The sequence below is a fragment of the Nocardia sp. NPDC059229 genome, from assembly GCF_042754165.1.
Taxonomy (GTDB): domain Bacteria; phylum Actinomycetota; class Actinomycetes; order Mycobacteriales; family Mycobacteriaceae; genus Nocardia.
This window is the reverse complement of record NZ_JBHZAK010000009.1, coordinates 56,373-284,795: the sequence shown is the minus strand read 5'-3', so window position 1 is coordinate 284,795 and position 228,423 is coordinate 56,373. Positions and strand designations below refer to the sequence as shown.

The following is a 228,423-nucleotide window of genomic DNA, read 5'->3' as shown; positions in this document are numbered from 1 at the left end:
AACATGGGCTGGAAGTTGATGCCCGCGTAGTACGTGTACGTGCGTCCGACGACCGCGGACCCCACCCCCGCGCCGGTTGCGGCATCGACGAGCACGGGGAATCCGAGGGAGGCGGAGGCGGCGGGCGTGAATAGGGCGGTGATGGTCGCGGCCAATGTCAAAGTGGTTGCGCCCCAGCCGATGCGGCGCAGGGAGCGGATCGAGCTGTGCATTCGCGTTCTTTCGTGCTCGAGGTGGTCCGTCGGGTCAGTGCGCGCTGCCGGAGCCGAGGAGGTTCGAGCTGCCGGATCCGATGCTGCCGCCGCCGCCACAGCCGGCCTGCTGCGGCGGTTGCTGTGCGGTGGACCCCGGTGGCGCGGCGACGACGTTCACGGTGAGGGTGGCGGTCTTGGATGCCTGGGTGACGGTGATCTTGTGCGTTCCGGGGGCGTTCGGAACCCAGGAGACCGATGAGTTGGCGTAGTCGATGCCGGTAACACCCATGCCCGACGGTGACGGTGCGCCCGCGATGCACTGGCCGTTGTCATAGAAATTCACCGTGGGTGCCGACAGGGGTGGCAATGGCACGTAGATGTCGGCCGGCGACACGACTTGGTACACGTGTCCTACGACAATCGACGACGCCGGCGCGCATGCGTCGGAGCTGTTCCTTGTCGTGCAGTCGTTGACCGTGATGGGGCCGACATCGGCGGAGGCGGTAGGTGCCGACAGCGTGGTGGTGGTCGCGGCCAGTGCCAAAGTGGTTGCGGCCCAGCCGATGTAGTGCAGGGGGCGGCGGGTGACGTGCATTGGTGGACTCCTCTTTCGTGCCCCTTGGTTCGGGGTCGACAGAATCTAACTTTCACCAACTGTGAAATGAGTCCACTTCAGAAAACCCTTGTGCCCCAACTTTCCTGGGCGATATTTCCGGGGTCAGCTTTTCGGGTAGAGGGCTTCGCTCAGGCGCGGGACGGTCAAAGCACGCTGCCACGGGCGGGCGCCGCCCGCGGCGAGGTAGCCCTCGATGAGGGTCGGGGCTTCACCGTTGGCGACCGATTTGGGCAGCCCGTCCCAGCACATGCGGCGCAGCAGGTCCGGGGTGAGCAGGTTCTCGACCGGGACCGACACCTCGGTGGAGAGGTCGGTCATGGCCGCGCGGGCGCACTGCAGGCGGGCGGCGGCGGCCGGGTCGCGGCGCTCCCAGCGGTTGACCGGGGGCGGGCCGTCGAAGTGCTGGGTGAGCGGCGGGAGCTCGCTGTCGGGGAGGGTGCGGGCGCGCTCCACCGCGCCGAGCCATTCGCGCGAGTAGCGGCGCTGGCGGGGGCCGCCGAAGATCGGCAGGGTGCGCAGCTGGGCGATGGACTTGGGCTCGTTGGTGGCGGCGGCCACGATGGCCGAGTCCGGGAGGATGCGGGCGGGGGCCACGTCGCGCAGGCGGGCCAGACGGTCGCGGGTCGTCCATAGTTCGCGGACGATGGCGAGCTGGCGGGTGCGGCGCAGGGTGTGGATGCCGGAGGTGCGCCGCCAGCGGTCGGCCTTGGGGCCGGCCGGCTCCGCGGTGCGGACGTGCTCGAATTCCTCTGTGGCCCACTCGGATTTGCCCTGCTCGGCCAGGTCGGCGGCGACCGCGTCGCGCAGCTCGATGAGTAGCTCCACATCGAGGGCCGCGTAGTTCAGCCAGTCGTCGGGCAGCGGCCGGGTGGACCAGTCGGCCGCGCCGTGGCCCTTGCGCAGCTCGCGGCCGAGCAGCTTCTCCACCATGGCGGCCAGGCCCACGCGCTCGTAACCCGCGAGGCGGCCGCCGAGTTCGGTGTCGAAGAGCCGGGCCGGGTGCAGCCCGAGTTCGGCCAGCCCGGGCAGATCCTGATCCGCGGAGTGCAGCACCCACTCCAGATCGTTGATCGCCTCGGCCAGCGGCGTGAGCTCCCCGTCCACCGGGATCGGGTCGATGAGGAAGGTGCCCGCACCCTCGCGCCGCAGCTGGATCAGGTACGCGCGATTGGAGTAGCGGAAGCCGGAGGCGCGCTCGGCGTCGACCGCGAGCGGTCCACTTCCGGCGGCGAGCTGGCGGGCGGCGGCGGCCACCGCGGCGGCGGAGTCCAGTACCGGCGGTACACCGTCCACTGGCGCGAGCAACGGTACCGCGGCAGTGGCTTCGGGTTCATCTGGTACGGACATGGTCTTGAACTCTACGGGTTGGGCATTGGCGGGCCGCGTCACGTCGGTGAAACGACCGGCCGTGACACTGCGTCGGGCCATGGGGAATCGTACGTGGCGGTCGTCGATTTCGTTGCAGTACAGATGTTCTCGCAGGCGAGAGGGGGTTTTCGGGCGACCGGCGCGGGAATTCGAGGTTCGGCCGCCCCGATCTCGCGCCCAATTATTCGGTGTTCTCGCCCCGGCGCACGTCCAGCCGGGTTACCCCCGCGGGCGGCAGTCCGGCCGCGTAGGCGAGCACCTCGCAGAAGGCTTCCACGTGCGGCCGCATGACGGTGTCGGACACGGTCCAGGAGGCGCGCAGTTCGAGCTGGTGTGCGCGCGGCGGCCCGGCGATGTCGCCGTAGCGCACCGAGCTGGTGGCGGTGACCGTGCCGCCGAGGGCGGTGAAGGAGGTGCGCGAGTCGAGCGCGTCGACCAGCCAGCTCCACGCCACCTCCGGCAGCAGCGGGTCGGCGGCGAGGGCGGAGTCGATGTCGGCCTGGATGTAGGCGACCAGACGGAACACCCCGTGCCAGGCTTCCTGCCCGGCCGGGTCGTGCAGCAGGATCAGCCGGCCGAACGCGTCGCCCTCGGAGTCGACGGGCACCACGTTTGTATCGGGTCGCGTGACTTCCGCGCCTAGGGCGTACGAGTACGGGGCGAGGCGCTGCGGCGGGCGGATCGGTGCCAGCTCGATTCGAGGATGCACAGATGCGGTTCCCATGGCCTCGACCGCGGCGCGGAACCGGGCTGGTTCTTCGGGCTCCGGGGTGGGGGCAGCGCCGTCGCGGAAGTCGAGCGGTGTCACGAAAGGCACCGTAGACCCCTCCGGTGCCGAGTAGTGCGAGGCGCGCCGCCGGGGCCCCTTTACGATGGGCGGTGATGAGTACTCACACCCGACGCCTGCTGACCGATGCCCCGTTCCTTGCTGCCGCCACCGGTGGCGTTCCGCATCGGCGTCCGGTGTGGTTCATGAGACAGGCTGGTCGGTCCCTTCCGGAGTATCGCGAGGTGCGTGCCGGAATCGGCATGCTGGAATCGTGTTTCGATCCGGAGCTGGTGTGCGAGATCACCATGCAGCCGGTTCGCCGCCACCAAGTGGACGCGGCAATCCTCTTCTCCGACATCGTGGTTCCGCTCAAGGCCGCCGGCATCGATCTCGACATCGTGGCCGGCGTCGGCCCGGTGGTCGCGAATCCGGTGCGCACCGTTGCCGATGTGCGCGCGCTGCCGCGGCTGCGCGCCGAGGAGGTGGGCGCGGTCACCGCCGGTGTGAAGCTGCTGCTGGACGCGCTCGGTGACACCCCGCTCATCGGATTCACCGGTGCCCCGTTCACTTTGGCGTCGTACCTGGTCGAGGGCGGGCCCAGCAAGAACCACGAGCGCACCAAGGCGATGATGCTCGCCGACCCCGAGACCTGGCACCAGTTGCTGGGCGTGCTCACCGACATCACCATCGAATTCCTGCGCGCCCAGATCGATGCGGGCGTGGACGCCGTGCAGCTGTTCGACTCCTGGGCGGGCGCGCTGAGCCTGGCCCAGTACCGGGAATACGTTCTGCCGCACTCGGAACGGGTCTTCACCGAGATCGCGTCCGCGGGTGTGCCGCGCATCCACTTCGGCGTCGGCACCGGAGAACTGCTGGGCGCCATGGGCGAAGCGGGCGCGGACGTGGTCGGCGTCGACTGGCGGATTCCGCTGAACGAGGCCGCGCGCCGGGTCGGCCCCGGAAAAGCGTTGCAGGGCAACCTCGATCCGGCCGTGCTCTTCGCGGGCCCGGCGGCGATCGACGCCGAGGTGCGCCGCATCGCCCGTGAAGCCGACGAGGCAATCACCTTGGGCGCCAAAGGTCACATCTTCAACCTCGGCCACGGCGTCCTCCCGAACACCGACCCCGGCGTCATCACCGAGACCGTCGCCCTGATCCACAGCCTCCCGCTCCCGCTCTGACCAGCGCTTCCCACCAGCGGTGCGCGTGGTTGGGATCGAAGCCCCTGTGACGTGACCGGAGGGCGCTTCGGCTTCGCCCCATCGAAGGCGCTGACCGCCGGGCCCGGCCGAGGTAGGTGGGCCAGATCGCCGAAGCCGTCGAATGTCCAGCGGGTGCGCCGACCGTGTGAGGGGGCGGGACTTCGGCCGGTGGGGTGTTCGCGGCGCGGTGTCAATCACGTTCCGATGCGTGCCATTTCTGGGCGGGCGGTTCGAAAGCGCTGGTGAACGTGGTTCGGGGCGGCCGGGCCGGCGTGGAACGGGGCCGCGATGGGCGGGCACCGGAGGCAGGGGTAGCGGGCAGCGGGAGTAGGTTGGCTCGGGGCGGCTCGAGGTCGAGGTGCGGGTCGCGGGCCGCGGGTTCGTGTGGTCGCGGCGTTCGGCGAGTGGCGAGGAGTTGTCGATGCGGGTCGCGGTTGTCGGTGGCGGCATCAGTGGGCTGGTGGCCGCGTATCGGCTGCGGAAGGCGCTCGGGGAGTCGGCGGAACTGATCCTCGTGGAGCGGCGGGATCGGGTCGGGGGGATCCTGCGGACCGTGGAGATCGAGGGGGATCCGGTCGATCTGGGGGCCGAGGCATTCGTGGGCCGGCGGCCCGAGATTCCGGAACTGATGGGGGAGTTGGGGATTGCGGAGCAGCTCGTTCATCCGGCGGGCAAGCGGCCGCTGGTGTGGTCGGAAGGGGTGGGGCATCGGCTGCCCGAGCGGACGCTGATGGGCATCCCCGCCGCGCCGGAATCGGTTGCGGGGCTGGTGGATGCGCAGACCCTGGCCGCCGTTGCGGCGGAGCCGTCCCGGCCGCTGCGGTGGGAGCGGGGCGGGGACGTATCGGTGGGGGAGCTGGTGCGGGATCGCTTCGGGGCGCAGGTGGTCCGGCGCAGCGTGGACCCGCTGCTCGGGGGAGTGTATGCGGGACTTGCGGATTCGATCGGCGTGCGGGCCGCGCTGCCGACGCTGGCCGCCGCCCTGGATCGCGGCGCGGCCAGCCTGACCCGGGCCGTGTCCGAGGCCCTGCCCCCGCCCAGCACCACGCCTGTGTTCGGCGGCATCCGTGACGGCTACCGCGCCCTGCTGGACGCGCTGCGTGCCGCCGCCGATGTGAAGGCCGAAACCGGTACGGCGGTCACCACTCTCGCCCGCACCGCACAGGGCTGGCGGCTCGACCCGGTCGGCGACGTCGACGCTGTGATCCTCGCGACCCCGGCCCCGGTGACCGCGGAACTCCTGCGCGCGGTGGCCCCGGAGGCCGCCGAGCTGGCCGCCGGAATCGACCTGGCCTCCTCGGCGGTGGTAGCCCTCGCCCTGCCGCGCGAGACCGCCCTGCCCGACAACTCCGGCATCCTGGTCGCCACCGGTGAACCGTTGCGCGCCAAGGCCTTCACCCTCTCCAGCCGCAAGTGGCCGCACCTGGCCGCCCGTGACGTGGCCCTGGTCCGCGCCTCCTTCGGCCGCTTCGGCGACCCGGCCCCGCTGTCCTGGTCCGACGACGACCTCGTCACCGCCGCCGTCGAGGACCTCACCACCGTCACCGCCGCCGACATCCGCCCCCTGCGCGCCGTGGTCCAGCGCTGGCCCGGCGGCCTCCCGCAGTACGCCCCCGGCCACACCGCCCGCATCGCCGACCTGCGTTCCGCCACGGCCGACCTCCCCGGCCTGGCCCTGGCCGGCGCCTACCTCGACGGTGTCGGCGTCCCCGCCTGCGCCGCCACTGGCACCAAGGCTGCCGCCCGCATCATCGCGCAGCTCTCCTGACCCACTCCCCGGGACCTCGCCTGTCGAGGCCCTCTCGGTCGCCGTGATCGAGGTCGGCATGTCTTCGACCCAACAAGTGTTGACACTGCCTACATGCCTCCCCTATGTTAGCGCTGCGCACATTATGTAAGCGCAGTCAACATTTGGAGGTGGATTGCCCGATGACGAGTGACTTGTTCTCGCCGCTGGTACTGCGATCGGGCGCGGTCCTGGCCAACCGGATCGTGAAAGCGGCCATGGAGGAGGGGATGGCCGGCTACGGGCAACTACCCGACGACCGTCTCGTGTCCCTCTACCGCCGGTGGGGAGCGGGCGGCTCGGGCGCCCTGATCACCGGCAATGTCATGGTGCACGCCGAGGCGCTCACCGGACCCGGCGGCATCGTGCTCGACGACGCCGCGCCGCTGGAACCGTTCGCGGGGTGGGCGCGGGCGGGCAAGGCGGCGGGTGCGGCCATGTGGATGCAGATCAGTCACCCGGGCCGCCAGGTTGCGGCCAACCAGCCCGGCGTGGTGTGGGGGCCGTCGGATATCCCGGTCGATCTGGGCAGGCTCAGCAGCAGGTTCGGCCGTCCGGTCGCGATGACGAAGGCTCAGATCGAGGACACCATCGCCCGATTCGCCACCACCGCGCACCGCGCCGAGCAGGCCGGGTTCGACGGGGTGGAAATCCATGCCGCACACGGCTATCTGCTGTCGCAGTTCCTGTCTCCACTGGTCAACAACCGCACCGACGAGTGGGGTGGCTCGCTGGAGAACCGGGCGCGGCTCCTGCTCGAGGTGGTGCGCGCGGTCCGCGCGGTCGTGTCGCCCCGGTTCGTGGTCGCGGTGAAACTGAACTCCGCCGACTTCCAGCGCGGCGGCTTCGACGCCGCCGACGCCCGCCGGGCGATCGCCCTGCTCTCGCCCCTCGGCGTCGACCTGGTCGAAGTGTCCGGCGGCAGTTACGAAAGCCCCGCCATGACCGGCCGCCCCGCCGACAGCCGGACGCAGGCTCGCGAAGCCTATTTCCTGGACCTGGCGACGGAACTGGTTGCCACCAGCCCGATTCCGCTCATGCTGACCGGCGGCATCACCCGGCTTCAGACCGCCCAGGACGTCCTGGCGAGCGGCGTCGCGGTGATCGGCATGGGCACCGCCCTGTCCATCACCCCGGACCTCCCCGCCCGCTGGCGCGACGATCTCGGGGCCGACGCCACCCCGAAGCCCATCACCTGGTCGAACAAGGCCCTCGCGTCCGCCGCGGGTATGGCGGTGGTTCGGCATCACATGCGCCGCATGGCTCGCGGCCGGAACCCCCGTCCCGCAACCGGTCCCGTTCAGGCCCTGCTGTCCGACCAGATCGTGCAGGGGCGTGCCCTCCGCCGCTACCGTTCCTGGCTCCAGTCCCGTCCGTCCCATCCCGCCCCCGTCGACACCGGGCGCTGACCCTCCGTCACCGCGACATCAGCGGGGTACCAGGTCGATCGGATCGGTGTTCGCACCGCAGACGATGACCGCCACCCGTTCACCGGGGGCGGGGACGTAGGCGCCCGACAGCAGAGCGGCCAGGGCAGTGGAACCGCCGTGCTCGACGGCGACACGGCGGCAGTCCCACAGGGTTTGGCGGGCGGCGATGATCTGCTTGTCGCTGACCAGGACCGAGCGGACATCACCCGCGTTCGCGGCGGACAGGGCCATGGGCGTGACGCGACGTGCGCCGAGGGAATCGGCTGCGACGGAGTCGATTTCGACGTCCACCGGTTCCCCGGCCTCGACCGCCGCGTTGAAGGCACGGCAGTGTTCGGGTTCCACCGCCACCACCCGCACGCCGTGATGATTGGCCGACACCGTGATTCCGGTCAGCAGTCCACCGCCGCCGACCGCGACCACCACGGTGTCGAGTTCCGGTACCTGCGCGACGATTTCGTCGAGCAGTGTCCCCGCGCCCGCCGCGATATAGGGGTCGTCGTAAGCGTGTGAGCGCAGCGCCCCGCTGGCCGCGGCGAAGCGCTCGCATTCGGCTGCCGCATCGGCATAGGCGTCACCGCCGCACAGCACCTGCGCTCCCAGTGCCCGCAGCCGCGCCACTTTCACCGCGGGTGCGGAGTCGGGCAGGAACACGGTGGCGGTGGAGTCGACCAGCCGGGCGGCCCACGCGCACGCCACCCCGGCGTTCCCGCCGGACGCGATGGTGATCCCCACCTTGGGCAGCCGCCCCTGTTCCTGCTGTGCCAGTACGAAATTCGCCGCCCCGCGCGCCTTGAAGCTGCCGGTGTGCTGCATGTGCTCGAGCGCGAACCAGACCTCGCCGGCCACCGGCACGGTGTCGGCGTCCGCGCGGGCGAGGACCACCGGGCGGGTGTGGCCGGCGATTCGGTCGGCAGCCGCTGTCACGTCCCCATATGTCGGATGCACTGGCGCTTCTTTCGTTTCCGTCGCTGGATTCTCTTCCCGCCGAGCGGCCGCACGGCACGGCTCACGGAAACCCCGGAGCCGATGGACCCCCTTGTTCCACTGTAACTGTGCGGGCCTGGTCGGCCACCGGGACCGGCAAACCGGGCCGGCTGCGCGCCCGGTCCAGCCTGGCCGCCCTCGACCCGGACGAATACCCGTTGCTGGCAACCCATCTGGATGTCATCGGCGAACTGTTCACCAGCGACGCCGTTTCCACGACGGGCTGTGCCGCCTCATCGCTTCCTGTGCCGCCGGCGCGAGCTGAATCACCCAGCGCGAGCCGAATCACGCAGTCCGCCGTGCCCCATTTCGGGCGGGTTCGGGTGCAGTGGCACGATGGAGGCCATGGCGCGACTCGACTACAAGGCCCTCAACGACACCATCCGCTACCTCATGTTCTCGGTGTTCCAGGTGGAGCCCGGCGTGCTCGGCGAGGATCGCCAGGCGGCGATCAAGGAGGCGCGGGCCTTCTTCGACTCGCTCGAGGAGCGCGGCGTGGTGGTGCGCGGTATCTACGATGTCGCCGGCCTGCGCGCCGACGCCGACTTCATGATCTGGTGGCACGCGGAGAAGATCGAGGATCTGCAGGCCGCCTACGCCGACTTCCGCCGCGTCACCGAGCTGGGCCAGATCTCCAACCCGGTCTGGAGCAATGCGGCCCTGCACCGCCCGGCCGAGTTCAACAAGTCCCACATCCCCGCCTTCCTCGCGGGCGAGGCGCCGGGCAACTACATCTGCGTCTACCCGTTCGTGCGCTCCTACGACTGGTACCTGCTGCCCGACGAGGAGCGCCGCAAGATGCTGGCCGACCACGGCAAGGAGGCCCGCGACTACCCGGACGTGCGCGCCAACACCGTGGCCTCGTTCGCCCTGGGCGACTACGAGTGGATTCTCGCCTTCGAGGCCCCCGAGCTGCACCGCATCGTGGATCTGATGCGCGATCTGCGTGCCACCGAGGCCCGTCGCCATGTGCGCGAGGAGGTTCCGTTCTTCACCGGTCCGCGCGTCGAGGTCGAGCAGCTCATCGCCGCACTCCCGTAGCGACCCGCACTGAGATCGGGCCCGGCCGCATACCGCGGCCGGGCCCGATGTTGTTAGCGGGTAGGTTGCCGGTGTGTTGCCCGCATAATTCGGGGCATGCGCGAAATCGCGCATGCCCCATAGTGTTTCTGCGACTCACTCAGCTGCGCTGTCCGAGGGGTGCAATCGGAGCGAGATCGAGTTGATGCAGTAGCGCTTGTCCGTGGGCGTGGGATATCCCTCGCCCTCGAACACGTGCCCCAGATGACTGTGGCAGTTCGCGCACAGCACCTCGACGCGCCGCATGCCCAGCGAGTTGTCCTCCACCAGCAGCACGGCCTCCGACTTCGCCGGATCGAAGAACGACGGCCACCCGCAGTGCGAGTGGAACTTCTCGGCGCTGCGGAACAATTCGGCCCCGCACGCCCGGCAGGAGTAGACGCCCTCGGTCTCGGTGTCGGTGTATTCGCCTGTGAACGCCCGCTCGGTGCCCGCTTCGCGCAGTACCCGGTATTCGTCGGGGGTCAGCTTGGTCCGCCATTCCTGCGGGGTCAGCTGGATGCGCGGGACGGGCTGCCCCTCGGTCCCTGTGGAGCTGTCAGCATCGGAACTCATGGCTCCACGCTAATACGAGGCGGTCGCCTTCGTCCGGGGCGCGACGATGACCTCGGGTTCGTCGGCGATCCATTCGGGGTGCATCCACGCGGGATCCAGGGACTTGCCGACCTCGAGGCGGCCTTCGCGGCGGGCGGCGAGATAGCGGTCGCCCAGCACGCAGAACACCACGATCAGCAGCAGCCCCCACCCGAAGGTCGTGCGCAGGTACTCCAGATCGCGGCCGATGCTCTGCCAGCGGTCCGAGAGCCACTTGTCGTAGGACATGAATCCGAAGATCGCCACCCACGCGGGCCAGTTGCGCAGCAGCGAGTTACGCAACACCACGGTCATCAGCATGGGGAACAGGAACATCGAGTAGTACATCTGGCCCAGCGGGCCCAGCAGCATGGCCGCGGTGATCAGGATGCCGGAGGTGTTGCAGATGTAGAACACCTCGTCCTCGCGGTAGTACCGGTACAGCAGCCACAGCGTGATCAACACCAGGACGCCGACGGTGATACGCATGGTCCAGGTCAGCCACTCGGCGACACCGTAGTACCCGGCATTGCCGACGATGGCGCTGTTGAAGTAGTCCCGCGCCTCCGACAGGTACGGCAGCGTATGGGTCCAGAACTGCTTGTAGTCCACGATCAGCGGCCAGGCCAGCAGGTTCAGTGCCACCGGAATGCCCAGGGCGGTGATGAACACCTTCCACTGTCCGCGGACCAGCGGAATCAGCAGCAGCGGCGCCAGCAATGGACCCTTCACCGCGATGGTCAGCCCCAGTGCCACACCGGCCCACAGGTCTCGGCGCTTCAAAAGCAGGTGGATGAACACCAGCATGGCCATGAACAGGCAGCCGTTGATATTGGTGAAGGCCAGTGTGTTCGTCACCGTCTCGGAGACGAACATGGCCAGCAGCAGCGCGGGCGCGGCGACGGAGTTCAGCGTGTAGTTGAACAGCTTCAGCAGCAGGTACCAGGCCAGCAGCAGAGCCATCGCATTGACCAGGATGAAGGCCCACCGCGACTTTTCCGGATCGATGATGGCCAGCGGTGAGATGAGCAGCGTGCCGCTGGGCGGATACAGATAGGCCGGATCGGTCGAGCTGAAGTTCGCGTTGTACACGGGCCGGTGGTCGAGAAACGCGAGGGACGCGTTGTACACCGGTGTGAAGTCATTGGTGATGTGGTAGTTGACAGCGTTGATGAACACCCGGTGCAACACGGTGAGGATCGCGAGCGGCCACAGTGCGAAGTTCAGTACCTCGGCGGTGGTGCGAGCGGTGCGGGGCTCGAGCTGTCGAAGGAACACTCGGGCACGGTACACCGAATCCCCGCGTCACACATGCGCCGACCCGCTTAATGCGTTGTGCGGGACACACCACACCCGCCGGTCGGATGAAACCCCGGCCCGCCCCGAATGCTCCAGCCGGTCAAGCACACTCCGCGCTTCGTCGAGTAGTGACCGGCGTCACTTCACAGGTGTGTACTCAGGCCGGGCAGGCGGTGCCGTCGGCGGGCAGCGTGGCGTCCTTCAGGTAGTCGGCGAGGGACTGCTGGGCGCAGCCGGAGTGGGCGAAGGTCGGGTGCCCCCAGCCCTGCCAGACGACGGTGGCGGTGCGCGCACCCGCCGCGTTGAGCGCGCCGGTGACGGTGGGCCGGCCGTCCTGGCCGGTGACGGGGTCGGCGCTGCCGCCGAGGACCAGGACCGGCAGGTTCAGCTTGTCGGGCAGGGTCATGGGGGTGGCGGCGGGCCAGGCCGAGCAGGCCATCAGGTCGATCGCCGCGACCTTGCCGAACACCGGATACTGTGTGCCCCAGGTGGTTTCGAGCTCCTTGGCCTTGTCGGGGGTGGAGGGCTCGTGATTGTCGCTGCAGCGGTTGACGAATTGACCGTCGGTGGCGATCCCCGCGGCGGCGCGCAGCAGGAACGGCGTGATCGGGACGTGGTCGCCCTTGCCGAGGGCACTGAGGGCGTCGGCGAATTCGGTGATCTGCGCGTTGCCGGTCGCCCGGGAGTCGCCGAGGAAGCCGCTCAGGGTGGTCACCAGCACCGAGGCCGACAGGTCGCCGAGTTGTCCGGCGCCGGCCCGGTTCACCAGATCGACGACCGCGGCCCGCGGGTCGCTCCCGAGCGAGCAGTTCAGCGACGCGCACCGCTGCCCGAACGCGGTGAGCGCGGCCTCCTGTCCCTTGACCCGCTGCTCGGCGCGCCCGTTGGCGTCCGTGCCGACTCCCTGCGGCGAGTCCAGCACCAGCCGGCCCAGGTGCTGTCCGTATTTCCGCGCGTAGTTCAACGCGACGTTCGTGCCGGTGCCGGTGCCGAGCAGCGCGAGATGGTCCACCTGCAACTGCTTGCGCAGCTGCTCGAGGTCGTCGGCGGCGTGTGGTGCGTCGAAGGTGGCCTGGGCCGGGGCCAGGAAGTCCAGGCAGGCGACGGTGGCGTCGCGCCCGGCGGTGCTCATGGTGTCCACGGCATCGGTTGCGCCCCGGGTGAATTGGGTCTGATCGGCGATGGCCTTGCGTTGCGGGTCGGTCATGCAGGTCACCGGCTGGGAGCTGCCGATGCCGCGCCGGTCGACCGCGATGATCGGCCGTGCGGCCAGCAGCGCGCTGGCGGGCCCGGCCGCGAGCCCGGCCAGGGTGGCCGTCGAGGACCGGTCGGAACCGGAGGTCAGGATGAGCGGCGCGGCGTCCTTGGGCGTCCGGTCGTAGCGGGCCCGCATGGCCGCATTGCGGAAGTTGCCCGCCACATTTCCGGCCACATCCACCTGTGAGGTGTATTCGGCGCATTCGAGCACCAGCCCCTGCGGCGGCGCGCCCAGCGACAGCAGGTTCAATGTCGGTGCGGTGCAATCCTTCCAGGCCAGGTCGGCCTTGGGCACCTCGGGTGCGGGCGGGATCGCGTCGGCGGGCGCGGTGGAGGTGGCGACTCCGGCCTGGTGCGGCTGTTCCACGGCGACGGCGGGCCGGTTGGACGGCCCGGCCCCACACGCGGTGGTCACCAATATCGACAGTGTCGACGCCAGCAGAGCGGCCCGAGTCCAGCGCATGCGCTACAGCCTGCCAGGTCCGGCACGCGGTTTCAGCCTCGGGTGTGCGCGCGTTCCCATCGGGTCAGGATCGTGCCGTCGGTGTCGAGCAGCAGGTGGCAGGGGCTCATCGGGGTGGGCAGGGCCTTGGGAGACACCGCGATTCGGCCCGCGGTCCCGCCCACCAGCTGCGGGGATACGGTCAGGCACAGCTCGTCCACGGCCCCGGCGGTGAGGAATTGGCCGAACAGTGAGGGCCCGCCCTCGCACAGCACCCGCCGCAGTCCGAGACGCTCCAGTGCGGTGCGGACGGCGGTCACGGTGGACTCGTTCGGGTCGGATTCGATCACCTCGGCCCCCGCGTCGCGGAGCCGCTTCGTGCGGTCGCCGGGCGCGGCGGTGGTGGTGAGGATGATCGGTCGCGCCCCGGTGTCGGTGAACAGCTTGCTCGCCGGCTCCAGCGCCGCGGACCCGGTGACGACCGCGATGCGCGGCGGCGTCCCGTCCGGATCGCCGCCGCGCCCTTCCCGGTGCAGTCGCTTGCGCAGTTCCGGATCGGTGTGTGCCGCACCGTAGTTCTCCGCGCGCACGGTGCCGGCTCCGACCAGCACCACGTCGGCCAGATCTCGCAGCAGCCCGAAGACCCGCTTGTCGGCGGGCGTGCCCAGCGCGCCGGAGCGCCCGTCCACGCTGACCGCGCCGTCGATGCTGGTGACGAAGTTGACACGAACGTACGGAGCGGATGGCTCGACCGGATACGCGTACAACTCGACCAGGTCGTCGCGGGTGAGATCTGTGAGCTGAGTCGCATTCGGCATACGCTGCATAAGGACCCATCCCACCACGCATCTACGCTGACGCCGTGCAACAACGCCTCGTCGATCGCCACCCGGAGGTTCCGGCAGACCAGCTCGTGGCCCAGATGGTTCCCCCGCCCACCTTCGACGAGGTGAGCTTCGGTTCCTACATCCCGGATCCGAAGGAACCGTCCCAGGCCGCGGCCGTGCTGAAGGCCGAGCTGTTCGCGGATCAGGTGACCAAGCTCCGCAAGGCCGCGGACAAGAAGGGCCTGTTCGGCAAGAAGAAGCCGGTGCACGGCATCGGCCTGTACCTGGACGGCGGCTTCGGTGTGGGCAAGACCCACCTGCTGGCCTCGATCTTCCACAGCGTGCCGGAGCCCAAGTCCTTCGGCACCTTCGGTGAGGTCACCAATCTGGTTGGCGCGCTGGGCTTCAACAATGCCGTGGAGCGGCTCGCGGCCAACAGCGTGCTGTGCATCGACGAGTTCGAGCTCGACGATCCGGGCGACACCATGCTGGTCTCGCGCCTGCTCACCGAGCTGACCGACCGCGGCGTCTCCGTGGTCGCCACCTCCAATACCTTGCCGGGCCAGCTGGGTGAGGGCCGCTTCGCCGCCCAGGACTTCCTGCGCGAGATCAAGAAGCTGGGCGCGCTGTTCGAGGCCGTCCGCGTCGACGGCCCCGACTACCGGCACCGCGATCTGCCGCCCGCCCCGGAGCCCACCGCTCCCGAGCTGCTGGCCGAGAAGGCCGCCGCCACACCGGGTTCCACGCTCGACGACTTCGATGCGCTGGTGAAGCACCTGAGCACGCTGCACCCGTCCCGCTACGGCGCCCTGATCCACGATGTCTCGGCCGTGTACATCTCGGATGTACACCCGGTGACCGATCAGGCGGTCGCGCTGCGCATCGTGGTGCTCGCCGACCGTCTGTACGACGCGGGCATCCCGGTCACCATCTCGGGCGCGAAGCTGGATCAGATCTTCACCCAGGAGATGCTCGACGGCGGCTACCGCAAGAAGTACCTGCGCGCGATCTCGCGTCTGTTGGCGCTGTCGCGGTTCGAAGCCCCGGCTCACGTGTAACGCGGCATCGGCTCACGCGTAACCACCAACCTTGGCTCACGTGTAACCGGCAGGTAGGACCCGGTTTCTCTCATAGTTTCCTTAGGTAATAAATTCCGAGGGTCAGTGAAAGCCGGGCCGGATTCGGTTTTCGGCCCCGGAAGGAGATCTGCCTTGCGTCGTAACCGTGCTGTCCAAGCTGCCGCGGTGGTCACCATCGCACTGTCCGCGAGCCTCGGGTCGGTGGCGACCGCCTTCGCCGCCGACGCGCCCGCCGCCACCAGCAGCGTGCTCGTCAACACCGACAACCGTGCCCTGGGCCTGGCCGGCGTGCTCAACGCCCGGGACGCCGGCGGCTACCGGACCGTCGACGGCCACACCGTGCGCACCGGTCTGGTCTTCCGCACCGGCGATCTGAGCAAGGCCGCCGACGCCGACCTGGCCGAGCTGGCGTCGTTGAACGTGGCGTCCATCCACGATCTGCGCACCAGCTACGAGCGGCTGTTCATGGGCGTGGACAAGGTCCCCGCCGGCGCCGCCGAGCATCACGACGACATCATCGGCCAGGCTCCGCCGCAGGTGATGGTCTCGACCCTGTCCGCGGGCACCGACCTGTATCGCGCCTTCATCACCGCTCCGGGCGCGAACGAGGGCTTCGCGAACGTGTTGCGCGACATCGCCTACAACCCGGGTGGCGTGCTGTTCCACTGCACCGCGGGCAAGGACCGCACCGGCTGGACCTCGGCGTTGCTACTGACCATCCTGGGCGTGGACAAGGACACGGTCTACTACGACTACCTGCTGTCCAATTACTACCGTGGTGCCAAGGACGGCGACATGATGAACGGCGTGACCGCCTCGGCGCTGGATTCGGCCTTCGATCAGGTGAACAAGAGCTACGGCAGCTTCGACACCTACGTGCGCGACGGCCTGAAGCTCTCCGCCGCGGACGTGGCCGCGCTGAAGGCGAAACTGCTGGCCTGACAAGGTCTTTCGCGATATGACGGCGAACGCCGGGTGGTTCTTACCGCCCGGCGTTCTCCTTTGTGATCCACGACAAAGTGGTTGACGGCCCAGTGCCGCACCGATAACGTTCCAGGCCTCATGGGTATCGGTTTCCTGTTCTTGTGATCGCTTCGCCGCGTTGAGCTTTGCTCCGCGTCGAATCCCCTCCCTCGCCTATCCGCCTGTCGGCGTTCGATTTTCGCGTGGGCTCCACCCATCCGGCTCGTGCCGAGCCGAGAACAGGAGATCCCTGTGCTCACCCTCCGAACACCTGCCGTCTCCCAGCTGACCCTGTCCGGCGTCACCAAACGTTATGCCGACCGCATCGTGCTGGACGCGGTGAACCTGTCCATCCGGCCCGGTGAGAAGGCCGGCTTGGTCGGCGACAACGGTGCCGGCAAGTCGACCCTGCTGCGGCTCATCGCGGGTCGTGAAATCCCCGACAACGGCGAGGTCGTCGTGCAGGCCCCGGGCGGCATCGGCTACCTGGCCCAGAGTCTGGAGCTGCCGCCCACCGCCACCGTCGGCGCGGCAATCGACCTGGCTCTCAGCGATATTCGCGACCTGGAGGCCCGGATGCGCACCGCCGAGGCCGAATTGGCCGCGCCCGGGCCGCTCGGCCGCCGCCTCGGGGCGTACACCGCCCTGGCGGCCCGGTTCGAGGCGCGCGGCGGGTACCAGGCCGATGCCCGGGTGGACGCGGCCCTGTGCGGGCTCGGGCTGCCCGGCCTGGACCGGAATCGCCTGCTGGGCACGCTGTCCGGCGGTCAGCGCCGCCGCCTGGCGCTGGCGGCCACCCTGGCCTCCGCGCCGGAGTTGCTGCTGCTCGACGAGCCCACCAACGACCTCGACGACAATGCCGTCGAATGGCTCGAGGGGCAGCTGCGTGACCACCCCGGCACCGTGGTGGCCGTGACCCACGATCGCGTCTTCCTCGAACGGATCACCAGCACCGTGCTCGAGGTGGACGCGGGCGCGGTCGCCCGCCACGGCAACGGCTACCGCGGCTACCTCACCGCCAAGGCCGCCCAGCGGCACCGGCAGCAGCTCGAGCACCAGCGCTGGCGCACCGAACTGGCCCGCAACCAGCGACTGGCCGAGTCGAATGTCGTCCGCCTGGAGGCGATTCCGCGCAAGCTCCCGCTCGCGGTCTTCGCCGCCGGTCCCTTCCGAACCCGCAGCCGCGGCCACGGCGCCGAGTCCCGCATCCGCAACGCCAAGGAGCGGGTCTCCCGCTTGACCGCGGATCCGATTGCGCCCCCACCGGATCCGCTCCGCTTCAGCGCTGAGATATCCACCACCGACCCCTTCCCAGCCGCCGCCGAACCGACCGCCGCTGGGCCGACCGCCGCTGGGCTGACCGCCGCCGGACCGACCGGCACCGGACCGACCGGCACCGCGCTGACGGACGCCGGCGACAGCGTCGGGGTGGTCGCAGTCGTGGTTGTACCGCCCCTCGCCGAGGTGAGTTCGGTTGTGGTGGAAGGCCGTTTGCGCATGGACGGCCTGCGGATCGAGGCCGGTGAACGGTTGCTGGTGACCGGTCCCAATGGCGCGGGCAAGACCACGCTGCTGCGGCTGCTGGCCGGGGAGCTGCTTGCCGAGGCAGGCGAGGTCACGGTGCGCGGCCGGGTCGGGCACCTGCGGCAGGAGGAGTCACCGTGGCCGGCGGAGCTGACGGTGCTGGATGCGTTCGCTTCCGGGCGGACGGGCTATCCGGACGAGCATGCCGAGGCGCTGCTGGCGCTGGGCCTGTTCCGGCCGGACGACCTGCGCCTGCGCATGGGTGAGCTGTCCTATGGCCAGCGCCGCCGCGTCGAGTTGGCGCGGCTGGTCACCGATCCGGTGGATCTGCTGTTGCTCGACGAGCCGACCAATCACCTGTCCCCGGCCCTGGTGGAGGATCTGGAGCAGGCCCTGGACGGCTACCCCGGCGCGGTGGTACTGGTGACCCACGATCGCCGGATGCGGCAGCGTTTCGCGGGTCGCCGCCTGGAGCTTCAGAATTCGTGCAGCATGACGTAGTCGTGGTGCAGCTGGTTGCCGACAGTGAAGGTCTTGGTGCCGGCGACGGTGAAGCCGTGTTTGCCGTAGAAACGCTGGGCGCGCGCGTTCTGCTGGTTGACGCCCAGCCACACGGCTTTGCTGCTGTCGGCCCGGCAGTGCTCGAGCGCGCGCCGCATCAGCGCCGCCGAGACCCCGCTGCCGTGCTGGCCGGGTAGCACGTACATCTTGCTGAGCTCGGTCACCGGGCGCAGGGTGATGACCTCCGCCACGGCGGGATCGGCCGGTTCCATGGCATTGAGCAGTGCGTAGCCGACGATCTCGCCGCCGAGCACCGCCTTCAGAACCACACGGCCGGGATCGGCGAGGTACTCGCGGAACCGGTCCGCGGACAGCACCTCCGCGATGAAGGCGGCCATGTCCTCTGGTGTGGATCCGGGCGGGCAGGCCAGCGGAAAGGTCGCGGCGGCGACGACGGCGAGTTCGCCGGCGTCGTCCGCGGTCGCCGGTGTGATGGCTACGGAATCGCTCACCGTTCCAGTCAAGCAGGCTCCGCGGCGGGCTCGGCGGCCGCGGGGGTGGTGTCGGTGCGGCGGTGGAAGACCCGGGCGCAGCCGATCAGCGCCACCGCGAAGGCGAGCGGAATCGCGAATCCGGCACGCAGATTGGCGGCGTCGGCGACCGCGCCCACCACCGCGCCGCCGACCAGGGTGCCCGCGTAGTTGAACAGGTTGAGCCGCGCGATGAGCGCATCCAGCTCGCGTCCGCTGGTGAGCTGCCCGGCCTCGCTGAAGCACAGGGGCGCGATCACCGGCAATCCGATTCCGGCGATCAGGAATCCGAGGATCGCGGCCACCGGTCCGGGGGCGGTGACCACGATCACCAGGCCGACCGACCCGACCGCCGCGGCCACCCGCACCACCATGCGCGGCCCGAACCGGCGTACCCACAGGTCGCCGGTGAGGCGGCCGAGCAGCGACGCGCCCTGGTAGGCGGCCAGTGCCAGTGCGGCGGTCGCGGAGGAGGACAGCAGTTCGTCCTTCAGGTACAGCGCCGACCAGTTGCCGACCGCGAGGTCGATGGCGAAGGCGAGGGCGATCACCGCGCCGAAGATCCAGAAGATGCGCATCGGCACCGAGCCGGCCGGTTCGTGTTCGGCCGGACCGGCTTCGGCCTCGTCGGTGCCCAGCAGTCGCGGTCCCGCCGCCAGGCAGCCGATGGCCACCACCGCCGCGGCCACCAGGATCGACGCCTGCAACGGCACTTTCAGCGCCTCGAACGCCGAGACGAACAGCGCGCCGGTGATCGATCCCGCACTCCAGGCCGCGTAGAACGAGACCAGAATGAATCGGCCATAGCCATGTTGTATGAATACCGCCTGCATGTTGGTTCCGGCGTCCACGATGCCGACGGCCACGCCGTACACCCCCAGGGCCACGAAGGCCGCAATGATGTTCGGCGACAGCGCGATCGCCACACCGGAGACCGCGATCAGCGCCAGCCCGATCCGCAGCGCGGTGCGGCTCGACCAGTGCAGCGCGATCCGCTCGGCGGTGATGCTGCCCGCACCCGCGAGCAGGGAGATGAGCGCGACGATCGCCACGATCAATCCGTCGGAGAGGGTGAATTTGTCCTTCAGCTGCGGGAGCTCGGTGAGAACCACGGCCAGGAAGAACCCCTGCAGCGCGAATGCCACCGAGTTCGCCGAGCGCGCCGCGCGCAGGGTCGGATGGAGAGCGCTGAGCTGCGGCTTCGGGGACTGACTCGGGGGCATTTCGAAAGAGTAGCGGCGGCGGGCCGGTCCGGCATCCCGGGCACGGGTTACGATCCGCGGCGCGCTTGATCACACGCGGCTCGCGGTTGGGTAACGAATCTGGTCGCTTTCGTGTCTTTGGACGCATGCCCTGCGGCACTCTGGAAGTGACGGCTCGGGCTGGTGGTTTCCGATAGGACGGAAGCGGTCCTTCCGGTGAGTGTGGTGGCTGGGGTGATCTTGTGAGCACGAGGCGAGTGGAAGTTCCGCGGGAGCGGTCGGTGGCCCTTGCCGACCCGGATCCGCGCGCGAATCCGGCGACGGCCGTGGGGGATTCGGCCGTGGACAAGTCTGTGCGTGGAACGGTGGAGAAGTCTGTGCGGGGCGACGCGGACACGGCTGTCCGCGGTGCCGACGGGCGTGGCCATGCGGCGGGGGAGCGGTGCCGGGAAACCGACTGCGCGGACTGCCGCTGGGATGTGCAGCGGCTCAAATTCTGGCTGCGCGGCCGGCTGCTGGCGGCCGGCGCCGAGGATGTCCAGCTGGATGTCGCTGTCGGTGCGCGGCTCTCGGATGTGGTGTGGCGCAAGGGTGATCGCAGCGGCGTCATCGAGGTGTCCAGTGCGCCACCCGAGTTGGCGCGCGCCCGTGCGGTCACCGCCGAGCTCCGGGCCGGCGGTGGTGGTGAAGTGCTGTGGATCTGCCCGTCGGGTTTCTGGACCGCGCAGCTGCCCGCGCTCGGCCTCGACGACTTCGCCGCCGAGGGCTGCGAGTACCGGGTGGTCGGCGGCCTGCTGTCCTCCGGCCCTGGCGGTGTGGTGTCGGCTCGCCAATCTGCCTGTGAACTCCGTGAATTCGTAACGGGCTGGGTGGCCGGAGAGATAGCTTTCGGCTGCCGCGACGAGCACACGGGAGGATGGGCGACGGTGACCGACTGGGAACGCCACACTCGGACACAGGCGGCCGTCATCGCACGGCAGCGCCAGGAACTCATGAATCAGCGCACGGCTCTGGCGTTGGCCCGCAAGGCCACCCGCGACAAGACCAAGCAGCTGCTGCGCATGACCCACCGCCTGGAGCGCGCGGAGATCGCCGCCCAGCAGCAGGCCGACGATCTGGCCCAGACCCGCCGCAAGATCGCCGACCACAATCGGGTCGACGCCACGCTGCGGCTCACGGTGGCGAATCAGAAGTCCGCAATCCTGCACTGGCAGCTGATCACCTGGTTCGCGGTGATGGTGATCATCACCTTCATCGCCGCGGGCCTGGTCCTGAAGTAGCCCACCGGAACCGCACCTCAGCGGCCGAGCCCGGCGCATCCCCGGTTCAGGCGGAACACCGCTATTTCCTGGGGGTTTGGGGGCGGAGCCCCCGAGCGTTTCCGGGGGTTCGGGGGCGAAGCCCCGGAGAGCGCCGAGAGTTGGGCTTCCCCTTTCAACGTATATCGCAGTGGGGGGCTTGCGGCAAGGCCCGGGGGGTGCCGCAGAATCGTCGGCCGACAGGCGATTACCTGCGGAAATCAGGAGGATGGCGATTCATGGCCGATGTGATCATTGCGGGTGCCGGGCCGACGGGACTGATGCTGGCCGCGGAGTTGCGGTTGCACGGGATGGAGGTGCTCGTGCTGGATCGGGACCCGGAGCCGACCAAGGTGGTGCGGGCGATGGGGATGCACGCACGCAGTGTCGAGGTGCTGGATCAGCGCGGTGTGGCGGATCGATTCCTGGCGTTGGGCAAGCAGCACGATCCGAGTGCCTTCTTCGCCGGGATCGTGCCCGCGCGGCCGGTGCGCTTGGACACCACGTTTCCGTTCGTGCTGGGTCTACTGCAGCCGATCACGGATCGCCTGCTGGCCGAGCGCGCGGTCGAGCAGGGTGCGGAGATCCGGCGCGGGTGTGCGGTGGCCGGGCTGAGCCAGGACGCGGACGGGGTGACGGTCGAGCTGGCCGACGGTTCCCGGCTGCGCTCGCGCTACCTGGTCGGCTGTGACGGCGGCCGGTCCACGGTGCGGAAATTGCTCGGCATCGGGTTCCCGGGCGAGCCCGCCCGGCTCGAGACGCTGATGGGCGAGGTGGAGCTGACCACACCGCAGGAGGAGGTGATGGCGCTGGTCACCGAACTGCACAAGACGCATCGGCGCTTCGGTGCGATGCCGCTGGGCAATGGCGTGTACCGGCTGGGCGCCCCCGCCGACGGCGTGGCCGAGGACAGTGATGTCCCGCCCACTCTCGACGAGCTCAAGCGTCAGGTCCGGGCCGTGGCGGGCACCGATTTCGGCGCTCACTCACCTCGATGGCTCTCCCGCTTCGGCGACGCCACCCGTCTTGCCGACGCCTACCGGTCGGGCCGCGTCTTCCTGGCGGGCGACGCGGCGCACATTCACCCGCCCAATGGCGGTCAGGGTCTCAACCTCGGCGTCCAGGACGCGTTCAACCTGGGCTGGAAGCTCGCCGCGGCCGTGAACGGCTGGGCCCCGGCCGATCTCCTCGACACCTACGAATCCGAACGCCGCCCGGTGGCCGCCGACGTCCTCGACACCGCCCGCGCCATGAGCGAACTCACCTCCCTCGAACCCGGCCCCCAGGCCCTGCGCCGCCTGCTCACCCAACTGATGGAATTCGAAGAGGTCCACCGTTTCCTGATCGAGCGCGTCACCGCCCTCGGCGTCCGCTACGACTTCGGCCCGGGCGACGACCTCCGCGGTCGCCGCCAGCGCGACGTGGCCCTGAAGCGCGGCCGCCTCTACGAGCTCATGCACCAGGGCCGCGGCCTGCTCCTCGACCAGACCGGCCGGCTGTCGGTCCAGGGCTGGTCCGACCGCGTCGACCACGTGGTCGACGTCAGCGAGGAACTCACCACCCCGGCCCTCCTGCTCCGCCCGGACGGATACATCGCGTGGTCCGGCTCCGACCAAGAGGACCTTCTCGAAGTCCTGCCCCGCTGGTTCGGCACCGCCACAAGCTGATTCGGCGCCATCATGAGTTGATTCTGCACCGCCGAGTGCTGGTTCAGCACCGTGCCGAGCCGATTCGGCAGCGTCGCATGCCGATTCGGCACCGCCGCGAGTTGATTCGGCGCGCGGTGTGTCGATATGGCAACCATGACAGTCTGATTCGGCAGCGCCCGACAGTCCGATCGGGCACTGCGAGAGGCTGATCGGGCACGCCCACCGCGGATTGGTCACCAGCACAGGTTGATTTGGCATGTATAACGCGTTTGCCGTTTCGCAACGTCGGCATCCCAGGCCATGCCTCTCCCAAGGGGGGTTTCAAGATCAGGGAGCTCACCGCGCGGGGAATTGGGCGAAATTCCTCCGCAACAGCTCCCTGATCTTGGGAGGGGTCAGGCGGCGAGGCGGAAGGGGGCGCGGTGCCAGTGCCAGTCGTGACGCAGGACGAGGGCGGCGAGGTCGAGGAGGTCGATACCGGTATCGGTGCGGTAGGCATCGAGGGCGGGCCAGCTCATCGGGCCCGTGGAGAGGCGGCTCGTCAGGGTGGACTCGTGGTGGGGATTCACGCTGCGCGACAGCAGTTCCGGGATGCCGTCGCGGCTGCCGGTCCAGGTGAGCCAGCCCCAGCCGCGGGAGAAGGCGTGGGCACGGGCGGCTGCCGCGCGGGCGCGCTGGGGGTGCAGGGCGGTGTGGGCGAGGGGGAGGACGTCGATCAGGACGGTGCGGCCATCGGTGAATCGTGCTGCGGCGGTGGGGTAGTGGACGCGGTCGGCGCCGTCGAGTTCGTAGGTGACGGCGGCGGGGAGCTCGCGGAAGGATTCCACGCGCGGGCTGGCGTCCAGCAGGCGGAGCAGGCGTGCCTGCAGGGCGGTGTCGAAAGTGACTTCACGGCCGAGCTTTTCGGAGTACATGCGCCCGCGGCCGTCATCGTCGTAGTCCAGACGTCCGGCCGGGAGGACCGGGAGTTCCTCGGGGCTGCCGTCGCCCCATTCGACGCGCCGCAGCCACGTATTCCACATGTCGTCGGGTGTGTCATCGGATTGCGCCGCGGGCAGCAGATGCCAGCGCCCCTTCTGCTGCCACCCTGCAATGCGCTGAAAGACGAAGCCCGCCAGTCGTTTCGAGTCCTGCAGATCGTGCCCGGCGAGCCGCAGCTTCAGATACGCCCAGTCCTGGGCCGCGATATCGCCGTCGGTGGCATAGGTTTCCGCGAGCAGTGTCCGCACCAGTCGCTCATCACCCCACCCCACGGGATACCGTTCCGCGAACACCCCCAGATCGTGCTGCCCGACGGCCAGTGTCTGCCGCAGCATGGTGCCCACGGCCCGCGTGTACAGCTGCCGCGCCCGATCGCGCGACACCCCGAATCGTGCACCCAGCAGCATGAGGGTCTCCGGACCCTCCCCGTCCAGTCCGAGCCGGCAGGTGATCAGCTCGGCATCGCGTGGCCGATCGGCCACCACGTCGCCGGCCATGGCGGCCAGCACCTCATTGACGTGCTCCAGCCCGAAGTCGACTCCCTCGGCCGGGTCGTCGCGCGGTGTGGTGCGCGCGGTGCGTGCATCGCTCGTCGTCAAGGCCCCTACCCGTCTTCGCCAGTCGGTTCGACGAGCCTAACGGTGCCCACCGACACACGGCGCACCACGCGCTGAACGGCCGGGATTGCCGTGGAACGGTCAGGATCCGATGACGGCATTCATGATGGTGCCCGCGCTGGTGGCGATGATTCCGCCGATCATCGCTCCGGCCACCATCTTCGGGGAGGCGAGCCCGCCGCCCGACCACTTCTCCCAGGCGAAGCGGCCACCGGCGTAGGTGATGCCCAGGACACCGGACAGCAACACGAACCAGGTGAAGTACCGGACGAGCTTCATGAGCTTGTCCGCCACCGGCGGTGTCTCCGGTGTCGGATTGCCGAGCTGGGCGAGCACGGCGTGTTGGGAAAGCACAGTGTCGTGGAAGGCGCTGAGCAACATGGTCACTCTGACAAGGTTACCGCGAAATCGGGCCGATATGGCTGCGAATGTGCTCGGGATCTACTGCGTAAGAACAACTTTCGCGGCTCAGGTGCTGCGTCTCGTTGTCTGTGTTGAGCGGATGACGGGATTCGAACCCGCGACCCTCACCTTGGCAAGGTGATGCGCTACCAGCTGCGCTACATCCGCATCGCTTCCATCCGGCCTGTTTCGGGCCGTCCGGCTGCGAGAGAGAACACTAGCCCACCCGCCCCGCATTTCCAAAACGCCTGGCAAACCCTGAGTTGCCCCGGCGTGCCGCCGGGGCGGGGTGGTGGTGTTCCGATTGTGGCGCGGCGGCTATTTGGGGGTGTCCTCGTTCATGGGCACGATGGCGGAGATCAGGGTCGCGTCTCCGATCTTGGTGGTGATGACCAGCTGCGGGGACCAGGTGCGTTTGGTGGCGTCGGGGTGCTGTTCGGTGACGACCATGATGTGCTGGCCGTCGAAGGGGCCGGGCATGATCTGCACACAGTAGGTGGTTCCCACCGGGATGCTGTCGATGCCGGCCTGGATCTGGTCGACGGTCGGCGTGGGTGCGTCCGGCGCGAACATCTCACGGACCGCCTTGCCCGAGCGGTCGACGTAGTAGCGGTTCTGCAGCGCGAGAATGGCGTCCGGGCCGGACTTGGTACTGCCGGGCCCGTTGCCGCGGACATTGCCGCCCTTCACCTCATTGGGGCAGAGGTTGGCGGGCAGGCCCGACGCCGGTTGGCCGGTGGGTGAGGCTGCGGCGGGGGTGGATGCGGCGGGTGCGGCCCGAGGCGTGGCGACATGGGGTTTCGCGGGTGCGTCGCCACCGGTGACCTTGGCGATCTGGACCGCGATCGCGGCCGTCACCGCGAGGACGGCGAGCAGGCCGAGCAGGGGGACGGCCCACTGGCCGCCGTTCAGCGTGGGGAGTGCGAATCTCGGTCGCTGCCTGGTCGGCCGCGTGGCCCGCTTCAGGGGTCGGCGGGCGGTCGGGTAGCCCGGCGGGGGACCGTCGGTGGCCGCGGCGTGCCGGGCGGGGTCGTAGGCGGTGAGCGCCCGTGGCGGATCGCCTGCCCGGGCGCGGCCCAGCCGGGCATGGACCGCGCTCGCCTGCCGGGTGTCCGGCGGGTCGTCGATCGACCGAGCGTGGGACGAGCCGGAGGCCGCCCGGGTGCCCGGCCCGCTGTACTCCGACGCGTCGGCGGCCCAGCCGGTCGCCTGCTGAGGATTCGATTCCGCCGTCCGCGGTTCGTAGTACTCGTCTTCGTCGTCGAAATCGTCGTACTCGTCGTCGAATTCGTCGGCTTCGTACTCGTCACGACCGGCCGTGTAGCTCTCGTGGCGGGCCGCGCTGACCCTGCCGGACTGCGCGGGGTACTCGCCGTATCCGGCGCGTCCCGGCCCGGCCGCGCCGGTGATCCAGTCCGACCAGCTGCCCGTGTACGCCTGCGCGCCCTCGTGCAGCGGGGTGGGCGGCTCCGATTCCGTTGTCCGCGACTCCGATTCGGTGGTGCTCATGGCGTCGCCCGAGGGCTGAGGTCGGGGATCAGTGGCGCCCCGCTGGTGGTGGGTGTGGTCGGGGCGGGGGAGAAACTCAGTACCGGGACGCCGCTGCTGGGCGTGCCGGTGTCGGTGCCGCCGCCGAGCGGGAACTGCCCATTGGGTGCGACGCTGGTGGGCGTCGTCGAGGTGCCCGCGAAATCCATTCCCAGCGTGGGTTTGTCGCTGCCACCGCTCGGGATGGCGCCCGGGGTGGTGGCCCCGGACAGGTCGTGGGCGACGGCCGCGAACCATTGGCCGACCCAGTCGGTCGGGCTCTCGCCGAATCCCGCGCCCTGGGCGTGGGTGTAGTCGTGCTTCTGAGCGGTGTCCCAGTACCGCACCCAGGTGGTGATGTCGAGCAGATCCTTGTTGTCGGTGACGTTCTGGGTGACGGCCGCGAATGCCTGGGTGGTGAGCCGGCTGATGGTGGTGGGCGGCACCAGGTTGGTGACCGCGCCGACCAGCTTGGCCCCGAACACCGCCAGCCCGGCGAGGGGGTTGGCCAGTCCGGCGGTGGCGATCTCGGTGATGTTGGCGGGGGTCAGGATGTCCTTCACCACGGCCACAATGGAATTGATGGCGATGGTGCCGACCTTGAGCAGCGCCTGGAACGCGCCCGGGACGTCGACCTGGGTGTTCGGGTTGGAGGCGTCGGCGATGCGCTGCGAGATCGACTTCTGCGGCTGGTACGACAGATCGGTCAGCGAGTTGCCGGACACGTCGTTGTTCACCACCGAGGTGGCGGTCTTGATCGAGGTGTAGGCCAGTGCCTCCGCGATGGATTTCAGCGACCCGATGGGGTCACCGGCCGAAATCTCGACCTGCCCGGCGATATTGGCGACGGTCCGCACCAGCGGCGCGCCCACCGGGGTATCGCAGGCCAGATCGCCCTCGGTGCAGAATTCGGCGACTCGCCCGACCAGCGTCCCGAAGTTCTCCAGGGTGGCGCTGTCGGGGGCGATGCCCGCCCCGGACGCGGTCTTGGTGGCGGGCGGATCCCCCAGTGCCGCCACCGATTTGCCGTTCGTACCGGGTGCGGCGGTGGGCAGCTTCTGATCCGGCTTGCCCGGGAACAGCGGCGCGTTGGCATTGCGGTTGGGGTCGCCGAAGAGCGCGACGGCCGCGATCCGGTCGGCCGGGACCGTGCCCTGGCCCGCGCCGACCTCCTGCGCGAACTGTGAGGCCACATGCGCGCCCTGGGAGTACCCGGCGATGGCGAGTTTCGTGCTGGGGCAGCGGTCGGTGACCTGTTTGGCCATGGACCGCAGCCGGTCCAGGCCGCCGGTGACGGACTGGCTGTAGGTGGTGGTGGACACCGACACCGCGCCGCCGAAGGACGCCTCGTAGGGCACGTAGGCCCGGTCCACCAGTCCGGCGTCGCTGGCGGCGGCCATCATGGGCCGGAAGACTTCCGACAGCATGCCGGTGTCGGTGGTGACGGCGGCGTCGGGGGAGGATTCGCCGGTGCCCTGTACGCCGAGCGCGAACAGCGCCGGGCATTTGTCGATGGGGACCGTGGTGTCCGGCGGCCCGCCCCGGGCTTCCGCCGTATTCAGCACAGCAGGCCCGACGGCGGCCGTCGCCACGATGCAGACGGCCGCGGTCAAGAGTGCCGAACTCCGAAACCCCACGCTGGGCAGCAGTTTTCGATGCACGTCGCACCTCGTTCAGGTTATGGACTGGCTGATTCCGCGCCGTGCTGCGCGCGTTCGGTGATCCGCGCCCCGGCAATGCGCGCCGCGGTGAGGATCTGCTCGGCCAGAAGCCGAACCGGTTGCGGGGGAGTGCGAGTGGGATCCCCGTCGTCCACCGGTGAGCTACCGGCGGCGGGATCCCATTCCGCCATTTCGTAGGGTTCGAGGGCGCGCCACTGTTCGAGCCAGCCCAGCCGCCAGGTGCGGGCGCCGAGCGCGACGGCCAGGCCCTCCATCTCCTCGCGGCGTTGCGCGACCGGAATCGGCAGCGGCCGAGCCGAATCCGACACGGTCACCACGCCGACCACCTGGCTGCCGGCGGGCGTGGCCCGGGCCTGATGCGCCAGCAGCGCCCGATGCAGGGCATTCACCCCGCGCAGATGACTGCGCCCGACGAGCACCACCAGCGGCGAATCCAGATCCCCCGCCAGCCCGATCCGCGCGGGCCACCGCTGCCCCGCGTCCCCCGCCCAGCTGAGACTGGCCGCGAGACTGCTGACCCCCGCGCCGCCGTGCACACCCACGAGCCACACCAGTGGCGGCCGCGGCGGCCGATTCGGCACCGCTCGATGCCACATCGGCACGGGAGGAGCCGTGGGCGCGGGCTGACTCGGTGGAGGTACGTCGGAAAATGCTGTGCCGCTGCGCCATTCGCCGCCGCCCAATGGTTGCCATACGGTGCTCGGCATAGGGGGCCGACCAGAGGCCGTCTCGTCGGCATCGAAGGGACTGTGGGCGGTGTGCGGTGCTGGACCCGAGTTGCCGGTGGCGCGCGGTGCCGGGGTGTGGGCGGCGTGCGATGCCGGGTCTGGGGACGGCGAGGCGCGGCGTGGGTCGTGGAGCGTGGTCATCGCAGCGCTCCGAGGAGGGTGAAGTAGGCGTCGCGGGTGGGTGCGGTGAGATGGTGCCAGGTGATGGGGCCGCCGGTGGCGAGGTGGAGGTCGAAGGGGATCGGGACCACGGCGCGGACCCAGGAGCCGAGGTGGGTGCGCACATGGTCGAGAACCGCTGCGGCCGAGCCGGGTACCTGTTCGGTGAGGACGATGACCGCGTCGCCGACGACGAATTCGCTGAAGTTCTCGTCCAGCCAGGTGAGGGCGGGCTGGAGGCGGTTGATGGCGTCGGGTCGTGCGGCCACGGTGATCACCAGCCCGACCCGGGGGTCCGCCAGCAGCGGGGCCGCCAACCGGCTGGTGACCGGTGCGCCCGCATCGAAAAACCCAAGCAATCCGGCATTTTCGAGATGACGCGCGACGGACACCAGGGATTCCCTGCGCGGCAACGGATCCGGCGTCCGGCCCAGCACCCGCACCCCGGTCGACGTCTGCCCCGAGCACGCCCCCACACTCGATGCCAGCCCCGGATACGGTGTGCCGAGCCACTTCTGCAAGCTCCCCACCGGAGCCGCCGCATCACACCCGCGCAGCGCCACGTCCCCGCCCCCGAGCGTGGCGTCCACCACCACCGGCCACACCTCGCCGTCACTGTCCACGGCCGCCGCCGCGGCCAGCCCCAGCGCCGTCGTACTGGCCCCCGACGCCCCTGACCCGCCCAGCACCAGCACCGGCGGCACGGCGGCCCGCACCAGCCGCCCCTGCCCACCCCGCAACGGCACGCCATCGGTGGGCGAACCCGCGGGTCCGGGCTGCATCAGCTCACTGAGCCCCGAATCCCCCTCGCCCCCAGCCGCACTCGCCCGCACGGCCTCCACCAGCCGCGCCTCCACCGCCGCACTCGTGTTCGGCTGTTCGAGACCGGGCCGGGGTGTGGGGGTTGCGGGGGGACCGGGGGGTGTGGAGCGGAGCCGGTCGTCGATGTCGACCATGGCTCACCGGCTTCCCGCGACGATGGAGGTGATGCGGACCTGGCCGTCACGGGCGGCGGTGGTGATGACCTGCTGCCAGGAGGTCTGGCTGCCGTCCGGGTGTTTCTCGTCGACGGTGACGTTCCAGCGGTCGGCGTCCGCGCCGGTAATGGTGACGCAGTGCTTGGTTCCGGCCGGGGTGGCCGAAATCGCGTCGCGGGTGGCCTGTTCCGGGGCGACGCGGGCATCCGGGGTGAGCAGGGCGCGCACCGCGCCCACGTCGCGCAGCACGTACCAGGCGTATTCGAGGTGCATGATGACGCCGGGCCCACTGAGGAGGTCGCCGGCGGTGTCGCCGCTCACCCGCTGCGGCGTACTGACTTCCTGGCACCAGGCGACCAGCCCCGGCTGATTCCCGCCGGACGTGCTCGTGCCCGCCGCACTGGTCGCCGGAACCGCCTGTGGCGCCGGTGAATCGCCCGGCGTGAGCGCCAGCCACCCGACCACCGCCACCAGCACCAGCGCCAGCGAAACTCCGGCAATCGCGAGCGCCCGATTGCGCATCCGCAACCGCCGCTGCGTCTGCTCCGCCCGCCGCCGCGCCTCGGACACCAGCGCCGCCATCGGATCCTCGGCCCGCAACTCGTCCGCCCGAACCGACTGCCGCCCCGCCTCACCCGCCGCCGGCACCGCCCCCTCCGTCAGCCACGAGGCCCACCCCGGCGCCTCCGCCTCCACCGTCCCCACCGACTCCCCACCGCCCGGAGCCAGCACCGGCATCACCGGCCGCCCCGCGCCCACATTCCCGCCGCCCCCATCCCGCTCCGCCGAGAACCCCTCCCACTCCTCCGCAGCCCGATGCCGCCCCGCCCCACCTCGACCGTCCATACCTTCACTCCCAACCCGACCCACGCCACCCCCACCCGAGCCCCCGTCGACCCCACCGCCAGTACCTCGAGCGCCCCCGCCGCCAGCCGAAACAACTCCCGAATGCCCCGCGCCGATTACCCGCGCGGCCGCACCCCGCCCCGGCCGACCCCTGTCGGGTTCCCACCGAGCTGTATCGGGTTCGCGTTCACCAGTGCCGGTTCGGCGCTGAGAAGTAGCGGATTCGCCTCGAGCTGTGCCGGATTCAGGCTGGGTCGTGTCGGGTCCGTTTCGAGCCGAGCCGGGTTCGTGCTGAGCCGTGTCGGGTCCGTTTCGAGCCGAACCGGGTTCGTGCTGAGCCGTGCCGGGTCCGTTTCGAGCCGAACCGGGTTCGTGCTGCGGAATGCCGAGCTCGAATTGAGCCATGTGGGGCTCCCGTCGAGCTGTGCCGGATTCGCCCTGACCTGTATCGGGTTCGCGTTGAGCGGTACCGGTTCGGTGCTGAGCTGTAGCGGATTCTTCTTGCGCTGTGCCGGGTTCGCGCGCTGTGGCGGGCTCGCGCTGAGCTGTGCCGGGTATGCGGTGTGCTGGGTCGGTTGCGCGTGGAGCGGTACTGGTTTCGGCCCTGGTTGCGCCGCTTTCGACTTGGGGCACGCTGTGTTCGGTCCTGCGGGTGCCGATTTGGGGCTGGGCTGGGGTGCCGTTGGACTGGAGCGTGGCGGTGTTGGCCGGGGCCGTGCTGCCTTCGGTTCGACGTGTGGCGCTATCGGGTCGAATAGTGCCATTTGCGACTCGGGGTGTGCCCCTGTCGGGCTGGGGTGTGCCGCCTTGGAGCTGGGCTGCGGAGTTCTTGGCTTGGGGCGCGGCGCTTTCGGGCTGGGCCGCGTGACCTTCGGTCCGGGCCGTGGCAGATGCCGGGACGGCGGGATCAGGGTCGAGGGCGAGGAAGTCGTGGGCGCGGCCGGTTTGGGTCAGGTCGCGATGCGGGGGTGTGGAGGTGGGCTCGGGGGTGGCGGGAGGTAAGTGGCCTGGGGTGGAGTCGGAGGCGTTGGTGTCTGGAGTCACGGCGTTGCCCGTGCCGTTCCGGTCACGCACCCGGCGGGGCGGGTTGCAGGGCGGCCATGAAGGCTTCGGGGGTGAGCGGGGGCATCTGAGCCACGGCGGCGCGGAACGAGTCGACCTGCGCGTTCACGCCGTCCACCACCTGCTCGACCACGGGCGCGGCCTGCGGCGCCACCGCAGCCACCTGCTGCCCGACCCCGGTAGCCGCCTGCTCCACCACCGGCGCAACCTGTTGCTCGACTGTCGTGGCGACCTGCTGCGCGACGGGCGCGACCTGCTGTTCAACCGTGGTGGCAACTTGCTGCGCGACCGGCACAACCTGCTGTTCGACCGTGGTGGCGACCTGCTGCGCGATCGGCACGACCTGCTGCTCGACGGTTGCGGCGACCTGCTGCACCACGGGCGCGGCCACCTGCGCGATCGGCGCGGGCAATCCGGCGATCGCCGAAACCGGCTGCACCCCGGGCAAACCCGTAACGGGATCCGAAACCGGCACCTGCGCAGCGGTATCGATCAGCGGCGGCGGCGCAGCTGGCTCGGGCTGCTTCGCGTTCCCTCCACCGAGCGCACCAGCGACGATCGCACCCAACGTCCCGACAACTCCAACTGCTGGAATTCCAACTACGGCAGCGCCAGTGAGGCAGCCAGTCACACCGCCGACCAACGCGCCAGCAGGCGCGCCAACGCCCGCTGTTGGGACGCCGCCGATAACACCGCCTGCGACCGCGCCGACTACTGCGCCGACAGCACAACCTGCCGGAACCAGGGCGACGGTTGCCGCGCCACCGGCGGCCAAACCGAGTCCGGCACCCACGACACTGGACGCGGCCAGTCGATCGGATTCATCCTCCGAGTAACCGAGATGGTCGAATGCGGCGGCAATCTGCCACTCGGCCATGTCGGCATAGGCCTGGGCTTTGTTGCGAGTCTTGGTGTCGACCCAGTCCGGCAGTTGAATCGTGTTGTTTCCCAGCCGGAGCTGATGCGGGTCCGCAGGCATCACTTCGGGCGCATTCGCGGCGGGCTGACCAGGCTGGGTGTCCTGCGGTTCAGTCGGCTGGACCTGTGGCTGGGTCTGCGGCTGAATGATGGTGTCCTGCTGCGGCGTTGTCTGCTGCTTCGGCCGGGGACGGTTCGGGGGAGCGATGGGCGGATCCGGGATGTAATCCGCTGGGCTGGGTGAGGAATTCGCGGGCGGCTGTTGCGGCTGGGTGCTCAGGCCCGGTTGCCCGTCGCCGGGTACGGCGAGGCCCGGCTGGCCCGGGGCCGCGGCGGCCACGCCCTGGCCGGCTACCAGCGCGATGGGCAGCATCGACAACAGGATCGAAGTTCGTGTGGTCTTCATGTCCCCAATTCCCCTTCCCCGAATGGACAGCACCGGGCGCACGGCCCGAATCCCCCGGATGCCATGGCATTCCGCACCCCTGGCCGACTACACAGGTGGTCCACCGGAACCAGGTCCCGATGATCCCTCATGAACCCCACCACCTGCGATGATCATGTTGCGGCCCTGATCTTACCCGGATCGTGAGCCCCCACAACCGGTTCCGTGACGGGAGTGACGAATTGTTAAACCGAGCCGAGCAACACTCGTAGATCGGCGCCCGGCACTCGTAGGATCACGACACGTCGCCCGCCCGCGCGTCATCCGAACCGGCTTCACCGCAACACTTCTCGACCACCCCAGGTCCACCCGGAGGAATCCTCATGCGCGCCAAGTCAGCACACCACGCGCAAACGTTCGCCGCCGCGGCCGCGACCCTGCTCGCCTCCGCGGCCGTCCTCAGCGTCGCTGCCTGCGGAGTCAGTGATCAGAGCACCGCGAAAACGACTACCACACCGGTTGATCCGGCCCGCGCGCCTGCCGACGTGCACTGGGAGAACTACCAGGGAGTCCAGCTCCCGATCGGTAGTCACGACGGTCCCAGCAAACTCGGCACCACCGCCGCGGGCTTCTCGCACACCCCGCAGGGCGCGGCTTTGGCCGCCATCAATCACAGCACCCGGCTATCACTGGCCCCGGACGGCGCATGGCCGCAGGTGGCGGCCATTTCGCTGATTCCCGGTCCGGCCAAGGACTCCTGGGTACTGGCCCGCGCGCAGGTCTCGATCACCGCCCCCGCCAATCCGGTGGTGGCCCCGCGCATCACGGCCTACGAGCTCACCGCCTACACCCCCGACCGCGCCGATCTCACCGTCTATGCCACTTACTCCGACGCCAGCATCACCGCGACCGCCGAGACCGTGCTCTGGGCGTCCGAGGATTGGCGGCTGCTCCTCGCGGACCCCGCCGCCAAAACCCAGACCGTGCAATCGGTTCCCAGCGTCCCCGCGGACGCGGTCGGACTGGAACCCCCGAAATAGCGGCTACCCGACCAGCTTCAACCCGATCACGCACGCCACGATCCCGCCCAGGAACAGCAGCTTGACCGCGCTGACCGCGTCCCCGCCGGTAGCCATGGAATAGACGACGGTCAGCACCGCTCCGATCCCCACCCACACCGCGTACGCCGTCCCCACGGGCAGCCCCCGCATGGCGTAGGCCAGCCCCGCCATACTCACCACGAGCGCCACCCCGAACACCGCGGTCGGCCCGAGCCGGGTGAACCCCTCCGACTTCCCGAGCGCGGTGGCCCACACGGCCTCGAACACCCCGGACACGACCAATACCAGCCACGACATGACAACCTCCGAAGGCCGTCTTGTCGCACACCGGGTACGGCTCCCTCGTCCGGGCCCCCAACCGGGGACTACCTACACGATGGCAAACTTTCAGCGACCAGGGCAAATTCTCCGCTGGTGATCTCCGCCTCCATCCGCCGAGATCACCAGCTGCATCTCATCCCCAGATCCCACTACCGAGGAATCGATCCCACTGCTCACCGGAGAAGACGAGCACCGGCCCGCCCGGATCCTTCGAGTCGCGCACCCCGACGACGCGCGCGCCCTCACCGATGAACGCGATCTCGACACACTCGTTGGCGTCGGCTGATCTCGACGACTTGAACCACCTGGCATTCGACTGATCGGTTATCACGCCGTGTACTCCTTCGCGATGTCCGACATCAGATCTCTGGTGTCATTCTCGCTCAACGCTACTCGCCGAATACTCGAGATCGCCTTCTTGAACCGATCGATCACTCGGTCGCTCTCGAGGTAGAGCGCCCCTTCCGCTCCATCGATGTAGACGCAGGGTGGTTCCATCAAATGGCATGAAAGGGGCGGAAATTCGAGCATTGTGAACGACAGGATGACGAGACCCTCGTGCGTGTTCTCGTTGAACGGCACGACTCGGATCGAAACGTTGTCCCGCGTCCCGGCCTCACAGAGGTAGCGCAGTTGGGCGGCCATCACCGCTGGTCCCCCGGGTCTGTGGCGCAGGACGGCCTCCGACAGCAGAGCATCCATGTGGTAGTCCGGTTCTGCGATGCGTTCCTGCCGCCGTGCGGCGAGTTCCAACCGGCGTTCAACATCGATTTCCGAGAGGTCCGGGTGAGTGGCGCGAATAATCGCTCGGCGATACTCGGACGTCTGCAACAGGCCCGGTACAAGAACGAGTTGGTGACTGACCCAGTGGTTACTCGTCGCTTCGAGTCGCAGGTAATGGTCGAAATGTGGCGCGTACTGGTCGGCGTAGGCCTGCCACCACCCCTTGTACGAACCTTGGAGCTTGGCGGCCTTGTCTTGCTGCCGGACCTCATTCCACATCTCTATTGCCTCTTGCCGGACGTCTGGGCTGACCTCGTACAGATCGAGCAGCGACTTCAGCTGTGGCGTAGTGACTTTTGTGGGTAACCCGTCCTCCAAGCGGACCAATGTTTGCTTGGAGGTGTCTATTTGCAAGCTGGCCGTTAGTAGCGACGCTCCGACATGCTCGCGGAGCCCGCGAAGAAATCGACCGAATGCCCGTTTGGGAATGGTGGATCCGACCATTTCGTTAGCCTCGCTATCTGGGGAGTGCCTTTCGTGGGGTGGTCCATCGTGGAACGCCAACGTAATTCGTTGAAGCTCTTCCGCAAGGGTGGCTGTGCAATCACAGTGGAGTCAACCGAGAATTCGCTACGAGGAGGTCGAAATACCCTGGGACGCATGGGCGCTGCTGTCCATCATCGTGGTCTGCACCGCCATCACCGCTCGCACCGCGTGGGACTCGTACCGCCTCGGCCGCGAGTCCCGCCACACCACCCTCCGCCTGACGTTGTCCACCGGCGGCCACCTCGACATCCCTTGCCCGCCAGGCCATCCCACCGGACGCCATCGCCCCCACACCCTGAGGTGACCCGATGACTCCCGCCGAAGTAGCGGTGCTTACCGCCCTCCACCCGGATCGCATTCTGACCGCCCCGCAAATCCAGCAGTCCGCAGCACTGACCAGCTGGCGCACCCGAAATGCTCTCTCCTGCCTGGAATCCCGGGGCCTCATCACTCCTAGTCGCCCGCGTGGCCGCTACCGCATCACCCCGCGCGGCCGGGCTGCCCTCGTCGCCAAGGCCCGCCGCTTCGCCTGACCCGGCTCGTCTGGGGCGAGGCAGGAAAGGGGTGAGTTGATTTCCCCGGGCCGGGTGGCAGCGTCGGCCCGGCGGGGCGGCCAGGGTCTGTTGGTCACCGATCGTAGTGCTGTGAACGAACAGCGGCGGTGCCGAGGTCGAAGACCTGCGAAGCACATGTGGCTGTGCCGTATCGGCGATGTCGAATATTGGGCCGGTCGAAAGGTGCCTTGTGCCATCGTGCATTCGGCCGGCAGCCCGGCGTCGATAGCTATCTTGGCAGGTAGGTTGCTCGATCCGGCCACGGAGACGAAGCCTGTAATAATGCCGTCATGCGCGTACTGATGCCGCTCCCCGACAGCGATTTCGATGTCACCGAGGTGGCGGTGCCCTGGCGGATTCTTACCGACGCCGGACACCAGGTGGTATTCGCGACCGAGCGTGCCGGCACCGTTCCCCACGCCGATCCACGGCTGCTGACCGGAGTGCTGTTCGGGCAGTTGGGGGCCGAGGACGAGCCGAAGCAGTACTACCGGCAACTCACCGAATCTCCCGAATTTCGGGCGACCGTGTCCTGGTCCGACCTCGAGGTCGAGGAATACGACGGGCTCATTCTGCCCGGTGGCCACGCACCCTGCATGCGGCAGTACCTCGGTTCCGGCCTGCTGCAACAACAGGTCGCCCGGTTCTGGGCGCTGGAGCGTCCGGTCGGCGCGATCTGCCACGGAGTACTGGTGCTGGCGCGCGCCAATGACCCGTCTACCGGCCGTAGTGTGCTGGCCGACCGCAGCACCACCTGCCTACCGAAATATATGGAACGTACCGCCTACTTTCTCACCGCTTGGCGCTTGGGACGCTATTACCGCACCTACCCCGCCTACGTCGAGGACGAGGTTCGCGATGCCCTCGTCCATCCCGACAGCCAATTCCGGAGGGGGCCAATCGAACTCGTTCGACGGGGCACTGCCACCGACGACAACCCCGCGTTCGTCGTCCTGGATGGCAACTACGTGTCCGCCCGATGGCCGGGCGACGCCTACCTTTTCGCTCGCCGCTACCTCGACCTGCTCGCCGCGACTGCACCTTAAAACCAACCTGCGCGTCGTAGGGTGCGGTGATGGCCTATGCGCGCACCGTGAAGACCGCTTCGGGGGTGATCGCGGTGCAGATCGTGTGGTCGTCACGGCGCGGCTCTCGGGATATCGAGCATGTCGGGTCGGCGCACGACGAGTGTGGTGGCACCAGGTCATTTCATGGTGGCGAGGTTGTGCCAGAGGTGCCTGAGGCTGTCGGTGCCGCCGAAGAGCGTGGTGAAGTTGGTGGAGTCGATGAGCAGGATGTCGCCGGCGCGCGGGCCGGCGGGCGGCATCCAGATCAAGGTGTTGAATTCGGTGTTTCCGGCGCTGGTGAAGGGATGCGGTCGGTGGGGGTCGACGCGCTGGCTGGCCAGCACGCGGAGCGAGTCGCTTTCGGGCGCGGTGAGTTCGTAGTGCGGCAGATGGGGGTGGAAGTTGAATGTGGTGACCTGGTCGAGCAGCCGGGGTGTGTCCAGGTCGCGGAACGCTGTGACGGGGGCGATCTGATCGGTGCCTTCGACGACTGCCGGGCGTAGGCCCCAGATGTTGTGCACCGGCACGTCGAGCGCTTTCATCAGCGAGCGCGTGTACTGGCCGAATCGCTGCTGGCGGGGCACGAGCGGATCGCCGTGATGTTCGTATTCGACCTGTCGCTGCGCGTTGTCGTCGGTGAAGCCGACGTCGTGGTGTGGCGCCAGGAGCAGGCAGGTGCCCTCCCGTTGCAGCCACTCACGGATGGCGTCGATCTCCTCGGGTGCGGCCTGCTGTTCGGCGAGGACATGGTCGAGCCCGAACACCATCAGGGTGTCGGTGTCGGCCAGGATGCGTTCGTCGATGGGCAGGAAGTAGCCGGCCTGATCGATGCGCTGGAAGACCGCGACGGGATGGCCGGTGGCCTGCCCCGCCAGCTGTTGGAAATCCAGTGTCGAGCGGTGGAACAGCTCGAGGGTGCCGGCGATACCCTGCAGGAAATGGTCCTTGTCGTAGTCGGGGGTCTCGTAGGCCGGCCAGGCGACATTGCGGACCTCGGTCATCGTGGAGAAGCGGTTGTAGATTTCGGCGGGGTCGCGCTGGGCTTCCCAGGGGTAGCTCCACGTCCAGTAGATGCTGACCCGCCGCCGCCCGTCGGCCGTGCGCGGAAGGTGGCTCTGGTTGTAGGTGCGTGCCGTCGGCAGGCTGCTCATGAGGTCACCTCTCGGTTCTCGAGCGTGGCCAGGTAGCGCAGGGCGCTGATACCGGGCAGGAAGAAGTACGCTCCGCCTTTGAGAGTGGTGAAGGCGGGCAGGCCCGTGAACACCTTTCGGATCGGGCGCTTGGGGATGGTGAATTCCAGGGTGCCGTCCTGGGCGCCGCAAATGGGGTCGTGCTCATTGCCGAGTTCGTGGAATGCCTTGTCGTTGATCCACACGTTCTGGGCGAACTCGAACTGGCGAACCAGGCTGGCGCAGATGATGAAGGCGGCGATGCCCCGGTCCGCGCCGTCGTCGGGCGCATCCTCGGGCAGCGCCGGCCCGTAGGTGGCGCCGCGGCGAATCATCCTGCGCCGGTTCATGTTCACCGCGGTGTCGCGCGGGTTGAGTCGGCGCGCATGCGAGCCCAGCGGCACCGCATAACCGTGCGGGTCCATCTGTTTGTAGTCGAAGTCGTTGTTGCGCAATGGATCTGCGCCGAGCTGGGGATCGTCGTGGTCCGGTGACAGCACGAGCGGCGCGCCGCTGCGCCACCGGCCCATGAGTTTGGCGGCGAGGAGTTCCTGCCCGTCGGGGGTGTCGGCGTGCTCACGCAGGAAGTCCCGAAATGCACCCACGTGTTCTTGCAGCCGCCGGTAGGCCATGTAGCTGCCGTTGCGGGACAAGGCCCCCGGCTGCGGCAGCCCGTGGGGTGGCCCGTCCTCGTCGGGGTAGCCCAGGATGAATTCGCCGGGTTGCAGCGGCGCGCCCGAGCCCGGGGTCGGTTCTTCCCCGGATCCTTCGATCACCGGCTGGGACAAGCGATCTCGAAACCCGAAGTGGTCGTGGGCGTAGTTGAACGGCGGTGTCGCGTTCAAATCCAGGAACGACAAAACCCGCACACCCGGGCAGCCGGCCACCAGTTTCTCGTGTTCGGTCGTGCAGCGCTGGCGTTCTTCCTCGGTGCGGGCGAACAGGATTGCGATGGCGTGCAGGTCGGCACCGGCCAGTCCGCCCACCCAGTTGTCGGGATGATTGGCGCCGGTGTCACCCAGGATGTCGGCCCGGGCGGCCATGCCCTCGCGGAATTCGTCGGGAAAGGTGGCAAGCGCTTCGTCTGGAACCCCGAGCGCCCGCAACCCATTCCAGGTGAAGGCCAGTGTGACCCACCGTTGCGAACTGTCCATTGTGGCGCGCACGTCCGCGGCCGACTGCACCCGGTCCACCAGCGGCGTCAACCAGGCTCGGCCCCCGGCGGGGTCGTCGAAGGACAGGAACTCATAGCGGCCGGTCACCGCAGGGGTGCGGGTCAGCAGGATGTGCTGAATATCCTCGAGTTCGAGCATGGCGGCGGGCTACTGCATCTGATCGAGCATGTCGGAGAACGCCGCCTTCGCCCGCAGCGCCTTCTTGATCTCGTCAGCGGTGGCGTAGGGGTACTCTCCGTACTCGAGGAAGCTCGGAAACTGGTGTTTGCGAACGAATTCCACGAATGACTCCGGATTTTCCTTCCAGTCCTCCGGGAATCCCTCGAGGTTCGTGAAGACGGTGTCGATACCGGTCTGCGAGAACAGCGTCACGGCGTCTTCGGTGTACTTGTCGAAATCGGTATCGAAGATGCCCTGATACTGGAAATACAGTCCGAAGCCGACGTCGAACAGCAGCCACCGCAGATAGTGCAGCCGAAGCGGTGCCAATACGTCCGGGCTTGCTGCCACCGCGTCCTGGATCCGCTGGCCGTGGGCGCGGATGGCCTCTTCCCGGCCGGGTTTCACCTTGGCGATGATCGAGAACCCGTAACAGGCCGGGGTTCGTGGATAGGTGGGACCGTATCTGCCGCGTTGCAGTTCGAAGTAGCCCTCCTTGGGAATGGCCAGCGCTGCTGGTTTACTCCAGTCCTGATCGGCGGATGGCATGTTGTCCACACCTTTCGCAGTAAGCCACCTATTGAGACCGTGTCGTAACCTGCATTCGGCACCGAATACCGATGCCGTGAATCGGCTGAGGTCAGGGCTGGAAATTGTTGTCGATTTGTTAGGCTGCCCGACCGCGATAGGCGGTGGCGATACCGCCGAATTCCCGGGGCAGGCAATCCATTCTGGCAGGATGACCCTTATGCCGACTCCGTCGCAACAGAGCAAGCCTGCGCCACCTCTGGGTCAGCTGTCAACGCCGCGAGCCGCCGCACTGGCCGGGGTGCTCTTCGCGATATTGCTCGGTACAACGCTGGTCCTTATTCGCATCCAAATGCCCGACCACGTCGAGGATTCGGCCCAATGGCTGCAGAGCCGGCGCGGCGCGCTCACCACGGCGACCGTGCTGATGCCATTCGCCGGAATCAGCTTCCTGTGGTTCGTCGGCGTCGTCCGCGACGGGTTCGGACGCCACGAAGACCGGTTCTTCCTGACGGTATTCCTGTGCAGCGGACTGCTCTTCGTCGCGATGATGTTCGTCGCGACCGCCGGTATCGCTGGTCTTGTGGCGAGTAGCAACAGCGTCACCGATCCGGCCGCCCGCACCGAGGTGATCAACTTCGCCAGGATGATGGTGATCTCGGCGAGCCAAACCTACGCACTCCGGATGGCCGCCGTGTTCATGATCTCGCTCGCGACGATTTGGTTGAAGACCAGGCTGATGCCCCGCTGGCTCGTCGTGCTGAGCTACCTGGCCGCCCTGGTGCTGCTGATCGGCAGCGAGATGAGCCGGTGGCTGACCCTGGTGTTTCCGGTCTGGGTGCTCGTGGTCAGCTGCTTGCTCCTGGCCCGCGCCGGACTGATCGGCGAGCGGCGCGACGAGGGCGATCAGTCTCGGAGGCTTTCGTGAACGAGCCACCTTCGCCGCGTTCGCCTGATTTGGAGCTGCTCTACTTGGCGGTGGCGGACCGGCACCTGCAATACGAGAATCTGCTCTGGCAGGTGCCTGCGCTCAGTCTGATCGCTCAGGCCTTCCTGTTCAGTATCGCGATGGGAGCAGGCAACGACCCCGTCGCGCGGATCGCCTCCTCGCTCCTCGCATTGATCGTCTCGATCATCTCGATCATGTTGATGGCAAGCCATCGCCTCGCCGTCCGCAAGGATGAGCTCTGGCTGGAGCGTTTCGAACAGAATGAACTCGACGTGGGAACCTGGGGCGCACACGGCACGGCATCCGCGAGGCAACAGGACATCGCCGACCTGGACGCGGGGCTTGTCGGCAAGCTGCTACCGATGCGGCAGATGTTCAAGGTATGGGTCGTCGGACTCGGTTGCTTCGGCATAACCGCCGTCTTCATGATCCTGCGGACACTGATCTGATCGGTCTCGGCCGTTGAGCAGTCTCAGCTGGTCGGCATGCTGGACCCACGAATGAAGACTTCTGGCCCCTAGCGGATGCTGGCCGATCGCAGTTAGCCTGAATGACGTCCTTTCTTCAAAACTGTGAAGAGGACGTTGCTTCGGTCGACACAGCTACCGGAGCCGCCAGGTCGACGCGGACGTGACAGTGCCTGGCACCGGACCATTCCGTACAGGATCTGGTTCGGCAACTTCACCGTGTGGCTATCGCTCGTCATGTAGGACCATGACAACCGGTCGGGGTCGAGAACGGACGAAGTGCGTCATGAGCCGCTTCCGAGAGCGGCGAAGCGAGCGACAGCAGTCGTACCACTGTCTGCTTCGGCAGACTTCGCCGCTCAATCACCAGCGCAGCGGCTCGGCGGCAATCACTGAGTTGCCCGGCTGCACTGGACAAGTCACTCGACATCGAGGAACAGATATGTCCAGCAAAATGATCAAGTTCGTGGCCGCAATCGCTATTGCCCTGCCTCTGGGCGCTATCGCAGCTCCGGCAGCTTCGGCCGCAACGCCTAGTTCGACATCGACCGCGGTTACTCCCGCTGATGGATCAATTGCTATCTGCTTCCCCCTGGGCAGTGTGGTCTGGTGCATCTGAGACCACGGGGCTGACGCCTCCGCATAATTGGAAGGAGCTGCGAGGATACTGTGGCATCCCCGGATTCCGGCTTCCCGGGGCCGGGGATGTCCCCATACTCACCAGACAGACACATTGAACGCGTCCACGCTACATCGCGGGTAACCGGTCTCCCTGGACGAGCTCTATGTCCAGTTCGAGACGTACCGTGGTGCCCACCGCGGCGATGCCCGCCTGCACCATGACGTTGTAGTCGAGCGCGAAATCCTCCCGGTGCAAGAGGGTTTCGGCGTGGAATGCCGCGCGAACGCCGCCCCACGGGTCGGGGCCGTAGCCCCCGTAAGTGACCGTGAGTTCGGTGGGGCGGGTGCGGCCGTGCAGGGTCAGGGCGCCGGGCATCGACCAGCCGGTAGGGCCGGTGCGGTGTAATCCGGTGCCACGGAAGGTGATCAGCGGATAGCGCTCGACATCGAGGAAGTCCGCCGACCGCAGGTGGTCGTCGCGCATGGCGATGCCGGTGTCGACGGTGGCGGCCTTGATTTCCGCGTATCCGGTAGTGCGCTCGAAGATCTCGGCAATGTCGAGTCGGCCGCCGACCTCGGCGAAGCGGGCCTTGATGCCGGCGATGCCGAGGTGGCGGGCGGTGACCAGGACGGTGGAGTGCGCCGGGTCGATGGTCCAGGGGCCCGGGGGCGGGGTGGTGACCGCGTCGGCGGAGCGTTCCAGGCGGATTTCGCCGAGAGTGCCCGCGCCGGTGGCCGAGATGCGGGCGATCAGCGCGACCGGCTGGTGGCCGGGTGCGGTGACGACCGCGGTGTGCGTGCCCGGGGGCAGCGGCGCGGTGGCCGCCGCCCCGGTCGTATCGGCGGCGGCCCGGGCGAGCTGGTGGCCGTCGAGGTCGGTGACGGTGAGTACCGCCTCGGCGACCGGCCAGCCCTCCGGATTGCGGATCTCGGCGGTCAGGCCGGTCACGACAACTCCGCGGCCGGATCGGAACTCGTTGCGTCGAACTCGGTTTCGCTCTGTTCCGCCGGAACCCGTTCGGGCTCGGTGCTTTCCAGGTCGTAGCCGAGTTCGACGGAGTACTCGACCTCGCCGCCGAGCACGGTCACCCGGCTGGTCACGGGCGGATAGCCGCGGGCGACGACGGTGTACGCGCCCGCGTCCAGATCGGTGAGCGTGTAGTGGCCGTCCGCGTCGGTGCGGGTGGTTCCGACCGGCGTGCCCGCCGCGTCCAGCAGGGTGACCTCAGCGTTCGCCACCGCCTGTCCGTCGCCCCGGACCGTGCCGGTGAGTGCCGCCGTCGGGGTCAGTTCGATGTCGTAGCGCAGCAGGCCACCGGCGGGCACCACCAGCGCCGTAGCTGTCGGGCGCAGGCGTTCGGCCGCCGCTACCAGGGTGTACGTACCGGCTCCGACGCCGTGGCAGACATAACCACCGTCGTCACCGGAGATGGCCGCGCCGACCACCTCACCGTGGAGATCGGTCACCGTAATGGTCACGCCCACAAGCAGTTCGCCGCCCGCGGTGCGCACGGTGCCGGACAGTTCGCCCGAACCCTCCAGCGTGAGGTCCAGTTCCGGCGACCGCCCGTTGATCGACACGTTCACCGCGGTCGGCATGTGCCCGTTCGCCGAAGCGATGAGCACATAGCTGCCGGTAGCGGGCGAGTCGATGCGATAGCGGCCGTCGTCACCGCCGGTGGCGCGCGAAACCTGATGCCCGCGTTGATCGATCAGGGTGAGCGCCGCGGCGGGGACGGGGCTGCCGTCCGTCCGCTGGATCCGGCCGCCGATCGACGACCCGTCCGCCCCGCCGAGTGTGGCGGTCGCGATCCGCTGCGCCATCGGGTCGTCGGCCATCGCAGCCTGCTCACCGGCGAGCAGAGCGTGACCGTTCGCGATGACGCCGTGCCCGTTGGCAATCGAGCTGTGCGCTGCCGCGGCGGCGGCCAGCACCGGCTCGGGCTGGGAGATCGCCTGGGCCGCACCCTCCCATACCTGGTCCTCGGCCCACTCGGCCTCGGCCTGCTGCGACGCAACCGCCGGATCGGACTGCGCGGCCAGGGGATCGGTGGCCGGGGCCGGAGCGGCCGGGGCCTCCTGGAGCGGGATCTCCTTCATGAACAGCAGCACTATGCACGCCACCAGGGCCACTCCCGCCGCGGCCCAGAACACGCCGTGCATCGAGTTGGTGAACCCGATCAGAATGGGGTCGCGTACCTGCGCCGGCAGCGCCGCGATGCCCGCGGTATTGGACTGCACGCTGGAGAGCTTGTCGGCCGAGAATCCGGGCGGCAGCTGTCCGCCGAACGCGTCGGTGATCTTGTGCGGCAACAGGTTGAACAGGATCGTCAGGAAGACCGCGACGCCCAGCGTGCCGCCGACCTGCCGGAAGAAGGTCGCCGCGGCGGTCGACACACCCATATCCGAACGCGGCCCGGCATTCTGCACCGCGATGATCAACGTCTGCATGCAGCCACCCAGCCCGAGACCGATGATGCCGCCGTAGACCAGCGGCTGCCACAGCGCGCTGTCGTACTGCACCGTCGCGTACAGCGCACCGCCGCAGGCGATGATGAACGTGCCCAGCACCGGCAGGATCTTGTACCGCCCGGTGCGCTTGGTGACCTGACCGGAGACCAGCGATCCGATCATGATGCCCGCCACCAGCGGCAGCATGAGCAGACCCGCCTTGGTGGGCGAGAAGCCGCGCACCACCTGCATGTACAGCGGGACCATGGAGATCGCGCCGAACATGGCGATACCGACGATGAAACCGCCCACGATGCACACCGTGAAGGTGGAATTCTTGAACAGCCGCAAGGGAATCAGCGCGGCGTCCGCCATCAGGTGCTCGACGACGAGGAACAACACGAGGCCGACGAGCCCGATGGCGTAGCAGACCAGCGCCCTGCCCGAACCCCAGCCCCAGCCGCGGCCCTGTTCGGCGACGATCAGCAACGGCACCACGCAGATGGCCAGCGCCACCGCGCCGCCCCAGTCCACGCGCAGGTCACGCCGCTGGTGCGGCACGTTCAGCACCCGCGCCACCACACCGAGCGCGAGTACGCCGATCGGCACGTTCACCAGGAACACCCAGCGCCAGCCCTCGATCCCCCACAGGTGGTCGAAGCCGGAGAACCAGCCGCCCAGCACCGGCCCGAGCACGGTGGCGATACCGAAGGTCATCATGAAATAGCCCTGGTAGCGGGCTCTTTCACGGGGCGGCACGATATCGCCGATGATCGTCATGGCCAGCGACATGAGCCCGCCCGCGCCCAGGCCCTGGAAGGCTCGGTACCCCGCCAGCTCGTACATGGAGGTGGCGAAGGTGCAGGCCGCGGAGCCGATGACGAACAGCCCGATCGCGGTGAGGTAGAAGGACTTTCGCCCGTAGATGTCGGCCAGCTTGCCGTAGAGCGGGGTGCTGATGGTGGCCGTGATCAGGTAGGCGGTGGTGGCCCAGGCCTGCTGGTCGAACCCGTGCAGGCTGTTGGCGATCTTGACGATCGCCACGCTGACGATGTTCTGGTCCAGCGCGGCCAGGAACATGCCCAGCAGCAGCCCGGACAGGATGGTGAGGATCTGCCGATGCGACAGTTGGGGTGGAGCGCCTGCCGGTGCGCCTGCGTGCGCGTCGGTCGTCGCTGTTGTCATGTGTCGATGCCCTGTTTCGAATCGATTGTTGCGGTGGTTTTTTCGATGCCGTCCACGAGCCGCGCCAGCAGACCGGTCAACGTTGCCCGGTCGGCGGTGGACCAGTCGGCCACCATTTCGGCGATCCAGAGATTGCGGAGCCGCCGGTTCTCGGCGAAGACGCGCTCCCCGTCGGCGGTGGCCTTGAGCACGCACGCGCGTCCGTCGATCGGATCGGCGCCGCGCTCGACCAGCCCGTGGCGCACCAGGTTCCGGCTCTGCCGGCTGATGGTGGAGATCTCGGCGTGCAGCAGCTCGGCGAGTTTCCCGGTGCGTTGCGGCCCGTCGTGGACCAGGGTGAACAGCATGGCGTAGGCCAGCTGTTCGAGTCCTTCGGGACCGTGTTTGATCACCCGATGCTTGGCCCGGCCGACGGCTCGGAGGAGCCGAACCAGTTGCGCCCCCAGCGCGTCGGCATCCCCCAGAGCCCCGGCGTCCGACAGGTCGGTGCTGGTATCGGGATCGTGGGTGGTGTGAGCCATAATCGGTTCCTTCTCACACTTACTTAGCACGTGCAACTACTTGCGTGTGCCAACTATACCCACGTTCGCCCGCCGGATTCCAGTCCCGGGTTCGGCGGCCATGGCTCCGGACCAGAAGCGCAGCCGGGAAGTTCGTGCGGTCGCAAACCCACGCCGTCAGGTGGAAACCGGCGTGTAGTGACAGACTTCCGACCATGAGTGCGCAGGACGATTTCGAGCGGGTTGCGGCGGAGCTCGCCGACCGGGGCGTGACAGTCGCAAAGGTCTTCGGAAAGCCCGCCTACAAGGACGTCAGCGGCAAGGCGTTCGCATGCCTTTTCCAGGATGCTCTGGCCTGCCGCCTGCTCGAAGGGACCGCCGAGCACAAGGAGGCGTTGGAGTTGCCCGGTGCCGAGCTGTTCGATCCGTCGTCGCGGCATCGGCCGATGAAGGACTGGGTGTGCGTGCCGCACGCGAACGCTGGCCGCTGGCTGGAATTCGCCGAGGCCGCCTACGGTCGCCCGCGCTGAGTAAGGCCCTCAACCGGTCGCTCGGCGGTGCTGGATCGCCCACCAGACCTGTAGTGCGGTGCCCGCGCCGCGCAGATCGGTCGCGGCGAGTTCCTCGAAACGGGACAGGCGATAGCGAACGGTGTTGGGGTGCACGATGAGTCGCTCGGCGGTGGCGTCGACCCGCATACCGGTGTCGAGGAAGCACTCGGCGGTGTCGATCAGGGTGCGGGCGGCCTCGCCGGGGCCGAGCGGGTCGAGGTAGCGGCGCACGAGTTCGGCGCCCAGCTCGGTGTCGGCGGCGATGGCGGGCAGCAACCCGACGCGATCGAGGTCCAGCGGGCCGGTGAGGTCGAACAGCTGGGCGGTGGCGAGGACCCGGGTGGCCAGGCGGAAGGAGCGGTCGAGGTCCGCGATGCGGGTGGCGGGGCCGTAGGCGATCAGGCGGGACCCCTCGAGCCTGCTGGAGTTTTCCACAAAGCCCGCGAGATCGCCGTCCACCGTGGTGGCGAACCCGCGCACGATCGAAATACCTTGCAGGGCAGGCACTGTCGGTCCCTCATCCGGGCGGGACCGGTACGCGCGGTACTCGCCGTCGACGTCGAGACCGAGCTGCTGGGCGCGAATCTGCAGCTCCGCGGGGCCGATCGTGCCTAGCAGCAGGGCGCGGGTGACCTCGGCGCGGAACTGCTCGTCATGGCGGGCCAGCGCGATCTCGACCTCGCGATGGGCGGAACTGAAGGCGATGGAGGCCTGGTCGACGAGGTCGAGGAGGTCGGTGATGGACTCCAGCAGCACGCGGTCGGGAACCTTGCCGGCATGGGCGGCCGCGGTCAGCTCGGCCAGGATCTCGCGCACCGCGATGCGCCAGCCGCTCTGCACGTCGGCCAGTGAAATGCCCTGGCGGGCACGGGTTTCGCCGAAATCCCGCAGGGCGTCGAGATCGTCGGCCAGCAGCGGGCGGGAGTCGAGCAGGGCCCGGGCCAGCCGCTCCAGGATGGCCTCGGTGCTGCGCACGACGGTCGTCGCGGACAGGCGGGCGTAGACCGGCATCTCGGCGCGGGCGCGGTCGACCACGCGCGCGGACGCCTCGGGGACCCGGTCCAGGACCCCGGTGATCATCCGGTGTTTCGCGCTCGCGCGACTCGAACTCATGGTGTCCCGACCCTACGACCGGTGTCTTGGAGAAATCAACAATCCGGCGACCTGGAATTGAACCTCATCTCCATGGCGCACGTCACAGTGCCCGCGAATACTCGTGACACCGACCACAGTTGTTCGACGAAGGGTTACCCGATGTACCTGACCCAGGGGCTGCACCGCGCCGCCCAGCAGCGGCCCGACGGCGTCATGACCGTCTGCGGCGAGCGGACCCGCACCAATCGGGAGGTGCTCGATCGCGTGTCCCGGCTGGCCGGGGCGCTGCGCGGGCTGGGGGTCGCGCCGGGGGACCGGGTGGCCATGCTGTCGCTGAACTCGGACCGGTACCACGAGTACCTGCTCGCGGTGCCCTGGGCGGACGCGGTGCTCAACCCGGTCAATATCCGCTGGAGCGCCGCCGAGATCGCCTACAGCCTCGCCGATTCCGACAGCCGCGTCCTCCTGGTGGACGACGCCTTCGCGGCCCTGGTGCCCGCGCTGCGGGAGCGGTACGACGGACTGGCCACGGTGATCCACTGCGGTGACGGCGCGACGCCCGAGGGCATGGAGTCCTACGAGACGCTGATCGCCGCGGCCGAGCCCATCGCCGACGCCCGCCGCGGCGGTGACGCGCTGGCCGGAATCTTCTACACCGGCGGCACCACCGGATTCCCCAAGGGCGTCATGCTCAGCCACGCGAATCTGATGACCTCCGCGCTCGGCGGCGTCGCCACCGGCTACCTGATGTCCCAGGACACAGTGTTCCTGCACGCCGCGCCCATGTTCCACCTGGCGGATCTGGCCGGTTGGCTGGGTGTGCTCATCGTCGGCGGCACCCATGTGACGGTTCCGGCCTTCGACCCCGTGGCGGTGCTGAGTTCCATTCGGCAGCACCGGGTCACCTCGAGCGTGCTGGTGCCGGTGATGATCCAGCTGCTGGCCGATCACCCACAGGCGGCCGAATTCGATCTGTCCAGCGTCGAGCACCTCATGTACGGCGCGTCCCCGATCTCGGAGGCGGTGCTGGAGCGGGCCATGCGGCTGTTCCCACGCGCCGGATTCACCCAGGCCTACGGCCAGACCGAGGCCTCGCCCATCATCACCCTGCTCGGCCCCGGCGAGCACCGGGCCGGCCGATTGCGTTCGGCGGGAAAGGCGGTGCCGCACAGCGAAATCCGCATTGTCGACGGCGACGGGCAGGATGTGCCGGCAGGTGCGGTCGGGGAGGTGGTGACCCGCGGCGGCCACGTGATGCTCGGCTACTGGAACAAGCCCGACGAGACCGCCGCCGCGCTGCGCGCGGGCTGGCTGCACACCGGCGACGGCGGCTACCTCGACGCCGAGGGCTTCCTCCACATCGTCGACCGGTTGAAGGACATGATCGTGTCCGGCGGTGAGAACGTCTACTCCGCCGAGGTGGAGAACGCCGTCGCCGCGCACCCCGCCGTGGCCGCGGTCGCCGTCATCGGCGTCCCCGACGATGAATGGGGTGAACGAGTCCACGCGGTCATCGTGTGCAAGCCCGGCCATTCGGTGACCCCGGCCGAGATCCGCGATCACACCCGGCAGCTCATCGCCGGCTACAAGGCCCCGCGCAGCGTCGAGATCGTCGACGCCATGCCGGTATCGGGAGCCGGAAAGATCCTGAAACGCGACCTGCGCGAACGGTATTGGGGAGACCACGCGCGCCTGGTCAACTGACCCTAGTGGGTCGGCGATGCGTCGCAGGCCGCGGGACGTTCGGCGGCGGTGAAGAACTGGCAGACCCAGCTCGGAACAATCTGCCAGGCACCGTCTTCGGGAACGAGCGGAATCTCGAATGGCAACGCGTGCGAACCGAAACTCGTGACGCCGGTCGCCACCAGCAGGCCGTGACGCAGGCGGTGGACATCGTGGATCTGGTACCGGGCCGGTTGAGTCGCGTTGTCGGTCGTCCACGCTTTCCTGATGTCGCCGTTCTTGTCTCCGGCGATGCGCAGTGTGGGCGTTCCCGCGGCAGGATCGGTCCGCAGGGTGTCGCTCAGTTCCTGATCGAGCTCCGCGGCCGCCGGGACCGGTGGCTCAACGGCTTTGGGATCCGCGGCCGACACCAGTCCCGTGCCCGGGTTAGCGCGTCGACGAGGTCGAACCACAGCAGGGCGGCATCGACCGGCAACAGCTGCGCAGTCCCGGGACCGTATTGGTTGACCGCGACCGCCACGGTGGCGTGCTTGTCCGGTAGGTAGCCCAGCTGGTCGGTGAATCCGAGGACTGCCCCGTTGTGCCCCAGCCACTGGCCCATTCGGGTGATGCCGAGGCCGTAGCCGATGTCCCCGCCGTCCAGTTGCGTGAATCGTGTTCGGGCCTGGAAGGTTTCGGGTTTCAGCAGCGTGCCGGTCGCGAGCTGGGGGCCGTAGGCGAATTCGAGCATCCAACGGGCAGTGCGTCGTTGCCGGCCGACCCGCACACTTCGGGCCGGGACACCCAGCGTGTCCCGGCCCGAAGTGTGCTGCGGAGCAGAAAGAACTACTGGCCGGTCTGGCAGACGCCGTTCAGGATCGCCGCGTTGTTACCGACCAGCGCGACATCGCCCTTGGCCAGCGCGTCGGCGTAGTTGTCGATCGCCCACCGCTCCTGGCCGCTGGCGTCGATGGCGTGCAGGCGGTCGGCGACCTCCTGCTTCTGCTGCGGGCTCGGGCCGAGCGAACCGTAGCTGGCGAGGATGTCGTTGGCGGCCTGGCAGGCCGGGGTGAGGGCGTTGGCGGTGCCGGCGGGCAGCACCAGCAGGGCGCCCACGGCGCTGGCGGCCAGCAGAGCGGAAGGCAGGATCTTGCGCATTCATTCACTCCCAAGAGATCGTGTGCGGTTGGCGCCTCCGAGTTTGCCCGATGCCCGCCGAAAATCGATCATCGACATCTGCTCAACGACCCACCACCGGGGCTGATTAGGGAGAAATCCCCCAATGGTGTGCAGTTCTCCGGCATCGCATGGGCGGCTCGCCGCCGTGAATCCACGATGCGCACGGTCGGCCGCTCCTCGCCTGGCGCGGGCTCGGCGTGTCGCCGAAGCGCACCGGGGCGGATCGTCTCGAGGCGGCGAGTGCGGCACGGTCCCCCAGCGTTCCCCGGCGGACCGTCCGCCCCGTCCGTTCCCGTCTGCTGCTGCCGATCCCGTTCGGCGATCCGTGCGAACAGCCGCACCACGACCTCCTCGAGCCGCAGGCCGAGCGATTCGGCCCGCAGCGCGGCCATCTCCAACGCGAACTCACGGTCGGCGGGTGACGGGTCGCTCAGGATCTCGTCCAGCGCCATCCCGTCGATGGCCTGCTCCCGGGTCAGATCCCACCCCGGCAGCCAGCTCAACACCCACGTACCACCGCCGGAACCGAACACCAGATGCGCGGTCTCGGGCGTCACATCGCTGGTAATCGCGCGACCGGATATGCGGAGCGCCATAGCCTTTCACCCTCTCGATCCCCTCGAAATCTACGGGTGCAGCCTTGAAGATCTCTATCGAATTGCTTGCCCCGCATTACAACCGAAGGTGTCCTCCGGCCCTGCGGCAGCGTGCGTTCCCCAAGATCAAGACTACTTGCAGTGGGCCGATGCGTAAAAGACGCAACGATGTGAGGCGGGTACGGGGCACAGCGTCGGTATATGTTGCCGAGTCCACCAGGTCACGACGGCCGGCACAACCCGCCGTGACGGTGTGGAGCAGGGACTATGCCGGTCAGCGGAGGCCGGCGAAGAGGTCGGTTTCCTGGGCGGGTGCGGCGACGCGGTTGACGTGGCGGACGAAGGATTCGGTGGCGAAGATCGTGTGCTGTAGTTCGGCGGGCAGCTGCAGGAACGGCACGCTGTCGCTCTGACTGGCGTGGGCCTCGAGCGCCTTGATCTTGCGCCGGGCATAGGGGGCCACGTCCACGACGGTGGTGATCTGATCCATGGGCGTGCCGAAGTTGTTCGGCGGCTCGAAGTCGATCAGGCCTCTCACCCGCAGATCCGCGAACATTTCACGGGAGGATTCGCGCGGAAGCGCCGTGTAGTAGAGCTTGTCCGGGATATCGGTTGCCGCTGCCGCCGCCACTGCGACACGGTTGGCCTGGATGTGGTCAGGGTGGCCATAGTTGCCGTTTTCGTCATAGGTGACGACCACTTGGGGACGGTAGTGCCGCATGAGGTCCGCGAGTCGTGCGGCCGCCTGCTCGACCGGAATATTCCAGAAGGCCTCGGGGTCGTGGTTGGCGTCCCAGCCGTCCATCCCCGAATCGCGGTAGCCGAGCAGCTCGACGTGCTGGATGTCCAGCAGTGCAGCCGACTCCTGCAGTTCGGAAAGTCGTTGCGCCCGTACCGCATTCGGATCGTGTCCCGGCTGCCCCGGCTTGATCCCGCCGGGCGCATCGCCCTGCTCGCCATTGGTGCAGGTCACCAGGACCGTCCGGATTCCTTCGGCGGCATACTGCGCGAAAACCCCACCGGTGCTGAGGACTTCGTCGTCCGGATGGGCATGTACGGCCATGATCGTCAGTTGGTCGGTCATGAGTCCCCATCCGTATGTGCTCGGCGATTCGGTGCATTCACTTCACGAAGCAACACCGCGACTCGGAGCGGTGATTCCCGTGCCTCGAAATCGGGCGGCGACCAGGGCTGTGATCGGCACGTGTACCCCGCGGTATCACCCGATGTTCGACGTCATGAGTTGGTGGCGAGGGGCCGGGTGCTTGTTGTCGATGTGTGCGCCGCGTCATTCGCGTCTGTCCGCCGCCGTGTCGAATCGGCCGATCTTGCATGAGGTACGTTCGAAAGGGGCACGCGACAGGAGGATTCAACGATGACTGCTGTGGACGGGATGTCGGTCGACATTCGTACACCGGACGGAGTCGCGGACGCGTACGTCGTCCATCCCGACGATGGCGCGCCCCATCCGGGAGTGCTGGTGATCCAGGACGGGTTCGGGCTGCGGCCGAGCCTGCGAGCGCTGGCCGACCGTATTGCCGCCCACGGCTACACCGTCCTGCTGCCCAACGCCTTCTACCGGCACGGGCGTGCACCGGTGATCGAGCTGCCGGACTTCATCGATCCGTCGGAGCGGCCGGAGATCTTCCAGCAGCTCTTCCCGATGATCCGTGAGCTGACACCGGAGCGAATGCGTTCCGACGCGGGCGCCTACCTCGACTGGCTGGCAGCGTCACCGCAGGTCGCCCCGGGCAAGGTCGGTCTCACCGGCTATTGCATGGGTGCCCGGCTGGCGGTGATCATCGCCGCCATGTTCCCCGATCGGGTCGCGGCGGTGGCCGGATTCCACGGCGGACCACTCGTCACCGACAATCCGGAAAGCCCGCACCTGACCGTCGGAAACATTACGGGGGAGCTGTATTTCGCCCACGCCGGCGAGGATCACCACATGACTCCGGAGCACATTGCCCAGTTCGACAAGGCACTCGATGCCGCCGGTATCCGCCACCGAACCGAAGTCTACGAAGGCGCGCAACACGGCTACACCCAGGCCGACACCGCCGCCTACGACGCCGAGGCCGACGAACGCCACTACCGCGAACTACTGAACCTGTTCGACCGCAACTTGCGCTGAGCACGTCCGTCCCCAGCGATTCTCACAGGCGCACAAGCGCTTCCGGGCCGTTCCGGCTCCAGCAGTCGTGCTCGGCGCGGGTTGCGGCCAGGTCGCCCGCCTCACTGAATAGGCCAGCTCCGGCGTGGTGAGCAGCACCGAGACCCCCGCTGCCGCGGCAACGTCCCAAACCAGCGTCCCGCTTCCGATGCCGACAGCCGAGGCGAATGCGTAGCGACGGCCTTCGCTCACCGCGGCCCGAAGCACGAGTGCGGTATCCATGCCGGGAACGAGGGTGAGGAGACCAGCGACCACGGCAAAAGACAACAACGCGTGCATCATTCGCTCAGCGTAGGTGCGGCCAAGGTGGGTACACGCCAGTCTGGGCGCGCACTCTGACTGAGGAATTGGCTGCGGCACGCTGTTCGATGGCCGATAGTGCGTGATTGGACCGGGTGTCTCGAGCTCGGCACGAGCGATGCGCTTGCGCTGCTGTGGGTCTCGACCGCCGGCCGCCTCATGACTGGTTCGGGTGGGCGGGAGATCAGCCGGCGGGCACGGTGAAAGTGGTTGGACTGCGGCGGCGATCGAGGACGTTGGCAGGATGCCGGGTCTCCGACTCGGACGGGCGGCGCCGGAGTGCCGGCGCCGCCCGGTGCGGGTTAACCCACCAACTCGGGGACGCGCAGGTGTGCGAGCGCGAGTTCGAACTCACCGACGTCGGTCACCTCGACGCCGGCCTGCTGCGTCGTGGATGCCCGGAGATCCGCTGCCTCCATGCTGTTGCGAGCCATGGCCTCGGCGCTGTCGAACGAGGCGGACGAGACAGTGGTCCCGGTTGCCCGATTGACCATGAGACTGGCACTGCAGAAGCCTTCCAGCCCTTCCATGCCCGGCAGGGCAGCAGATCGGTAGACGTTGATGGCCGAGTCGAGCCGATCCGGGGTGGTCCGGGTCCAGATCGCCCGCACGCAGGCACCCTCCTGTGCGAGGTGGTCCCGATGCAGAACGGCGATATCCCATTCCTCGACCAGCGGTCCGCCACCCCCGAACATTTCGGCCGCGCGATCGCGAATCGGGCGAACTCGACCCTGACTGTCACGCATCGCGTCTTCCGTTTCCCACGCCGTCGTGGCGATGCACCGGCCGGAGCGTCGGTCGACCATGAGCGACAGGCCCACCCAACCGGGCATGTCCGCCAATTCGGACATCACTTCATCGCGCATGTAGGCAATCCCGGCATCAATAGAGGACAGCTGCGCCTGAATCGTGCTAGAGCGTGCGAACACGTTCGATCCACCTCCTCTGAGCGGGGGCAGCGCCTCGGTGACGCCACCGACGCCCCTCAGCCTGCCCCGGCAAGATCGCTGTGGCAATAGCCTGCCGGCAAACGCCCGGCAGCCATCGGTGAACAGCGGAAACGGATCATCCGGCGCGGCCCCGGTGCCTGAGCAGATATCTCGACTTCCGGCGCGTGTGGGCCGGCGGCGGCGTGGTCGCAGTACCACCGATGTGGGCGAATGCAGCTTGGAGACCTGGAAAACGGCAGAGAGCGAACGGTTCTCGTGCAAACCGGCATGGTGCACTCCGGGCCGCACCGCGGCTGGCTGGTGACGCACTTCTTGCTGCCGGTGCACCCCTGAGGATCCGCGGCCGTTATCTGGTGGCTTCCTGTTCTCGGCGGACTGCGGCCTCGTAGGCGGCCGTCAATTCCGACAGGACGCCGTCGGTTGGGGGCGGTGCGCCGTGTAGGTGGATGGCACGGAGTTCGGCCATGAATCGCTCCCACAGGGCGGGGCCGCCGGCGGCGAGGAGTTCGGCTCGCACGGTCAGCTCCGGGGTCGTATCGAGCCAGCGTGCGCCCCATGCGCCGAGTTGAGCCATGACCGGCAGGAGCTGGATCGCCGCTTCGGTGAGGTGGTATTCCACCTTCTGCCGGTGGCTCGGATCGTTGTCGCGGGTGAGCAGGCCCGCGTCGACGAGTTTCGACAGGCGAGCCGCGAGGATGTTCGAGGCGATGCCCTCGATGGATCCGGAGAGTAGTTCGCGGAAGTGGGTGGCGCCGCTGAACATGATGTCGCGCAGGACGATCAGACTCCACCGGTCCCCGAGCAGCTCGACCGTCATATTGATCGGGCAGCCGGACTTGCCCGGGGGAGTCGTCAGCTTGTCATGAGCAACTGGTTGCACCATGAGATCAGTCTAGGTACAGTCCAAAACTGATTGCAGATTGCAACCAGAAGGGATTGTCGATGGCGCAGATGGTTCGGGTTCACAATTTCAATCTCTCCAGCGATGGGTACGGCGCCGGTGAGGGGCAAAGTCTCGCGCACCCGTTCGGCGATGCCGACGCGACCGCGCTGTTCTCCTGGTCCGGCGCCACCGCCCACGCGCCCACCCGGACCGAGCCCGGCGGCAGCTACGGCCTCGACGACTACTGCACCCGGGAGTGGCACCGCAATATCGGCGCAGAAATCATGGGCCGCAACAAATTCGGCCCCCAACGCGGCCCGTGGGAGAACTACGAGTGGGAAGGCTGGTGGGGAGAGGAGCCGCCCTTCCGCACACCGGTATTCGTCCTCACCCACCATGTACGGCCGTCGATCACCCGGGGCGCCACCACATTCCACTTCCTGAACACATCTCCGAAGGACGCCCTGGAACAGGCTCTCGAGGCCGCCGAAGGTAAGGACGTCCGCATCGGCGGTGGCGTGGCCACGGTCCGCCAATTCCTCGACGCCGACCTCATCGACACCCTCCATTTCGCCGTCGCGCCAGTCGAATTCGGCCACGGTGAAAGACTGTGGACAAGCCCCGACGAACTCACCGACCGCTTCCACCTGGAGCAGATCCCGAGCCCGAGCGGCGTGACGCACCACTTCTTCTGGCGCCGATAGCTCGGATCAGCTGACGGTGCCGCCCGGACGCGCGGGGTGGCACCGCGTCCGATGCGGTCTCACCGGCAGTGGTGATGTTGCAGAACACTGAAGTGATGGCCAATCGCTGGGTTGGGGTGACCATCGACTGCGTGGACGTGCAACGGGTGGCGGGCTTTTGGAGCGCGTTGCTGGACCGGCCTTGGGGGCCTTCCGAACCCGGCTGGGTCTATCTCGGGGATCCCGGAGATCCACAGCCTCGCCTTGTCTTCCAGCCGGTGGCCGAGCCCAAGCGTGGCAAGGTGCGTGTGCATCTTGATGTCGCAGTGGACGATATCGATCAGGGGATCGCCCAGGTTGTCGCGCTCGGTGGAAAGTGGACGGGAGAGCGGCACGACTATGACGAGGGCGTGGTCGTCGTGATGGCTGACCCCGAGGAGCACGAATTCTGTCTGGTTCAGTACCGCTCGTAGTTCGGGGTTGTCCCGCCGACCGCGGTTGAACGGATCATCCCACCGATGACGGATTCGATGACCAATTCAATGCCCTACTGCGAGATGCCAAGTCCCTGTTAGAGTTCGCCGCCGTCTTTGTTTCGGGGTGGCGGGGATTCGACAAGAGGAATGGGTTGGGGATGAAGCGTGTGTTCGGGGTGGGCTCGGCCGGCGCGGCGGCGTTCGCGATGGCCGTGGGTGTAGCTGCTGCGGCCCCCGGCGATGTGAGCAACGGCGACCCGAATGTGCTTGCACAGCAGCAGATCCGGCACGTGTCGGTAGGAGTGGATATCCCATCCGACATGTGGGTCTTCTCGCCCCCGGCCGCCGGACTCGCCTGCTACTGGGGTTACGTGCCGTACCCCGGCTATGACGCCCAGGGCAAGCCGTATTCGCCCTGGACGGACACACTTCACGTGGTCGGCCCCGGCGGCTGGACCGAACACCTCGACCCCGGTTCAGTGATCGAAACCAACTGCTACATGCACCGATCCGGAGTGTAAACCGGCACCGGTGGATCAGGTGGCCTGTGCGGCGAGTGCTCGCGTCCAGAACTCGTTCACGAACTCGACGGAGGATTCGATCGTGTGGCCGTCGAGTGGCTCGAGCACGACACCGTGGATCTGCGCTTCGACCGCTTGAATCAGTAGCAGCGCGGTCAATGTGGGATCGGCTCCGGCCACACCGAGACGGCTGAGGTGAAAGGCGACCTCGCCGGCCAGGAGTTGCTCGAACTGTCGTAGCTTCGCCGTGCTGGCGGGTGTGCGAGGCGCCTGCTTGTAGAGCAGCCGATGCATGTGCGGCGCGGCAGTGTGCAAGCGGGCGACCGCGGTGATCAGCCGTCGTACGGTGTCGATCAAAGGTGGCTGCTCGCTGCGTAATTGGGCTGCTTCGGCCAGCAGGTCCTGGGCGCCGTCGCGGAGATGGCGTTCGGCCAGGGCATAGAGCAGCGCGTCTTTGTTGGGCACGTAGTGGTAGAGCGTCCCGATGGACACGCCGGCCAGCTCTGCCACCTTGTTGGTGGTGGTCGCGGCGTAGCCGTGCTGCTGGAAAAGTCGAGCAGCCGCATCGAGGATCGCGTCGAAGGTGAACTCCGATCGCTGCTGGCGCGGTGTTTTACGGGGTGTCGACATGGGCTCCCGAAACCGAGTTGTCAGAACCGAGGATTACTCGAATTATTGTGACATGCACGGCATCTACCTCGCCTTTCTTCCCGCTGACCTCGGGCACGGCCTGCAACTCCGACCCGAGTCGACATGGTGGCGATGGCGTGGCGCGCGCATCCACATCGAGCGCGTCCCCCGACCCCAGGCGCGCGTGCGGATGCTGCTGGTGCACGGTGGCGGCGGACATTCGGCGCTGATGTGGCCGTTCGCCGCCTTGGCGATCGCTCAGGGCTTCGAGGTATCGGCGCCCGACCTGCCGGGGTATGGCCGCACCGAGGTGGGATCGCCTCGGGCAGTGCGTTATTCGGACTGGGTGGACTGCGTTGCCGACCTGGTCCGGGCCGAGAAGGCGGCCGATCCGCGCCCGTTGGTCGTGTTCGGGGCCAGTATGGGCGGGATGCTCGCCTACGAGGCGGCGGCCCGCACCGGGATGGTCGACGCGATCGCTGCGACCTGTCTCCTCGATCCTCGATCGCCGCGAGTCCGTAGCTCTATCGGGAGATATCGCTGGCTCGGCCGCTACGGCACACGGCTGCTCGTCCCCGCGATCGACAGTGTCCGGGTGCCGATGCGATGGGTCGCCAACATCACGGCAATGTCCAGCCTTCCCGACCTCACCGCTACTGTCATCGCGGATCCCCGGGGTGGGGGAGTCCGGATACCGCTGGGCTTCCTGCGCACCTACGTGCGATCAGCCCCACTGGTCGAGCCGGAGAACTTCGCCGCCTGCCCGGTGTGGCTGCTCCACCCGGGCGCAGATCGCTGGACACCATCGGCGCTCAGCGAAACGTTCTTCGACCGACTCGCTGCCCCGAAACACCTTGTCGTCCTGGACGATGCAGGCCATTACCCGGTGGAAGAGCCCGGAATCCGCCGGCTGACCACAGCATTGGCGGACATCCACCACCAGATTGCCGCCGCCACCTGACCGAGATGGCATCGGAACACCGGCCAGCTGACCGCCACCGAGGACACAGACTCGATTCTGTGGCTCGCGACTCCCCGCCGACGGACCTACCGAGATCTTCCTCGACCGTCTCTTCCCCTGTCGCCTGTGACTCGGGCAAGCCCGCAGATCTGGTCCGAATCAACCGAATTCGGGCCGGGGCTGGCGCATTCGGCATCATGACCCGCGCGGCTGTGCCCGGTCGGTGCAGGCAGCGCCGACGCTCTACTACATGTGATAGTAGACGATATGGCAGGTTGAGACGCTGCAAGCACAAGACGCGTTCATCGGAGCAAGAGCTGATACTGGCGAGGGCCGATCGATTCCGGTGAGCCACTGGTATCAATCCGGTCCCCACCGATTACGACCGGCTCGCTGCACTCACATCGATCGGAGCTGCGGAGTGCTCTGTAGTGAAATGGCATCGGGCACTATATGACCCGGATCGGACACTCGTCCGGGTCTGAGCTTGTTCTTCAACCTCGCGTTGATAGCGGGCGGTCAGTCGCTTGGCGCTGTGAGCACTGGGAGGAGGTCAGCGAAGCCACACGCGCCGGACCTTGGCGTTCAGGGGCAGTTGGTGGCCAATGGCGCACCACGCAGCGCGGAATCGATCAACTGCTGCAATGCACCGTCGATCGGCTCTTGGCCGTGGGAGACCGTACGGCCGGGGCAGAACGATTGAATACTGACATTGGTCGCACCCGGCAGCGGGCTCTTCTCCGCCCCAGCGTTGTCGGAGAAGAAGTGGTAGGCGATCAGGCCCGGCGGCACCGCGGGATCCGCATTGAGCCGAGTCAGGAATGCCGAACCCGGTACCAGATCTTGGCATCCCGGGGACACCTCGGAGCATAGGGTTCCGAGGTCGTCACCTTGTTCGGGTGTGCCGTAGTCGATGTAGGTTCCGACCGAATCGATTCCGCCGAGGAATTTCACATAGGCCCGCTGTGCGAGACCGCCCATGGAGTGACCGACCAGATCCACCCGTCGCGCCCCGGTCTGTCGACGGATATCGGCGACCTTGTCGGCGACGGCCTGCGCCGACTCCGAGATCGGTGCTGTCCCCGTGGGATTCCCGGCCAGCACCATCGAAAAGGTGGAATATCCGCGTGCATCGAGCCAACCCTGGAGGCTCTCCAACCGCGCCTGATCCGCATAGATGCCGCCGATCACCAGGACCGGGTCCCGGTCACCACCTTCCGCTGCCGCGGTCCCCACGTGCCCGGTGACCAATCCTGTTGCCGCGCACAACAAGACGATGCCTGTGCGTGCGATCTGCCTGAGGGAGTACATCGGCCCGCTTTCGTTGAAGATCTGACTGCCGTTCTACCACCGCAGTTATCGGTGTGCCGAGTCGGTGCAGCCGATCCGAATTTCTCGAGTGCCTTGCGGTGGTTCGTGACGGCTTGGTTTCAGATCCTGGCCAGGCCACCACCGCGGGTGCGGTGAGCGCCCGGAGGCCCGCAACTACGCCGATAAGCAGGGCTAACAGCAATACCAGCGCGTGTGTCATGTAGCCCTCTTCTCGTGCAAGTGGGTGAAGGAGTATCCGCTGTTGACCGCGATCGTCTGGTCGGTGACCCAGCTGGCCGCGTGCGAACGGGATGCGAGCGGGTCGGCTACCACGTGAGCAGCCCTGCTGAGATGACCACGAGCGACCGAGCGCGGTGCGTCGTATGCCGCTCAGACCTGCGAATCTTCCACCCCCGACGTCGTCGGGGCCGCAGGTGCGGCGGCGTTGCCTCGGCAGTGGACGTAGCCATCGAGTTCGATGATCATGACGCGCTCGTCGTGCTGGTTGGAGAGTTCCCCCTGGACACGGACTTTCGCTCGCCCGCCCCGCGCCGGCGCGACCTCAGCGATCGTGACCCGGCCCGTAAGGGTGTCTCCGGGGTGGACCGGTTTCGGCAGCGTCATGCCCCTGACGTCGCGTCCGGCGACGACGGCCCATCGCGAGTAGACGCCGGCCACGGCGAGTCGTTGGAACACGCACAGAGTGTGTAGGCCGCTGGCGATTACCCCGCCGAAGTGTTCGCCATCGCCGACATGGATCGCCAGCGGATCCCATTGCTGCGCGAACGCGCGGATGGCTTCCTCGGTCAGGTTGTATCGGCCGAGTTCCTGCGTGACACCGATTATCTCGGTGAGGTCCTCGGCGTAGAGGCGCGCGCCTGTGGACTGGTTTCCGTTCATGGGATATCTCCTTGGCGTGGCTCAGGTGAGGAGACACGGTGGACGGCGGTGACGTCGACGGCGAGGATCACTTGGTTGGCGGACCACTGATGACGCCAGCCAGATGATCCTCGCCGGCCTATGCGTCAGGCGTCGTCGTCACCGGTTGTACAGATCGCGGGCGATGATCATCTTCTGGATCTGCGGTGTGCCGTCACCGATCTGGTAGCCCGACACGTCGCGCAACATGGCCTGCAACGGCATTTCCTCGGACCAGCCGATGTGGCCGTGCAGGACGACGCAGTCGTTGACGGCGGCCATCGCGACCTGCGGAGCCCACCACTTGAGCATCGCCGCCTGGGCGGTGTGCGGCTCGCCCGCCATGCGCAAGCCGAGGGTCTGATAGGCCAGCGCCCGGACCGCGGTGATGTAGGTGCTGTGCTCGGCCAGCGGGAACTGCACACCCTGGTTCACCGCCAACGGCTGCCCGAAGGTGGTGCGCTGCTTGGTGTATTCCACTGTCATGTCGACGGCGCGCTGCGCGGTGCCGATCACCATGAGCCCGATCAGAGTTCTGGTGAGGTCGAATTCGCGCATGATCCCGTGGAAGCCGGTGCCCGGTTCCATCATCACGGCGGAGTCGGGCACGAAGGTGCCGTCGAAGGTGAGCGCGCCGCGGCCGATGGGCTTGCAGCCCGGGTCCTGGAACGCCTGACGCGCGATGGTCGGATCGTCGAGCGGCACCACGAAGGCGCCGATTCCCTTGGCGCGCTTGCCCGGATCGGTCTGCGCGATGACGGCGGCGACATCGGCGTGCGGAGCCTGGGTGATGGAGGACTTCTCGCCGTACAGTTTCCAGCCGCCCTCGACCCGCTCGGCGCGGCAGGTCAACGCGGAGGCGTCGGAGCCGGTGCCGGGTTCGGTGAGTGCGGTGCAGCCGATGGCTTCGCCGGAGATCAGTTTGGGCAGCCACTCCTCGCGCACCGCCGCCGGGGCGTGTGCGGCGAAGAAGCTGGTCTGCACATTGACGAAGAAGTACGCCAGCGCCATGGTCGAGCAGGCGTAGCCGATTTCTTCGGCGCCGATCCCGAGGGCGAGCAGGTCCGCGCCCTGTCCGCCGTATTCCTCCGGCACGGCCAATGCGGTGAGACCCGCAGCGGCCAACTCCCGCAGCTCCGCGCGCGGGTATTGCGTGCTCGCGGCCCGTTGCAGCTGGCCGGGAGTGAACTTCTCGCGGGCGAACTTGCGGACGTTGTCGCGGAAGACGAGGTGATCCTCGTCGAGGATGAATGCGTTCATGATGGTCCGATCTGGTTGCAGGAGTTGGTGATTCAGTGGCCGACGAGGCTGCCGTTCGCGGCGGCGGCCACCACCGAGGCGGGCGGGGAGAATCGAGGGCCGTAGGCGGCGGCGAGTTCGCGGGCCCGGGCGACGAATCCGGCGGGGCCGCCCTGGTAGGTGTTGATGAACGACAGCGCACCGCCGGTTCCGGCCGGGAATCCGCCCATGACCGAACCGACATTGGCCGTGCCCGCGGATTCGACGATGCCCTCCTCGAGGCAGGCGACCACCTCCAACGCCACCCGGAACAGGTAGCGATCGCGCAGATCCTGGAACGGGATGTCCCGGGCAGGTCCGAACGCCTCGCGCAAGCCCGGCCACAGCCCGAGGCGCTTGCCGTCCGCGTAGTCGTAGAAGCCCGCGCCGGCGGCACGGCCCAGGCGCCGGAATTCGTCGACCATGCGGACCACGACGCCCTCGCCCGCGGTGCGGTTGTCCGCGCTACCCGCCGCGGCTTCCCGGTCGGCGATGATCTGCCGGGACAGCGACAGGCTCACCTGGTCGAGCACCAGCAGGGGCTGGGTCAGCATGCCGTTCTGGAGCGCCGCCTGTTCGATGGAGGTGGCGGGCACGCCATCGGCCACCATCTCGCACGCCTCGAATGTGGCCGCCATGAACAGGCGCGTCAGGTAGAAGCCGCGACCGTCGTTGACCACGATCGGTGTTTTGTTGATCATGCGGACGGCGTCCACCGCGCGCGACACCGTTTCCCGGTCGGTCAGAGCACCCTTGACCACCTCGACCATCGGCATCCTGTCCACCGGCGAGGAGAAGTGCATGCCGATGAACGCCTCCGGCCGGGTGACTCCCTCGGCGAGTCCGGTGATCGGAATCTGCGAGGTGTTCGACGCCAGCAGCGCACCGCGGTCGAGGACCGGCTCGACCTGGCCGTAGGTCTTCTTCTTCAGTTCGGGGTCCTCGAACACGGCCTCGATCATCAGATCCGCACCGGCGAGGTCGGCGTCGTCGGCCGTCGGGGTGATGCGGGCGAGCAGATCGTCGGCGCGCTGCTGGGTCCAGCGGCCCTTGGCGACCGCGGCCTCGACCAGGGTGCGAGAGTACGTCTTGCCGTGTTCGGCTGCCTCCAGCGAGATGTCCTTGAGGGCTACGGCCACACCGGCTTTGGCGTATTCGTAGGCGATACCCGCGCCCATCATGCCCGCGCCGATCACCGCCACCTTGGTCGGGCGGAAAGGCGCCGTCCCGGCGGGGCGATCAGTGTTCCGGTTCACCTGCTGCAGGTCGAAGAATGCCTGAATCCCGTTGGCGGTCAGCGGATTCATCGCCAGGTTGACCAGATACCGGGTCTCGATCGTGGACGCTGCGGTGAAGTCGACGAGGCTGCCCTCGACCGCGGCGGCGATCAGGTTGCGTGGGGCCGGCAGATCGGCTCCCTTGAGCTGCTTGCGCACGGTGGCCGCCAGCGCCAACACCTGCTGCGACAGCTCGGCCTCGGTGGCGCGCCCGCCCGGAAGGGTGTGGCCCTTGCGGTCCCACGGTTGTACGGGAGCTGGGTTGGCTGCGATCCACGCCCGCGCGGCGGGCAGCAATTCGGCATCGGTACCGACCACCTCGTCGACCAGCCCGGCCGCGAGCGCCTGGCGCGGGCTGAACTTGGTGCCCTTCAGCAGCACGTTCATCAACGCGCCCGCCAAGCCGAACATGCGCACGGTGCGCACCACGCCGCCCGCGCCGGGAATCACACCGAGGGTCACCTCGGGCAAGCCGATCTGAATTCCCGAACGGTCCACGGCAATTCGGTGGTGTGTGGCCAACGCGAGTTCGAGGCCACCGCCGAGCGCGGTGCCGTTGATTGCGGTCACGACCGGCTTGCCCAGGCGCTCCAGCCGACGCAGCAGAGCCTTCGCCCCGTCGAAGAAGGCGGCGATCTGTACCGCGTCCGCGCTCTGGAACAGTGGCCCGACCTCCTTGAGATCCGCTCCGGCGCTGAAGATTTCCTTGCCGGAGGTGATCACGACACCCGCGTAGGTCTCCCGTTCGGCCTCCAGCCGGTCCACGGTGGCGGCCAGCGACTGCCGGAAGGCGGCATTCCAGGTGTTCGCGGTCTGGGAGGGATCGTCCACAGTCAGCACCACGATGCCGTCCGCACCGAGTTCCCAGCCGATGATGTTCTCGCTCATTGTCTTTCAAGTCCTCTCTGGTGCGGGCGGATCAGCTCAGGCGCTCGACGATGGTGGCGATGCCGATGCCGCCGACCGCGCAGAGCGTGACCATGCCGTAGCGTTTGCCGGTGCGCTCGAGTTCGTCGATGACGGTGCCGAGCAGCATGCCGCCGGTCGCGCCCAGCGGGTGCCCCATGGCGATGGCGCCACCGTTGACGTTGATCTTTTCCACGTCGATGTCGAACTGCCGGGCGAAGGTCAGCACCACGGCCGCGAACGCCTCGTTGACCTCGATCAGGTCGATGTCGTCGATGCTCAGTCCGGCTTTGTCCAACGCCTTGCGGCAGGCCGGGTAGGGACCGGTGAAGCCGATCGACGTATCGGATCCGTGGACCGCGGTGACCACGATCCGGGCGCGCGGGGAGAGCCCGAATTCCGCACCGACGCGCGTGTTTCCGATGGCGAGCAGCGACGCGCCGTCCACGATGCCCGAGGAATTGCCCGCCGTGTGTACGTGTTCGATGCGCTCGAGCTCGTGGTAGCGCTGCAGCGCGACGGCGTCGAAGCCGCCGTGCTCACCGATGGCCGCGAACGCGGGCTTCAGCGCGCCCAGCGACTCCACGGTGGCGTCCGGGCGAACCAGTTCGTCGTGGTCGAGCACGACGACACCGTTGAGGTCCGCGACGGGCACCACGGAATCCTTGAACCGGCCTTCGGCCCACGCTCGGGCGGCGTTCTGGTGCGAGCGCGCGGCGAAGGCGTCGAGATCGGTCCGGCTGAACCCGTACTTGGCGGCCAGCAGATCCGAGGCCGGTCCCTGCGGAATGATCGGAGTGCGCTGGTAGGCATTGGGATCCGAGGCGACGACCATGCCGCCGTCGGAGCCCATTGGCACCCGGGACATGGATTCGACGCCACCGGCGAAGATGAGGTCTTCCCAGCCCGAGGCGATCTTCTGGGCGGCGGTGTTCACCGCTTCGAGTCCCGAAGCGCAGTACCGGTTGAGCTGCACGCCGACCGCGGTCTCGCCCAATCCCGCACGCAGTACCGCCATTTCGGCGATGCCGAAGCCCTGCTCACCGACTGCGCTGACACAGCCCAGGATCACGTCGTCGATCCGGTCCGCGTCGATGCCCTCATTGCGCCGCAGCAGTTCCCGGATCAGGCCGGTGGCGAGCTCAACCGGCGCGATCGTGTACAGCCCACCGGTCGGCTTGCCCAGACCTCGCGGGGTGCGAATCGCGTCGTACACGAATGCTTCTGTCGTCATTGCTCTCTTTCTTCCGTTCTGTCGCTTCGACGCGACGGTTCCTACGATTGGAAATGCCTGAGCGGCAGCGTGTTCAGGTCCGGTCGCGCGTGTAGAGCCCATCGATCTCGCTCGCGTATTTCTCGGCGATAACGGCGCGGCGCAGCTTCATCGTGGGAGTGACCTCGTCGCTGCCGGGTGCCCAGAAGACCGGCAGCACGGTGTAGGCCTTCACCTGCTCGACCCGTGACAGTCGCGCGTTGGCGACGGCTACGGCCTCGTCGAGCCGGCGGCGAACGGCCGGATCGGCCGCCAGCACCGGCGGCGACCCCTCGACGCCGTGCTCGGCGGCGAATACAGCCGCCGCCTCGGGCTCGAGGGTGATCAGCGCGGTCACATATTTGCGCTGATCGCCGATGGCGACCACGGAACCGACCAGCGGGCTCGCCGCACGGATCGCGTTCTCGATATTGGTGGGCGACATGTTCTTGCCCGCGGAATTGATGATCAATTCCTTCTTGCGATCGACGATGCTGACATAACCGTCGGCATCGATGACTCCGATATCGCCGGTGTACACCCAGCCGTCGGCGTCGACGGCCTCGGCGGTGCGGACCGGGTCGTTGCGGTAACCCTTCATCGATCCGGGGGTGCGGACCACCAGTTCACCGTCCTCGAGGCAGCGCACCTCGACCCGGTTCAGCACCATGCCGACGGTGCCGACTCGCTGCGCACCCGGACGATTGGACGTCGCCAGACCGATCTCGGACATACCCCACGCCTCGGCCACCGGAATCCCCAGTGCCAGCAGGAATTCCAGGGTCTTTGGGGTGATCGGCGCGGCACCGGTATAGGCAATACTCATCTGGTCCAGACCGATTCGTTCCCGCAACCGCGCCAACACCAGACGCTCGGCCAGCAGATACCGCAGCCGCAGCGCCACGGAGATCGATCGGCCCGCGAGATCCGCGGCGACCTTGCGCTGGCCGACTTCGAGCGCCCACGCGGCCACCGCACCGCGCCGGCCGGTCTGTTCGGCGAGTGCGGCATGCACCGCCGCCTCGATCTTGTACCAGAGCATCGGCACGGTGATGAACACCGTCGGCCGCACCGTCGGCAGAGCGGCCGCGAGGTTCTTGCTGTCGGCCACCGTGTACACCGCCGCACCGGTGACGGCGGGCATGTAGTGGGCTACCCACCGGTTGATGGCATGCGCATCGGGAAGATAGGACACGACCCGCCCACCGCAACCCGCCGCGAACTCCGGGATCCCCAGCATCGCTTCGGTGCCGAAGACGGCGTTGCGATGCGACATCTCCACGCCCTTCGGCGCCCCGGTGGTGCCGGATGTGTAGATGATGGTGATCGTGTCGTCCGCTCGAACCGCGCGCCACCGGGATTCGAAATCGAACTCGGGATCGCCCAGAGCTTCGAGCTCGGCCAGCGTCATGGTGCCCGCCGGGGCGTCATCGAGGCAGATCACGTGCTCGACCAGGCTGTCTGCCTTGGCCTCGAGCACCCGCGCCAGGAACTGTTTTTCGCACACGACGACACGGTTCGCCGCATTTTCGAACAGGTAGGCGATCTGCGCCGGAGCGTTGGTGTTGTAGACCGAGAAGGGGATCGCGCCGAGGTGGTACGCGGCGGCGTCGATCAGGTGGAACTCGGGCCGGTTGGTGAGCATGAGCGCGACCGTGTCACCGTGCTCGACACCTAGTGCCGCCAGCCCCGCCGCGAGCCGGCGCACGCGAGCACCGTATTCACCCCACGTCAACGCGGTCTTGCCGTCGAGTGTGCGCAGCGCGAGATCTCCGGCTCGAGTCGCGCAGGTGCGCTGGAACAGCTCGCACAGCGACTTCGCCTGCGACAGCTGTGAAGGGGTGTCCGTAGTGCTCATGACGGTCAGTGTGCTGTGGTAGCGGAACTGCACGCTTGTACCGTGAGTCACAAGGCGACCGGCTGCGGTTGTGCCGCCGCGGCAGTCTGTAGTGTGCCACCGCTGCCATCTGTACATCGACGTACGCTCGGGAGAATCGATATGCGTCAACCCCGTGACCTGGTTGCGGAGGCCAGAGCCTGGTTCGAATCGTTCGCCAACCGTGAAGTGGCCGAGCCGGCGTTGACCACCCTGTCCGGACGGATGATCGACGCCATCGCCGCCGACGTGCCCGAGATCGGGTCCGACGTCGCGCTTCGGCAGGAATTGCGGGTCGCGGTGCACGACGGCGTCGGCGCGTACTTCAGCCAGGGCCCGCACGAACGCCCCGGCGATATCCATCTACCCAACGCCGCCAAAGCCCTGGGGCGCGGACTGGCCCGGCGTGGCTATGACATCGCACTGCTGCAACGCTGCTACCGAACCCTGCAACGTATCAGCTGGGCCGAGATCATGACCTCCGCCTGCCGTGAGATCACCGATCCGGAGTTGTTGCCGGTGGTGCTGGATCTACAGTGGGATCACTTGAGCCGCACCATATCCGGTGCTACCGAGCGCGCTGAGATGGCCTTCCTGGACGAGACGCGGCGGCAAGCGAGCAGCGCGCTGACCCGCAGGCGCGAGCTCGTCGAGGCAATCCTGCACGAGGACAGGGTCGATATCGAGCGCAGCACACGGCAACTCGGGCACAACCTCTACATCCAGCAGACCGGACTGATCATCTGGACTCTGGACCGCACCGAGGACGACGTCACGGCGATGCTGGAGACACTGGCAGTCGACATCGCGACCGCCCTCGGCGCTCCACGTCCGCTGATGCTGCCCGCCGGCGGCCGGATGCTCTGGGCCTGGCTGGCCACACCGGAAGTGCCCGACCTCCGGAAGATCGCTCACCTGAAGGCATTTCAGCAGCGTCAACCGATCGTTCAGTTGGCGGCCGGGGTCCCCGCGACCGGAGTGGAAGGATTCCGCGTCAGCCACCAGGAGGCCCTGCGGGCCTACCGGATCGCCGCGGAGACCGAGCCCGCGCCGGTCACCCTGTACCGCGATGTCGAACTCGTCAGCTGTCTGGCCGCCGACATCGCCGCGCTGTCGCGGTTGGTGCGCCGCGAACTGGGCGGCCTCGCAGAGCGGGGCGCGGCCACCGCACGGCTGCGCGATACCGCCCTGGTCTACCTCGAACAAGGCAGCATGGCCAAGGCCGCCGAATCACTGAACGTGCACAAGAACACAGTGCTCTACCGGATGCAGCAGGTCGAGGAATTACTGCCGCAGCCGCTCGACGAACACAGGATGGCCTTGGAGGTCGCTCTCCGGGTAGTGGCCACCCTCGGTGAACGGGTGCTCCCGGAGTGAAAACCGACGGGGTCGAGAAGAAGTTGAATTCGATTCCGGCATCGCGATGATAACCGAGTTGCCGGCCATCGTGACAGATTGCCCGAATCAGCCTATTGGTCAGCATGATTCGGGATGCCAGACCCACGTTGTTCACGACAGCAGAAAGGCCCGGCGGGAACCGGGCCTGATCTGGTCGAACTATGGTGCGCGATACTGGGATTGAACCAGTGACCTCTTCCGTGTCAGGGAAGCGCTCTCCCGCTGAGCTAATCGCGCCGACAAAATCCCCCGTGGAGCGGATGACGGGATTCGAACCCGCGACCCTCACCTTGGCAAGGTGATGCGCTACCAGCTGCGCTACATCCGCGTGCTCACCCGGCCTTGTGGGCCGATCGGCTTGCGGGACAGAACATTAGCCTATGGGTGGGTGGTTAATGCAAATCGCCAGGAAAACGGGGGATTTCGGGCGTGGCGGCGATGGTCAGTCGGTGGCGGGCCGGGGTTCGGGGGCGGGTGCGGCCTGGGCGCGGGAAAGGCGCACCGCCGCAACGCACATGACGACGACCGCCGCGGCGACGAAGGCGGTGCCGACGGGGCCCGAGCGCAGCCGCTCGTCGAGGACGGTCATGCCGAGGAAGGCCGCGCCCAGCGGTTCGGCCACGGTGAAGGCCGGCAGCGAGGCCGACAGTGGGCCGACCTGATAGCCGCGCTGTTGCACGTACAGGCCGAGCATGCCGCACGCGGCCAGGACGTAGAGCTCCCAACTGGTCAGTGCGGTGCCGATGCCGACCCGGAACAGCTCGGTGACATTATCGGTGAGAGCGGCGGAGATGCCGAACAGCAGACCCGCGGCCGTGCCCAGCAGCATGGCTTGCAGGGTCGGCACCCGCACCGTGGTTGCCACCGCGATGCCCGCGACGATCACACCCAGCGTCAACCCCAGCGGCAGCATCCATCGATGCCAGGGCGCGTCGATCACTCCTTCGGTCGGGTCCCCGACCACCAGGAAGCAGGCCAGCGCGATCGACAGCGCCGCCGCCTGCATCCACATGACCGCCGTCACCCGGCGACCGCTGTAGTGTGCGGCCAGCGGCAGCGCGAACACCAGCGCCGTCACCAGGATCGGCTGGACCACCAGCACCGAGCCCAGCGCCAGCGCCGCCACCTGGAACGCGAAACCGCCCGCGTCCCCGATCAAACCCGCCAGCCACCGCGGATTCCGAATCAACTTGGCGACCAGCGCATCCCCTTCGGGCACATCCGCTGCGGCCCGCTGCTGCGCCACCGCCGACACCGCGAACAAGATCGCACCGATGAACGCGCAGACCATCGATGCCACAGGTAGGTTTCCCACCCGGTCAGTCTGCCCGACCAGCCCATGCTGGTCGGTCGCCAGGGGCCCGCTACCAGTGGAATGGGAGGCGGTCGACGGTAGGGCAGCGCCGTCAGCGGTCGATTTCCTCGGCCCAGGCCTGCAGGCCGGCCAGGAAGCCCCGGCGTTCCTCGGCGCCGAGCCGGGACATGGCGCGCAGCAGGGCGTCGGAGCGGCGGTTGATGAAGGTGGCCACGTCGTCGCGGCGGTCGTCGGGGAGCGACAGCAGGGTCCGGCGATTGTCGCCCGGGTCGTTGTGGCGTCGCAGCCAACCGGCCCGATTCAGTTCTCCCGCAAGCTGACTCGCGTTGGTGAGGCTGATGCCGAGGCGACGGGCCAGATCGCTCACGCTGAGGCTGCCCGCGGCCAGCACCTGGGCCAGGACCGCGCCGTGGCGATTGCCCAGCCCGTCCGCCTCGAAGGACGCGCGCAGGGACGAGGGCATATCGCCGTGGGCGCGGCGGAAATGCGTGGCGATGAGCGGCGCCACCGCCTCGAGCTGCCGCTGTTCCTCGGCGCTCACCGGTGCGCCCGCGGTGTCCGCCGCTCGCGGTGAACGAGGCACGAACCCTCCGATCGATGTCGAATTGCTGTCTTGACAGAGTCAGGATACAGGTTCAAAAATCAGAACTGTTCAGAAATATGAACTATCTGCGCACCACTGACCTCTCGAAAGGCTCGCCCATGCGCACCCGCCTGCTCACCGCAGCCGCACTGCTCACCACCGGATACCTGTGCGGCGCATTCGGTTACGGCTTGATCAATGTCGCCCAGGCATTCAAGACCGTCCCCCTGGACGTCCGCTTCGCCTTCCACACCGCCCTCATGAAGGTCAACGGTCCCGTCATGCAATCGGCCATGGCGCTGGCCGCGCTGACCTCACTGCTGCTGGCCGTCTACAGCGGCGGTCTCGTGCGCCGTCTGGCTGCCACCTCGTTCGGCCTCGAGGTGACGAGCTTCGTCATCACGCGATTCGGCAACGTCCCCATCAACGGCAAGATCAAGCAGTGGGCGGTCGGCCCGGTCCCCGCCGACTATGCCCAGCTGCTGCACCGCTGGGAGCTGTTCCACATCGCCCGCACCACGACGGCACTGCTGGCCTTCGTGCTCATCGTCACCGTGGCGGTCTTCGCCCAGCCCGCACCGTCGCGTCAGGCGGTTCTGATGGCCCCCAACTGAATTCGGGCGGCCGGGGCGGCGCCGTGATAGAAGTAGCGCCCCAGCCCGACGGAGAACACCAGCATCCCGTACAGCGCGTGCTCGACCGAGGCGGTGAACAGCGACTGCGTCCGCATGTACCGCGCGGCGAACAACCACCCGCCGACGCTGCTCGCCGCCACCGAGAACCAGCTTCCGAACACGATGTGCACATAGCCGAATGCCGCGGCACTGGCCGCCACCATCGCCCGCCCGTCACCGAACACCGGCTGGTAGCGGTGGAACAGGAACGACCGGAAGATCAACTCTTGCGGATACACGCTCAGAGCGGGATACAGCACCATCACCGCCAGCCAGATCAGCGGATTCCGCCGCGGCAGATCGAACAGATCCTCCCGGCGCAGTACCGCGGTCACGGCGGTCAGCGCCACCGCGTTCGCCCCGGCGGTCACCGCCATCGACCGCGCCTGCTCGGGGAACGCCTCCGCCCGCCACAGCGACCCTCGATCGAATCCCTTCGACCGCCGCAGATACACCGTCACCCCGGTCCCCAGCACCAGCAGCGCCGGAATCGGCGGCTTCCCCCGCAGTACCGCGTTGTAGAGGGTCGTCCCGCCGAAGAACAACGCCACGTACTCGGCAGCCAGATAAACCCGCCGCCACCGCCGAATTCTCATGGGCTCCACCATAATTTCCGGCGCGTGAACGCGCTGATCAGAACCGATTCTCCCGATTCCCACTTCGCTGACGTCATGTCTAGTTAGTCTGTGCAGTGTTAGCGAATCTGGATTGCTAGGACCTCTCGTGAGCTACTCACTCATCATCGGCAACGGCACGATCGTCGACGGGACCGGAGCGGAACCGTATCCGGCCGACATCGCGGTGGAGAACGGACGGATCGCGGCGATCGCCGCGCCCGGGGCGCTCGCGAACGCGGTGGCGCAGAACCGGATCGACGCGACGGGGCTGCTGGTCACCCCGGGCTTCGTGGACATCCACACGCATTACGACGGGCAGATCACCTGGGACCCGCAGCTCACGCCCAGCTGCTGGCACGGCGTGACCACCGTGGTGATGGGGAACTGCGGAGTCGGGTTCGCCCCGGTCACGCCCGAGAAGCGGGAGTGGCTGATCGGGCTGATGGAGGGCGTCGAGGACATTCCGGGCGCGGCGCTGTCGACCGGAATCCGGTGGGATTGGCAGTCTTTTCCGCAATTCCTCGACGCGCTGGACCGGCTGCCGCTGGCCATCGACGTCGGCACGCAGGTGCCGCACGGCGCGGTGCGTGCGTACGTGATGGGGGAGCGGGGCGCGAAGAACGACCCGGCCTCGCCCGAGGACATCGCCATGATGGCCAAACTGGTGCGCGAGGGCATCGAGGCCGGGGCACTGGGCTTTTCGACCTCACGCACGATCGTGCACCGCGCCATCGACGGCGAACCCGTGCCCGGCACCTTCGCCGCCGAGGAGGAACTGTTCGGTATCGGCCAGGCGCTGGCCGACGCGGGCGCGGGCGTGTTCGAACTCGCCCCCGCCGGCATCATGGGCGAAGACCTCGCCGCCCCCGATCGCGAACTGGCCTGGATGCTGCGCCTCGCCGAACAGACCGGCCGCACAGTGAGTTTCGGCCTCCTGCAGCACGACGGCGCACCCGACGACTGGAAACGCCTGCTGGACGCGGCCGCCGCCGCCTTCGACTCCGGAATCCCGGTGCGCCCACAGGTTTCCGCACGGCCACTGGGCCTGCTGATCGGCCTGCAGACCTTCAATCCGTTCTCGTTCCGGCCCTCCTACCAGGCCGCGGTCGAACGCGCGGGCCAGAACCTGGACGCCCTCGTCGCCGAACTCCGCGATCCCGCGCTGCGCGAGACGATCCTGACCGAGGCCGATCTCCCCGACAATCCGATGGCCTTCATCAGCATGGGACTCGACCGCACATTCACCCTCGGCGACCCGCCCGACTACGAACCGGACCCGGAAACCAGCCTGGCCGGCGACGCCGCCCGCGCCGGAGTCGAACCGTTCCACTACATCTACGACCAGCTGCTCTCCCGCGACGGCCGGGCACTGTTCTACCGCCCGCTGCTCAACTACTCCCGCTTCACGCAGGATCCGATCCGCGAGATGCTCCTGCATCCCGCCACCGCGGTGGGTCTCGGCGACGGCGGCGCGCACGTCGGCGCGATCTGCGATGCCTCCAACACCACCTACCTGCTGACCCATTGGGCGCGCGATCGTGCGCGGGGCGAACGCATTCCGCTGCCCCTGGCGATCCGGAAGATGACCTACGACACCGCCCAGATGTACGGCCTGGACGACCGCGGCGTCATCGCCGTCGGTAAGAAGGCCGACCTCAATCTGATCGACTTCGAGGCGCTACGCCTGCTGCCGCCCGCCATGGCCTACGACCTGCCCGGTGGTGCTCGCCGATTGCTACAGCGCGCCGAAGGCTACCGCGCGACCATCGTCTCCGGCGAGGTCGTGCTCCGCGACGGCGAGGACACCGGCGCCCGGCCCGGAGCCCTCATCCGCTCCCAGCGTTCACACTGATTGCCGGACGTGACCGCCGCATTCACCGTTCGACGCCGGGTGAACGCCCTACATCGAGCCCCGGGACTGCCGTTTCGGGTGAAGTGACGCCGGCCGGGCCGGATCAGCTCAGCTGGACCACGGCGGTGGCGCGGCCGAATACCTTGCGGCCCTCGTGCATTGCGGTGATCGCGACCGCGGCGGTGCCGGCCACCGGATCGATCGACTTGACCTTGCCGGTGAATTCGATCGCGGCCGGCCCCTCGCTGCCCACGTAGACCGGATTGCTCATGCGCACACTCAGCCGCTTCAGCGCGCCCGGATCACCCAGCCAGGACGTGACGAAGGCGCCGGCATAGGCCATGGTGAGCATGCCGTGGGCGACCACGCCACGCTCCAGACCCACCATGCGGGCGGCGTCGGGGTGCCAATGGATCGGATTCGCGTCGCCCGCCACCCCCGCGTAGCGGACCAGATCGCCGAGGGTGAGAAGGACTGTGCGACTGGGCAACTGATCGCATTCGCGGAGCGAGCCGACCGCCCGCGAGTGGGTGCTCCGGTACGTGGCCGGCGTGGGGATCCAGTCGACGAGCTCGACCCGTTCGGGCGAATGCCGCACGAACGGGTCCAGGCCGCGGTGCACCAGCGCCCCGATCCGCCGCGCCACCTCCGCGGTCTGTGCCGACCGTTCCGACCGCGAGATCATGCTGGTCGTCCCCGTGACCACCGCCTCGCCCCACTGATCGGTGACGATATTCTCGAACACCAGCATGTCCCCGCCGAACGCCTGCCGGAACGACTGCAGCACCACATTGCTGGTCAATCGATCCCCGACCAGAACCGGCCGATGGAACTCCAGCACCTGATCCGTGTGCACCGAAGCCCGCAGGTCATAACCCTTCAGCAGCTCGCTCACCCCGTGCAGCACCGGGCCGCCCAGCAGCGCCACGAATGTCGGCGAAGCCGGCAATGCCGAATACCCCAGCGCGGCCGCGACCTCGTCATCCCAATGCGCCGCATGCTCGTCCTGAACCGCTGCCGCGAACTCCAGCACCTTCTCGCGCCCGACCTCGTAATACCCGTCCAGCCGGAAGCGCCGCCCCGCCATCTCCCGCGCGTGTTCGATCGCATCGAACCCGTCTCGGGTATCCACGCCGACCCCGGCCTTCATTACCCCACCTCCTCCACGAACCGAAGCGAACGATCTCGAGTCATCGATGTAGGGCAACAGCCGTGTGGTCCAGCGAACCCCGGGTCGATCGAACGTGAGTCGAGCGAAATCCGTAACGGCGTGACAAGGCAGAGTAACCAACTCACGCCCATTTCTGTCGCAGCGACCCCGAAGCGGACAAAGACCCCCGAGTGAGTAGACAGCTCGGCGACGGCGGGGATCCCGGGTCGATGCCCAGCGAGGGAAGCGGGCCTCCGACCGATCACCGCGGCCGGTATCCGCACGGCGGCGGCCCATGAAGCGAATCGCAGGCACCACAGGATCGGCGTGATCGAATAGGGCCATGTTGTTCCGCCAGCTCGAGTATTTCGTCGCGCTCGCGCGGGAGCGTCATTTCGCGCGGGCGGCGGCCGCCTGCTACGTCTCGCAACCGGCGTTGTCGGAGGCGATACGCAAACTGGAGAACGAATTGAAGGTGCCGCTCGTGAAGTGCGGGCGCACCTTCGAGGGGCTGACACCCGAGGGGGAGCGGCTGGTGCTGTGGGCGCGCCGCATCCTGGCCGACCACGATGCGCTCAAACAGGAGGTCACCGCGCTGCGGACCGGTTTGTCCGGCGAGCTGCGGCTGGGTGTCATCCCCGCCTCCGCCGCGACCATCGCGCTGCTCACCGACCCGTTCTGCGCCGCGCATCCGCTGGTGCGGGTCCACGTCGAGACCAGCCTCGCCTCTGCGGATATCGTCGATCGGTTGCGCCGGTTCGAACTCGACGCCGGCGTCATCTACCCCGACGGGCAGGACACCTCCGGACTGACCGTCACGCCCCTGTACCGCGAAGAGCAGGTGCTGCTCGTCGGCGCCGACCTGGTCGCCGAGCGGACGAGCCCCCTCGACTGGATCGACATCGTGGAATTGCCGCTGTGCCTGCTGAATCCCGGAATGCGAGGCCGTCGCTGGTCGATGCCGCCCTTGCCACCCGGAATCTGGTCGCGCACCCGCGTCTCGAAACCGACTCGGTCGCAACCCTTTTCGCGCATGTCACCACCGGTCGCTGGGCCACGGTCATCCCCTCGACGTGGCTGCGCACCGCCGGAGCCCGGGTCGTGCCCCTGCGAGACCCTGCAGAGATACGGCACGCCCACCGACGGTGTGAGCCGGAGTTCGCGCGGGGTGGCGAGGGACGAGCGGACCGACGCTGGCCGCCACCGCGGTCCTGCTGTTGCCGCATCTGCCCGCGGCTCTGCTCGGCGTGCTGGTCTTGCTGCTGCTGTTTCCCACCGAACTGTTCATGGCCCGCAATTACGCTCTCGCACTGGGCTTCTTCACCCCGCTGATCATGGTGATGACCGACCTCGCCGCGCCCGCCGACCCGGTTCAGCTACTGCTCGACCGCGGCACGGACACCATCCTCGGGGTGGGCGCCGGTATCTGCGTGGCCATCGCCACCCGGCCGCGGACGACTCCCGGGCCGTCGCAGCCCGAGCCCCTGGCCGAGGATCGGGGTGGCGTCGCGCCGACGCCCGAACCTCGTCCGTGAGCCGAGTGCCGAAAGCTCTGTTTCCGCGACGCCCGGTCAGCGACCCGAGGCCTCGACCCGTACATTGACGTTCTTCATGATCGGCTGGTCGCTCTGGGTGCTGTAGTCGCCGATCGCGCACAGCACATTCATCTCCGGCATGTACCCGGCCGCGCAACCCCGCGGAATGTCATAGGGAATGACCTTGTAGCCGCTCAGCTTCCGCGTGCTGCCGTCCCGGGCGATGCTGGTGATGTCGACCTCGTCGAACTCGCCGAGCCCACGCTCGCGCATATCGTCGGTGTTCATGAAGATCAGGGTGCGCAGATTCTTGATGCCCCGGTAGCGATCGTTGTCCGAATAGATGGTGGTGTTCCACTGATCGTGTGAGCGCATGGTCGCCAGCGTCAGCACATCCGCGTTCTGTGCCAGTTGCGGCAGCGGGGCCGCGGAGAACTCCGCCCGCCCCGACGGCGTGCGGAAGACGAGTTCGCGTGCGGGCTGGCGGATCCGGAACCCGAGCGGCAACCGCACCCGGCGGTTGAAGTCCTCGAATCCGTCCAGGACGGCGGCCATGGTGTCGCGGATGCGGTCATAGTCGCCGACGTAGTCCTGCCAGGGGGTGCGGCTGTCGGGCAGCGCGGCCCGCGCGATCCCGGCGATGATCGCCGGTTCGGAGAGCAGATGCGGGGACGCGGGCTTCTTCATGCCGGTCGACAGATGCACCATGCTCATCGAGTCCTCCACCGAGCTGGACTGGATCCCGTTGCGCTGCATGTCCTTCTCGGTGCGGCCCAGGCAGGGGAGGATGAGCGCACGGCGTCCGTGCACCAGATGGCTGCGATTGAGTTTGGTGCTGACGTGAACCGTCAACTCGCAGTTGCGCAATGCCTCGAAGGTGTAGGCGGTGTCCGGCGCGGCGAGCGCGAAGTTCCCGCCCATCCCGATGAACACCGTCACCCGCCCGGCCGTCATCGCCTCGATGGTGGCGACCGTGTCCAGGCCGTGCGCGCGCGGCGGCTCGATGCCGCACACCTGGCCGAGCCGATCCAGGAACGCCTCGGTGGGCCGATGGTCGATGCCGCAGGTGCGATTGCCCTGCACATTGCTGTGCCCGCGCACTGGTGACGGACCCGCGCCCTCGCGGCCCAGATTGCCGCGGAGCAGCAGCAGGTTCACGATCTCGCGCACCGTATCGACGCCGTGCTCGTGCTGGGTGACTCCCAGACACCAGCTGACGATGGTGCGGTCGGCGGCACGGTAGATGTCCACCGCCGCACGGATTCGCGCTTCGCTGACTCCGGACAGCTGTTCGATCTCGGCCCACGAGGTGGCCTCGCAGACCGCGCGATAGGCGTCGAACCCGCTGGTGTAGCGGTCGATGAATTCGTGGTCCAGCGCCTTCGGATCCGACTTCGATTGCTCCAGAACGGCTTTGGCCATACCCCGGAGCAGGGCCATATCGCCGCCGATGCGGGGCTGCAGGTTCAGGTTGCTGGTCGGCGTCGCCCGGAAGGTGGCCATCGCGAGGAATTCGTGCGGGATGATCGCCTTGCGCGCCGCGGCTTCGACCAGCGGGTTGATGTGCACGATCCGCGCGCCCCGCTTGTGGGCTTCGACCAGCGCCGTCAGCATGCGCGGCGCGTTCGAGGCCGCGTTGACCCCCAGGATGAACAGCGCGTCCGCCGCTTCCCAATCCTTCAGATCGACTGTGCCCTTGCCGGTTCCGAGCGAGGCCTGCAATGCGCGGCCACTGGCTTCGTGGCACATGTTCGAGCAGTCCGGCAGATTGTTGGTGCCGAGCTCCCGCGCGAGCAGTTGATACAGGAACGTGGCCTCGTTGCCGAGCCGGCCGGAGGTGTAGAACGCCGCCCGATTCGGATCGTCCAGCTCCCGCAGCGCGCGCCCGGCCATCTCGAACGCGTCCGGCCAGGAGATGGGGACGTAGCGGTCGGTATCGGGGTCGTAGCTCATCGGTTCCGTCAGCCGACCCTGGTTCTCCAGGTCGAAATCGCTCCACCCCGACAGCTCCGTGACGGTATGGGCCGCAAAGAATTCGCGCCCGACACGCTTGTGGGTCATCTCCCAGGTGACGTGCTTGATGCCGTTCTCGCAGATGTCGAGATGCAGGCCCTTCATATCGTCGGGCCATGCGCACCCGGGGCAGTCGAAGCCGTCGTTCTCGTGGTTCATCTTCAGGATCGCACGCGGCCCGATGATGGGCTCGCCCTCGCGGGCCAGGAAACCGGTCACGCTCTTGGCCGCACCCCAGCCGGCCGCGGGGTGATGGTAGGGGTGGAAAACGGGTTCGTGCTCGTTGCTCTCGCCGACGCTCTCGGGTGAAACCGTGGCCATCACGTATCCCTTCGACGATCCGATGATCCGACCGGGCCGGGCCCGAAACTGTCCTCATCCTCGCCACTGCTCGCTGATGACGTCCAAGACGCATCAACAAACAAACGATAGATCTCGCCGATCACCGCGCGCGGGCGCCCCGCCGATTTCGCCCGAGACAGCAGAAAGGCCCGGCGTGAGCCGGGCCTGATCTGTATGAAACATGGTGCGCGATACTGGGATTGAACCAGTGACCTCTTCCGTGTCAGGGAAGCGCTCTCCCGCTGAGCTAATCGCGCGGGTCTTCTGCTCTTCAAAAAAGAAGAGGCGGCGACGGGAATCGAACCCGTGTGCACGGCTTTGCAGGCCGTTGCCTCACCACTCGGCCACACCGCCAAGCAGGCCGTGTTGGCCTCTCGAGCGGATGACGGGATTCGAACCCGCGACCCTCACCTTGGCAAGGTGATGCGCTACCAGCTGCGCTACATCCGCATTTCGTCCCGGGCGCCTTTCGGCTGTCCCGCTGACGAGAGAGAACATTAGCCGACGATCTGCGCAGGTAACAAATCGCCTGGTAGGAGGGGGTAAATCTGAACTACAGGCATGTAGTTCCGCCGGTCGTCCGGGGCGGGGAGAACCGGGTGGGCACGAATCGCGATCCATCCCACCGCGCCCGGGCGACGGGCCCGTGTCGCCTCGGCAACGCGCCGGTGAAGCCTCACCCATCACACCGCCCTCAGAAACCTCAGTTTTACGCTGTTGTGCACGCGATTTGGTGTGACAGCGACCGGGTGTGTAATCTTCATTCTCGTTCGAGCGGCACCGCAAACGCCGGTCCGAACAGTCGCCTCGGCGACAGCCCGCGGTTCTATAGCTCAGCGGGAGAGCACTCGCCTCACACGCGAGGGGTCGCTGGTTCGATCCCAGCTAGAACCACCATAAGGGGCCTATTCAAACCGGCGTTCGCCCGCTGGTTCGGGTAGGCCCCTTTCAGCATGTCGAGGACTGCAGCCGCTCAGAATGCCGCGTGCTTGGGCCGCTGGTGCGTCGCGGCGAGGCGGCAGGATCGAGAGCCGTCATGCCGCGGCCCCGGACGCCGGCGTCTACTGAAAGTTCCTTGTGAACCAGTCGACCAATTCCTGTTCGGACTTGGGACGGTTGTAGGGGGAATCGGGCCGGTCGGATAGGAAGCCGATGACGGTATCAGCGCTCTGATCCACAGCGAGGAGCGACGGAGAGGGCTGCCCGGTTGATCGATCGGTGGCGCAGGCGAACCGGCCGACCGTCGTGCCCTTTCGAATCCACGATTGGTCGGGAACCGACGCATCGTCGCAGCCGTGACCGTCGAGCAGGGTCCTGAAGAAATCGAAAACCCGGCTCGCGGCCGCATGGTCGGGAGACTGCGAGAAAGCTGCAAACGGTACACGGGACTCGTTGCCGAAGCAGAAAGCGGCGGCGGTCACATTGCTGGAGGGGGGTTCGACGTGTCGGCAGTACCGTGGGTTGTAGGCGGCGGGGAGTTTGGCGAGCAGCACGCGGTCGGCCGGAGTGTAGAAGTCAGGGTCCGCCGGAGTGGTCTTGAAAAGCGAATTCCCGTCTCCCTTGTCGCGCACCTGATAGGCCAATGCGGCGCTGCCGCCGGCCGACTCGTCGAAGAAGAAAACCGCTATGACGAAGGCCGCCTCGTCTGTTTGGATCAGCGCCGGTGTCGGTGGTGTCGTCGTCCCACGCGTGAAGCAGGCCATCCGCCCGACCTCCCTGCCGGCCTTCGTCACGGGGCCGTCGGGGCCGGGTGGATCGCCCGGACAGCTGCCGGCGTGGAGATCGCGGCTGACGCGGCGGTAGGTCAGGTGTAGTGCATCGGCATTGGGAAACAGATGGAAATCGCCGCTGGCCGAACGGATTTCGGCAATCCCGTCGCATGCGAGATGGGCTTTGTCCCCGTAGGTCCCCGGGTTCTGGTGATGACAAGTGCTGCGGCTGTACGTCGGGGGCAGGATTTTCAGCAGGGTGACATCGTCGTCGGTGAATTCGGCTTTCGCCGGCCCTGTCCTTGGTGGTCCGGACTTGTGGAGCAGCGGCCAGGCGCCGACGGCCGCGGCGGCCACGACCGCGACCGCGGCAGCGGCAGCGGCGATCCAGAGCCGGCGTGGTCGGCGCCTGCCCGCCGGCCCGGCTCGGGCCTCGGGTGTGGAGGTCGCCACAGGTGTGGGACGCGCCGTAACGGTGGGCTCGCCGTCGACTGTGACGGTGGGACTGCCGTCTTCGGCGTCGCTGGGCGAGGATGCCAGTGCGGCGCGGGCGGCGGCGGCAAGTTCGCCGGCGCCGGCGTAGCGCTGATCGGCTGACTTCGCCATGCCGCGAGCAACGACAGCGTCGATCGCGACCGGTACTCCCGGTGCGCGGGTGCTCGGTCGGGGTGGAGGTTCGAATATGTGTGCGTGCATGACAGCGGCATCGCTGCCGTCGTTCGGGTAGGGGTGGGTGCCGGTCAGGCATTCGTGCAATACGCACGCCAGGGCATACACGTCGACGGCCGCCGTGGTCGGGCCGGATTGGAAACGCTCGGGTGCCATGTAGTTGAACGACCCGATCGCCGAACCGGTCTTGGTCAGGCGTTCGTCGGTGTTCGTGTTGGCCAGGCCGAAGTCGACCAGGTAGGCGAACCCGTCGTGGGTGAGCAGGATGTTGTCGGGCTTGACGTCGCGGTGGACCAGGCCTTCGTGGTGTGCGGCGTCGAGCGCGGCGGCGATCTGGCCGATCACCGCGATGACTTGCTCGGGTGGCAGGGGGCCGGCGGTTCTCAGCACGGTGCCCAGGCTTTCGCCGCGCACGAGCCGCATGTCGATGTAGAGCAGCCCGTCGATCTCGCCGTAGTCATGGATAGGGATGACGTGAGGCTCCTGCAGCACTGCGGCGATGTGGGATTCGCGCCGGAACCGGGCCCGATAGACCGGGTCGTCGGCCAGTTGTTCGGGCAGCACTTTCAAGGCAACTACCCGGCCCTTGGTGGTATCGAGCGCCTCGAACACTCTGCCCATTCCGCCGGAACCGATCAACCGCCGCAGCCGATACTTCCCGAACGTCGACCCTGGCGTCAGCGGTAGCCGTGGGCTATTCACGCCCGCCCCGCATGTACTGCAGGTGACCTGCGCAGGTCGGTTGATGCGGCACCGTGCCGGGCGCGATCGGGCATGTGCCCGGCTCCCGGGATCGTCCGATCGGATATCGCATCACCGCACCGACTTCCGGAATTCCCGCCGACGAGGGTCACCGACACGAAGCCTCGTAAGCAAGCATGTCACGGTTCACTGCACCCGGCGACGCTTCGGACAACCTGTCCAGCAAACCCAAACGCGACCTCGCCGTCAACGCCGAGATGCGGTTACCCGCTGCCTTGCCCTGGCCGAGCGTGTCGGGCGGTTTTCACCGGACAAGCCGTGCAGGCACCTCGCCGCCGTCGAAATGCACTGCGCTGGGCACGAATACGGCCTCGGCGCCGGCGGCTCGGACCATATCGAGGAGTTTCGGAAGCAGGCCGGCACGACGACACAGGTCAGCGACCTGCGGCTTCTTTCGTTCTAACGGCAATTCGGAACCGGTGCTGTTGACCTGAAAAGAGCCGACCGGCCGGTGTTTGAACCCAACAGGTGCGCGGTCGAGTACGGCGTCGAGCCGCCGCTGATGGTGTTCGAAGAGTTCATGCACACGTGCTTCGACGCTGTCCGTGCCGGCGCCGTGCGACCCGGGGCTGGGGCACCGCGGGCCCGATCGTGACGTGTGCGAGCAACCCTGGCAGGTCGATGCCCAGATGCCGGGTGACCTCACACAGCGCGTTGTCGAGTGCCGCCCGCATGGATCCCGGCTGGGGGTGCAGCCGGACAATGGTGTCCGCATGGCGGATTTCGACGCGGCAGACCTTGTCACCGTGGGCGGACCCGGCGACCGGCCGCGGTGCACCGATGACGACGTGGGCCTCACCGCCGCGGCGGCTGACCCGGCCGGTGATGAACATCTGCACTCCAGCACTTCCCCTCGAGCGACCATTTCCACGGTGACGGTTCGATTGCTGCTCGGGCCGGGTGGATAGGAAGAGTCTGCGGGCCGATCCACCCGGCCGTCGAGCACGGTGCACCGCTCGGAGTCGGCGAAGCGGCGCACCAATTCCGGAGCCGTCCACTGTGACCCCGGCCGGATGATCCGAAGTGGGAATGCGGCGCGATAACCCGCCCGGATTCCCGCCATGCTCCACGGTCGGCTCACCCGTACCGCACCGTATCGAGATCCTGTGCTGGAGCGGCCCGAATACCGCGCTGGTGGCACGAATCGAGAGTGCCCAGGCACGGGAGGTCAGCGATATCTCGGAATTAGCTACGTGATTGAGATCATCGACGCCTTCATCGCCCGTCTGCACGTTCTGCTGGACACACCCGCAGTCGCACGCCCTGTCGCAGTGGCGCCCTCGGCCGGTGGCCGGCACCGGCTCGCAGAGCCCAACGGGCAGAGTGCCGATGTACCGCAGCCCACCTCGCCTACGTGGCGGCTATTGAGAGGCATGCGCAGGCAGGGGCAATCCGTATGCGTCGATTGCGGATTGGAGATTTTGCACGCAGGTCGTATGAGGTGATCAGGAATTTCACGGCGGTGACGACTTCGCCCCGAAGCCGAGGTGAGCCGTAGGCGGCCGCGCCGTGGGCGGCGCGAGTGAGGACGCTGGCGGCCTCGAGCGTCCGGGTCGTGAACTTGCTGCGCACGCGGGCGGACCGACACGTCACCCGCGAACGCGACTCGCCCGAGGTCAGGGCTCCAGTTTTGGGAGGCCAGGACGGTGTGAATGCATCCGCGGGTGCGGTTTCGACGGTGGCCTATCCCTGTCGGACCGTGCTCGAGGCGGTTCGATCCTCGTATGACAGCGGTCCCACGGTCCGTCTACCGGGTGTCATTCGCCGACCGTCCGTGGCGGTGCGCTGAGTGCATGCACCGCACCGAGGGATGCGCCTATGCCGGCACCGATGGCCGCAATGGGAACCTCCATGAGGGCCGCACCGTAAGCAGCGCCTACGGGAACCGCCGCAAGGCCGATCGGCGCAAATGGCAGGCCGATCACCGTGCCCATCATGCCGCCGACGACCCCACCGAACAGCCCGAAGGGGCTCGCTGCCGCTGCCCCTGCCGTTACGCCGACCGCAGCGCCGCCAATAATTTCTCCTGCGACGCGGTCGGACCGGCTGCGCTCCATTCCGATCGAGTCGAGGAAGGTTGCCGTGGCCGCCTCGGCTTGGGCGGCGCCATCGTTCAGCTGGATTGCCTGCTCACGATTCAGCCACTCCGGTGAATCGACTTGCACGTCACCGAAGCGCAATTTGCCGGGCGGGGGCGCAATCGGCGGCACCGGGGCTACCGGCACGGGCGCATGCAACTCTCCCAAGGGAGCGAGGTACTTGTTCTCCGGCATCGGCCGCGCCCACTGCAGCGAACTCAGCGTGTTATCTGGAATCCGAAGGCCTTGGTACGGATGCACATTGGGTGCTTCAGCCGCGGGCCACTGCACCGGCTGGTCGGGTCGAGGCTGGTCGCCCCGGAGCCGCTCAGGCTGCGATCCTTCAGGCTGAGTCCGGCCGGGTCGGGACGGGTCGGCCAGACTCTGGTCCTGTTGAGACTGGTCGGACTGCGACACTTCGGTGCTCTCAGTGGGCGCGGCGTTCGCGGGCTCGGTTCCCGCCAGCCCCAATGTCACTGGAACTACTCCCACGACGGCCAACGACACCAATTTGCATCGGGGCTGGTGGGGGGCTCTATGTTTGCCTGTGCTCATTGATCGCCTTTCATGTGGAAAGAGAATTTCAGCTACTACGCCACAAATGCCGGTGGCGAGTGTAATTCTCGCGCGTATATTTCTAAATCGACATCGAGTCAAGCCTCGGTAACCTGCGAGCGTTCGGCGAGGACAGCCGAATCGCCTGCATGGGATACTTGCATCCGCTCTGTGCTCTAGAATTTCAGACAAATCAACTGGACCTGCCGAAGAATAATTGCAGCATTGATCGCGTCGTGTGGCAGATGGCCTGGAGCATGGCTGGACCAACACCACGATCATCTTCTCCGTCTGTGTGAGTCGACACCCCCGCAGATCAGGCCGCGAACCACGCGATATTCGGTAACCGCTGAAATCGCGGCCGTGAGCGACGCGCGGATGGGAACCGAGCGGAAATCTATCCATCGCGGACTAGGACGTCAAGCATTGCCACATGCTGGCGTGTCACATGGCTTATTCGTGCAAAACGGGCAAAATGTGAATATTGGTCAGGTGCATGCCAGGAGGGCGATTCGGCTAGGGGTGTCACCACCCGGTTGTGGAGTTCAAGGACAACCTCTGACCGCGAAGACCTCATGCAATTCGGTTCCAGTCAGAATCTGATCTTGACATGTTTGTGCGAGAAGTCCCTTCGAACCCAGAAGGTCACAAGCTCGAGCCAGGTTGTTCCAATCGTTCATCGTCAATCGTTCATCGGCATCGGGCGACGGAAGGGTAATACTGTGGCGAGTTCACCAGACCACCGCGAATCGTCGAGTGTGTTCAGCTCTTTCACGGATCCGGACCGCACGTGCCCCGGCGCCTCGGATCTCACCGAGCAATAGCGACACCCGTCGCAGATCACCGTGATGGCTGTCGGGTAGCTCTGGCGCTTCCGCAGGCGCGCCGACATCAGATCGGCGACCGTCTGCGTTCTCGCTGTCACCCACGTGCTGCCGTTCCCCCGGTCCGTCCGCGCACGTCGTCGTGCCCGCATGTTCGCACCCTCAGGATTCATAGCAGATGACTCTAGCCGTTCGGTTGTGGCTGGCCATGGATTTGCAGGATTAAGCCGCATCAAATCCTTGAAATTCTTGGCGGGTCCTGGGGGCAGGCCGACTGGGTGAGTCCAGCCGCCGACCCGGCGCTCTGCGGCAGAACCTCGAGGCGGCGGCCGGTGTGATCTCGATGCGAATCCGACCCAGCCGGGTCGTTTCGATCGAATTGTCCGATTGGGGACCGTCCGCAAAGCGGTCAGCGTTTACCACCCATCATGACCCAGCCGAAAAACAGGCCTAGAAGCGTCCAGATGGAAATCACCTCGGCGATCATCACAATGCTCATGCGATCACAGCTTTCATCGCGCGGCCTCCGAACGCGAGCCGAAACTGTCCAGGGGAGACGTCGACGACTCCGGCGGTGAGTCATTCGGTAGTGGCATCGGAATCTTTTTCCACATGAAGTGCCCTTTGGTGTATTTCTATGGATCCGAGCGCACCACCCTGCGGAACTCACGAAAGGTCGCTGCACACCAGGACATTGCGCGCCAGGTCCTCCAGGCTCCGCCTAGCGCGCACCGCTGACCAGGGGTCTTTGGCGAACAGTCCCGGATAGCGTTCACAGTAGGCAATGAAGGTAGATCTTTCGGTAACCCAGACAACCCGGAAATCGTTGAATGTTACGTGCTCGGCGTACACTGCGCTCCGTCCATGCAATCGGCACCTAGACTTGCCCAAACACTTACCCTCGAGTTGACGTGCGAATCGGTGGAACAGGCGGTAATGGGGTGCTCCAAGCGGTTCGGATGAATTGGTTGCCGACTCGCGATTCGAGCCTCGGCCACCACTCTCCCATCGCGACAGTCCAACGCCGCCCAAGTCCAACGCCTCCCGATCGGTGAACATGTTCCCCCCCGAGCGGTGGTGTCGGGGATAGACGACACCACCGCGACGTTGCGGAGCGTAGAAGGGCGTTCGTTCCACAACATCAGGATCCGCCTGAGGGGGATAGCGGATCATTCGCCACATTACAGCTATTGGGCGATAGTTGATGGATAAAGAGGAAAGGTTTCCTGTTTGCCGGATTGGTGACCGTCTCTATTCGGACGAAACGCCCGCAGCCTCGGTCCTGGGATTCCGGCAAACGTGCCAGCTGCCCAACGCTAGGGATGGATCGACAAGTGCCAGACGCATCCCATTGTGTTAGCTGAATGATGGCCATATTGCTGCGCGCCTGCTGCGCGGCCTCGGTGAACCGGCTTCATCGGCCCCGGTGATCGCGGGGAGTGCGTTGAACGCAGCGGGCGGCCGGCTTCGCGGTTGGTGGCGATTCTCGTCGCGCCAATCCCCCTGGCGCGCACGCTATGTCCAATGTTCGGATTTTGTCCGTTTTGCCACGAACAAGCCATGTGACACGCCAGTCATGTGGCAGTGCTTGACGTCCTGGTCCGCGGTGGTTAGGTTTCCGGTCGATTCCCATCCGTGCATCGCACGGTACGGAACACCGTGCAGTTCGCAGGCATGATCTGCGGGAAGTATCGACTCGCGCGGACAGAGATGACGATGGTGTTGATCTAGTCATCCCTGGTGCGTACATGCCATGTACGCACCAGGGATGATTGTCTTGCTCCCGGCCACCTGTTACACGACGCAATCAATGCTGCAATTGTGAGGCGAGAATGAGCACTAACCCATTCGATGACGAAGACGGCAGGTTCTCCGTTCTGATCAACGACGAAGAACAGTATTGCCTGTGGCCAAGCTTTGCCGATATCCCGAGCGGGTGGCATCGAGCGTTCGGTGAGGACAGCCGAAACGCCTGCATAGAATACATCGATAAGAATTGGACTGATATGCGTCCGAAATCCCTGAGACAGTCGATATCCGCCAATGCCGCAGCAGCTCAGGTCGCCGAGGCTTGACCGGAGGTCGAATTAGCGCGAACGTGCGATAAGCGGCGCAAGCAGTTCTTGGGCATCCGTATCCGCCCGGCGTGCCGTTCGAATATCTTGCACAACTCATCAGAAGTCGACAGAGAGGTCATTCATGGCAGGACAGCATCTCGCTCGATCGACCAGGCGGTTCGGGCGTGCTGGATCACTACTGGTCCTCGCGACGGTTCCGTTGTCGGTGGCGCTGTTCGAGATCCCCCCGGCGTCGGCGGATGCGGCCAATCCTCCGACGGCGACCAATCGCAACGATATGAGCGGGAAGCGGGCCGCTCCTGACGGCCGCCTCGCTCCGGTCGATCCGTCCAGTCTGCACCTGCCAACGGCCCTCGCCCCGCCCGTCGCGCCGATCCAGGCGCCGGACGGGACCATTCGCATCGGCTCAGTTTCGGTCGGACGGCCGGACTGGGTCGACCCCGGGTTCACCGACGGGATCAACGACTCCTACGGGCAGACGGAGGCCATGCTGGCCCAGGGATTCGACTCGGTCGGATTCGCGCCGACGCGGTCGGACCGCATGGCCGCCGACGCTCTCGCCGGTGCACTTGCGGGCAATGTGGTGGCGGGGATCGTTTCCAGCCCGTTGACCTCCACCGGTGCAATGGTCGGTGCCGTCGCCGGTTTCATTGCCGGTATTCCCTTCCTCCCGGCGGGCTTGGTGGTAGTACCGGTAATCGGCGCAGCCATCGGTGCCGCAGTCTTCGCGATCCCCGCGGCCGTGGTCGGTTCCGCAGTCGGAGCGGGAGTGGGTGCCCTTGTAGGCGCGCTGGAGCCCGCGACACCGAACCTGCCCTCCGATCAGCCGGCGCTGCAGGCCTAGGCCCACCAGAAGGGCCTCATCTTCACCAATTCAGGGTGAAGATGAGGCCCTTTTCTACTTTCGGCGGCGTGGTCATAGGCCGAGCCGGGGTCGCTGATCCGGCCGAGCGGATCGTCGCCGCGGGCGGCGTCCGCGGGCTATGGTCGGGTATCGCAAGTAGGCGGTGACGTCCCTGCAACCTTCCGGGAGGCAGGCAAACCGGCATGAGCCAGTCGGCGGCGGACTCGCGGGTAGGCACGATATTCGGGCACTACCAGCTGAAAAGGCTGCTCGGACTCGGTGGTGTGGGGGACGTCTACGAGGCGTATGACACGGTCAAAGACCGCACGGTTGCGCTCGAGCTGGTGCCTGGAGACCTGGCCGCCGATTCCCACTACCGGGAGCAATTCCGCCGCGAATCACGTCTCGCGGCACGTTTGCAGGAACCGCATATCGTTCCGATTCACGACTTCGGCGAGATCGACGGCTTGCTCTACATCGACCGGCGGCTGGTTCGCGGTGATGACCTCGGAACGCTGCTCGCCCGGCACGGCCCGATGGATGCGGCCACCGCGGTGGCCGTGGTCGGTCAGGTTGCGGCTGCGCTGGACGCAGCGCATGCCGATGGGCTGATCCACGGCGACGTCGAGCCCGCCAATATCCTTGTCGGCGACGACGACTTCGCCTATCTGGTCGACTTCGGTATCGGCCGATCGGTCGGTGGTTCCGGATCGACCGACAGGGACACCCGGGCAGGAGTCTCTGGCTACGAGGCTCCAGAAGTCTTGCGGGACAAAGAGATCACCAGCCGAGCTGACATCTATTCGCTGGCGTGTGTTCTCCACGAATGCCTCACCGGCACCCGCCCACACCCCGGTGGCAGTGCCGAGGCGGGGATCAGTGACGATCTGTTCGAACCGATTCCGCGTCCCAGCGTGGTGCATCCGGGAACTCCGGCGGCGTTCGATGCGGTGATCGCGCGCGGCCTGGCTACGGAGCCTGCCGACCGCTACCGGACAGCGGGCGAGCTGGCTCGCGCCGCCCGCGATGCGCTCGACAGCACCGAGCAGCAATCAGCCGCCACGATCCTGGGCGACACCGAGGCCGGGCCGCCCATCGCCACCGAACCATTGCCCGCTGCCACCGCCACCGCGGTCGCGCCCATCGCCACCGACGCGATGCGGGCGCCGGAGTTCGAGACGACCGACGTGGGTGGTCCATCGGCGACCCTCGCTCCGCAGCCGCAGCCGCAGCCGCAGCCGCAGCCGCAGCCGCAGCCGCAGCCGGCCCGGCCCGCTCTGTCGAAACGGCGCGCGGGGATCGTCGTTCTGGCGGCGGTCGTGGTGGCTGCCGCCCTTGCGCTGGCGGGAGACGGTGCGCCAGTACCGAATCGATATTCGGCTGCGGACCTGCGGCTGCTCGAGCTCGTCCCCACCGGATACACCCGAGCGAATTGTTTGCACGATGCCGCGCATTCGAAGGCTTCGGTACAGATGGATGCCTTGAACTGCCAGCCGGCGGCCGGGGTCCCGGCGGCCCGATTCTTTCTGTTTCCCACCGTGGATCTGGTTCGCGCGTTCTACAAGGTCGTCAGTCAGCAAGTGCATCCCGCGCGATGCGCGGATGGTTCGCAAGGGGGCGACTACTACAACGGCAGCCGACCCGAGCGCGACGTGGTCGGCCAGTTCGGCTGCTTCGCCTCCGATGACGATCCCTCGGTTCCGGGGATCATCTGGAGCCACGAACCCGATCTCGCCGTGGGGATCGCGTACGCGGACAAGCCGGGCGACGCGCAGGAATTACTCGGGTGGTGGAAGAGCCAGGGTGGTTTCCGATGAGCGAGACGGCGCGAAATTCGCGGGTAGGCACGGTATTCGGGCACTACCAGCTTGTGAAGTTGCTCGGCCGGGGCGGTATGGGCGAGGTCTACGAGGCTTACGACATCACCAAGGACCGCACGGTGGCGCTCAAGCTCCTGCCGGAAAACCTGGCGGCCGATGCCCGCTATCGGGAACGGTTTCGTCGCGAATCTCACACTGCCGCAAGGCTGTTGGAGCCGCACATCATTCCGATCCACGACTTCGGCGAGATCGACGGGCTGCTCTATATCGATATGCGCTTGATCCGTGGCGAGGATCTCGGCAGCATCTTGTCCCGCGATGGGCCGCTGCCGCCGACTCGGGCGGTGGGCATCATCGGCCAGATCGCGGCGGCCTTGGACGCTGCTCATGCCGACGGTCTGATCCATCGGGATATCAAGCCGGCCAATATTCTCGTCGCCGACGACGACTTTTCTTATCTCGTCGACTTCGGTATCGCCCGCTCCGCGACCGGTCCGGGATTGACCAGCACCGGCACCGCGATCGGAACCTATGCCTACATGGCGCCCGAACGATTCCGTAAAGGGGAGATCACTTCTCGCACCGATGTCTATTCACTGGCCTGTGTGCTACACGAATGTCTCACCGGGACAAGGCCTTTCCCGGGCAACAGCGTCCAGGTCGTGATCAAGGCCCATCTGTTCGATCCGATCCCGCATCCCAGCCGGGCCCGCCGGGGCATCCCCGCCGCCTTCGATGACGTGATTGCGCACGGCATGGCCAAAGACCCCGCCGATCGTTACGCCCGCGCCGGGGATCTGTTCCGCGCCGCACACGACGCTCTCGGTGACACCGACCGGCACACTGCGGCCACCATCCTGGGCCGGAACCGTGCCCCGAACATCAGCGCACCGCGACAGCCGTCCGAACCGCTGCGGCCGCGGAAGCGGTGGCGCATCGCGACGGCCGTGGTGGCCGTGCTGCTGGTGATTTCCGCCGCGGCCGGGATATGGCTGGCGAATCGTTCGAACCGAAACGGCACCACGGCAGCGATCACCGGGTCCGCGGCGCCTACATCGGCCAAGCAGTTCACGCCTGCGGAGCTCGCGCTGGTGAAGCTCGTGCCGCCGGGAAACGACGAGCACACCTGCTCGCACGTCGATCCGCCTCCAGGGGGCACCGCCAAGCTTTATTGCGTGCCGGGCGGGAAACCGTTTGTCCGAGACGCCTTCTTCTCCCAGTACGGCACCGTCGGCGCGCTTCGCGACGGCTATACCCAATGGACCTCCGGGCACTCCGCCGGAGACGAAAAGTGCCCGGACGGAAGCACACCGGGCCCGTACACCGCGCACGGCCAGGACCAGGCGACCGGTCAGGTCGCTTGCCTGCCGACGCTCGCCGCGATCGTCTGGACCACTGAGCCCGATCTCGTCCTGAGCATCGTCTTCGGCAACGACACCGGGGACCTGCCGCAGCTGTTCACCTGGTGGCAACAGCAGGTCGGATCCACGTAGCGGAGATACCGGTGAGCGGAGACATGAGCCAGGCGGCGCGAAATTCGCGGGTGGGCACGGTATTCGGGCACTACCGGCTCGTGAAGTTGCTCGGTCGCGGCGGTATGGGCGAGGTCTACGAGGCCTACGACACGATCAAGGACCGCACGGTGGCACTCAAGTTGCTGCCCGAAGATCTGGCGGCGGACAACCGCTTCCGGCAGCGGTTCCGCCGCGAATCGCACACTGCCGCAAGGTTGTCGGAGCCACATATCATTCCGATCCACGACTACGGCGAGATCGACGGGCTGCTCTACATCGATATGCGCCTCATCCGCGGTGCGGACCTCGGCAGTTTGCTGTCCGATGACGGTCCGCTGCCACCGGAACGGGCGGTGACCATCATCGGCCAGATCGCGGCGGCATTGGACGCCGCGCACGCCGACGGACTGATCCACCGAGATATCAAACCGGCCAATATTCTCGTCACCGACGACGACTTCGCTTACCTCGTCGACTTCGGTATCGCCCGCTCGCCGACCGGTCCCGGATTGACCAGCACGGGCACCGCGATCGGAACCTGCGCCTACATGGCACCCGAACGATTCCAGAGTGAAGAGGTCACCTCCCGGACGGATATCTATTCGCTGGCGTGTGTTCTGTACGAGTGCCTCACCGGCACTTGCCCTTACGTCGGCGACGTTATCGAAAGGGTGATCAGCGCCCATTTGTTCGAACGGATTCCGCGTCCCAGTGTGGTGTATCCAGGGGTTCCGGTTGCATTCGACGAGGTGATCGCACGGGGCATGGCGAAGGATCCCGACGATCGTTTCGAGACGGCCTCGGAATTGGCGCACGCTGCTCGACGCGCACTGCACGGCGGGGATCAGCGAATGGCGGGCACGGTCCCGGACAGTACCGCGGCCGCACCCACCGGCACCGAGCTGCCTGCCCGGCGCGGTCGATCGAAACGGCGCAGGTGGTTGATGGTTTCCGCGGCCGTGGTCGTGTCGGCGGCCGGCCTCGGGGTGTGGATCGCGGCTCGCCCGCCGAGCCCCCCGTGGGCCGGGACTTCGAAGCTGTCTGCCGCGGAGGTCACTTTGCTGAGGCTGTTGCCTCCCGGGTATTCCCAGGACACGTGCACACCCGAATGGCCGCCGACTCCCCGAATAGCATTGGCGCAGTTGCATTGTGCGGGCGGCGATCCGCCGGGCTCGGTCCCGTCGGCTCGCTATCTTTCATTCGCCGACGTCACCTCGCTGCGCGATGCCTATACGTTGTACGCCGACCACCTTCAGATCGTCGATTGCCCGGACGGCAGTCGGCCGCACTCCTTTACGGCGCCCGGGCGAGCCCAGCCGACAGGACAGGTCGGATGCTACCTGTCCACCGATAGTCCGCCGATGGCCGGCGTTTTCTGGACCTCGGAGCCCGATCGCGTCCTGGGATTCGCGGTTGGTCACTCCGACCGGGCGCAGCAGTTGTTCGCCTGGTGGCAGCAGGTCTCATCGAGGTAATCGAGCCCGGAGAACTTCGTAAGAAGTCGGGAAGAATCGGCTCGCATTCTTTTTCTCGTCAGACACTCCATACCCGAGAAGAAGGAGTCACCACAATGTTCACCAACCGCACTCGATCCGTCGCCCGGACCTCCGCAGTCGCCGCGATCATCGGAATCTCCGCACTGGGAGCGGGTATCGCCGCGGCGGCGGCCCATGCCGCCCCCGCGCCGGAGCAGTACGCCGTTGCCTTCGGAGGCGAGGGCATGATCACCGTCGATCTGGCGCAGCCCGATAGCTGCATCGTGGACGCGCTGCAGAACGGCCAGATTCAGGACACCAGCCTGGACGGTGTTTTCGGGCCGGTGGCCGAGTACACCCTCAGCGGGCTGGACGGCCTGTCGCCGGGTGTCTACGACATCCACATCGTGTGCGGTGACGACAGCGACGTGACCACCTTCGACCAGTACATCTACGGCGTCGAGGTCACCGGCTCCGACCCCGGGTGGAACTACGACAACCCGGACAACAGCCTCTCGCCCGACGATCTGGGGCTGGACGGCATCCTGGGCATTCCGTCCGACGGTGTCGGCGGCGCCAACGGCGTGTAGTCGTCGCCACGCGGAATCGTCGACGTACCTCCGGCCGGCGAGTGAGCCGGGGGGCTGCACTGATGCAGGCGCCCCCGGTTCGCTGCTCGGCGAGGGATAATCGAGATGATCATGCGGGTGCGGCCCAGCAGCAATCCTCGGAGTGGACAGCGCATGCTCAGCGAACGTCTTCGATTCCGGCTCCTCGGCCCGTTGCGGATGACGATCGACGGGATCGAGCAGGGGCTCGGCGGGCCCCGGCAGCGCGCCGTGCTCGCGATGCTGGTCATCAACCGCCGCCGGGCGGTCTCGGTGGAGGCGCTCGCGCAGGCGGTCTGGGGCGAGGAACTCCCGTCGGACATCCGGGCCGGCATGCAGGTGGTGATCTCCACCCTGCGGAAGTTGTTGCGCGACGCCGGAATCGATCCCCGCGCCGTCCTCGCCACGGTCGCACCGGGGTACCGGCTCACCATCGACGACCGGTCCTGCGATCTGGGTCGATTCCTCGCCGAGAAGACGCTCGCTCTTCGATGCATGGCCGATCGTCGCTTCGATGAGGCGACCGGCCATTTCACTGCCGCCCTCGACGAATGGCATGGCCCGGCGCTCGCCGACCTGCGTGAGCTGTCCTTCGCGGACTCGTTCGCCACCGCGCTGGAGGAAGAGCGGCTGATCGCCCTCACCGCCCGCGCGGAAGCGGAGATCGCCCGGGGCCGGGCGCAGGAGATCACGCCGGAACTGATGACCCTGGCCGCCGAACACCCGCTGCGCGAACCCCTCTGGTGCCAGCTGATCTCGGCGCTGTATCTGTGCGGGCGTCAGTCCGATGCGCTGGGCGCCTGCCGGCAGCTGCGCAGCGCGCTCGCGGACGAGCTGGGCATCGATCCGAGCCGCCAGTTGCAGGAGCTCGAGGGCCGGATACTGCGGCAGGAGCCGCTGCCGGCGCAGGAGGCCGCGGCCGCGACCGCCGCGGTGGCGGTCACGATCATCGACGAGCGTTCGCCGTCGGCAACCGCGCAGCTTCGCGACGACACCGGGAAGGTCATCCGCCTCGGGTCCACAGCGCTGTGCATCGGGCGTCTGCCGGACAACGACCTGGTGCTCTCGCACGGCAAGGTCAGCCGCCATCACGCGGTCATCGTGGACACCGGCCTGAGCTTCGTGATCCGCGACCTGCGATCGTCCAACGGAGTGTTCGTGCACGGTGAGCGGATCAGCGACAGCGCGGTGCTGTCCGACGGTGACGAAATCCGTATCGGCACCAGCGATTTCGTCTTCGAGCTGGTGGAATAGCCGGTCCATCGGAGATCTCCGATGAACCGGCCATCGTCGAACGGCAGAGCTAACGGTGCTGCAGTTTCCGCTTCATCTCCTTGGTCCGGTCCTCCATGTCCGACCGCGCACGCTGGCCTTCTCGCTTCATGCCGTCGCCCAACCGGTCCATATCGCGCCTGGCGTCATCGGCCAGCCGGTCCACGTCACGTTCCATGCGCTGGCCCTGGTCCTTCATGCCCTGCTTGGCCTTGTTTGCCGCCTGGCTGGGTTTTCGGCCCTTGCGATCAGACATTTCAACCTCCGCATTGGTAGGTTCCGTCCGAACTATGAGATCGGACGCGGATGACACCGCGTCCGCCGAATCTCCGTGCGCTGTGCAGCTCTCCCCGCCGACCCGGCGACGATCACTGACAACCGGATACTGCAGCAACTGTCGAGACAACAATTGCGCCTCGTAAAGCCTGCGACGCCGGATCACCCTTGTCAATGATTTCGTCGAACCCGGCCGGATTCCCCCGGTCGCACACGCCGCGCGGAAAAGATCGCGATGGGCACACGGGGGAGCGCTCGCGTCGGTAGGGTGACACCTCGGTCCGGGGCGTGCGGTGTCGGGCGCCGGTGGAGTGCTGCGCAGTATGTGGAGTGGGTTCGATGTCAGAGTCAGTGCCGACCGCCGGCGGCCGGTATGCCGCGGTGGTCGATGCCGCCGGTGCGCGGGTGCCCATCTACACGCCGGAGTTCGCGGCCGACCCACACCGGGTCTATCGGGAGATGCGGGACAAGTTCGGGGCGTTGGCTCCGGTGGAGTTGGCGCCCGGAGTGCCGGCCACACTGGTGCTCGGATATCGCACGGCGGTAAGGATTCTCAACGATCCGGACCGTTTCCCCGCCGATCCGCGGGAGTGGCAGGCAGGGGTTCCCGCCGACTGTCCGGTCCTGCCGATGATGCAGTGGCGGCCGAATGCCTTGCGTAATGCGGGAATCGAGCACGCGCGGTACCGGCGGATCAATACCGCCGGGCTGGCCGGAATCGATCAGTACGGTCTGCAGGGCACGGTGGAACGGGTCGCGGTGTCGCTGATCAATACGTTCTGTACGTCCGGGTCGGCAGATCTGGTGCGCGACTACGCTTTTCCGCTGGCATTCCGGGTGCTCAACCACCTGCTCGGCTGTCCGGTGGACATTGCGGGGCAGGCGGCGGAGGGTTTCCGCGCCATTTTCGAGGGCGTCGGCGCGGAGCAGGGCAACAAGCTGCTCGTGGACGCGCTGCTGCGGCTGACCCTGTACAAGCGAGCGCACCCGGGCGACGACGTCACCACCCGCATGCTCCGCCATCCCGCCGAGCTGAGCGAGACCGAAATGGTGCACCAGCTGGCCACGCTCTACGGCGCGGGTATCGAGCCGCAGCAGAATCTGATCGCCAATACGCTGCTGCTGCTCCTGGTGGACGACCGGTTCCGCGGCAGTGCGCTGGGCGGCAGCCTGTCCACCCGGGACGCGCTCGACACGGTGCTCTTCGACGATCCCCCGATGGCGAACTTCTGCATCAGCTTTCCGCCCGGGCCCGTTCTCCTGGACGACTACTGGCTGCCCGCGCACCAACCGGTCGTCATCAGCATGGCGGCCTGCAATACCGATCCGGCCATCCGCGACAAAGAGCTGGCGGGTAACCGTTCGCATCTCGCCTGGGGTGCGGGCCCGCACTCCTGCCCCGCCAATTCGCTGGCCTATCTGATCGCCCAGGAGGCCGTCGACCAGCTGCTCGACGCCCTCCCGGAAATCCAGCTGGCGGTCCCGAGCCCCGAATTGTCTTGGCGGCCAGGACCTTTCCATCGCGCCCTGACCGCCCTCCCGGTCGTCTTCACACCTTCGCCGCCGCTGCCCGAGGTGTGAGAGCTGCGGGTGCGAGACCGAGGTTGTCGCGCAGGGTGGTTCCGGTGTAGTCGGGGCGCAGCACGCCGCGGTCCTGCAGCAGCGGCACCACCCGGTCGACGAATTCGTCGAGGCCCCACGGCACCAGATGCGAACCGAGGATGAACCCGTCGGAGCCGTCGTTGCTCACGAAATCATCGATCTGCTGCGCCACCTGTGCCGGGGTGCCGAACAGCGGTCCGCGTTCGAACTGGTCGATGACCACCTCGCGCAGGCTCAGCTTCTTCGCCTCGGCTACCTCGCGCAGTCGTCGTACGGTCGCGAAACGGTCCTGATGGACGAACGCGCGGCCCTGGATGATCGGCGGGGCATCGGGATCCGGATCGATGGCGGGCACCGGGCCGTCCGGGTCGTAGCCGGACAGGTCGCGGTTCCAGATCTGTTCCAGCAGGATCAGTGCGGTCTGACCGGTGACCTGTTCGTTCCGGATGGCGTGATACTTCTCGACCGCCTCGGCCTCGGTGTCGCCGAGCACGAAGCTTGCCGACGGCAGGATCTTGATGTCGTCGGCCGAGCGGCCGGCGGCCACGGCGCGCGCCTTGATGTCGCGATAGAACTCGGCCGCCTCCGGCAGCTTGCCGTAGGGGGAGAAGATGGCGTCGGCGTTCGCGGCGGCGAAGGCCCGGCCCTGCGGTGAGACACCCGCCTGCAGGATCACCGGCCGCCCCTGGGGGCTGCGCGGAACGGTGAACCGGCCTTCGATGTCGAACTGGCTGCCGTGGAAGGAGAACGTCCCGGCGTCGGCACGGCCCAGGAACCGGCCTGTGCTCTTGTCCGCCACCAGGTCGTCCTCGTCCCACGAATCCCACAGTGCGCGAACCGCGTTCAGAGTTTCCTCGGCGCGCGCATAGCGGTCGGCGGGATCGAGGAATCCGCCGCGCCGGAAGTTCTGCCCGGTGAACGCGTCGAAGGAGGTGACCACATTCCAGGCGGCGCGGCCGCCGGAGAGGTGGTCCAGGCTTGCGAACCGGCGGGCCAGCTCATAGGGCTCGTTGAAGGTGGCGTTGATCGTGCCTGCCAGCCCGAGGTGCTCGGTGACCGCGGCGATCGAGGCCAGCACGGTGAAAGTGTCGGGGCGGCCGATGATGTCCTGATCGAAGATCCGACCGGCGCGCTCGCGCAGGATGAGTCCCTCTGCGAGGAAGAAGAAGTCGAACTTTCCCCGCTCGGCGGTGCGTGCGGTGTGTTCGAAGGTGCCGAAATCGATCTGGCTGCCGGCCTGCGGATGCCACCAGGCGGTGTGATGGTTCACGCCGCCGAGGTAGGCGCCCAGGATGACCTGCTTACGGGATGTGCTCATGGGTGGCCTCACTCAGGCGTTCGCGTATCGATTGGGGACGGCGGTGGGCAGGCCGAGCAGCCCGCGCAGGGTGGTCTCGGCGTAGCCGGTTCGGAACAGGCCGCGGCGTTGCAGGACCGGCACCAGGACGTCGGCGATGGCGCTCAGGTCGTCGACGGCCACACCCGGCCGCAAACGCACGCCGTCGACCCCGGCGTCGTGCCAGGCGGCGAGCAGATCGGCCAGGGCGTCCGCGCTGCCGGTGAAAACCGCTGCATCGGAGACGAATTCGGTAGCGGCGAGATCGTCGAGGCGGGCCAGACGCTCCGCTCCGGTGGCGTCGGCGGTGTCGAGGAAGACGACCAGGTCGGCGTAGACCCGCAGCGGTTCGCCGACCCGCCCGACGCGGTCGGCCGCCTCCGCCACCCTGCGCACGATCGGTGTGGGACCCTCGTCGTGCGTCGGGGTGACGAACACCAGATCCGCACCACGGGCGGCGAATTCGTAGATCAGCGGCGCGTGCGCGAGCGCTGTCACCACCGGCTGCCCCTGGGGTGGGCGCGGAGTGATGGACGGGCCGCGCACGCTGAAGAAGCGCCCCCGGAAGTCGATGTAGTGCAACTTGTCTCGATCGATGAAGCGCCGGGTGGCGACGTCGCGAATCTCGGCGTCATCCTCCCAGCTGTCCCACAATCGGCGCACCACCTCGACGGCATCGGCGGCCTCGTCGAACAACTCGTGCGCGGCGGGCGGGAATCGGCCCGAGGTCACGGCTTCGGCCAACTCCGCGGTGGTGAGGTCATCGATGGTGCGCCGTCCGAAATGGGCCGCCTCGGAGGCAGTCCCCGACACCCGGGTCTGCCAGCCGGCCCGGCCACGCGAGGTGTAGTCGAGCGTGGCGATCGCCGTGGCGACATGGAACGGCTCGGTGTGGGTGGTGGTCACCACCGGGACGAGTCCGAGGTGGCGGGTGACCGGTGCGAGGCGTGCGGCGATCAATTCGGCGTCGAGCCGGGCACGCACCCGGTCGACGGCGCCGTCGGGAGCCTGCGGCACCGTCAGACTGTCCTCGATGGTCACGAAATCCAGCAGTCCCCGTTCGGCTGTGGCGGCGAGATCGGTCCAGTAGCGGGCTCCGAAGAGCTCCGCGGGCCGGGAGTTCGGTTCCCGCCAGGCCGCCGGATGCCAGCCCGCACCGTCCAGCGCCGCGCCCAGGTGCAATGGTGTCGATGCCATAATCCTCGGTTTCCGTTCGTGCGCTCGTGTCACGCCGGATCGGCGTGCGCCCCCTCAGGCACCTTCGTCCCTCGCGGTGGCGGTGGTCAACGGTTGAGATCAGGCTGATCCTGCGGAAATATCCTGGAGCACAATGAAATTGGGCGTGGCTCGGCTCGCCCTGCGGTCAAGGCAGCAGGCCGAGCGCAGGTGGGTCTATGCGGACGTCCTCAACTTGTGCAGCGCTGGAATCGGCGGGAATTTATGTCCTGGCGGCCGGCCGGCTGCAGGTCCGGGTTGTTTGTGCGGGGCGGGGTGAGATACGCGAGCGGTTTGTGGCGGTGGGGCGGTTGATAATCCGGTGGCAGGCCCCTTCTTTGATCGCCGAACAGGAATCGTATTCATGAGCCTCGAATTCCTTTGGTGCATACCGAATCAGGTCACCGCGGGTCACCGTGGCGATACCGTCAGCGATGATCACAACAGTTTGGGCCACCGGGAAACCGCGAATCCGCATCGGGAAACCGCGGTCGGACAGCAGCGGTTGCTGGATCTGGCCGCTCGGGGTGAGGTGCTCGACGACAACCTCTACACCACACCCGGCCGGTTCGGCGGCGGCGGAGCGGGTACCACGTGGCTGGTCGGCTCACCCGAGGATGTCGCCAAATCGCTGCGCAAATACCGTGATCTCGGCATCACGCACTTCGTGCTCTCCGATACCCCGTATCTGCCCGAGATCGAACGTCAGGGCAATCAGCTGTTGCCGCTGTTGGGGGAATAGAACGCACAGGTGGAGGAGGAGATCTTCGCCCGCATCGCCGCCGAGGTGCGCCGGCGCACCACCATCGGGGGCACACCGGATCTCCACTCTCGCACTGGCCGATCGGGTGGCCGTGCTGGACGGTGGCCGGGTCGCCGAACTCGGCACTCTGCACGATCTGCAGACCTCCGGAGAGTTGTTCCACACTCTGTTCACCGCGCCGGACCCGGTGAGTATCGCCGCCGATCTGAGCGCGGTGACCGACACCGTGCCCACCGCCGGACTGTGGACGGGAACCGAGACCGACGGTGACGAGTCGCGTGCGCTGGACCAGATGGCCAGAGCGTTCGCCCGGCGCGCCGCCGGCTCGCCGGGGGCGATGGGCGGTCACCTGGGCGGGGGCATGATGTCGAGCGCCCCGCCGAGCGGCGACGTGCGCGCCCTGATCGGCCGGTTGCCCGCAGCGACCGGTGAACCCGATGTGCCCGAGCATTTTTCGCACACACCGGACCCGGACTTCGATTTGGCGCGGCTGCTGCGGCCGTTCGCGTTGCCGCTGCTGGCCGGACTGGGGCTGGTCGCCCTGGACGCCCTGGCGCAGATCCTGATTCCGTTCCTGGTGCGCTACGGCATCGACCACGGCGTGCTGGCCGGAGCCCGCGACGTGCTGCTGCTCGCCGCCGCGTCCGCGCTGGTCGTGGTGGTTGTGGACTGGGCGATCACCGTCGCCCAGGTCCGCGTGACCGGACGGGCGGGGGAGCGGCTGCTCTACGGCCTGCGGGTGAAGGTCTTCGCCCAGCTGCAACGGCTGGGATTGCAGTTCTACGAGCGGGAACTGGCGGGCCGCATCATGACCCGGATGATCACCGACGTGGACGGGCTGTCGACTTTCCCACCGACGGGACTGGCGGTCGCGCTGACCAGCACGCTGACCATCAGCGGCGTGGTGGTGGCGCTGATCGTGATCGACGGCCGCCTGGCGCTGGTGGTGCTCGCGCTACTGCCGGTGCTGGTGATCGCGACGGTCGCGTTCCGCCGGGCGTCGGTGCCCGCCTACAACCTGGCGCGCGAGCAGGTCAGCGCCGCGAACGCCTACCTGCAGGAGAACGTCGACACCATCGCGGTGACCCAGGCATACCGCCGCGAGGCGATCAATCAGCGCGAATTCGAGCGCCGCTCATGGGGTTACCGCGATGCGCGACTGCGCAGTCAGACGCTGATGGCGCTGTTCTTCCCGTTCATCGAGATCATGTCGGTGATCGCCACGGCCGCCGTGCTCGCGGTCGGGGTGCACCAGGTGCGCGAGAGTGCGCTCACCGCAGGGACATTGATCGCGTTCCTGCTCTACATCGATCTGCTGTTCGCCCCCATCCAGCAGTTGTCGCAGGTTTTCGACAGCTACCAGCAGGCGGTCGTCGGCATCGAGCGCCTCGGTGTGCTGATGCGCGAATCCGTCTCCACCCCGGACGCGCCGGATGCCCGTCCGGTCGAGCGGCTGGCGGGCGAGATCGAGTTCCGCGGTGTCGGTTTCGCCTACCGGGGGGCCGATCGCCGAGTGCTGTCCGGCATCGATCTGCGAATCGCGCCCGGCCAGCAGGTCGCCGTGGTCGGCGAAACCGGAGCCGGCAAATCCACCCTGGTGAAATTGCTTGCGCGCCTGTATGACACGACCGACGGAGCCGTGCTCGTCGACGGCGTCGACATCCGCCGCTACCGGTTGCGCGACTACCGCAAACGGCTGGGCGTGGTGCCGCAGGAACCGTTCCTGTTCGGCGACACGGTGCATGCCACCATCGCCTACGGAAAACCCGATGCCACACCCGCCGACATCGAATGGGCGGCACGCGCGGTCGGCGCCCACGAGATGATCGCCGCTCTCGAACACGGTTACCGGCAGCCGATCGGCGCGCACCGCGCTGCCCTGTCCGCCGGTCAGCGCCAACTGCTGGCGCTGGCCCGCGCTCAACTGGTGGAGCCCGACGTACTCATCCTCGACGAGGCCACCGCTTCCCTGGACCTGGCGACCGACGCCCGCGTCCGCGCGGCCGTCGAGGTCCTCACCGCGGGCCGCACCACCATCGTCGTGGCCCACCGCCTGGCCACCGCCGCCGATGCCGATCTGATCATCGTGATGGGCGACGGCCGTCTGCTGCAAACCGGCCGCCACGCCGACCTTCTCGAGATCGACGGCCCCTACCGCCGGTTGTGGTCGGCGTATGTCGGCGACGAAGCCCCCGCGGACCACTTCGCTGCCGAATCCTCGTGAGTACGCGTTACCGCGAATTGCGGTTTCCTCACAGACCAGCCGGGACCGGTCCCACCCGTAGTGCCGTGTTCGCGACTGAACGGCTATCTCCGAGTTGCCGACGCTGTTGCGCGGCTGATCAGCTCGTGGATGAATCGCATCTTGTCCAGTGCCGCCGGGGCCAGGACGAAGGGATAGAGGTCGGGGTGGCCCATCGATCGGTTGACCTGGTTGAGGGCCCATGACAGTGGCAGCCAGTGCTCGATGAGGCGATCGAAACCGGTGTTGGCGGGTAGCCGCACTTCTGATCGGGTGCTGGCCGGGGTCACCGCGAATGCTGCTGCGGTGTCGAGGGTTTCACGGATATGGAGGTAGTGGGCGAAGGTCTCGGCCCAATCCTCGACGGGATGCATTGCGGCATACGCGGACACGAACCGATCCGGCCAGTCCGGTGGCGGGCCGATCCGATAGTTCCGGTCCAGTGCGGCCGCATAGTCCTCGTCGGGGTCGCCGAACAGTGCTTCGAATCTCGGCTCCCGCAGGCCGTCGCCCACCAGGACCTGCTGGTAGTGGTGGCCGAGCTCATGGCGGAAGTGGCCCACGAGTGTCCGGTATGGCTCGTCCATCGATACGCGGAGTCGTTCGCGGTGCACATCGTCGCTTTCGGCGAGGTCCAGCGTGATCAGCCCGCTGTGGTGGCCGGTCGTCACCTCCTCACCCGCGCTGGACAACAGATCGAAAGCCAGGCCGTGGTCGGGATCCTCGTCTCGCCCGACGATCGGCAACCCGAGTTCGTACAGCTCGAAGATCACCCGCCGCTTGCTCGTCTCGGCTTCGGCGAATTGGGCCAGCGCCGGGGAGTTGTTGTCCGCGGGCCGGGTTCGGGTCAACCGGCACGAACGGCACAATTCACCGCCGGCCCCGGTTGCCGCCGGGACCAGCCAATTGCACCGGGCGCACTGTAGATTGCCGCATGTCCGCCAGCGCTGACCGTCGACAGTGGTCGTCCCGCGCGTATCGAGGACGAGCAGGGTGCGACTGGGCAGGTGAAACCCCAGCGCCCCGCCGCACCTCAGGCAGACCGAATTCTCGAACGACAATCGCTGTCCGCACCGACCGCACGTGAAGTCTCGCAAGGGATTCCCTCCCGTCGTACTTCCCGCGATTCGGGGGTACCCGCGCCCAGGATCCAAACGCGATGTGGTATCGAGATGGCGGGCTGATCCAGAGGCGAGAAGCTATCCCTCGGTCGAATCATTCTCGGCCGAAACGCTTTTGCGCAGGATGCGGAAATCCCGCTGCAGGTCGCTGAGCGATACCGCACACACCCGGCCGCCGCCGATAGGTCGAACCTCCGCGTACGGAATCGGGTTGTGTCGCACCGCTGTGACCTGAATGGAAGCACCGAGCGCGGTGTCGTGGATGGGGACCAGACGCGTTCCTTTTGCGATTTCCACGGTTCTCGACCTCCGGGTGTATGCCGCGATCTGTTTCGTATTCGCGTACCCGCCTCGGCGTCGGTCAAACGGCACCAGGTCGTCTCCACGCCCTCGGCGCCCCTGCTCGAGCGGTGAGGGTCATGGGGGAACCGCAGCCTGGCCAGGCGCGATGCACTGGCCAGGTGCGCAGTCGTCAGTTGATGGAGAAGCTGCCCGCCATCGGCGGCGTGCCGGCCGCTCCGGCCGCCACCGTGCCGATCGGATCGCCCGAGCAGTCGATGCTGGCGTAGAAGGTGGCGTCCTGGTCGGTCGAGTTCGTCACGGTGGTCGTGTCGAGGTCGGTGAGCAGGATCCGGACACAACCGGACGGGTTCACGAGAACCCTGCCGTTCGAGACCAGGGTGCCGGTCGACGCGCCCGCGGTCGCGGGCACCAGCACCGCCACCATCCCGGCTACCGCGGCAGCGCCGAGTACTCCAGCAATACGCAACTTCATTGGATCCTCCGTGGTGAATCTGCACCCGATCGCTCGGGCACCGTAACCCTGGCAAAGTACACCGGCCGAAGGCGCCGCCATGTATCCAGGAAAATACAACCGTGTTTCGGCGTGCGACCGGACCGCCGCCCGCGAATGCCCCACCAGTGCAGACGATTACCCTGGCGCCGGGCTTTTCGCTTACTCCCCGATCGAGCGAGTCGCGGCGGCTGTCGGACAACCGATCCAGACCGGCCATCCGGGTTTCGTCTTCACGCCGATCACGTACTGGCCCGGGCGGTTGGGACCGGTCATCGACCCGTACCAAGCGTGAGAATGGCCCGAACTGGTGCTGCTGTCGGCTCCCGGGCATATGCAAGACGAGTCGCGGCGCCCGGTACTCGAGATGGTGCTGCGGGCGCTCGAGACCTTCGGGCCCGAGAGGGGCCTCATCTACTATGACTACATCAGCGCGCGACTGCCTGAGGCAGCCCGTATCGAGCTGGAGGCCATCATGTCGATTTCGGTCGAGAACTACCAGTGGGAGAGCGAATTCGCCCGGCGCCACCAGGCGATCGGTCATGCGGAAGGCGTGGCCGAAGGCCGGGCAGAGGGGGAGGCTTCGGCTATTCTCACGGTTCTGGCCGCTCGGGGGATCGAAGTTGACGGGGCCGCCCGTGAGCGGATTCTGGCATGCGCTGACCTGGAGCGGCTGTCCGATTGGCTGACCCGGGCTGTCACGGTGGCCGCGGTCGCCGAGCTGTTCGATTAGCCGTAGCGCCGGCTCGCTCCTGCGGATCGGGCCATGGTCGCCCACGTCGAAGCCAACATCGCTGCCGCTGAAATCGCCTTCACTGCAGCGGAATTCGACGCCCTGGCCGACACCGACCGAGTCGGCTACCGCGCGCCGCAGTGAGCGATGGTGCACCCGATTTGGCATGACGGTGGGTGGACGCGCTAATGTTCTCTCAGCCGGAGCGGGGGAGACCCCGAGCCGGACAGTCGCCTCGAGCGACGAGCTACGGTTCTATAGCTCAGCGGGAGAGCACTCGCTTCACACGCGAGGGGTCGCTGGTTCGATCCCAGCTAGAACCACCATGAAGCCGCAGGTCAGAGACCTGCGGCTTCTTTCGTTCTATGGCAGCAATTCGGAAACGGTGCCGTTGAGGTGCAAAAGAGGCGCGAGTCAAAGGCTGGTACGACGCCTACGGCGGCCTCTACAGCAGCGCCTTCAACACGTACGTCGGGCTCGAAGCCGCGGCTCGACAGCTGACCACCTACAACGATCAGCACGTCCCCGGAGTTTGTGCAGCACATCAGCGGTAGCCACTGGTTGCCTCCCCATATGTTCGAGTGCACTCGAATATCGGTCCGTCAGATGTGGCACGCATGCCGCGAATGTGTGCGCGAGGCGGGACTCGGCCCCCTCTGCGTGGCATCCGTGCCGGTCCGCCCGTGAAACCCGGGGCTTGTCCGGTAAAGGCCGCGATGGTGTCGTGGTCTACGCGGGAGGACGGGTTGACGTGCTCGCCGTGAGAGGTCGTTGAGAGGGAGTGTTGGTGGAGGATCTGGCGCGGGGCGTGCGGCATCGGGCGGAGCTGACGCAGGAGTTGCTGGGCTACTTCGGGTCGATGGCCGAGATCGAATTGGCGCCGGAGGACGACATTTTCGCGCTCGGACTGGTGAATTCACTGCGGGCGCTGGAGATTGTCGTGCACGTGGAGAGCACCTACGGGATCTCGGTCGATGTCGATGATCTCGAGCTCGACAACTTTCGGAGTGCCGCGCGTGCGGCGGCCTTCGTTGTCCGCAAGCAGGGCGGGGACAGCCACTCGTGATCGAAGTGGACGACCTCGTGCAGGCTGCGGCCCGCGATGCGGCACGGTGGGATCGGGACGGTCTGCCCGACGAGATGATCGAGCTTGCGGCTCGGAATGGGCTGCTGGGAGCGGATCGGCCCGCGTGCTTCGGTGGTGCGGAGCTCGATGCGCGGGAGCTCGGGCGATTGGCCGCGACGCTCGGGCACGCGTGCACCAGCCTGCGTTCGCTGGTGACCGTGCACGGCATGGTGGCCGCCGCGGTGGATCGATGGGGTACGGCCGCGCAGCGCGAGGCGTGGCTGCCCCGGCTCACCGGCGGTGAGGTCATCGCCGCGCTGGCGGCGACCGAAGCCGGCGCCGGCACCGAGTTGTCCGCTGTCGCTACGGCTTTCGAGCCCGAGGGCACGGATATCCTGGTGTCCGGTACCAAGCTGTGGGTGACCTTCGGTCAGCGTGCGGATGTCTACCTCGTGCTCGGTCGAGCGCCGGGCGGACTGTGTGCCGCACTGGTGGATCGGGACCGGCCCGGGGTCGGTGTGGAACCTGCCGAGAGCGGTCTCGGGTTGCGCGGCGCGCGGCTGGCGACCGTCCGGTTCGACCGCGTGCGCATACCCGCCACCCAGCTGATCGCACCACCGGGGTTCGGTCTGTCCCATGTCCTCGGCACCGCATTGGATCACGGCCGCTACACCGTCGCCTGGGGTGGTGTCGGGCTGGCCCGCGCCTGCCTCGGCGATGCGGCCGCCCATGCGGCCACCCGCGTCCAGGGCGGCGCCGCGCTGGCCGAACATCAGCTGATCCGCGCCACGCTCGGCCGCTGCTGGGCGGATGTGGAAGGTGCGCAAGCCCTCTGCGAACGCGCGGCCGATGCGCGGATCACGGGATCGCCCCAGGCGCTGATCTTCACGATTGCCGCCAAATATGCCGCCGCCGGTGTCGCGGCGGCGGTCAGCGAACGGGCCGTGCAGGTACTCGGCGCGGCGGGCTGCGCACCGGACAGCCGGATCGGCCGCTTCTATCGCGACGCCAAAGTCATGCAGATCATCGAGGGAGCACAGGAGGTCGCCGAGGTGGCCATGGGCGAGCACGTCATGCGGGGTGCGCGATCATGAACGAACGCGTGCTACTGGGTCCGGCCGCGACCTGGTTCCCGGACCGGACCGCCGCGGTCGCCACACTGGCGGAGTTGGCCGATCTGCCCACGAACCGCCGGGAGCACGCGCTGGCTCTGGGCATCGACACGGTGCGCACCGCCGACGGCATGACCGAGGTCGATCTCGCCGCCGAGGCGGCGCGCGCGGCGCTGGACGAGGCAGGTCTCGCGGCCGCCGAGCTGGACGCGCTGATTCTGGTCACCGGCCGCGCGCCGCAGTACCTGCTCGCTTCGGAAGCGACCCGGCTGCAACACCGGATCGGCGCGGCCCGCGCCTTCACCACGGCGGCCGGGGACCTCGGCTGCGTATCGGTCTCCGCCGCACTGACTCTCGCCGCGAGCCTGGTTCGCGCGGATGCCCACTGCCGCAATGTCCTGGTGGTCACAGCCGCCAGGACGCCCACCCGGAATCGCTACCGCGCCCCCATGACATTGCTCGGTGACGGTGCGGCCGCACTGCTGGTCACCACCTCCGGCCCCGGCCGCTGGGAGTTCGTCGACCAGATCGTGCGCAGTGAAGGCAAATACGCGGACCTGTTCCGCATCGACTACCGCGATATCGGCTCCGACGACTGGGCCGAGGTGTGCGCGGACGAGTCCACCTACTCGTTCCGGCTCGCGGTCGAGAGCAAGAAGCGATTCGACGCCATTATTCCGGAACTGCTGCGACGCAATGGCATTCGAGACACGGAGGTGGGACCGATCCTCATGCAGAACCTGTCGGCCGGCGCCTTCGCCTTCTGGGAGGAGGCCCTGGATCGCCCGGTCGACAAGGTCTGCCGGACCAATCTCGGGGCCTACGGCCACCTGGGCTCGATGGACATGCTGATCAATCTGGAGGCTGCCGCGGCCACCCGTGCACCCGGTGAATACGCGCTGCTGTTGAACAGCAGCCCGGTCGCCGCGTGGAGCGCCGCCCTGCTACGGAGGGCGTAATGGCGGCGACAGTGAAATGCCTGGTCTGGGATCTCGACGATACGGTGTGGCCCGGCGTTGTGCTGGAGTCGGACGGCGGTACGCCGAAACCGGAAGCGCTGCATGCAATCCGGACACTGGATGAACGCGGCATCCTGCACGCCGTCGCCAGTCGTGGCGAACCAGACGCTGCCACAGCACATTTGCGCAAGCACGGTATCGAGGACATGTTCTCGGCCTTCGAGATCAGCTGGGGTCCCAAGTCGGAGGCCATTCGCCGGATCGCCGAATCCCTCAATATCGGCAGGGACACGATCGCCTTTATCGACAATGATCCGGTCGAGCTGGCCGAGGTGGCCGCCGCATTCCCGGAGGTCCGATGCTATCCGGCCGACCGGATCGCCGAACTCCCGGACCTTCCCGAATTCATACCGGCCACAACGACATCCGAAGCACGGCAGCGCCGGTTGCTGTATCGCGCGGAGCGGGAGCGCAAGGCGTCCGAAGCCGAATTCGGCGGCTCGGACGCGGATTTCCTGGCCTCGCTGGATCTGGTCATGACCGTCGGCGAGGCGACCGAGGCGGATCTGGTTCGCGCTCACGAGCTGACCGAACGCACCCACCAGCTCAACACCACCGGCGTCACCTTCGACATGGACGAGCTGCGGGCATTGTGCGCGTCCCCGCGTCACGAGGTGCTCGTCGCTTCCCTGACCGACCGTTTCGGCGGCTACGGCACGATCGGGCTGGCGGTGACCGAACGGCGCGGCCCCGATGCGGTTCTGCTCCTGCTGCTCATGTCCTGTCGTGTCATGTCCCGCGGCGTCGGCACGACTCTCATCGCCGAGGTGGTGCGCCGTGCCCACGCGGCCGGTTTGCGGCCCGCGGCGGAATTCGTTGCCACACCACGGAATCGGGTCATGCTCGTGACTTTGCGCTTCGCCGGGTTCGAAGTGGCCGATAAGGACGGCGATCGCATCCTGCTCGTGTGCACCGTGCCCGCCGAAAACGTCGGCGGCACCGGCCATGTCGAGGTGGTTCGATGAGCGTGGATCTGCTCGACGGCCTGATGTGCCAGTTCGAGCGGGTGCCCGATCGTCTCGCGGTCGTGGTCGGGGATCGGTCGCTCACCTACCGCGAACTGGACACCGCGACAATGGCTCTCGCACGCCGCCTGCTCGTGGCCGGGGTGCGGCCCGGGCAGACGGTCGTCGTCTACCAGCGGCAGAACCTGGACACCGTGATCGGCATGATCGCGGCCCTGCGCGCCGCCGCGGCCTGGTGCGTCATCGAACCCGGCCATGGCGGCGAGTCGTCGCTCGGCGCGGTACTGGAGGCGCTGGACTGTGCCGCGGTGATCATCGATGGCCGGGATCCGCTCACTCCGGGCGAGGCGGCGACGGCGCTGGCGGACGCGACGAATGGTCCAGCGGTGATCGACATCGCGGCGCGGGTGGATCCCCCCGAGATCCCGCTGCCCGGCCCGCCGCCGCGGCTCGCGCCGGCCTATGCCATCACCACCTCCGGCTCCACCGGTGTCCCGAAGGCGGTGGTCGTGTCGCGCGCCAACCTCGCCACGCAGATCGGGTCGCGGGACAATGCGCACATCGACGGTGCGCTGGTCACCTTCTCGGCCCTGCGGCTGATCTGGGACGGTTCCCTGCTGGGTGTGGTCTGGCCGCTCGCGGTCGGCGGCACCAGCGTGTTTCCCGATTACCGGATGGTGCGAGATGTCGACGCCGTCGCCGAACTCGCTCGCAGCCGGGGTGTTTCGCATTTCATCGCGACGCCGTCGTTCTATCGGCTGGCGCTGCCACGGCTGGCCGAGCTGCGGCCGACGCTGCGAACGGTGATCCTGGCGGGGGAGGCGGTCCCGCCGCGCCTGGTGGACGAGCACCGCGAAGTACTGCCCGCCGTGGCGCTGCACAACGAATACGGTCCCACCGAGGCGACGATCACCTGCATCGGCCCGTACGTCGCGGATACGCCGCGGCGGGTCGTCCCGATGGGAAAGCCGGCCGCGGGCACGACGGCTCACCTGCTGGACGACAAGCTGCGCCCCGTGCGCAGCGGCACTCGCGGCGACCTGTACCTCGGTGGCGGGCAGATCGCCGACGGTTATGCCGCCCGTCCCGGACTGACCGCGACTCGATTCGTGGCCGACCCCTTCGCCACCGAACCGGGTGCTCGCATGTACTTCACCGGCGACCTCGCCCTCGCGGACACGAACGACGACATCGAATTCCACGGCCGGGTCGACAATCAGGTGAAGGTCCGTGGCGTGCGGATCGAACGCGGCGCGGTGGAGGCGGTGCTTGAAGGCCATCCCGCCGTGCGTGAGGCGGTCGTGCTGCCCGTCGCCGATGTCGACGACTCGGTGTACCTGGCCGCCTTCTGGGTGCCGCTGGACACCGCGGCGACCCCGCCCGCATCGAGCGCGCTGGCCGGATTCTGCGCCGAACACCTCGTGTCGGAAGCGGTTCCGGCACGGTTCGTGACCGTCGATGCCCTTCCCATCACGCCGGGCAGCAGCAAGCTCGACGAGGCGGCGCTGCGCGCGCTGCTGACCGGTTCCACGGTCCGGCAGACAGTGTCGCGGGACGGCTGGACCGAGACCGAGCGTGCCCTCGGCGAGATCTGGTCGGAGGTGCTGCTGCACGACGAATTCGATCGCGCGGACCGCTTTCTCGACGTGGGCGGCAACTCCCATCGCGTGGTCGCTCTGCACATGCGCCTGCAGGCGCGCTGGCCGGGCGCCATCCCGGTGGGCCTGCTGTTCGATCTGGACACCGTGGCCGCGCAGGCGACCGCACTGCCCGCGGATCCGGTACAGCCCGCCGTACCGGCGGACGTTCCCCTGACATTCGAAGTGTGAAGGACATCGTGACCGCACCCGCACCACGCGACGGCGACATCGCCGTCATCGGCATCGGCGCGCGCTTCCCGGACGCGGCGAACCTCGACGAGTTCCGCGAGAACCTCGCCGCCGGAAGGGATTCGATCGGCCCCATGCCGGAGTCTCGTGCCGCCGCGACCGCCCTGGACCGCCGCGTCCGGTACCTGCCCATGGGGCACCTCACCGATATCCACACCTTCGACTACGCGTTCTTCGGCCTGTCCAAACGCGAAGCGGCCCTGATGGATCCGCAGCAGCGGATCGCCCTGGAGCTGGCGCACCGCGCCATCGAGGACGCCGGCTACGCACCCGCGACCCTGCGCGCGGCCACCACCGCGGTGGTGTTCAGCGCGCCCATGCCCAGCTATCACGCCATGGCGGTCGACCCGGGCCCCCTCGCCATGCTGGGCAATCTGCCCTTCGGCGTCCCCGCCCGCATCGCACACCTGCTCGGCTTCGACGGCCCCTGCTACGCCGTCGACAGCGGCTGCAACGCCTCCCTCATCGCCGTCCACCACGCCTGCCGCGAATTGCGCAGCGGCGACGCCGACTACGCGCTGGCCGGCGGAGTCAGCGTCCGCGCGCACGGCGCTCCGGCCTGGGCCGTGCAGACCATGACCGAGATCGCCTCACCGGGCAGCCGGGTCCGAGCCTTCGACGCCGACGCCGACGGCACAGTCCCCGGCGAAGGCGGCGCGGCGCTGCTGCTGACCACGCTCGAGCGTGCCCGCGCCGACCGTGCTCCGGTCTACGCGGTCATCCGGGGCAGCGCGGTCCTGCACAACGGCCATTCCGCCGCAACCATCAGCACCCCCAGCGCCGCCGCGCAGGCCCGGGTCATCGCGCGTGCCTGGCGCAAGGCCGGTGCCGATCCCCGTGATGCCGGATACCTCGAAGCCCACGGCTCCGCCACCCGGCTGGGCGACGCCGTCGAACTGGAGGGCCTGCGCACCGCGTTCGCCGAGCGCGCCACCGCCCTCCCGATCGGATCGGTGAAGACCAATATCGGCCACCTCGATCACGCCGCCGGTGTGGCCGGCCTGGTGAAGGCCGTCCTGTCGGTCGCCGACGGACAACTCTTCCCCTCTCTCCACTTCCACCGCCCCACTGGCGATCTCGACTTGGCCGCGGCCGGCCTCGAGGTGGTCGCGCAACCGAGACCGTGGCGGAGCGACGGCCCGCGCCTGGCGGGTGTCAGCTCCTACAGCCTCGGCGGCGCCAACGCTCACTGCGTCGTGCAGCAGGCCCCCGATGCGGTACCGCAGCCGGAAGCCGAACCGGCAGAGGCGAGTCGCGAGCCGGTGTCCCGGCTGATCGGGGTTTCGGCGCGGACGGCGACAGCGCTCGCGGACCTGTGCGGCTCGCTGGCGGGGCGTATGCGGGACGATTCGATCGATCTCGCGGATGTGGCGTTCACGCTCGGCCGGGGCCGTGCGCACTTCGGCCATCGCATCGCGGTATGTGCGAGCAGCGCAACGGAATTGGCCGATCTGCTCGAAACACGCGGCGCAGCCGTCGATTCGGACGGTCAGCAGCCGGTCGCGCCGCGAGTGGCGCTGTTGCTCTCGCCGGGTGCTCTGCCGACCGGGCACGGTGGCACCGCACTGCCGGAACAGCTGCCCGCGGACGGGGAGACGGCCGCAGTGCTCGCGGCACAGCTCGCGGCGCACGATCGATTGCGGGCCTGTGGGATTCAGTTCGCGGCCGTGCTCAGCGGGGGCGCGTCGAAGTTCGCGGCACGCTATCTGCTCGGATCGCGAGAGCCTGTCGACCCGGGCGAATTGGCTGTTGCCGCGGAGACGCCCGCGGTGGACCGGTCGCGTCTGCTCGCGGCGGCGGAAATGCTGTTGCGGGATGGGCCGGTCGTCTTCGTCGATCCCAGCCGGGACGGCATGCTCGGGCGGTACCTCACCGAGGATCTCGCGGGTCGTGCGGATGCCGAGATCCTGTTCGGCTCGGCCGATTCCGCGGGGGCGCTCGGCATCCTGGCGCGGCTCTACGAGCGTGGAGTGGATCTCGACTGGGCGCGGGTGCAGGACGGGGACGGTCGCAGGATGCGGTTGCCCGGGCACCCGCTGCGCGGCACCCGGTGCTGGGTCGAACTGCCCACTGCGGCACAGCATGCCGAGATCGCGTCCGAGCCCGTCGAAGCTGTCGCCGCGCCCGAGCCTCCGGTGGTCGCCGTGCCGACGGATGCGGCGGAGTGGTTGCGCGCAGTGCTGCGCGAACTGTTGCACGCGGAGACCGAAATCGGGCTGGATGACGACTATTTCGACGTCGGCGGCAATTCGATCATTGCCGTGCAGTTGGTCGAGCGGGTGGAGGAGGCGTTCGGGTTCCGGCCGAAACTGCTCGATGTGTACGAGCGGCCCAAGGTGGCCGAGTTCGCGGACCTGCTGCGGGAAGGGGCGCGCCCGGCGCCCGAGGTGATGCCGGGAGCGCGCGGGCTGCCGGCCATTACACGCACCGACGAGCTGGTCATGTCGCCCGGGCAGGAGCGGATGTGGTTCCACCATCAGCTTGTTCCGGACACCACGCTCTACAACTATCCGGTGGTCAACGTGCTGCGCGGGCCGATCGACGTTGACGCGGTCAAGGGAACATTCGAGGATTTCGCGGAGCGACACGAACCGCTGCGCTACAACCTCGTCGAGGTCGACGGTGTGCCGGCGGTGCGAGTGCGGCCCGCTCTCGGCGAGTTCTTCAGGGTCGTCGATGTGTCCGGTGAAGCCGATTCGGTCGCCCGGGCGCGCGAGCTGCTCCGGGAGGCCGCGGTCCGGCCGTTCGATCTGGGCCGCGACCCCATGGTGCGGGTGCTGGTGGTCGAGCTCGCTCCGGATATGCATGTGCTGCAGGTGGTGTGCCATCACTGCGTCACCGACGGCCAGACGCCGGGGATTCTCGCGCGGGAGATTCCGGTGCTCTATGCGGCTCGGCGGGAGGGGCGCCCGGCCGAGCTGGAACCGCTGCCGATCCGCTACCGCGACTACGCGCGCTGGCACCGCGAGCTGCTCGACTCGGGCGCGCTCGAGCACGAGCTCGAATACTGGACGCATCTGCTGCGTGGCGCGCCGAAACTGCGGCTGCCCACCGATTTCCCGCGACCGGCGCGCAAGACGTTCGCCGGTGAGCTGGAGCCCTTCACGGTGCCGGCGACGCTGCTCGCCGCGGCCCGCACGGTCGCGAAGCGGGAGTCGGTGTCGCTGTTCGTGGTGCTGCTGTCCGCCTTCTATCTGCTGCTCGCCCGGCGCAGTGGTCAGCGCGACCTCGTCGTCGGCACGCCGACCACCGGCCGCACCCGCCGCGAGCTGGAAGGGCTCATCGGCTTCTTCAACAGCACTGTCGCGCTGCGCGCCAACCTCTCCGGTCCCGCGACGCTGGGCGATCTGCTCGAACGAGTGCGTGGAATCGTGCTGGGCGCGTTGGAGAATCAGGAGATCCCATTCGAGCGGGTGGTCAATGCCCTCGACGATCAACGCGACATGTCCCGCACCCCGATCTTCGATGTGCTCTACGTTCACCAGGACCTCACCGGCGCCGGATCGGTCAACCCGCTCGGCGGCGGGGCGACGGAGTTCTTCGACTCCGATCACACCATCCACAATGCCTTCGGCGGATTACCGCCCGGCACAGCCAAATTCGACCTCAGCCTGATCACCTACGATCGCAGCGACGACCTCGACATGCTGGCCTGCTTCGAGTACAGCACCGAGCTGTTCACCCAGCGCACCGCCGCGGGGTTGGCCGCCGCCTACCTTGGGATCCTCACCGAGGTCGTGGAGTCGGCGCCGGATCGGTCGATCGAGGAGCTGCTCGTCACCGTGCCGTCGCCTGCCGGCGTGCATGCGGCGGAACAGGCTGTGGCACTGGATATTCCGACAGACCGGCCGCGCGGAACCGGCTCGGCCCGATACACGCCGGGGACGGTGCGCGAGCGGCTCGATGTCGTGCCGGGCGACGCGGAGCTGCTCGCCGCTTGGGCGGCACTGCTGAGCTGGTACTCCGGCTCCGATGACGTAGTGGTCGGCTCGGCAAGCGGTTCCGCCCGAATGGACTTCGCCGACGAACCCACCGGGGCCGACCTGCTGGAACGAACCGCCGCGGAGTTGGCCGCGCCGGCGCAGGGTGACAGCCGTGCCGGGGCCATCTGGTTCGGCGACACCCCGCCGGACACGGCGGAACTGGCGCTCGACCGGGAGTCCGGTGACCGCGCGGTCCTGAAACTGGTGTACGCCACAGAACTTTTCGACGAATCGACCGCGCAGCAGATGCTCTCGGATCTGACCCGGCTGCTGCACGGTCTGCTGGAGACACCGAATGATCCGGTGCCGGATATCGCGTTGCGCTGCATCGCGGAAACGGAGGTGACCCGATGACCGGAGTCGTAGCAGTGATCGGCGCGGGCACCATGGGCGCCGGCATCGCACAATGCCTCGCGCAGGCGGGACGCGATGTCATTGTGGTCGAACCCGATCCGGCCGCCGTGGAGCGGGCGCGCCGCGGCCTGAACGAAGCGGTGCGCCTGGCGCTGCTGCTGGGCCGCGGTGATCGGCGGATGGCCCTCGGGACTGCCCGCCGGGTGCGCTGGACCGACCGTCTAGATGACCTCGACGCGGTCGAGTTCGTCATCGAGTGCGCGGTCGAGCAGATCGAATTGAAAGAGAAGCTCTTCGCCGAACTGGACCGCGTCTGCCCGGCCGACGCCGTGCTCGCCTCCGCGACGTCGGCCATCCCCATCGCCCGGCTGGCCGCCGCGACCGGTCGCCCCGATCGCGTGCTCGGTCTGCACTTCATGAACCCTGCCCCACTGACCGATGCGGTGGAAGTCGTTCGCGGGGAACAGACCTCGGCCGACACCATGGCGCGCGCCACCGAACTGCTCACCGCACTCGGCAAGGAATCGCTCGTCGTCGGCGACCGCCCCGGGTTCGTCATCAACCGCCTGCTCATGCTGAGCATCGCACAAGCCGCCGCCACCCTCGACACCGGCACCGACGCCGCGACGGTGGACGCCCTCTTCGAACGCTGCCTCGGCCACCGCATGGGTCCGCTGCGCACCGCCGACCTGATCGGCCTGGACAACGTCGCCGACACCATCGAAGTGTTGCTGCGCGAGACCGGCGAGGACCACTACCGCATTCCGCCCGCGCTCGCGACGCTCGTCGCCGCAGGACATTTCGGCCGCAAGACCGGACAAGGATTCCATGACTATCGTTGAGACCACCCGCATCGCGACGGCCGGACCGCATGTCCCGAGCGATGCGCAACGCGCCGCCCTCGCGGCCGGTGATCGCTATGTCGACCTCTACATCGAACTGACCGGCCGGGTGGACGCGGAATTCCTGCGTCAGGCGATCGACACCGTGATGACGGAATGCCCGGTGCTGCACAGCGTGTTCCGTGCCGACGCCGGTGCGATCCAGGTGTGCGAGAACCCGCCCGTGCCGACCGCCGTGCTCAGCGTCGACGGGAGCGGTGCGGGAGATTTCGTCGCCGAGTGGATCGCCGAAGAACGTGCGTGCCGAATGGATATCGCGCACGGGCCGCTGTACCGGCAGGCCGTCTTCCGATTCCCGGATGGCCGGCTCGGCTGGTATCAGCGCTATCACCGCCTGGTCAACGACCAGCCGGGAGCGCTCGCGATTCTCGCCCGGGTGCGTGATCTCCTGGACGGCGCGCCCACGACCCCCGGCGCGAATCCACCGTTCGGTACGACAGCCGACCGGCTGGAAAATGAACGCCGATACCGCGAATCCGGCGCGTGGTCCGCCGACCGGGACTACTGGGAGCAAACTCTCGTCGACGCCGCCCGGCCCGAACCTCCCGCCGCGGGTATCGCGCGTCCTACCGGCGGTACTCCGGATGAGGCGGTCTGGGCTGCGGTGGGAGCATCGGCGGAACTCACCAGGGCCGCGCGTGTGTGCGGGGCCGGTGCGCCCGCGGTGGTGCTGGCCGCGTTGGCCGTCTACGCGTCTCGCTTGGCGTCCGCGGGGGAGTGCGTGGTCGCACTCGATACCGGGGAAACCACTGTGCCGCTGCGGATTCTGGTCACGGCCCAGGCCGGGTTCTACGCGATCGCCAAACAGGTGGGGCGGGAGCTGCGCAAGGCACGGCGACTCAGGTTCATTCCCGATATCGATGAGCTCTGGGCGAATTCGCCGGTGCACGGGCAGTGGCCGCTCGCGGTACGAATGCTCGGCGGTGCCGTGATCGACGACTTCGGCACGGCAGCGGTGACCGAGTGTTTCGGGGGCGGGGACGAGTTCACCGTATGCGTCGATGATCAGGCGGCCGGTGGCTGGCGGATTGCCGTTCCCGGAGCGCATCGTTCGCACCGCGACCGGCTGATTCGGCTGCTGGAGCAGCTGGTCCGTACGCCGCATGCGCCCATCGCCCGGGTCGATATCGCCGTCTCGGGGGAGATCGAGCGCCTCATCGGCAGTCCCCCCGCCGAGGTGGTCACGGCGTCCACGACACTCGCGGCTCTGTTCACCGAGCAGGCGGCCCGGTCGCCCGAGGCGGTGGCGATCGTCGGACGCGAAACCCGCATGACCTACGCGGACCTGCACGCCGACTCGAATCGACTGGCGCGCAAGCTGATTACCCTCGGCATCGGGCCGGAACAAGTGGTGGCGCTCGCTGTCGGGCCATCGGCCGAACAGATCCTCGCGGTGCACGCGGTGCTGGCAACCGGCGCCGCGTACCTGCCGTTGGACCCTGAGCATCCGCGTTCGCGTCATGCCCAGGTGATCGATATCGCGCAGCCGGTGTGCGTCCTCACCACGCGGCGGGACGGATTCGACGCTCCCGATGGCGTCCGGGTGATCCACATCGACGAACTCGACCTGGCCGCCGAGTCGGGTGCCACGGTCACCGATGACGACCGCATTGCCCCGCTGTGTCCGGAAAACCTGGCGTACGTGCTGTTCACGTCCGGCTCCAGCGGGCAGCCCAAGGGCGTGGGCGTCACCCACGTGGCCGTCTGCGCTCATCTCGCCTGGATGCAGCACCTGCACCGCCTCGACGACGCCGACACCGTCGTGCGCAAGACCGCCCTGACGTTCGACGTCTCGGCCTGGGAAGTGCTGTGGCCGTTCACCGTCGGTGCTCGGCTCGTAGTCGACGGATCGGGTGCGCACGGCGATCCGAACGCGCTGGCCAGAGCGATCATCGAGCACGATGTCACCACGGTGCAGTTCACGCCGTCCACGCTCGCGGCGCACCGGCAGGCGGTGGCCGCGCCGATGCCGCCGAGTGTGCGTCGCATACTGCTCGCCGGTGAGGCGCTCACGCCCGCACTCGCCGCGGCGCTGCCGACTGTCGCTCCGGGCGCGCGCTACGACAATCTCTACGGTCCGACCGAGGCGACAATCGCCGTCACCCGGCACGCGATCGGCGCGAACGACACTGCCGCGGTACCCATCGGAGCACCTGCGTGGCATGTCCGTGCCCACGTGCTGGACGCCTTTCTGCGGCCGGTTCCGGCGGGCGTGCCGGGCGAGCTCTATCTCGGTGGCGCGACGCTCGCGCGCGGCTATGTGCGCCGGGCGGGGCACACCGCCGCACGTTTCATCGCCGACCCGTTCGGTGATGCCGGGCAGCGGCTCTACCGCACCGGTGACATCGTGCGGTCGACCGGTCACGGCGAGCTGGAGTACCTCGGCCGCAGCGACTTCCAGGTGAAGCTGCGCGGCGTGCGCATCGAACTCGGCGAGCTCGAATCGGTGCTCGCCGCACAGGAATCCGTGGCCCAGGCAGTTGCCGTCGTCGATGACCGCAACCATGCCGGTGGTCGCCTGATCGCCTACGTCACCCCGGCCGCCGGGCACACCATCGATCCGGACGCTCTGGACCAGCGGTTGCGTGCGGTACTGCCCAGGCACCTGGTGCCCGCCGTGATCATCGGTCTTCCCGAGCTGCCGGTCAACCGTTCCGGCAAAGTGGATCGAAAGGCCCTGCCCGCACCCGATGTCGAGACGGTGGCCTTCCGCGCCCCGCGCACCGACACCGAAACCGCGCTCGCCGCCGCCTACGCCGAGGTGCTCGGCCGGGACCGCATCGGTGTCGACGACTCCTTCTTCGGGCTCGGCGGCGACAGCATCATGTCGATCCTGCTGGTGTCCCGGGCGCGCTCGCGCGGTATCGCGGTGACCGCGCAACAGGTCTACGAGCACCGCACCGTCGGCCGCCTGGCGGCCATCGCCGAAACCGCGGGCCGGGAGGAGATTCCGCCGCTCGCCGAGCTGCCCGGCGGCGGCGTCGGCGAACTGCCGCTCAACCCGGTCCTCCGATTCATGGTCGAGCGCGGCGGCACCTTCGATCGTTTCTGCCAGTCCATGACACTGGACCTGCCGGCCGGAATCGACCGCGGCGCACTGGTTTCCACCCTCTCCGCGGTCGTCGATCACCACGACATGCTGCGCTCGCGGCTCTACCGCGACGGCTCGGTGGAATGGCGGCTGCGGGTCACACCGCCGGGCAGCGTCGATGTGGACTCGCTCATCCACCAGGTGACCTACGACACCGACCTCACCGGTGAGGAACTCCGGGTACTCGCCGAAGCCGAGCTGAACGCGGCCATCGACCGGATCGACCCGTCCGCCGGTGCGGTACTGCGGTTCGTCTGGCTGACACCGGATTCGGGCACCGCCCCCGGAATGCTCGTCATCGCCGCGCACCACATCGCCGTCGACGGCGTCTCCTGGCGAATTCTGTTGCCCGACTTCATTGCCGCATGGGCGGCGGTCGCGGCGGGGAAGACGCCGCGGCTGCCCGCGGTCGGAACATCCATGCGCCGATGGGCGCACGCCCTCGTCGACGCCGCGCACACCGAGGCGCTCACCGCCGAGCTGCCGCTGTGGCGCGAGATCGTCGAGGGCCCGGCGCCGTCCTTCGCCGAGCGGCCCTTCGATCCCCACCGCGATATGGCGGCCGACGTGGCGCACACCTTCGTCGAACTCGACGAACGCGATACCGCCGCCATCCTCACCGTCATTCCGGACCGCTACCGGGCCCGCGTCGCGGACGCGCTGCTGACCGCGCTCGCGCTGGCGGTGACGCGCTGGCGGTCGCGGCGCGGCGAGGACGAGCGGTCGGTGCTGCTGCGCCTGGAAGGCCATGGCCGCGAACAGGACGCGGTGCCCGGGACGGAACTGTCGCGCACCGTCGGCTGGTTCACCTCCATCGTCCCGGCCCGGCTGGACCTGACCGGAGTGGATCTCGACGACGCCTTCGGCGGCGGCCCGGCCATGGGAGTCGCCCTCAAGGCCGTCAAGGAACAGCTGCGGGCAGCGCCGCACAATGGCCTCGGCTACGGCCTGCTCCGATACCTGAACGAGGACACCGCCGCCGCACTGCCACCGGGCGAGCCGGGGGAGATCTCGTTCAACTACTTCGGGCACATCGCCGGCCTCGACATTCCGGAGGAACTCGCCGGAATCGGCTTCCTGCCCTCCACCGAATTCGGCATGCTGGCCGTTCGTCCCGACGCCGGCCGTGGCGCGCTGGGTGCCGTGGAAGTGGATTCCATTGTGCTCGGCCATCGCCTGGTGACCGGCTTCGGCTATGCGCGTGGCATATTCGGCGAGGCCGCGGGCGAGGAACTGGTCGAGCTGTGGCGTGCGGCGCTCGGCGCCGTGGCGCGGCACGCGCGCGATCCTCGTTACAACGGCGGACACACCCCGTCCGACTTCCCCCTCGTGTCCGTCACACAGGGCGATATCGAAGTCTGGGAACAGCGGTACCCGACGCTGAGCGAGGTGTGGCCGGCTACGCCGTTGCAGTCCGGCATGATGTTCCACGCCCTGTTCGATCCGGACGCGGTCGACGTGTACACTGTGCAGCTCGTGCTGGGCCTGGAGGGCGTGGTCGACGCGTCGCGGCTGCGGTCGGCCGCGGCGGCCGTGCTGGAGCGACATGCCAACCTGCGCACCGCCTTCGAGGTGGATGCCGCCGGGACGCCCGTCCAGATCGTCACCGGTGATGTGGTCCTGCCCTGGCGAGAGGTCGACCTGTCCGGGGCGACCGGCGCCGGCGAGCGCCTGCTCGTCGCCGAACGTACGATGCCGTTCGACCTCACCGCCCCGCCGCTGCTGCGCTTCCTACTGCTCCGCCTCGGCGACGGGCGGACCCGGTTCGCCGTGACCTGCCACCACGTGCTTCTCGACGGTTGGTCCATCCCGCTGCTGCTGCGCGAGATCATGGCCGGTTACGCCGGTTTCGCGGTCGAATCCCCGCCTCCTTACCGCCGCTATGTGGAATGGCTCGCCCGGCAGGACGATTCACGTTCCCGGCGGGTGTGGGCCAAGGCGCTGGCCGGGGTAACGGAGCCGACGCTGCTCGCGGACACCGCTGCGGTGCACGCCCACACCGGGCTGCCCCAGGAGCGGGCGTTCGACCTGGACGTGGCGCAGACCCGGGCGCTGATCGGCCTGGCGGCCGAGTTCGAGGTGACGATCAATACCGTCGTGCAGGCCGCCTGGGCAATCCTGCTCGCGCGCACCACCGATCGCGACGACGTCCTCTTCGGCACCACGGTCTCCGGCCGCCCCGCCGACCTCGCGGGCGTCGAGAACATCGTCGGGTTGTTCATCAATACGATCCCGGTGCGCATTCGGCTGGCCCCGGGCGAGTCCGTGGGCGCGCTGCTGCGTCGCGTACAGCGTGAGCAGTTCGAACTGACGGCCCACCACCACCTGGGCCTGCCGGATATCGGCGCGCAGACCGGTGTCGGTGAGCGGAACCTGTTCGACACGCTGCTGGTCGTCGAGTCCTACCCCGTCGACGAGGCGAAACTGCGGTCGGATGCCCTCGCATTCGCCGGATTGGCGATCGGCGGATTCGAGTCCAGGGAGGCGACGCACTACGCGCTGACACTGACTGTCCGCCAAACCGATCGCCTGCACCTGCTGGCCGGCTGGTGGCCCGAGCTGCTCGACGCGGAGACCGTGTCACGACTGGGCGAACGGCTGACCCGGGTGCTGGCGGCGCTCGCCGCGAATCCGAATACCGCTGTGGCGGACATCGATCCGATCGGCGAGGCGGAACACCGCCGGGTGCGGGACTGGCAGCGCCCCGCCGCGCCGGTGCCGGACGTGACGCTCGTGGACCTGTTCCGTGCCCGGGCCGCGGTGCGCGCGGATGCCGTCGCGGTGCGATTCGGCGACCGAGCTTTGACCTATCGGGACCTCGACGAGGCATCCGATGACCTGGCCTGCGCTCTCGCGGCGCGCGGCGTCGGCGTGGAATCGCTGGTTGCCGTGGGTGTTTCACGGTCGGTGGAGCTGATCGTGACGCTGCTGGGAGTGCTGAAATCGGGGGCGGGCTACGTCCCGCTCGACCTCGGTAATCCGGCGCAGCGGCTCGAATTCATCCTCGCTGAAACGAACCCGGTCTGCGTCGTGACCACCGCCGCCGACCGTGCGGCACTGCCCGCGGGCGACCAGCCGTACCTGGTGCTCGACAGCGTCGACCGCAGCGGCGCCGCAGTCGCCTCGGTCGCCTCGGGCCCGGACAATGTCGCCTACGTGCTGTACACGTCAGGTTCCACGGGGCGCCCCAAGGGCGTGAGCGTGACGCATCGCAATGTCGTCGCCATGCTCGCCGCGACGCGGGATCTGGTCGATACCGACCACACCGATGTGTGGACCATGTTCCACTCGCCCGCCTTCGACTTCTCGGCATGGGAGATGTGGGGAGCGCTCGCGAGTGGTGGCACGCTCGTCATCGCGGACGCCGACGTGACACGTTCACCGGGCGAGTTCGCCGAACTCATGGCCCGCGAGGGTATTACGGTGCTGAGCCAGACACCCTCGGCCTTCGGCGCACTGCTCGATACCGGCCTGCGCCGCGCCGTCGTGCCCGCGCTCCGGCATATCGTGCTCGGCGGCGAAGCGCTGGATCCGCGTCTCCTGCGGGCGTGGTACGACACGGATCCGGCCGGGGAGGTCCGGATCTCGAATCTGTACGGCATCACCGAGGCGACCGTGCACGCCACACACTTCGCGGTGGACCGTGCCCACGCCGGGTCGGCAACTGCCAGCGTTGTCGGTCGTGGCTTACCGGGAATGACTGTGCGCGTGCTGGATTCGTGGCTGCGGCCGACGCCTGTCGGCTCACGCGGCGAGATCTATCTCGCGGGAGCCCAGCTTGCCCGTGGTTATCGCGCCCGCCCCGCGACCACCGCGGAGCGCTACGTGGCGGATCCGTTCGGTGCACCCGGCACCCGCATGTATCGCACCGGTGATCTGGCGCGCTGGAATGGCGACGGGCAGCTGGAATACCTCGGCCGTAGCGACCAGCAGGTGAAGATTCGCGGCTACCGCATCGAACCGGGGGAGATCGAGGCCGCGCTGCTCGAACACGAGTCGGTGGCCCGGGCGGTCGTCGTGGCCCGGACCGGGGATTCCGGATCGGCACGCCTGATCGCCTATGTGGTATCCGGCACTCATGATGCGCTCGCGGCCGAGACACTGGAAACGCATATCGCACAGCGTGTTCCCGTCTACATGCGACCGGCTGCCATCGTGCCGGTCGATACGCTGCCGCTGACCGGCAACGGCAAGCTCGACGTGGCCGCACTGCCCGACCCCGTCCTGGTGTCGCGCTCGGATCGGGCACCGCGGACCCCCGCCGAAAAGGTGGTGGCCGAGCTCTTCACCGAGGTGCTCGGCGTCGACCGGCCGGGTGTGGACGACTCGTTCTTCGCGCTCGGCGGGGACAGCATCATCTCCATTCAGCTGGCCTCCCGGGCGCGGGCTCGCGGCCTGCACTTCACGCCGCGCGAGGTGTTCGAGCGCCGGACCGTGGCCGGGATCGCCTCTGTGGCAAGGACACCGGAGGCCGCTGCCGGCGCGCCGCGCCTGCTGCCGGAATTGCCCGGCGGCGGGATCGGCGCCATGCCGCTGACGCCCGTGGTCCGGTGGCTGACCGAACGTGGCGGCGGCTTCCGCCGGGTCGATCAAACCGTCACCGTCGAACTGCCCGCTCGGACCGGGCACGACGCCCTGATCCAGGCCGTCTCGGCGCTGATCGACCGCCATGACATGTTGCGCAGCAGGCTGTTCCGCGACGACTCCGGCGAATGGCGACTCGAAACCATGCCGACGGATGCGCTGGACGCGTCGGAACTGGTGCACCGCGGCACCTTCGACGATGCCACGGACGCCGATACCCTGCGAGAGCTCATCGCCGCGGAACTCGACGCCGCGCTGGATCGCCTCGATCCGGCCGCCGGGGTGATGGCGCAGTTCGTCCGGCTCGATGCCGAGCGCGGGAGCGTGCCGGGCAGGCTGATCATCTCCGTGCACCATCTTGCCGTCGACGGCGTGTCCTGGCGCATCCTGCTGCCCGACCTGTTCGCGGCCCTCGCGAATGCCGCGAGTGGCGTCGTGCCGCGGCTGGATCCGGTCGGAACCTCCATGCGCCGCTGGGCGCACAGCCTGGTCGACGCCGCGCACGCACCGGATCGGGTCGCCGAGCTCGATTTCTGGCGGCAGGTCTGCGCGACACCGGATCCCCTGCTGGGCTACCGGCCGCTGGACCCCGCCGTCGATACCGCCGCCCGGCTCGCGACGGTCGAAGTCACCGCGGACGAAACGGTGACCGAGGCGCTCGTGCGGACCGTTCCCGCACGCTTCCATGCGGGTGCCGACGAGGTCCTGATCGCCGCGCTGGCCGTCGCGCTCGCGGTCTGGCGTGCCCGGCGGGGCACGCACGCTCGGGTCTCGCTGCTGCGGGTGGAAGGCCACGGGCGCGAGGAACAGGTCGCGCCGGGCGCGGACCTGTCCCGCACTGTCGGCTGGTTCACCTCGCTGTACCCTGTTCGGCTCGATATCGGTGGGATCGATATCGAGGCGGCATTGGCCGGGACCGATGCGACCGGTGCCCTGCTCAAGACGATCAAGGAACAGCTGCGTGCCATCCCCGATCACGGAATCGGCTACGGATTGCTGCGCTACCTGAATCCCGATGCCGTCCAGCAGCTCCCGGCGGCGATGCCCGGGCAGGTCGCCTTCAACTACCTGGGCCGCGTCGACGACCGCGGTGCGGAGGTGCTCGCGACACCGGATGCCGACCCGGACCCGGACCTGCCCGCGGCCGCCGCCATCGACGTGAACGCGCTCGTGACGGGCACCCGGCTGCGCGCCGGATTCACCTATCCCACCACGCTTCTCGACGAGGCGGCGGTCTCGGAGCTGGCGCGGCTGTGGGTGACCGCGCTGGGAGCCATCGCCACGCACGCCCGGGATGAACGCGCGGGCGGGCACACGCCGTCGGACTTCCCGCTGGTGCGGGTGAGCCGTGACGACATCACCGGCTGGGAGCGGGATTACGGCCGGCTCACCGACGTGTGGCCACTCACACCGCTGCAGTCGGGGTTGTTGCTCCACGCTGTCATGGCCATGCCGTCCGCTTCCGGCGTCGCCGACGTCTACAACGTGCAGACGGTGGTGCGACCCGGTGGGGCGATCGACCGCGATCGGCTGCGACAGGCCGGGCAGGACATCCTGCAGCGCCATGCGAACCTGCGCGCGGCCTTCGTCTTCGACGATTCGGGCAAGCCCATGCAGGTGGTGCCCGAAACAGCCGAACTGCCTTGGCGTGAAGTGGATCTGGCCACGGTGGACGATCTCGTGGCGCTGGCGGCACAGGAGCGTGCACGTCGATTCGATCCGGCCCGACCACCGCTGCTGCGCTTCACGCTCGCGCGTGTCGCGGAGGCGGAGCCGGTGCTGATCGTGACCTACCACCACATCCTGTTCGATGGCTGGTCGGTGCCGCTGGTACTGCGCGATCTGCTGGCGCTCTACGCCGGTGTGCCGCTGCGCGCGCCGCACGGATCCTTCCGCGACTACCTCGCCTGGAACCACGACCGGGACGCGGCCGCATCCACTCGGGCCTGGCAGCGAGCCCTGGACGGTGTGGCCGAGCGGACCCTGGTCGCCCCGCCCACCCGCTTCCGCGAAAGTACGGTCACGACAGGGGAATACCGGTGGTCTCTCGATGCGGAGACCACCGGCGCACTCGTCGCGACCGCCGCCGAAACAGGTGTCACTGTCAACACCGTGGTGCAGGTGGTCTGGGCAATTCTGCTGGGGCGCAGGCTCGGACGCGGTGACGTGGTCTTCGGCGCGACCGTCTCCGGTCGGCCCGCCGCACTGCCCGGCGTGGAATCCATTGTCGGACTGTGCATCAACACCGTGCCGGTGCGTGTGCAATTCGGTCCGCGCATGCCCGTGGCGGATCTGCTGCGCGCGGTGCAGGTCGAACAGGCCGAAATGATCGAACACCACCAGCTCGGGCTGAGTGAGATCCACGCCGCCGCCGGCCTGCGCGACCTGCTGTTCGACACGGTGCTGGTTTTCGAGTCCTATCCGGTGGACGCCGAGCAACTCACCGCCGCGGTCGCCACCCTCGACGGCGTGACCGGCGGGCGCCTCGAACTCACCGACGCCACCCACTATCCGCTGTCGGTCACCGTCGATCCGGGACTCGAGTTGAGAGTTCGAATCGGTTATCTCCGAGATGTTTTCGATGAGTCACAGGTGGCCGAGATCGGGGCCACCATGCGGGAACTGCTGACCGCCATCGCCCGCCGTCCCCACTCGACCATCGAGGAGCTAGCATGACCCGGCGCCTACCGCTGACACGTGCGCAGCAACATGTCTGGGTCGCACAGCAACTCGACGCCACCGGGCAGCGTCTGATCGTCGGCGGCTACGTGCAGATTCACGGCGCGCTCGACGAGGCGGTGTTCGAACGGGCACTGCGCCTCGTCACCGCCGGGGCGGAATCACTGCGCGTGCGCTTCGACACCGAGGCCGACGGATCGCTCGTGCAGGTGGTGGAGGAGATGCCGGACTGGCCCTTGCACCGCAACAGCTTCCGCGGCGCGGCGGACGCGCACGGGGAGGCGTTGCGGTTCATGGAGGCGGCCCTGCAGCGGCCGTTCGACCTGGGGCGCGCGCCGCTGTTCGAACACCATCTGCTCGATGTCGGCGAGGCGGGCACGCTGTGGTTCATTCGCTCGCATCACGTGGTGCTCGACGGGGCGTCCTCGGCCGCCTTCATCCGGCGTGTCGCCGACACCTACACCGCGCTGCTCGACGGGCGCCCGGTGGAGGAATCGGTATTCGACCGGGTGGCGGATCTGGTCGCCGAGGACGAGCGGTTCCGGACTTCCACACGGTTCGCGGCCGACCGCGAATTCTGGGCGCAGCGGCTCGCCATCGGCGGGTCCTACGAGCCACCGCAGTTCGCCGCCGCGCCGGCGGCCGCGGATGGCAATCGGTACCTGCGGCAGGCCGGAGTGCTCGCCGAAGCCGAGTGGAAGACACTGCGCGCCCGGGCGGATGCCACCGGGACCCCGTGGCCGGTGTGGATGCTCGCCGCCATCGCGCTGCTGTTGCACGCGGATTCGGGCACGCGCACGGTCACTGTCGGTTTGGCGGTACCCGCCAAGCGCTCCCGCCACGCACTCGGTATGACGGCGAACATCCTGCCGCTGCGGATCACGGTCGATCCGGCCGCCACTCTCGGCGAGCTCCTCGCCACCGTGCGCGCCGAATCCCTGATCACTCTGCGCCACCAGCGTTTCCAGTACGGCGATATGCTCGCCGACCTGGGCGGGAGCGGGCTCGAAGGCGGCATCCTCGGGCCCACCGTCAATGTGATGCCCATACAGAAGGATCTGCGCTTCGGATCCGAATCCGCCTCCCTGCGGCATTTGGCGGCCGGACGCTCCGACAATCTGAACATCAGCGTCTACGACAACGGCGATCCGGCGCTGTCGGTGGTGCTGGAATCGACGGCGCTGCGGTACTCCGAACGCGACCTCGCCGCGCACCACCACCGGCTCACCGAGACCGTTGCCGCCCTGGCCGTGGCTCCGGAGGAACTCCCGCTCGGCATGCTGCGGCCCACAGCGGAACCGGCCGGGCCGTCGGCCACCGACGAGGTGACCGAGACGCTCGTCGATCGATTCGACCGCATGGTGGCCGCGAACGGTGGGGCCGTTGCCGTGGTGCACGGCGACGAACAGCTCACCTATGCCGAACTCGACGAGCGGGCTCGCAGACTGGCCCGGATCATTGCCGGATACGGCGTCGGCCCGGGGGAATTCGTCGGCCTCGCACTGCCGCGCTCCGTGGACCTCATCGTCGCCATCATCGCGGTGCTGCGCGCGGGTGCGGCCTATGTACCGCTCGATCCGAGCTATCCGCACGGGCGGCTGCGTGCGGTCCTCGACGATGCCGCACCGGCGCTCGTACTCACGGGTGCCGGAGTCGAACTCCCGGAGGGGATCTCGGCCGCGCCCGCCCTGCGCATCGGGGACCCGTTGCAGGTCGTTCCGAGCGAACACGCTGTGCCGCGGTCGCCGCAATTGCCTGCCTACGTGATTCACACCTCCGGAACGACCGGCCGCCCGAAGGGCGTGGTCGTCACACACGCGAATGTGGTCCGGCTGCTCACCGCGACCCGGCCGTGGTTCGAGTTCGGGCCCGATGATGTCTGGACCCTTTTCCACTCCGCCGCATTCGACTTCTCGGTGTGGGAGATCTGGGGAGCGCTGGGCCACGGCGGCAAGCTGGTCATCGTCGACGCCGAGACGGCACGATCGCCGCGTGAATTTCTCGAACTGCTGGTGACGCAACGAGTCACGGTGCTCAATCAGACGCCTTCCGCCTTCGGCATGCTGGTCGACGCCGAGGCGAGCCGGCCGGCCGAAAGTGACCGGCTCGCACTGCGTTACGTGCTGTTCGGCGGTGAGCCGGTGGAGCCGTGGCGGCTGGCCGAGTGGTGGGCGCGGCACGATCCGCAGGCGCCGCGCCTGGTCAATATGTACGGCATTACCGAGACGACGGTGTTCACCACCGGAACGCCGCTGACCGGTGTCGCGTCGGCCGGCGAAATCGGCACGGCTATACCGGATCTGGCCGTGTACATCCTCGACGCCGCGCTGCGACCCGCCGCGCCCGGGGTGCCGGGTGAGCTCTACGTCGCCGGTCCCGGCGTCACCGCGGGATATCTGCGCCAGCCGGGCCGCACCGCCGTGCGCTTCACCGCCGATCCCTTCGGCGGACCCGGCACCGTCATGTATCGCAGCGGCGATGTGGCGCGGTGGACCGAGGACGGGACACTTGAATACCTCGGGCGAGCCGACCGGCAGGTGAAGATCCGCGGCTTCCGCATCGAACCGGGCGAGATCGAGGCCGCCCTGTGCGCACTCCCGGCGGTGCGTGCGGCGGTGGTGCTGATCGTGGAACACCGGCCCGGTGACCGGCGGCTGGTCGCCTATGTCGCCGGCCCGGGTATCGATATCGGCGCGGTGCGCACCGCGATTGCCGAACGGCTTCCCGCACATGCTGTTCCGTCCATCATCGTGGCGGTCGACGCCATCCCGACGACCTCCAACGGCAAGATCGACGAACGCGCTCTGCGCGCACTCACCATTGATGGCACGGCGCCCGCCGACGGTGCTTCGCCGCGTGGCGATGCCGAGGCACGGCTGCGCAACGTGTTCGAGGAAGTGCTCGGGCACAAGGGTTTCGGCGTCGAAGACGGTTTCTTCGCCATCGGCGGGGACAGCATCCTCGCCATCCGGCTGTCGGACCGGGCCCGTGCTGCCGGGCTCGCGATCACACCGCGGGATGTGTTCGAACACCAGAGTATTCGTGCGCTGGCGCGCACGGTCGGGACGCCTTCGCCGGTGCCCGCCCGAGCGGCGGTGAGCCCGCTCGCCATGCGCAACGGCCGTACTTTTCTGCCCGCGACTCCCTTGCAGGCCGGGCTGTTGTTCCACTCGCTGTACCAGGGCGGGGAAGGCGAGGACCCCTATCTCATACAGGTTGTGCTGACGGTGGACGGCCCGATCGACGCGGAGCGGCTGAGCGCTGCCCTGCGTGCGGTGCTCGACCGGCATCCGCACCTGCTGGGCCGGTTCGTCGTGGATGGCGATATACCGGAATACGAGATTCGCGCTGACATCGAGTTGCCCTGGCGGGTAGTGGATCTCGGCGATCCGACGTCGGGCCAGCGTGACGAGGCGGTGGAGCGGGTGCGCGCCGAGGACACGCACACGGAGCCGCTGGTGGGTCCGCTGCTCACGGTCACTCTCGTTCGCACCGGGCCGAACTCCGCGACCCTGCTCGTGACGCACCACCATGCGCTGCTCGACGGCTGGTCGCTGGGCATCCTGCTCCGTGAACTACTGCTGGGCTACCGGGGCCTCGAATTGCCCGCTGCCACACCGTTCACCGCATTCCTCGAATGGTCCGCGGCGCAGGACCGCGACGGTGCGCGCCGGGCCTGGGCCCAGGCCCTCACCGGAGCCGAACCGTGCAAGGTCGCGCGGGCCGACCAGCGGCGGTGGCGGCGGCCCGAGGAGCGCAGTTTCATCCTGCCCGCCGCCACGGTCACCGCGCTGCGCGAACAGGCCGCGGCGCACGGGCTGACGCTCAACTCGATGATCCAGGCGCTGTGGGCGCTCGTGATGTCGAATCTGACCGGAAGCGATGACGTCGCCTTCGGCATCACCGTCTCCGGCCGCGATGGCGGTGATCTGGACGGTGCCGTGGGACTGCTCATGAATACCGTGCCGCTGCGGGTGCGCTCGCGCATGTCGGAGACGCCGATCGAACTCGCGGTCCGGATTCAGCGGGAACGCGTGGCGTTGATGGAGCACGACCATCTCGGGCTGCCCGACATCCTGGCGGCGGCGAGCGCGAGCGACCTGTTCGACACCTCGCTCGTCTTCGAGAACTTCCCCATCGATACCGCTCTGCTCGACGATCCGGACGCGGACTTGCGGGTGACCTCCGTGAATGTTGTCGGCGGAACACATTTCCCGCTGACCGTCATCGTGGAGCCCGCTGCGGGCGCGCTGACCTTCCGAATCGCGGTGCAGCTCGAACAGGTCGATGCCCTCACCGAGGTCGACGAGCTGTGGTCGCGCATCCTCGTCGCCGCGGCGGCGCTCACCACACCGCGGCAGTCCCCGGTGGGCCAGCTCGACCTGCTGCCGCCCGCGCACCGAGCCGAACTGCTCGCCGCCGGACGCGGCGCGACGGCCGACATCGAGAATGGCGGGCTCGCACAGTGTTTCGAGTCGACCGTACGGGCGCACGCACACGATGTCGCACTCTGGTGCGACGGTGCGGAGCTCACCTACGTCGAGTTGAACGCGCGCGCCAATCAGGTCGCCCGCTGGCTGCGCGCCCGCGGTGCGGGACCGGGCGTGCCGATCGGCATCGCATTGCCGCGCTCGGTCGATCTCGTGGTCGTTTTTCTCGCCATCGCCAAGTTGGGCGCGGTATGCGTACCGCTCAGCGACCGCTACCCGCCCGCGCACGTGCGGCGGCTGCTGGCGTTCACCGGTGCCGAACTGGTGATACATGAACTCGACGGTGCGGCAACCGAGTTCGACGACAGCGATCTCGGCGTCGCCGTGCCGGCCGATGCCCTGGCCACGCTCATGTTCACCTCCGGATCGACCGGTGCGGCCAAGGGCGTGGAGGTCACCCACCGCAATATCGTGACGCGCGCCCGCGATCGGATCGGCTGGGACGACGGGCATCAGCGGATGCTGATGCATCTGCCCTACACCTGGGACATGGTGGTGTGGGAGATGTGGCTGCCGCTGCTCAATGGTCACACCGTGGTGCTCGCGCGCTCCGGCGTCCTCGATGTGCACGACTACAGCGAGGTACTGCGCGCTGGCCGGGTCACCTCGATCATGCTGTCGCCGGGCCTGTTTCACATACTGGCCGAGCAAATTCCGAACGAGCTCGCCGCACTGCGGATGATCGCGTCCGCCGGTGATGTGCTGCCGCCGCACGCCGCCGCGGCCGTGCGGCGCGGCGAGCACCCACCCGTGGTGAGAAATCTGTACGGGCCGGTCGAAGCGACCAGCTTCGTGCTCAGCTTTGCGCTCCCGGACGACATGTCGCCGGACCGGCCGGTCCCGGTCGGACGCCCGGCCGACAATACCCGTGTCGCGGTACTGGACTCGGCGCTGCGACCGGTACCCGCCGGGGTCACCGGTGAGATCTACCTGTCCGGCGCGGGACTCGCCAACGGCTACCACCGCGAACCGGCGCGCACCGCGGAGCGATTCGTCGCCGACCCGTTCGACGCCGCCGGTGGGCGGATGTACCGCACCGGTGATCTCGGGCGCTGGGACACCGATGGCCTGCTGCATTTCCTCGGCCGTGCCGATCGGCAGTTGAAGGTCAACGGTTTTCGCGTCGAACCGGGAGAGGTAGAGGCGGCCATCCTTCGCGAGCCCGGCATCACCGCGGCGATCGTCACGGCGCGCCGGGCCGCGAGCGGACAGTCGCTCATCGCCCACGTCGTAGGGGACGGCGCCGTCGATACCGCCGCATTGCGCACCCGGCTGGCCACAACCCTGCCCTCGTATCTGGTGCCCTCGGCCATCGTGGCCATGGACGAATTGCCTCTGACCCCCATCGGCAAGCTCGATGTCGGCGCGCTGCCCATGCCCGTGGCCGGTGAGCGCGTTCCCGTTCGCACACCACGGCAGCAGGTCATCGCGACCACGCTCGCGCGGGCGCTGGGCGTGGTGGAAGTCGGACTCACCGATGACTTCTTCGCGCTCGGCGGCAACTCGCTGTCCGCGATCCGCATAGTCGCGGGCTTGCGGTCCGCGCTCGGAGTCGCGGTGTCACTGCGTGATCTGTTCGAATCGCCGACCGTCGCCGCCCTCGACCAGACCCTCGAACGCCGCGGAACCGGGGATCTCCCGCACAGCCCCCTGTCACTCGGGACAGACGACATCGCCGCCGTGCGCCGAACGGACCCGATCCCGCTCACGCCCATACAGCAGGGGCTGTGGACCGTGAATTATCTCAGCGGCAACCGCCCCGACTATCTGATCACCACCGGAATCGAACTGCACGGTCCGCTCGACATCCAGGCGGTGGAAGCGGCCGTGAACGATCTGGTCGAACGGCACGAAATCCTGCGCACCGTGCTGCCGTACGTCCTGGACGGTCCCATCCAACGCATCCTGCCGATCGAGTCCGCACGGCCGGACTTCCGGGTTGTGGATATCTCCGGCGGCGAAAACGTCGATAGTGCAATCGATTCCGAGCTGCGACGGGGCTTCGACCTCACCACGGAAACACCCCTGCGCATCCGCCTCTACCGCTCGAGCCCCGAGCACCACATCCTGCTCGGCGTAATCCACCATGTCGCCGCCGACGGAGAATCCCTGCCTGTGATCCAGCGGGACCTGCTCACCGCCTACCGTGCCCGTGCTACCGGACAAGCGCCCCAATGGTCCACTGCGGCAACACAGTTCGCAGACTACACACTGTGGTTGAGGCGATTGCTCGAGTCCGGGGACGTGCACGGCCGCCTGCTGGCCCGGCAGGCGCGCTACTGGCGCACCGCACTCGACGGGCTGCCACCACATCCGGTGCTACCCACTGATCGTCCGCGCGCCGAACGCCGGGAGAACACCGCGGCAGCCGTCCCCGTCCACCTCGACGCGGCCACCCACCGCGCCCTCGCCCGCGCCGCCCGCACCCACCGCGCCAGCATCTACATGCTCGTCCACACCGCCCTCGCCCTCGCCCTGTACGACCGGGGCGCGGGCCCCGACCTGCCCATCGGCGTCGCCCTGAGCGCCCGCGACGCCGAGGGCCTGCAGGACCTGGTCGGCTGCGTAGTCGACACCGCGATCGTCCGCGTCGACCTCTCCGGCGACCCGCCCCACTCCGACCTCGTCCAACAGGTCCGCGAACGCGTCCTCGCCGCCTACGACAACAAGGAGTTCCCGTTCGACAACCTCGTCGAACTCCTCAACCCACCCCGCTCCCGAACCCACCACCCGCTTTTCCAGGTCATGGTCACCTACCTTCGCGGAGCCGAAATCGCCACAGCCGGAGCCGAACTGACCATCCGCCACCGCCCGGTCCCGGTCCGCCACATCCCCTGGGAACTCCTGCTCAACCTGCGTGAGGAGTACACCCCCGACGGCGACCACGCCGGAATCCACGGCGAAATGATCTACGCCGCCGAACTTTTCGACCACCCCACCGTCGAATCCATTGTCACCGCGATGACCACCGCCATGGAGACACTGTGTACCGAACCGGCGGCCACCGCTCACCCCCGGCACCGGGCAGACCTCGGAGACCAGGTCCCACACCACCCCCGTGTGTAGGCCGACGGCCGATCCGGAGTCGGTGATCTGCGAGTCGCGGCGGGCGCACCGCAGGTGAGGAGCCAGGCGGGATCTCCTACGATCCCGCCGTACGGGGCGTCGCCGGCGCCGAGGCGATGAACCGCTCCGGCGTGCCGTCGGAGGTGGACGCCCGGAGCGTTGGACCGCTGATTCTCGGACGTGGCCTGGTACGTGTCGCGGCGGTTCGCCCTGGGCTACCTGGCCGGATCCGCCGTGGTCGAAGACATTGCCGATGGCGCTGGGAGATGTCGATGCGGATCGCAGCAGCAGTTCTGTTCAAGGTCGACAAGCCCGTCGAGACCGTCGAGCTCGAACCCGACGGCCCGCTGTCCTTGCACGACGACGCCCGAGCGGCCGGAGTACCGATGTACATCGGCTGCGGGTCGCCGCCGGCCCCTGCATGACCTGGGAGAACGGCGGACCGGTGTTGCACCAGTCCTGGCTGGAGACCCGCTGGACGGAGCTGGGTGCCGGACTGGGGCTGACCATGGTGCACGAGACTGCTCACCCGGAGCCGGTGACCTTGCCGCGAAAGTACCCGGATGCCAAGAACATTCGCTGCTTCGGCGGGCTCGATCCAGCACCCTGCAACGGCATGGTCCGCGGCGTCGGCCTGGCCGTGCAGAAGGGCGACACGCCGATGAACAAGGCCATCGACTTCCTGGAAGCCGTGATGACCAACAAGTTCGGCAGCGTCAAGGGCTGGCGCAAGGTCCTGTCCGGATTGCGGAACCTCGTGGGTACCGGCGAGGCGACGCGCATCGAGCTGATCAAGTTCCTTGCCCTGGCGGCGGTGGGCCATACCTTCCCCTACAAGACCGCCCTGAAGGTCGAGGTGACCGGCCTCCGAAATGGCGTGCCCACGGTGGTCAGCCGCACTCGCCGATCTACTCATGGTCGTCGCCGGGTTCACCACCGGCTGGAAGTTCATCCGGAACTACGGAAACTACTTACTCGGCCTCGAATGGATCATCGTCGCGACCTCGGGAACCAACTTCCTCATTTACGGGCTGGTTGGCGCCAACGAAACCAGTCCGATGTATCACCTCGCCTTCTTCGATGCGTTCTCCCGGTCGGTCGGAATCACCGTGATTCTCGTCCTGGGTCTGATGCAGGTCACCCACGGGTTCAGGCCTTCGCTTGCCGTCGATATCGGCGTCTTCGGGCTGGCCATCGTAGGTGGACTGGTCATGTCCTTCTTCGCCGGTGAACTCGGGCTGGCCGGGGCCATCTTCTTTGTTGTGATGAACGCCCTGACCACCCTGTTCCTGCTCTATTTCGCGTGGCGGCTGTGGAACATCGGTGCACGCGGTAACGCGATTGCGGTAGTGGCCGTCTCGGCCGCGGCAGCCACGATCGCGGGGATGTACGACTTCTACCGCATACCCGGCGACGATGAGCACCACACGATCTTCTACATCCTGGCCCTCATCACATGGGCCTCCCAAATGGTCGTGTACTACTTCGGGTATCGCACGCTGCAAAATAGCAATGACCGAATTGCAACTGGTCGAGCACGAGGGTTCTCGGTCGCGAGTCCGTCGGCAGTTTTCGACTGAGTTGATGCCGTCGCCGAAGGCCGGGCCCGTGGTGTCGCCCGATGCCGAACGTCAGGTCTCGACGGGTGGTCACGACGCCGAAAGACCAACCAGGCGTTGGTGATTCGGGATTTCCGGCGAGGCTCGGGGGTGTTCAGTTCCCGACGGAACGCGCGTGGCCCCCGTCCATCAGGTCCTCGGCCAAGGCCCTGAGGCGGATGGCCGGTCCGCCGGTCGGGTAGATCCCGCCGACCGCGAAGGCGCCGACGATGGCGAGGTGGAGCTGATCGGCGAGCCGATCGCCGTCCGGGACGCCGAGCCGTGCCGTCAGCGCGCGGAGCCGTCGCGCGAGTTCGTGTTCGTGCTCGGCGCACCGTTGCCGGATTTGCTCCGATTGCGCCTTGCTGAATTCCGCGGCTGTGTTGACGAATACGCAGCCGCGGTAGCCCTCGCGCGTCGCCACGTCCTGGATCCAGGCGAGCTGGGCGTCGAGTTCGGCCCGTGCGTCGGCGTGGCGCGACGCGGTCTGGTCCCAGCGGGCCCAGAACCGGTCATCGCGCTGCTGCAGTACCGCGAGAACGAGGTCGTCCTTGGTGGGGAACCAGCGATACAGGCTCGCCTTCGCCATCCCCGCCCGTCGCACCACCTCATCGACACCGATGGCACGTACACCGTTGTCGTAGAAGAGGTCGGTCGCGATGCCGACAAGCTTGTCGCGCACCGCGATTCCGCGTAGCTGCCTGGGCTTTCCGGTCACGCTCGCTCCGGTGCCTTCACCGTGATCGCGGTCTTGCCGAAGCCGCGCCGGTCCTTGACCCACTGCTGGGCATCGGCGGCCTGGGTGAGATCGAACTCGGCGCCGACGATCACGCGGACCGCGCCCGAATCGACCAGCTCCGCGAGGGCCGCGAGGGCCGTGGGATCGGGTTCCACCAGGCACGAGGCCGCGCGGATACCTCGCTCCGCCGCGGCGGCCTGGTATCCCTTGACCGACCATGCGGTCGCCAAGGCGATTGCGCCTCCGGGCGTCACGCGGTCGAACAGCGAAGCGCCGAAATCGAATCCGACCAGATCGATCGCCGCATCGACCTTCCCGATTGCCGCGACAGCGTCCGGATCGGTGTAGTCCACGCAGGCGTGCGCGCCCAATTCGTGCAGTGCGGCATGGTGATCGGGACGCACCAGGGCGGTGACCGTGGCGCCGCGCGCGACCGCCAACTGCACCGCGAGGTGACCCACGCCGCCGGAGGCGCCACTGATCAGCACGTGCTGACCGGCGCGTGCCCCGACCGCGTCGAGCATCTGCCAGGCCGTCAGCGCGGCCATCGGCAAGCACGCCGCCTCTGCGAAGGAAGCCGACTTCGGCATCGGCACAAGCTGATACGCGGGCACGGTCATGTATTCGGCGTACGTGCCCGCGGGATAGGGGAACCAGGCCAGACCGTAGAGGCGGTCGCCCACGGCGTAGCGGGTCACCCCATAGCCGACCGCATCCACCACACCGGCGACGTCCCACCCGGGGATGCAGGGCAGCCGCATGGACTGCTCATAGCCGGAATTGTTGCCGGTGTGCATGTCGATCGGGTTCACGCTGGTCGCCCGCACCGCGATACGGACCTCACCCGCGGCGGGCTCCGGCCGTTCGACGTCGGCGATCTCCAGTGGCGATCCCCAGTTTTCGTGCCGGGCCGCGCGCATGGTGGTAGTGCTCGGCCGGCGAGCGCCGACGATCATGACGCCCGCACCAGGGCGCTCGCGTCGACGCCGCACTGACGGGCGACCCCGGCGACGTCGAAGTGGAAGCTCTCCCAGCTCACCCGGCCGTCCCGGAAGCGGAACAGAATGAAGACCGGCACCGAGACCCGATTGCCGTTCGGCACTGCGCCATTGAAGGTGAACGCCGGAGTGAAAGTGATCTGGCCCCAGCAGCACAGGGTCTCATCATCGAGCCCGTGGCCGTCCAGCCGGACCTCGTAGTCGGGCGCGAACGCGAACCATCCCCTGATCGCGCCCTCGACCTCGGTCCCGGCGTAATGGGATTCGAGTGACGGCGATTCGAGTACGGCGTCCGGGTGGTACACGGCCATTGTGGCCGCTATGTCCTGTCGGCTTTTCGCCTGTGCCAATCGTTCGACGATCTGGACGGCTTCCCGCACGTCCAGTGTCTGCGCAACCATGTTCGACTCGCCTCCATCGGGCCAAAATCGAGACTGATCTGTCTCGATTTCAAGGTAGCGGCGGGGCCGCACACGCGTCAAGACCGGCGTGCGTCGAGCGGCCGTGGACTGCGCATGCCGACCAACGCGCCCGGATTCGTTGGTTCCCAACGCCTCTCGCCGATTCGAGCGGGCACGCACGACAAAGGCCGCAGGTTCCTGACCTCCGGCCTTTGCCATTTCATGCCGCTATACCGGCGCGCTGGAGGTGAGCTTCGCTCGGCGCAGGGCGCGTAGTTCGTCCGCGCGGGGGTCGGCCACCTCATGGGATTCCGGGGCGTCGAAGACGCGAACGGTACGGGTGGTGGTGTCGAAGCGGGACCAGCCCGGGTCGCCGTGGGTGGCGAAGCGCACCCAGGCGCGATGCACCTCGTCGGCCAGCGGCTGCGGTGGGTTCGGGCCGGTCAGGGTGTGGGCGGCGGCGAGTTGGTCGAAGACGAAAGGGACCTCGATGACGTGGCAGGCACCCAGGTCGGCAATGGCTGAGCGCCAAGCGAATTCGTAGACGTAGGCCGGGTTGCCCGCTGCGGCGGTGGCTTCCGCGATGCGCATGGCGTCATCGCGGAAGACGAGGTCGGTGAGGACAGCGGCGAACACGTCCGCGGGTGTGGCGTTCGGGCGGTTGGCGGCGTAGCGCTCGGCGACCGACGGATCCAGACCGTAGCGTGCGAGGAAATGCGGCAGTGTCCGGTCGGTGATTCCGGCGGCGAGACCGGAGGGGAAGGTGAAGAATCGGAATTCCTCGGCGGTCCATCCGGTGAGCAGGGGTACGGTCCGATCCGGTTGGGCGGCAAGGATATCCGCCGGACGGTCCGGGATCACATCGCCGTCGATCATCGGGAAGAAGCTCATGATGCCGAGTCCGTTGGCGACGATCGACGCACCCCAGCGGTCCGGATCCGGGTCGGTCATCAGCGCCAGGGCGAGTGCATCCTGGGCGCTGCGCAGCTCCTCCGGTCCGAGCCGGCCGAAGGCGGACGCGGTCGGCTCGATGCCGAGCAGATCGGCCAGCTGCCGCGCCACCTTGCCCGCGTCCTCCGCGGTGGCCACCGCGGAACCATTGGCGCTCTGTGCGATCGCGCGCCGGAACAGCCCGCGTGCCCGCGGTGACGCGAGCAGCGCCACGACGCTCATCCCGCCCGCGGATTCGCCGAAGACCGTCACATTGCCGGGATCGCCGCCGAAGGCCGCGATATTCTCTCGCACCCACTCCAATGCGAAGATCTGGTCGCGCAGACCACGATTCGACGCGGATCCCGGAACCGCGGCGAACCCGGAGATGCCGAGCCGGTAATTGATCGACACCACCACGACGCCGTCGCGCGCGAAGGCGGTGCCATCGTAAATGCGCCGGGCATTCGATCCACGGACGAACGCCCCGCCGTGGATCCACACCAGCACCGGCAGACCGGACCCCGTGTGATCGGGCGTCCACACATTGACGTTCAGATACTCGTCGCCGGGGATCCCGTCGCTGCCGATGAGGGCGTGAATCGGTGCCGGATACGGGGATTGCACACAGGTGGGTCCGAATTCGAGGGCTTCGCGCACCCCCGACCAGGCCTCGACGGGTCGCGGGGCTTCGAACCGGGCGGGCCCGATCGGCGCTGCCGCGTAAGGGATGCCGAGGAAACGGGTGATGCCGCCTTCGCGCGTGCCCAGAACCTCGCCGCCGGTGACGGACACGATCTCTGCCATCTTGAACTCCTTCGCCGACTTCAACTATCGCGCAGCGATCGCTGGGTGGACCCGATTCCGAGTTTTCCGGCTGCGGTGCGCGCGACTCGATGCAATGGCGCGATCCGCGCGCCGAGGAGCGGGCGGCGCGGCGATCTGGCAGAACGGTAGGAGACATGTGGTGGACCGGACGTCTCGTCTTGCTGATTGCTTCCGGTTGTCGGACCACTCACCGAACCGACTCACCCCCCGGAATCCCGGAGGCGGCCTCCGTAGAAGTCACAGCAGTGCGGGGTGCTCATGAGCGGCTGACCCGTCGGAATTCGGCTCGGCGGCGGCTTCGTCCAAGCCCACCCCGGACCGGATTCGGCTGCTGGTACAGCACCAGCCGATCTCGGTCACCATCGATGCCATGCGCGCGCTCGCTGCGGGCGGTCGCCGGCCAGGCCGTTGCTGGTGAGGCTGGTGTGGTCGCTGGGGGCACTGTGCGGGTTCGCGGTTCCGGCCGCGGTGGGCAACAATCCGCCGATCCGGCATACCCGTGGTTACGATCGGGGTGTCGGAGCCCAACTCGTCGAAGCAAATGAGCGGGCATGGTCGAACGGAAAAGTGAGGGTACGCAGCCTGACCTGCGGATAGGGGTCGCCGAGGAACTCGCCGCGGCCGGGCTCGACGATGCCCTGGAAATCGGGCGGGGTGGTTTCGGGGTCGTCTACCGGTGTCACGAGCATTCGCTGGATCGGCTGGTCGCGGTGAAGGTGCTCGATGCGCGGTCGAGTGGGGATGAGCGGGAGCGGTTTCTCCGGGAACAGCGGGCGCTGGGCCGGTTCGGCGGGCATCCGCACATCGTTCAGGTGCTGTCGGCCGATGTCACGGTCACGGGGCGGCCGTATCTGGTCATGCCGTTCTTTGCACTCGGGTCGCTGCAATCGCGGATTCGGGAGCGGGGGCCGCTGCCGTGGCAGGAGGTGCTGTCGGTCGGGGTGAAGATCGCCGGTGCACTGGCGGCCGCGCACGGGCACGGGATGGTGCATCGCGATGTGAATCCGGCCAATATCCTGCAATCCGACTATGGCGAGCCGTTGCTGAGCGATTTCGGAATCGCACGCATCAGTGGGGCTTTCGAGACCCGGTCCGGACTCATCGCCGGGACACCGGCATTCACCGCGCCCGAGGTGCTGCGGGGAGCCGAGCCTGCCGAGGCCGCCGACATCTACGGCCTGGGCGCCACACTGTTCTGCCTGCTCACCGGGCACGCCGCCTTCGAACGCCGCGAGGGCGAGTCGATGGTCGCGCAATTCGTGCGGATCACCTCCGAACCGGTGCCCGACCTGCGGAGCAGTGAGGCACCGGCAGCGCTGTGCTCGGCGCTGGAATCCGCTATGGCACAGGATCCTTCGGACCGGCCCGAGACCGCAAGGGAGTTCGGTGACCGGCTGCGCAATATCGAATTCGCATCCGGGCTCGTGGTCGACTCGATGGCGCTGCCGGCCGACACCGGAGCCCGGACGGTCGCACCGCCTGTTCCCGTCCCGCCGCCGCGTTCGAGCCCGGTTCCGGCGCCGACGCCGTCCACCCGATACCGTCCGCCGAGCTCGCCGCGGCAGCCGGTACTGCGCGGTCGCCTGCTCGACCGGCTGCGGGAGGGGCAGGCGCGGCGGCTGGTGCTGATCCACGGACCCGTCGGATTCGGGAAGAGCACACTGGCCGCGGAATGGGTGGATGTGCTTGCCGCCGAGGGTGTTCGAGCCGCCTGGCTCAGCGTGGACGACGATGACGACAATGTCGTCTGGTTCCTGACCCATGTGGTGGAGGCGATCCGCTATGCCCATCCCGGTGTGGCCGGGGATCTGGAACAGCTGCTCGAGGAGCATGCCAGTGATGCCGCGCGGCACGTCATGAGCACCCTCATCGACGAGATCCACAACAGCGGCGAGAACCTGGCGCTCGTGATCGACGACTGGCACCGGGTGACCAGCGCCGCGACCGTGGCCGCGATGGAATTCCTGCTCGACCACGGCTGCCATCACCTGCGGGTGATCGTGACCAGCCGCAGCCGTACCGGACTTCCGCTGGGGCGCATGCGGGTTCGTGACGAACTCACCGAGATCGATGAGTCCGCACTGCGATTCGACGACGCGGAAACCGCCGCGTTCTTCGCCGACACCGGCGGGCTGACCCTCGCCGCGGCGGAGGTCGAGCGACTGCGCGAATCCACCGAAGGGTGGGCGGCGGCACTGCAACTGGCCTCGATGTCGCTGCGCGGCCGCGACGATCCGGGTGCGTACATCGATCAGATCTCGGGACGGCACTACGCCATCGGGGAGTACCTGATGGAGAACGTCGTCGACACCCTCGAACCCGAACTGCTCGAATTCGTCACGCGGACATCGGTTCCGACGCGCATCAACGGTGAGCTCGCCGAGGTGCTGACGGGCGTGAGCAACGGCCAGGACATGCTCGAACAGGTGCGACAGCGAGATCTGTTCCTGCGCAGCATCGACGACGATCTGCGCTGGTTCCGCTACCACTCGCTGTTCGCCGACTTTCTGCGCGAGCGGCTGATCCGGCAGCATCCGGGACTGCTCGAGGAACTGCACCTCACCGCCGCGCAGTGGTTCGAGGCCCACGACATGCTCACCGAGGCCGTCGATCACCTGCTCGCCGCAGGCGAACCCCAGCGGGCCTCCCGACTGGTCGCCGCGCACGCCGGGAAATTGATAGAGCAGTCGCGTATGGGGACGCTGCTCGGGCTGGCGGCCAAACTGCCGGGCTCGCTCACCGCGTCGAATCCGCAGCTGCAGCTGAACATCGCGTGGGCGAACGTAGCCATACAGCGCCCGGCCGCCGCGGAGACCGCCTTGGCACGCGCCGAGACAGCGCTCGCCGCGGCCCGCGACCGCGATGGCGAATCCGCCGACCTCGAGCTCGAGATGAAGCTGGTGCGTATCAGCCTGGCGCTCGCGACCGATCAGACGGCGGTACTGGCGCCGGAGCTCGCACAGGCACGGGATTCGGTGCGGCCCTTCATGGCCCACGGGCTGGCAGTGGGGGCGATGATCTCGGCGCTGTATCGCTTCGACTTCGCCGAGGTGCACAGCTGGTATCGCTGGATCGAACCGTACCGCAACCGGGCGCGCGGACCGTTCGGCCCGGTGTACTGCGACTGCGTCGACGGGAGCGCCGCCTCCGAACAGCTCGATGCCGGCACCGCCGAGTCCCGGTTCCGCACCGCGCTCGGCCAGGCGCTGCAGACGGGCAGGCAATCGCAGGCCACCCGGCTCGCCAGCGCGCTGCTCGGCGAATTGCTGTACGAGAAGGGCCAATTCACCGAGGCCGAGGAGCTGCTCGCGGGCGGGCTCGGCGTCGAGGGCGGGGCGGTCGAGTTCCAGATGGCGGGCTACGGCACCGCCGCCCGCCTGGCCGCGGTGCGCGGCGATATCGACGCCATGAACGAGCGATTGGACGAGGGAACCAAGCTCGCGGCGAACATGATCCTGCCGCGGCTGGCAGCCCGCATGATCAACGAACGCATCCGGCTGGGTCTGCCGATCACCGACACCGACCGCCGCGACCTCGAAAGCCTCGAGCCGTATACCGCCCATCCCGATGCTCCCACCGCGGTGGCCGCGGAACTGGCCCACGACTCGGCTATCCGGCTACTCCTCGGCAAGGGCACCCCGGCAGCGGCCGAACAGGCATGCCGGCAAGCGCGGCGCCTCGTCGACGTGATCTCCACCCAGAACCGCCGGCGCGCGCTCACGAATGCCGAACTCCTGTACGGCTGCTGCCTGTCGGCCGCCGGCCGGACCGCGGACGCCGCGAAGTTCCTCGAGCCGACCCTGACCCGCTGCGCCGAACAAGGCCTGGTGCGCCTGGCCGTCGACACCGGCCCGCAGCTGCAACCGGTAATCGAAACCCTGTACGGCGCAACGACATCAGCCCAGCACGTGATTCGAGCATTCCTCCGTCACCTGCTCACCGAGTTCGAAGACGTGCCGCTCCACCGCAACAACTCACCTGAAAACGGCTGACACGGCGCAAGGTCGGCCCGGGCCTCGCAGGTTCGCAGCCGCCGGCTCGGCATTGCGATTGGAAATCCGGGTGGGTTCGCAGTTCGGCGGCTCGGGGTGCGGTCGGCATCCAGCGATCGACCGGTCGTCTGTGCGTGCGATTCCGGGGCTTGGCACGCCGAGGGGGAGGGGATGGCAGGGGAATCACGCGAACCTGTGGCAACCTTGCCGGGGCTTCAGCGAAGGCTGGGATGGCGGATCGAGGAGCGGTGTATGGCGAAGATGGGTAGGCGGAAGCGGTCTCGGCTCATTACCCAGGGGGTGATGACTTCCGGGAAGGCGCCGCGGGTGCTGGATGCGCGGGCGGAGTCTGTCGTTTCGGAGGCTGCAGCGCCAGCCGTTTCGGAGCCGGCGGCGGTGGCGGCGGTTGCCGCAGAGGTTGCGGAGACCGGTGCTGCGGCGACGGGCGGAGCGTCGGATATCAAAGCGCTGGCCGAGCGGGTGAAGGCGCGGCGGCGGGAGAACGGGTGGACGCAGGCCGAGGTGGCCAAGAACGGCGGGCCGTCGGCCGGTGTGATCAGTCAGATCGAGCGGTGCCTGGTCGAGGCACCCGCGGGGGACGTGCTGGACAAGCTGGATGCGGCGCTCGAGTGGCCGGCGGGGACGGCGGATGGCATTCTGCGCGGGGCGTCGGCCGAACTGGTGGCTGCCGCAACGTAGTTGCGGCAGCAGGCCCCGATCGGATCGTCGATCAGGGCCTTGCCGTATCGATCGGGGCCCCGCCGTATTACGTGTGGGCCGCGCCGTCGATGCGGATCTCGGTGCCGCTGATGAAGCGGCCGTCGTCGGAGACCAGCATGGCGATGACGCCGGCCACATTCTCGGGGCCCGCCAGTTCGGCCGGATTGTCCTGGGGCAGAACCGCGATCAGGCGGCCGAACAGCGACCAGTCGGCGTCCTGGGGGAGATAGCCGGGGGTGGCGTCGGTGATGCCGGACTTGATGCCACCGGGGGCGACGCTCACCGCGCGCAGGCCCTGCTTGCCGTATTCGAGGGCCAGGACATGGGTGAGAGTCTGGATGCCGCCCTTGCTGGCGGAGTACGCGGCCATATACGGGTGGGCGAAGTTCGCCGAGGTCGAGCTGAAGTTGACGACCGTGCTGCGCGGGTTGGCGAGCAGGGCGGGCAGGGCCTCGCGGATCACCAGGAAGGTGCCGGTGAGGTTGACATTGATGATCTGGTTCCACAGGTCCAGCGACGTCTCGTGGGTGTGGGCCGCGCGCAGCATCCCCGCCGCGTTCACCACCGCGTCCAGTCCGCCGAGGGCGTCGATGGCGGTGCGCACGCCCGCGACCACCTCGGACTCCACGCCGATATTCATCTCGACGGTGGTCAGCCGCGCGGCGGTGCCCGCCTCGGCGGCCTGTTTGCGGGTCAGGGCGAGGCCCTCGGCGTTGACGTCGGCGCCGGCGACGACCGCGCCTTCGGACAGCAGACGGAGGACGGTGGCCTGGCCGATACCGGATCCGGCGCCGGTCACCAGAATGCGGAGCTGCTCGAGACGGTTCATGGATCACTTCCTGATCGGTGGAACTAGTTTCTGACACGATATGCCGAAAATGGCACGTCGCGCCATCAAACGTTTTCGACCTCGGTACAGTTCCCCGGGTGACGAGCGAGCGAAACCGTGCCGGACGCCCGGCGCTCAGCGAGACCCGCCGGGCGGCCACACGCCGGGAAGTGGCGCTGGTGGCCGCCCGGCTCTTCATCGAAAACGGTTATGCCGCAACGACCGTGGACGAGATCGCGGCGGCCGCGGGGATGGGGCTGCGCACCTTCTACCGGTACTTCGCCGGAAAGGAGGACGTCGTCGCGCCGCTGCTCGCCATCGGAACCCAGGCCTGGGCCGACGAACTCGCCGCCTGCCCGCCCGAACTGTCGCTGCGGGAAGCCCTGAGCCGCTCGTATCGCACCGCCACGGTCGGCACGCTCGCGATCGAGGGCATCGCCGAGAGCCGGCTGCGCCCATTGGTCCGGGCCGCGACTCAACTGCCCGCCCTGCGCGCGACCTGGCTGCGCGTCCAATACGACTGCGAAACCCAGCTCATCCCGATCATCGCCGCCCGCACCGGCCGCCCCGCCGACGACCTGGACGTCGCGCTCGCCGCCGCCATGGCCAACACCGCCGTCCGCCTGGCGACCGAACTCTGGGCCGCGGGGGAGGCGTCCGGCTCCGCCGCCGACGTCGTCGACACCTGCCTCGCTCGCCTCGCCGCCAACAGCTTGCTCTAGCACCCCCCGCCGAATCCCGCCGCGCTCACACCGCTGGTTCTCACGCGTGGTTCAGCAAGCTCGATCTGAAGTCGTTTCCCTTGCTGGAGCGCGGTTTCGGCTGGGTTCAGGAACAGCCCTACAACCGCTGAGCGTCGGGCGGGGTGGCGCGCAGGCCGTCGAGAGTCACCGAGATCAGGCGTTCGGCGGCGTCGGGTGTGGTCTCGCAGGCGACACCCAGGCCGTGCCCGAGCCGGATCAGATCGCGCGGCTCGATGTCGGCGCGGATGGTGCCCGCGTCCCGCGCCGCCTGTACCAGCAGGGAAGCCGCCCCGGTGATCGCCTCGCGGCACAGCGTGAAGGTCGGCGTGTTGTGGTCCATGCCCGCCTTGAGCGTGGTGGCGAGGACGCGATTGGCCATCACCCACTCCACCTGTTCGCGCATCCAGTACTCGAAAGCCGTCCCGGCCGTGTGGGTTTCGAGCAGGTCGTGGGCGCGTTGGCTCAAATGCTCGATGCTGGAACGGTAGACGGCCTCGATCAGCGCCTCACGATTGGGGAAGTGCCGGTACAGGGTGCCGATGCCGACCCCCGCACGGCGCGCGATCTCCTCGAGCGGCGCCTCGGGGCCCAGTTCGGTGAAGGCCTGCTGGGCGGTGGTCACGATCCGCTCGTAGTTGCGGCGCGCGTCGGCGCGCATCGGCTTTCCGGTCGACGGTGCTTCCACGAACCCTCCACTAGAAACGGATGGACCCTCCGGTTAGGCTTGCGCAAGTGGAGGAACCCTCCATATGATAACTCCATCGGAAACGGAGGCTTCCTCCGTTTGTATCCCATTCGATGGAGCATCCCCTTGTCGACCACCCTTCCCTCGAACGCTGCCGTGCGCGTGCCGGCACACGCTCGAGCCCCCCGACTCCGGTCGGGAATTGTGCTGGCCACCCTGTTGACCTGCCAATTGATGATCGTCCTCGACATCACCGTGATGAATGTTGCGCTGCCGCGCATCCAGACCGACCTGCATTTCAGCGCCACCGGCCTGTCCTGGGTGATGAACTCCTACAGCCTCGCCTTCGGCGGATTACTGCTGCTCGGCGGGCGGGCCGGCGACCTGTTCGGCCGCCGCAACCTGTTCATCGCCGGCGCGACCCTGTTCACCCTGGCCTCGCTCGCGGGCGGGCTGGCGCCCTCCGCGGGCTGGCTGCTCGCCGCGCGCGTCGTGCAGGGCATCGGCGGGGCCATGGCCGGCCCCAACACCCTCGCCCTGCTGACCACCACCTTCAGCGATCCGAAAGCCCGGATGCGCGTACTCGCACTGTTCTCCGGAATGTCCAGTGCCGGTTTCGCTATCGGCCTCATCGTCGGCGGACTGCTGACCGAATGGCTGAGCTGGCGCTCGGTGCTCTTCATCAATGTGCCGTTCGGGTTGATCGTCGTGGTGCTGGCGCTGCGCTACCTGCCCAGGGCCGAACGGCAGCCGGCCCACCTCGACCTGCCCGGTGCGCTGACCGCCACCACCGGTGTGGCCGCTCTCGTCTACGGCTTCATCAACGCCGCCTCGGACGGGTGGGGGACTGCCACCACCGACATCTCCCTGGCGGCCGGCGCGATCCTGATCGCCGCGTTCCTCGCCATCGAATCCCGTGCGGCCCAACCGCTACTGCCGCTGCGCCTGTTCGCCGACCGCAATCGCGCCACCGCCTACGCGAACATGTTCCTGGCGCCGATGGCGGGCATGTCGATGTTCTTCTTCCTCACCCAGTTCCTGCAGGACGTGCTCGGATTGAGTGCGCTGGCAACCGGTTTCGCCTTCCTGCCCACCGCCCTGCTGATGTTCACCATGATCCGGCTGATCCCGCGCCTGCTGCCCCGCTTCGGCCCGAAACCGGTGACCCTCACCGGCGCGGCCCTGATGGTGGCCGGCCTGGTCCTGCTCACCCAGCTGACGGCCGACAGCGGCTACTTCCCGCTGCTGTTCATCGCCATGATCCTGATGGGATGCGGTATCGGCCTGTCGGTTTCGCCTCTGAACGTCATCATCATGTCGAATGTCGACACCCACGAGGCGGGCGCGGCCGGCGGCGCACTGCAAACTCTCCAGCAGACCGGCGCGTCCCTCGGTCTGGCCATCCTGGTCACGGTCTTCGGCACCGCTTCCCGCACTGCCGGCGGCTCGGCCCAGCACGCCTTGGTCGGCGGCATGACCACCGCGTTCGCGGCCGCCGCCGCCATCGCGGCCCTCACCTTCGTCGTCGCCCTGACCTTCCGGGCCGTCGGTCCGGTTACTACAGCGGTGCGGCGCGGCTAGCCCCGGCGGTATCCACGCCGGAGTGGGTAACCGGCGTGCGGCCAAGGTTTCATCGAACGATCGGCCCACCACGAATCGTGGTGGGCCGATCGTCGTCTACCGAATCCCGGTGCCCCACACGGCGGTCAGCCACACCTGCCGGACGGCGGCCATGTTGCGGGTGGCGGCCGCGGTGTCGGTGGCAGCGGTCTCTTCGCGCAGGACCGCGACCGTCATGGCGACGAGCACGCCGATCAGGGTGGGCAGGTCGGCGGAGGCCGGGCGCATGTGGTGGGAGTCGACCTGGGGCTGGATGAAGGCCACGAGCTTGTGCTCCAGGTTCCCGATGAACGCGTCCCACATGGCGCGCAACTGGGCGTCGGTGTCGCGGGATTGGGCGCAGGCGTTGAGGAGGTGGGCATTGCGGCGCCAGACCGCGACCGCGCCGTCGATCATGCGGATGGTGAAGTCCGCCGGGGGCTCCTGGTTGTCGTAGGAGGTCAATTCGCTTGTCTCCTGGTCTATTTCGGTCCAGACCTGCTCGAGGGCGGCGGCGACCACCGAGTACTTGGACTCGAAATAGAAGTAGAACGCGGGGCGAGAGACGCCGGCGTGCTTGGCGATCCGCAGCACCGACATATCGGTGATCGACACCGTGCGCAGCAGATCGGTGACCGCGTCGATGATCAGGGCGCGCTGCTGGTCGCCTCGGCTGGGCGGGCGGCGGTCCCCGGCGACGTTGCGCGCGGTTGCCTGTGTCATCGACTGCACCTCCGAATCCTGGGTTCGCGCTCAGTCTACCGGCTCTTGACACACTGTCAGATTGCCTGACAGTGTGTCAGGCATGGGTTGCTGTATTGCCGTGGCTTATCTGATCGCCCTCGCCGGGTTCGGCTGGCGGTTGCTCACCCGGCGTGGCGGGGCGCCATCGACACCGGCGCCGCCGCCCGCCCGGCGGCTCGCGCCCCAGGCCGTGGCTTCCACGCCCAGGAGTGCCCTATGACGATCGGCACGCTGTATCCACCGGGCCGGCAGACCCGTACGGTCCGGCTGAGCCTGCCCGAGGGCCTCGGCCGGATCGGCACGACGACGCGGCGAAAGCTGCTGCGTGCCATGACCTGCTGGGCCGTGGTGTGGCCGGCCGCCGCCACGGCCGTGCTCGCCGACGTCTCGCCCGCGGTGACGTCCTTCGCCCTCGGGGCGGTCGTACCGGGCGGCGGCCTGCTCTACGCCGGGCATCCGCTGCTCATGGCGGCGGTCTGGCTGGGCTGCCTGGCGGCGCTCTTCGCCTGGTGGGCATTCGGTCCGGTGGTGCTGCCGCCGCTGGTGTGGTTCGCATCGGCTCTGCTCGGTGCCGCGATGAGTGGTCACGCGGTGTGGTCCTGGGCGGCCGTGCTGGTCCTGGTGACACCCTTCGCGCTGGTATCGGTCGCGTTCGGGGTCTTCCTCGTGCGGCGGGCGTCGCAGCGGAGGCGTGGCCGAGAGCTGAACGCGCGCTTGGAGTCCCGAGTGTTCACGATCACCGGTGCGCCGGAAGCGCCGCCGGTGGCCGAGCACTCGGCGGAAGACCTCGCGGCGCTGCGCTACGCCCTCGATCTCGCGTTGCAACCGCTGGACCGGTTCGACGGCTTCACCAGGATCGATCAGTTTCGTGAGGCGGCCCTGCGCTACCAGCTCAACGGTCTGGGGTACGCGTTGGCGACCGCCCAGTACACGCGAACTCCGGCCTTCACCGGGTATCTCGCCGAGGCGCAGCGCAATGCCATCGTCAAGATCCTGGACAGGCGGGTCTGGGGCTATTGGGCGCTGGAGAATCTCTGGGGCAATCTGCGCTGGAATCCGGACCCGGCCGACCGCGAGAACATCATGCTCACCGGTTATCTGGGGCTGATGGTGGGGATGTACGAGACGCTCAACGACGATCGGTTCTCCGCCCCCGGCGCACTCACCTTCGGATGGAACGATCGCCGCGCATATCGGAACAGTTTCGGCACGCTCGCGGAATCGGTGCACCGCAATATGATCGACGGGGACTACACCCTGTACCCGTGTGAACCGAACTGGATCTACACGGTCTGCAACACCTTCGGGCTCAACACCCTGCTGACCCACGACCGCTTGCACGGCACCGCGCTCACGGCCGATGCCATCGACCGCCTGCATCACGCCTACGAATCGGAGTTCCTGCGCCCCGACGGCCGGATCATCGGCGTCCGCAGCGCCCGGCTGGGCGGATCCTGGAACTTCTGGGCGGGTCCGGCGATCCAGCTCACCACCGCCCTGTGGCTGCACGCCGGGTTGCCGGAGTACGCGCAGCGGGCCTGGTGGATCGTGCGTGACCAGGAAATCCATGCTCGCGGTGAGCATGTCGGGTTTCCGCTGCGGGCGAGCTCGCGGGTCGATGCGGGCAACTATCGGTTCGGCAGTGCCTACGGGCAGGTCATGATCGCCTCGGCCGCCCGTGAGATGGGCGATGAGGATATTGCGCGGACGGCGCTTGCGGGGATCGAGGAATTCGGTGATCCGGTGAGCGCCAACGGCGTTCGCTACTACGCGGGGCTGTCCGGACTGGGCAATATGTATGCGCTCCAGTCCCGGTTCAATCGGGCCGCCGGTGTGCGCGATCTGATCGCTTTCGGCGCGCCGCCGCAGTGGCGGGCCGGGCCGGTGCTGGCGGAGGCGGCCTATCCGGACGTCCTCGTGGCCCGTGCCGTCACCGACGGCCGGGCCCTCGACCTGGTGCTCAGGCCAGGGAATGGCCTGTGCCGCACCACTTTACGGATCGCCCGGCTGAATCCTGGGCGCGCCTACAGCGTGGCCGGTGCGCGGGACGCGGAGTTCATCGCGTCGCACGCCGGTGAAGCCCTCATCGATATCGATCTCGGAGGTCGTCATGAAGTACGCATTGCCCCGCGCTAGGGGCGGACTGATCTCCGGGCGCGCGCTCGCTCGCCGGCTGGCGGAGCTCGATCCGGTGCGTGACAACGAGGAGGCCACCCGCCTCAGCATCGAAGTCCGGTACGGTGACCCGATTTTCGTACATGCCGCCTACACGGTCGCCTTCGCCCGGCAGGTCGCGATCCCATCCATCTCGCGCATCGTGTATCGGCGCGGGACCGGCGACATGATGCACGACGTGCGCCGGCGCAACGACGACACCCTGGTGTTCTTCGGCGAGATGCTGCGTCACGGCCACAGCAGTGCGTGCGGGCGCGCGGCGATCGATCGGATGGAGGCCATTCACGGCCGTTTCGGGATCAGCGATCAGGACAAGCTCTACACCCTCGCCTCGCTGGCCCTCGAAGCGGACCGGATACTCGAACACCTGGGTCTGGCCGTGTTCACCGACGCGGATCGTCTGGCCCGCTTTCACTTCTGGCGCGGTGTCGGCGAGCGCATGGGCCTCGAGGTGCCTGACACTCGAGCCGACCTGCTGGCCTGGACCGTCGACTACGAACGCGCCCACTACGCCTACACCGAGGGCGGTCGCGCGCTCGTCGACCAGCTCTTCGAGGACTGGCGGCAACGCTGGTTCCCCGGCCCGCTGCGCCCGCTGGCCGACAACGCCCTGCTGCTGATCATCGACGACCCGCTGCGCGCGGTCCACCGGCTCCCGAATCCGCCCGCCGCCCTGCAGTCCATCGCACCCCGAATCATCGATTCCTACATGACTTTCCAATCCGTCCGCCCCCACCGGCTGGACCGATCCTGGGTCGATCATTTCCGCCGTGACGACGCCGGCCCCGTCGACCTCGATCGGATCGGACACCAGCCGGGCCGTTACGGAATCGAGCGCCAACGCTGATCAGCATTCGATGCACTCGCGAGCGCGGTCGGGCCGGGAATGGCAGGATCGGGATTGTGAGTGAGCCGGTGCACCCCAACGACATTCGGATCTCCGACGCCGAACGGAAGAAACTCGAGGAGACGCTGCGCCGCGCCGTGGACGCCGGCGTGCTCGATCTCGGTGAGTTCGACAGCCGGGTGCAGTCGATCTGGCAGGCTCGTACCCGGGGCGAGCTGGCCAAGGTGTCCGCCGATCTGCCCGAGATGAAAGAGCCGGGGCCATCGGGCGGGCGGATCGCCATGACGGTGCTGACCATCGTGTGGTTGTCACTCAGCGGGCTGAACCTGATCGTGTGGCTGTTGCTGGGCGTCACGCTGGAGTGGTTCTATCCGTGGTGGGTGTGGGTGCTGGTGCCGCCGGGGGCGGTGCTGGGGACCTTGTGGGCGTGTGGAATCGGGCGGAAGCCGGGCAACGAGTGACGGATCGTTACCGCAGCATCATCGATGTCCACATCGTCCTGTGGCGCGATGGCCTGGTCCTGCTCGGCGAGCGCGCGAACACGGGCTACGGTGACGGCCGGCTGAATCTACCCAGCGGCCACCTCGAGGATGGCGAATCGGTGGTGGACGGCGTGATCCGTGAAGCCATGGAAGAAATCGGAATCACCATCGACCCCGCCGACCTGCGCTTCGCGCACGTCCTCCACCACCGCGGCGAGTCCGGGGCCGCCCGCATCGGCTTCTTCTTCGAAGCCCTCCGCTGGACCGGAGAGCCGGTGAACATGGAGCCCCACAAATGTGCCGGTCTGCTCTGGGCCGACCCGGATGCCCTGCCGCCCAATATCATCCCCTACCAGGCCGCAGGCGTCCGGAACTGTCATCACGGCACTTCCTTCGCCCTCCACGGGTGGGACTGACCGCCCGTCAGCTCTCCTGCGGGGCCGGGGTGCGCAGGTGGCGGCTCATGTCGCCGGTAAGCGTGATCTGCACCTGGCGCTCGGCGAACCGCCACTGCCCGGCGCTGCGCTCGAAGCGGTCCCGGTAACGGCCGGCCGCTACCGGCTGCAGAGGCAGGTCCGATGTGGCCTGGAAAACCGTGAAATAGGAACGCGCCGTGGCGGTATCGGCGTCCTCGCCGAATTCGACGGCGATATTGGTGGTGACGTGATGGGTGCGCGGCGTCCCGTCCTCGTACACGATCACCATGCCCCGAAACATCTTCTCGATCCGCTCACTCCCCGCGACCGACCCACCGCTGCCGCTGAACACCCCGTGCGCGAACAACGCCCCCACTCCAGCGAAATCCCCACTATCGACCAACTCGGCATACTTCGCGATCAAGTTCGTCACGGCAGTTGTATCAGTGGCTGAGCTCATGCCACCCGAGAGTAGGCCACAGCCACCTCGCTCACGGTCCGTGCGCGTCGATCGCGTGCCGGAGCGGCACGGCGGAGATGAACAACCTGGCGATGCACGAACCGCGGTCGAATGGGCGCACGGTTGTGTGAAACAGAAAGATTTCACTGCCTTGTCGGACCGATGGTGGGACAGTGGGGTATGGCGTCCGGAGGTTTGCTCACGTGATGCGGGGCCGGGGTGACGAGCCGTGACAGTGTTCGTCGGAACATCGGGGTGGCAGTACGCCGACTGGCGGGAGCTGGTGTATCCGCGAGGAATTGGGCAGCGCCGGTGGCTCGAGGTGTATGCGCGGGCATTCGGGGCCGTGGAGTTGAACGCGGCCTTCTATCGGCCAGTGGCCCGGACGACCTTCGAGGGGTGGCACGGACGGACACCGGAGGATTTCGTGATGGCGGTGAAGGCCAGTCGGGTGGTCACCCACTATCGCCGGCTGCGGGACGTCGACATACCACTGGAGCGGATGATCGATGCGGCGCGCGGGCTGGGGGATCGGTTGGGGCCGATACTGATTCAACTGCCCCCCACCCTGACCGCCGAACCCGAGCGGCTCGACCAGGTGCTAGGGCTGATCCCCGCCGAGTTGCGCGTGGCGGTCGAGCCGCGCCACGAGAGCTGGTGGGACGACCGGGTCCGGGCCGTGCTCGAAGCACACCGTGCGGCACTGTGCTGGGCCGACCGGCTCGGCCGGCCGATCACGCCGCTGTGGCGCACGGCCGACTGGGCCTACGTCCGTTTCCATGAAGGTCCCGGCCGGTCCGCACCCCGCTACCCGGAACGCGTTCTGGCCGAATGGGTCCGGCGCATCGAGGACACCTGGGATAGGAATCTCGATGCCTACGTCTTCTTCAACAACGATGTCGGTGGCGCGGCCGTCCACGATGCGATCCGGATCGGTGATCTGGTCCGCGCCGCAGGACGGCCGGTAGCCCGCACGCCCGATCGACTCCCGCTCACACCGTGACCGTGACTCGCAGCCATAGATGGCGGCGCCGGCCAGGACGGGTGCGGGGGCCTGAAGGGCTGATGCAGCTGCGGGGCAATCCCGGCAGCTACTTCTTCTGAACGGGCACCCTCGACAGGGTGGACGGTCGCGGCAAGTTGCGGCGACCGTTGCTCTCGGCGGTTTTCGCGCTCACCCTGCAGACGAATTCAGGCCACTCGAATACGAGCCCTTCAGGCTCGCATCCCGAATCAGGAGGCGGGCTTGGACTTGCCCAGGTTGCTGACACCGTTGATCGCATCGAGGATGTTGACGATGGCGTGGGTGCCGCCGTCGAGTGCCGAGCTGCCGGAGTCGAGCATGGCGGAACCGGAGGACGAGCCGGCCGAACCCGAGGACGAGCCGGCCGAACCCGAGGACGAGCCGGCGTCAGCCGAACCCGCGCCCAGGCCGGTGGCGGGGGAGCCGGCAGCGGAGGCCGCCGCGACCGGGCCGAGGAACAGGGCGGCGGCAGAGAGGGTGGCGGCGGCAACGATCTTGCGGGAGAACACGTATGGAGCTTCCTTTCACAGACAGATAACGACGCCATCACGGCGCTTATAAAAATGTTATGAAGAAGAAATCTGCAGATCCACCCCTTTTTTTGTGGGAATAATCACAGTTAATAATGAGCTAACGGCACATTTTGCCGAGGTGACGCTATTTGATCTTCATTCCGCGAGCGAATTCAGTGATCAAATTCGATTACTTTTTCTACGGTGCCGCGTATCGGCCTGCGGCGGAGGAGATCTCGTAGCGGACCTCCGATCCCGGCACGGCGCGACCTCGAGTTGAACGACACGTTCGGGGGTCGCCGGCATGACGGCGATCCGGCGTTCCCGGGCGAGGGATTGCGCAACATGAGGGCGCGACACGCTCAGAACGCCATGCCTTCCTGGACATCTCTATCATGTTGTGCTATAGGGGCCGGCGGCTCGGCGTGACCCCACTGCAGCGCGTACAGCGTGCCGCCGCACCCCTGGATGGTCGCGTCGGTGCCCGTTGACACGGCGTCTGGCTGCAACGGTAAGGAGGAAATCGTCCTCGGTCACACCCACTATGTGGACCTGTTCAGCGAGTTTCCGTGGGTCAAGCTCTGTGCGGTGGTGCCGGACCCGCCACCGCCGGCGCCCATGGACACACGGCTGGCCGTCGACTCCGTTCGACGCCCTAATTCAGCTGCGGGGCAATCCCGGCAGCTACTTCTTCTGAACGGGCACCCTCGACAGGATGGACGGTCGCGGCAAGTTGCCGCGACCGTTGCTCTCGGCGGTTTTCGCGCTCACCCGGCAGACGAATTCAGACCACTTGAATACGAGCCCTTACCGGCCACTACGCCAGCAGGCGCAGTGCGCTGCGGTGGGTGTGGCTCGCCGTCATCATCTCCACCGGGTGCTCGAAGCCCCGGCGGGACGCACTGGGGCATGTGGACGCGGGCCCCTCGGCGAGCGGGCAGGATTGACTGTTGGGTACCGCGCCCGCCGAGGGGGACTGCCGTGTACGGCGTCCGGCCCCGATGTTGGCCGGGACCGTGGAGGCCGCCAAGGGCCAGCGGCCAACGGGGATCAGGCTATGTCGGCGTCGCGAGTTTGCCCGCGCGGACCGAGGCCATGCCTCTGCTGATTTGGGCCACGCTCGTACCCGCTGTGACCAGGCGACACGCCCGGAGCGACATGGCATTAGCTGATGAATTGCTGAAATGGGCCGGCGGAGGGGGTCGGGTGGGAGATCATCGTCGGCATGCTCGACGACTCCTGGCGTGTCCGTTCGATACACAGCGCGGCCGTGCTGGTCGAATTCGCCGCTGGCCGCTCGATGTCCACAGCCGCCGCACTGGCCGAGACCGGGCTCACCGAATCCGACCTGGAGGACCCGGAGCTCGAGATCGACATCGGCCAGGAGCTCCGGATCATCGGCAACATCCTCGACACCACCGGCGACGACCCGGGAATGGGCCTGCTGGCGGGGTTTTCGGTGCACCTGCCCATGCTGGGCAGCCTGGGCATCGCCCTGAGCAGCTGCTCCACGGTGCGCGAGATGGCCGAACTGTGGGCCCGCCACGCCGAATTGTCCTTCGCCTACTGCTGATTCACCATCGCCGACGCCGGTGACCGGGTGCTGGTGTCCCTCGACGCCGAGCCCGTCCCGCCGCGCCTGCGCCGCTTCGCTCTCGAACGCGACCTGGCCGCCCTGCGCACCATTCAGCGCGAATTGCTGTCCTGGGACGTCCTGGTGCACCGGCTGGAGCTGACCCTGCCGTACGCCCCGGTGTACGAGGCGGTCGGTGTGCTGCTCGGCATCGGCGACATCGTCTACGACCAGCCCGCCGACACCCTCTACCTCGACGCCACCGATCTGCAACGCCCGATGCCGCAGGCGAATTCGATGCTGCGCAGGCAGTACGGGCAGCTGTGCGCGGAGATCGTCGAACGCCGCCGCGCCCGGGTCGGGCTGGCCGGTCGGGTCCGGGCCCTGCTGATGCGGCACGGCCGCGCCATCGATCAGGTCGCCATCGCCGCCGACCTGCACATGAGCGTCCGTACCCTGCGCCGCAGACTGGCCGCGGAGGGCACCACCTTCCGAGAACTGGCCTGCGAGACAACGGGCCTGCTGGCCGAGGAGCTGCTGGCCGCCGGTTTCACCATCGACACGGTGGCCGCCCGGCTCGGCTACACCAGCGCGTCAGCGTTCGCGACCGCTTTCCGCGACTGGAAGGGGCAGACCCCCGGCCAGTTCGCGCGTTCCGACCTCGCCCCGCAGCATCGCCGCCGCACCGGCGGCATCGGCGCGGCAGGACGCCCCGCCCGCCCGCACCCCGCCACGAATGAGCGCCGCACTACCGGACAGCACGAAATCTAGGACGATTCGGGCGATCGGGACGCTGAACCCGGTTGCGGCTCAGGCCGGATCGAATCCGGCGAGCCGCGCGGCGTGCAGGGCGATGTACAGCTCGGCGGCGGCCTTCGGGTCCGAGCACCGGCGATCGGTCAGCGTCTCGATCCGCCGCAGCCGGTAGTGAATGGTGTTGCGGTGGTAGTGGAGCCGTTGCGCCACCTCGGTATTGGAGCCACCGCATTCGAACCACAGCTCGAGGGTATCGAGGAGGGTGTCGCGTTCCTCCGGCGGCAGTTCGAGCACCGGGCCCAGGACGTCGTCCGCCAATTCCCGTGACGCCGAGGGCGCATGCGCGAGAACGAGCGGGATCGGCGTGCTGCCGTACGCGGTCACGGCCGTGCTGCCGGGTGGCGCGCATCGCCCCGCGAGTTCCGCCTCGCGCAAGGCGGTCCCCGCGGACCCCGGCGTCGGGAAGGGGCGGCTCACCCCGATGCGCCCGGTCGCATGTGCGCGCAGGCGCGACAGCACCCGCTCGTGCGAGCGTGCGGTGGCCACATTGAGCAGCCCGATCCGCGCGCCCGGCTCGGTGAGCCAGATCGACTCGACGAAGTCGGCCCGCAGCCGATCCTCGATCCCGAACAGCGGTTCGATTGCGCCGGAATCGGTTTCGGCGTGCACGACGACGAAACTGCCCAGCGGCGGCAGGTGCAGGGCCCGGGCGATGTCGCGCTGGGTGGGATCGTCGGCATCGCCGTCGAACAGCCGCCGCAGCATGGCGCGGCGCTCGACGTCGTGGCGGCGGACCCGCTCGGTGAGGTAGTCGGCGTACGCATCGGCAGCGGCGCCGGAATAGTCGTCCAGGAGCCGCCACATCTCCGAGCCGAGTTGCGGCAGCGCGTCCAGATTCGTCCCCCGCGCCGTGACGAGCGCGCGTTCCCACAGCAGCCGTCCCGCCAGCCGGTACGCGTGCAGCACCGCCGCGATCGGCACGCCCAGTTCCGCCTTGACCCGGCCCACCACGGTCGCTGGTTGCAGCCGCCGCCCGGCGCTCCCGGAGAGTTGTTCGAGCAGGGCGGCCAGATTGTCGCGGACGACGAGGTGCAGCTGCGCCTCGGTGAGGGCGGCCTCCGCATAGGCGTTCTCGCCGGTGAGGATGCGGCCGACGAGTTCGGTGGTGAGGTCGTCGACCTCCACGAGCAGGGTGCGCGCTACCGCGGTCGAACCGCTCGGCGGCACTGCGGTTGAGCCGCTCGGCGTTACCGCGGTTGAGCCGGTCGGCGGCACTGCGGTGGAGCCGTTGCGCGGCGGGCCGGTGAGCGCTGTCATGGATTCGATAGTAGGTACTTGCTCTCGCCGCCGACTGTGCTCCAGCACAGTCGGCCGGGCGGTATCGGCAAACCCGCGCACATGGTGGGTGGATGCACCTGACCCGCAGTATCGACACCGACAGCGACAGTGACCCGGGTCATAGCCGACCCGGGTCGATCGATGAGGTGGAGAGAGGTGCCGACCGTGTACGACTACATCGTCGTAGGCGCGGGGTCCGCGGGATCCGTGCTGGCCAGCCGATTGTCCGAGGATCCGGCGATCCGGGTGGCCGTGATCGAGGCCGGGCCGCGCGACACCGCCGAGGAGATCCACCTGCCGGTCGCCTTCCCGTCCCTGTTCAAGAGCCCGCTGGACTGGGACTACGACACCGAACCCGAACCCCGGCTGCACAGCCGCCGCGCCTACCTCCCGCGCGGCCGCGTCCTGGGCGGATCCAGCTCCATGAACGCCATGATCTACATCCGTGGCGCCCGCGCCGATTACGACGCGTGGGCCGCTGCCGGCGCGGACGGGTGGAGCTACGACGAGGTGCTGCCGTACTTCGTGCAGGCCGAGGACAACGAGCGCGGCAAGGACGCCTATCACGGTGTGGGCGGGCCGCTGTCGGTCAGCGACAGCCGGTCGAATCATCCACTGGGTGAAGCATTCCTGCGTGCCGCCGAACAGGCCGGGCACACCCGCAACGACGATTTCAACGGCGTCACCCAGCTCGGCGTCGGCCGCTACCAGGTGACCCAGCGCAACGGCATGCGATGCAGCGCCGCGGTCGCCTACCTGCACCCGGCGCTGGAGCGGGAGAACCTGATGGTCATCACCGACGCCCTCGCGCACCGGATCGTCATCGAGAACGGCCGGGCCACCGGTGTGGTGATCGGCCGCGACGGCAGCACCGAGACCATTCGGGCCCGGCGCGAAATCGTGCTGGCCGCAGGCGCTTACGGCTCCGCGCAGCTGTTGTTGCTGTCCGGCATCGGCCCGGCCGAACAGCTGGCGGCCTTCGGCATCGAGACCGTCCGCGACCTGCCGGTCGGGCAGAACCTGCAGGATCACCTGTCGATGTTCCTCAACTACCGCACCGACCGCGAATCCCTGATGACCGCGCTCACGCCCCAGAACCTGGGCCTGCTCCAGGAATCCGGCCGCGGTCCGCTGACCTCGAATATCGGTGAGACCGGCGGCTTCCTCGAAACCCGCACCGGACTGGCGGGCCCGGACATCCAGTTCCACCAGGCCCCGGTCCTCTTCCACGGTGAGGGCATGGGCGCGGCGACCGAGCACGGCTACGCGTTCGGCCCCTGCCTGATCAACCCCACCAGCCGCGGCGAACTCACCCTGCGCTCGGCGGACCCGGCCACCGCGCCGCGCATCCGCCACAACTACCTCGACACCGAGGCCGACCGCGCGAGCATCATCGCCGGACTGCGCAGCGCCCTCGACATCGCCGGCCAGCCCGCGCTGCGCGAGCTCACCACCGGCGAATTCCTCACTCCCGCCGGTGATTCCGACGCCGAACTGCTCGACTTCGCGGCCCGCACCGCCCAGACCCTCTATCACCCCACCTCCACCTGCGCCATCGGCTCGGTCGTGGACCCGCGCCTGCGCGTACTGGGCGTCGCGGGCCTGCGCGTCGCCGATGCCTCGGTCATGCCGTCGGTGGTGCGGGGCAATACCAACGCGCCCACGATCATGATCGGCGAGAAGGCCGCCGTCATGCTCGCCGAGGACGCCGACTCGGAAGGAAACGCATCGTGACCACCACCGCCGCGGCGACCATCGACGCCACCGTCTCCGCACTCCGGCAGGGCGAAATCGACTGGGCCCGAACCCCGTTGCTCGCCCGGCGGCGGCTGCTCGAACAGATTCACGCCAATACCGCGCGCTACGCGCGGGAGTGGGTCGAGACCGCCGCCCGCATCAAGAAGCTGCCCCTGGACTCGCCGCTGCTCGGCGAGGAATGGGTGAGCGGCCCCTACTCGCTGCTCACCGGCGCGGCCGCGCTCGCGGAATCGCTGCGGGCACTGGAGCAGGGCCGCAGCCCGGTCGACGGCTACCCGATTTACGCCGCTCCCGGCGGCCGCACCGCGGTCGACGTCTTCCCGCACGGCGTCTTCGATTGGCTGCTGCTCAACGGATTCCGCGCGGAGGTCTGGACCAGGCCCGGCGTCGACGCCGAAACCGTCCGTGCCCGAGCCGGTCTGGGGCAGCGCACCCCGGCCGAGACCGGCGGCGTGGGCGTGGTTCTCGGCGCGGGCAATATCTTCTCGATCGCGCCGCTGGACGTGCTCTACCAGCTCTACGCCGACAACCGGGTGGTGGCGCTCAAGCTGAATCCGATCACCGACCCGCTGCTGCCGGTGCTGGAGAAGATCTTCGCGCCCCTGATCGAGGGCGGCTTCGTACGCCTGCTCACCGGCGGCGCCGAGGTCGGCACGGTGCTGGTGCACCATGCCGGCGTGGACGCGGTGCACATGACCGGCAGCGCGCTCACCCACGACGCCATCGTGTTCGGCACCGGCGAGGAAGGCGCGCGGAACAAGGCGGCGGGCACACCGAAACTCGACAAGCCCATCACCAGCGAACTGGGCGGCGTCTCACCCACCATCGTGATCCCGGGCCGCTGGTCCGACGCCGACCTCCGGTACCAGGCCGAGCACCTGGCCACCCAGCGCCTGCACAACAACGGCTACAACTGCGTCGCCGCGCAGGTCGCGGTGATCTCCGCGGACTGGCCCCAGAAGGACCGGTTCCTCGCCGAACTGCGCGCCGCGCTCGAGCGGGCGCCGCAGCGTCCGGACTACTACCCGGGCTCGGCCGCCCGCGTCGACGGCGCGCGCACGTCCTATCCCGGCGCCGAGCGGATCGGCGCGCGCACCCTCATCACCGGACTGGTGCCGCACCGGGACGAGACCGCGCTGCGCACCGAGTATTTCGCCCCGGTGCTGGGCGTGCTCGAATTGAGCGGCGACGCACCGGAATTCCTCACGCAGGCGGTCCGCGTGTCCAACGAGGAGTTCGAGGGCACCCTCGGCGTCAACATCATCGCCGACCCCGCCACCATCGACCGGCTGGGTGAGCATTTCGAACGAGCCATCGCCGACCTGCGGTACGGCACCGTCGCCATCAACGCCTGGACGGGCCTCGGCTACCTGACCGCCCGCGCCTCCTGGGGTGCCTTCCCCGGGCACACCCTCGCCGACATCCAGAGCGGAATCGGCGTGGTGCACAACGGCTTGCTGATCGCCGATCCGGAGCGCACCGTGGTCCGCGGCCCCTTCCGCCCCGTCCCGCGGTCGCTGCTGCGCGGCGAGTTCGCGCTCTCCCCGAAACCGCCGTGGTTCGTGACCAACCGCACCGGCGCCACCACCCTGCGGCGGCTGACCAACTTCGCGAAGCGACCCGGCGCCGCCGCCCTGCCGGGCATCTTCGCCTCCGCGCTGCGCGGCTGAGCGCAGCGAACCGGGCCGGGCGCGTCACTTCCGCGCACGGCGCTCCCGGCCCCGTTCACCCGGGCTGTACCCGAGAAAGACACCTGCACAATGACTTACGACGAGCTCGACCTGCCGATGCCCAGCACCATGCAGGACGAACCGCTGTCCCTGGCCACCCTGCTGCGCTATGCGAGCACGGTGCACGCCGACGCTACCGTCCGCACCTGGACCGGCACCGAATCCCGCGTCCTGACCTACCGCGAACTGGGGGAGCAGGCGGCCCGGCTGGCCCACGCCCTGACCGCGCTGGGCATCGGCCGCGGGGATCGCGTCGGCACCTTCATGTGGAACAACAACGAGCACCTCATCGCCTACTGCGCGGTGCCCGCCATGGGGGCGGTGCTGCACACCATCAACATCCGGTTGTTCCCCGAACAGATCACCTACGTGACCGATCACGCGGCGGACCGCGTCGTGATCGTCGACGCCTCCCTGATCCCGGTGTTCGCGCCGGTACTGCCGACCTTGCGCACCGTGCGCCACGTCATCGTCGCCAACGGTGACGCCGCGGCGCTGCCCGCACCCGAGGGCGTCACCGTCCACGAGTTCGACACCCTGCTCGCGCAGTATCCGGGCACCTTCGACTTCCCGGTCCTCGACGAGCGCTCGGCCGCCGCCATGTGCTACACCTCCGGCACCACCGGCGACCCGAAAGGTGTTGTCTACTCGCATCGTTCGAACTGGCTGCACTCCATGCAGGCCTGCACCACCGATGCCATGGGCGTGCGCGCCGGCGACCGGATGCTGGCCATCGTGCCCATGTTCCACGCCAATGCCTGGGGTCTGCCCTATGCCGCGCTCATGGCCGGGGCGTCGCTGGTGATGCCCGACCGCTTCCTGCAACCGGAGCCGCTGCTGGCGCTCATGGCCGCCGAGCAGCCGAGTTTCGCCGCGGCCGTGCCGACGGTGTGGAACGGTGTGCTGACCGCCGTCGACGCGAAGCCGCAGGACCTGACCCATCTGCGGGCGGTCGTGGTCGGCGGTGCCGCGGTGCCGCCGCAGCTGATGCGCGCCTTCGAGGAACGGCACGGCGTGCCCATCATCCAGGCGTGGGGGATGACCGAGACCTCCCCGCTGGGCGCGCTGGCCTGGCCGCCCGCGGGCCTCGACGGCGAGGCCGCCTTCGCCTACCGGATCACCCAGGGCCGCATCCCGGCCGCGGTTCAGGCGCGGCTCATCGGAGACGATGGCACCGAGCTGCCCCGCGACGGAAAAGCGGTGGGAGAGCTGGAGGTTCGCGGCCCCTGGGTCACCGCCTCCTACTACTCGCCGGATGCCGCGGGAATCGGCGCCGACGCCTTCCGCGACGGCTGGCTGCGCACGGGCGACGTCGGCACCATGAGTGCCGACGGCTACCTCACCCTGGTTGACCGGGCCAAGGACATCATCAAATCCGGCGGTGAGTGGATCTCCTCGGTCGATCTGGAGAACGCGCTCATGGCGCACCCCGACATCGCCGAGGCCGCCGTTTTCGGTGTGCCGGACGAGAAGTGGGACGAGCGTCCCGTCGTGGCCGCCGCACTGCGCGCCGGCGCCGAACCCGATGCCGGTGCGCTCCGCGCGTTCCTGTCCGGCAAGGTCGCGAAATGGCAACTCCCCGAACGCTGGACCTTCGTCTCCGAGGTGCCCAAGACCAGCGTCGGCAAGTTCGACAAGAAGGTGCTGCGCGCCCGTTACGCCGCCGGTGAACTCGCCATCGTCGTCCCCGACTGACCGCTGGTGAGGATTGTGCGCCGCCGCGGGAAATCCCCGCGGCGGCGCAACTGTCATTTCTCGAAGTAGCGGCGCGGGTTCCGCACCAGGATGGTGTCGATGTCGTCCTCGGTGAGGCCCTTGGCGAGGAGGGCGGGGAGGACATCCTCGCTGATGTGGCGGTAGTTCCACTTCGGGGCGATCTGGGCCTTGGCGGCCGGATCGAACCAGTCCATGAAACAGGCGGCGTCGTGGGCGATGACGATCTTGTCGCGGTACCCGCGGCGGACGAGTTCCACGATGGTGTTCACGCGGTCCTCGAACGGCAGCAGGACGTCGATGCCGAAGCGGTCCATGCCGAGATAGGAACCCGCATCGGCCAATTCGGCGAGGTAGTCCAGATCGGTGGAGTCACCGGAGTGGCCGATCACCACGCGGGTCAGGTCCGCGCCCTCCTCCCGCAGCACCCGCTGGGCCACCAGCCCGGACCGGGTGTGCGGGTTGGTGTGCACGGTGATCGGCACACCCGTCCGCACCGCCGCCTGACCGACCGCCCGCATCACCCGCTCCACACCCGGCGTCAGCCCGGGTTCCTCGATGGCGCACTTGAGGAATCCCGCGCGCACCCCGGTCCCGGCGATGCCCTCGGTGAGGTCCTTGACGAACAGCTCCACCATGGGCTCGGGCATGTCCATCATCAAACCCGGTCCGTTGTAATGGAATTGGAACGGCAGGTCGTTGTAGGTGTAGACGCCGGTGGCGACGACGATATTCAGCTCGGTGCGGGCCGCGATCTGCTGGATGCGGGGGATGTAGCGGCCCAGTCCCAGCACGGTCGGGTCCAGGATGGTGTCGATGCCCAGCGATTTCAGCTCGTCGAGCTGCTTCACGGCGTCGTCGACACGGGCCTGTTCATCCCAGTCGCCGTAGTTCTGCCGGTACTCCTCGCCGAGCACGAAGACGTGCTCGTGCACCAGCACCCGGCCCAGCTCGCTGGAATCGACGGTGCCGGTGACAGTGGGGACGATGCTCATCGGGATGCCTTGTCTGTGAACAGGTTCGGGTCGATGGCGCGCTTGAGGATCTTGCCCGTCGCGCCCTTGGGCAGCTGGTCGGTGAAGGCGAAGCGGTGCGGCACCTTGTAGGCGGACAGGCGCTCCTTGGCCCAGGCGCGCAGCTCCCCGGCATCGAGTTCGACGCCGGGCGCGGTGGCCACCACCGCGCCCACCTCCTCGCCGTAGTGGTCGTCGGGCAGGCCGATCACCGCCACCTCGACAATGCCGGGATGCTCGTAGAGCACCTCCTCGACCTCGCGCGGATACACGTTGTACCCGCCGCGAATGATGAGATCCTTTGCGCGGTCGACGATGTAGACGTAGCCGTCGGCGTCGACGCGGCCCAGATCACCGGTGCGCAGCCAGCCGCCGGACAGATCGGCCGCCGTCGCGTCGGGCCGCTGCCAGTACCCCTTCATCACGCTGGGCCCACGCATGAACAGCTCACCGACCGTATCGGCCGGCAGCACCGTGCCCTCCGGATCGCGCACCTCGATCGACGTGCCGGGCAGCGCGGTACCCACCGACCCGGTCCGCTGCTCGCGATCCAGCGGGTTGTAGGTCGCCGCCCCGCTGGACTCGGTGAGCCCGTAGCCCTCGAGAATGGTGCAGCCGAAACGTTCCGTGAAGGACCGGATCACCTCCGCGGGCAGCGACGCGCCACCCGAGCAGGCCAGCCGCAGGCTCGCGAAGTCCTCCGGACCGTAGTCACCGGCGCTGTGCAGCATGGCATTCCACATGGTCGGCACGCCCGCCACCACGGTGAGCCGGTGATCGCGGATCGTCTCGATCATCGCCCCGGGGACGAACGGGGACACCATGGAGAACGAACTGCCCGCGTGCAGGGTGGTGATCAGGCACACCGCCTGCCCGAACACGTGGAACAGCGGCAGCCCGGTGCCGAAGCGTTCCTCGGGTGTGAGCCGCAGCTGATCGATGAAAATGCGTGCGGTCTCGATCAGATTGGCGACGGTGAGCTCCACGCCCTTCGGTTTGCCCGTGGTGCCCGAGGTGTAGAGCAGGATCGCGGTGTCGTCGGGTGCGCGCCGGACCGGTTCGGCGGTCGGCTGGGCGGGGGAGGCGTGCGCACCGGGCTCGAGCACCTGCACCGGGATGCCGCGCTCGGCGGCGGCCTGCTCGGCCGCGGTGCGGGCCAGATGCCAGGCGATGGCATACCGGGCGCCGGAATCGTCGAGCACATAACCGATTTCGGGTGCGGTCGCCATGGTGTTCACCGGGATGGCGACGGCTCCGATCACTTGCGCGCCCAGGTAGGCGATCACGAACTCCGGCACGGTCGGCGCCACCAGCAACACGCGATCTCCCACCGCGACACCGGATTCGGTGAGCCGACCGCCGAAGGCCGCACTGCGGCGGGCCAGCTCGGCGTAGGAGAGGGTGCCGTCCAGGTGGCGCAGCGCGATGGCGTCGGGGCGTTCGGACGCGTGCTGCCAGATACGGTCGGCGACATTTGTCATGGAACATCCAGTTATGTAGAGGTCGAATGAGACGGGGTCGGAGTGAGCGGCGTCACGACCCTGTGCGCGACCATATCTGAATCCGGTGTCAACTTCAATGACGGTCGGCCGTCGTTCAGGTCGCGCGAGCGAGCAGGTCGAAGACGGCGGCGTGGGACGATATGTGCTGGTATACGCGGTGATACGGTGGCAATCGGCAGCCGTCCCTGCGACCGAGTGAGTGATCCGCCGTGACGTCCGAACCCATCGACCGCGAGGCTGCGCCTCGCCGGGTACCCCCACGCACCAAGCGCGGAGAGCGCACCCGTGCCGCCCTCGTCGCCGGGGCGCGCGAGGTGTTCGAACGCGACGGCTACCTCGACGCCAGAATCGCCGACATCTCCAAGGCCGCGGGCGCCGCCGCCGGCTCGTTCTACACCTACTTCGACAGCAAGGAAGAGATCTTCACCGCCGTCGTCGAGGAGGTGCAGGAGGAAATGCTGCACCCGCACGTGCGGGCCCGTACCGGCGTCACCGACCCGCGCGAGCTCGTCGAGGCTGCCAACCGGGAATACCTGCTGGCCTACAAGCGCAATGCGCGCCTGATGGGGGTGTTCGAAGAGGTCACCCAGATCAACGAGAACTTCCGCGCGCTGCGCCTGGAACGCAACCGTGCCTTCATCCAGCGCAATGCCAGGATGATCCGCGAACTGCAGGAATCCGGGCGGGCCAGCGCGGATCTCGATCCGCTGATCACCGCTCAGGCGCTGTCGGTGATGGTCAGCCGCATGGCCTACATGGTCTTCGTCCAGCACCAGCGCATCGCCTTCGAGAAGCTGGTCGGCACCCTGACCCAGCTGTGGGTCAATGCCCTGCAGGTGAAGTCCGAATAGCTAGCGGCCCGCCTGATTGGCTCGCGACCCCGCCCGATAGCTCGCGACCCCACGTGCGCGGATTGCGGCGGTAGCTGCCGCAAGGGTCCGGAAATCTGAATCCGGGTTCGAGTTCGTGTCGTTTTCTCCTGCATGACCTTGGCTTTCGAGCGCACTGTGTGCCGTATCACAGGAGCTGGACCCCCTCGGCGGTATTGACCGCGACGGGAGTTTGGCGCATGGTGGCGGAGGAAAATAAGCGCTTAGTAAGTTCCCTGCTAGGGGTCGGCCCCGGGTCGCGGCGCGAGACCGCCGTGGCCACGGGCGACCTGAAAGGACCTGTCCGTGAACAGATTCGAAGGCAAGACCGCCATTGTCACCGGCGCCAGCCGGGGTATCGGCCTCGGTATCGCGCAGCGCCTGGTGGACGAGGGCGCCAAGGTCGTGATCACCGCCCGCAAGCAGGAGGCGCTCGACGAGGCCGTCGCGGCGCTGGGCGGGCCGTCGAAGGCGCTGGCCGTGGCGGGGCGCGCCGACGATGCCGCGCATCAGGCCGAGACCCTCGAGCGGGCAGTCGAGACCTTCGGAAGTGCCGACCTGCTGGTGAACAACACCGGGATCAATCCGGTGTTCGGGCCGATGGTGGAGCTCGATCTCGACGCGGCCCGAAAGATCGTGGAGGTCAACTGCCTTGCGGCCCTGTCGTGGGTGCAGCACGCCTACCGGGCGTGGATGAAGGACCATGGCGGCGCGGTCGTGAACGTCTCCTCGGTCGCCGGGCTCAAGCCCGCGCCCGGCATCGGTTTCTACGGCTCCAGCAAGGCGATGCTGACCCACATCACCCAGGAGCTCGCGGTCGAACTCGGCCCGGACATCCGCGTCAACGCCGTCGCGCCGGCGGTGGTGAAAACGAAGTTCGCCACCGCGCTCTACGAGGGCCGCGAGGAGCAGATCGCCGCCGCCTACCCGCTCAAGCGGCTGGGCATGCCCGAGGACATCGGCAGCGTGGTCGCCTTCCTGCTCTCCGCGGACGCGGCCTGGCTCACCGGCCAGCTGCTCGTGGTGGACGGCGGCCTCACGCTGACCGGGGGCGTCTAGAGTGGCGGACATGCGGGCCTGGCGGGTCCACGAACTGGGCGAGCCTGCGCAGGTGATGCGGCTCGACACCGTGGAGCGCCCCGAACCCGGCCCACGTCAGGTGGTCGTGCGGGTCACCGGCGCGGCGGCGAACTTTCCCGACGTGCTCATGTGCCGCGGCCTGTACCAGGTGAAGCCGCCACTGCCGTTCACGCCCGGCGTCGAGCTGTGCGGGGAGGTCGTGGCCACGGGCGCCGAGGTCACCGGGATCGCGGTCGGTGATCACGTGCTCGGCGGCAGCTCGCTGCCGTACGGCGGTTTCGCCGAGTACGCGGTCCTGGAGGCGGCCCAGACCTTCACCGCGCCAACCGCTTTGGACGATGCGGAGGCCGCCTCCCTGTTCATCGGTTACCAGACGGGATGGTTCGGACTGCATCGCCGTGCCGCGCTACAGGCGGGGGAGACCCTGCTGGTACACGCGGCCGCGGGCGGGGTCGGCAGTGCCGCCGTCCAGCTCGGCAAGGCGGCCGGGGCCCGCGTCATCGGCGTGGTGGGCGGGCCCGAGAAGGCCGAGTACGCCCGCGCGCTCGGCGCCGACATCGTGATCGACCGCAGGAGTGAGGATTTCGTCGAGGTCGTCAAGCGGGTCACGGACAATCGCGGCGCCGACGTCGTCTACGACCCGGTCGGCGGCGACACCTACACCCGCTCGACCAAGTGCATCGCCTTCGAGGGCCGCATCCTGGTCGTCGGCTTCGCGGGCGGCGACATCCAGAGCGCCGCACTGAATCACGCACTGGTCAAGAACTATTCGATCGTCGGCCTGCACTGGGGGCTCTACAACGCCTACGACCCGGCCGCGGTCGCCGACTGCCACCGCGAGCTGACCCGGCTGGCCACCGCGGGCGCGATCCGTCCCCTGGTCAGCGAACGACTCGACTTGGCGGACATCGCCGATGGCGTCCAGCGCCTTGCCGACGGCAAGACCGTCGGGCGCGTGGTCTGCACGCCCTCGGCCTGATCGACACCGACCTGATCGCACCACAGAGGAGAACATCGTGAGCACGCAGACACCGCGGGTAGCGGTCGTGACCGGCGCGGCCCGGGGCATCGGCGCCGCGATCGCACGGCGACTGGCGGACGACGGAATGGCCGTCGCCGTCCTGGATCTCGACGAGCAGGCCTGCAAACCGGTCGTCGCGGAGATCGAGGCGGTCGGGGGCCGCGCCCTCGCCGTCGGCGCGGACGTGTCCGACGAGCAGGCCGTGACCGCGGCCGTGGACCGGGTGGCCGCCGAATTGGGCGCGCCCACCGTGCTGGTCAACAATGCGGGCATCCTGCGCGACAACCTGCTGTTCAAAATGAGCGTCGCCGATTGGGACGCGGTCATGGGCGTGCACCTGCGCGGCGCGTTCCTGTGCACGCGGGCGGTCCAGCGCCACATGATCGAGCAGGGCTTCGGCCGCATCGTCAGCCTGTCCAGCACCTCGGCGCTGGGCAATCGCGGCCAGGCCAACTACTCGGCCGCCAAGGCCGGATTGCAGGGCTTCACCAAGACCCTCGCCTTCGAGCTCGGCAAGTTCGGCGTCACCGCCAATGCCGTCGCACCGGGCTTCATCGAAACCGAGATGACCCAGGCCACCGCCGAGCGCATGGGCGTCTCGTTCGACGACTTCCGGCAGGCGCTCATCTCCACCATCCCGGTGGCCCGCTCCGGCAAGCCCGAGGACATCGCGCACACGGTGTCGTTCCTGGCGAGCGAGGGCGCGGGATTCGTGTCGGGACAGGTCATCTACGTGGCTGGCGGGCCGAAGAACTAGCCGCGCAACGGAATCGAACGGAAGGACGCGAACAATGCGGGTATTCCAGGGGCTGCCCGAACTGGAGAAGGCAGTCGGCACCCATCTCGGCTACAGCGACTGGCACACCGTGACCCAGGAGCAGATCGACCGGTTCGCCGACGCGACCGGCGATCACCAGTGGATCCATATCGATCCGGAACGGGCCGCCGCCGGTCCGTTCGGGACGACCATCGCCCACGGCTTCCTCACCCTGTCGCTGCTGCCCATGCTCACCGCGAGCGTCTACACCGTCGAGGGGCTGTCGATGGGAGTCAACTACGGGGCCAACAAGGTTCGCTTCCCGTCCCCGGTCCCGGTGGGCTCGCGGCTGCGCGCCGGGGTGGAACTGGTGTCGCTGACGCCGGCGAGCATGGGGTTCCAGGCGGTCAGCCGGGTCACCGTGGAGATCGACGGCGCGGCCAAGCCGGCCTGCGTCGCCGAAGCCGTCTCCCTGCTGGTGCCCTGAGACGAAGGAGCAGGACCTATGAGCGATACGGTTCGCGACGACCTGCGCCGGCGGGTGGAATCCCTGCTGGCAGAGCATGATCCGGCCACCACCGACCCGGTGACCTTCCACCGCGCCCGCTTCGACGCCGGACTGGCCTGGGTGTACTTCCCCGTCGGGCTGGGCGGCCGCGGCGCCGACCGCGACCTCCAGCTGTTCGTCGACGAGCTGTTCGAACAGGCGGGAGCTCCGGGTCATCAGGCCGAACTCAACGGCATCGGCCTCGGGATGGCGGCGCCCACCATCGCCATCCACGGCACCCCGGAACAGCGGCAGCGCTACCTCCGTCCACTGTGGACCGGCGAGGAGATCTGGTGCCAGCTGTTCAGTGAGCCGGGCGCCGGATCGGACCTGGCGGCGGTCGGCACCCGGGCCGTCCGCGACGGTGAGGACTGGATCGTCAACGGGCAGAAGGTGTGGACGTCGGTGGCCCACAAAGCCGATCTGGCGATCCTGCTCGCGCGCACCGACCCGGACCGCCCCAAGCACGCGGGCCTGTCCTTCTTCATCTGCGATATGCGCCATCCCGGCGTCGAGGTGCGGCCGCTGCGCCAGATCACCGGCGAGGCCGAGTTCAACGAGGTCTTCCTCACCGACGTCCGCATCCCCGACGCCCAGCGCCTCGGCGGGGTGGGGGAGGGCTGGCGCGTCGCCACCACCACCCTCAACAACGAGCGGGCGGCCATTGGCGGGCGCGCGGTGCCGCGGGAGAGCGGTGTGCTCGCCGCGGTCACCCGCACCTGGCGGGAGAATCCGGACAGGCACACGCCGGAACTGCACGACCGGCTGCTGCGGCTGTGGGTCGAGGCCGAAACCGGGCGGCTGGCCGCCGCCCGCATGCGGCAGCGGACCTCCGCCGGTCAGCCGGGGCCCGAAAGTTCCGCGCTCAAACTGGCATTCGCGCGGTCCAACCAGCAGCTGACCGGTCTCGAACTGGAGATCCTCGGCGAGGACGGTCTGCGCTACGACGACTGGACCATGGTGCGGCCCGACCGCGTCGACTTCGCCGGCCGCGGGCCCGGCTACCGCTACCTGCGCGCCAAGGGCAATTCGATCGAGGGCGGCACGTCCGAGATTCTGCGCAATATCGTCGCCGAACGGGTCCTCGGCCTGCCCGCCGAGGCGCGCGGGGACAAGGACACCGCCTGGAAGGACCTGGCCCGATGAGCGACGACATCCTGCTGCTCGATACCGACACCGAGGCGGCGCTGCGGCACGCGGTGCGCGATCTGCTTGCGGCCCAATGTGATCCGGCAGCGGTTGCGCGGGCCTATGCGGGCGATCGGGCGCTGACACCGGGATTGTGGAAAGCGCTGGCGCGGGACCTGGGGCTGGCCGGACTGCTCGTCCCCGAGGAGCGTGGCGGCGCGGGCGGCTCCGCTCGCGACGCGGCGGTGGTGCTGGAGGAACTGGGGCGGTCCGTCGCGCCCGTCCCGTTTCTCACCAGCAGCGTCATCGCCGCCACCGTGCTGCTCGCCGGTGATTCCGACCTGGTCGGGCAGCTCGCCGACGGTGCGGTGACGGTCGCGCTGCTCGCGCCCTTCACCGCCGCCTCGCCGGACGCGGTCCCGTCCTTCCGGAAGGATGCCGGCGGCCGCCTCTCCGGCAGCGTGACCAGCGTCGCGGGCGTCCTGGACGCCGATGTGCTGCTGGCCGCGGTCGACACCGCCTCCGGCACCGAGATTCATGCCGTGCCGGTGGCTGCGGCGACGGTGACGCCGGTGGTCTCGCTCGATATGACCCGGCCGCTGGCCGATGTCGTGGTCGACGCCGCGCCCGGGCACCTCGTGGTCCCGGCCGAGGCGGGAGCGGCCGCGCTGCGGACTGCGCTGGAGACCGGCGCGGCGCTGCTGGCCTCGGAGCAGGCGGGTATCGCGGCGTGGTGCCTCGAGGCGACCGTCGGCTATCTGAAGATGCGCCGCCAATTCGGCCGCGTGGTCGGCGGATTCCAGGCGCTCAAACACCGTCTCGCCGACCTGTTCGTGGAGGTCGAGGCGGCGGCCGCCAGTGCCCGCTACGCGGCGGGCGCGATCGCTGCGGGCGATCCCGACGCGGCCGTGGGCACCGCGGTCGCCGCTGCCTACTGCGCGGACGTCGCGGTGACATCCGCCGAAGAAGCGCTCCAATTACACGGCGGCATCGGCATGACGTGGGAGTATCCGGTGCATCTGTATCTCAAGCGCGCCAAGGCCGATCAGCTCGGGCTCGGCAGTCCCGGCCGGCACCGCGCGGTGCTGGCCGAACTGGCCGACCTCGGCTCGGCCGCCGGAAAACGAAGTTGAATCCGGGTTCAAGTATAGTTTCGCCTGCGCGGCACAGACTATTTCGAGGAGTGAGCATGTTCGACATGACCGATCGGGCCCAGCGCTACCGGGACGATCTACTCGCCTTCATGGACGAGCACGTCTACCCGGCCGAGGCGGTGTACGAGGAGCAGATGGCGGAGTCCGGGGACCCGCACTTCCAGCCGCCGATCGTCGAGGAGCTCAAGACCGAGGCCAGGAAGCGGGGGCTGTGGAACCTCTTCCACCCGCATCCGGAGTGGGGCCCGGGCCTGACCAACCTGGAGTACGCGCCGCTGGCCGAAATCATGGGCCGCAGTGCGCATCTCGCGCCGGAGGCCACCAACTGTGCCGCCCCCGACACCGGGAACATGGAGGTGCTCACCCTCTTCGGCACACCCGAGCACAAGGAGCAGTGGCTGCGCCCGCTGCTGGACGGTGAGATCCGGTCCGCGTTCGCCATGACCGAGCCCGCGGTCGCGAGCTCCGACGCCACCAATATCCAGCTGCGCATGGACCGCGACGGCGACGACTACGTGCTCAACGGCCGGAAGTGGTGGACCTCCAACGCCTTGCACAAGAACTGCAAGGTCCTCATCGTCATGGGCAAGACCGATACCGGCGCGGCCACGCACCGCCAGCAGTCGATGATGGTGGTCCCGATCGATGCACCGGGTGTGACCGTGCAGCGCGGCCTGCCGGTCTTCGGTTACCAGGACCGCGAGGGGCACGCCGAGGTGCTGTTCGAGAACGTGCGGGTGCCGAGGACCGCGCTGCTCGCCGGTGAGGGCGACGGGTTCATGATCAGCCAGGCCCGCCTGGGTCCGGGCCGCATCCACCACTGCATGCGCGCCATCGGCATGGCCGAGCGGGCCCTCGATCTGATGATCGACCGTGCGCAGTCGCGCGTGACCTTCGGTGAGCCGGTGGCGAATCGGGCCAATATCCAGGACTGGATCGCCGAGTCCCGCATCGAGATCGATATGGCCCGCCTGCTGACGCTCAAGGCCGCGCACCTGATGGACACCGTCGGCAACAAGGCCGCGCGCACCGAGATCGCGGCGATCAAGGTGGCAGCGCCGAATGTCGCGCTGAAGGTCGTGGACCGCGCCATCCAGGTGCACGGCGGCGGTGGCGTCTCCGACGACTTCCCGCTCGCCAGCATGTACGCCCACCTGCGCACCCTGCGCCTGGCCGATGGACCGGACGAGGTGCACAAGCGTTCCATCGCGCAGTGGGAACTGCGCCGCCGCGACCCCGATTGGGGCAAACGCGGCTAACCGCAACGAGTTTCGACACCATCCATTCTCCGAGGAGGATCCCATGGCCGATCCCTGCGTCGTCGTCGCGACCATGATCGCCAAGCCCGGCCAGGAAGACCTGGTCGAGAAGACCCTGCGCGCGGCCGCTCCGGCCGTGCACGCCGAGCCCGGCTGCCTGCGCTACGCGCTGCACCGGCATGCCAAGAACCCCGGGCAGTTCGTCATGATCGAGAAGTGGGCGTCCCGGGACGCGCTGCGCGAACACGGCCAGGGCGCGGCTCTGCGTGAAGTCGGCACGGCCCTGGCCAACGCCCTCGCGGCACCGCCGGACGTGCAGGTCTTCGAACCGCTGCCCGCCGGCGACCCCGACCAGGGCGCGATCTGAGGAGACCCCCATGACGAAGACACAGCAGGTACGGCTGGCCCAGCGTCCCACCGGACTGCCCGGCGTCGGCACCTGGAAGGTGACCACCGAGGATCTGCCCCCGCTCGGCGCGGGGCAGATCCTGGTGAAGATCGACTTCATCTCGCTGGATCCGGCCATGCGCGGCTGGCTCAACGACGTGCGCTCCTACCTCCCGCCGGTCGGGCTGGACGAAGTGATGCGGTCGCTGGACATCGCGACCGTCGTCGAATCCACCCACCCCGATTTCGCCGTCGGCGACACCGTGAGCGGCACCTTCGGGGTGACCGAGTACGCGATCAGCGACGGCCGCGGCGTGCAGCACGTCGACCTGGGCGTCGCGCCGGGGCCGACCTGGCTGGGCGCGCTCGGAATGCCCGGCATGACAGCGTATTTCGGGCTCCTGGAGGTCGGGAAGCTGAAAGCCGGTGAGACCGTGGTGGTCTCGGCGGCGGCGGGCGCGGTCGGCAGCGTGGTCGGCCAGATCGCGAAGGCCAAGGGCGCCACCGTCATCGGGATCGCCGGCGGGGCGGAGAAGTGCCGGCTGCTCACCGAGGAGCTCGGTTTCGACGCCGCGATCGACTACCGCGGTGAGGACGTGCTGCAGCGGCTGCGGGAGCTCGCGCCGAAGGGCATCGACATCTACTTCGACAATGTCGGCGGTGAGATTCTCGATGCGGCGCTGGCCAATCTGCGCCGTGGGGCCCGCATCGTGCTGTGCGGGGCGATCGCGGCCTACAACGACGACCAGCTGCGGCCCGGGCCGTCGCGCTACATGTCGCTGCTGGTGTTCCGGGCGTCCATGACCGGCTTCGTGGTCTTCGACTACGCCGACCGCTACGGCGAGGCGGTGGCGGACATCGCGAAGTGGCTGACCGAGGGCAGGATCAAGAGCCGGGAGCATGTCGTGAAGGGTGGGGTGGAGCATTTCGGTGAGACGCTGAATCTGCTGTTCACCGGCGGCAACACCGGAAAACTGGTGCTCGCGCTCTGATGTAAGACTGTCCAGGTGACCGAATCAGAGGATCGCTCGCGCGCGGACGAGACGCGGGCCCGACTACTGGACGCCGCGGTCGCCGCTTTCGCCGAGCGCGGCTTCCACGGCGCCACCACGCGCGACATCACCTCGATCGCGGGACTGAGCACGGCGGCCATCTATGTCCACCACCGCTCCAAGGAAGAGCTGCTCTACCAGGTTTCGCACACCGGGCACCTGGACACGCTCGAGCGGATGCGGGAGGCGGTGGCCGCCTCGGACGACCCGGTCGAGCAGTTGGTCGCGGTCATTCGGCAATTCGCGATTCACCACGCCCGCGCGCACACCGTCGCCCGGGTCATCAACTACGAACTCGCCGCGTTGAGCCCCGAGCATCAGCGCGAGATCAAAGAGATTCGCCACGTCATCGACACCGAGATGCGGCAGTTGATCGAGCGCGGGGTCGACGCGGGCGTGTTCGACAACCCGAATCCGCGCATGGCGGCGGTGGCGCTGCTCTCGCTGGGCATCGACCTCGCACGCTGGTACCGGGAGGGCGGGCCGCTGTCGCCCGAGGAGATCGGCGACTACTACGTGGATCTGGCCCTGCGGATCGTCGGCGCACGCAAATAGCCTGCGCCACATGGTATTTTCTGCTCTTCCGGCCTGTGTCTCTTCGGCATTGGTGAACGCCGCCACCCGGTATCCGGCGAACGGTGACCTGCCGTCGGCATCGGCGGTGGCCAGCAGTGCGGCGGGTGCGTGGCACACCACGCCCAGCGGTTTGCCCGAGGCCAGCGCGGCGGTGAGCAGGCGACCGGAGTCGGCGTTCACCGCGAGGTCCTCCATCGGGCCGTGGCCGCCGGGGTAGAAGACGGCGTCGTACTCGTCGAGCCGGACGTCCGTCAGGTGGCTCGGCTTCTGCAGTTCGATTGCGCTGTCCAGGATTTCGGTGATGCGTTGCGCTCCCTCGGGGCCGCCATTGGCCTCCGGGGTCAGGCTGGCGCGATCCACCGTGGGCACCACGCCGCCCGGGGTCGCCACCACGATCTCGTGGCCGGCCGCGGTGAACGCCTCGTAGGGTGCGGCGAATTCCTCGGCCCAGAAGCCGGTCGGGTGCTCGGTGCCGTCGGCGAGCGTCCAGTGGTCGACGCCGGTCATGACGAACAGGATCTGTGCCATCGGATCGTTCCTCCGTCTCGCGGTCGATTCGGCGACGGACCGACGTCTCGTAGGGTTCGTCAGCTCGTCCCGGCGACCACGTTAGGAAGCTGTTGTATCCGACTGCCAATAGATCGGCCTATGTCAGCTATAGGTTCTCCGATACTCGGCAGAATTCTCCGATACTCAGCGGCCGTGGGAGCGTTCGCCTCGCAGGGTGGTGACGATGCTGGTCACCGTGGCGACCGGCTTGCCGTCCGCGCGGGTGATATCGCACTGGTAGTGGGTGATGGTGCGGCCGGAGTGGGTGGGGAAAGCGGTGGCGCGCAGCGTGTCCTGCCATACCGGGCGGAGGAAGACCGCGCGGAGATCGATGCTGGTGAACGTTTCGCCGGGACCCACGACGGTGGAATAGGCGGTGCCGATGGCGGCATCGGCCAGTTCGGTGAGCAGGCCGCCGTGGACGGTGCCCTGCTGGTTGCCGTGCCGGGCGGGATCGGTGTCCATCTCGACGGTGGCGCGGCCGGGGTCGATGGCCACCAGCCGGATGCCCAGGGTGCGGGAAATGGCGGTGGGGTAATGGAATTGGCAGGTCAGGCCGTCGGTCCCGGTGCCGTCGAGCTGTGCGCGCAGGTAGTCCAGGACGGGCACTTCGGTGGTCGCGATCGTCATGGGAACGGACGGTAGGACGCCGGGTCAGGACGATCAAGAAATTGTCCTAGGTACAGTCGGATGATGCGGACCTACACCGATGTCGCCACCGCCCTCGCCGGGCAGATCCGGGACGGGCGCTGGGCGCCGGGACAGCGCCTGCCCACGCATCGGCAGCTGGCCGCCGAGCACGGTATCGCGGTGGCCACCGCGACCCGGGTGTTCGCGGAACTGAAGCGGGCGGGGCTGGTGGTCGGCGAACCGGGGCGGGGGAGCTTCGTGCGGGATCGGTCGGTGCGGCTGGCCGCGGCCGCGTACGGGCCGGGCGCGGAGACGGTGTGGGCGGATCTGGCCTTCACCCAGCCGCTGTCGTCGCGTCGAGAGGAATTGCTGCGCACGGGTTTACGCGACCTGGCGGCCTCCGGCGATCTCGACGCCCTGCTGCGGCAACAGCCGCCGGGCGGGCGGCCGCACGATCGCGCGACGATCGCCGGGTTCGTCGGGCGGCGGGGGATCGAGGTCGATCCGGCGCGGGTGGTGGTGACCGCCGGCGCGCAGCACGGGCTGGATCTGATTGTGCGAGCGATGTTCTCGCCCGGCGACGTGATCGCCGTGGACGAGCTCACCTATCCCGGATTCAAGCTGCTGGCCCAGGCGCACGGGCTCACACTCGCACCGGTTCCGGCGGCCGGGAACGGCCCGGATCCCGACGCCCTGGCGCGGTTGTGTGCGAAAAGGCCGGTGCGCGCGGTCTATACGATGCCGACCCTGCACAATCCGCTCGGCTGGGTGATCGACAGCGACCGGCGGCGAGCGCTCGTTTCCGTTGCGCGCCAGCACGATCTGTTCCTGATCGAGGACGCCGCCTACGCCTTTCTCGCCGATCCGGCCCCGCCGCCGCTGGCGGCGATCGCCCCGGAGCGCACCTTCTGGGTGTCGAGCCTGTCCAAGAGCGTCGCGGCCGGACTGCGTTTCGGCATGCTGGTCCACCCGTCCGTGGCCGCGCCCGCCCTGGCCCGCACCCTGCGCGCCACCATGGCCGGTCCGCCCGGGCTGACCAGCGCCCTGGCCACCCGCTGGCTCGCCGACGGCACCGTCGACGCTCTCGAACAGGCGAGTCGCGTTGCCGCGCAGGAGCATCAGCGCATCCTGCACCGGGAGCTCGGCGATCGGAATCCGATCGCCCACCCGCGCTCGTTCTTCGCGTGGCTGCCCATCGATCCGGACCAGCGCATGGACCGGATCGCCGCCGAACTGTCCCGGCGCGGCATTCGCGTCTGCACCGCCGAGGCGTTCGCCACCACCGCGCACGTGCCGCACGGGCTGCGCATCGCACTGGGATCGCCTGCCCCGGAAGAACTTCCGCTGGTGCTCGCGGAAATGCGCGCGGCCCTGGACAGCGTGCCGCTGTGACACCAGGACCGCGCGAGATCCGGGCCGAGCCGGGTCAGGGCCGGGTGACCGTGACCAGGTTGATCAGCGACTGCTGTCGCGGATTGTCGGGCGGAGTGCCGCCGAGGTCGTGAATGTAGTCGGTGAGATTGACGCGCTGACCGGTCCAGCCGCGTCCGGTGAACCATTCGGTGGCGTCGCTGCGGGGCTCGTTGTAGATCATGTCCACCCAGTCCGAGCCGGTCTCGCCCTCCCCGGTCATCTCGGCGACCGACTCCGCGGGCAGCGGATCCATCTGCTCGATGGCGACCCTGCTGCCGTGCGCGCTGAGCCCCACGATGGCGTCGAAGAGCTGGTCCTGCGCAGCCGGCGTCAGATAGATCAGCAGGCCCTCCACCAGCCACGCGGTCGGCGCGGCGGGATCGAATCCGCTGTCGCGCAGGGCCTTCGGCCAGTCTTCGCGCAGATCGACCGCCACCTCGCGCCGCTCGGCGCGGGGCCGGTGCCCGGCCGCGGCGAGCGTGTCCCGTTTGAAGTCGAGCACCTGCGGGCGGTCGAGCTCGTAGATCACGGTGCCGTCCGGCCACGCCAGCCGGTAGGCACGCGAGTCCAGGCCGGCCGCCAGAATCACCACCTGACGCACCCCCGCGTACGAGGCGGCGGCCATGTAATCGTCGAAATATCGGGTGCGAGAGATCTGATGCTGCTGGAACTGCACCCCGAACTCGGGTGCCAGCAGCGGGTGTTCGGGCAGCCGGCCCGCCAGCAGCTCGGCCCATTCCCCGCCCGCGGCCCGCACGAACAGCTCGGCGAACTCATCGTGCGCCGGCGCATCGATCGCGCGGCCACCCAGCACCCGGGCGGCCGCCACGAACAATGCCGTGGATCCAACACTGGTCTTGATATCCCAGGAATCACCTTCGGTGCGCATATCCGCCAACGTACTCACGCGGGCGCACAAGGTCATTCCGCCGCGCGAAGTCAGCCGGAATCCACCACGGATCCATCATCTGGCTGCAATTCACATCCTCGAATGTCCGGTCTGCGATCGATCTGATCATTCTGATCGGCTGGAACCTCGTAGATCCGCCGCGCACCGCGCACCCTTTTCGAAGGGGGACCCTCACCGTTCCGGGGCGATCGGCATCAATGCCGGCGGTCCATACCTGTGCCGCGCCGGTCTCCGATCGGGGAGGGACGGCGGCGGGAATATCGGGCTGTGGCACGGTGGTTCCGCACGACGACAGAACGCACGCCCCGGGACCCGGATCCGGCAGCTGTGCTCGGCAGGCAGCGGAGGAGGCCCGGTGAACGCCGGATTCGACCTGTTCGGTGAACACATCCTCTGGACCGACGCCGTCGGCAATCTGTTGTCCCTCGCAGTGGTGTGGCTGGCCATGCGCAAGACCATGTGGACGTGGCCCGTGCAGCTGGCCGGTGCGGTCCTGCTGCTGGCGGCGTCGGTGCACGCCCACGTGCCCGGCAATGCGCTCAAGCAGTTGTTGTTCATCGGGCTCGCGGGCTACGGCTGGCTGGCCTGGCGGCGCGGCACCTCCGAGCACCGGGATCTGATGGTCCGGCCCGCCACCCGCCGCGAACGCGTGACGCTGCTGGCCCTGCTGGCGGTCGGCACGGTCGCGGTGGCCGAGGCGTTCGCCCACCTCGGCTGGCTGCACATCGCCTGGTCCCCGTGGGCCAACGCCTATGTCTTCGTCGGCAGCGCCATCGCGACCTTCGCGCAGAGCCGGGCCCTGACCGACTTCTGGATCATCTGGATGCTCGTCGATCTGGTCGGTGTGCCGCTCGCGATGAAATCCGGCCTGTACGCCTCGGGCGCTGTCTACGGTCTGTTCTTCCTGCTCGTGGTGCTCGGGTTCCTGCGCTGGCGGGGCGAATATCGTTCGCGCCGAGACCTTCCCGCCGCCCCGGCGGCCGTCGCCGCGCCCGCGGGCGGCGAGTGAGTCGGTCCCGATACCGGGAATTCGCTGCTCTGCCCCTATTTGTTCCGGATTCTCGATTTGCCGACAGGAGCGCAGGCTGCTAGGCAGTAGCCACTGATCGAGGTCCATCCAGGCGGATGGAGTGTTTTCTGGGGCGGGATATGAGTGACGGAAGTTTCGGCGACTCGGGGTCGATGTTCGGGCGGGTGGAACCGCCGAGCTTCGGCAGTACGCTGCGGCGGCTGCGGGAACGACGCGGCGTCTCGCGTGAGCGGCTGGCCTTCGGCTCGGGTGTCAGCGTCAGTTACATCACGCGCATGGAACGCGGCGACCGCGACCATCCGACCGAGCAGGTGCTGACGGCCATGGTGCGCTATCTGCACAAGGTCGGCCCGGTTACCCCGGTCGAATACCGGCATCTGCTCGAACTGTCCGCCCTGCCGCAGCACCCGGCCGCGGCCCGCGGCCCGATAGCCGCGGACGTGCCGGGCATTCTCGCCGCCCACCTCCCGCACCCCGCGGCCTACCTGGACCGGTATCTGAATGTACTGGCCGCCAATACCGCTCATCTGCGCACCTTCCCGGGCGTCGGCGAGGACGGCAACTATCTGCGGTGGATGCTCACCAATCCGGCCGCGCGTGCGGTGCTTCCGGCCTGGGAGTCCGATCTGCGGCGTGCGATCGCCACGCTGCGCGGCGTGATGGCCCTCGTCGGCGAGGCCGCCGACGACGCCCGGCTGCTGACCGAGTTCGGCCGCTTCGAACTCTTCCGGCGCATATGGACCGAGGAGCATTACAGCCTCACCGGGGCGCCGACGGTCATGCGCCTACGCGATGCCGAGACCGGTGAACCGTATGCGCTGCTGTGGCAGATCCTGCGGGATCAGTCCACCCAGATGTACCCCGATCAGCCCCTGTTCATCGTCGGACTGCCCACAGCGAGTCGACCTGGAGACCGTCCGGTCGGCTCGTAGGATCGCCCGCGGAAGGTTCTTTCCACCCGGAGGGAGGCCGAGCGCGGTGCCTGTCTACAGTCTCGACCGGCCGATCGTGGTCGGTGTCGACGCCTCCGAGTCCGCCCTGCACGCCGTGCGCTGGGCCGCCGTGGACGCGGCCCTGCGCGGCGCGGCCCTGCACCTGGTGTTCGCGGTGCCCGCGGGCGGCGAATCGCCCCTGGACGAGAGCCCGGTCCGGCTGCTGCACGATCGGCTGCGCGACACCGCCCAGGCCGCCCTCGACGCCGCCGCCGAGATCGCGCGGAAAGCCGCCGGGGACCGCGAGATTCGCGATATCCGCACCTTCCTCGTCGATGTCCCGGCCGTCATGGTGCTGGCGGAGCTCGCCGCCACCGCCTACTACGTGGTGGTCGGTGTGCGCGGGATGAGTGCCTATCACCGCAGCCTGCTCGGGTCGGTCAGCACCGGTGTGGCGCGGCATGCGCAGGGGCCGGTGGTGGTGGTTCCCGGTGAGACGGACGGGCTGTCGGACCGGCCCGTGGTAGCCGGCGTGGACGGGTCGCCGCACAGTGTCCGCGCACTCGAGATCGCCTTCGACGAGGCCTCCCGGCGGGGCGTGCCGCTGATCGCGGTCCAGGCGTGGGAGGTGTCCGGGGACAGTGACACCCGCTCCTACGACGACGCGGTCCAGCTGCTCACGCGCATGCTCGATCGCAATACCCGGGGCTACCCGGGCGTCGAGGTGAAATCCGTTGTGAAGGAAGGACGTCCCGCCCGGGTTCTGCTCGATGCCGCCGCTGGCGCGCAACTGCTGGTGGTCGGAAGTCACGGCACCCGTGGCTATCCCGGTATGGCGCTCGGCTCGACCGGTCACGCGCTGCTGCACGGCAGCGAGTGCCCCATCGCCCTGGTCCGCCTGCGCAACTGAACCGGCGGCGCCGCCGATTTCGGGCAGCGCATCCTCGGTTACGGGAGTTTCGCACCGGCACACCGGATTCGGCCGCGACCGACCCGCGCGCTGTGCGACCGATGGCCGAACGTCTCCGTGTCAATGCCCGGCAAGCTCGCCCGGTCGTGCACACGCGGCCCGCTGACATCGCGGTACGGCCAACAAAAACAGTGCGTGTGTAACTGTTTCGCCAGAAATCAAGAACCCCAGCAATTTTTGGGTACATCATGCGCAAGCCGGGCCCGACCCGGAGGTTATACAAATAAAGAAAGTTACGACCATGCGTAGAGCAACGGCGCTCTTCGCCGCATTACTGTTGGCCATCCTCTTTTCCATCACACACCTGGCGGCCCCGAAGGCCAATGCCGATGTCTGCACCGGTGATTGGGCGATCGGCATCGGCGGCCTCGGCGACAACACCTCGTCCATCTTCATCCCGTACGTCGATCAGCCAGTCGGATACAACTCCGCCGACCCGATGTCGGGGTTGAACGAACTGGACCGACTGTTCTGGCAGCACCGCAACGAATGCCCGGGCGACCACATCCGGTTGATCGGGCACAGTGAGGGCGCCGGTATCGTGCACGCCTGGGTCACCGCACACCAGGACGTCGACAATGCCAATGCCATTCTGCTGTCGGATCCCAAGCGGGCCCCCGGCCCGGGTTGGGGCGGATTGTCCTCGACTCCCGGCAACGGGATCATCGGCTATCCGCTGGCCGGCGTCGACGACTGGTTCGGCGACTTCCCGGTTCTGACGGTGTGCAACCACGACGACCAGATCTGCGACACTTCGGCCGGCTGGTGGGGTTACCTCTTCGGAGGAGCACATGGTCGTTACGATTTCAATGTCTGGGACTACGGCGACTGGGATTCCGGCGTCTGGTACCGGTAATCATGTGATTCGAAGGGGATCAGTAGCCGAAAGGCACTGGTCCCCTTTGGCTGAACCCGTGCCCCATCGACGTGCACACGGCCGAGCCATTGAAGGTGACCTGACAGGTCGCGCCGGCATGGGTAATCGAGAACTGCGGATCGTGTCCGCTCACCTGCGCGATGGGGGCCAGACCCGGATTTCCGCCCGCGAGGGTGTGGCTGCCGTTGGAATTCCACTCGGGATGCGCGGGCAGCGCGGTCGAATCGATGGCAATGGCAGGCACATTCGAGAACGGCACCTGCGCCCCGGCATAGAGCACATTCATGGTGGCCGCCGGAACCGTCAGATCACACCCCACCGCGCCGGCCGCGCCGATCGAACAGTTCCACTCGCCCATGCTGAAATACACGGTGTCGCCGACCTGGGCGGGACCGCCCGCGTCGTCGGCGTACGCGCCGCCCGCCCCGAACAAACCGGCAACAATCCCGAGAATTCCCCCGCAAACCCATGCGGCGGTCGCTTTCACAGCTCTGGACACGGCATCTCCCTGATGCGCATTAAGTGTTATCGGCCGAACCGGCCATAGAGAAAACGTATCACTTTACGGCGCAAAGGCAGAAGTTCTGTCGAGGGGGCTGACACAATTTTCGGCCACCGCGGCGGTCAATTCGTCTCAGCGACCGGCAAATCCCTCCGTGTTTCAGACCTTCAGCCCGTTGCGGGTGACGTAGACGATGTGGAAGGTGATCAGCCCGGCGAGCACCACGAGCCATTGCAGCGTGGTGGCCAGGGGGACGGCGTCGAGTGGCAGTGTGTAAGCGAAGGCCACCCGGATGGCGGCGTCGAGGGTGAACACCGTGCCCCACACCGCGGTCAGCACGCGCAATTGATGGCGGAAGCGAGAGTCGTTGTCCCAGCGGGCATCCCATTCCCGATGCCCCGCCTCGCCGATCTTCACCGTGACGATGGTGCGGGCGAAGCTGCGCATCATGGGCCGCTGGGTGAACAGCGTGCCCAGCGTCCACAGGCCCAGTGCCCCGAACAGCCAGCTGTCCCGGACCAGCAGGGTGCGCGGATCGCCGGTGACCAGGGACACCACCGTGCCCGCCACGATCATGGTGAGGGTGAACAGGGCGATGGCGTCGACACGGCGGTGGCGGACGGCGTCGTAGGCGAGGAAGGGGAGGGTGAGCAGGGCGGGCGCCACCAGTGCCAGCCAGGGGTTGACGCCCGCGGCGCGCAGTGCGTAGTAGGCGCCGATAGGGAGGACGAGTTCCAGGATCACCTGGCGCGCAGTGTGTTTGCGCAGGGCCGCGCGCTTCTGGTCGGGGGTGCGGTCGGAGTCGGGGGTGTGCGGGGAGGTCGCGGGCAGCGCCATGATCAGGCGTCCTTCCGGGTGGCGCGGTCGAAGATGTCGGCGAGTTCCTGGGCGCAGGCCGTGGTGTCGAAGGCCGGGTCGGCGGCGGCGCGCGCGATGGCGGCGTCCACCGAGCCACGGATGGCCATCAGCATGACGACCGGATCGAATTCGCGGAATGCCCCGTCGCGCTGGCCTTCTCGCAGTCGCTCGACCTGTGCCGCGGACACGCTGTCGAGCTGCTCGACGAGGCCGAACAGGTGCGGATCGTCGGTCCCGGCATTGGCCGCGATATTCGACAGTGCCCGCATGTGTTTCGGATATTCGTCGATCAGGGCCAGGTTCGCGGCGAAGAAGCCGCGCAATCGGCCCCGGTGGCCGTCCTCCGTATCGAGTTTGGCGACAACGTATTCGGCGGAGGTCCGCATGATGCGGGCGACCACCTCGCGGATGAGATCGCCCTTGCCCTGGAAGTGATACGAGATCATGCCGGTGCTGCTGAGCCCGGCCTGCTTGGCGATCTTGGCGAACGAGGCGTTCGGATACCCCTGATCGGCAATGACCTCGATGGCCGCGTCCACGATCTGGGCGCGCCGGGCGACCTCGGTGAACGTCCTCCCCAATGATTGCTTGCTTGGGCTGGATTTTGCTTGCATGAGCAAACCGTATGACGGTTTGCTCGGCCGAGCAAGAGAATCGTCCGTTCTGGGACACTCATCGACCCGGGGGTAAGCCGAAAGTGGTACCTCGCCGTGTGCTGTCGGCTGATGGCCGCGCCGCCCGGCTCCGGAATCGTCGGAGCCGACACGGTGACGCAGCGGGCGTCGCCCCTCCGATACGAGGTGAACGGATGATTCAGGCGCGTGGGCTCGGCAAGCGCTACGGGGACGTACCGGCGGTGGACAACCTGTCCTTCGATGTCCGGCCCGGCGTGGTGACCGGCTTCCTCGGTCCGAACGGGGCCGGGAAGTCGACCACCATGCGGCTCATGCTGGGCCTCGATCACGGCAGCGGCCGCACCCTTTTCGACGGGCAGCCCTACGCCGAGCTGACCGATCCGCTGCGCTCGGTCGGCGTCATGCTCGATGCCCGCGCCGTGCATCCCAAGCGCACGGCCATCGGGCATCTGCGCATGATCGCCGCCGGGGCGGGCATCGGCGAGGGCCGGGTCGAGGAGGTGCTGGGCCTGGTCGGCCTGTGCAATGTGGCCGGGAAGCGGGCGGGCGGGTTCAGTCTCGGGATGCACCAGCGGCTGGGTCTGGCGGCCGCGCTGCTGGGTGACCCGGCCACCCTGATCCTGGACGAGCCCGCCAACGGGCTGGACCCCGAGGGTGTGCGCTGGCTGCGCGATCTGCTGAAAGAGCTTGCGCACCAAGGGCGCACCATCTTCGTCTCCTCGCATCTGCTGAACGAGATGGCGCACCTGGCGGATTCGCTGGTCGTCATCGGCACCGGGCGGCTGCTGGCCGCGGAATCGGTGCGCGAGTTCGTCGCCCGCAACTCCGCGCCCCGCATCACAGCGCGCACCGATCGGCCCGCGGAACTGGCGAAGACGTTGAACCGCCATGGATTCCGCGCCCGGGTGGAGGCGGACGGCACGGTGGCCGTCGAAGGTCACGACCGGCAGGGTGTCGCCGCCCTGGCCCTGCGCGCCGGGCTGCTTATCACCGAGCTGACCCAGGCGCGCACCAGCCTGGAGGACGCCTACTTCCAGGCCACCGCCGATTCCGCCCAGTACCGCGGCCACGTCGCCGCCTGACATCGAACAGGAATTCCGCTCATGTCCAATGCCATCCGCTACGAACTGACCCGGCTCGCCACCCTGCGCTCCACCTGGGCGCTGCTCGCGCTCGGCCTGGCCCTGCAGGCCTTCATCGCCTATCTGTCCGCGGCCCGCGACTACGCCACGCCGAGTGAGCAGTTCGCCGCCTCGGTCTCGGGGCTCCCGCTGCTGCTGGCCACCCTGTTCGCCACCGCGGTGGCGGTCAATGCCTTCGGGCACGAATACCGTTACGGCACCATCACTACCACCGTGCTCACGGTGCGCCGGCCGGGCCGGGTCCTCGCGGCGAAGGCGCTCACGGTGGGCGTGCTCGCCGCCCTCTACGGCCTCGCGCTGGTGGGCGTGACCGTGCTCGTGCAGCTGCTGAACTCGACGCTACCGGCCGAAACCTCGCATCTGGCACGGGCTTTCGTCGCCGTGCCCGTGTATGTGACACTCGCCGCCCTGGCCGGTATGGGAATTGCCGCCGTCACCCGCAATGCGACCGTCGCCATGGTGGCGGCCATCGGCTTCCCGACCGTGGTGGAGACCGGCGCGGTGCTGGCCGGCGTCAGCCCGAAGGTGATGCCCTTCCTGTCCGCCGGGCAGCTGGTGCAGCCCGGGACCGGGAATCCCGCCCTGCTGGTATTGCCGCTGACGTTGGTGGCGGCCGGGTTGCTGGCACTCGGACACGTGCTGCTCGCGCGCCGTGACGTGTGAGAATGCCGAGCCCGACTAGGGTTGCCGGAATGAGCACGACGCGCCGGATCGGCACGGTGATCCTCGATGTCGTGCTCGCCGCGCTGTTCGGCGCGGCCGGTTTCGAGGAGGTGCACACCTCCGCGATCGGCCTGCTGCCCGCCGCGGCGGGCCCGACGGTGGCTGTCGTGGCCGGTATCGCCCTGCTAGCGCGGCGCTTCCGGCCGCTGCCGGTACTCGGGGTGGCGCTGCTCGGGCAGCTGCTGGTCGGCGCGTTCGCGCCCATGCTGCTGGCGATCTACACGGTCGCCCGGCATTACGGCAACCGCCGCCCGACCTGGCTGGCGGCGCTCGCGTCGGTGATCGTGGCGGTGGTGCCCTGGGGCGCGGGCAGCTGGTGGGAGCTGTTCGTCCACCGCGGCGTCATCGTCACGGTGGGGCTCGCGCTGCCGCTGCTGCTGGGACTGTGGACCAATCAGCGTGCCGAAACCCTTGCGGCCCTGCGGGAACGCGCCGAGCAGGCCGAACGCGAACGCGACCTGCGCGCTGCGGCGGCCGTGGAGGCCGAGCGCCTGCGCATCGCGGGGGAGCTGCACGATATTGTGGCGCACCGGATTTCGCAGATCACCGTGCTGGCCGGGGCGCTCGAGGTGTCCGCCGACGGCAAGCCCGCCGAGATCGCCGGCACCATCCGCGCCACCGGATCGCGCGCCCTGACCGAGATGCGGGAGCTGCTCGGCGTGCTGCGCGCCCGCGACGGTGGGGAGGCGGCGCCGCTGCGGCCCGTGCCCGACCTCGGCGCCATTGCCGAACTCGTCGCCGAGGCGGTCGCCGCCGGGCAACAGGTGGACCTGTCACTGCCGCCGGACCTGCCGCGGGTGCCGGGGCCGGTCGGCCGGGCCGCGCATCGACTGGTGCGGGAGGCGCTGACCAATGCCGCCAAGCATGCGGCCGGGGCCGAGGTACGGGTGGCGCTCACCGTCGCCGACGATCGTCTCGACGTCGATGTCCGCAACGGCCCCGGTGAGCGGACCGCCCTGGCTGCCCAGGGCTCCGGCTTCGGTCTGCTCGGCATGCGCGAACGGGTCGAACTCGCCGGTGGGACCGTGCATTCCGGTCCGCTGGCCGGCGGCTACCGGGTGCACGCGACATTCCCGCTGACGGCCGACGAATGACGATGTGGTGAAGGAGGTTTCGTGATCCGGGTGGTGCTGCTCGACGACGAGGAACTGGTGCGCTCCGGCATCGCAATGATTCTGGAGGCCGGCGGCGATATCGAGGTGGTCGCCCAGGACGGCGACGGCCGCGCCATCGTGGACCTGGTGCACCGGTACCGCCCGGATGTGGTGGTCACCGATATCCGCATGCCGCACGTGGACGGTCTCGAGGTGACCCGCCGGGTCCGCGGCCTCCCCACGCCGCCGGCGGTGGTCGTCCTCACCACCTTCGGACTGGACGAATACGTCTACGCCGCACTGGAATCCGGCGCGGCGGGCTTCCTGCTCAAGGACACTCCGCCCCGCGAACTCGCCCGTGCCGTCGAGGTGGTCGCCGCCGGTGACGCCATCCTCGCGCCCGCCATCACCAAACGCATGCTCACCGCCTTCACGCAGGGTCCGGGCGCACAGCAACCGGACGCGCTCGCCCAGCTTTCCCAGCTCACCGATCGGGAACGCGAGGTCGCCCGGGCCGTCGCCACGGGTGCGGGTAATGCCGAGATAGCCCGCACCCTCCACATGAGCGAGTCCACGGTCAAGGTGCACATCAGCCGCGTCATCGCCAAGCTGGGTCTCGAAAACCGCACGCAGATAGCAATTCTCGTGCTGCGCGCCGGATTGGCCTGAAGGCCCGAGGGGGCGAAATGGGCTGTGGTGCGGGCAGGGGAATCACTGCCGGGTGAGGGCGGCGAGCCAGGCTGCCACCGGGGTCGGGCTGGGGAGGATGTCGAGGGTGGCCGGTTCGAGGGAATCGAGTCGCCAGCCATCGGTGAAGGCGGACTCGATATCGGTGCGGCTCAGGCGATGCGGACCCCAGGTGCCGGGCTGGCGATCGCTGAAACCGAGCAGGAAGTAGCGTCCGCCCGGCGCAATGATCGCGGCCAGGCCGTCGACCAGGGCGATGCGGTCCGCGCCGTCGAACAGGTGGAACAGGCCGCAGTCCAGCACGGTGTCGAAGGTCTCGCCGAGGCCGGCCAGGTCCAGGGCGCTGTGACGCACGAACCGCGCCCGCAGGCCGCGTTCCGCCGCCTTGTGCCGGGCCAGTTCGAGCGCCTGCGCGGATTGGTCGATCCCGGTGGCGTCGAGACCCAGGCCGGCGGCGAGCAACGCGTGTTCGCCGGTGCCGCAACCGAGGTCGAGGACCCGGCCGTGCAGGGCGCGGGCCTCGGCGAGGGCGGTGAAAGCGGGCTGGGGGCGGTCGATGTCCCACGGCGGTTTCGTCGCGTACAGGGTGTCGGGTGCGTTGGGATCGTGGTATTCGGGGTGGGGGTCGTCGATGGGTGGGAACACGGAATTCTCCTGTCGGGAGGGCCGGCCGTGACCTGGTGCCTCGAATTTATCGGTCTTGGCTGCCGGTTTGGCAGGCGATGTGGGCATAGGCGGTGAGGACGCGTCGAGCTGGCCGTCGGCGGGCGCGTATCGACGTGGCTTCGGATGGGAGCTGCCAGGGTGGTCGTCGTCCTATGTGGCGGTCGGCGTCCGGTCGTGATCGGGTTCTGACAGGCTGCCGGGTATATCAGGTCCGGTCGCGCGTAATCGTCGACTGCACGAGCGGTTCCAGCTGGGTGGCAATGCGGTCCAAGGGCTCCGTGTTCTGCTGTGCGCGGCACATGGCCACGCTGCCCTCGACGGCGGCGACGATCAGGGTGGCCGTGCGCTCGGCCTCGGCGCGCTCGGCCCCGTGGTCGCACATCGAGTCGGTCAGTAGTTCGGTCCAGCGGCTGAAGGCCGCGGCGGCCGCCTCGCGTGGTGCGCCCTCGGCTTCGGGCAGGTCTTCCACGGCGACCGCCAGCACCGGGCACCCGGCGCGGAAGTCGGTGTCCACCACGACCTTCCGCCACATCTGGAGGAAGGCGCGCATCCCCTCGATCGGCCCCCGGTCCAGTTCGCGGGCGAGCAGCGTCGCCGCGAGATCCCCGGCGAAGGTGACCGCCTCGGTCGCGAGCTGGGTCTTGCCGCCGGGGAAGTAGTGGTACGTCGAACCCAGTGGCGCGTGAGCGTATTTGGCGAGCTCGCGCACACTGGTCGCGTTCAGGCCGCGCCGCCGGATCATGTCGGCCGCCCCGGCCACCAGTTTGCCGCGCGAATCCGCGGCCTCGCCCGGCGTCCCCGCCATCGACTCCTCCTTGTCTATAACAACCGTCATAGAGTACCGCCCCTCGATTATAACGACTGTTATAGACGGTCCGCCGGAAGCGAAGGAGCACGTAGATGCCGATGATTCACCTGCCCCTGCCCGCCGGAGTGTCAAGGAACTGGCCGCCCTCGCCCAGGGGCAGCGGTCGGATGCGTGAGCTTTGCCCACCATGATCTTCCGGCCGAGATCGTGACCATGATGACCGCCGCTTGGGAGGACGCGCCCGCGGTGTACGCGGCGCACACCACCAAGCTGGTCCTGCACCGCACAGTTTCCGAACCGGGCGACTAGTTTGCCCGTTGGCCTGCGGTTCGGCACGGGATTACCGCACACTGGGCTCCTGGCAAACGCCGTGTGAGGGCGGCGTTTTCACTCGGGAGCTAGCATGACCGCAACCCAGCCTCGATCCGATGATGAACGGCGTCTCGCCGAACTCGGTTACAAACAGGAATTGGCGCGATCCTGGTCCGGATTCTCCAATTTCGCGATCAGTTTCACCATTGTCTCGATTCTCACCGGCGGCCTGGCGAGTTACGGGATCGGCCTGTCCAATGGCGGGCCGATCACCATGGCGTGGGGCTGGCCGCTGGTCTCGGTCATGGTGTTGTTCGTCGGGCTGGCGATGGCCGAATTGGCCTCGGCCTATCCGACGTCCGGCGGACTGTACTGGTGGGCGTCGGAGCTGGGCGGGCCGGTGTGGGGCTGGTTCACCGGCTGGTTCAACCTGATCGGGCAGATCGCGGTGACCGCGGCCATCGATTACGGCGCGGCCATCTTCACCACCGTGGTGCTGAATGTGATCGGATGGGATATCGGGACCGACCGTAATGCCATCTTCGCGGTGTTCTCAGGGATTCTGGTGCTGCATGCGGTGCTGAACATCATCGGCCCGCACCTGTCGGCGGTCATCAACAATGTGTCGGCCTGGTGGCATGTGGGTGGTGTGGCCATCTTCGTGGTGGTGCTGGGTTTCGGTGCGCGCCACCATCAGAGCATCGGCTTCGTGTTCACCAAGACCGTGGACAACAGTGCGATCGGGTTCGGCGGGGTGGCGTTCAGCTTCCTGCTCGGGCTGCTGCACGCGCAGTACACGTTCACCGGGTACGACGCGTCGGCGCACATGTCGGAGGAGACGCGCGACGCCTCGCGCATGGCGGCCAAAGGGATCATCAACACCATTGTGGTGTCGGCCATCGCGGGGTATCTGCTCATCATGGCGGTGACGTTCGCGATCCCGAATCTCGACGATGCGCTGGATCCGGCCAAGAACAGCGGCTATCCGGTCATCTATATCTTGCAGAATTCGCTGAATTCGTTCTGGTCCGGGCTGCTGCTGATCATTGCCGCCGTCGCCCAATTGTTCTGCGGCTATGCCTCGGTCACCGCGGCCTCCCGCATGCTGTTCGCCTTCGCGCGCGACGGCGCGGTGCCGGGATCCAAGCTGTGGGCGAAGCTGTCGGCTCGCCGGGTGCCGGTGAACGCGGTCTTCTTCGTCTCGGTGTTCGCGTTCATCCTGCTGATTCCGTCGATGCTGGTGCCGGCCGCCAATGCCCCGACCGCGTACGCCGCCGCCACCTCGGTGGCCACCATCGGCCTGTACATCGCGTACGGGATTCCGGTGCTGCTGCGGCTGTTGCGCGGCAACCGATTCCAGGCCGGGCCGTGGCAGCTGGGCCGCTGGTATCGGCCGATCGGGATCATCGCGCTGATCTGGATCGTGATCATCAGCGTGCTGTTCATCCTGCCGACCGACGACCACGGGTATCCGTGGGTGGACGGATTCACCTGGAACGCGGTGAATTACGCGCCCCTCACCCTGGTCGGGGTGGTGGGCGCGATCGCGGTCTGGTGGTTCGTCTCGGCCCGCCGCTGGTTCACCGGGCCCAAACGAACCGTGGAGGAGCCGCCGGAGGTCGACCAGGCCCCCGTCGGCGCCTGAACCGCAGCGCTCGAAAACCGTTGCGCTACAGGGGCGTCACGTACGCACCCGCGATACCGCCGTCGACCATGAACTGCGAGGCGGTGATGAAGGAGGAATCGTCGCTGGCGAGGAAGGCCACAGCGGCGGCGATCTCCTCCGGCTCGGCGAACCGGCCGACGGGAATGTGCACCAGGCGGCGCGCGGCGCGTTCGGGATCCTTGGCGAACAGCTCCTGCAACAGGGGAGTGTTGACCGGTCCGGGGCACAGCGCGTTCACGCGAATGCCCTGGCGCGCGAACTGGACTCCCAGCTCCCGGCTCATGGCCAGCACGCCGCCCTTGGAGGCGGTGTAGGAGATCTGGGAGGTGGCCGCGCCCATGACGGCCACGAAGGACGCGGTATTGATGACCGAGCCCCGGCCGCGTTCGAGCATGTGCTCGATGGCGTACTTGCTGCACAGGTAGACGGAGGTCAGATTGACCTCCTGCACCCGTTTCCAGGCGTCGATGCCGGTGGTGAGGATCGAATCGTCCTCCGGCGGTGAGATGCCCGCGTTGTTGAATGCGATGTCGAGGCCGCCGTAGGTGTCGACGGCGGCCTGGAACAGGTCCCGCACCTGCTCCTCGTCGGTGACGTCGACCTTCACGTAGAGCCCGCCGGCCTCGGCCGCGGCGGCCTCGCCGCTGGTGGCGTCGATATCGGCGACCACGACCTTCGCGCCCTCCTGGGCGAAGCGCCGGACGGTGGCCAGCCCGATGCCGCTGCCGCCGCCGGTGACGACCGCGACTCGATCCTGTAAGCGCTGCAACGTATCTCCTTCGATGAGGGGCGGGTTACTCGGTGGCGAGGAAGACGTTCTTGGTCTCGGTGAAGGCGCGCGCGGCGTCGGGGCCGAGTTCGCGGCCCAGACCGGACTGCTTGAATCCGCCGAACGGCGTCCAATAGCGCACGGAGGAATGGGAATTCACCGACAGGTTCCCGGCCTCGACCCCGCGGGCCACCCGCAACGCCCGCCCGACATCGCTGGTCCAGATGGAGCCGGACAGGCCGTAGGCGGTGTCGTTGGCGATGCGCAGGGCGTCGGCCTCGTCCTCGAAGGGCACCACCGCCACCACCGGGCCGAACACCTCCTCGGTGAGCACCCGGTCCTCGGGGCTCGACGGGAGGACGACGGTGGGGGCGAACCAGTATCCGGGGCCGTCGGGGCGGGCACCGGTGAACGCCACCTTGGTCGACGGTTCGAGGAATCCGGCGACGCGGTCGCGGTGGGCGGCGGAGATGAGGGGTCCCATCTCGGTCGACTCGTCGGACGGATCGCCGACCCGCACGCCCTGGACCGCGGGTTCGAGCAGTCCCAGGAAGCGGTCGAAGACGCTGCGCTGCACCAGGATCCGGGAGCGGGCACAGCAGTCCTGACCGGCATTGTCGAAGACGCCGTAGGGCGCGGTGGCGGCGGCGCGCTCGAGGTCCGCGTCGGCGAACACGATATTGGCGCTCTTGCCGCCCAATTCGAGGGTCACCCGCTTCACCTGCTCGGCGCAGCCGGCCATGATCTGCCTGCCCACCTCGGTGGAACCGGTGAACACCACCTTGCGCACGGCCGGATGGGTGACGAAACGGGCCCCGACCACCGCACCACGACCCGGGATCACCTGGAAGACGTCCTCGGGCAGGCCCGCCTCCACGGCGAGCTCGCCGAGCCGGATGGCGGTGAGCGGGGTGAGCTCGGCCGGTTTGAGCACCACGGTGTTCCCGGCGGCCAGCGCGGGACCGAAGCCCCAGGCCGCGATGGGCATGGGGAAGTTCCAGGGCACGATGATGCCGACCACGCCCAGCGGCTCGCAGAAGGTGATGTTCACGCCGCCCGGAACCGGAATCTGATTGCCCAGCAGGCGTTCCGGCATGCCCGCGCTGTAGTGCAGGACGTCGCGGACATTGCCGGCCTCCCAGCGGGCATTGCCGATGGTGTGGCCGGCATTGCTGACCTCGAGCCGGGCCAGCTGCTCGATCTCGGCGTCCACCGCCTCGGCGAAGCGGCGCAGCAGCCGCGCCCGGTCGCCGGGGGCGACGGTGCGCCAGCTCGCCGTCGCCCGGTGCGCGCGTTCGATGGCGGCGTCGGTGGCGGCCATGTCGGCCGCGGCGATGGTGGCCAGCACCTGCTCGGTGGCGGGATTGACGATGTCGGTGGTTGTCACGGGGTGCGCTCCTTTCCGTACTGTGCCGCATGGTCGACCAGGGCCCGCATGAGGCGGAGGTCGGTCGGGTTCTCCTCGGGATGCCATTGCACGCCGAGCAGGAACGGGCCGTCGCGGGTCTCCGCGGCCTCGATGATGCCGTCCGCTGAGTGCCCGGTGGCGGTGAGGCCGGGGGCGAGCGTGCCGATGGCCTGATGGTGGTGGCAGTGCGCCTTCGCCTCGGAGCCCACGATGGCGGCGAGGCGGCTGCCGGGAACAGTGGTGACGGTGTTGACCGTGAAGACGCCGGGGGAGCGGGAGTGGTCGGTGTGCCCGACGGCATCCGGGACGTGCTGCAGCAGGGTGCCACCGAGGGCGACGTTCGCCAATTGCAGTCCGCGGCAGACGGCCAGGACCGGCAGGCCCGCGGCGCGGGCGAGCGCGAAGAGCCCGAACTCGGACTCGTCGCGGTCGGGGCGCAGGCTGCGGGTGGCGGGATGCGGTGGCGCGCCGTAGCGGGCGGGATCGAGGTCCGCGCCGCCGGTGAGCACCAGGCCGTCGAGGCGGTCGACGAGCTCGGGGCGCGGAGTTCCGGTGGGCGGCAACAGGACCGGGATGCCGCCCGCACGTTCGGTCAGGTCGACGTAGGTGCGGGCCAGCACCGCGGCGTCGACGTCCCAGTGGCCGAAGCGGGTGCGTTCGGAGTACGTGGGCAGGCCGATGACGGGCCGGCGGCCGGGGTCAGAGTCGTTCGAAGCCACGGATCCGCTCCCAGTCGGTCACCGCCGCGTCGAAGGCGTCCAGCTCGACCTGCGCGGCATTGCGGTAGTGCCGCACCACCTCCGGGCCGAACGCCTTCTGGGCGATCTTGCTGTCGCCGAACAGCTGCGCGGCCTCGCGCAGGGTGTGCGGGACGCGCGGGCGGTGCGAACGGTAGGCGTTGCCGTGGAACTCCGGCTCCAGCGGGAGGTGCTGCTCGATGCCGTGCAGACCGGCCGCGATGGCCGCGGCGACCGCAAGATACGGGTTCACATCGCCGCCCGGGATGCGGTTCTCCAGGCGCAGCGACGGGCCGTGGCCGACGACGCGCAGGGCACAGGTGCGATTGTCGCGGCCCCAGGCCAGGGCGGTGGGCGCGAAGCTGCCGGCCTGGAATCGTTTGTAGGAGTTGATGTTCGGGGCCAGCAGGTAGGTGAGTTCGCGCAGGCAGTCCAGCTGGCCCGCGATGAAGTGGCGCATCAGGGCCGAGGGGTCGTCGCCGTCGGCGAAGACCGGCTCGTCCGCGCTGTTGCGCAGGCTCAGGTGGATGTGGCAGGAATTGCCTTCCCGCTCATTGTATTTCGCCATGAAGGTGATGCTGCGGCCCTCCTGGGCGGCGATCTCCTTGGCTCCGGTCTTGTAGATGGTGTGGTTGTCGCAGGTGACCAGGGCCTCGGCGTAGCGGAAGGCGATCTCGTGCTGGCCGGGATTGCATTCGCCCTTGGCGGACTCGACATACATTCCCGCGCCGGACATGTCGGTGCGGATGCGGCGCAGCAGCGGTTCGATGCGGGCGGTGCCGAGCATCGAGTAGTCGACGTTGTACTGGTTGGCGGGGGTGAGATCGCGGTAGCCGCTGCGGAAGGCGGACTCGTAGGTGTCGTCGAAGACGAGGAATTCGAGTTCCGTGCCGACATAGGCGGACAGGCCGCGCTCGGCCAGGCGATCCAGCTGGGCGCGCAGCACCTGCCGGGGTGAGGCGGCCACGGGCTGCCCGGGCCGGCCGTGCGGGTCCACCTGCTCGACGTCGCAGAGCACCAGCGCGGTGCCCGGCCACCACGGCACCAGCCGCAGCGTGCCCAGGTCCGGCCGCAGCACGAAATCGCCGTAGCCCGTGTCCCAGGAGGACATCTCGTAGCCCTCGACCGTGGTCATCTCCACGTCGACGGCCAGCAGATAGTTGCACGCCTCCGTCGCCCGATCCAGCACCTCCTCCACGAAATACCGTGCCGAACAACGCTTTCCCTGTAATCGACCCTGCATGTCGGTCATGGCCACCAGCACCGTGTCCAGCGTTCCCGCCTCGACCCGCGCCACCAGCTCCGCCACGCTCAGCATCCCGGCCCGCATTCTTGACCCCTCTCGACGTCAACCCCGCTCACGCTAGGCGAACCCGGGCTCCGCGTGTGCCCGAATACGGCAAGTGATCACCAGCGTGTCCGCACCGCTGCGGAGCTGGAGGCCGGTGCCGTGTGGCGAACGGCTCGATGTGTCGCGAGGCCTCGGACCCCTGCCAGTGCCGAGAGTTCATCGCCGTGCCGCCTTTCCTCCCGAATATGCCGACACCGCAACAGTATTGACCGACACGGCGCGCCGAATCCGCCGAAGTACTCAGCGCCGTTACTCACGGCCGGAGAGTCGGGCGACTCGCCGGGAGCGGAAATGTCGCTGCGGGCGTGGCGGCCTGTCGGCTACCGTCCGGACCATGCCCGGTCCTGATGAATCCTCCGCCGTCTATCTGATCACCGGTATTCAGGCCGCCGGGAAATCGACCGTGGCGCAGGCCCTCGCCGAGCGGCTGCCGCGCTCGGCCCATGTGCGCGGTGACGTCTTCCGGCGTTTCCTGGTGAGCGGGCGCGCCGACATGACCCCCGATCCGAGTCCCGAAGCGCTCGAACAGCTCCGCCTGCGGCACCGCCTCGCCGCCGAGGTGGCCGACTCCTACGCGGCGGCGGGGTTCACGGCGGTGGTGCAGGATGTCGTGCTCGGCGACCTGCTGCCCTACCTGATCAGCCGGATTCGCACTGATCCGCTCTACGTCGTGGTGCTCGCCCCGAGTCCGGACGCGGTGGCGCGGCGCGAGGCCGCCCGCCCGAAGCACGCGTACGGATCCTTCACCGTGAACGACCTGGACAGCGTCCTGCGCACCGAAACTCCGCCCCTCGGCCTGTGGCTCGACAGCTCCGACCTCACCGTCGGCGAAACGGTCGATGCGATCCTCGCGAACGCCCGGCCCTTGGCCCGCTGACGAATGCCTCACTGGTGCGGCGGCTGGACGTTATCACGATCCATCCCGAGGAAACCCATGCCCGCCGTGCGGTCCTGCCGCTGCCGGATCTGCCGCCGGTCAAGCCGAGGGAGCATGATCGCTGAGGCCCGGCTCCACGCCAGCTGAACTGGTGACCTCCCTCCGACGCGGAAGCGGCGCCGGGCTCGGCAGCGGGGCCAGGATTCCCAGATCAGCCCGTGCACACGCGTAAAAGCGGTCTCGCGCATCGGATGTGCCCGCCAGCGCTTGCCGCACCGACTCCGCGTTGATCGACGTGTCATTGTGTAGCCGGCGGAGTTCCCACACCTTCTGTTGCCACTCACGAGCCGCAGCCACAGTCGGCCCATCGGCCAGCAGCAGAATCGACTCCAGCAACGCAGCCCGCTCGTCTTCCGCAGTCACCAAAAGTGGCCACCCTGTCGAAATATCCAGCACCTCATGGCCGGGCCAGAGCTCAGGGTGCTTCGCAGCAGCCATCTTGACGTGGATTCGGACCTCACGTTTGACGGCCGCCGCATACGCGGAGTACGCCTCCCGCCGCGAGCCATCCCACCGCAGAGCCTGCTCCCGCTGCCAAGCGAAGAGCTCTTTCCGCGAGCCGAAATAGTAGCTCAACCACGCCGACGTAGCACCGGTGACCAGGGCGACCGCAGCACTGTAAAGCGCAAGCACCACACCAGGATACGGTTCACCGTGGTCGGTGATGCTCCACGCCACCCGAGCCCGACCCTCGAGGTCCATGACCACCGAGACGGGCTCTGTCACTCGCTGAAGTCTTCGACCACGTCGCGGATGAACGGCCAGTCCAACCGTTCTGAACGTGCACTACGGCTGAGGAATTGGCGCGAAACTGCTGTTCGACAACGGTTTGTGCGGGACTGCACCGGTCGTCCGCAACTCGGCAGCCGCGCTGGCAGGTTCGGTTAGCGCGAAATGCGGCTTGGGCTCGATGGGGCACGGCATCACCGGGTGGATGATCATGTCGGCGTGGCGGTTTGGGTGGGGGTCGGCTCACATGGCCGCGCCCCTCTGGTGGGTCGGGCGGGTCAGATGAAGGTCGATCGCGAGTTGCTCGACTGTTTCGGCGGCGCAGACGCGGTTCTCGCCGATTCCACCGTGTGCACCGCGTTTGGCCCATCCGACGACGTACACGCCGCGCAGAGGATCCCTGGTTGTCGGAGAAATGACTCTGCCGTTTCGGTTGAGGATCTGACCGTTGTGTGTGCCGGGGAGTCCGTCGATATGTGCGGTGCGGAACCCGATGGCACGGACCACCGTGCTGGCCAGGAACGTGTGCCCGCCGGTCGTATACACGGTCAATTCGCCGGTGTCCGTCGACTCGATGTTCGTCACGTGCTGTTCGAAGCAGAACACGACCGGCAGCCGGGTGTCGTCTCGGTCGTTCGGATCGGCTAGGTGGTCCATCGCCGGTCTCAGCGGTTGGCCTGCTGCGGAGCCGGGTTCATGTTCGAGGGTTCTGGTCGTGTGTATCGACAGATTGGGCAGGGCCAGGATGTCCTGCATGGCGGGGGTGGCAAATGCCGACCGGTCTGCGCAGGCACGGGACAGAACGGTCACCTGCGTCAGTGCGGCGATGCTCGGGGATGTGTTGTGTTGGTGGGCGAGGTGTCTGATCACCTCGAGGGCGACGTTTCCGGCGCCGACGATGAGGCAATGCGGCCCGAGGGGCGGCGTCTCGGTGGGGGATGGGTTGTTCACGCCGGCAAGGACATCGAGTGCGTCGTACACACCGACGGGCAATGTCGAGTCGGATCGGGTGAGGGGGCGGGGAATCGAGGCGCCGTGGGCGAAGACCACCGCGTCGAACCGGCGGCGCAAGGCTTCGAGGGAGAGATCGCGGCCGATCTCGGTGTTGTAGACGACGTTGACCCGGTCGTCGCCGAATGGCACATCGAACAGGCTCAGCATTTCGCGCAGGCCGGTGTCGGGTGCGATGGCCGTACGCAGCAGGCCGCCGAGGTGGGCGTGGCGTTCGTAGACGGTGACGTCGACGAAGCTGGACCGTCGCAGCAGCTCACGAATGGTGTACATGGCGGCGGGGCCGGCGCCGACGACTGCGATACGGGGCCGTCGACCACCGACGGTCGAAGGCCGTGGGAGAGGCATTGTTGGTCGCCGGCCGGGTGTGGTTCGGGGCCCGGTGTTTGCGAAGTAGTCGCTGTTGCGGCGGAGATGGTGTTGTTCGGTCGCGGTGAGGGCGTGGTCGGGTTTGATCGCTGAGGTGGGGCAGGCGTCGACGCAGGCGGTGCAGTCGATGCAGGAGTTCGGGTCGATGTGCAGTGTCGGCGTGGTGGCGAAGTCGGTGTCGCCGGGGCGGGGGCGGATGCAGTCGCGTGGACAGGCGTTCAGGCAGGAGACGTCCTTGCAGCAGTGTCCCAGGATGACGTGGGCCATAATCGCTTTCGAGAGGTCAGAGCAGGTTCGAGGCGCGGTAGATGCGTCGAGCGACCCGGTTGAGCAGGCCTTCGCGGTGGAGGAACTCGATGAACGAGGCGGTGGCCGAGCGGAACATCATGCGGTGGTGCTCGTTGGCGTCGATCGCGGATTTCACCTCCGGCCAGCGCAGTCCGAGTTCTTCGTAGACGCGCCGGTTGATCAGGCTCTTGGCGACGATGTGGGTTCCGACGGCGATGGCGATCGTGCTCAGGAACCGTCGTGGCCGCGAGATGGTGGTGAGTTGGTCGCGAATGCGGCGGCGGGCGAAGGCCATGTGCCGTGATTCCTCGACGACGTGGATGTAGGAGGTGCGGCGTATCGCGTCGGCGACCGTGGCGTCTGTCATCCAATCGCGTTGCATGGCGTCGAAGATTTCCTCCCCGGCCAGCACGATCCCGTAGGCGACCTCGTGCCAGGCGAACATCGCGAACAGCCGGCCCAGCAGTTTCTGCAGCCGATCGTGGGGATAGAAGTGTGCTCCGATGCTGTCGACGCCCTTGATGAACATCAGCGAATGCAGGTTCTCGTCGGCGCATTCGTTGAGCAGAAACGTGATGTCGGGGCGAGCGGGGTCGGCACCGTGATTGGCGCGCAACAGCGCGACTTGTAATCCGACTTCGAGCCAGATCGCGATACCGAGGAACTGCGCTACTTCGCAGCGGGTCAACACGATTCGTTGCTGCTCCGACATCGACGCCCAGATCGGCGTGTCGAACAGCGGCGACCACTGCGCGGTCATTCCATAGCGCTGATCGCCGTCGGGCCCCGGCTCATACAGCTCCGGACACCGTGGGTCGAACGATAGTCGCTGGGCCGACCGGATCAGTGTGTGGAAGAACTGATCCTGCTCGGTAGCTACCACTGCTGAACTCCTCTGCTCGGTCATGTTTCACGCTGGTTGGCGCGCGGCCGGGCTTCCTTTTTCCTCCGCCGTGTTCTCGACGGCCTGGCGAACAGGGATGGCTGTCGACGGACCTGTGCCCGGAAAGGCGAGGCTCTGCGACTGCGCATCCCGCCGCGCTGACCGTCGCGCCTGGAATTCGCTGAAAGTGCCAACACTGCAAATCATTTTGGAGAGATCAGGCTCCCTCGGCTGTGCACGGTGAGCCGTGGGTGCGGACGTGACGCACCGCGCAGGCCGAGGATGGTTCAGGGAGTATAGGCGTTGGTGAGGGTGGCGACGTCGTCCAGGGCGTCGAGTGTGTCGAGGATGGTCATTTGACGGGGGCTCAGGTGCCGGCCTGCGGTGTCGAGGAATTCGCGTGCAGCCGGTGGGTATCGAGCGGGTTTGTGGAGTGCCGCTGCCGGTTGGGGCGATGCCGAAGAGATGGCTTCGATGCGTAACGGCTCCGGTGGTGACGGGGCTCAATCCTGAGTCGACCTCATCGATCTGGAGCAAGACATGATCGAAATTGGGTATCCACTTTGAGCATTCGATGCCTACCAGCCCGTGCCGTCGGCCCGATAAGGTCACTGCGTTCACATTGTGCGGCGTAATCTGCGGCGCATGAGAGTCGCGGCGGCACAGCTCACTTGCGCACCTATCGATGTCCGGGCCAACATCGGACAAATGGTCAGGCTCGCCGAACAGGCAGGCGCAGACTCCGCCGAGTTGATCGTGTTTCCCGAGTTAGCGGTGACCGGATACGAACTGGCGGCTACCGCAGCCGATGAGGGGTTGTGGCTGCGCGCCGATGACCCTCGCCTGGATCGGCTGCGCACCACCGGGATAGCGACCGTTGTGAACTGCGCTGCCCCCGACCTCGACGGTCACCGTCCCGTGATCGCCACTTACGTCTACAGCGCCGCCGGTGATCTGCTCACCGCCTATCACAAACAGCATTTGTTCGAGGAAGAGCAGCAGTTCTTCACCTCCGCGGACAAGGACGGCCGCTTCGAACTCCAGGGTTTACGTTTCTCCCTTGCCACCTGCTTCGACAACCATTTCCCCGACTTGGTCGGCCGAATTGCCGACGATGGTTGTGATGTCCATCTGGCCAGCGCCCTGTACGGCACCGGTCGCGGCATTGCCGAACGTGCGTCGATATATCCCGGCATCGCCGACCGTGCGAACGTTTACGTGGCCCTTGCCAACCAGGTGGGGCCGGCGGGCCCGGTCACCGGGTGCGGCCGCGCCGCCCTGTGGGACACCTCCGGAACCCTGCTGGCAGAGGCCGACGACCAGACACCGATGTTCGTCGTCGCCGATATCGGCTAGCAATGGCCACACGGCAGTGCCCCGGCGGAGGCCGAGACGGGGCGGTGCGTAACCCGCGAACAGGCCATGACCGGTGAGGGTCGGGCAATGATGCTGCTGGCCATAGAGATCCCCGACGCACTGGGGGCACAGACGTCTCGGGCCTCTCTGGATGCGCACAGTGGCGACGCCTACGTAGGGTGTTGGGGTTGTTCCGGCATCGACGAGGTGTGAGTGCATGGTGCCGGTCGGGTGATGAGAAGGGGCGCGATGACATCGCAGGCAGGGACCGCCGGACGTACTTATGTGGTTACCGGTTCGGCATCGGGAATCGGCGCGGCGACTGCTGCGCTGCTGCGTGAACGCGGTGCCAGGGTCATCGGATGCGATCTCGAAAACGCTGAGGTCCAAGCTGATCTGTCCACGCCTCGAGGCCGTCGCTCGCTTGTCGACCAGGTGAGTGGGCTTGGGCCGATCGATGCGGTGCTGGCGATTGCGGGCGGAGGCAGGACCGGCATGCTGGAAACGAATTACTTCGGCGCTGTCGCGACGTTGGAGGGCCTTCGTCCGTTGCTGGCGCAAGGTCCCGCGCCCCGAGCGGTGGCTGTGTCGTCGACATCGTCGCTGGCACCGGCGGACGAGCGCATCATGCAGGCATGCCTCGACGGCGACGAGGCTGCTGCCGTCGCGTATCTGGCCAACAATCCGGCTGCCGGTGGCGCGACCGCTGGTTACGGAGTTGCCAAGCGTGCCTTGAACCGCTGGGTGCGCAATGTCGCTCCGACCGCCGAGTGGGCCGGAGTTGGCATAGCGCTCAATGCCGTTGCCTCGGGGGTCGTCGACACTCCTGCGGCAGCGTGGATCTTCGCCGATGACAACGTGCGAAAGGCAGTCGAAACCGCTGCGCCACAACCCTTCGGCGGGTTCCCGGGCCGTCCGGAATGGGTTGCAGAGCTCATCTGCTGGCTGGCCGGTGAGGCGAACCGTTTCGTAACCGGTCAGGTCATATTCGCCGACGGTGGGTCGGAAGCAGCGGCGCTCGGCGACCACCACTGGCGGTAGTCCAGACCTGCCGACCTGGTCCGCATGGCAACAGCTGGACAACCTCCACTCGGCAATTCGGCATACGCGACAACCTGGTCGACGGATGGATCGGCAGGCGGCTCCGGGACATTCCAGCCCACCCACATATCGCTGTCGCATCGCGGTATCGGTGCGAGAATGCGCCGCCAGAACCGTACGAGGCAATCGTGCGCCGCACCTCCGTCCTGCGCGGCGGCCAGCAACGCGAGTCGCTCGGCCCGCTGCGCCGGGGCAACCGTCTCCATGGCCCGCAGTGACGCCCGCCGCCATGCCAGCGACCTGAATTCGATATCGAGCCGCGCACTTTCGGCAGCAATGGCCTCTGCCATCGACCGCTCTTCCTGCAGCACGCCGGTGATCGAGTCCAGCCCGAGACCGAGCGCGCGCAACCGCCGCACCAGCAGCAGTCGTTCGGTGGCGCTGTCGGCGTCGAACATCCGATGCCCGCCTGCGCTGCGCCGGGATTCCAGAATGCCTTCGTCGCAATAGAACCGGATCGTTCGCACCGGAAGCCCGGTGCTGCGCGCCAACTCCCCGATGCTCACCAGCACACCGGATTGTGTGTCGTCCGTCACAACCTGTTGAACCTCCACCCCACTGGAGCTTTTAGCGTACTGGGCACTCCCGTCCGACCCCGACAGCGGAAACCGAAGCGGTCGTGGAGGACGAGCGGAGTACTACGCATATGTCGTCACACCGAGGAGAGTGTTTCGTGGCTACCACGCAAGAAGAAATCGTCGCCGGCATCGCGGAGATCGTCGAGGAGGTGACGGGTATCGAGGCCGCCGAGGTCACGATCGAGAAGTCTTTCGTCGACGACCTGGACATCGACTCGTTGTCACTGGTGGAGATCGCTGTACAGCTGGAGGACAAGTACAGCGTGAAGGTCCCCGACGAGGACCTTGCGAGCCTGAGAACCGTCGGCGACGCGGTTGCCTACGTCCAGAAGATGGAGGCCGAGAAGCCGCAGCTCGCCGCGGAAATGGAAGCGAAATACAAGGAAGGCCAGGCGAATTGAGCAGCCTGCGGGCCGTTTCACCCCTCGTCGCGGTGGTGAGCCGGTGATTGCCGATCCACAGTTGAATCCCGCCGCAGTCGAGCTCGGCAGCTTCTTCCGGCAGCCGCCAGAAGCTGTATGGCGCGCGCTGACGGAGCCGGATCTGCTGGAGCGGTGGCTGCTTCGACCGACCGGGTTCGCCGCCTCGGTCGGAACCCACTTCCGATTCACCATCCCGGACTCATCGCCCAACGAGATCATCTGCGAGGTGCTGGCGGCCCGGCCGTGCGAGCAGTTGACCTACAGCTGGATATTTCGGCAGGCCGAGTACCCCGCTCGGTGGATTGTCGACTGGACGCTGCAGCCGCAGGGTCATGGCACCCGACTTCTGCTGACGCAGACAGGTTTCGACATCGAAGACCGCCGACAGAAGATGGTACGCAACGCCATGGAGCGCAGCTGGAAGCGACTCGTCCTGCCGCGGCTCGGTGAGGTGATCCATCACTGAAAGCGCCCCTGGGAGTCGGGGCTGCACACCGACGCGACGGCGAACTACTGTGCCGGTTCTATTCATATTTCGAAAGGTTCGAACCATGTATTTCATCTCGTTGGCGTTGGGGATGTTCGGCCCACTGCTCGTACCCACAGGAAGCTCGAACTGTTGGATGGACAGCACCGCTCCCGCATGCTGGCCCCACTAGATTGATTCTCGAGACTGGGTGGGCGGAATTGCCGCCCACCCAGCCGCACTCCAGAAGCTCAGGAGTGCATCCGAATGCTCTGCACAGCAATATATTTCGCCCGTCGCGGCATCGGGTGTTCTTGCGGGCGAGGAGTATTCGGAACCGCGTGCGTCCGAGGGTCGGAGGCGATCAGTCGTGGGTGAGGTTCAGTCTGTCGAGCAGGCCGGTCATTCCGCTGTGGACGATGTCGTCATCGTCTCTGTCCAAGCCATAGGTCACTTCGTGCCATGGCCCGAGTTGATGCCAGAACGATGCTCGGCGGCGGAGGTCGTCGGTGAGGCCGTAGGCGGCGGCGACTGCGTCGGCGAAGGCTGTTGGTGCGCCGAACAGTGGCCATGCCAGGTCATTCGCCGCGTCGCCGAGATGGACATCGCCGAAGTCGATCACGCCGGCGATCCGGTTTCCATACACCATGACATGTTCCGGGCCGAGATCGCCGTGGACGACCGTATCCGCGGGGAATTCCGCTACGACATCCAGGACCGCCAGCGCCGAATCATGGTGTGCCGCTGGGATCAACGGCACGACTTCGGTTCGGAAACGATTGATCATCACAGCCCGGCTGCGCCTGGTTTCGGTCGCTGATGGCAGTCCGTGCCGCACCGCCTCGGCTGAGGGGCTGTCGTGCAGGGCGCGAAGAAACTTTCCCAGCGCGAGCCCGTGCTCGGTCCCGGCAGACTCGATGGACGTCCCGGGGACCAGGGCATGACGCACGATCAACGGTGTCTCGCTCACCACCCGGGGGATCGGCACCTGCAGGGGCAACAGTGGTGCCAGCCAAGGCATCAGCTGGGTTTCACGCCGGAGTTGGCCGGCCACCTCTGGCCGGCGCGGTCTCCTCTCGACCCACGCTCCGTCGACCAACGCGGCAAAGCAATCCCATCCGTCGGAAAACCCCACACAGCCCACGGTACGACACGGGCGAATACTCAACCGGCGCCCCCGCGATCCAAACGCGCACTACCACGGCGAAATTGGCGGGAAGCCGCTGCTCGCCTGCGCAGACTGCCGCGATTGGGCCGGTCGTCGGCCGCAGCCGGGACATGTGGTCTGTGTCATAGCGGGGCGATGTCACAAATCCGGGGTGGCCGGCACCTCATGGTCGTCCCACTGACGATGAAGGAGATGGACGCTATGAGTGCTCGGCTCGATATGTTCGCGAATGAGGTCGGCGCGAAGTTCGCCAAGCGGTTTGCGAATGCCAGTCTGGTGATCACGCAGTCGGAGGTGCCGAAAACGACCCAGGAGCTGGTGAGCTTGCGGGCCAGTCAGATCAACGGGTGTGGTTTTTGTACCGATGCGCACACCAAGGAGCTGGCGGCCGCGGGGGAGCCGCCGGTTCGGATCAATCTGGTGGCGACCTGGCGGGAGGCGTCGGTGTTCAGCGAGGCGGAACAGGCGGCGCTGGCCTTCGCCGAGGAGGGCACCAGGCTGGCGGATGCCCACCTCGGGGTCTCCGACGAGACCTGGGCGCAGGTTCGGAAACACTACGACGACAACCAGACCGCGGCGCTGGTGGCGCTGGTGGCCATGATCAACGCCGCCAACCGGCTCGGTGTCATCCTGCATCAGCAGGGTGGGTCCTACGAGCCGGGCATGTTCGCCGGGGCCACCGACTGACCGTCAGACGGGCTGCGGGGCCGTGACCGGTCGGCGGCTGCGGCGCCAGGCGTAGGCGAGGAAGGCGATCAGGCCGATCAGCGGAATCGTGCTGACGGCCCAGCTCACGCCCAGTGGGGGACCGGGCTGCTGGAGAACCGGGAGGTTCGCCAGATCGCCTTCACCGCGGCCCTGGGGGCCGTCGATGACGAAGTGGAAGGTCCACGCGCCCTGCTCGTCCAGGGAGCGCACGTCCAGGCCCCAGACGTCGCGCTTGCGCGGGTGCCGCGACAGCGGTTCCGCGTGGCGCACCTTCCCGTTGGGCTGGTACTCGGTGAGCGTGCCGGTCTTGTCCTCGATGCCCCCGTCGGGGATGAAGGTGAAGTCCAGCGATTGCATTGCGCGCAAAGGCCATTCGCTGAACCCCACGGTCAGCGAATACGGCCCGGCCTGCACGTGCTCGGTGTGCACGATATTGACGGGCTGATACGCCGACGCCGTCGCGGCGGTGCCCGCGGTCAGCCCGAGAATCGCGAGAATCGTTGCGGCGGTGGCGAGTAGACGGTTGATCATGCGCTGACCTTCTCGGACGGGGCGGACAGCCGCAGCATGTCGCCGAAGCGCCAGCCCAGGTAGCCGCCGAGCGCACCCAGCAGTGCGGCCGCGACCGTGGTGGCGATGATGACGGAGGCGTGCGAGAGGCGGGCGTCGTAGATGATCACCTGCTGCACGGGATTGAACCCGCCGATGATCGCCCCGCCGAGCCCACCGGCCAGCGCGGGCAGCAGGCGCGCCGGGCTGTCGGTGCGGCGCAGCAGCAGATCGATCACGATGCCCACCGGGATCAGGCAGAAAGGAATCAGCGCCGGAGTCGCCGGAATGCCCCGGATGTGTTCGCGCATGGGCAATCCCACGAAATCGGCGTAGGCGCGCGCCGCCCACGGCGCGAACCACCAGAACACGCCCTGGATCGCCGAGGAGAACACGGCGGTGACGGTCGCGCCCCACCGCTGGAATCCCGCACCCACGACCATCAGCAGAATCACCATGAACGCGGTGACCGCGACCGTCCACCGCACGGTCCCGGTGCTCAGCCGCTGCACCGCCAGCGCGGTGACGGTGCTCGAGGTCGCCAGATGCGCCAGCGCGAACAGCGCGCCGATCCGCCCCCACCGATGGGCCCGCGCCGCCCCGAACACGATCACCGTGCCCACCGAGATCACCGTGCTGGACAGGAACAGCCCGATGTGCGGCGGCGAGTCGATGATCGCGTCGAACCCGTAGAGGCTGTGCCACCACAGATCCCACAGTCCGTACAGCAGGAACGACGCCGCGCCCAGCGCCGCCACCATGTACCCGAGCGGCGCGGTGAACGTCCGCCCGAATACGCTGATGCCGGGTCCGCCCAGCTCACCGTCCACCCGCCGCCCCGCCCGGCCCGCGGCCGAGGTGACGAGAATGACCGTGAGACCGGTGAATCCGGCGATCGCCGCACTGGCGTAGATGAACAGGTGCGGCAGCGTGAAGAAGGTGTCGGGCCCGACATCGGAGTGCCACTGGATGTCCCAGGTCGATCCGACGGCGAAGGTCATGCTGGCCGCGAACAGGATGGCCGCGGGTAGCCAGGGGCGGATGGTGATCGGTGCGGTCGCCTCGGCGGTGAGCCCGCGACCGTTGGCGGTGAGGTCCATGGTCTGCTCCTGATCCTCTTTCCTTCGATTCAGTTGGCCTGGACGGAGAAGGTGGCGCTGCCGGATCCCGGTGCGCCGGACAGTTTCACCGCGATCTCCCACTGCCCCGGCATGGGCAGCGTCACGGTCGCCCGATAGTGCCCGGGCGTGACGACCGCGGCGGTGCTCGGCGGGAGCGCGTGGCCCATCTGCGGCATGGCGGGCTCCACCGAGACGCGGTCCGGGGTGGCGGCGGTGCCGTGCTGGTCGGTGATGTCGAGGTCGACGGTGTTGTCGCCGGTGTGCGGCGATCCGCCGGAGACACGCAGCTGCACCTGGTAGGGCCCGGCGGCACTGCGCGGCACCGGTTTCGCGCTGCTGGACGGCCACAGCCACCAGGTCAGCAGCGCGGCCACCAGCACGACAATCGCCGCGATCAGTCCTGTGCGCCTGGTCATTGCGGAACCCCCGCTCGGACGTCGACCGTGGTCGGAATGGTCATGACGGAATAGCCGCGCTCGGCCTGCGCCCACACCAGGTACCGGCCGGACAGCGGAAAAGTGAAGGTGAAGGCCACATTCGGGCCGTAGGCGGCGACGGTCTCGTCCGGCGGCTGGGCGCCGACGGCGGGCATCGGGGCCATGGCGTGGGCGTGCGCCCAGATCGGCGCCGTCGCCGCGGACGTCCCGGCGGGCCCGCCGTCCGGCAGCGGGCCGACCGCGATGAGATGGCCGACCATCCCCAGCCAGGGCTGTAGATCCGCGGCACCGCCGTAGGCCGCGGTGAGGGTGACGGGTTCGCCCGCGATCGCCTCGGTGGTCGTCAGAGCCGTCCCGCTCGGTGCGGGATCGACCGCGCCGGAACCGGATCGACCGCCGACGTGCAGCGCGGCCCGCAGCAACTGCACACCCCCGCCGCGCCGGGCGATCTCCGCCGCGACCGCGTAATCGCCGGACTCCCCGAGCCCCAGGCTGACCCGGTACTCCCCAGGCGCGGTGCGGATCGGATGCCGATGCCAGAACGTCCCGGCCGGCCCGACCACCATGAGGTGCAGCAGCGCGTCATCGGTGACCAGCAGATCGTCCACGGGCCGCCCCGTCGCCGAATCGGTCAGCGACAGCTGGACTTCCGTCGGTTGCCCTGCCGCCGCAGGCTGCGCACGCACGGCCAGATTCACCGGCGGCCGTGAATAATTCGTGGTCAGCGGCAGATCGCGTTCGGGGAACGGATTGCCGATATTGCCGGACGTGGGATCGAGCAGGCTGCCCGCCGGCCGCGGCTGCGGCGCACTCGAGGACAGCACCGCCCCCGTGGTCCCGACGGTCAGCGCGGCGATGAGCGCGCCCACCGGAATCAGTGTCGGCCAGCCTCTTTTCGAGAGGAGGGCGGTACCCAGCGCGACCAGTAGCAGCACACCCGCCGCGAAGAAGCCACCGTAAGCTGCCCGCTCCCACGGCGTCACCACGCGCGCGGCGACGAGGAACGGAATCCGGGCGGTCCGTTCGCCGTCCGAGACCGACAGCTCCCACGGCCCGGCATGATCCACCCGCAGCGTCGTGGCATACAGCCCCGGCCGATCCGCGAGTTCGACCGTGCCCGAGGAGGTCTCGCCACCCTGATCGACCGGCGCGGCGCTGACCGTCAGCGCCCCGGCCGCCGACCCTGCATGGCTCACCACCTCGACGCGCAGCGGTCCCGGCTCGGCCCGCCGGATCACCACCGTGAGCTCGCGTGCCCCCAGCGATTGCGCCACCGTCAGATCACCCCCGCTCGCCGCGCCATCGGCCCGGGCGTCGGGCGCGGACGCGAAATCCCACCCCAGCAGGAACGCGCAGAGCACGCCCACCACCAGGCATGCGCCGCGCAGGCGAACGATCAACGGCGGCTGCACTGTTCCGAAGCTACCGAAAAACCACCGCCCGGAAATCCCACCCGCGGGGGATGTGTCCTCAGGGTGCGGTCAGGGTAGGGTCCCCGGGTCCGCTGGGAGGGGTTGCCCCGTGGCGGGAGTCTTATTCCGGCTGGGCCAAGGCGTTCCGGAGCCAGCTGGGCCCGGCCGTCGTCGCTCCGAGCGCCTCGACCCGAGCCCGCAAACCACGATCGGCCGTCACCACGAGCACTGAACCCGCTCGGGCCCCGGCCTTTCCGGCCTCGGCCGCGACCACCTCGACGATGGCGTCGTCCCCGGAACCGTCCGCGAGTACCACCCGCAGTTCGGCCCCCGCGCTGTCGGCAGCGGCCTTGGCGGCCCCTTCGAGCACCACGACCACGTCCGTCACCCCGGGCAGCCGCTCCCGCAGCGGACCCAGCTCCCCGAGCAACCGCCGCGCTGCCCCGGCCCGATCCCGCCACCACCCGTCCGGCCGCGAACCCACCACATTGGCCGCGTCCACCACAACCACCAGCCCGGCATCCTCCACCGCCTCAGTCTCCACCGCTGGCGCCGAACCGCCGCGGCCAGGTGCCAGCGGCTCGTGGCCGGCGTGGGCGCTCCACGGCCCTCGTTCACCTCGGCGCCCGCTGGGCGGATCCCGCGAGTGTGAACCTGTTCCGGGGACGAGGCCCTCGGCCCGGTTCGCGCCGTCGCGCGCGGCCCGGGCCGAGCTGGTGGGGAAAGAGTCAGAGGTCGAGTTCGACGTCGGTGAGGGGGTAGGCGACGCAGGAGTGGGTGTAACCGGCGGCGGGGTCGGAGAGGCGGAGTTTGGCTTCGGCGGCGGTGTGGACTTCGCCCTTCAGGACGCGGATGCGGCAGAGGCTGCATTCGCCGGAGCGGCAGGCGGCTTCGGGGCGGATGCCGTTGTCTTCGAGGGCATCGAGGAGGGGGCGATTGCGTGGGGTGCGGAAGGTGGTGTCGCGGACGGTGACCGTGACCTCGTCGGCGGGGTCGGCGGTGGTGGGCCAGTGCGGCTGCGTGGTGGGGTCGGCGGGAGCGCCGTTGGCTTCGAAACGGATTCGCTTGCGGGGGTGGCCCAGGGCGGTGAGCTGCTCGAGCGCGTAGGGGTAGAGAGCCTGGGGGCCGCAGACGTAGACCATGCGATTGCCGAGGGGGCCGGTCAGGTCGGAAATGGTGTCGGCGGACAGGAATCCGGTGCGGCCCGTCCAGTCGGGGGAGGGGTCGGCGATGACGTGATCGACGGTGATGCCGGGCTGGGTGGCAAAGCTGTCGAGTTCCTCGCGGAACAGGATGTCGGAGGCGTCCCGCGAACCATAGATCAGATGGAATTCGCGGACCGGCCCGCGGTCGGTGAGCTCGCGGATCATGCTCATGGCCGGTGCGACACCCGAGCCGCCCGCCAGGAACACCAGACGGTCACCGTGGAAGAGCGGATTGTGGTGGAAGGTCCCCATCGGACCGGTGGTGGTGAGCACCTGGCCCGCCGCGACGGTGTCGAGGAGGAGATTGCTGATCCGGCCGCCCGGCACCCGCCGCACCGTCAGGTCGTAGAAGCCGAGCTCCGTGGGGCTGGAGGAGATGGCGAACGGCCGGCTGGTGCCGTCGAAGAAGACGTTCACGTACTGGCCTGCCAGGAACGGCGGCAGCATCGCGCCGTCGAGGCCGCGCAGCCGGAATGTCTTGGCGGACACGGTTTCTTCGAGCACGGTGTCCACCCGCAGCAGCAGCCGCTTGGGGTGATGGGCGTCCACGGTGGCGCGGGCTTCCGCACTGTGGTCGCGGGTTTCGGGCAGTCGGGCCTCGATCTCGTCGAGAATGCCTGCCGCGCCGTCGAATCGGGTGGCGAGGGGGTGTCGTTTCACGATGTGCTCCGTTCAGGCGGCCTGGGTGCGCAGCAGGCGGCGCGCGACGCGGGCCCCGGCCTCGAGTGTGGGTTGGAATCCGCCCATGCCGGACCAGGACCCGGCGACATGCAGTCCGGGGACATGGGTTTCGCGTTCGCTGTTGCGGAACAGCCAGCCCTCGGTGGCGTCCTGGTCGTAGCCGTAGATGGACCCGCCCGGATGACCCAGATACCGCATCATGGTCAAAGGCGTTGCCACATCGACCTCTTCGATGGCGTCGCGGATGCCCGGCGTCACCGCCTCGCACAGATCCAGCAGCGTCTCGGCGAAGGCGAACTTGGTGCGTGCGTAGTCCGCCGACGCCACGTTCTTCCAGATGTCGGCGTACTGCAACGTCATCAGGCTGACGTGGGTGGTCCCCGCCGGTGCGAACCCAATGGGCGCGACATCGTAGGAGCTGACACAGATTCCGCGCACCGGCTCGAACGACTTCCACGCCTGGTAGGTGCGATCGTCGTCGGTGTCCCGGTTGACGAACGTCGTGCTGCTGGTGAAGCCCAGCTCCGCGGGCGTCGCGTCCAGGCCCATGTGCAGCACGAACCCGGACACCCCGATCCGCCTGGTGGCCAGATCGTTTCGCACCGCCGCCGGCACCTCGATCCCGTCCAGCATGGCGTAGGTGGTGGGCAGCGAGGCATTCGACACCACCTCGGGCGCGGTCACCTCGGTCCCGTCCTCGAGCCGCACCCCGAGCACCCGCCCGCCCGCGGTGAGAATCGCCTCGACCCCGGTATTGAACCGCACCTGCCCGCCCGCCTGCAGGAACGAGTCGAGTATCGCCGCCGACATGGCCTGCGACCCGCCGCGCACATGCCACGGTTGGAACTCGAGGTAGGCGAACAGCGTCAGCGCCAGATCCTGGAACCGCAGCTTGGACGGCGGCTGGCCGAGATAGGTCCAGTACATGGCGAGCGCGACCTTGATCCGGTCATCGTCGAAGTATTCGTCGAGCACCTGCTGCAGCGGCCGCAGCCCGTACCGGAACAGCACCGGGTCGATCTGCTCGGCGGGCATGCCGCGCATGGCCGCGATCTGCCAGAACGTCACCTGCTTGATCAGCTCGAAGAACCGCGCCACCCGATCCCGGCTGCCCGGGAACTCGGCGTCGAGGACGTCGATCGCCGCATCCCAGTCGGCCGGAATCGTCACATCCAGCCGGCCGGGGACGACCGCCCGGTACAGATCGCGCTCCTGCACGAACTCCAGCCGATCCGCGATCCCCAGCTGCTGGAACAGCCCCTCGCGCAAGGAGATCGGCTGTCCTTCCACGCCGACCCCGGAGAGCTGGTGCAGCGCCACCTCGAACTCGAATCGCCCGCGCCGGAACGAGGTTCCGCAGCCGCCGGGCACATTGTGCCGCTCCACCAGCAGCGTCCGCGCCCCCGCGCGCTGCAGCGTGGCCGCGGCGGTCAGTCCGGCATTGCCCGCGCCGATGACAATGGCGTCGTAGTCGTGCATGCCCACCTCCATTAGTCAATTAATTGATTAGGTTATTCAGACGGTAGCGGCCTTAGTTGGAAGTGTCTACGGGAATCTAGACAAGAAATTGAATAATCGCCTATGGTGGTAGCCTGGGCGGATGGCGCTACGCAACGCGGTTCTGGCCACCCTGCTGGAGGGGGAGGCATCGGGCTACGACCTGGCCAAGGGCTTCGACGCCTCGGTCGCCAACTTCTGGCTGGCCACCCCGCAGCAGCTGTACAAGGAGCTCGAGCGCATGGCCGCCGAGGGTCTCATCGAGACCCGCGTCGTCGAGCAGGAGCGCCGGCCCAACAAGCGCCTGCACTCCATCACCCCGGCCGGGCGGGCGGCGCTGCACGCGTTCATCGCCGAGCCCTCCAAACCGACCGCCATCCGCGACGAGATGATGGTGAAGGTCCAGGCCATGGAGGCCGAGGACGCCCCCGCGGTGCGGGCGGCCGTCGCCGAGAAACTGGAGTGGTCGAAGGCGAAACTGGCCCGCTACGAACGACTGCGCGGCCGCCTGCTGGACGGGCGCAGCGAGCAGGCCTACCTCGCCGAGGTCGACCGCATCGGGCCGTACCTGAGCCTGCTGCGCGGAATCGCCTTCGAGCAGGAGAACATTCGCTGGGCCGAGTTCGCGCTGCCGGTCATCGACCGGCGCATCGCCGCACACTCGCGGTAACCGGTCACCCGCCGTCGGGGCCGTGCCGGTTGATACGGTGTCCGCCTGGAAAGTTGTCCGCGAAACGACAGGTAGTGATCAGCGTTGGCGTCCGAATCGATGACAGGCGAGGGTGAATCCCGCCGTACCGCCCCGCCCACCCGGCGCGGTCAGCGCACGCGCGGCGCCCTCATCGCCGCCGCGCGTGAGGTCTTCGAACGCGACGGCTACCTCGACGCCAAGATCGCCGACATCTCCAAGACCGCCGGCATGGCGTCGGGCTCCTTCTACACCTACTTCGACAGCAAGGACGAGATCTTCGCGGCCCTGGTCGAGCAGGTCTCGGAGGAGATGCTGCACCCGCACGTGCGCGAGCGCAGTGGGATCACCGACACCCGCGCGCTCATCGAGGCCGCCAATCGCGACTACCTGCTGTCCTACAAGCGCAATGCCCGCCTGATGGCACTGTTCGAGCAGGTCGCGAACATCGACGAGAACTTCCGCCGCCTGCGCGTCGAGCGCGGCAAAGCGTTCGCGCAGCGCAATGCCCGGATGATCCGCGGGCTGCAGGAGTCCGGGCAGGCCAGCGCCGACCTGGATCCGATGATCACCGCGCACGCGCTCTCGGCCATGGTGAGCCGCATGGCGTACATGGTTTACGTTCAGAAGCAACGGATCCCGTTCGAGAAGCTGGTGACGACGCTGACCCAGCTGTGGGTGAACGCGCTGCAGCTGCGGGCCGAGTAGCGCTCAGCCCAGCCCGCGCGCGAAGTCGATCAGCGCGGCATTGACCTCGGCGGGCCGTTGCTGCTGAATCCAGTGCCCCGCACCCTCGAGGACGACCGTTCCTCGCAGATCGCTGAGCAGCGCCGACATCTTCTGCATGGGTGTGAACCGGATGACCGGATCGGTGGATCCGGCGATGAACAGCGACGGCTGGGCGATCTTCACGCCCTCCAGATGCGCGGTCCGCTCCCAGGTGCGGTCCAGATTGCGGTAGTAGTTGAGCCCGCCGGTGAACCCGGTGGCGGTGAAAGTCTCGACGTAGTACTCGAATTCGGGTTCGCTGAGCCACTCCGGCAGCGGCGGCTCAGGGGTGCTGGTGTCCAGGAACGTGGCGGCGCTCATGATGTCGTCCTGCAGCAGCGTGCGCCGCGGGTCCGCGGCCAGTACCGCGTCGGCGACCCCGGGTTCCTGGAACCACACCATGTAGAAGTCCGCACCCAGCCGCGCGCGCATGATCGACAGCGGCGGCCCGGACGACCGCGGGGTCGCGGGGACGCTCAGCCCCGCCACCGCCCGCACCCGCTCCGGATACTCCCGGGCCATGTGCCACACCACCGACGCGCCCCAGTCGTGGCCGACGAAGATGGCGTCCTCCAGCCCATAGGCGTCGAGCAGCCCGGCCAGATCCCCGCACACCGTGAGCATGTCGTACTCCTCGACCCGCTCGGGCCGTGAGCTGCCGCCGTAGCCGCGCATATCCGGGGTGAGCGTCCGGAACCCGGCCTCGGCCAGCGCGAAAACCTGATGCCGCCACGAGAATCCGAGTTCGGGGAACCCGTGGCAGAACACCACCGGCGCCCCCGCGCCGTGCTCGACCACCCGCAGCTCGATGCCATTGGCCGCCACCTGCGCGCTGCCCAGCCGTTTCCACTCGTCCACCAGATGTGCTGTCCGCATCGGTTGTTCACCTCTCGCCGCCGGGCCGGTTGACGCCGGACGGGTCATGAACTTGAATCCGACGTAGGTTTCATATTCCATCAGCCGGCGCCTCCGATCCACCCGGGTCGGGTGCCGGCACGGGCCGTAGGGAGCACACGTGCAGGTCGCGGGTAGGAACGCCATTGTCACCGGAGGCGGTGGCGGCATCGGCGGGGCCATCGCCGCCCGGCTGGTGCGGGCCGGGGCGCGGGTCGTCGTCGCCGACCTGAACGGCGAGGCCGCCGCGGCGGTCGCGGCGGCGCTGAACGCGGAGTTCCCGGGCGCGGCCGTGGCGGTCGGGGCCGATGTGTCCGACACCGCCCGCATCGAGGAGCTCATCGCCCGCGCCGAGGCCGAATTCGGGCCGGTCGATCTGTATTTCGCCAATGCGGGCGTGATCGGGCCGGTCGGTCTCGGCGACGAGAAGGACTGGGACACCACCCTCGACGTCAACCTCAATGCCCACATCCGCGCGGCGCGGCTGCTCGTCCCCGGCTGGGTGGAACGCGGCGAGGGCTACTTCGTCAGCACGGCGTCGGCGGCGGGCCTGCTGACCCAGATCGGTTCGGCCGCATACGCGGTCACCAAGCACGCGGCCGTGGGGTTCGCCGAATGGCTGTCGGTCACCTACGGCGACCAGGGCGTCCGGGTCAGCTGCCTGTGCCCGATGGGCGTGGAGACCCCGCTGCTGCGGGCGGGGGAGAACTCCGGGGACGCCATCGGCATGGCCGCCACCCGGGCGGTCACCTCGGCCGGTGCGGTGCTGACCCCCGACGCGGTGGCCGAGCTGGTCATGGCCGCCCTGGACGACGAGCGGTTCCTCATCCTGCCCCATCCGGAGGTGCTCGACATGTACCGTCGCAAGGGCGCGGACTACGACCGCTGGCTGTCGGGCATGCGGCACTATCAGGCGCGGCTGCTGGACAGCGGCGACGGCCACTGAGCTTCGGGGAGACACATGAGCGACGATCAGCGGCCCGGCGAACTACCCGGCCTGGATCTCGAGCGACTCGCGGTGTGGCTGGCCGACACTCGGCCGGGCCTGGTGACCGGTCCGCTGCGCGGCCGGTTGATCGCGGGCGGGAAGTCCAATCTCACCTATGAGATCAGCGACGGCGAGTCGGCGTGGATCCTGCGGCGGCCGCCGCTGGGGCACGTGCTCGCCACCGCGCACGACATGGCCCGCGAGTACCGGGTGATCACCGCGCTCGCGGACACCGGTGTGCCGGTGCCCGCCACCTACGCGCTGTGCCAGGACGACGACATCGTCGGTGCGCCTTTCTATGTCATGGAGCGGATCGTCGGCACGCCCTACCGGACCGCGGCCGAACTGGTGCCGCTCGGCGCCGACCGGACCCGGGTCATCGCCACCGGCCTCATCGACACGCTGGCCGCCCTGCACACCGTCGACCCGGGCGCGGTCGGGCTGGCGGACTTCGGGCGGCCGGACGGATTCCTGGAGCGGCAGGTGCGGCGCTGGAAGAAGCAGCTCGACGCCTCCTACAGCCGGGACCTGCCCGCCGCCGTCGAACTGCACGATCTGCTGGCGAAGAACCTGCCCGCGCAATCGGCAACGGGCATCGTGCACGGCGACTACCGGCTCGACAATGTGCTCGTCGACGCCGAGGACCGGGTCGCGGCCGTAATCGACTGGGAGATGGCCACACTCGGCGATCCGCTCACCGATATCGGCCTGCTGCTGGTCTATCAGCGCATGAGCGACAGCGTCATGCCCGGGGTCAGCGATGTCGCGCTCGCGCCCGGCTATCCGGTCGAATCCGAAGTGCTGGAACGCTATTCGACGGGCACGGGCCGCGATGTGTCCGAGATCGGGTTCTATATCGCGCTGGCGTCGTTCAAGCTGGCGGTGATCAGCGAGGGCATCCACTTCCGTCACATCCACGGCCAGACCGTGGGACCCGGCTTCGAGCACATGGGCGAGGCGGTCGAGCCGCTGCTGGCCGCGGGGCTGTCCGCGCTGCGCACGCCGTAGGGGCGAAACACGCAGCGCTGCAGGGGATTTCCTACTTCGCGTCCGCGTAGCACTCCACGATCGCGGTCGTGAAGGGGAAGCGGACCGGGGTCGGGCCGAAAGCCAGCTCTCCGGCGGTGTCCGCGGCCGCGGTGATGGCCTCCGCGACCGCGGCCGCCTCCTCCTCGGGGCAGTGCACGATGACCTCGTCGTGCTGGAAGAAGACCAGCTCGGCGCGCAGTCCCGCGGTGTGCATCGCATGGCGCAGGCCCGCCAGCACCAGCAGGGTCCAGTCGGCGGCGCTGCCCTGCACGACGAAGTTCCGGGTGAAGCGACCGCGAGCCCGGGCCCTCGGGGTGGAGCCGTACCCGGTGGCGGCCCCATCCTCGGTGTCCGCCTGGTCGAATGATGTCGCGGGCGGGCAGGTGCGGCCGAACCAGGTGCGCACCAGGCGGCCCTCCTCCCCGGCGGCCGCCGCGTCGTCGACATAGGCCACCGCGTCCGGATAGCGGCGGCGCAGCTCGGCCATGTGGGTGAGTGCGTCGCCCGAGGTCTGGCCGTAGATCGCTCCCAGCATGGCGACCTTGGCCTGGGCGCGGTCGCCGCCGAACGCGCGGGCCGCGAGGTCGGCGTAGAGATCCTCACCCCGGCCCGCCACCTCCATCAACCCGGGATCGCGGGAGATGGCGGCGAGGACGCGTGGCTCCATCTGATCGGCATCGGCGACCACCAGCCGCCAGCCCGGATCGGCGCGGATCGCGCGGCGCACCACCTTCGGAATCTGGAGTGCGCCACCGCCATTGGTGGTCCAGCGGCCGGTCACCGTGCCGCCCGGCAGGTACTCGGGACGGAAGCGGCCGTCGTGCACCCACTGGTCGATCCAGGACCAGCCGTGCGCGGTGTACAGGCGGTAGAGCGACTTGTAGGCCAGCAGCGGCGCGACCGCCGGGTGGTCGATCTCCCGGAGCTCCCATTTTCTGGTGGAGGACAACGAGATTCCCGCCCGTCCGAACGCTCGGATGATGTCCTGGGGCAGGTCCGGGCGGACCCGCACCCCGCCGAAGGCCCGCGACACCTCCTCGGCCAGCTCCGCCATGCGCCGTGGTTCCGCGGTACCGGAAATGCGTTCTCCGAGCAGGGAATCGAGCAGTTCGCGGTGCAGGTCGGCGCGCCAGGGGATCCCGGCCCGCGACATCTCCGCGGCCACCAGCAGGCCCGCCGACTCGGCGGTGAGCAGCAGGTGCATGCGGTGCGGGTATTCCGCCGCGGCCGTGCGGGCGACCTGTCCCGCGTACACCTCCAGCAGCGCGGTGAACTCGTCGGTCCCGGATGGCAGTGGCACCGGGGCGGATTCGAACAGGGTCGGCTGGGTGTCGGCAGCCCGCGCGGGCGCGTCCTCCGGCACGGGGAGCCGATGCAGCCTGGCCCAGGCCGCCGCCAGCGAGCGGGCCTGCCCGGACTGGCCCTCCTCGTGCCCGATCAACAGCGACTCCGCCGCCTCCACGTCGTAGCAGCGATCCACCCGCACGCCCGCCTCGAGCAGCCGCCGATAGGTTCCGGCGGTCGAGCGCCACACCCACCGCTCGGCCTCCGGACGCGAGCGCACGGCCTCGGCCAGCGAGGACTCCTCGACCACCGGACCCGCGGGCCGACCGGCCCGATCCAGCGGGCACACCCGTGCCCCGCCGTCACCCGTCTCCGCCACCGCCCATCGCATACCGATGAGTCTGGCAGTGGGCACAGACAAGTGAGTCTGGCGGTGAGCACAGACAAGAAGTCGGCACCGGCATGCTGTGCCGTGCGACCGTGGCTAGCATCGACGCGGTGCATGTCGACTTGATGCTGGATTCGTTGGATGGATTGTCCGTGGGGGACGCGGTCGGCGCCGAGTTCCTCGTCCTGCGCCGGCCCCTGGCCGACCTGCAGACCGGTGATCTCCCGGCGGGCCGCTGGGAATGGACCGATGACACCGAGATGGCCTGCACGGTGGCGGGGGAACTGCTCGAACACGGTGCGATCGACCAGGATCGGCTCGTGGCCGCCTTCGCCGAACGCATCGACCAGCGCCGCGACTACGGGTTCATGACCGTGGACACGCTGGGGCGCATCCGCCGGGGCGTGCCCTGGCGGCAGGTGACCGCGGCGGCCTTCGGCGGGCAGGGCTCGTGCGGGAACGGGGCGGCCATGCGCGCCGCGCCGCTGGGCGCGTTCTACGCGAGCGACCCGGACCGGGCCGCCGCCGAAGCGGTCCGGTCGGCGCAGGTGACGCACGCGCATCGCGAAGGCATCATCGGCGCGGTCGCGGTGGCGGTGGCGGCCGCCACGGCGGCACAGTCCCGGCTCGCCGGAACCCGCCCCGCGCCAACGGAATTCCTCGCCACCGTCCTGGACCGGCTCGACGACGGTGAGACCACCCGCCTGATCCGCCGGGCCTACGCGCTGCTCGGGGCTCCGGCCGGGCAGGTCGCCGCGGAGATCGGCAACGGCACCAGCGTGACGGCGCAGGACACCGTGCCCTTCACGATGTGGGCCGCGGCGACCTACCTGAACGACTACCGGGCCGCGATCGCCACCTGCCTGTCGGTCGGCGGCGACACCGACACCACGAGCGCCATCGTCGGCGGAATCGTCGCGGCCCACACCGGAACCCGGCCCGCCGGATTGCCCGGAAACTGGCTGGCCGCACGGGAACCCCTGCCCGCCTGGTTCGAACAGGTCCGGGCTCGGCCGCTCGTCAACGCGTCCGGCGGCCGCCTGCGGCGCTGGTTCTCTCGCACGCCCTAGCCGGGGCTGGTGTCACAGCCGGGGATCACGTCACAGCCGGGAAGTTGCTGTGATCGTTCACTAGCTCACCCCATCCGATGTCGGCCCCGAAAGTTCAGGCCACGGGCCGACATTGGGTGGGGTGGAGGCTCCTACACGGCGGGGGAGGTGTGGGTCGGGTAGGTGTGGGAGTCGGTGGTGTATTCGGCGTGGCCGTAGGTGGCGAGGCGTTTCTCGACGATGCGGGTGGTGTAGGCGTCGGCGGCTCGGCGGAGGGTGGGGCGGGTGCTGACGGCGGACATGAGGAGGAAGCGGAGGGTGATGAAGGGGGCGGTCAGGGCTACTCGGGCGATGTCGGCGGGGGTGAGGGTGACGCTCATGGCGGCGGCGGCTTTGCGGTCGCCGCCGCGGAAGGCGACGAAGAAGACTCGGCTCCAGCTCTTTTCGACGGCGTCGGCGGCGCGGTCGTAGCGGGAGGTGCCGGGGCGCAGGTAGGCGGCCATGGTGGACCGGACCAGTTCGCCGCAGGTGGCGTCGTCGAAATCGTCGCGCAGGACGGCGGCGCGGGCGTGGAAGACCTCGCGGATGCCCTCGGCGGTGGTGGGGAGTAGCTCCTCGGGCAGGCCGAGCAGGAACAGCGGTAGCGGCTGAACTCAAGGATCGCGCGCTCGCGGGCATTGAATTCGGTGCGGCCGCGGCGGGCGGCCAGCATGGTGAGCAGGTAGATGTTGATCAGGCCCGCGGGCATCTGGTCGACCTGCGGCACCGGGACGCCGTACACGTCGGCATCCCACTGCTCGGTGCGCTGGAGGGCGTAGTAGCGCACCATCGAATGCATCAGCCGCACCATGGCCGCGGCCTCGAAGCCCTCGCCGAAACGTTCCAGGGCGCCCGGAAGTGTCGTCACCGCAAAGAAATTCGATGTCTCGTTGACCCGTCGTGCGGCGCGGCGGCCCGACAGCGCTCCGGTGAGCGTCATGGGCAGGGCCGCGTAGGTGTTGAGGAAGGTGGCCAGGAAGGCGCCGCGGGTCAGGAACGGCGACAGGAACGCCGCGGCGACCCGGGACGCCCGCGCGCCCTCCTCGACCAGCTGCATGTCCAGCCAGCCGGGCGCCGCTTCCATCGATTCGATGAATGCCCGCAGCTCGGCCGGAGCGTCGGGCACCGCGTCGATGCCCTCGCGGCAGGCCTGCTGCAGCATGCCGATCAGCCCCCGCATCCCGTAGCGCGACGCCAGCGCCGCGTACGGGTCGGCGACCACGTCCCCGAGCATCGTTGCCGTGCGCATCAATTACTCCGCCCGGATCGTGCACGAGGCGGGCCGGGAGCTGCTGCAGCTGCGGCTGTCCGATCCGGAAGATGCCACGATCGAACGGCTCGTGGCACTGGTGCGGCACCTGCGAGCGAATGTCCTCGCCGCGGGCAAACCTGCCGACTGACAGCGGTTGGCATGACGAAGTCCGGGCGCCGAATGTTCCGGTCTCCGGAACATATCCGGGTTGCGTGACGCGATGGTGTCGCCGAGTGGCCGCGCCGGTCGAATACGCTCGGCGTTCGTGACCACATCGAAGATCGTTCTTGTCACCGGTGCCGGGACCGGGTTGGGCCGCAACATGACCCATGCGCTGGCCGCGGCCGGACATCAGGTCGTGGCGGTCGGGCGCACGGCGGCCACCCTGGACGAGGTCGTCGCCTCGGCACCCGGGCCGGGCAGCGTGACGGCCGTGCCGGCCGATGTCACCGATCCGGCGGCGGTGGACGCGGTGTTCGCGCACATCGTGCAGCGGTGGGGGCGGCTGGATGTGCTGATCAACAATGCCGGGATCTTCGGGCCCACCCTGCCGATCGACGAGGTTCCGGTGGCGGATTGGAAACAGGTCGTCGACATCAACCTGACCGGATCGTTCCTGTGCGCGCAGGCCGCATTCCGGCTCATGCGGACACAGACGCCGCAGGGCGGGCGGATCATCAACAACGGGTCGATCTCCGCGCATACGCCGCGGCCGAACACTGTCGCCTACGCGGCCAGCAAGCACGGCATCACCGGGCTCACCAAGGCGCTGGCGCTGGAGGGACGCGCGCACAATATCGCCGCGGGACAGATCGATATCGGCAATGCCGCAACCGAACTCACGGCCGGGATCGCGGCGGGGTCGCTGCAGGCGGACGGGAGCGTCCGTCCGGAGCCGACGATCGACGCCGCGCACGTGGCCCGGCTGGTAGTCCAGACCGTCGAGCTGCCGCTCGAGGTGAACGTGCCGTTCCTGACCGTGATGGCGACGGGCATGCCCTACATCGGGCGCGGCTGATCGCCAGCGGAGCGTGGTATCACAAGGCGTGCAACAGCATTCGGAGACCTGCCCGTGCGGCGCGGCCATGCCCTGCGCACCCATCTGGCACGAGGCGCTCGCGCAGGAGCAGAGCGATCGGGCGATGTATGCCTGGCACACGCCGCTGGTGCTGGTGTATCTGCTGCAGCATCCGAACGAATCGGTCGCGCGCGAGCAGTATCTCGACAGTCAGTTCCGGATCTTGCAGCTGTACCTGGATCAGGGCCTGGCCGCGCTGAACCGGTTCGGGCAGACGCAACGCAGGCGAAATGCCGTGCAGGGCACGGATTTCGCCTATGACACCGAGGCCCTCGCGGCCTACCGGCCACTGCCCGGGTGGATCCCGGACCGCTACGCGCGGTCGGTGCACGACCTGCGCGACGCGGACGGCGGATTCGTCGGCGACGGGCACGAGTCCTACGGCGCCCGGATGGCCGAACTGGCCCGCGCCACCGTGGACGCGTACCTGAACGGCCCTGCAGCGTAGCCGGATTCACCGGCTCAGGCTGGTCTCCTGCGTCATGCGCGAGAGCTTCTCCGGGTTGCGTACCGAGTAGAACCCGGTGATGAGACCGTTGTCGATGCGGATCGCCAGGACGGTGTCCACCTCGTCGTCGACCCGGAAGACCAGCGCTGGATGACCGTTGACCATGGCCGGCTCGATCTTCATGCCCGCGGCGACGGTCCTCCAGCCCACGCTGAACAGCCGCGCCACGTGATCCGCGCCCGTAATCGGCCGCGGCAGCGCCTGTTTGATCCCGCCGCCGTCACCCAGCGCGACCACGTCGGGGGCCAGCAGGTCGAGCAACCCCTGCAGGTCGCCCGTGTTGAGCGCGCGTTGGAAGGCTTCGAGCACATCGCGGGTCTCGGCCGCGGACACCGCCTCGCGCGGACGCCGCGACGCGACATGGGAGCGGGCGCGATGGGCGATCTGACGCACTGCGGCCGAGGTCTTGTCGACGGCCTCGGCGATCTCGTCGTAGGGCAGGTCGAACACCTCGCGCAGCACGAACACCGCCCGCTCGGTCGGCGTCAGCGTCTCGAGCACCAGCAGCATGGCCATCGAAACACTCTCGGCCAGCTCGACATCCTCGGCCACATCGGGCGCGGTCAGCAGCGGCTCCGGCAGCCACTGACCGACATAGGACTCCTTGCGGCGGCCCAGCGTGCGCAGCCGCACCAGCGCCTGCCGCGTCGTGATCCGCACCAGATAGGCGCGCTGATCCAGCACGGTGTCCAGGTCGACGCCGGTCCAGCGCAGCCAGGTCTCCTGCAGCACGTCCTCGGCGTCGGCCGCCGAGCCGAGCATCTCGTAGGCAACGGTGAACAGCAGATTCCGATGCGCGACGAACGCCTCGGTCGCGGCCGTGGTCCCGGTCATGGGTGGCTCCTGTCCTCACTTTCGACCCGTGTCGGTCCACAAGACACCGGACGCGGCCGATCTGTGACACCGCGACCCTAATTGATCTTGGATTGCCCGGTGAGCGGCCCCGGAACGTGTCACTCGGGTTCGGCGGAGGCTTCGATGGCCTGCTTCATCTCGGCGATGCCGTACTGCGTGCGAATCCGCACCTCGGGGGCGGCGGAATCGGGGAGGAGATCGGTGGTCCAGATCAGGCGCGCGTGGTCGGCGTCGGCGCGGACTTCGAAACAGGCGTGGTGGTAGTCCAGCCGGGGGCGGGCGCCCTCGGCCACGGAGTAGGCCAGCCGACGGGTGTCGTCGTCGACGCTGATGATGAGTTCCCGGATGACGTGACCGTCGGGGAACGTGAGGAACCGGTGGGCACCGTCGATCCGGGTGCCGGCCACCCGCCCGGGGAGCAGGCGTTCGTGGACGGCGCCGATATCGCGGATCACCTCCCAAACATGGTGCGGCGAGGCATGGATCGCGATCTCGTGGCGGATGGAGGCCATGGTCGGGTGGGTTCCTTTCGGCTACTGCGTGAACGATTCAGCCGCCGCGGCGAACGCGCGGACGCGGGCGGTGTCGCGGCCCGCGGGCCACATCAGGCCCCATGTCACCGTCGGCGCGTCACGCAGCGGTACGTAGGTGACATCGGGGCGCGCGTGATAGCGCAGGGCGTGGGCGCCGAGGGCCAGCACGCCCTGTCCGGTTCCCGCCAGCGTCAACGCTTCCTGCATCGTGGTCGCGACCGGGCCGGATTGTGCTGTGGCCGTGGGGATTACCGCCCCCGCGAGCCGGATGACCGTGACCCGGTCGAGTTCGCTGACCGGTACCGAGGTCCGGCCGGCCCACGGGTGGGACGCGGCGACGGCGAGGACGCAGACCTCGCTGACCAGCACCGGTCCCCGGTCGAGGTCCGGTGCTGCCTCGTCGGGAAACGCGCACAGCGCCAGATCGATGTCCCCGGCTCGCAGCCGGTCCGGGATCTCGGCGGGCTGCGCCTCTCGTATCCGCACCTCGCAGTCGGGAATTCGGCGCTGGAACTCGGCGGTGGCGCCGACCAGCAACTGGGCGGCGGCCGGGCCGACGAAGCCGACCCGGAGCACACCGGTCAGGCCGCGCCCGGCGTCGATGGCGTGCCACACCACGCACCAGGCCATGTCCGCACCCTCGACCGATATCGCCGCGGTTGTCGCGGAACTGCGCGACCGCGCCGAAATCACCGACGCCCTTTACCGTTTCGGGCTGGGACAGGACACCAAGGATCGTGAGCTGTTCGCCTCGGCCTTCACCGCCGACGCCGAACTCGACTTCCGCCCGGCCGCCTCGCGCTGGGGTGGTGCACCGCCGGTGATGGCCGGCCGCGACACCATCGTCACCACCATCCTGGCCATGTTCACCGGGCGGGTGAACACCACTCATCAGGTCACCAACCCCCGCATCACCATCGACGGCGACACCGCCCGGATGACCGCCCTGGTCGAAGCCCAGCACCTGCTGGTCGCCGACCCCGGCGTCCACGCCCTGTTGAAGAACCCCTACGACCTCGAACTCCAGCGCGAGGGCGACCGCTGGCTCATCCGCCGCATGCGCATCGACAACACCTGGTACACCGGGGATCCCACCGCCATCTTCGGAGGATGACAGTTGCCGCTGTGCGGGAGTTGCGCGCGATCGAACCGGCGTACTCGAACAAACGTTCTACTCGAGGTATCGTTCCGGGCCATGCCGGAACTCTCACGACGCGACTGGGCGACGATGAACCTCAAAGAGGTGCAGCGGCAATTGCTGAAGGCGGCGTCGTTCGGGAAGGTGTTGTCGCCGGAGCAGTTGGAGAATGCTGCGGGGAAGATCGGGGAGGGGTTGCGGATCTTTCTGGAGGAGATGGATCGGCCCAGGTAGCGGGGATGCGCTCGAGGACGCCGCCGGCGAAGACGTCGTAGAGGGGCAGCGTTTCGAGGTGGACGTAGCCGATGTGGCAGTCGCAGGCCGACAGCGGGCACGGGCGGGGGAGCAGGGCGGCGCGGTAGCTGCCGTCGTAGAGGTTGCCCAGTTCGGTGCGGACGAAATGGCAGCGCCGGACCGTGCCGTCGCCGTCGACCGAGATGACGGATTCGCCGGTGCGGCAGGGGAATCCGGCGGCGGGGTGGGGATCCCGGCTGTAGGGGAACAGGGGGTCGAGGGTGGTCCAGGCGGCGGCGTCCGCGTCGGAGAGTTCGTGGCCCTCGGGGGCATTGACCCACAGGTAGACGTGCGCTGGCAGGTCGGCGCGGAGACGCCGGGCCTCGGGGAGATGCTCGGGGAAGCCGACGATGCCGACGCTGAAACGGATGCCGCGCCGGTCCAGGTCGGCGCACTTCGCGGCGAAGCGGTCGTAGGGGGTCTGGCCGGGGTGGTAGGTGCACCACAGGGCGACGGTGTCCGGATCGGCGTCGGCGAGCCAGTCGGTGCGGCAGCTGAGATTGGTCTGGATGGCGACTCGCGCGACATTCGGCAGCCGGGACAGTTCGACGAGCGCGCGCCGGTACCAGGAGCGGACCAGGCCCTCACCCCAGGGCGTGAACAGGATCGACAACCGGTCCCCGTGCTGATCGGCGACCCAGGCGGTGAAGCGTTCGAGCGCGGCCCGGTCGGCGCGCAGTTGCTCCCGACTGTCGCGGCGCTTGGCGAACGGGCAGTAGGGGCAGTCGTAATCGCAGGAGGACAGCGGTCCACGGTAGAGAATCGTGAGATCCATGGCGGCTCACCGGGGTTCATAGGCGGCCATGGCGGCGTGCACCGCGGGCGAGAACAGTCGCGGGCCCAGGGCATCGGAGTAGGCCAGTCCCGCGGGCGTCAGGCGTAGGAGCTCCGGGCCGGATTCTGGGTCCAGCCAACCCAATTCGGCGAACTCGGCGAGTTCGACCGGGTAGTGGTCGGCGGGCCCGCCGCCGAATCGCTCCCGGTAGGCGGCGACCGCCATCCCCTCGGCCTGCAACAGCGATTGCAGCAGGTGGCGGCGGCGGGCCTCGTCGGTGTCGATCCGGCGGCCGACCTCGGCGCGCGTGAAATCGGTTGTTCGCGTGTAGGTGTCGATGATGCCGCGGACCTCGCGGGTCTCCACCGCGTAGTCGAAGGAATAGTGCAGCCCCGATGTGTAGGACCGGGCACCGCAGCCCAGGCCGATCATCCCGTCGGTCTGGCAGGCGTAATCGTCCGGCCCGGCAGCCGGTGCGCCGATCCGCCGGAACATGCGCATCGACCGCTGCTCGTAGCCGTTCGCCAGGAGCTGGTCGCGGCCTACCGCGTAGAGCCGC

General features: G+C 68.2%; 198 protein-coding genes, 8 tRNA genes, 7 pseudogenes and 1 riboswitch (2 of these 214 running past the window's edge). Of the genes and pseudogenes, 103 read left to right on the top strand and 110 right to left on the bottom strand.

Annotated features, from left to right (window positions below):
• The 4 genes from ACFXHE_RS22400 to ACFXHE_RS22385 all read right to left on the bottom strand — a co-directional run.
• Positions 1-212, bottom strand: the start of a protein-coding gene (locus ACFXHE_RS22400) for a hypothetical protein (protein ID WP_379385824.1). The gene continues 289 nt to the left of window position 1, outside the view; only the first 212 of its 501 coding nucleotides appear in the window; it begins with the start codon at positions 210-212; its stop codon lies off the left edge, out of view.
• Between the two features lie 34 nt (positions 213-246).
• Positions 247-789, bottom strand: coding sequence for a hypothetical protein (locus tag ACFXHE_RS22395; RefSeq protein WP_379385822.1), 543 nt, complete (start codon positions 787-789; stop codon positions 247-249).
• A gap of 123 nt (positions 790-912) precedes the next feature.
• Positions 913-2,157, bottom strand: coding sequence for an HRDC domain-containing protein (locus tag ACFXHE_RS22390; protein WP_379385923.1), 1,245 nt, complete (start codon positions 2,155-2,157; stop codon positions 913-915).
• A gap of 202 nt (positions 2,158-2,359) precedes the next feature.
• Entirely contained in the window at positions 2,360-2,986 is a 627-nt protein-coding gene (locus ACFXHE_RS22385) for a DUF3000 domain-containing protein (protein ID WP_379385820.1), read from the bottom strand.
• Between the two features lie 74 nt (positions 2,987-3,060).
• On the opposite strand from ACFXHE_RS22385, the gene hemE reads away from it, so the two are divergent.
• The 3 genes from hemE to ACFXHE_RS22370 all read left to right on the top strand — a co-directional run bounded on the left by hemE (position 3,061) and on the right by ACFXHE_RS22370 (position 7,344).
• On the top strand, positions 3,061-4,128 hold the full coding sequence (hemE, locus tag ACFXHE_RS22380; protein WP_379385818.1) for a uroporphyrinogen decarboxylase: 1,068 nt from the start codon (positions 3,061-3,063) through the stop codon (positions 4,126-4,128).
• 442 nt (positions 4,129-4,570) lie between these two features.
• Positions 4,571-5,917, top strand: coding sequence for a protoporphyrinogen oxidase (locus ACFXHE_RS22375; RefSeq protein WP_379385816.1), 1,347 nt, complete (start codon positions 4,571-4,573; stop codon positions 5,915-5,917).
• A gap of 161 nt (positions 5,918-6,078) precedes the next feature.
• Positions 6,079-7,344, top strand: coding sequence for a 2,4-dienoyl-CoA reductase (locus ACFXHE_RS22370; protein WP_379385815.1), 1,266 nt, complete (start codon positions 6,079-6,081; stop codon positions 7,342-7,344).
• Positions 7,345-7,362: 18 nt separating this feature from the next.
• Here ACFXHE_RS22370 and ACFXHE_RS22365 read toward each other — a convergent pair whose 3' ends face one another.
• Positions 7,363-8,313, bottom strand: coding sequence for a serine/threonine dehydratase (locus ACFXHE_RS22365; protein WP_379385813.1), 951 nt, complete (start codon positions 8,311-8,313; stop codon positions 7,363-7,365).
• A gap of 384 nt (positions 8,314-8,697) precedes the next feature.
• On the opposite strand from ACFXHE_RS22365, the gene hemQ reads away from it, so the two are divergent.
• A complete protein-coding gene (hemQ, locus tag ACFXHE_RS22360; protein WP_364618971.1) occupies positions 8,698-9,393 on the top strand; it encodes a hydrogen peroxide-dependent heme synthase in 696 nt (231 codons plus the stop codon).
• A 135-nt stretch (positions 9,394-9,528) separates the two neighbouring features.
• Here the strand turns inward: hemQ and msrB are convergent, their stop codons facing one another.
• From msrB to ACFXHE_RS22340, 4 genes are all read right to left on the bottom strand, one after another.
• Positions 9,529-9,987 (bottom strand): peptide-methionine (R)-S-oxide reductase MsrB, encoded by a 459-nt coding sequence (gene msrB / locus ACFXHE_RS22355; RefSeq protein WP_379385811.1) that lies wholly within the window; start codon positions 9,985-9,987, stop codon positions 9,529-9,531.
• Positions 9,988-9,996: 9 nt separating this feature from the next.
• Positions 9,997-11,283: a glycosyltransferase family 87 protein gene (locus tag ACFXHE_RS22350; protein WP_379385809.1), complete on the bottom strand. Its 1,287-nt coding sequence runs from the start codon at positions 11,281-11,283 to the stop codon at positions 9,997-9,999.
• A 178-nt stretch (positions 11,284-11,461) separates the two neighbouring features.
• Positions 11,462-13,024, bottom strand: coding sequence for an alpha/beta fold hydrolase (locus tag ACFXHE_RS22345; protein WP_379385808.1), 1,563 nt, complete (start codon positions 13,022-13,024; stop codon positions 11,462-11,464).
• Positions 13,025-13,056: 32 nt separating this feature from the next.
• Positions 13,057-13,830, bottom strand: a complete 774-nt coding sequence (locus ACFXHE_RS22340; RefSeq protein WP_379385806.1) for a pyrimidine reductase family protein — start codon at positions 13,828-13,830, stop codon at positions 13,057-13,059.
• 35 nt (positions 13,831-13,865) lie between these two features.
• Between ACFXHE_RS22340 and zapE the strand changes: the two genes are divergently transcribed.
• From zapE to ACFXHE_RS22325, 3 genes are all read left to right on the top strand, one after another.
• Positions 13,866-14,888: a cell division protein ZapE gene (gene zapE, locus ACFXHE_RS22335; RefSeq protein ID WP_379385804.1), complete on the top strand. Its 1,023-nt coding sequence runs from the start codon at positions 13,866-13,868 to the stop codon at positions 14,886-14,888.
• A gap of 153 nt (positions 14,889-15,041) precedes the next feature.
• Positions 15,042-15,851: a tyrosine-protein phosphatase gene (locus tag ACFXHE_RS22330; RefSeq protein WP_379385802.1), complete on the top strand. Its 810-nt coding sequence runs from the start codon at positions 15,042-15,044 to the stop codon at positions 15,849-15,851.
• Positions 15,852-16,124: 273 nt separating this feature from the next.
• Positions 16,125-17,897, top strand: a complete 1,773-nt coding sequence (locus tag ACFXHE_RS22325; protein WP_379385800.1) for an ABC-F family ATP-binding cassette domain-containing protein — start codon at positions 16,125-16,127, stop codon at positions 17,895-17,897.
• On the opposite strand, the gene ACFXHE_RS22320 is transcribed toward ACFXHE_RS22325, so the two are convergent.
• Positions 17,873-18,409 carry a GNAT family N-acetyltransferase gene (locus ACFXHE_RS22320; RefSeq protein ID WP_379385798.1) on the bottom strand — a complete coding sequence of 179 codons (537 nt, stop codon included), beginning with the start codon at positions 18,407-18,409 and terminating at the stop codon, positions 17,873-17,875. The genes ACFXHE_RS22325 and ACFXHE_RS22320 overlap by 25 nt on opposite strands.
• Before the next feature lie 8 nt (positions 18,410-18,417).
• Positions 18,418-19,650 carry an MFS transporter gene (locus ACFXHE_RS22315; protein ID WP_379385796.1) on the bottom strand — a complete coding sequence of 411 codons (1,233 nt, stop codon included), beginning with the start codon at positions 19,648-19,650 and terminating at the stop codon, positions 18,418-18,420.
• Positions 19,651-19,871: 221 nt separating this feature from the next.
• Here ACFXHE_RS22315 and ACFXHE_RS22310 point away from each other — a divergent pair, with 221 nt between their 5' ends.
• Complete coding sequence (locus ACFXHE_RS22310; RefSeq protein ID WP_379385794.1) at positions 19,872-20,909, top strand: hypothetical protein; 1,038 nt, start codon at positions 19,872-19,874, stop codon at positions 20,907-20,909.
• A 257-nt stretch (positions 20,910-21,166) separates the two neighbouring features.
• The gene (gene rox / locus ACFXHE_RS22305) at positions 21,167-22,594 is read left to right on the top strand and encodes a rifampin monooxygenase (RefSeq protein WP_379385793.1); all 1,428 of its coding nucleotides are present in this window, start codon (positions 21,167-21,169) and stop codon (positions 22,592-22,594) included.
• 377 nt (positions 22,595-22,971) lie between these two features.
• Here rox and ACFXHE_RS22300 read toward each other — a convergent pair whose 3' ends face one another.
• From ACFXHE_RS22300 to ACFXHE_RS22260, 9 genes are all read right to left on the bottom strand, one after another.
• Positions 22,972-24,156 carry a hypothetical protein gene (locus ACFXHE_RS22300; protein WP_379385792.1) on the bottom strand — a complete coding sequence of 395 codons (1,185 nt, stop codon included), beginning with the start codon at positions 24,154-24,156 and terminating at the stop codon, positions 22,972-22,974.
• A gap of 99 nt (positions 24,157-24,255) precedes the next feature.
• Positions 24,256-24,555 carry a hypothetical protein gene (locus tag ACFXHE_RS22295; RefSeq protein WP_354837076.1) on the bottom strand — a complete coding sequence of 100 codons (300 nt, stop codon included), beginning with the start codon at positions 24,553-24,555 and terminating at the stop codon, positions 24,256-24,258.
• Positions 24,556-24,671: 116 nt separating this feature from the next.
• Positions 24,672-24,744: transfer RNA gene (locus ACFXHE_RS22290), tRNA-Gly, on the bottom strand.
• A gap of 150 nt (positions 24,745-24,894) precedes the next feature.
• Entirely contained in the window at positions 24,895-26,085 is a 1,191-nt protein-coding gene (locus ACFXHE_RS22285) for a hypothetical protein (protein WP_379385790.1), read from the bottom strand.
• A complete protein-coding gene (locus tag ACFXHE_RS22280) occupies positions 26,082-27,764 on the bottom strand; it encodes a cutinase family protein (protein WP_379385788.1) in 1,683 nt (560 codons plus the stop codon). The genes ACFXHE_RS22285 and ACFXHE_RS22280 overlap by 4 nt, the downstream gene beginning before the upstream one ends.
• A gap of 17 nt (positions 27,765-27,781) precedes the next feature.
• Positions 27,782-28,327: a hypothetical protein gene (locus tag ACFXHE_RS22275; protein ID WP_379385786.1), complete on the bottom strand. Its 546-nt coding sequence runs from the start codon at positions 28,325-28,327 to the stop codon at positions 27,782-27,784.
• A gap of 323 nt (positions 28,328-28,650) precedes the next feature.
• Positions 28,651-29,628 (bottom strand): MinD/ParA family protein, encoded by a 978-nt coding sequence (locus tag ACFXHE_RS22270; RefSeq protein ID WP_379385784.1) that lies wholly within the window; start codon positions 29,626-29,628, stop codon positions 28,651-28,653.
• Between the two features lie 3 nt (positions 29,629-29,631).
• Positions 29,632-30,495, bottom strand: coding sequence for a hypothetical protein (locus ACFXHE_RS22265; RefSeq protein WP_379385782.1), 864 nt, complete (start codon positions 30,493-30,495; stop codon positions 29,632-29,634).
• A gap of 1,066 nt (positions 30,496-31,561) precedes the next feature.
• Entirely contained in the window at positions 31,562-32,881 is a 1,320-nt protein-coding gene (locus ACFXHE_RS22260; protein ID WP_379385780.1) for a hypothetical protein, read from the bottom strand.
• 362 nt (positions 32,882-33,243) lie between these two features.
• Between ACFXHE_RS22260 and ACFXHE_RS22255 the strand changes: the two genes are divergently transcribed.
• On the top strand, positions 33,244-33,900 hold the full coding sequence (locus ACFXHE_RS22255; RefSeq protein ID WP_379385778.1) for a hypothetical protein: 657 nt from the start codon (positions 33,244-33,246) through the stop codon (positions 33,898-33,900).
• 3 nt (positions 33,901-33,903) lie between these two features.
• On the opposite strand, the gene ACFXHE_RS22250 is transcribed toward ACFXHE_RS22255, so the two are convergent.
• From ACFXHE_RS22250 to ACFXHE_RS22240, 3 genes are all read right to left on the bottom strand, one after another.
• The gene (locus ACFXHE_RS22250) at positions 33,904-34,218 is read right to left on the bottom strand and encodes a DMT family transporter (RefSeq protein ID WP_379385777.1); all 315 of its coding nucleotides are present in this window, start codon (positions 34,216-34,218) and stop codon (positions 33,904-33,906) included.
• Between the two features lie 9 nt (positions 34,219-34,227).
• Positions 34,228-34,290: riboswitch (guanidine-III (ykkC-III) riboswitch) on the bottom strand.
• Between the two features lie 85 nt (positions 34,291-34,375).
• Positions 34,376-34,573 (bottom strand): DUF397 domain-containing protein, encoded by a 198-nt coding sequence (locus tag ACFXHE_RS22245; protein ID WP_379385775.1) that lies wholly within the window; start codon positions 34,571-34,573, stop codon positions 34,376-34,378.
• Complete coding sequence (locus ACFXHE_RS22240) at positions 34,570-35,469, bottom strand: helix-turn-helix domain-containing protein (RefSeq protein ID WP_379385773.1); 900 nt, start codon at positions 35,467-35,469, stop codon at positions 34,570-34,572. Before ACFXHE_RS22240 ends, ACFXHE_RS22245 begins: the two co-directional genes overlap by 4 nt.
• 88 nt (positions 35,470-35,557) lie before the next feature.
• Between ACFXHE_RS22240 and ACFXHE_RS22235 the strand changes: the two genes are divergently transcribed.
• The 3 genes from ACFXHE_RS22235 (at position 35,558) to ACFXHE_RS22225 (ending at position 37,111) form a co-directional block, all read left to right on the top strand.
• Entirely contained in the window at positions 35,558-35,815 is a 258-nt protein-coding gene (locus tag ACFXHE_RS22235) for a hypothetical protein (protein WP_379385772.1), read from the top strand.
• A 4-nt stretch (positions 35,816-35,819) separates the two neighbouring features.
• Positions 35,820-36,044 (top strand): hypothetical protein, encoded by a 225-nt coding sequence (locus ACFXHE_RS22230; protein ID WP_379385770.1) that lies wholly within the window; start codon positions 35,820-35,822, stop codon positions 36,042-36,044.
• A gap of 311 nt (positions 36,045-36,355) precedes the next feature.
• Positions 36,356-37,111 (top strand): type 1 glutamine amidotransferase domain-containing protein, encoded by a 756-nt coding sequence (locus tag ACFXHE_RS22225; RefSeq protein ID WP_379385768.1) that lies wholly within the window; start codon positions 36,356-36,358, stop codon positions 37,109-37,111.
• A gap of 158 nt (positions 37,112-37,269) precedes the next feature.
• On the opposite strand, the gene ACFXHE_RS22220 is transcribed toward ACFXHE_RS22225, so the two are convergent.
• From ACFXHE_RS22220 to ACFXHE_RS22210, 3 genes are read right to left on the bottom strand one after another with little or no spacing between them, the layout of a single operon-like run.
• Positions 37,270-38,283, bottom strand: a complete 1,014-nt coding sequence (locus ACFXHE_RS22220) for a hypothetical protein (protein ID WP_379385767.1) — start codon at positions 38,281-38,283, stop codon at positions 37,270-37,272.
• Positions 38,280-39,614: a Dyp-type peroxidase gene (locus tag ACFXHE_RS22215; protein ID WP_379385766.1), complete on the bottom strand. Its 1,335-nt coding sequence runs from the start codon at positions 39,612-39,614 to the stop codon at positions 38,280-38,282. The genes ACFXHE_RS22220 and ACFXHE_RS22215 overlap by 4 nt, the downstream gene beginning before the upstream one ends.
• 9 nt (positions 39,615-39,623) lie before the next feature.
• Positions 39,624-40,184, bottom strand: a complete 561-nt coding sequence (locus tag ACFXHE_RS22210; RefSeq protein WP_379385764.1) for a hypothetical protein — start codon at positions 40,182-40,184, stop codon at positions 39,624-39,626.
• Between the two features lie 199 nt (positions 40,185-40,383).
• On the opposite strand from ACFXHE_RS22210, the gene ACFXHE_RS22205 reads away from it, so the two are divergent.
• Complete coding sequence (locus tag ACFXHE_RS22205; RefSeq protein ID WP_379385921.1) at positions 40,384-41,091, top strand: hypothetical protein; 708 nt, start codon at positions 40,384-40,386, stop codon at positions 41,089-41,091.
• Positions 41,088-41,561: a hypothetical protein gene (locus ACFXHE_RS22200; RefSeq protein ID WP_379385762.1), complete on the top strand. Its 474-nt coding sequence runs from the start codon at positions 41,088-41,090 to the stop codon at positions 41,559-41,561. The genes ACFXHE_RS22205 and ACFXHE_RS22200 overlap by 4 nt, the downstream gene beginning before the upstream one ends.
• 766 nt (positions 41,562-42,327) lie before the next feature.
• Here the strand turns inward: ACFXHE_RS22200 and ACFXHE_RS22195 are convergent.
• The 3 genes from ACFXHE_RS22195 to ACFXHE_RS22185 are packed head-to-tail and all read right to left on the bottom strand — an operon-like array spanning position 42,328 to position 46,357.
• On the bottom strand, positions 42,328-43,149 hold the full coding sequence (locus tag ACFXHE_RS22195) for a YceI family protein (RefSeq protein WP_379385760.1): 822 nt from the start codon (positions 43,147-43,149) through the stop codon (positions 42,328-42,330).
• The gene (locus ACFXHE_RS22190) at positions 43,146-45,836 is read right to left on the bottom strand and encodes an MFS transporter (protein ID WP_379385758.1); all 2,691 of its coding nucleotides are present in this window, start codon (positions 45,834-45,836) and stop codon (positions 43,146-43,148) included. Before ACFXHE_RS22190 ends, ACFXHE_RS22195 begins: the two co-directional genes overlap by 4 nt.
• Complete coding sequence (locus tag ACFXHE_RS22185) at positions 45,833-46,357, bottom strand: MarR family winged helix-turn-helix transcriptional regulator (protein ID WP_379385756.1); 525 nt, start codon at positions 46,355-46,357, stop codon at positions 45,833-45,835. Before ACFXHE_RS22185 ends, ACFXHE_RS22190 begins: the two co-directional genes overlap by 4 nt.
• A 194-nt stretch (positions 46,358-46,551) precedes the next feature.
• On the opposite strand from ACFXHE_RS22185, the gene ACFXHE_RS22180 reads away from it, so the two are divergent.
• Complete coding sequence (locus ACFXHE_RS22180) at positions 46,552-46,866, top strand: hypothetical protein (RefSeq protein WP_379385754.1); 315 nt, start codon at positions 46,552-46,554, stop codon at positions 46,864-46,866.
• A gap of 9 nt (positions 46,867-46,875) precedes the next feature.
• Here ACFXHE_RS22180 and ACFXHE_RS22175 read toward each other — a convergent pair whose 3' ends face one another.
• On the bottom strand, positions 46,876-48,000 hold the full coding sequence (locus ACFXHE_RS22175; protein ID WP_379385753.1) for a PucR family transcriptional regulator: 1,125 nt from the start codon (positions 47,998-48,000) through the stop codon (positions 46,876-46,878).
• A gap of 141 nt (positions 48,001-48,141) precedes the next feature.
• On the opposite strand from ACFXHE_RS22175, the gene ACFXHE_RS22170 reads away from it, so the two are divergent.
• On the top strand, positions 48,142-49,686 hold the full coding sequence (locus ACFXHE_RS22170) for a long-chain fatty acid--CoA ligase (RefSeq protein WP_379385920.1): 1,545 nt from the start codon (positions 48,142-48,144) through the stop codon (positions 49,684-49,686).
• A 2-nt stretch (positions 49,687-49,688) separates the two neighbouring features.
• On the opposite strand, the gene ACFXHE_RS22165 is transcribed toward ACFXHE_RS22170, so the two are convergent.
• The 5 genes from ACFXHE_RS22165 to ACFXHE_RS22145 form a co-directional block, all read right to left on the bottom strand.
• A complete protein-coding gene (locus ACFXHE_RS22165; protein WP_379385751.1) occupies positions 49,689-50,075 on the bottom strand; it encodes a hypothetical protein in 387 nt (128 codons plus the stop codon).
• Positions 50,006-50,395 (bottom strand): hypothetical protein, encoded by a 390-nt coding sequence (locus ACFXHE_RS22160; protein ID WP_379385750.1) that lies wholly within the window; start codon positions 50,393-50,395, stop codon positions 50,006-50,008. Before ACFXHE_RS22160 ends, ACFXHE_RS22165 begins: the two co-directional genes overlap by 70 nt.
• Positions 50,396-50,490: 95 nt before the next feature.
• Entirely contained in the window at positions 50,491-50,802 is a 312-nt protein-coding gene (locus tag ACFXHE_RS22155; protein WP_364619070.1) for a hypothetical protein, read from the bottom strand.
• Between the two features lie 68 nt (positions 50,803-50,870).
• Positions 50,871-51,419 carry a hypothetical protein gene (locus tag ACFXHE_RS22150; RefSeq protein WP_379385749.1) on the bottom strand — a complete coding sequence of 183 codons (549 nt, stop codon included), beginning with the start codon at positions 51,417-51,419 and terminating at the stop codon, positions 50,871-50,873.
• A gap of 274 nt (positions 51,420-51,693) precedes the next feature.
• Positions 51,694-52,503, bottom strand: coding sequence for a PIG-L family deacetylase (locus ACFXHE_RS22145; protein WP_379385748.1), 810 nt, complete (start codon positions 52,501-52,503; stop codon positions 51,694-51,696).
• 291 nt (positions 52,504-52,794) lie between these two features.
• Between ACFXHE_RS22145 and ACFXHE_RS22140 the strand changes: the two genes are divergently transcribed.
• Entirely contained in the window at positions 52,795-53,553 is a 759-nt protein-coding gene (locus tag ACFXHE_RS22140) for a dienelactone hydrolase family protein (RefSeq protein WP_379385747.1), read from the top strand.
• Here the strand turns inward: ACFXHE_RS22140 and ACFXHE_RS22135 are convergent.
• From ACFXHE_RS22135 to ACFXHE_RS22125, 3 genes are all read right to left on the bottom strand, one after another.
• Positions 53,521-53,871, bottom strand: coding sequence for a LysE family translocator (locus tag ACFXHE_RS22135; protein WP_379385918.1), 351 nt, complete (start codon positions 53,869-53,871; stop codon positions 53,521-53,523). The two genes, ACFXHE_RS22140 and ACFXHE_RS22135, sit on opposite strands and share 33 nt — an antisense overlap.
• Positions 53,872-54,194: 323 nt before the next feature.
• On the bottom strand, positions 54,195-54,821 hold the full coding sequence (locus tag ACFXHE_RS22130; protein WP_379385916.1) for a hypothetical protein: 627 nt from the start codon (positions 54,819-54,821) through the stop codon (positions 54,195-54,197).
• Positions 54,822-55,188: 367 nt separating this feature from the next.
• Positions 55,189-55,725, bottom strand: a complete 537-nt coding sequence (locus ACFXHE_RS22125) for a winged helix-turn-helix transcriptional regulator (RefSeq protein WP_379385746.1) — start codon at positions 55,723-55,725, stop codon at positions 55,189-55,191.
• 59 nt (positions 55,726-55,784) lie between these two features.
• On the opposite strand from ACFXHE_RS22125, the gene ACFXHE_RS22120 reads away from it, so the two are divergent.
• The 3 genes from ACFXHE_RS22120 (at position 55,785) to ACFXHE_RS22110 (ending at position 57,405) form a co-directional block, all read left to right on the top strand.
• On the top strand, positions 55,785-56,429 hold the full coding sequence (locus ACFXHE_RS22120; protein WP_379385744.1) for a dihydrofolate reductase family protein: 645 nt from the start codon (positions 55,785-55,787) through the stop codon (positions 56,427-56,429).
• 95 nt (positions 56,430-56,524) lie between these two features.
• Positions 56,525-56,881, top strand: a complete 357-nt coding sequence (locus ACFXHE_RS22115; RefSeq protein ID WP_379385742.1) for a VOC family protein — start codon at positions 56,525-56,527, stop codon at positions 56,879-56,881.
• 161 nt (positions 56,882-57,042) lie between these two features.
• Positions 57,043-57,405 carry a hypothetical protein gene (locus ACFXHE_RS22110; protein WP_379385741.1) on the top strand — a complete coding sequence of 121 codons (363 nt, stop codon included), beginning with the start codon at positions 57,043-57,045 and terminating at the stop codon, positions 57,403-57,405.
• Positions 57,406-57,420: 15 nt separating this feature from the next.
• Here ACFXHE_RS22110 and ACFXHE_RS22105 read toward each other — a convergent pair whose 3' ends face one another.
• Positions 57,421-58,035, bottom strand: a complete 615-nt coding sequence (locus ACFXHE_RS22105) for a TetR/AcrR family transcriptional regulator (protein ID WP_379385739.1) — start codon at positions 58,033-58,035, stop codon at positions 57,421-57,423.
• A 52-nt stretch (positions 58,036-58,087) separates the two neighbouring features.
• On the opposite strand from ACFXHE_RS22105, the gene ACFXHE_RS22100 reads away from it, so the two are divergent.
• Positions 58,088-58,996 (top strand): alpha/beta hydrolase, encoded by a 909-nt coding sequence (locus ACFXHE_RS22100; protein WP_379385737.1) that lies wholly within the window; start codon positions 58,088-58,090, stop codon positions 58,994-58,996.
• Between the two features lie 585 nt (positions 58,997-59,581).
• On the opposite strand, the gene ACFXHE_RS22095 is transcribed toward ACFXHE_RS22100, so the two are convergent.
• The 7 genes and pseudogenes from ACFXHE_RS22095 to ACFXHE_RS22065 form a co-directional block, all read right to left on the bottom strand.
• Positions 59,582-60,232: an esterase/lipase family protein gene (locus ACFXHE_RS22095; protein ID WP_379385735.1), complete on the bottom strand. Its 651-nt coding sequence runs from the start codon at positions 60,230-60,232 to the stop codon at positions 59,582-59,584.
• A gap of 205 nt (positions 60,233-60,437) precedes the next feature.
• Positions 60,438-60,527 (bottom strand): annotated as a pseudogene (locus ACFXHE_RS22090) (DUF4126 domain-containing protein); the annotation flags it as partial.
• Between the two features lie 170 nt (positions 60,528-60,697).
• Positions 60,698-61,207 carry a MaoC/PaaZ C-terminal domain-containing protein gene (locus ACFXHE_RS22085; protein ID WP_379385733.1) on the bottom strand — a complete coding sequence of 170 codons (510 nt, stop codon included), beginning with the start codon at positions 61,205-61,207 and terminating at the stop codon, positions 60,698-60,700.
• A 138-nt stretch (positions 61,208-61,345) separates the two neighbouring features.
• Positions 61,346-62,485 (bottom strand): acyl-CoA dehydrogenase family protein, encoded by a 1,140-nt coding sequence (locus ACFXHE_RS22080; RefSeq protein WP_379385732.1) that lies wholly within the window; start codon positions 62,483-62,485, stop codon positions 61,346-61,348.
• 32 nt (positions 62,486-62,517) lie between these two features.
• The gene (locus ACFXHE_RS22075; RefSeq protein ID WP_379385730.1) at positions 62,518-64,668 is read right to left on the bottom strand and encodes a 3-hydroxyacyl-CoA dehydrogenase NAD-binding domain-containing protein; all 2,151 of its coding nucleotides are present in this window, start codon (positions 64,666-64,668) and stop codon (positions 62,518-62,520) included.
• A 31-nt stretch (positions 64,669-64,699) separates the two neighbouring features.
• Positions 64,700-65,920 carry an acetyl-CoA C-acetyltransferase gene (locus tag ACFXHE_RS22070; RefSeq protein ID WP_379385728.1) on the bottom strand — a complete coding sequence of 407 codons (1,221 nt, stop codon included), beginning with the start codon at positions 65,918-65,920 and terminating at the stop codon, positions 64,700-64,702.
• A gap of 73 nt (positions 65,921-65,993) precedes the next feature.
• Complete coding sequence (locus ACFXHE_RS22065) at positions 65,994-67,796, bottom strand: AMP-dependent synthetase/ligase (protein ID WP_379385726.1); 1,803 nt, start codon at positions 67,794-67,796, stop codon at positions 65,994-65,996.
• Between the two features lie 141 nt (positions 67,797-67,937).
• Here ACFXHE_RS22065 and ACFXHE_RS22060 point away from each other — a divergent pair, with 141 nt between their 5' ends.
• Entirely contained in the window at positions 67,938-69,191 is a 1,254-nt protein-coding gene (locus ACFXHE_RS22060) for a PucR family transcriptional regulator (RefSeq protein WP_379385724.1), read from the top strand.
• A gap of 183 nt (positions 69,192-69,374) precedes the next feature.
• On the opposite strand, the gene ACFXHE_RS22055 is transcribed toward ACFXHE_RS22060, so the two are convergent.
• The 4 genes from ACFXHE_RS22055 to ACFXHE_RS22040 all read right to left on the bottom strand — a co-directional run bounded on the left by ACFXHE_RS22055 (position 69,375) and on the right by ACFXHE_RS22040 (position 71,110).
• A tRNA-Val gene (locus ACFXHE_RS22055) sits at positions 69,375-69,449 on the bottom strand.
• A 15-nt stretch (positions 69,450-69,464) separates the two neighbouring features.
• Positions 69,465-69,540: transfer RNA gene (locus ACFXHE_RS22050), tRNA-Gly, on the bottom strand.
• 114 nt (positions 69,541-69,654) lie between these two features.
• Complete coding sequence (locus ACFXHE_RS22045) at positions 69,655-70,527, bottom strand: DMT family transporter (RefSeq protein ID WP_379385722.1); 873 nt, start codon at positions 70,525-70,527, stop codon at positions 69,655-69,657.
• Positions 70,528-70,618: 91 nt separating this feature from the next.
• Positions 70,619-71,110 (bottom strand): MarR family winged helix-turn-helix transcriptional regulator, encoded by a 492-nt coding sequence (locus ACFXHE_RS22040; RefSeq protein WP_379385720.1) that lies wholly within the window; start codon positions 71,108-71,110, stop codon positions 70,619-70,621.
• Between the two features lie 77 nt (positions 71,111-71,187).
• Between ACFXHE_RS22040 and ACFXHE_RS22035 the strand changes: the two genes are divergently transcribed.
• Complete coding sequence (locus ACFXHE_RS22035; RefSeq protein ID WP_379385718.1) at positions 71,188-71,724, top strand: DUF1772 domain-containing protein; 537 nt, start codon at positions 71,188-71,190, stop codon at positions 71,722-71,724.
• On the opposite strand, the gene ACFXHE_RS22030 is transcribed toward ACFXHE_RS22035, so the two are convergent.
• Positions 71,697-72,380 (bottom strand): CPBP family intramembrane glutamic endopeptidase, encoded by a 684-nt coding sequence (locus ACFXHE_RS22030; protein ID WP_379385716.1) that lies wholly within the window; start codon positions 72,378-72,380, stop codon positions 71,697-71,699. The genes ACFXHE_RS22035 and ACFXHE_RS22030 overlap by 28 nt on opposite strands.
• Positions 72,381-72,507: 127 nt before the next feature.
• Here ACFXHE_RS22030 and ACFXHE_RS22025 point away from each other — a divergent pair, with 127 nt between their 5' ends.
• Positions 72,508-74,253, top strand: coding sequence for an amidohydrolase family protein (locus tag ACFXHE_RS22025; RefSeq protein WP_379385714.1), 1,746 nt, complete (start codon positions 72,508-72,510; stop codon positions 74,251-74,253).
• Positions 74,254-74,356: 103 nt separating this feature from the next.
• Here ACFXHE_RS22025 and ACFXHE_RS22020 read toward each other — a convergent pair whose 3' ends face one another.
• Positions 74,357-75,403 carry a fused (3R)-hydroxyacyl-ACP dehydratase subunits HadA/HadB gene (locus tag ACFXHE_RS22020; protein ID WP_379385712.1) on the bottom strand — a complete coding sequence of 349 codons (1,047 nt, stop codon included), beginning with the start codon at positions 75,401-75,403 and terminating at the stop codon, positions 74,357-74,359.
• Between the two features lie 343 nt (positions 75,404-75,746).
• Here ACFXHE_RS22020 and ACFXHE_RS22015 point away from each other — a divergent pair.
• A pseudogene (locus tag ACFXHE_RS22015) lies at positions 75,747-76,522 on the top strand (LysR family transcriptional regulator); the annotation flags it as partial.
• A gap of 98 nt (positions 76,523-76,620) precedes the next feature.
• The gene (locus ACFXHE_RS22010) at positions 76,621-76,938 is read left to right on the top strand and encodes an FUSC family protein (RefSeq protein WP_379385710.1); all 318 of its coding nucleotides are present in this window, start codon (positions 76,621-76,623) and stop codon (positions 76,936-76,938) included.
• Between the two features lie 36 nt (positions 76,939-76,974).
• Here the strand turns inward: ACFXHE_RS22010 and ACFXHE_RS22005 are convergent, their stop codons facing one another.
• The 4 genes from ACFXHE_RS22005 to ACFXHE_RS21990 all read right to left on the bottom strand — a co-directional run bounded on the left by ACFXHE_RS22005 (position 76,975) and on the right by ACFXHE_RS21990 (position 79,743).
• On the bottom strand, positions 76,975-79,272 hold the full coding sequence (locus ACFXHE_RS22005) for an FdhF/YdeP family oxidoreductase (RefSeq protein WP_379385708.1): 2,298 nt from the start codon (positions 79,270-79,272) through the stop codon (positions 76,975-76,977).
• Between the two features lie 203 nt (positions 79,273-79,475).
• Positions 79,476-79,550: transfer RNA gene (locus ACFXHE_RS22000), tRNA-Val, on the bottom strand.
• 26 nt (positions 79,551-79,576) lie between these two features.
• A tRNA-Cys gene (locus ACFXHE_RS21995) sits at positions 79,577-79,647 on the bottom strand.
• A gap of 23 nt (positions 79,648-79,670) precedes the next feature.
• Positions 79,671-79,743: transfer RNA gene (locus ACFXHE_RS21990), tRNA-Gly, on the bottom strand.
• 372 nt (positions 79,744-80,115) lie between these two features.
• On the opposite strand from ACFXHE_RS21990, the gene ACFXHE_RS21985 reads away from it, so the two are divergent.
• A tRNA-Val gene (locus tag ACFXHE_RS21985) sits at positions 80,116-80,190 on the top strand.
• A 164-nt stretch (positions 80,191-80,354) separates the two neighbouring features.
• Here ACFXHE_RS21985 and ACFXHE_RS21980 read toward each other — a convergent pair.
• From ACFXHE_RS21980 to ACFXHE_RS21965, 4 genes are all read right to left on the bottom strand, one after another.
• The gene (locus ACFXHE_RS21980) at positions 80,355-82,373 is read right to left on the bottom strand and encodes a serine/threonine-protein kinase (protein ID WP_379385707.1); all 2,019 of its coding nucleotides are present in this window, start codon (positions 82,371-82,373) and stop codon (positions 80,355-80,357) included.
• A gap of 304 nt (positions 82,374-82,677) precedes the next feature.
• Positions 82,678-82,959: a hypothetical protein gene (locus tag ACFXHE_RS21975; protein WP_379385705.1), complete on the bottom strand. Its 282-nt coding sequence runs from the start codon at positions 82,957-82,959 to the stop codon at positions 82,678-82,680.
• Positions 82,952-83,266 carry a hypothetical protein gene (locus ACFXHE_RS21970; protein ID WP_379385703.1) on the bottom strand — a complete coding sequence of 105 codons (315 nt, stop codon included), beginning with the start codon at positions 83,264-83,266 and terminating at the stop codon, positions 82,952-82,954. The genes ACFXHE_RS21975 and ACFXHE_RS21970 overlap by 8 nt, the downstream gene beginning before the upstream one ends.
• A gap of 924 nt (positions 83,267-84,190) precedes the next feature.
• Positions 84,191-84,706, bottom strand: coding sequence for a hypothetical protein (locus ACFXHE_RS21965; protein ID WP_379385701.1), 516 nt, complete (start codon positions 84,704-84,706; stop codon positions 84,191-84,193).
• 3,016 nt (positions 84,707-87,722) lie between these two features.
• Here ACFXHE_RS21965 and ACFXHE_RS21960 point away from each other — a divergent pair.
• From ACFXHE_RS21960 to ACFXHE_RS21930, 7 genes and pseudogenes are all read left to right on the top strand, one after another.
• Positions 87,723-87,965, top strand: a complete 243-nt coding sequence (locus tag ACFXHE_RS21960; RefSeq protein ID WP_379385700.1) for an MbtH family protein — start codon at positions 87,723-87,725, stop codon at positions 87,963-87,965.
• A gap of 124 nt (positions 87,966-88,089) precedes the next feature.
• Complete coding sequence (locus tag ACFXHE_RS21955) at positions 88,090-88,812, top strand: hypothetical protein (protein ID WP_379385698.1); 723 nt, start codon at positions 88,090-88,092, stop codon at positions 88,810-88,812.
• Positions 88,813-89,015: 203 nt separating this feature from the next.
• Positions 89,016-90,629, top strand: coding sequence for a serine/threonine-protein kinase (locus tag ACFXHE_RS21950; protein ID WP_379385696.1), 1,614 nt, complete (start codon positions 89,016-89,018; stop codon positions 90,627-90,629).
• On the top strand, positions 90,626-92,125 hold the full coding sequence (locus ACFXHE_RS21945; protein WP_379385694.1) for a serine/threonine-protein kinase: 1,500 nt from the start codon (positions 90,626-90,628) through the stop codon (positions 92,123-92,125). The genes ACFXHE_RS21950 and ACFXHE_RS21945 overlap by 4 nt, the downstream gene beginning before the upstream one ends.
• 23 nt (positions 92,126-92,148) lie before the next feature.
• Positions 92,149-93,012, top strand: a pseudogene (locus ACFXHE_RS21940) (serine/threonine-protein kinase); the annotation flags it as partial.
• A 704-nt stretch (positions 93,013-93,716) separates the two neighbouring features.
• Positions 93,717-94,211 (top strand): hypothetical protein, encoded by a 495-nt coding sequence (locus tag ACFXHE_RS21935; protein WP_379385692.1) that lies wholly within the window; start codon positions 93,717-93,719, stop codon positions 94,209-94,211.
• A gap of 153 nt (positions 94,212-94,364) precedes the next feature.
• On the top strand, positions 94,365-95,483 hold the full coding sequence (locus ACFXHE_RS21930; protein ID WP_379385914.1) for a BTAD domain-containing putative transcriptional regulator: 1,119 nt from the start codon (positions 94,365-94,367) through the stop codon (positions 95,481-95,483).
• Between the two features lie 49 nt (positions 95,484-95,532).
• Here the strand turns inward: ACFXHE_RS21930 and ACFXHE_RS21925 are convergent, their stop codons facing one another.
• A complete protein-coding gene (locus ACFXHE_RS21925; RefSeq protein WP_379385690.1) occupies positions 95,533-95,757 on the bottom strand; it encodes a hypothetical protein in 225 nt (74 codons plus the stop codon).
• A 359-nt stretch (positions 95,758-96,116) separates the two neighbouring features.
• Between ACFXHE_RS21925 and ACFXHE_RS21920 the strand changes: the two genes are divergently transcribed.
• Positions 96,117-97,358, top strand: a complete 1,242-nt coding sequence (locus tag ACFXHE_RS21920) for a cytochrome P450 (RefSeq protein ID WP_379385688.1) — start codon at positions 96,117-96,119, stop codon at positions 97,356-97,358.
• Here the strand turns inward: ACFXHE_RS21920 and ACFXHE_RS21915 are convergent.
• Together ACFXHE_RS21915 and ACFXHE_RS21910 are read right to left on the bottom strand one after the other, a co-directional pair.
• Positions 97,327-98,697: an NtaA/DmoA family FMN-dependent monooxygenase gene (locus tag ACFXHE_RS21915; protein WP_379385686.1), complete on the bottom strand. Its 1,371-nt coding sequence runs from the start codon at positions 98,695-98,697 to the stop codon at positions 97,327-97,329. The two genes, ACFXHE_RS21920 and ACFXHE_RS21915, sit on opposite strands and share 32 nt — an antisense overlap.
• A 12-nt stretch (positions 98,698-98,709) precedes the next feature.
• Positions 98,710-99,912, bottom strand: coding sequence for an LLM class flavin-dependent oxidoreductase (locus ACFXHE_RS21910; protein ID WP_379385684.1), 1,203 nt, complete (start codon positions 99,910-99,912; stop codon positions 98,710-98,712).
• Positions 99,913-100,417: 505 nt separating this feature from the next.
• On the opposite strand from ACFXHE_RS21910, the pseudogene ACFXHE_RS21905 reads away from it, so the two are divergent.
• Positions 100,418-100,672, top strand: a pseudogene (locus ACFXHE_RS21905) (alkanesulfonate monooxygenase); the annotation flags it as partial.
• A 106-nt stretch (positions 100,673-100,778) separates the two neighbouring features.
• Positions 100,779-102,917, top strand: a complete 2,139-nt coding sequence (locus ACFXHE_RS21900; RefSeq protein WP_379385683.1) for an ABC transporter ATP-binding protein — start codon at positions 100,779-100,781, stop codon at positions 102,915-102,917.
• Positions 102,918-103,000: 83 nt separating this feature from the next.
• Here the strand turns inward: ACFXHE_RS21900 and ACFXHE_RS21895 are convergent, their stop codons facing one another.
• A complete protein-coding gene (locus ACFXHE_RS21895) occupies positions 103,001-104,032 on the bottom strand; it encodes a putative zinc-binding metallopeptidase (RefSeq protein WP_379385681.1) in 1,032 nt (343 codons plus the stop codon).
• A 496-nt stretch (positions 104,033-104,528) separates the two neighbouring features.
• The gene (locus ACFXHE_RS21890; RefSeq protein ID WP_364623611.1) at positions 104,529-104,831 is read right to left on the bottom strand and encodes a hypothetical protein; all 303 of its coding nucleotides are present in this window, start codon (positions 104,829-104,831) and stop codon (positions 104,529-104,531) included.
• A gap of 328 nt (positions 104,832-105,159) precedes the next feature.
• On the opposite strand from ACFXHE_RS21890, the gene ACFXHE_RS21885 reads away from it, so the two are divergent.
• The 13 genes from ACFXHE_RS21885 (at position 105,160) to ACFXHE_RS21825 (ending at position 136,362) form a co-directional block, all read left to right on the top strand.
• Positions 105,160-105,582: a hypothetical protein gene (locus tag ACFXHE_RS21885; RefSeq protein WP_379385679.1), complete on the top strand. Its 423-nt coding sequence runs from the start codon at positions 105,160-105,162 to the stop codon at positions 105,580-105,582.
• Positions 105,583-105,833: 251 nt separating this feature from the next.
• Positions 105,834-105,908, top strand: a tRNA-Val gene (locus tag ACFXHE_RS21880).
• A gap of 461 nt (positions 105,909-106,369) precedes the next feature.
• Positions 106,370-106,648, top strand: a complete 279-nt coding sequence (locus tag ACFXHE_RS21875; protein ID WP_379385677.1) for an acyl carrier protein — start codon at positions 106,370-106,372, stop codon at positions 106,646-106,648.
• On the top strand, positions 106,645-107,742 hold the full coding sequence (locus ACFXHE_RS21870; protein WP_379385675.1) for an acyl-CoA dehydrogenase family protein: 1,098 nt from the start codon (positions 106,645-106,647) through the stop codon (positions 107,740-107,742). The genes ACFXHE_RS21875 and ACFXHE_RS21870 overlap by 4 nt, the downstream gene beginning before the upstream one ends.
• Positions 107,739-108,719 (top strand): 3-oxoacyl-ACP synthase, encoded by a 981-nt coding sequence (locus ACFXHE_RS21865; protein ID WP_379385674.1) that lies wholly within the window; start codon positions 107,739-107,741, stop codon positions 108,717-108,719. The genes ACFXHE_RS21870 and ACFXHE_RS21865 overlap by 4 nt, the downstream gene beginning before the upstream one ends.
• The gene (locus ACFXHE_RS21860; RefSeq protein ID WP_379385672.1) at positions 108,719-109,744 is read left to right on the top strand and encodes an HAD-IIIC family phosphatase; all 1,026 of its coding nucleotides are present in this window, start codon (positions 108,719-108,721) and stop codon (positions 109,742-109,744) included. Before ACFXHE_RS21865 ends, ACFXHE_RS21860 begins: the two co-directional genes overlap by 1 nt.
• Complete coding sequence (locus ACFXHE_RS21855; RefSeq protein ID WP_379385670.1) at positions 109,741-111,573, top strand: AMP-binding protein; 1,833 nt, start codon at positions 109,741-109,743, stop codon at positions 111,571-111,573. Before ACFXHE_RS21860 ends, ACFXHE_RS21855 begins: the two co-directional genes overlap by 4 nt.
• Positions 111,570-115,970 carry a condensation domain-containing protein gene (locus ACFXHE_RS21850; RefSeq protein ID WP_379385668.1) on the top strand — a complete coding sequence of 1,467 codons (4,401 nt, stop codon included), beginning with the start codon at positions 111,570-111,572 and terminating at the stop codon, positions 115,968-115,970. The genes ACFXHE_RS21855 and ACFXHE_RS21850 overlap by 4 nt, the downstream gene beginning before the upstream one ends.
• Complete coding sequence (locus ACFXHE_RS21845; protein WP_379385667.1) at positions 115,967-116,812, top strand: 3-hydroxyacyl-CoA dehydrogenase family protein; 846 nt, start codon at positions 115,967-115,969, stop codon at positions 116,810-116,812. The genes ACFXHE_RS21850 and ACFXHE_RS21845 overlap by 4 nt, the downstream gene beginning before the upstream one ends.
• Positions 116,799-127,223, top strand: a complete 10,425-nt coding sequence (locus ACFXHE_RS21840; protein WP_379385665.1) for an amino acid adenylation domain-containing protein — start codon at positions 116,799-116,801, stop codon at positions 127,221-127,223. The genes ACFXHE_RS21845 and ACFXHE_RS21840 overlap by 14 nt, the downstream gene beginning before the upstream one ends.
• Positions 127,220-134,782: an amino acid adenylation domain-containing protein gene (locus tag ACFXHE_RS21835; RefSeq protein ID WP_379385663.1), complete on the top strand. Its 7,563-nt coding sequence runs from the start codon at positions 127,220-127,222 to the stop codon at positions 134,780-134,782. Before ACFXHE_RS21840 ends, ACFXHE_RS21835 begins: the two co-directional genes overlap by 4 nt.
• 272 nt (positions 134,783-135,054) lie before the next feature.
• Entirely contained in the window at positions 135,055-135,207 is a 153-nt protein-coding gene (locus ACFXHE_RS21830; protein WP_379385661.1) for a hypothetical protein, read from the top strand.
• A 489-nt stretch (positions 135,208-135,696) separates the two neighbouring features.
• On the top strand, positions 135,697-136,362 hold the full coding sequence (locus ACFXHE_RS21825; protein WP_379385659.1) for a transporter: 666 nt from the start codon (positions 135,697-135,699) through the stop codon (positions 136,360-136,362).
• A gap of 133 nt (positions 136,363-136,495) precedes the next feature.
• Here the strand turns inward: ACFXHE_RS21825 and ACFXHE_RS21820 are convergent, their stop codons facing one another.
• The 4 genes from ACFXHE_RS21820 to ACFXHE_RS21805 form a co-directional block, all read right to left on the bottom strand.
• On the bottom strand, positions 136,496-137,098 hold the full coding sequence (locus tag ACFXHE_RS21820; RefSeq protein ID WP_379385657.1) for a TetR/AcrR family transcriptional regulator: 603 nt from the start codon (positions 137,096-137,098) through the stop codon (positions 136,496-136,498).
• The gene (locus ACFXHE_RS21815) at positions 137,095-138,075 is read right to left on the bottom strand and encodes an NADP-dependent oxidoreductase (protein WP_379385655.1); all 981 of its coding nucleotides are present in this window, start codon (positions 138,073-138,075) and stop codon (positions 137,095-137,097) included. The genes ACFXHE_RS21820 and ACFXHE_RS21815 overlap by 4 nt, the downstream gene beginning before the upstream one ends.
• Positions 138,072-138,518, bottom strand: coding sequence for a nuclear transport factor 2 family protein (locus ACFXHE_RS21810; protein ID WP_379385654.1), 447 nt, complete (start codon positions 138,516-138,518; stop codon positions 138,072-138,074). Before ACFXHE_RS21810 ends, ACFXHE_RS21815 begins: the two co-directional genes overlap by 4 nt.
• Before the next feature lie 228 nt (positions 138,519-138,746).
• Positions 138,747-140,255, bottom strand: a complete 1,509-nt coding sequence (locus tag ACFXHE_RS21805; RefSeq protein WP_379385652.1) for a carboxylesterase/lipase family protein — start codon at positions 140,253-140,255, stop codon at positions 138,747-138,749.
• A gap of 572 nt (positions 140,256-140,827) precedes the next feature.
• Here ACFXHE_RS21805 and ACFXHE_RS21800 point away from each other — a divergent pair.
• Both ACFXHE_RS21800 and ACFXHE_RS21795 read left to right on the top strand, forming a co-directional pair.
• Positions 140,828-144,268 (top strand): protein kinase, encoded by a 3,441-nt coding sequence (locus ACFXHE_RS21800; RefSeq protein WP_379385650.1) that lies wholly within the window; start codon positions 140,828-140,830, stop codon positions 144,266-144,268.
• Between the two features lie 303 nt (positions 144,269-144,571).
• Positions 144,572-144,967 (top strand): helix-turn-helix domain-containing protein, encoded by a 396-nt coding sequence (locus ACFXHE_RS21795; protein WP_379385649.1) that lies wholly within the window; start codon positions 144,572-144,574, stop codon positions 144,965-144,967.
• A 67-nt stretch (positions 144,968-145,034) separates the two neighbouring features.
• Here the strand turns inward: ACFXHE_RS21795 and ACFXHE_RS21790 are convergent, their stop codons facing one another.
• A complete protein-coding gene (locus ACFXHE_RS21790; RefSeq protein ID WP_379385647.1) occupies positions 145,035-145,817 on the bottom strand; it encodes an SDR family NAD(P)-dependent oxidoreductase in 783 nt (260 codons plus the stop codon).
• A 98-nt stretch (positions 145,818-145,915) separates the two neighbouring features.
• Here ACFXHE_RS21790 and ACFXHE_RS21785 point away from each other — a divergent pair, with 98 nt between their 5' ends.
• Positions 145,916-146,539, top strand: coding sequence for a TetR family transcriptional regulator (locus ACFXHE_RS21785; RefSeq protein ID WP_379385645.1), 624 nt, complete (start codon positions 145,916-145,918; stop codon positions 146,537-146,539).
• A 118-nt stretch (positions 146,540-146,657) separates the two neighbouring features.
• Here ACFXHE_RS21785 and ACFXHE_RS21780 read toward each other — a convergent pair whose 3' ends face one another.
• A complete protein-coding gene (locus ACFXHE_RS21780; protein WP_379385643.1) occupies positions 146,658-147,245 on the bottom strand; it encodes a TetR/AcrR family transcriptional regulator in 588 nt (195 codons plus the stop codon).
• Between the two features lie 204 nt (positions 147,246-147,449).
• Between ACFXHE_RS21780 and ACFXHE_RS21775 the strand changes: the two genes are divergently transcribed.
• Positions 147,450-148,826 carry an MFS transporter gene (locus ACFXHE_RS21775; RefSeq protein ID WP_379385641.1) on the top strand — a complete coding sequence of 459 codons (1,377 nt, stop codon included), beginning with the start codon at positions 147,450-147,452 and terminating at the stop codon, positions 148,824-148,826.
• A gap of 96 nt (positions 148,827-148,922) precedes the next feature.
• On the opposite strand, the gene ACFXHE_RS21770 is transcribed toward ACFXHE_RS21775, so the two are convergent.
• Positions 148,923-149,567 carry a TetR/AcrR family transcriptional regulator gene (locus ACFXHE_RS21770; protein WP_379385639.1) on the bottom strand — a complete coding sequence of 215 codons (645 nt, stop codon included), beginning with the start codon at positions 149,565-149,567 and terminating at the stop codon, positions 148,923-148,925.
• Positions 149,568-149,804: 237 nt separating this feature from the next.
• On the opposite strand from ACFXHE_RS21770, the gene ACFXHE_RS21765 reads away from it, so the two are divergent.
• The 4 genes from ACFXHE_RS21765 to ACFXHE_RS21750 are packed head-to-tail and all read left to right on the top strand — an operon-like array spanning position 149,805 to position 153,508.
• Complete coding sequence (locus tag ACFXHE_RS21765) at positions 149,805-151,724, top strand: hypothetical protein (protein ID WP_379385637.1); 1,920 nt, start codon at positions 149,805-149,807, stop codon at positions 151,722-151,724.
• Positions 151,699-152,610: an oxygenase MpaB family protein gene (locus ACFXHE_RS21760; RefSeq protein ID WP_379385635.1), complete on the top strand. Its 912-nt coding sequence runs from the start codon at positions 151,699-151,701 to the stop codon at positions 152,608-152,610. Before ACFXHE_RS21765 ends, ACFXHE_RS21760 begins: the two co-directional genes overlap by 26 nt.
• Before the next feature lie 56 nt (positions 152,611-152,666).
• Complete coding sequence (locus ACFXHE_RS21755) at positions 152,667-153,071, top strand: DUF1707 domain-containing protein (RefSeq protein ID WP_379385633.1); 405 nt, start codon at positions 152,667-152,669, stop codon at positions 153,069-153,071.
• On the top strand, positions 153,068-153,508 hold the full coding sequence (locus ACFXHE_RS21750; protein ID WP_379385631.1) for an NUDIX domain-containing protein: 441 nt from the start codon (positions 153,068-153,070) through the stop codon (positions 153,506-153,508). The genes ACFXHE_RS21755 and ACFXHE_RS21750 overlap by 4 nt, the downstream gene beginning before the upstream one ends.
• Before the next feature lie 7 nt (positions 153,509-153,515).
• On the opposite strand, the gene ACFXHE_RS21745 is transcribed toward ACFXHE_RS21750, so the two are convergent.
• Positions 153,516-153,968, bottom strand: a complete 453-nt coding sequence (locus tag ACFXHE_RS21745; RefSeq protein ID WP_379385630.1) for a nuclear transport factor 2 family protein — start codon at positions 153,966-153,968, stop codon at positions 153,516-153,518.
• A 229-nt stretch (positions 153,969-154,197) separates the two neighbouring features.
• Between ACFXHE_RS21745 and ACFXHE_RS21740 the strand changes: the two genes are divergently transcribed.
• Entirely contained in the window at positions 154,198-154,971 is a 774-nt protein-coding gene (locus ACFXHE_RS21740) for a DUF72 domain-containing protein (protein WP_379385628.1), read from the top strand.
• A gap of 230 nt (positions 154,972-155,201) precedes the next feature.
• On the opposite strand, the gene ACFXHE_RS21735 is transcribed toward ACFXHE_RS21740, so the two are convergent.
• On the bottom strand, positions 155,202-155,501 hold the full coding sequence (locus tag ACFXHE_RS21735) for a hypothetical protein (protein WP_379385626.1): 300 nt from the start codon (positions 155,499-155,501) through the stop codon (positions 155,202-155,204).
• Positions 155,502-156,729: 1,228 nt separating this feature from the next.
• On the opposite strand from ACFXHE_RS21735, the pseudogene ACFXHE_RS21730 reads away from it, so the two are divergent.
• A pseudogene (locus ACFXHE_RS21730) lies at positions 156,730-157,347 on the top strand (AraC family transcriptional regulator ligand-binding domain-containing protein); the annotation flags it as partial.
• A 9-nt stretch (positions 157,348-157,356) separates the two neighbouring features.
• On the top strand, positions 157,357-157,848 hold the full coding sequence (locus ACFXHE_RS21725) for a helix-turn-helix domain-containing protein (protein WP_379385913.1): 492 nt from the start codon (positions 157,357-157,359) through the stop codon (positions 157,846-157,848).
• Between the two features lie 39 nt (positions 157,849-157,887).
• Here ACFXHE_RS21725 and ACFXHE_RS21720 read toward each other — a convergent pair whose 3' ends face one another.
• Positions 157,888-159,150: a PucR family transcriptional regulator gene (locus tag ACFXHE_RS21720; protein WP_379385624.1), complete on the bottom strand. Its 1,263-nt coding sequence runs from the start codon at positions 159,148-159,150 to the stop codon at positions 157,888-157,890.
• Positions 159,151-159,327: 177 nt separating this feature from the next.
• Between ACFXHE_RS21720 and ACFXHE_RS21715 the strand changes: the two genes are divergently transcribed.
• The 3 genes from ACFXHE_RS21715 to ACFXHE_RS21705 all read left to right on the top strand — a co-directional run bounded on the left by ACFXHE_RS21715 (position 159,328) and on the right by ACFXHE_RS21705 (position 164,354).
• Complete coding sequence (locus ACFXHE_RS21715; protein WP_379385623.1) at positions 159,328-160,905, top strand: GMC family oxidoreductase; 1,578 nt, start codon at positions 159,328-159,330, stop codon at positions 160,903-160,905.
• Positions 160,902-162,599, top strand: a complete 1,698-nt coding sequence (locus ACFXHE_RS21710) for an aldehyde dehydrogenase family protein (protein WP_379385622.1) — start codon at positions 160,902-160,904, stop codon at positions 162,597-162,599. The genes ACFXHE_RS21715 and ACFXHE_RS21710 overlap by 4 nt, the downstream gene beginning before the upstream one ends.
• Before the next feature lie 117 nt (positions 162,600-162,716).
• Positions 162,717-164,354, top strand: a complete 1,638-nt coding sequence (locus ACFXHE_RS21705) for a long-chain fatty acid--CoA ligase (RefSeq protein WP_379385911.1) — start codon at positions 162,717-162,719, stop codon at positions 164,352-164,354.
• 53 nt (positions 164,355-164,407) lie between these two features.
• On the opposite strand, the gene ACFXHE_RS21700 is transcribed toward ACFXHE_RS21705, so the two are convergent.
• Positions 164,408-165,367: a phosphotriesterase gene (locus tag ACFXHE_RS21700; protein ID WP_379385620.1), complete on the bottom strand. Its 960-nt coding sequence runs from the start codon at positions 165,365-165,367 to the stop codon at positions 164,408-164,410.
• Entirely contained in the window at positions 165,364-166,866 is a 1,503-nt protein-coding gene (locus tag ACFXHE_RS21695; RefSeq protein ID WP_379385618.1) for a long-chain fatty acid--CoA ligase, read from the bottom strand. Before ACFXHE_RS21695 ends, ACFXHE_RS21700 begins: the two co-directional genes overlap by 4 nt.
• Positions 166,867-167,096: 230 nt before the next feature.
• Here ACFXHE_RS21695 and ACFXHE_RS21690 point away from each other — a divergent pair, with 230 nt between their 5' ends.
• The 11 genes from ACFXHE_RS21690 (at position 167,097) to ACFXHE_RS21640 (ending at position 176,696) form a co-directional block, all read left to right on the top strand.
• Positions 167,097-167,738, top strand: coding sequence for a TetR/AcrR family transcriptional regulator (locus ACFXHE_RS21690; RefSeq protein ID WP_379385617.1), 642 nt, complete (start codon positions 167,097-167,099; stop codon positions 167,736-167,738).
• A gap of 324 nt (positions 167,739-168,062) precedes the next feature.
• Positions 168,063-168,815, top strand: coding sequence for an SDR family oxidoreductase (locus tag ACFXHE_RS21685; protein WP_379385615.1), 753 nt, complete (start codon positions 168,063-168,065; stop codon positions 168,813-168,815).
• Between the two features lie 10 nt (positions 168,816-168,825).
• Complete coding sequence (locus tag ACFXHE_RS21680) at positions 168,826-169,815, top strand: NADPH:quinone oxidoreductase family protein (protein ID WP_379385613.1); 990 nt, start codon at positions 168,826-168,828, stop codon at positions 169,813-169,815.
• Positions 169,816-169,852: 37 nt separating this feature from the next.
• Positions 169,853-170,614: a 3-oxoacyl-ACP reductase FabG gene (gene fabG, locus ACFXHE_RS21675; RefSeq protein ID WP_379385612.1), complete on the top strand. Its 762-nt coding sequence runs from the start codon at positions 169,853-169,855 to the stop codon at positions 170,612-170,614.
• A gap of 34 nt (positions 170,615-170,648) precedes the next feature.
• Positions 170,649-171,101: a MaoC family dehydratase gene (locus ACFXHE_RS21670; RefSeq protein WP_379385610.1), complete on the top strand. Its 453-nt coding sequence runs from the start codon at positions 170,649-170,651 to the stop codon at positions 171,099-171,101.
• 18 nt (positions 171,102-171,119) lie between these two features.
• Positions 171,120-172,307, top strand: a complete 1,188-nt coding sequence (locus tag ACFXHE_RS21665) for an acyl-CoA dehydrogenase family protein (RefSeq protein ID WP_379385609.1) — start codon at positions 171,120-171,122, stop codon at positions 172,305-172,307.
• Positions 172,304-173,422 (top strand): acyl-CoA dehydrogenase family protein, encoded by a 1,119-nt coding sequence (locus ACFXHE_RS21660; protein WP_379385607.1) that lies wholly within the window; start codon positions 172,304-172,306, stop codon positions 173,420-173,422. Before ACFXHE_RS21665 ends, ACFXHE_RS21660 begins: the two co-directional genes overlap by 4 nt.
• A gap of 50 nt (positions 173,423-173,472) precedes the next feature.
• Positions 173,473-174,702, top strand: a complete 1,230-nt coding sequence (locus ACFXHE_RS21655; RefSeq protein ID WP_379385606.1) for an acyl-CoA dehydrogenase family protein — start codon at positions 173,473-173,475, stop codon at positions 174,700-174,702.
• Positions 174,703-174,745: 43 nt separating this feature from the next.
• Entirely contained in the window at positions 174,746-175,069 is a 324-nt protein-coding gene (locus tag ACFXHE_RS21650; RefSeq protein WP_379385604.1) for a putative quinol monooxygenase, read from the top strand.
• Positions 175,070-175,079: 10 nt separating this feature from the next.
• Positions 175,080-176,081 (top strand): NADP-dependent oxidoreductase, encoded by a 1,002-nt coding sequence (locus ACFXHE_RS21645; protein WP_379385602.1) that lies wholly within the window; start codon positions 175,080-175,082, stop codon positions 176,079-176,081.
• Positions 176,082-176,096: 15 nt separating this feature from the next.
• Positions 176,097-176,696: a TetR family transcriptional regulator gene (locus ACFXHE_RS21640; protein ID WP_379385909.1), complete on the top strand. Its 600-nt coding sequence runs from the start codon at positions 176,097-176,099 to the stop codon at positions 176,694-176,696.
• A 96-nt stretch (positions 176,697-176,792) separates the two neighbouring features.
• Here the strand turns inward: ACFXHE_RS21640 and ACFXHE_RS21635 are convergent.
• Positions 176,793-177,224 (bottom strand): annotated as a pseudogene (locus tag ACFXHE_RS21635) (DJ-1/PfpI family protein); the annotation flags it as partial.
• 186 nt (positions 177,225-177,410) lie between these two features.
• On the bottom strand, positions 177,411-177,896 hold the full coding sequence (locus ACFXHE_RS21630; RefSeq protein WP_379385600.1) for a PaaI family thioesterase: 486 nt from the start codon (positions 177,894-177,896) through the stop codon (positions 177,411-177,413).
• A 63-nt stretch (positions 177,897-177,959) separates the two neighbouring features.
• On the opposite strand from ACFXHE_RS21630, the gene ACFXHE_RS21625 reads away from it, so the two are divergent.
• On the top strand, positions 177,960-179,288 hold the full coding sequence (locus ACFXHE_RS21625) for a PLP-dependent aminotransferase family protein (RefSeq protein WP_379385598.1): 1,329 nt from the start codon (positions 177,960-177,962) through the stop codon (positions 179,286-179,288).
• A 34-nt stretch (positions 179,289-179,322) separates the two neighbouring features.
• On the opposite strand, the gene ACFXHE_RS21620 is transcribed toward ACFXHE_RS21625, so the two are convergent.
• Positions 179,323-180,198: an SAM-dependent methyltransferase gene (locus ACFXHE_RS21620; protein WP_379385597.1), complete on the bottom strand. Its 876-nt coding sequence runs from the start codon at positions 180,196-180,198 to the stop codon at positions 179,323-179,325.
• 376 nt (positions 180,199-180,574) lie between these two features.
• On the opposite strand from ACFXHE_RS21620, the gene pnuC reads away from it, so the two are divergent.
• The 4 genes from pnuC (at position 180,575) to ACFXHE_RS21600 (ending at position 184,007) form a co-directional block, all read left to right on the top strand.
• Entirely contained in the window at positions 180,575-181,228 is a 654-nt protein-coding gene (gene pnuC / locus ACFXHE_RS21615) for a nicotinamide riboside transporter PnuC (protein WP_379385595.1), read from the top strand.
• Between the two features lie 140 nt (positions 181,229-181,368).
• On the top strand, positions 181,369-182,181 hold the full coding sequence (locus ACFXHE_RS21610; protein WP_379385593.1) for a helix-turn-helix transcriptional regulator: 813 nt from the start codon (positions 181,369-181,371) through the stop codon (positions 182,179-182,181).
• Between the two features lie 46 nt (positions 182,182-182,227).
• Positions 182,228-183,091 (top strand): universal stress protein, encoded by an 864-nt coding sequence (locus ACFXHE_RS21605; RefSeq protein ID WP_379385591.1) that lies wholly within the window; start codon positions 182,228-182,230, stop codon positions 183,089-183,091.
• A 301-nt stretch (positions 183,092-183,392) separates the two neighbouring features.
• A complete protein-coding gene (locus ACFXHE_RS21600) occupies positions 183,393-184,007 on the top strand; it encodes a cutinase family protein (RefSeq protein ID WP_364624593.1) in 615 nt (204 codons plus the stop codon).
• A 19-nt stretch (positions 184,008-184,026) separates the two neighbouring features.
• Here ACFXHE_RS21600 and ACFXHE_RS21595 read toward each other — a convergent pair whose 3' ends face one another.
• The 3 genes from ACFXHE_RS21595 to ACFXHE_RS21585 all read right to left on the bottom strand — a co-directional run bounded on the left by ACFXHE_RS21595 (position 184,027) and on the right by ACFXHE_RS21585 (position 186,002).
• Positions 184,027-184,527 (bottom strand): hypothetical protein, encoded by a 501-nt coding sequence (locus ACFXHE_RS21595; protein WP_379385589.1) that lies wholly within the window; start codon positions 184,525-184,527, stop codon positions 184,027-184,029.
• 162 nt (positions 184,528-184,689) lie between these two features.
• Positions 184,690-185,367, bottom strand: coding sequence for a VC0807 family protein (locus ACFXHE_RS21590; protein WP_379385587.1), 678 nt, complete (start codon positions 185,365-185,367; stop codon positions 184,690-184,692).
• 2 nt (positions 185,368-185,369) lie between these two features.
• On the bottom strand, positions 185,370-186,002 hold the full coding sequence (locus tag ACFXHE_RS21585; RefSeq protein WP_379385586.1) for a TetR/AcrR family transcriptional regulator: 633 nt from the start codon (positions 186,000-186,002) through the stop codon (positions 185,370-185,372).
• 194 nt (positions 186,003-186,196) lie between these two features.
• On the opposite strand from ACFXHE_RS21585, the gene ACFXHE_RS21580 reads away from it, so the two are divergent.
• Genes ACFXHE_RS21580 through ACFXHE_RS21565 form a run of 4 tightly spaced genes read left to right on the top strand, consistent with a single transcriptional unit; the run spans position 186,197 to position 189,651 of the window.
• Positions 186,197-187,105, top strand: a complete 909-nt coding sequence (locus ACFXHE_RS21580; RefSeq protein ID WP_379385585.1) for an ATP-binding cassette domain-containing protein — start codon at positions 186,197-186,199, stop codon at positions 187,103-187,105.
• Between the two features lie 21 nt (positions 187,106-187,126).
• Complete coding sequence (locus tag ACFXHE_RS21575) at positions 187,127-187,828, top strand: ABC transporter permease (RefSeq protein WP_379385583.1); 702 nt, start codon at positions 187,127-187,129, stop codon at positions 187,826-187,828.
• Positions 187,829-187,857: 29 nt separating this feature from the next.
• Positions 187,858-188,982 carry a sensor histidine kinase gene (locus ACFXHE_RS21570; RefSeq protein ID WP_379385581.1) on the top strand — a complete coding sequence of 375 codons (1,125 nt, stop codon included), beginning with the start codon at positions 187,858-187,860 and terminating at the stop codon, positions 188,980-188,982.
• A 21-nt stretch (positions 188,983-189,003) separates the two neighbouring features.
• Positions 189,004-189,651, top strand: a complete 648-nt coding sequence (locus ACFXHE_RS21565) for a response regulator (protein WP_379385579.1) — start codon at positions 189,004-189,006, stop codon at positions 189,649-189,651.
• 42 nt (positions 189,652-189,693) lie between these two features.
• Here the strand turns inward: ACFXHE_RS21565 and ACFXHE_RS21560 are convergent, their stop codons facing one another.
• Together ACFXHE_RS21560 and ACFXHE_RS21555 are read right to left on the bottom strand one after the other, a co-directional pair.
• Positions 189,694-190,314, bottom strand: coding sequence for a class I SAM-dependent methyltransferase (locus tag ACFXHE_RS21560; protein ID WP_379385577.1), 621 nt, complete (start codon positions 190,312-190,314; stop codon positions 189,694-189,696).
• Positions 190,315-190,540: 226 nt separating this feature from the next.
• The gene (locus tag ACFXHE_RS21555) at positions 190,541-191,140 is read right to left on the bottom strand and encodes a TetR/AcrR family transcriptional regulator (protein ID WP_379385575.1); all 600 of its coding nucleotides are present in this window, start codon (positions 191,138-191,140) and stop codon (positions 190,541-190,543) included.
• Between the two features lie 174 nt (positions 191,141-191,314).
• On the opposite strand from ACFXHE_RS21555, the gene ACFXHE_RS21550 reads away from it, so the two are divergent.
• Together ACFXHE_RS21550 and ACFXHE_RS21545 are read left to right on the top strand one after the other, a co-directional pair.
• Positions 191,315-191,452: a hypothetical protein gene (locus ACFXHE_RS21550; protein WP_379385573.1), complete on the top strand. Its 138-nt coding sequence runs from the start codon at positions 191,315-191,317 to the stop codon at positions 191,450-191,452.
• A gap of 94 nt (positions 191,453-191,546) precedes the next feature.
• Complete coding sequence (locus tag ACFXHE_RS21545; protein WP_379385572.1) at positions 191,547-193,100, top strand: amino acid permease; 1,554 nt, start codon at positions 191,547-191,549, stop codon at positions 193,098-193,100.
• Between the two features lie 25 nt (positions 193,101-193,125).
• Here ACFXHE_RS21545 and ACFXHE_RS21540 read toward each other — a convergent pair whose 3' ends face one another.
• From ACFXHE_RS21540 to ACFXHE_RS21525, 4 genes are read right to left on the bottom strand one after another with little or no spacing between them, the layout of a single operon-like run.
• Positions 193,126-193,905, bottom strand: coding sequence for a 3-oxoacyl-ACP reductase (locus ACFXHE_RS21540; protein WP_379385907.1), 780 nt, complete (start codon positions 193,903-193,905; stop codon positions 193,126-193,128).
• A 10-nt stretch (positions 193,906-193,915) separates the two neighbouring features.
• Entirely contained in the window at positions 193,916-195,277 is a 1,362-nt protein-coding gene (locus ACFXHE_RS21535; protein WP_379385570.1) for an aldehyde dehydrogenase family protein, read from the bottom strand.
• Entirely contained in the window at positions 195,274-196,017 is a 744-nt protein-coding gene (locus tag ACFXHE_RS21530) for a gamma-glutamyl-gamma-aminobutyrate hydrolase family protein (protein ID WP_379385568.1), read from the bottom strand. Before ACFXHE_RS21530 ends, ACFXHE_RS21535 begins: the two co-directional genes overlap by 4 nt.
• Positions 195,998-197,365, bottom strand: a complete 1,368-nt coding sequence (locus ACFXHE_RS21525; RefSeq protein ID WP_379385566.1) for a glutamine synthetase family protein — start codon at positions 197,363-197,365, stop codon at positions 195,998-196,000. The genes ACFXHE_RS21530 and ACFXHE_RS21525 overlap by 20 nt, the downstream gene beginning before the upstream one ends.
• Positions 197,366-197,720: 355 nt before the next feature.
• Between ACFXHE_RS21525 and ACFXHE_RS21520 the strand changes: the two genes are divergently transcribed.
• On the top strand, positions 197,721-198,263 hold the full coding sequence (locus ACFXHE_RS21520) for an AAA family ATPase (RefSeq protein WP_379385565.1): 543 nt from the start codon (positions 197,721-197,723) through the stop codon (positions 198,261-198,263).
• A gap of 99 nt (positions 198,264-198,362) precedes the next feature.
• Here the strand turns inward: ACFXHE_RS21520 and ACFXHE_RS21515 are convergent, their stop codons facing one another.
• The 3 genes from ACFXHE_RS21515 to ACFXHE_RS21505 all read right to left on the bottom strand — a co-directional run bounded on the left by ACFXHE_RS21515 (position 198,363) and on the right by ACFXHE_RS21505 (position 201,603).
• On the bottom strand, positions 198,363-199,049 hold the full coding sequence (locus ACFXHE_RS21515) for a hypothetical protein (protein WP_379385563.1): 687 nt from the start codon (positions 199,047-199,049) through the stop codon (positions 198,363-198,365).
• Positions 199,050-199,295: 246 nt separating this feature from the next.
• A complete protein-coding gene (locus ACFXHE_RS21510) occupies positions 199,296-200,699 on the bottom strand; it encodes an FAD-dependent oxidoreductase (protein ID WP_379385561.1) in 1,404 nt (467 codons plus the stop codon).
• Between the two features lie 16 nt (positions 200,700-200,715).
• Positions 200,716-201,603: a diiron oxygenase gene (locus ACFXHE_RS21505; protein ID WP_379385559.1), complete on the bottom strand. Its 888-nt coding sequence runs from the start codon at positions 201,601-201,603 to the stop codon at positions 200,716-200,718.
• 645 nt (positions 201,604-202,248) lie between these two features.
• On the opposite strand from ACFXHE_RS21505, the gene ACFXHE_RS21500 reads away from it, so the two are divergent.
• Both ACFXHE_RS21500 and ACFXHE_RS21495 read left to right on the top strand, forming a co-directional pair.
• Positions 202,249-202,959 (top strand): carbon-nitrogen hydrolase family protein, encoded by a 711-nt coding sequence (locus ACFXHE_RS21500; RefSeq protein WP_379385557.1) that lies wholly within the window; start codon positions 202,249-202,251, stop codon positions 202,957-202,959.
• 249 nt (positions 202,960-203,208) lie between these two features.
• Complete coding sequence (locus tag ACFXHE_RS21495) at positions 203,209-204,000, top strand: SDR family oxidoreductase (protein WP_379385555.1); 792 nt, start codon at positions 203,209-203,211, stop codon at positions 203,998-204,000.
• Here ACFXHE_RS21495 and ACFXHE_RS21490 read toward each other — a convergent pair.
• Positions 203,937-204,596, bottom strand: coding sequence for a MerR family transcriptional regulator (locus ACFXHE_RS21490; protein ID WP_379385553.1), 660 nt, complete (start codon positions 204,594-204,596; stop codon positions 203,937-203,939). The two genes, ACFXHE_RS21495 and ACFXHE_RS21490, sit on opposite strands and share 64 nt — an antisense overlap.
• 137 nt (positions 204,597-204,733) lie before the next feature.
• Between ACFXHE_RS21490 and acpM the strand changes: the two genes are divergently transcribed.
• Together acpM and ACFXHE_RS21480 are read left to right on the top strand one after the other, a co-directional pair.
• Positions 204,734-205,039: a meromycolate extension acyl carrier protein AcpM gene (gene acpM / locus ACFXHE_RS21485; RefSeq protein WP_379385551.1), complete on the top strand. Its 306-nt coding sequence runs from the start codon at positions 204,734-204,736 to the stop codon at positions 205,037-205,039.
• Positions 205,040-205,082: 43 nt separating this feature from the next.
• A complete protein-coding gene (locus ACFXHE_RS21480) occupies positions 205,083-205,526 on the top strand; it encodes an SRPBCC domain-containing protein (RefSeq protein WP_379385549.1) in 444 nt (147 codons plus the stop codon).
• 364 nt (positions 205,527-205,890) lie between these two features.
• Here ACFXHE_RS21480 and ACFXHE_RS21475 read toward each other — a convergent pair whose 3' ends face one another.
• The gene (locus ACFXHE_RS21475) at positions 205,891-206,661 is read right to left on the bottom strand and encodes a phosphotransferase (RefSeq protein ID WP_379385547.1); all 771 of its coding nucleotides are present in this window, start codon (positions 206,659-206,661) and stop codon (positions 205,891-205,893) included.
• A 234-nt stretch (positions 206,662-206,895) separates the two neighbouring features.
• Here ACFXHE_RS21475 and ACFXHE_RS21470 point away from each other — a divergent pair, with 234 nt between their 5' ends.
• Complete coding sequence (locus ACFXHE_RS21470) at positions 206,896-207,381, top strand: carboxymuconolactone decarboxylase family protein (protein WP_379385545.1); 486 nt, start codon at positions 206,896-206,898, stop codon at positions 207,379-207,381.
• A 3-nt stretch (positions 207,382-207,384) separates the two neighbouring features.
• Here the strand turns inward: ACFXHE_RS21470 and ACFXHE_RS21465 are convergent, their stop codons facing one another.
• From ACFXHE_RS21465 to ACFXHE_RS21435, 7 genes are all read right to left on the bottom strand, one after another.
• Positions 207,385-207,933 (bottom strand): hypothetical protein, encoded by a 549-nt coding sequence (locus ACFXHE_RS21465; protein ID WP_379385543.1) that lies wholly within the window; start codon positions 207,931-207,933, stop codon positions 207,385-207,387.
• The gene (locus ACFXHE_RS21460) at positions 207,930-209,051 is read right to left on the bottom strand and encodes a hypothetical protein (RefSeq protein ID WP_379385541.1); all 1,122 of its coding nucleotides are present in this window, start codon (positions 209,049-209,051) and stop codon (positions 207,930-207,932) included. Before ACFXHE_RS21460 ends, ACFXHE_RS21465 begins: the two co-directional genes overlap by 4 nt.
• 29 nt (positions 209,052-209,080) lie before the next feature.
• Positions 209,081-209,488, bottom strand: a complete 408-nt coding sequence (locus ACFXHE_RS21455) for a FixH family protein (protein ID WP_379385539.1) — start codon at positions 209,486-209,488, stop codon at positions 209,081-209,083.
• Positions 209,485-210,921: a hypothetical protein gene (locus ACFXHE_RS21450; RefSeq protein ID WP_379385537.1), complete on the bottom strand. Its 1,437-nt coding sequence runs from the start codon at positions 210,919-210,921 to the stop codon at positions 209,485-209,487. Before ACFXHE_RS21450 ends, ACFXHE_RS21455 begins: the two co-directional genes overlap by 4 nt.
• A 121-nt stretch (positions 210,922-211,042) precedes the next feature.
• Positions 211,043-211,465: a hypothetical protein gene (locus tag ACFXHE_RS21445; RefSeq protein WP_379385536.1), complete on the bottom strand. Its 423-nt coding sequence runs from the start codon at positions 211,463-211,465 to the stop codon at positions 211,043-211,045.
• 184 nt (positions 211,466-211,649) lie between these two features.
• Positions 211,650-212,786, bottom strand: a complete 1,137-nt coding sequence (locus ACFXHE_RS21440) for a 2Fe-2S iron-sulfur cluster-binding protein (RefSeq protein ID WP_379385534.1) — start codon at positions 212,784-212,786, stop codon at positions 211,650-211,652.
• Positions 212,787-212,798: 12 nt separating this feature from the next.
• Positions 212,799-214,286 (bottom strand): phytoene desaturase family protein, encoded by a 1,488-nt coding sequence (locus ACFXHE_RS21435; protein ID WP_379385532.1) that lies wholly within the window; start codon positions 214,284-214,286, stop codon positions 212,799-212,801.
• 121 nt (positions 214,287-214,407) lie between these two features.
• On the opposite strand from ACFXHE_RS21435, the gene ACFXHE_RS21430 reads away from it, so the two are divergent.
• Complete coding sequence (locus ACFXHE_RS21430; RefSeq protein ID WP_354840223.1) at positions 214,408-214,974, top strand: PadR family transcriptional regulator; 567 nt, start codon at positions 214,408-214,410, stop codon at positions 214,972-214,974.
• Between the two features lie 99 nt (positions 214,975-215,073).
• Entirely contained in the window at positions 215,074-215,700 is a 627-nt protein-coding gene (locus ACFXHE_RS21425; protein WP_379385530.1) for a TetR/AcrR family transcriptional regulator, read from the top strand.
• A gap of 3 nt (positions 215,701-215,703) precedes the next feature.
• Here ACFXHE_RS21425 and ACFXHE_RS21420 read toward each other — a convergent pair whose 3' ends face one another.
• Positions 215,704-216,636 carry an alpha/beta fold hydrolase gene (locus ACFXHE_RS21420; protein WP_379385528.1) on the bottom strand — a complete coding sequence of 311 codons (933 nt, stop codon included), beginning with the start codon at positions 216,634-216,636 and terminating at the stop codon, positions 215,704-215,706.
• 139 nt (positions 216,637-216,775) lie between these two features.
• Between ACFXHE_RS21420 and ACFXHE_RS21415 the strand changes: the two genes are divergently transcribed.
• Positions 216,776-217,600, top strand: coding sequence for an SDR family oxidoreductase (locus tag ACFXHE_RS21415; RefSeq protein ID WP_379385527.1), 825 nt, complete (start codon positions 216,776-216,778; stop codon positions 217,598-217,600).
• 15 nt (positions 217,601-217,615) lie between these two features.
• Positions 217,616-218,650, top strand: a complete 1,035-nt coding sequence (locus tag ACFXHE_RS21410; protein WP_379385525.1) for a phosphotransferase family protein — start codon at positions 217,616-217,618, stop codon at positions 218,648-218,650.
• 31 nt (positions 218,651-218,681) lie between these two features.
• On the opposite strand, the gene ACFXHE_RS21405 is transcribed toward ACFXHE_RS21410, so the two are convergent.
• Complete coding sequence (locus ACFXHE_RS21405; protein WP_379385523.1) at positions 218,682-220,346, bottom strand: bifunctional 3'-5' exonuclease/DNA polymerase; 1,665 nt, start codon at positions 220,344-220,346, stop codon at positions 218,682-218,684.
• Positions 220,347-220,453: 107 nt separating this feature from the next.
• On the opposite strand from ACFXHE_RS21405, the gene ACFXHE_RS21400 reads away from it, so the two are divergent.
• Complete coding sequence (locus ACFXHE_RS21400) at positions 220,454-221,413, top strand: ADP-ribosylglycohydrolase family protein (RefSeq protein WP_379385521.1); 960 nt, start codon at positions 220,454-220,456, stop codon at positions 221,411-221,413.
• 131 nt (positions 221,414-221,544) lie between these two features.
• Here ACFXHE_RS21400 and ACFXHE_RS21395 read toward each other — a convergent pair whose 3' ends face one another.
• On the bottom strand, positions 221,545-221,772 hold the full coding sequence (locus ACFXHE_RS21395) for a hypothetical protein (RefSeq protein WP_379385519.1): 228 nt from the start codon (positions 221,770-221,772) through the stop codon (positions 221,545-221,547).
• Positions 221,769-222,680 (bottom strand): oxygenase MpaB family protein, encoded by a 912-nt coding sequence (locus ACFXHE_RS21390; RefSeq protein WP_379385517.1) that lies wholly within the window; start codon positions 222,678-222,680, stop codon positions 221,769-221,771. The genes ACFXHE_RS21395 and ACFXHE_RS21390 overlap by 4 nt, the downstream gene beginning before the upstream one ends.
• On the opposite strand from ACFXHE_RS21390, the gene ACFXHE_RS21385 reads away from it, so the two are divergent.
• The 3 genes from ACFXHE_RS21385 to ACFXHE_RS21375 all read left to right on the top strand — a co-directional run bounded on the left by ACFXHE_RS21385 (position 222,673) and on the right by ACFXHE_RS21375 (position 224,209).
• Entirely contained in the window at positions 222,673-222,831 is a 159-nt protein-coding gene (locus ACFXHE_RS21385; RefSeq protein ID WP_379385515.1) for a hypothetical protein, read from the top strand. The two genes, ACFXHE_RS21390 and ACFXHE_RS21385, sit on opposite strands and share 8 nt — an antisense overlap.
• Positions 222,832-222,948: 117 nt before the next feature.
• Positions 222,949-223,701 (top strand): SDR family oxidoreductase, encoded by a 753-nt coding sequence (locus ACFXHE_RS21380; protein WP_379385513.1) that lies wholly within the window; start codon positions 222,949-222,951, stop codon positions 223,699-223,701.
• Positions 223,702-223,729: 28 nt separating this feature from the next.
• Positions 223,730-224,209 carry a DUF5946 family protein gene (locus ACFXHE_RS21375; RefSeq protein ID WP_379385511.1) on the top strand — a complete coding sequence of 160 codons (480 nt, stop codon included), beginning with the start codon at positions 223,730-223,732 and terminating at the stop codon, positions 224,207-224,209.
• A 6-nt stretch (positions 224,210-224,215) separates the two neighbouring features.
• On the opposite strand, the gene ACFXHE_RS21370 is transcribed toward ACFXHE_RS21375, so the two are convergent.
• From ACFXHE_RS21370 to ACFXHE_RS21360, 3 genes are all read right to left on the bottom strand, one after another.
• Positions 224,216-225,103 (bottom strand): RNA polymerase sigma-70 factor, encoded by an 888-nt coding sequence (locus tag ACFXHE_RS21370; protein ID WP_379385509.1) that lies wholly within the window; start codon positions 225,101-225,103, stop codon positions 224,216-224,218.
• A 119-nt stretch (positions 225,104-225,222) separates the two neighbouring features.
• The gene (locus ACFXHE_RS21365; RefSeq protein WP_379385507.1) at positions 225,223-225,636 is read right to left on the bottom strand and encodes an SRPBCC family protein; all 414 of its coding nucleotides are present in this window, start codon (positions 225,634-225,636) and stop codon (positions 225,223-225,225) included.
• 21 nt (positions 225,637-225,657) lie between these two features.
• Entirely contained in the window at positions 225,658-226,287 is a 630-nt protein-coding gene (locus tag ACFXHE_RS21360) for a LysR family substrate-binding domain-containing protein (RefSeq protein WP_379385505.1), read from the bottom strand.
• Between ACFXHE_RS21360 and ACFXHE_RS21355 the strand changes: the two genes are divergently transcribed.
• Both ACFXHE_RS21355 and ACFXHE_RS21350 read left to right on the top strand, forming a co-directional pair.
• Positions 226,286-226,771 carry a nuclear transport factor 2 family protein gene (locus ACFXHE_RS21355; RefSeq protein WP_379385503.1) on the top strand — a complete coding sequence of 162 codons (486 nt, stop codon included), beginning with the start codon at positions 226,286-226,288 and terminating at the stop codon, positions 226,769-226,771. The two genes, ACFXHE_RS21360 and ACFXHE_RS21355, sit on opposite strands and share 2 nt — an antisense overlap.
• Before the next feature lie 81 nt (positions 226,772-226,852).
• Positions 226,853-227,029 carry a DUF6374 family protein gene (locus tag ACFXHE_RS21350; protein WP_354840266.1) on the top strand — a complete coding sequence of 59 codons (177 nt, stop codon included), beginning with the start codon at positions 226,853-226,855 and terminating at the stop codon, positions 227,027-227,029.
• 13 nt (positions 227,030-227,042) lie between these two features.
• On the opposite strand, the pseudogene ACFXHE_RS21345 reads toward ACFXHE_RS21350, so the two are convergent.
• A pseudogene (locus tag ACFXHE_RS21345) lies at positions 227,043-227,864 on the bottom strand (STM4011 family radical SAM protein); the annotation flags it as partial.
• Positions 227,865-227,870: 6 nt separating this feature from the next.
• Positions 227,871-228,423: the 3' end of an STM4012 family radical SAM protein gene (locus tag ACFXHE_RS21340; protein WP_379385502.1), read on the bottom strand. It continues 785 nt past the right edge of the window; only the last 553 of its 1,338 coding nucleotides appear in the window; its start codon lies beyond the right edge, outside the window; it ends in the stop codon at positions 227,871-227,873.

What these genes read in the sequence shown, in the direction of transcription:
- ACFXHE_RS22395 (WP_379385822.1), bottom strand. Translation starts at nt 789, where the DNA reads ATGCACGTCACCCGCCGCCCCCTGCACTACATCGGCTGGGCCGCAACC.
- ACFXHE_RS22390 (WP_379385923.1), bottom strand. Translation starts at nt 2,157, where the DNA reads ATGTCCGTACCAGATGAACCCGAAGCCACTGCCGCGGTACCGTTGCTC.
- hemE (WP_379385818.1), top strand. Translation starts at nt 3,061, where the DNA reads ATGAGTACTCACACCCGACGCCTGCTGACCGATGCCCCGTTCCTTGCT.
- ACFXHE_RS22375 (WP_379385816.1), top strand. Translation starts at nt 4,571, where the DNA reads ATGCGGGTCGCGGTTGTCGGTGGCGGCATCAGTGGGCTGGTGGCCGCG.
- ACFXHE_RS22370 (WP_379385815.1), top strand. Translation starts at nt 6,079, where the DNA reads ATGACGAGTGACTTGTTCTCGCCGCTGGTACTGCGATCGGGCGCGGTC.
- hemQ (WP_364618971.1), top strand. Translation starts at nt 8,698, where the DNA reads ATGGCGCGACTCGACTACAAGGCCCTCAACGACACCATCCGCTACCTC.
- msrB (WP_379385811.1), bottom strand. Translation starts at nt 9,987, where the DNA reads ATGAGTTCCGATGCTGACAGCTCCACAGGGACCGAGGGGCAGCCCGTC.
- ACFXHE_RS22345 (WP_379385808.1), bottom strand. Translation starts at nt 13,024, where the DNA reads ATGCGCTGGACTCGGGCCGCTCTGCTGGCGTCGACACTGTCGATATTG.
- ACFXHE_RS22340 (WP_379385806.1), bottom strand. Translation starts at nt 13,830, where the DNA reads ATGCAGCGTATGCCGAATGCGACTCAGCTCACAGATCTCACCCGCGAC.
- ACFXHE_RS22315 (WP_379385796.1), bottom strand. Translation starts at nt 19,650, where the DNA reads ATGCCCCCGAGTCAGTCCCCGAAGCCGCAGCTCAGCGCTCTCCATCCG.
- rox (WP_379385793.1), top strand. Translation starts at nt 21,167, where the DNA reads ATGGCCGATGTGATCATTGCGGGTGCCGGGCCGACGGGACTGATGCTG.
- ACFXHE_RS22295 (WP_354837076.1), bottom strand. Translation starts at nt 24,555, where the DNA reads ATGTTGCTCAGCGCCTTCCACGACACTGTGCTTTCCCAACACGCCGTG.
- ACFXHE_RS22285 (WP_379385790.1), bottom strand. Translation starts at nt 26,085, where the DNA reads ATGAGCACCACCGAATCGGAGTCGCGGACAACGGAATCGGAGCCGCCC.
- ACFXHE_RS22270 (WP_379385784.1), bottom strand. Translation starts at nt 29,628, where the DNA reads ATGGTCGACATCGACGACCGGCTCCGCTCCACACCCCCCGGTCCCCCC.
- ACFXHE_RS22265 (WP_379385782.1), bottom strand. Translation starts at nt 30,495, where the DNA reads ATGGACGGTCGAGGTGGGGCGGGGCGGCATCGGGCTGCGGAGGAGTGG.
- ACFXHE_RS22260 (WP_379385780.1), bottom strand. Translation starts at nt 32,881, where the DNA reads ATGAAGACCACACGAACTTCGATCCTGTTGTCGATGCTGCCCATCGCG.
- ACFXHE_RS22255 (WP_379385778.1), top strand. Translation starts at nt 33,244, where the DNA reads ATGCGCGCCAAGTCAGCACACCACGCGCAAACGTTCGCCGCCGCGGCC.
- ACFXHE_RS22250 (WP_379385777.1), bottom strand. Translation starts at nt 34,218, where the DNA reads ATGTCGTGGCTGGTATTGGTCGTGTCCGGGGTGTTCGAGGCCGTGTGG.
- ACFXHE_RS22240 (WP_379385773.1), bottom strand. Translation starts at nt 35,469, where the DNA reads ATGGTCGGATCCACCATTCCCAAACGGGCATTCGGTCGATTTCTTCGC.
- ACFXHE_RS22230 (WP_379385770.1), top strand. Translation starts at nt 35,820, where the DNA reads ATGACTCCCGCCGAAGTAGCGGTGCTTACCGCCCTCCACCCGGATCGC.
- ACFXHE_RS22225 (WP_379385768.1), top strand. Translation starts at nt 36,356, where the DNA reads ATGCGCGTACTGATGCCGCTCCCCGACAGCGATTTCGATGTCACCGAG.
- ACFXHE_RS22220 (WP_379385767.1), bottom strand. Translation starts at nt 38,283, where the DNA reads ATGAGCAGCCTGCCGACGGCACGCACCTACAACCAGAGCCACCTTCCG.
- ACFXHE_RS22215 (WP_379385766.1), bottom strand. Translation starts at nt 39,614, where the DNA reads ATGCTCGAACTCGAGGATATTCAGCACATCCTGCTGACCCGCACCCCT.
- ACFXHE_RS22210 (WP_379385764.1), bottom strand. Translation starts at nt 40,184, where the DNA reads ATGCCATCCGCCGATCAGGACTGGAGTAAACCAGCAGCGCTGGCCATT.
- ACFXHE_RS22205 (WP_379385921.1), top strand. Translation starts at nt 40,384, where the DNA reads ATGCCGACTCCGTCGCAACAGAGCAAGCCTGCGCCACCTCTGGGTCAG.
- ACFXHE_RS22190 (WP_379385758.1), bottom strand. Translation starts at nt 45,836, where the DNA reads ATGACAACAGCGACGACCGACGCGCACGCAGGCGCACCGGCAGGCGCT.
- ACFXHE_RS22185 (WP_379385756.1), bottom strand. Translation starts at nt 46,357, where the DNA reads ATGGCTCACACCACCCACGATCCCGATACCAGCACCGACCTGTCGGAC.
- ACFXHE_RS22180 (WP_379385754.1), top strand. Translation starts at nt 46,552, where the DNA reads ATGAGTGCGCAGGACGATTTCGAGCGGGTTGCGGCGGAGCTCGCCGAC.
- ACFXHE_RS22175 (WP_379385753.1), bottom strand. Translation starts at nt 48,000, where the DNA reads ATGAGTTCGAGTCGCGCGAGCGCGAAACACCGGATGATCACCGGGGTC.
- ACFXHE_RS22170 (WP_379385920.1), top strand. Translation starts at nt 48,142, where the DNA reads ATGTACCTGACCCAGGGGCTGCACCGCGCCGCCCAGCAGCGGCCCGAC.
- ACFXHE_RS22160 (WP_379385750.1), bottom strand. Translation starts at nt 50,395, where the DNA reads ATGCTCGAATTCGCCTACGGCCCCCAGCTCGCGACCGGCACGCTGCTG.
- ACFXHE_RS22155 (WP_364619070.1), bottom strand. Translation starts at nt 50,802, where the DNA reads ATGCGCAAGATCCTGCCTTCCGCTCTGCTGGCCGCCAGCGCCGTGGGC.
- ACFXHE_RS22150 (WP_379385749.1), bottom strand. Translation starts at nt 51,419, where the DNA reads ATGGCGCTCCGCATATCCGGTCGCGCGATTACCAGCGATGTGACGCCC.
- ACFXHE_RS22145 (WP_379385748.1), bottom strand. Translation starts at nt 52,503, where the DNA reads ATGACCGACCAACTGACGATCATGGCCGTACATGCCCATCCGGACGAC.
- ACFXHE_RS22140 (WP_379385747.1), top strand. Translation starts at nt 52,795, where the DNA reads ATGACTGCTGTGGACGGGATGTCGGTCGACATTCGTACACCGGACGGA.
- ACFXHE_RS22135 (WP_379385918.1), bottom strand. Translation starts at nt 53,871, where the DNA reads ATGCACGCGTTGTTGTCTTTTGCCGTGGTCGCTGGTCTCCTCACCCTC.
- ACFXHE_RS22125 (WP_379385746.1), bottom strand. Translation starts at nt 55,725, where the DNA reads ATGGTGCAACCAGTTGCTCATGACAAGCTGACGACTCCCCCGGGCAAG.
- ACFXHE_RS22120 (WP_379385744.1), top strand. Translation starts at nt 55,785, where the DNA reads ATGGCGCAGATGGTTCGGGTTCACAATTTCAATCTCTCCAGCGATGGG.
- ACFXHE_RS22115 (WP_379385742.1), top strand. Translation starts at nt 56,525, where the DNA reads ATGGCCAATCGCTGGGTTGGGGTGACCATCGACTGCGTGGACGTGCAA.
- ACFXHE_RS22110 (WP_379385741.1), top strand. Translation starts at nt 57,043, where the DNA reads ATGAAGCGTGTGTTCGGGGTGGGCTCGGCCGGCGCGGCGGCGTTCGCG.
- ACFXHE_RS22105 (WP_379385739.1), bottom strand. Translation starts at nt 58,035, where the DNA reads ATGTCGACACCCCGTAAAACACCGCGCCAGCAGCGATCGGAGTTCACC.
- ACFXHE_RS22100 (WP_379385737.1), top strand. Translation starts at nt 58,088, where the DNA reads ATGCACGGCATCTACCTCGCCTTTCTTCCCGCTGACCTCGGGCACGGC.
- ACFXHE_RS22085 (WP_379385733.1), bottom strand. Translation starts at nt 61,207, where the DNA reads ATGAACGGAAACCAGTCCACAGGCGCGCGCCTCTACGCCGAGGACCTC.
- ACFXHE_RS22080 (WP_379385732.1), bottom strand. Translation starts at nt 62,485, where the DNA reads ATGAACGCATTCATCCTCGACGAGGATCACCTCGTCTTCCGCGACAAC.
- ACFXHE_RS22075 (WP_379385730.1), bottom strand. Translation starts at nt 64,668, where the DNA reads ATGAGCGAGAACATCATCGGCTGGGAACTCGGTGCGGACGGCATCGTG.
- ACFXHE_RS22070 (WP_379385728.1), bottom strand. Translation starts at nt 65,920, where the DNA reads ATGACGACAGAAGCATTCGTGTACGACGCGATTCGCACCCCGCGAGGT.
- ACFXHE_RS22065 (WP_379385726.1), bottom strand. Translation starts at nt 67,796, where the DNA reads ATGAGCACTACGGACACCCCTTCACAGCTGTCGCAGGCGAAGTCGCTG.
- ACFXHE_RS22060 (WP_379385724.1), top strand. Translation starts at nt 67,938, where the DNA reads ATGCGTCAACCCCGTGACCTGGTTGCGGAGGCCAGAGCCTGGTTCGAA.
- ACFXHE_RS22035 (WP_379385718.1), top strand. Translation starts at nt 71,188, where the DNA reads ATGAACTATCTGCGCACCACTGACCTCTCGAAAGGCTCGCCCATGCGC.
- ACFXHE_RS22030 (WP_379385716.1), bottom strand. Translation starts at nt 72,380, where the DNA reads ATGAGAATTCGGCGGTGGCGGCGGGTTTATCTGGCTGCCGAGTACGTG.
- ACFXHE_RS22020 (WP_379385712.1), bottom strand. Translation starts at nt 75,403, where the DNA reads ATGAAGGCCGGGGTCGGCGTGGATACCCGAGACGGGTTCGATGCGATC.
- ACFXHE_RS22005 (WP_379385708.1), bottom strand. Translation starts at nt 79,272, where the DNA reads ATGGCCACGGTTTCACCCGAGAGCGTCGGCGAGAGCAACGAGCACGAA.
- ACFXHE_RS21970 (WP_379385703.1), bottom strand. Translation starts at nt 83,266, where the DNA reads ATGTTCATCACCGGCCGGGTCAGCCGCCGCGGCGGTGAGGCCCACGTC.
- ACFXHE_RS21965 (WP_379385701.1), bottom strand. Translation starts at nt 84,706, where the DNA reads ATGCCGGAGAACAAGTACCTCGCTCCCTTGGGAGAGTTGCATGCGCCC.
- ACFXHE_RS21960 (WP_379385700.1), top strand. Translation starts at nt 87,723, where the DNA reads ATGAGCACTAACCCATTCGATGACGAAGACGGCAGGTTCTCCGTTCTG.
- ACFXHE_RS21955 (WP_379385698.1), top strand. Translation starts at nt 88,090, where the DNA reads ATGGCAGGACAGCATCTCGCTCGATCGACCAGGCGGTTCGGGCGTGCT.
- ACFXHE_RS21950 (WP_379385696.1), top strand. Translation starts at nt 89,016, where the DNA reads ATGAGCCAGTCGGCGGCGGACTCGCGGGTAGGCACGATATTCGGGCAC.
- ACFXHE_RS21945 (WP_379385694.1), top strand. Translation starts at nt 90,626, where the DNA reads ATGAGCGAGACGGCGCGAAATTCGCGGGTAGGCACGGTATTCGGGCAC.
- ACFXHE_RS21935 (WP_379385692.1), top strand. Translation starts at nt 93,717, where the DNA reads ATGTTCACCAACCGCACTCGATCCGTCGCCCGGACCTCCGCAGTCGCC.
- ACFXHE_RS21930 (WP_379385914.1), top strand. Translation starts at nt 94,365, where the DNA reads ATGCTCAGCGAACGTCTTCGATTCCGGCTCCTCGGCCCGTTGCGGATG.
- ACFXHE_RS21925 (WP_379385690.1), bottom strand. Translation starts at nt 95,757, where the DNA reads ATGTCTGATCGCAAGGGCCGAAAACCCAGCCAGGCGGCAAACAAGGCC.
- ACFXHE_RS21920 (WP_379385688.1), top strand. Translation starts at nt 96,117, where the DNA reads ATGTCAGAGTCAGTGCCGACCGCCGGCGGCCGGTATGCCGCGGTGGTC.
- ACFXHE_RS21915 (WP_379385686.1), bottom strand. Translation starts at nt 98,697, where the DNA reads ATGAGCACATCCCGTAAGCAGGTCATCCTGGGCGCCTACCTCGGCGGC.
- ACFXHE_RS21910 (WP_379385684.1), bottom strand. Translation starts at nt 99,912, where the DNA reads ATGGCATCGACACCATTGCACCTGGGCGCGGCGCTGGACGGTGCGGGC.
- ACFXHE_RS21890 (WP_364623611.1), bottom strand. Translation starts at nt 104,831, where the DNA reads ATGAAGTTGCGTATTGCTGGAGTACTCGGCGCTGCCGCGGTAGCCGGG.
- ACFXHE_RS21865 (WP_379385674.1), top strand. Translation starts at nt 107,739, where the DNA reads ATGAACGAACGCGTGCTACTGGGTCCGGCCGCGACCTGGTTCCCGGAC.
- ACFXHE_RS21860 (WP_379385672.1), top strand. Translation starts at nt 108,719, where the DNA reads ATGGCGGCGACAGTGAAATGCCTGGTCTGGGATCTCGACGATACGGTG.
- ACFXHE_RS21855 (WP_379385670.1), top strand. Translation starts at nt 109,741, where the DNA reads ATGAGCGTGGATCTGCTCGACGGCCTGATGTGCCAGTTCGAGCGGGTG.
- ACFXHE_RS21845 (WP_379385667.1), top strand. Translation starts at nt 115,967, where the DNA reads ATGACCGGAGTCGTAGCAGTGATCGGCGCGGGCACCATGGGCGCCGGC.
- ACFXHE_RS21840 (WP_379385665.1), top strand. Translation starts at nt 116,799, where the DNA reads ATGACTATCGTTGAGACCACCCGCATCGCGACGGCCGGACCGCATGTC.
- ACFXHE_RS21835 (WP_379385663.1), top strand. Translation starts at nt 127,220, where the DNA reads ATGACCCGGCGCCTACCGCTGACACGTGCGCAGCAACATGTCTGGGTC.
- ACFXHE_RS21830 (WP_379385661.1), top strand. Translation starts at nt 135,055, where the DNA reads ATGCGGATCGCAGCAGCAGTTCTGTTCAAGGTCGACAAGCCCGTCGAG.
- ACFXHE_RS21825 (WP_379385659.1), top strand. Translation starts at nt 135,697, where the DNA reads ATGGTCGTCGCCGGGTTCACCACCGGCTGGAAGTTCATCCGGAACTAC.
- ACFXHE_RS21815 (WP_379385655.1), bottom strand. Translation starts at nt 138,075, where the DNA reads ATGATCGTCGGCGCTCGCCGGCCGAGCACTACCACCATGCGCGCGGCC.
- ACFXHE_RS21810 (WP_379385654.1), bottom strand. Translation starts at nt 138,518, where the DNA reads ATGGTTGCGCAGACACTGGACGTGCGGGAAGCCGTCCAGATCGTCGAA.
- ACFXHE_RS21805 (WP_379385652.1), bottom strand. Translation starts at nt 140,255, where the DNA reads ATGGCAGAGATCGTGTCCGTCACCGGCGGCGAGGTTCTGGGCACGCGC.
- ACFXHE_RS21800 (WP_379385650.1), top strand. Translation starts at nt 140,828, where the DNA reads ATGGTCGAACGGAAAAGTGAGGGTACGCAGCCTGACCTGCGGATAGGG.
- ACFXHE_RS21795 (WP_379385649.1), top strand. Translation starts at nt 144,572, where the DNA reads ATGACTTCCGGGAAGGCGCCGCGGGTGCTGGATGCGCGGGCGGAGTCT.
- ACFXHE_RS21790 (WP_379385647.1), bottom strand. Translation starts at nt 145,817, where the DNA reads ATGAACCGTCTCGAGCAGCTCCGCATTCTGGTGACCGGCGCCGGATCC.
- ACFXHE_RS21770 (WP_379385639.1), bottom strand. Translation starts at nt 149,567, where the DNA reads ATGACACAGGCAACCGCGCGCAACGTCGCCGGGGACCGCCGCCCGCCC.
- ACFXHE_RS21765 (WP_379385637.1), top strand. Translation starts at nt 149,805, where the DNA reads ATGACGATCGGCACGCTGTATCCACCGGGCCGGCAGACCCGTACGGTC.
- ACFXHE_RS21760 (WP_379385635.1), top strand. Translation starts at nt 151,699, where the DNA reads ATGAAGTACGCATTGCCCCGCGCTAGGGGCGGACTGATCTCCGGGCGC.
- ACFXHE_RS21745 (WP_379385630.1), bottom strand. Translation starts at nt 153,968, where the DNA reads ATGAGCTCAGCCACTGATACAACTGCCGTGACGAACTTGATCGCGAAG.
- ACFXHE_RS21725 (WP_379385913.1), top strand. Translation starts at nt 157,357, where the DNA reads ATGCCGCAGGCGAATTCGATGCTGCGCAGGCAGTACGGGCAGCTGTGC.
- ACFXHE_RS21720 (WP_379385624.1), bottom strand. Translation starts at nt 159,150, where the DNA reads ATGACAGCGCTCACCGGCCCGCCGCGCAACGGCTCCACCGCAGTGCCG.
- ACFXHE_RS21705 (WP_379385911.1), top strand. Translation starts at nt 162,717, where the DNA reads ATGCCCAGCACCATGCAGGACGAACCGCTGTCCCTGGCCACCCTGCTG.
- ACFXHE_RS21700 (WP_379385620.1), bottom strand. Translation starts at nt 165,367, where the DNA reads ATGAGCATCGTCCCCACTGTCACCGGCACCGTCGATTCCAGCGAGCTG.
- ACFXHE_RS21695 (WP_379385618.1), bottom strand. Translation starts at nt 166,866, where the DNA reads ATGACAAATGTCGCCGACCGTATCTGGCAGCACGCGTCCGAACGCCCC.
- ACFXHE_RS21680 (WP_379385613.1), top strand. Translation starts at nt 168,826, where the DNA reads ATGCGGGCCTGGCGGGTCCACGAACTGGGCGAGCCTGCGCAGGTGATG.
- ACFXHE_RS21670 (WP_379385610.1), top strand. Translation starts at nt 170,649, where the DNA reads ATGCGGGTATTCCAGGGGCTGCCCGAACTGGAGAAGGCAGTCGGCACC.
- ACFXHE_RS21665 (WP_379385609.1), top strand. Translation starts at nt 171,120, where the DNA reads ATGAGCGATACGGTTCGCGACGACCTGCGCCGGCGGGTGGAATCCCTG.
- ACFXHE_RS21660 (WP_379385607.1), top strand. Translation starts at nt 172,304, where the DNA reads ATGAGCGACGACATCCTGCTGCTCGATACCGACACCGAGGCGGCGCTG.
- ACFXHE_RS21650 (WP_379385604.1), top strand. Translation starts at nt 174,746, where the DNA reads ATGGCCGATCCCTGCGTCGTCGTCGCGACCATGATCGCCAAGCCCGGC.
- ACFXHE_RS21645 (WP_379385602.1), top strand. Translation starts at nt 175,080, where the DNA reads ATGACGAAGACACAGCAGGTACGGCTGGCCCAGCGTCCCACCGGACTG.
- ACFXHE_RS21630 (WP_379385600.1), bottom strand. Translation starts at nt 177,896, where the DNA reads ATGACGATCGCGACCACCGAAGTGCCCGTCCTGGACTACCTGCGCGCA.
- ACFXHE_RS21625 (WP_379385598.1), top strand. Translation starts at nt 177,960, where the DNA reads ATGCGGACCTACACCGATGTCGCCACCGCCCTCGCCGGGCAGATCCGG.
- ACFXHE_RS21620 (WP_379385597.1), bottom strand. Translation starts at nt 180,198, where the DNA reads ATGCGCACCGAAGGTGATTCCTGGGATATCAAGACCAGTGTTGGATCC.
- ACFXHE_RS21610 (WP_379385593.1), top strand. Translation starts at nt 181,369, where the DNA reads ATGAGTGACGGAAGTTTCGGCGACTCGGGGTCGATGTTCGGGCGGGTG.
- ACFXHE_RS21600 (WP_364624593.1), top strand. Translation starts at nt 183,393, where the DNA reads ATGCGTAGAGCAACGGCGCTCTTCGCCGCATTACTGTTGGCCATCCTC.
- ACFXHE_RS21590 (WP_379385587.1), bottom strand. Translation starts at nt 185,367, where the DNA reads ATGGCGCTGCCCGCGACCTCCCCGCACACCCCCGACTCCGACCGCACC.
- ACFXHE_RS21585 (WP_379385586.1), bottom strand. Translation starts at nt 186,002, where the DNA reads ATGCAAGCAAAATCCAGCCCAAGCAAGCAATCATTGGGGAGGACGTTC.
- ACFXHE_RS21580 (WP_379385585.1), top strand. Translation starts at nt 186,197, where the DNA reads ATGATTCAGGCGCGTGGGCTCGGCAAGCGCTACGGGGACGTACCGGCG.
- ACFXHE_RS21575 (WP_379385583.1), top strand. Translation starts at nt 187,127, where the DNA reads ATGTCCAATGCCATCCGCTACGAACTGACCCGGCTCGCCACCCTGCGC.
- ACFXHE_RS21570 (WP_379385581.1), top strand. Translation starts at nt 187,858, where the DNA reads ATGAGCACGACGCGCCGGATCGGCACGGTGATCCTCGATGTCGTGCTC.
- ACFXHE_RS21555 (WP_379385575.1), bottom strand. Translation starts at nt 191,140, where the DNA reads ATGGCGGGGACGCCGGGCGAGGCCGCGGATTCGCGCGGCAAACTGGTG.
- ACFXHE_RS21545 (WP_379385572.1), top strand. Translation starts at nt 191,547, where the DNA reads ATGACCGCAACCCAGCCTCGATCCGATGATGAACGGCGTCTCGCCGAA.
- ACFXHE_RS21525 (WP_379385566.1), bottom strand. Translation starts at nt 197,365, where the DNA reads ATGCGGGCCGGGATGCTGAGCGTGGCGGAGCTGGTGGCGCGGGTCGAG.
- ACFXHE_RS21520 (WP_379385565.1), top strand. Translation starts at nt 197,721, where the DNA reads ATGCCCGGTCCTGATGAATCCTCCGCCGTCTATCTGATCACCGGTATT.
- ACFXHE_RS21510 (WP_379385561.1), bottom strand. Translation starts at nt 200,699, where the DNA reads ATGGCCCACGTCATCCTGGGACACTGCTGCAAGGACGTCTCCTGCCTG.
- ACFXHE_RS21500 (WP_379385557.1), top strand. Translation starts at nt 202,249, where the DNA reads ATGAGAGTCGCGGCGGCACAGCTCACTTGCGCACCTATCGATGTCCGG.
- ACFXHE_RS21495 (WP_379385555.1), top strand. Translation starts at nt 203,209, where the DNA reads ATGACATCGCAGGCAGGGACCGCCGGACGTACTTATGTGGTTACCGGT.
- ACFXHE_RS21470 (WP_379385545.1), top strand. Translation starts at nt 206,896, where the DNA reads ATGAGTGCTCGGCTCGATATGTTCGCGAATGAGGTCGGCGCGAAGTTC.
- ACFXHE_RS21465 (WP_379385543.1), bottom strand. Translation starts at nt 207,933, where the DNA reads ATGATCAACCGTCTACTCGCCACCGCCGCAACGATTCTCGCGATTCTC.
- ACFXHE_RS21460 (WP_379385541.1), bottom strand. Translation starts at nt 209,051, where the DNA reads ATGGACCTCACCGCCAACGGTCGCGGGCTCACCGCCGAGGCGACCGCA.
- ACFXHE_RS21455 (WP_379385539.1), bottom strand. Translation starts at nt 209,488, where the DNA reads ATGACCAGGCGCACAGGACTGATCGCGGCGATTGTCGTGCTGGTGGCC.
- ACFXHE_RS21435 (WP_379385532.1), bottom strand. Translation starts at nt 214,286, where the DNA reads ATGCACGACTACGACGCCATTGTCATCGGCGCGGGCAATGCCGGACTG.
- ACFXHE_RS21430 (WP_354840223.1), top strand. Translation starts at nt 214,408, where the DNA reads ATGGCGCTACGCAACGCGGTTCTGGCCACCCTGCTGGAGGGGGAGGCA.
- ACFXHE_RS21425 (WP_379385530.1), top strand. Translation starts at nt 215,074, where the DNA reads ATGACAGGCGAGGGTGAATCCCGCCGTACCGCCCCGCCCACCCGGCGC.
- ACFXHE_RS21420 (WP_379385528.1), bottom strand. Translation starts at nt 216,636, where the DNA reads ATGCGGACAGCACATCTGGTGGACGAGTGGAAACGGCTGGGCAGCGCG.
- ACFXHE_RS21410 (WP_379385525.1), top strand. Translation starts at nt 217,616, where the DNA reads ATGAGCGACGATCAGCGGCCCGGCGAACTACCCGGCCTGGATCTCGAG.
- ACFXHE_RS21405 (WP_379385523.1), bottom strand. Translation starts at nt 220,346, where the DNA reads ATGCGATGGGCGGTGGCGGAGACGGGTGACGGCGGGGCACGGGTGTGC.
- ACFXHE_RS21395 (WP_379385519.1), bottom strand. Translation starts at nt 221,772, where the DNA reads ATGAGCGTCACCCTCACCCCCGCCGACATCGCCCGAGTAGCCCTGACC.
- ACFXHE_RS21390 (WP_379385517.1), bottom strand. Translation starts at nt 222,680, where the DNA reads ATGCGCACGGCAACGATGCTCGGGGACGTGGTCGCCGACCCGTACGCG.
- ACFXHE_RS21370 (WP_379385509.1), bottom strand. Translation starts at nt 225,103, where the DNA reads ATGACCGGGACCACGGCCGCGACCGAGGCGTTCGTCGCGCATCGGAAT.
- ACFXHE_RS21365 (WP_379385507.1), bottom strand. Translation starts at nt 225,636, where the DNA reads ATGGCCTCCATCCGCCACGAGATCGCGATCCATGCCTCGCCGCACCAT.
- ACFXHE_RS21355 (WP_379385503.1), top strand. Translation starts at nt 226,286, where the DNA reads ATGTCCGCACCCTCGACCGATATCGCCGCGGTTGTCGCGGAACTGCGC.
- ACFXHE_RS21360 (WP_379385505.1), bottom strand. Translation starts at nt 226,287, where the DNA reads ATGGCCTGGTGCGTGGTGTGGCACGCCATCGACGCCGGGCGCGGCCTG.
- ACFXHE_RS21350 (WP_354840266.1), top strand. Translation starts at nt 226,853, where the DNA reads ATGCCGGAACTCTCACGACGCGACTGGGCGACGATGAACCTCAAAGAG.